The 219,661-nt window shown below is 65.3% G+C and carries 230 protein-coding genes and 2 pseudogenes (2 of these 232 only partly in view); 118 read left to right on the top strand and 114 right to left on the bottom strand.

The window, feature by feature from the left end; all coding sequences use genetic code 11:
• Positions 1-697, bottom strand: the 5' portion of a protein-coding gene (locus BRSPCE3_RS01450) for an MFS transporter (RefSeq protein WP_244063735.1). The gene continues 554 nt to the left of window position 1, outside the view; the window shows 697 of its 1,251 coding nt (coding positions 1-697); the start codon lies at positions 695-697; its stop codon lies beyond the left edge, outside the window.
• Between the two features lie 114 nt (positions 698-811).
• Here BRSPCE3_RS01450 and BRSPCE3_RS01445 point away from each other — a divergent pair, with 114 nt between their 5' ends.
• Complete coding sequence (locus BRSPCE3_RS01445) at positions 812-1,264, top strand: helix-turn-helix domain-containing protein (protein ID WP_244063733.1); 453 nt, start codon at positions 812-814, stop codon at positions 1,262-1,264.
• Between the two features lie 145 nt (positions 1,265-1,409).
• Here BRSPCE3_RS01445 and BRSPCE3_RS01440 read toward each other — a convergent pair whose 3' ends face one another.
• The gene (locus tag BRSPCE3_RS01440; protein WP_244063730.1) at positions 1,410-1,742 is read right to left on the bottom strand and encodes a DHCW motif cupin fold protein; all 333 of its coding nucleotides are present in this window, start codon (positions 1,740-1,742) and stop codon (positions 1,410-1,412) included.
• Between the two features lie 182 nt (positions 1,743-1,924).
• Complete coding sequence (locus BRSPCE3_RS01435) at positions 1,925-2,296, bottom strand: nuclear transport factor 2 family protein (protein ID WP_244063728.1); 372 nt, start codon at positions 2,294-2,296, stop codon at positions 1,925-1,927.
• Positions 2,297-2,433: 137 nt separating this feature from the next.
• Here BRSPCE3_RS01435 and guaA point away from each other — a divergent pair, with 137 nt between their 5' ends.
• Entirely contained in the window at positions 2,434-4,032 is a 1,599-nt protein-coding gene (guaA, locus tag BRSPCE3_RS01430) for a glutamine-hydrolyzing GMP synthase (protein WP_283843068.1), read from the top strand.
• 43 nt (positions 4,033-4,075) lie between these two features.
• Here the strand turns inward: guaA and BRSPCE3_RS01425 are convergent, their stop codons facing one another.
• From BRSPCE3_RS01425 to BRSPCE3_RS01390, 8 genes are all read right to left on the bottom strand, one after another.
• A complete protein-coding gene (locus BRSPCE3_RS01425) occupies positions 4,076-4,924 on the bottom strand; it encodes a VOC family protein (protein ID WP_244063724.1) in 849 nt (282 codons plus the stop codon).
• A 27-nt stretch (positions 4,925-4,951) separates the two neighbouring features.
• Positions 4,952-5,842, bottom strand: coding sequence for an oxidoreductase (locus BRSPCE3_RS01420; protein WP_244063722.1), 891 nt, complete (start codon positions 5,840-5,842; stop codon positions 4,952-4,954).
• Complete coding sequence (locus BRSPCE3_RS01415; RefSeq protein ID WP_283843067.1) at positions 5,839-6,417, bottom strand: TetR/AcrR family transcriptional regulator; 579 nt, start codon at positions 6,415-6,417, stop codon at positions 5,839-5,841. Before BRSPCE3_RS01415 ends, BRSPCE3_RS01420 begins: the two co-directional genes overlap by 4 nt.
• A gap of 154 nt (positions 6,418-6,571) precedes the next feature.
• The gene (locus BRSPCE3_RS01410) at positions 6,572-6,895 is read right to left on the bottom strand and encodes a non-heme iron oxygenase ferredoxin subunit (protein ID WP_244063717.1); all 324 of its coding nucleotides are present in this window, start codon (positions 6,893-6,895) and stop codon (positions 6,572-6,574) included.
• Entirely contained in the window at positions 6,892-7,620 is a 729-nt protein-coding gene (locus tag BRSPCE3_RS01405) for an SDR family NAD(P)-dependent oxidoreductase (RefSeq protein ID WP_244063715.1), read from the bottom strand. Before BRSPCE3_RS01405 ends, BRSPCE3_RS01410 begins: the two co-directional genes overlap by 4 nt.
• Positions 7,621-7,666: 46 nt before the next feature.
• A complete protein-coding gene (locus BRSPCE3_RS01400; protein WP_244063713.1) occupies positions 7,667-8,152 on the bottom strand; it encodes an aromatic-ring-hydroxylating dioxygenase subunit beta in 486 nt (161 codons plus the stop codon).
• Positions 8,153-8,162: 10 nt separating this feature from the next.
• Positions 8,163-9,455: an aromatic ring-hydroxylating dioxygenase subunit alpha gene (locus tag BRSPCE3_RS01395; protein WP_244063712.1), complete on the bottom strand. Its 1,293-nt coding sequence runs from the start codon at positions 9,453-9,455 to the stop codon at positions 8,163-8,165.
• A 16-nt stretch (positions 9,456-9,471) separates the two neighbouring features.
• Positions 9,472-10,683, bottom strand: a complete 1,212-nt coding sequence (locus BRSPCE3_RS01390; protein ID WP_244063710.1) for an NAD(P)/FAD-dependent oxidoreductase — start codon at positions 10,681-10,683, stop codon at positions 9,472-9,474.
• On the opposite strand from BRSPCE3_RS01390, the gene BRSPCE3_RS01385 reads away from it, so the two are divergent.
• From BRSPCE3_RS01385 to BRSPCE3_RS01360, 6 genes are all read left to right on the top strand, one after another.
• Positions 10,669-11,898 (top strand): amidohydrolase family protein, encoded by a 1,230-nt coding sequence (locus tag BRSPCE3_RS01385; protein WP_244063708.1) that lies wholly within the window; start codon positions 10,669-10,671, stop codon positions 11,896-11,898. The genes BRSPCE3_RS01390 and BRSPCE3_RS01385 overlap by 15 nt on opposite strands.
• Positions 11,891-12,373 carry a hypothetical protein gene (locus BRSPCE3_RS01380; protein WP_244063707.1) on the top strand — a complete coding sequence of 161 codons (483 nt, stop codon included), beginning with the start codon at positions 11,891-11,893 and terminating at the stop codon, positions 12,371-12,373. Before BRSPCE3_RS01385 ends, BRSPCE3_RS01380 begins: the two co-directional genes overlap by 8 nt.
• 5 nt (positions 12,374-12,378) lie before the next feature.
• Positions 12,379-13,887, top strand: coding sequence for an AMP-binding protein (locus BRSPCE3_RS01375; RefSeq protein WP_244063705.1), 1,509 nt, complete (start codon positions 12,379-12,381; stop codon positions 13,885-13,887).
• Positions 13,888-13,917: 30 nt separating this feature from the next.
• Entirely contained in the window at positions 13,918-14,727 is an 810-nt protein-coding gene (locus BRSPCE3_RS01370) for an alpha/beta fold hydrolase (protein WP_244063704.1), read from the top strand.
• Positions 14,728-14,756: 29 nt separating this feature from the next.
• Positions 14,757-15,503: a 2-keto-4-pentenoate hydratase gene (locus BRSPCE3_RS01365; protein WP_283843066.1), complete on the top strand. Its 747-nt coding sequence runs from the start codon at positions 14,757-14,759 to the stop codon at positions 15,501-15,503.
• A 78-nt stretch (positions 15,504-15,581) separates the two neighbouring features.
• Positions 15,582-16,814 carry an ABC transporter substrate-binding protein gene (locus BRSPCE3_RS01360; protein WP_244063702.1) on the top strand — a complete coding sequence of 411 codons (1,233 nt, stop codon included), beginning with the start codon at positions 15,582-15,584 and terminating at the stop codon, positions 16,812-16,814.
• A 163-nt stretch (positions 16,815-16,977) separates the two neighbouring features.
• Here BRSPCE3_RS01360 and BRSPCE3_RS01355 read toward each other — a convergent pair whose 3' ends face one another.
• On the bottom strand, positions 16,978-18,180 hold the full coding sequence (locus tag BRSPCE3_RS01355; RefSeq protein WP_309296293.1) for an ABC transporter substrate-binding protein: 1,203 nt from the start codon (positions 18,178-18,180) through the stop codon (positions 16,978-16,980).
• 154 nt (positions 18,181-18,334) lie between these two features.
• Complete coding sequence (locus tag BRSPCE3_RS01350) at positions 18,335-19,474, bottom strand: acyl-CoA dehydrogenase family protein (protein ID WP_244063698.1); 1,140 nt, start codon at positions 19,472-19,474, stop codon at positions 18,335-18,337.
• Positions 19,475-19,557: 83 nt separating this feature from the next.
• On the opposite strand from BRSPCE3_RS01350, the gene BRSPCE3_RS01345 reads away from it, so the two are divergent.
• From BRSPCE3_RS01345 to BRSPCE3_RS01330, 4 genes are read left to right on the top strand one after another with little or no spacing between them, the layout of a single operon-like run.
• On the top strand, positions 19,558-20,424 hold the full coding sequence (locus BRSPCE3_RS01345) for a FadR/GntR family transcriptional regulator (RefSeq protein WP_244063696.1): 867 nt from the start codon (positions 19,558-19,560) through the stop codon (positions 20,422-20,424).
• A 55-nt stretch (positions 20,425-20,479) separates the two neighbouring features.
• Positions 20,480-21,289 (top strand): enoyl-CoA hydratase/isomerase family protein, encoded by an 810-nt coding sequence (locus tag BRSPCE3_RS01340; RefSeq protein WP_244063694.1) that lies wholly within the window; start codon positions 20,480-20,482, stop codon positions 21,287-21,289.
• 3 nt (positions 21,290-21,292) lie between these two features.
• Positions 21,293-23,527, top strand: coding sequence for an acyl-CoA dehydrogenase family protein (locus BRSPCE3_RS01335; protein WP_244063693.1), 2,235 nt, complete (start codon positions 21,293-21,295; stop codon positions 23,525-23,527).
• Positions 23,528-23,537: 10 nt separating this feature from the next.
• Positions 23,538-24,731, top strand: coding sequence for a CaiB/BaiF CoA-transferase family protein (locus tag BRSPCE3_RS01330; RefSeq protein WP_244063690.1), 1,194 nt, complete (start codon positions 23,538-23,540; stop codon positions 24,729-24,731).
• 7 nt (positions 24,732-24,738) lie between these two features.
• Here the strand turns inward: BRSPCE3_RS01330 and BRSPCE3_RS01325 are convergent, their stop codons facing one another.
• Positions 24,739-25,233 (bottom strand): MarR family winged helix-turn-helix transcriptional regulator, encoded by a 495-nt coding sequence (locus BRSPCE3_RS01325; protein WP_244063688.1) that lies wholly within the window; start codon positions 25,231-25,233, stop codon positions 24,739-24,741.
• A 205-nt stretch (positions 25,234-25,438) separates the two neighbouring features.
• Here BRSPCE3_RS01325 and BRSPCE3_RS01320 point away from each other — a divergent pair, with 205 nt between their 5' ends.
• From BRSPCE3_RS01320 to BRSPCE3_RS01295, 6 genes are all read left to right on the top strand, one after another.
• Complete coding sequence (locus BRSPCE3_RS01320) at positions 25,439-25,765, top strand: hypothetical protein (RefSeq protein ID WP_244063686.1); 327 nt, start codon at positions 25,439-25,441, stop codon at positions 25,763-25,765.
• A gap of 12 nt (positions 25,766-25,777) precedes the next feature.
• Positions 25,778-27,097 (top strand): Rieske 2Fe-2S domain-containing protein, encoded by a 1,320-nt coding sequence (locus tag BRSPCE3_RS01315; RefSeq protein ID WP_244063684.1) that lies wholly within the window; start codon positions 25,778-25,780, stop codon positions 27,095-27,097.
• Between the two features lie 12 nt (positions 27,098-27,109).
• Positions 27,110-28,066 carry a PDR/VanB family oxidoreductase gene (locus BRSPCE3_RS01310; protein ID WP_244063683.1) on the top strand — a complete coding sequence of 319 codons (957 nt, stop codon included), beginning with the start codon at positions 27,110-27,112 and terminating at the stop codon, positions 28,064-28,066.
• Positions 28,067-28,147: 81 nt separating this feature from the next.
• Positions 28,148-29,431 (top strand): CaiB/BaiF CoA-transferase family protein, encoded by a 1,284-nt coding sequence (locus BRSPCE3_RS01305; RefSeq protein ID WP_244063681.1) that lies wholly within the window; start codon positions 28,148-28,150, stop codon positions 29,429-29,431.
• A complete protein-coding gene (locus BRSPCE3_RS01300; RefSeq protein ID WP_244063679.1) occupies positions 29,428-30,624 on the top strand; it encodes an acetyl-CoA acetyltransferase in 1,197 nt (398 codons plus the stop codon). The genes BRSPCE3_RS01305 and BRSPCE3_RS01300 overlap by 4 nt, the downstream gene beginning before the upstream one ends.
• Positions 30,621-31,073 (top strand): Zn-ribbon domain-containing OB-fold protein, encoded by a 453-nt coding sequence (locus BRSPCE3_RS01295; RefSeq protein ID WP_244063677.1) that lies wholly within the window; start codon positions 30,621-30,623, stop codon positions 31,071-31,073. The genes BRSPCE3_RS01300 and BRSPCE3_RS01295 overlap by 4 nt, the downstream gene beginning before the upstream one ends.
• A gap of 237 nt (positions 31,074-31,310) precedes the next feature.
• Here the strand turns inward: BRSPCE3_RS01295 and BRSPCE3_RS01290 are convergent, their stop codons facing one another.
• Positions 31,311-31,874: a TetR/AcrR family transcriptional regulator gene (locus BRSPCE3_RS01290; RefSeq protein ID WP_244063676.1), complete on the bottom strand. Its 564-nt coding sequence runs from the start codon at positions 31,872-31,874 to the stop codon at positions 31,311-31,313.
• Positions 31,875-31,988: 114 nt separating this feature from the next.
• Between BRSPCE3_RS01290 and BRSPCE3_RS01285 the strand changes: the two genes are divergently transcribed.
• Together BRSPCE3_RS01285 and BRSPCE3_RS01280 are read left to right on the top strand one after the other, a co-directional pair.
• Entirely contained in the window at positions 31,989-32,642 is a 654-nt protein-coding gene (locus BRSPCE3_RS01285) for a glutathione S-transferase (RefSeq protein ID WP_244063674.1), read from the top strand.
• A 127-nt stretch (positions 32,643-32,769) separates the two neighbouring features.
• The gene (locus BRSPCE3_RS01280; RefSeq protein WP_375709862.1) at positions 32,770-33,072 is read left to right on the top strand and encodes a hypothetical protein; all 303 of its coding nucleotides are present in this window, start codon (positions 32,770-32,772) and stop codon (positions 33,070-33,072) included.
• 79 nt (positions 33,073-33,151) lie between these two features.
• Here the strand turns inward: BRSPCE3_RS01280 and BRSPCE3_RS01275 are convergent, their stop codons facing one another.
• The 4 genes from BRSPCE3_RS01275 to BRSPCE3_RS01260 all read right to left on the bottom strand — a co-directional run bounded on the left by BRSPCE3_RS01275 (position 33,152) and on the right by BRSPCE3_RS01260 (position 39,072).
• Complete coding sequence (locus BRSPCE3_RS01275; protein WP_244063672.1) at positions 33,152-34,726, bottom strand: calcium-binding protein; 1,575 nt, start codon at positions 34,724-34,726, stop codon at positions 33,152-33,154.
• Between the two features lie 254 nt (positions 34,727-34,980).
• Positions 34,981-37,275 carry a calcium-binding protein gene (locus tag BRSPCE3_RS01270; protein ID WP_244063670.1) on the bottom strand — a complete coding sequence of 765 codons (2,295 nt, stop codon included), beginning with the start codon at positions 37,273-37,275 and terminating at the stop codon, positions 34,981-34,983.
• A 430-nt stretch (positions 37,276-37,705) separates the two neighbouring features.
• Positions 37,706-38,305, bottom strand: a complete 600-nt coding sequence (locus tag BRSPCE3_RS01265; protein ID WP_244063668.1) for an NADPH-dependent F420 reductase — start codon at positions 38,303-38,305, stop codon at positions 37,706-37,708.
• A gap of 32 nt (positions 38,306-38,337) precedes the next feature.
• Positions 38,338-39,072: an SDR family NAD(P)-dependent oxidoreductase gene (locus BRSPCE3_RS01260; RefSeq protein WP_244063666.1), complete on the bottom strand. Its 735-nt coding sequence runs from the start codon at positions 39,070-39,072 to the stop codon at positions 38,338-38,340.
• Between the two features lie 297 nt (positions 39,073-39,369).
• Here BRSPCE3_RS01260 and BRSPCE3_RS01255 point away from each other — a divergent pair, with 297 nt between their 5' ends.
• Positions 39,370-40,248, top strand: coding sequence for a LysR family transcriptional regulator (locus BRSPCE3_RS01255; RefSeq protein ID WP_244063664.1), 879 nt, complete (start codon positions 39,370-39,372; stop codon positions 40,246-40,248).
• Positions 40,249-40,481: 233 nt separating this feature from the next.
• On the opposite strand, the gene BRSPCE3_RS01250 is transcribed toward BRSPCE3_RS01255, so the two are convergent.
• Positions 40,482-40,718 carry a hypothetical protein gene (locus BRSPCE3_RS01250; protein WP_244063663.1) on the bottom strand — a complete coding sequence of 79 codons (237 nt, stop codon included), beginning with the start codon at positions 40,716-40,718 and terminating at the stop codon, positions 40,482-40,484.
• A 364-nt stretch (positions 40,719-41,082) separates the two neighbouring features.
• Positions 41,083-41,721, bottom strand: coding sequence for a glutathione S-transferase family protein (locus tag BRSPCE3_RS01245; RefSeq protein ID WP_244064931.1), 639 nt, complete (start codon positions 41,719-41,721; stop codon positions 41,083-41,085).
• 288 nt (positions 41,722-42,009) lie between these two features.
• On the opposite strand from BRSPCE3_RS01245, the gene BRSPCE3_RS01240 reads away from it, so the two are divergent.
• Together BRSPCE3_RS01240 and BRSPCE3_RS01235 are read left to right on the top strand one after the other, a co-directional pair.
• Positions 42,010-42,483, top strand: a complete 474-nt coding sequence (locus BRSPCE3_RS01240; protein ID WP_244063661.1) for a VOC family protein — start codon at positions 42,010-42,012, stop codon at positions 42,481-42,483.
• Between the two features lie 290 nt (positions 42,484-42,773).
• Positions 42,774-44,036, top strand: coding sequence for a serine hydrolase (locus tag BRSPCE3_RS01235; protein WP_244063659.1), 1,263 nt, complete (start codon positions 42,774-42,776; stop codon positions 44,034-44,036).
• A 7-nt stretch (positions 44,037-44,043) separates the two neighbouring features.
• On the opposite strand, the gene BRSPCE3_RS01230 is transcribed toward BRSPCE3_RS01235, so the two are convergent.
• From BRSPCE3_RS01230 to BRSPCE3_RS01215, 4 genes are all read right to left on the bottom strand, one after another.
• Positions 44,044-44,541, bottom strand: a complete 498-nt coding sequence (locus BRSPCE3_RS01230; protein ID WP_244063658.1) for a peptide deformylase — start codon at positions 44,539-44,541, stop codon at positions 44,044-44,046.
• A gap of 68 nt (positions 44,542-44,609) precedes the next feature.
• The gene (locus tag BRSPCE3_RS01225) at positions 44,610-45,479 is read right to left on the bottom strand and encodes a bifunctional helix-turn-helix transcriptional regulator/GNAT family N-acetyltransferase (RefSeq protein WP_244063657.1); all 870 of its coding nucleotides are present in this window, start codon (positions 45,477-45,479) and stop codon (positions 44,610-44,612) included.
• A gap of 66 nt (positions 45,480-45,545) precedes the next feature.
• Positions 45,546-46,406: a DMT family transporter gene (locus BRSPCE3_RS01220; protein WP_244063655.1), complete on the bottom strand. Its 861-nt coding sequence runs from the start codon at positions 46,404-46,406 to the stop codon at positions 45,546-45,548.
• A complete protein-coding gene (locus BRSPCE3_RS01215; protein WP_244063653.1) occupies positions 46,403-46,909 on the bottom strand; it encodes a MarR family winged helix-turn-helix transcriptional regulator in 507 nt (168 codons plus the stop codon). Before BRSPCE3_RS01215 ends, BRSPCE3_RS01220 begins: the two co-directional genes overlap by 4 nt.
• 214 nt (positions 46,910-47,123) lie before the next feature.
• Between BRSPCE3_RS01215 and BRSPCE3_RS01210 the strand changes: the two genes are divergently transcribed.
• Positions 47,124-47,921 (top strand): DUF899 domain-containing protein, encoded by a 798-nt coding sequence (locus tag BRSPCE3_RS01210; RefSeq protein ID WP_244063651.1) that lies wholly within the window; start codon positions 47,124-47,126, stop codon positions 47,919-47,921.
• A gap of 34 nt (positions 47,922-47,955) precedes the next feature.
• Here BRSPCE3_RS01210 and BRSPCE3_RS01205 read toward each other — a convergent pair whose 3' ends face one another.
• Positions 47,956-48,858 (bottom strand): LysR family transcriptional regulator, encoded by a 903-nt coding sequence (locus BRSPCE3_RS01205; RefSeq protein ID WP_244063650.1) that lies wholly within the window; start codon positions 48,856-48,858, stop codon positions 47,956-47,958.
• Between BRSPCE3_RS01205 and BRSPCE3_RS36125 the strand changes: the two are divergent.
• The 4 genes and pseudogenes from BRSPCE3_RS36125 to BRSPCE3_RS01190 form a co-directional block, all read left to right on the top strand.
• Positions 48,745-49,107, top strand: a pseudogene (locus BRSPCE3_RS36125) (DUF1127 domain-containing protein); the annotation flags it as partial. The gene BRSPCE3_RS01205 and the pseudogene BRSPCE3_RS36125 sit on opposite strands and share 114 nt — an antisense overlap.
• 84 nt (positions 49,108-49,191) lie before the next feature.
• Complete coding sequence (locus BRSPCE3_RS01200) at positions 49,192-49,746, top strand: GNAT family N-acetyltransferase (protein ID WP_244063648.1); 555 nt, start codon at positions 49,192-49,194, stop codon at positions 49,744-49,746.
• The gene (locus tag BRSPCE3_RS01195) at positions 49,743-50,921 is read left to right on the top strand and encodes an MFS transporter (protein WP_244063647.1); all 1,179 of its coding nucleotides are present in this window, start codon (positions 49,743-49,745) and stop codon (positions 50,919-50,921) included. Before BRSPCE3_RS01200 ends, BRSPCE3_RS01195 begins: the two co-directional genes overlap by 4 nt.
• Positions 50,922-50,965: 44 nt before the next feature.
• Entirely contained in the window at positions 50,966-52,426 is a 1,461-nt protein-coding gene (locus BRSPCE3_RS01190; protein WP_244063646.1) for a M20/M25/M40 family metallo-hydrolase, read from the top strand.
• 3 nt (positions 52,427-52,429) lie between these two features.
• Here BRSPCE3_RS01190 and BRSPCE3_RS01185 read toward each other — a convergent pair whose 3' ends face one another.
• Together BRSPCE3_RS01185 and BRSPCE3_RS01180 are read right to left on the bottom strand one after the other, a co-directional pair.
• Positions 52,430-52,939 (bottom strand): DUF1993 family protein, encoded by a 510-nt coding sequence (locus BRSPCE3_RS01185; RefSeq protein ID WP_244063645.1) that lies wholly within the window; start codon positions 52,937-52,939, stop codon positions 52,430-52,432.
• Between the two features lie 15 nt (positions 52,940-52,954).
• Complete coding sequence (locus tag BRSPCE3_RS01180) at positions 52,955-54,391, bottom strand: MFS transporter (protein WP_244063644.1); 1,437 nt, start codon at positions 54,389-54,391, stop codon at positions 52,955-52,957.
• Positions 54,392-54,516: 125 nt separating this feature from the next.
• On the opposite strand from BRSPCE3_RS01180, the gene BRSPCE3_RS01175 reads away from it, so the two are divergent.
• Complete coding sequence (locus tag BRSPCE3_RS01175; protein WP_244063642.1) at positions 54,517-55,443, top strand: LysR family transcriptional regulator; 927 nt, start codon at positions 54,517-54,519, stop codon at positions 55,441-55,443.
• A gap of 5 nt (positions 55,444-55,448) precedes the next feature.
• Here the strand turns inward: BRSPCE3_RS01175 and BRSPCE3_RS01170 are convergent, their stop codons facing one another.
• The gene (locus BRSPCE3_RS01170) at positions 55,449-56,348 is read right to left on the bottom strand and encodes a LysR family transcriptional regulator (protein ID WP_244063641.1); all 900 of its coding nucleotides are present in this window, start codon (positions 56,346-56,348) and stop codon (positions 55,449-55,451) included.
• A 214-nt stretch (positions 56,349-56,562) separates the two neighbouring features.
• Here BRSPCE3_RS01170 and BRSPCE3_RS01165 point away from each other — a divergent pair, with 214 nt between their 5' ends.
• Positions 56,563-58,080, top strand: a complete 1,518-nt coding sequence (locus tag BRSPCE3_RS01165; protein ID WP_244063639.1) for an MFS transporter — start codon at positions 56,563-56,565, stop codon at positions 58,078-58,080.
• Between the two features lie 52 nt (positions 58,081-58,132).
• On the opposite strand, the gene BRSPCE3_RS01160 is transcribed toward BRSPCE3_RS01165, so the two are convergent.
• Both BRSPCE3_RS01160 and BRSPCE3_RS01155 read right to left on the bottom strand, forming a co-directional pair.
• The gene (locus tag BRSPCE3_RS01160) at positions 58,133-58,537 is read right to left on the bottom strand and encodes a cupin domain-containing protein (RefSeq protein ID WP_244064930.1); all 405 of its coding nucleotides are present in this window, start codon (positions 58,535-58,537) and stop codon (positions 58,133-58,135) included.
• Between the two features lie 98 nt (positions 58,538-58,635).
• Positions 58,636-59,037: an Ohr family peroxiredoxin gene (locus tag BRSPCE3_RS01155; protein WP_244063637.1), complete on the bottom strand. Its 402-nt coding sequence runs from the start codon at positions 59,035-59,037 to the stop codon at positions 58,636-58,638.
• A gap of 147 nt (positions 59,038-59,184) precedes the next feature.
• On the opposite strand from BRSPCE3_RS01155, the gene BRSPCE3_RS01150 reads away from it, so the two are divergent.
• Positions 59,185-59,652, top strand: coding sequence for a MarR family winged helix-turn-helix transcriptional regulator (locus BRSPCE3_RS01150; RefSeq protein WP_244063635.1), 468 nt, complete (start codon positions 59,185-59,187; stop codon positions 59,650-59,652).
• A gap of 142 nt (positions 59,653-59,794) precedes the next feature.
• On the top strand, positions 59,795-60,286 hold the full coding sequence (locus tag BRSPCE3_RS01145) for an EF-hand domain-containing protein (protein ID WP_244063633.1): 492 nt from the start codon (positions 59,795-59,797) through the stop codon (positions 60,284-60,286).
• 20 nt (positions 60,287-60,306) lie between these two features.
• Here BRSPCE3_RS01145 and BRSPCE3_RS01140 read toward each other — a convergent pair whose 3' ends face one another.
• Positions 60,307-61,650, bottom strand: coding sequence for an ATP-binding protein (locus tag BRSPCE3_RS01140; RefSeq protein WP_244063631.1), 1,344 nt, complete (start codon positions 61,648-61,650; stop codon positions 60,307-60,309).
• Positions 61,647-62,369 carry a response regulator gene (locus BRSPCE3_RS01135; protein WP_244064929.1) on the bottom strand — a complete coding sequence of 241 codons (723 nt, stop codon included), beginning with the start codon at positions 62,367-62,369 and terminating at the stop codon, positions 61,647-61,649. Before BRSPCE3_RS01135 ends, BRSPCE3_RS01140 begins: the two co-directional genes overlap by 4 nt.
• Before the next feature lie 279 nt (positions 62,370-62,648).
• Here BRSPCE3_RS01135 and bamA point away from each other — a divergent pair, with 279 nt between their 5' ends.
• The gene (bamA, locus tag BRSPCE3_RS01130; protein WP_244063629.1) at positions 62,649-65,159 is read left to right on the top strand and encodes an outer membrane protein assembly factor BamA; all 2,511 of its coding nucleotides are present in this window, start codon (positions 62,649-62,651) and stop codon (positions 65,157-65,159) included.
• A gap of 130 nt (positions 65,160-65,289) precedes the next feature.
• Positions 65,290-65,841: a carboxymuconolactone decarboxylase family protein gene (locus tag BRSPCE3_RS01125; protein WP_244063627.1), complete on the top strand. Its 552-nt coding sequence runs from the start codon at positions 65,290-65,292 to the stop codon at positions 65,839-65,841.
• An 8-nt stretch (positions 65,842-65,849) separates the two neighbouring features.
• Here the strand turns inward: BRSPCE3_RS01125 and BRSPCE3_RS01120 are convergent, their stop codons facing one another.
• Positions 65,850-66,413 (bottom strand): AAA family ATPase, encoded by a 564-nt coding sequence (locus BRSPCE3_RS01120; RefSeq protein WP_244063626.1) that lies wholly within the window; start codon positions 66,411-66,413, stop codon positions 65,850-65,852.
• A gap of 205 nt (positions 66,414-66,618) precedes the next feature.
• Here BRSPCE3_RS01120 and BRSPCE3_RS01115 point away from each other — a divergent pair, with 205 nt between their 5' ends.
• Positions 66,619-67,782, top strand: coding sequence for an ABC transporter substrate-binding protein (locus BRSPCE3_RS01115; protein ID WP_244063624.1), 1,164 nt, complete (start codon positions 66,619-66,621; stop codon positions 67,780-67,782).
• A gap of 138 nt (positions 67,783-67,920) precedes the next feature.
• Complete coding sequence (locus BRSPCE3_RS01110) at positions 67,921-69,138, top strand: MFS transporter (protein WP_244063622.1); 1,218 nt, start codon at positions 67,921-67,923, stop codon at positions 69,136-69,138.
• Positions 69,139-69,176: 38 nt separating this feature from the next.
• Here BRSPCE3_RS01110 and BRSPCE3_RS01105 read toward each other — a convergent pair whose 3' ends face one another.
• Both BRSPCE3_RS01105 and BRSPCE3_RS01100 read right to left on the bottom strand, forming a co-directional pair.
• On the bottom strand, positions 69,177-69,812 hold the full coding sequence (locus BRSPCE3_RS01105) for a glutaminyl-peptide cyclotransferase (RefSeq protein ID WP_244063620.1): 636 nt from the start codon (positions 69,810-69,812) through the stop codon (positions 69,177-69,179).
• A 28-nt stretch (positions 69,813-69,840) separates the two neighbouring features.
• Positions 69,841-71,061 carry a helix-turn-helix domain-containing protein gene (locus BRSPCE3_RS01100; RefSeq protein ID WP_244063618.1) on the bottom strand — a complete coding sequence of 407 codons (1,221 nt, stop codon included), beginning with the start codon at positions 71,059-71,061 and terminating at the stop codon, positions 69,841-69,843.
• A 92-nt stretch (positions 71,062-71,153) separates the two neighbouring features.
• On the opposite strand from BRSPCE3_RS01100, the gene BRSPCE3_RS01095 reads away from it, so the two are divergent.
• Entirely contained in the window at positions 71,154-71,402 is a 249-nt protein-coding gene (locus BRSPCE3_RS01095; RefSeq protein WP_244063616.1) for a hypothetical protein, read from the top strand.
• Between the two features lie 5 nt (positions 71,403-71,407).
• On the opposite strand, the gene BRSPCE3_RS01090 is transcribed toward BRSPCE3_RS01095, so the two are convergent.
• Positions 71,408-72,502 carry an adenylate/guanylate cyclase domain-containing protein gene (locus BRSPCE3_RS01090; RefSeq protein WP_244063614.1) on the bottom strand — a complete coding sequence of 365 codons (1,095 nt, stop codon included), beginning with the start codon at positions 72,500-72,502 and terminating at the stop codon, positions 71,408-71,410.
• Positions 72,503-72,579: 77 nt separating this feature from the next.
• On the opposite strand from BRSPCE3_RS01090, the gene BRSPCE3_RS01085 reads away from it, so the two are divergent.
• On the top strand, positions 72,580-73,029 hold the full coding sequence (locus BRSPCE3_RS01085; RefSeq protein WP_244063612.1) for an SRPBCC domain-containing protein: 450 nt from the start codon (positions 72,580-72,582) through the stop codon (positions 73,027-73,029).
• Positions 73,030-73,052: 23 nt separating this feature from the next.
• Here the strand turns inward: BRSPCE3_RS01085 and BRSPCE3_RS01080 are convergent, their stop codons facing one another.
• Positions 73,053-73,694 (bottom strand): HD domain-containing protein, encoded by a 642-nt coding sequence (locus BRSPCE3_RS01080; protein ID WP_244063610.1) that lies wholly within the window; start codon positions 73,692-73,694, stop codon positions 73,053-73,055.
• A gap of 207 nt (positions 73,695-73,901) precedes the next feature.
• On the opposite strand from BRSPCE3_RS01080, the gene BRSPCE3_RS01075 reads away from it, so the two are divergent.
• Complete coding sequence (locus BRSPCE3_RS01075; protein ID WP_244063608.1) at positions 73,902-74,867, top strand: GlxA family transcriptional regulator; 966 nt, start codon at positions 73,902-73,904, stop codon at positions 74,865-74,867.
• Positions 74,868-74,954: 87 nt separating this feature from the next.
• Positions 74,955-75,524, top strand: coding sequence for a histidine phosphatase family protein (locus BRSPCE3_RS01070; RefSeq protein WP_244063606.1), 570 nt, complete (start codon positions 74,955-74,957; stop codon positions 75,522-75,524).
• A 10-nt stretch (positions 75,525-75,534) separates the two neighbouring features.
• Here BRSPCE3_RS01070 and BRSPCE3_RS01065 read toward each other — a convergent pair whose 3' ends face one another.
• The gene (locus BRSPCE3_RS01065) at positions 75,535-75,888 is read right to left on the bottom strand and encodes an MmcQ/YjbR family DNA-binding protein (protein ID WP_244063604.1); all 354 of its coding nucleotides are present in this window, start codon (positions 75,886-75,888) and stop codon (positions 75,535-75,537) included.
• A 187-nt stretch (positions 75,889-76,075) separates the two neighbouring features.
• On the opposite strand from BRSPCE3_RS01065, the gene BRSPCE3_RS01060 reads away from it, so the two are divergent.
• The 3 genes from BRSPCE3_RS01060 (at position 76,076) to BRSPCE3_RS01050 (ending at position 78,199) form a co-directional block, all read left to right on the top strand.
• On the top strand, positions 76,076-76,708 hold the full coding sequence (locus BRSPCE3_RS01060) for a PadR family transcriptional regulator (RefSeq protein WP_244063602.1): 633 nt from the start codon (positions 76,076-76,078) through the stop codon (positions 76,706-76,708).
• Positions 76,709-76,731: 23 nt separating this feature from the next.
• Positions 76,732-77,379, top strand: a complete 648-nt coding sequence (locus BRSPCE3_RS01055; RefSeq protein ID WP_244063600.1) for an O-methyltransferase — start codon at positions 76,732-76,734, stop codon at positions 77,377-77,379.
• A gap of 124 nt (positions 77,380-77,503) precedes the next feature.
• A complete protein-coding gene (locus BRSPCE3_RS01050) occupies positions 77,504-78,199 on the top strand; it encodes a GNAT family N-acetyltransferase (RefSeq protein ID WP_244063597.1) in 696 nt (231 codons plus the stop codon).
• Between the two features lie 44 nt (positions 78,200-78,243).
• Here the strand turns inward: BRSPCE3_RS01050 and BRSPCE3_RS01045 are convergent, their stop codons facing one another.
• The gene (locus tag BRSPCE3_RS01045) at positions 78,244-80,157 is read right to left on the bottom strand and encodes a right-handed parallel beta-helix repeat-containing protein (protein ID WP_244063596.1); all 1,914 of its coding nucleotides are present in this window, start codon (positions 80,155-80,157) and stop codon (positions 78,244-78,246) included.
• Positions 80,158-80,328: 171 nt separating this feature from the next.
• A complete protein-coding gene (locus BRSPCE3_RS01040; protein WP_244063594.1) occupies positions 80,329-81,270 on the bottom strand; it encodes a LysR family transcriptional regulator in 942 nt (313 codons plus the stop codon).
• Positions 81,271-81,367: 97 nt separating this feature from the next.
• Between BRSPCE3_RS01040 and BRSPCE3_RS01035 the strand changes: the two genes are divergently transcribed.
• Positions 81,368-82,591: a CynX/NimT family MFS transporter gene (locus BRSPCE3_RS01035; protein ID WP_244063592.1), complete on the top strand. Its 1,224-nt coding sequence runs from the start codon at positions 81,368-81,370 to the stop codon at positions 82,589-82,591.
• A 63-nt stretch (positions 82,592-82,654) separates the two neighbouring features.
• The gene (locus tag BRSPCE3_RS01030; protein WP_244063590.1) at positions 82,655-82,999 is read left to right on the top strand and encodes a Lin0512 family protein; all 345 of its coding nucleotides are present in this window, start codon (positions 82,655-82,657) and stop codon (positions 82,997-82,999) included.
• 31 nt (positions 83,000-83,030) lie between these two features.
• Here the strand turns inward: BRSPCE3_RS01030 and BRSPCE3_RS01025 are convergent, their stop codons facing one another.
• Positions 83,031-83,912 carry an SDR family oxidoreductase gene (locus tag BRSPCE3_RS01025; RefSeq protein WP_244063589.1) on the bottom strand — a complete coding sequence of 294 codons (882 nt, stop codon included), beginning with the start codon at positions 83,910-83,912 and terminating at the stop codon, positions 83,031-83,033.
• 95 nt (positions 83,913-84,007) lie between these two features.
• Between BRSPCE3_RS01025 and BRSPCE3_RS01020 the strand changes: the two genes are divergently transcribed.
• Positions 84,008-84,712, top strand: a complete 705-nt coding sequence (locus BRSPCE3_RS01020; RefSeq protein ID WP_244063588.1) for a glutathione S-transferase family protein — start codon at positions 84,008-84,010, stop codon at positions 84,710-84,712.
• 15 nt (positions 84,713-84,727) lie between these two features.
• Here BRSPCE3_RS01020 and BRSPCE3_RS01015 read toward each other — a convergent pair whose 3' ends face one another.
• Positions 84,728-85,273 (bottom strand): disulfide bond formation protein B, encoded by a 546-nt coding sequence (locus BRSPCE3_RS01015; protein ID WP_244063587.1) that lies wholly within the window; start codon positions 85,271-85,273, stop codon positions 84,728-84,730.
• A gap of 8 nt (positions 85,274-85,281) precedes the next feature.
• Positions 85,282-85,440, bottom strand: a complete 159-nt coding sequence (locus BRSPCE3_RS01010; protein WP_212014459.1) for a DUF5993 family protein — start codon at positions 85,438-85,440, stop codon at positions 85,282-85,284.
• A 142-nt stretch (positions 85,441-85,582) separates the two neighbouring features.
• On the opposite strand from BRSPCE3_RS01010, the gene BRSPCE3_RS01005 reads away from it, so the two are divergent.
• Both BRSPCE3_RS01005 and BRSPCE3_RS01000 read left to right on the top strand, forming a co-directional pair.
• Positions 85,583-86,911 carry a dicarboxylate/amino acid:cation symporter gene (locus tag BRSPCE3_RS01005; RefSeq protein WP_244063586.1) on the top strand — a complete coding sequence of 443 codons (1,329 nt, stop codon included), beginning with the start codon at positions 85,583-85,585 and terminating at the stop codon, positions 86,909-86,911.
• Between the two features lie 15 nt (positions 86,912-86,926).
• A pseudogene (locus BRSPCE3_RS01000) lies at positions 86,927-87,528 on the top strand (TIGR00730 family Rossman fold protein).
• 333 nt (positions 87,529-87,861) lie between these two features.
• On the opposite strand, the gene BRSPCE3_RS00995 reads toward BRSPCE3_RS01000, so the two are convergent.
• Positions 87,862-89,415, bottom strand: coding sequence for a winged helix-turn-helix domain-containing protein (locus tag BRSPCE3_RS00995; protein ID WP_244063585.1), 1,554 nt, complete (start codon positions 89,413-89,415; stop codon positions 87,862-87,864).
• A 164-nt stretch (positions 89,416-89,579) separates the two neighbouring features.
• On the opposite strand from BRSPCE3_RS00995, the gene BRSPCE3_RS00990 reads away from it, so the two are divergent.
• From BRSPCE3_RS00990 to BRSPCE3_RS00975, 4 genes are all read left to right on the top strand, one after another.
• Positions 89,580-90,620 carry an alpha/beta fold hydrolase gene (locus tag BRSPCE3_RS00990; RefSeq protein ID WP_244063584.1) on the top strand — a complete coding sequence of 347 codons (1,041 nt, stop codon included), beginning with the start codon at positions 89,580-89,582 and terminating at the stop codon, positions 90,618-90,620.
• Positions 90,621-90,697: 77 nt separating this feature from the next.
• Complete coding sequence (locus BRSPCE3_RS00985) at positions 90,698-91,207, top strand: cytochrome P460 family protein (RefSeq protein WP_244063583.1); 510 nt, start codon at positions 90,698-90,700, stop codon at positions 91,205-91,207.
• Positions 91,208-91,522: 315 nt separating this feature from the next.
• Entirely contained in the window at positions 91,523-91,891 is a 369-nt protein-coding gene (locus BRSPCE3_RS00980) for an ArsC family reductase (RefSeq protein WP_244063582.1), read from the top strand.
• A 101-nt stretch (positions 91,892-91,992) separates the two neighbouring features.
• Positions 91,993-92,235 (top strand): YrhB domain-containing protein, encoded by a 243-nt coding sequence (locus BRSPCE3_RS00975; RefSeq protein ID WP_244063581.1) that lies wholly within the window; start codon positions 91,993-91,995, stop codon positions 92,233-92,235.
• Between the two features lie 85 nt (positions 92,236-92,320).
• On the opposite strand, the gene BRSPCE3_RS00970 is transcribed toward BRSPCE3_RS00975, so the two are convergent.
• On the bottom strand, positions 92,321-92,911 hold the full coding sequence (locus BRSPCE3_RS00970) for a hypothetical protein (protein ID WP_244063580.1): 591 nt from the start codon (positions 92,909-92,911) through the stop codon (positions 92,321-92,323).
• A 484-nt stretch (positions 92,912-93,395) separates the two neighbouring features.
• Between BRSPCE3_RS00970 and BRSPCE3_RS00965 the strand changes: the two genes are divergently transcribed.
• The 7 genes from BRSPCE3_RS00965 to BRSPCE3_RS00935 all read left to right on the top strand — a co-directional run bounded on the left by BRSPCE3_RS00965 (position 93,396) and on the right by BRSPCE3_RS00935 (position 99,855).
• Entirely contained in the window at positions 93,396-94,151 is a 756-nt protein-coding gene (locus BRSPCE3_RS00965) for an ABC transporter ATP-binding protein (RefSeq protein ID WP_050419084.1), read from the top strand.
• On the top strand, positions 94,144-94,887 hold the full coding sequence (locus tag BRSPCE3_RS00960; protein WP_244063579.1) for an ABC transporter ATP-binding protein: 744 nt from the start codon (positions 94,144-94,146) through the stop codon (positions 94,885-94,887). The genes BRSPCE3_RS00965 and BRSPCE3_RS00960 overlap by 8 nt, the downstream gene beginning before the upstream one ends.
• A 40-nt stretch (positions 94,888-94,927) precedes the next feature.
• Entirely contained in the window at positions 94,928-96,148 is a 1,221-nt protein-coding gene (locus BRSPCE3_RS00955) for an ABC transporter substrate-binding protein (protein WP_244063578.1), read from the top strand.
• 64 nt (positions 96,149-96,212) lie between these two features.
• Positions 96,213-97,076, top strand: a complete 864-nt coding sequence (locus BRSPCE3_RS00950; RefSeq protein ID WP_244063577.1) for a branched-chain amino acid ABC transporter permease — start codon at positions 96,213-96,215, stop codon at positions 97,074-97,076.
• Between the two features lies 1 nt (position 97,077).
• The gene (locus tag BRSPCE3_RS00945; protein ID WP_244063576.1) at positions 97,078-98,046 is read left to right on the top strand and encodes a branched-chain amino acid ABC transporter permease; all 969 of its coding nucleotides are present in this window, start codon (positions 97,078-97,080) and stop codon (positions 98,044-98,046) included.
• A gap of 145 nt (positions 98,047-98,191) precedes the next feature.
• Entirely contained in the window at positions 98,192-98,836 is a 645-nt protein-coding gene (locus BRSPCE3_RS00940; protein ID WP_244063575.1) for a DUF47 domain-containing protein, read from the top strand.
• A 14-nt stretch (positions 98,837-98,850) separates the two neighbouring features.
• Entirely contained in the window at positions 98,851-99,855 is a 1,005-nt protein-coding gene (locus BRSPCE3_RS00935) for an inorganic phosphate transporter (protein ID WP_244063574.1), read from the top strand.
• 55 nt (positions 99,856-99,910) lie between these two features.
• Here BRSPCE3_RS00935 and BRSPCE3_RS00930 read toward each other — a convergent pair whose 3' ends face one another.
• Positions 99,911-100,798, bottom strand: coding sequence for a LysR family transcriptional regulator (locus BRSPCE3_RS00930; protein WP_244063573.1), 888 nt, complete (start codon positions 100,796-100,798; stop codon positions 99,911-99,913).
• A gap of 113 nt (positions 100,799-100,911) precedes the next feature.
• Between BRSPCE3_RS00930 and BRSPCE3_RS00925 the strand changes: the two genes are divergently transcribed.
• Entirely contained in the window at positions 100,912-101,610 is a 699-nt protein-coding gene (locus BRSPCE3_RS00925) for an NADPH-dependent F420 reductase (RefSeq protein WP_244063572.1), read from the top strand.
• A gap of 34 nt (positions 101,611-101,644) precedes the next feature.
• Complete coding sequence (locus tag BRSPCE3_RS00920) at positions 101,645-102,289, top strand: DUF1579 domain-containing protein (RefSeq protein WP_244063571.1); 645 nt, start codon at positions 101,645-101,647, stop codon at positions 102,287-102,289.
• Positions 102,290-102,362: 73 nt separating this feature from the next.
• Here the strand turns inward: BRSPCE3_RS00920 and sugE are convergent, their stop codons facing one another.
• Entirely contained in the window at positions 102,363-102,677 is a 315-nt protein-coding gene (sugE, locus tag BRSPCE3_RS00915) for a quaternary ammonium compound efflux SMR transporter SugE (RefSeq protein WP_212014437.1), read from the bottom strand.
• A gap of 153 nt (positions 102,678-102,830) precedes the next feature.
• Between sugE and BRSPCE3_RS00910 the strand changes: the two genes are divergently transcribed.
• The 9 genes from BRSPCE3_RS00910 (at position 102,831) to BRSPCE3_RS00870 (ending at position 112,635) form a co-directional block, all read left to right on the top strand.
• Positions 102,831-104,450 carry a peptide chain release factor 3 gene (locus tag BRSPCE3_RS00910; RefSeq protein WP_244063570.1) on the top strand — a complete coding sequence of 540 codons (1,620 nt, stop codon included), beginning with the start codon at positions 102,831-102,833 and terminating at the stop codon, positions 104,448-104,450.
• 246 nt (positions 104,451-104,696) lie between these two features.
• Entirely contained in the window at positions 104,697-105,320 is a 624-nt protein-coding gene (locus BRSPCE3_RS00905; protein WP_244063569.1) for a hypothetical protein, read from the top strand.
• A 70-nt stretch (positions 105,321-105,390) separates the two neighbouring features.
• Positions 105,391-105,975 carry an NnrU family protein gene (locus tag BRSPCE3_RS00900; RefSeq protein ID WP_244063568.1) on the top strand — a complete coding sequence of 195 codons (585 nt, stop codon included), beginning with the start codon at positions 105,391-105,393 and terminating at the stop codon, positions 105,973-105,975.
• A 2-nt stretch (positions 105,976-105,977) separates the two neighbouring features.
• The gene (panB, locus tag BRSPCE3_RS00895; protein ID WP_244063567.1) at positions 105,978-106,799 is read left to right on the top strand and encodes a 3-methyl-2-oxobutanoate hydroxymethyltransferase; all 822 of its coding nucleotides are present in this window, start codon (positions 105,978-105,980) and stop codon (positions 106,797-106,799) included.
• Between the two features lie 10 nt (positions 106,800-106,809).
• Positions 106,810-108,405: a class I adenylate-forming enzyme family protein gene (locus BRSPCE3_RS00890; RefSeq protein ID WP_244063566.1), complete on the top strand. Its 1,596-nt coding sequence runs from the start codon at positions 106,810-106,812 to the stop codon at positions 108,403-108,405.
• Between the two features lie 157 nt (positions 108,406-108,562).
• Positions 108,563-109,219: a tetratricopeptide repeat protein gene (locus BRSPCE3_RS00885; RefSeq protein WP_244063565.1), complete on the top strand. Its 657-nt coding sequence runs from the start codon at positions 108,563-108,565 to the stop codon at positions 109,217-109,219.
• A gap of 86 nt (positions 109,220-109,305) precedes the next feature.
• Positions 109,306-109,860, top strand: coding sequence for a hypothetical protein (locus BRSPCE3_RS00880; protein ID WP_244063564.1), 555 nt, complete (start codon positions 109,306-109,308; stop codon positions 109,858-109,860).
• Between the two features lie 151 nt (positions 109,861-110,011).
• A complete protein-coding gene (der, locus tag BRSPCE3_RS00875) occupies positions 110,012-111,394 on the top strand; it encodes a ribosome biogenesis GTPase Der (protein WP_244063563.1) in 1,383 nt (460 codons plus the stop codon).
• 29 nt (positions 111,395-111,423) lie between these two features.
• Complete coding sequence (locus BRSPCE3_RS00870) at positions 111,424-112,635, top strand: MFS transporter (protein WP_283843065.1); 1,212 nt, start codon at positions 111,424-111,426, stop codon at positions 112,633-112,635.
• Between the two features lie 85 nt (positions 112,636-112,720).
• Here the strand turns inward: BRSPCE3_RS00870 and BRSPCE3_RS00865 are convergent, their stop codons facing one another.
• Positions 112,721-113,113, bottom strand: coding sequence for a nuclear transport factor 2 family protein (locus BRSPCE3_RS00865; protein WP_244063562.1), 393 nt, complete (start codon positions 113,111-113,113; stop codon positions 112,721-112,723).
• A 198-nt stretch (positions 113,114-113,311) separates the two neighbouring features.
• Here BRSPCE3_RS00865 and BRSPCE3_RS00860 point away from each other — a divergent pair, with 198 nt between their 5' ends.
• From BRSPCE3_RS00860 to BRSPCE3_RS00845, 4 genes are all read left to right on the top strand, one after another.
• Positions 113,312-113,593 (top strand): hypothetical protein, encoded by a 282-nt coding sequence (locus BRSPCE3_RS00860; RefSeq protein WP_244063561.1) that lies wholly within the window; start codon positions 113,312-113,314, stop codon positions 113,591-113,593.
• Between the two features lie 174 nt (positions 113,594-113,767).
• A complete protein-coding gene (locus BRSPCE3_RS00855) occupies positions 113,768-114,442 on the top strand; it encodes a TetR/AcrR family transcriptional regulator (RefSeq protein WP_244063560.1) in 675 nt (224 codons plus the stop codon).
• A gap of 397 nt (positions 114,443-114,839) precedes the next feature.
• Entirely contained in the window at positions 114,840-115,502 is a 663-nt protein-coding gene (locus tag BRSPCE3_RS00850) for a DUF3313 domain-containing protein (RefSeq protein WP_244063559.1), read from the top strand.
• Between the two features lie 49 nt (positions 115,503-115,551).
• Positions 115,552-116,124 carry a DUF2147 domain-containing protein gene (locus BRSPCE3_RS00845; protein WP_244063558.1) on the top strand — a complete coding sequence of 191 codons (573 nt, stop codon included), beginning with the start codon at positions 115,552-115,554 and terminating at the stop codon, positions 116,122-116,124.
• A gap of 141 nt (positions 116,125-116,265) precedes the next feature.
• Here the strand turns inward: BRSPCE3_RS00845 and BRSPCE3_RS00840 are convergent, their stop codons facing one another.
• The 16 genes from BRSPCE3_RS00840 to BRSPCE3_RS35980 form a co-directional block, all read right to left on the bottom strand.
• Positions 116,266-117,492: an ABC transporter substrate-binding protein gene (locus BRSPCE3_RS00840; protein ID WP_244063557.1), complete on the bottom strand. Its 1,227-nt coding sequence runs from the start codon at positions 117,490-117,492 to the stop codon at positions 116,266-116,268.
• A gap of 212 nt (positions 117,493-117,704) precedes the next feature.
• Complete coding sequence (locus BRSPCE3_RS00835) at positions 117,705-118,835, bottom strand: hypothetical protein (protein ID WP_244064927.1); 1,131 nt, start codon at positions 118,833-118,835, stop codon at positions 117,705-117,707.
• An 84-nt stretch (positions 118,836-118,919) separates the two neighbouring features.
• Positions 118,920-120,056 carry a hypothetical protein gene (locus BRSPCE3_RS00830; RefSeq protein ID WP_244063556.1) on the bottom strand — a complete coding sequence of 379 codons (1,137 nt, stop codon included), beginning with the start codon at positions 120,054-120,056 and terminating at the stop codon, positions 118,920-118,922.
• A 222-nt stretch (positions 120,057-120,278) separates the two neighbouring features.
• A complete protein-coding gene (locus BRSPCE3_RS00825) occupies positions 120,279-121,019 on the bottom strand; it encodes an SDR family NAD(P)-dependent oxidoreductase (RefSeq protein WP_244063555.1) in 741 nt (246 codons plus the stop codon).
• An 88-nt stretch (positions 121,020-121,107) separates the two neighbouring features.
• On the bottom strand, positions 121,108-121,239 hold the full coding sequence (locus tag BRSPCE3_RS35985; RefSeq protein ID WP_283843064.1) for a hypothetical protein: 132 nt from the start codon (positions 121,237-121,239) through the stop codon (positions 121,108-121,110).
• 13 nt (positions 121,240-121,252) lie between these two features.
• Complete coding sequence (gene purF / locus BRSPCE3_RS00820) at positions 121,253-122,803, bottom strand: amidophosphoribosyltransferase (RefSeq protein ID WP_375709848.1); 1,551 nt, start codon at positions 122,801-122,803, stop codon at positions 121,253-121,255.
• 25 nt (positions 122,804-122,828) lie between these two features.
• Positions 122,829-123,464 carry a CvpA family protein gene (locus BRSPCE3_RS00815; RefSeq protein ID WP_026192677.1) on the bottom strand — a complete coding sequence of 212 codons (636 nt, stop codon included), beginning with the start codon at positions 123,462-123,464 and terminating at the stop codon, positions 122,829-122,831.
• Between the two features lie 188 nt (positions 123,465-123,652).
• Positions 123,653-125,134 carry a DNA repair protein RadA gene (radA, locus tag BRSPCE3_RS00810; protein ID WP_244063554.1) on the bottom strand — a complete coding sequence of 494 codons (1,482 nt, stop codon included), beginning with the start codon at positions 125,132-125,134 and terminating at the stop codon, positions 123,653-123,655.
• A 94-nt stretch (positions 125,135-125,228) separates the two neighbouring features.
• Entirely contained in the window at positions 125,229-125,837 is a 609-nt protein-coding gene (locus tag BRSPCE3_RS00805; protein WP_244063553.1) for a hypothetical protein, read from the bottom strand.
• A gap of 173 nt (positions 125,838-126,010) precedes the next feature.
• Positions 126,011-126,298 carry a hypothetical protein gene (locus BRSPCE3_RS00800; protein WP_244063552.1) on the bottom strand — a complete coding sequence of 96 codons (288 nt, stop codon included), beginning with the start codon at positions 126,296-126,298 and terminating at the stop codon, positions 126,011-126,013.
• 359 nt (positions 126,299-126,657) lie between these two features.
• On the bottom strand, positions 126,658-127,383 hold the full coding sequence (locus BRSPCE3_RS00795; protein WP_244063550.1) for a sulfite exporter TauE/SafE family protein: 726 nt from the start codon (positions 127,381-127,383) through the stop codon (positions 126,658-126,660).
• Between the two features lie 133 nt (positions 127,384-127,516).
• A complete protein-coding gene (locus BRSPCE3_RS00790; RefSeq protein WP_244063548.1) occupies positions 127,517-128,320 on the bottom strand; it encodes an outer membrane protein in 804 nt (267 codons plus the stop codon).
• 283 nt (positions 128,321-128,603) lie between these two features.
• The gene (locus BRSPCE3_RS00785; protein ID WP_244063546.1) at positions 128,604-129,374 is read right to left on the bottom strand and encodes an exodeoxyribonuclease III; all 771 of its coding nucleotides are present in this window, start codon (positions 129,372-129,374) and stop codon (positions 128,604-128,606) included.
• Between the two features lie 29 nt (positions 129,375-129,403).
• On the bottom strand, positions 129,404-130,708 hold the full coding sequence (gene alr / locus BRSPCE3_RS00780) for an alanine racemase (RefSeq protein ID WP_244063544.1): 1,305 nt from the start codon (positions 130,706-130,708) through the stop codon (positions 129,404-129,406).
• Positions 130,709-130,756: 48 nt separating this feature from the next.
• A complete protein-coding gene (locus BRSPCE3_RS00775; protein ID WP_244063543.1) occupies positions 130,757-132,259 on the bottom strand; it encodes a replicative DNA helicase in 1,503 nt (500 codons plus the stop codon).
• Between the two features lie 292 nt (positions 132,260-132,551).
• Entirely contained in the window at positions 132,552-132,674 is a 123-nt protein-coding gene (locus BRSPCE3_RS35980) for a hypothetical protein (RefSeq protein WP_256520498.1), read from the bottom strand.
• 184 nt (positions 132,675-132,858) lie between these two features.
• Between BRSPCE3_RS35980 and BRSPCE3_RS00770 the strand changes: the two genes are divergently transcribed.
• The gene (locus BRSPCE3_RS00770) at positions 132,859-133,029 is read left to right on the top strand and encodes a hypothetical protein (protein WP_244063541.1); all 171 of its coding nucleotides are present in this window, start codon (positions 132,859-132,861) and stop codon (positions 133,027-133,029) included.
• A gap of 20 nt (positions 133,030-133,049) precedes the next feature.
• Here BRSPCE3_RS00770 and BRSPCE3_RS00765 read toward each other — a convergent pair whose 3' ends face one another.
• Complete coding sequence (locus tag BRSPCE3_RS00765) at positions 133,050-134,303, bottom strand: cyclopropane-fatty-acyl-phospholipid synthase family protein (protein WP_244063539.1); 1,254 nt, start codon at positions 134,301-134,303, stop codon at positions 133,050-133,052.
• Positions 134,304-134,561: 258 nt separating this feature from the next.
• Here BRSPCE3_RS00765 and BRSPCE3_RS00760 point away from each other — a divergent pair, with 258 nt between their 5' ends.
• The 3 genes from BRSPCE3_RS00760 to BRSPCE3_RS00750 all read left to right on the top strand — a co-directional run bounded on the left by BRSPCE3_RS00760 (position 134,562) and on the right by BRSPCE3_RS00750 (position 136,668).
• Positions 134,562-135,515, top strand: coding sequence for a hypothetical protein (locus tag BRSPCE3_RS00760; RefSeq protein WP_244063537.1), 954 nt, complete (start codon positions 134,562-134,564; stop codon positions 135,513-135,515).
• 89 nt (positions 135,516-135,604) lie between these two features.
• A complete protein-coding gene (locus tag BRSPCE3_RS00755) occupies positions 135,605-136,210 on the top strand; it encodes a TetR/AcrR family transcriptional regulator (protein WP_244063535.1) in 606 nt (201 codons plus the stop codon).
• On the top strand, positions 136,207-136,668 hold the full coding sequence (locus BRSPCE3_RS00750; RefSeq protein WP_244063534.1) for a PaaI family thioesterase: 462 nt from the start codon (positions 136,207-136,209) through the stop codon (positions 136,666-136,668). The genes BRSPCE3_RS00755 and BRSPCE3_RS00750 overlap by 4 nt, the downstream gene beginning before the upstream one ends.
• A gap of 40 nt (positions 136,669-136,708) precedes the next feature.
• On the opposite strand, the gene rplI is transcribed toward BRSPCE3_RS00750, so the two are convergent.
• From rplI to rpsF, 4 genes are all read right to left on the bottom strand, one after another.
• Positions 136,709-137,311, bottom strand: coding sequence for a 50S ribosomal protein L9 (gene rplI, locus BRSPCE3_RS00745; RefSeq protein ID WP_244063532.1), 603 nt, complete (start codon positions 137,309-137,311; stop codon positions 136,709-136,711).
• Between the two features lie 53 nt (positions 137,312-137,364).
• A complete protein-coding gene (locus tag BRSPCE3_RS00740; RefSeq protein WP_244063530.1) occupies positions 137,365-138,333 on the bottom strand; it encodes a hypothetical protein in 969 nt (322 codons plus the stop codon).
• Between the two features lie 125 nt (positions 138,334-138,458).
• Positions 138,459-138,698: a 30S ribosomal protein S18 gene (gene rpsR / locus BRSPCE3_RS00735; protein WP_016844287.1), complete on the bottom strand. Its 240-nt coding sequence runs from the start codon at positions 138,696-138,698 to the stop codon at positions 138,459-138,461.
• Positions 138,699-138,704: 6 nt separating this feature from the next.
• Complete coding sequence (rpsF, locus tag BRSPCE3_RS00730) at positions 138,705-139,172, bottom strand: 30S ribosomal protein S6 (RefSeq protein ID WP_163155312.1); 468 nt, start codon at positions 139,170-139,172, stop codon at positions 138,705-138,707.
• A gap of 350 nt (positions 139,173-139,522) precedes the next feature.
• Between rpsF and BRSPCE3_RS00725 the strand changes: the two genes are divergently transcribed.
• From BRSPCE3_RS00725 to gmk, 9 genes are all read left to right on the top strand, one after another.
• Complete coding sequence (locus tag BRSPCE3_RS00725; RefSeq protein WP_244063528.1) at positions 139,523-140,239, top strand: TetR/AcrR family transcriptional regulator C-terminal domain-containing protein; 717 nt, start codon at positions 139,523-139,525, stop codon at positions 140,237-140,239.
• The gene (locus BRSPCE3_RS00720) at positions 140,236-141,261 is read left to right on the top strand and encodes a fatty acid desaturase family protein (protein ID WP_244063526.1); all 1,026 of its coding nucleotides are present in this window, start codon (positions 140,236-140,238) and stop codon (positions 141,259-141,261) included. The genes BRSPCE3_RS00725 and BRSPCE3_RS00720 overlap by 4 nt, the downstream gene beginning before the upstream one ends.
• A gap of 221 nt (positions 141,262-141,482) precedes the next feature.
• Complete coding sequence (gene fabD / locus BRSPCE3_RS00715; protein WP_244063524.1) at positions 141,483-142,436, top strand: ACP S-malonyltransferase; 954 nt, start codon at positions 141,483-141,485, stop codon at positions 142,434-142,436.
• Positions 142,437-142,456: 20 nt separating this feature from the next.
• Complete coding sequence (fabG, locus tag BRSPCE3_RS00710; RefSeq protein ID WP_024581467.1) at positions 142,457-143,194, top strand: 3-oxoacyl-[acyl-carrier-protein] reductase; 738 nt, start codon at positions 142,457-142,459, stop codon at positions 143,192-143,194.
• Positions 143,195-143,483: 289 nt separating this feature from the next.
• Positions 143,484-143,723, top strand: coding sequence for an acyl carrier protein (locus tag BRSPCE3_RS00705; protein WP_011441358.1), 240 nt, complete (start codon positions 143,484-143,486; stop codon positions 143,721-143,723).
• Positions 143,724-143,819: 96 nt separating this feature from the next.
• Complete coding sequence (gene fabF / locus BRSPCE3_RS00700) at positions 143,820-145,085, top strand: beta-ketoacyl-ACP synthase II (protein ID WP_244063522.1); 1,266 nt, start codon at positions 143,820-143,822, stop codon at positions 145,083-145,085.
• A gap of 126 nt (positions 145,086-145,211) precedes the next feature.
• Positions 145,212-146,471 carry an endolytic transglycosylase MltG gene (mltG, locus tag BRSPCE3_RS00695; protein ID WP_244063520.1) on the top strand — a complete coding sequence of 420 codons (1,260 nt, stop codon included), beginning with the start codon at positions 145,212-145,214 and terminating at the stop codon, positions 146,469-146,471.
• A gap of 124 nt (positions 146,472-146,595) precedes the next feature.
• Entirely contained in the window at positions 146,596-147,483 is an 888-nt protein-coding gene (locus tag BRSPCE3_RS00690; protein ID WP_244063518.1) for a YicC/YloC family endoribonuclease, read from the top strand.
• A 3-nt stretch (positions 147,484-147,486) separates the two neighbouring features.
• On the top strand, positions 147,487-148,140 hold the full coding sequence (gene gmk / locus BRSPCE3_RS00685; RefSeq protein WP_244063516.1) for a guanylate kinase: 654 nt from the start codon (positions 147,487-147,489) through the stop codon (positions 148,138-148,140).
• A gap of 64 nt (positions 148,141-148,204) precedes the next feature.
• Here the strand turns inward: gmk and BRSPCE3_RS00680 are convergent, their stop codons facing one another.
• The 8 genes from BRSPCE3_RS00680 to lptF all read right to left on the bottom strand — a co-directional run bounded on the left by BRSPCE3_RS00680 (position 148,205) and on the right by lptF (position 158,271).
• On the bottom strand, positions 148,205-149,260 hold the full coding sequence (locus tag BRSPCE3_RS00680) for a hypothetical protein (protein ID WP_244063514.1): 1,056 nt from the start codon (positions 149,258-149,260) through the stop codon (positions 148,205-148,207).
• Positions 149,261-149,542: 282 nt separating this feature from the next.
• Positions 149,543-150,601, bottom strand: a complete 1,059-nt coding sequence (locus BRSPCE3_RS00675) for an alcohol dehydrogenase (protein ID WP_244063512.1) — start codon at positions 150,599-150,601, stop codon at positions 149,543-149,545.
• A 19-nt stretch (positions 150,602-150,620) separates the two neighbouring features.
• Positions 150,621-151,475 carry a 16S rRNA (adenine(1518)-N(6)/adenine(1519)-N(6))-dimethyltransferase RsmA gene (rsmA, locus tag BRSPCE3_RS00670; RefSeq protein ID WP_244063510.1) on the bottom strand — a complete coding sequence of 285 codons (855 nt, stop codon included), beginning with the start codon at positions 151,473-151,475 and terminating at the stop codon, positions 150,621-150,623.
• Positions 151,476-152,477 carry a 4-hydroxythreonine-4-phosphate dehydrogenase PdxA gene (gene pdxA / locus BRSPCE3_RS00665; protein WP_244063508.1) on the bottom strand — a complete coding sequence of 334 codons (1,002 nt, stop codon included), beginning with the start codon at positions 152,475-152,477 and terminating at the stop codon, positions 151,476-151,478. It abuts the gene before it with no gap.
• Positions 152,478-152,494: 17 nt separating this feature from the next.
• Positions 152,495-153,442 carry a SurA N-terminal domain-containing protein gene (locus BRSPCE3_RS00660; RefSeq protein ID WP_244064925.1) on the bottom strand — a complete coding sequence of 316 codons (948 nt, stop codon included), beginning with the start codon at positions 153,440-153,442 and terminating at the stop codon, positions 152,495-152,497.
• A 73-nt stretch (positions 153,443-153,515) separates the two neighbouring features.
• On the bottom strand, positions 153,516-155,933 hold the full coding sequence (locus BRSPCE3_RS00655; RefSeq protein WP_244063506.1) for an LPS-assembly protein LptD: 2,418 nt from the start codon (positions 155,931-155,933) through the stop codon (positions 153,516-153,518).
• 77 nt (positions 155,934-156,010) lie between these two features.
• Positions 156,011-157,108: an LPS export ABC transporter permease LptG gene (gene lptG / locus BRSPCE3_RS00650; protein WP_244063504.1), complete on the bottom strand. Its 1,098-nt coding sequence runs from the start codon at positions 157,106-157,108 to the stop codon at positions 156,011-156,013.
• A complete protein-coding gene (lptF, locus tag BRSPCE3_RS00645; protein ID WP_244063501.1) occupies positions 157,105-158,271 on the bottom strand; it encodes an LPS export ABC transporter permease LptF in 1,167 nt (388 codons plus the stop codon). Before lptF ends, lptG begins: the two co-directional genes overlap by 4 nt.
• Before the next feature lie 371 nt (positions 158,272-158,642).
• On the opposite strand from lptF, the gene BRSPCE3_RS00640 reads away from it, so the two are divergent.
• From BRSPCE3_RS00640 to BRSPCE3_RS00630, 3 genes are all read left to right on the top strand, one after another.
• Positions 158,643-160,145 carry a leucyl aminopeptidase gene (locus BRSPCE3_RS00640; protein WP_244063499.1) on the top strand — a complete coding sequence of 501 codons (1,503 nt, stop codon included), beginning with the start codon at positions 158,643-158,645 and terminating at the stop codon, positions 160,143-160,145.
• A 15-nt stretch (positions 160,146-160,160) separates the two neighbouring features.
• Positions 160,161-160,613 carry a DNA polymerase III subunit chi gene (locus BRSPCE3_RS00635; protein WP_244063498.1) on the top strand — a complete coding sequence of 151 codons (453 nt, stop codon included), beginning with the start codon at positions 160,161-160,163 and terminating at the stop codon, positions 160,611-160,613.
• A gap of 102 nt (positions 160,614-160,715) precedes the next feature.
• Positions 160,716-161,270: a hypothetical protein gene (locus BRSPCE3_RS00630; protein WP_244063496.1), complete on the top strand. Its 555-nt coding sequence runs from the start codon at positions 160,716-160,718 to the stop codon at positions 161,268-161,270.
• A gap of 173 nt (positions 161,271-161,443) precedes the next feature.
• Here BRSPCE3_RS00630 and BRSPCE3_RS00625 read toward each other — a convergent pair whose 3' ends face one another.
• From BRSPCE3_RS00625 to BRSPCE3_RS00615, 3 genes are all read right to left on the bottom strand, one after another.
• Positions 161,444-163,306, bottom strand: coding sequence for an ABC-F family ATP-binding cassette domain-containing protein (locus BRSPCE3_RS00625; protein ID WP_244063493.1), 1,863 nt, complete (start codon positions 163,304-163,306; stop codon positions 161,444-161,446).
• A 110-nt stretch (positions 163,307-163,416) separates the two neighbouring features.
• Positions 163,417-163,593, bottom strand: coding sequence for a hypothetical protein (locus BRSPCE3_RS00620; protein WP_244064966.1), 177 nt, complete (start codon positions 163,591-163,593; stop codon positions 163,417-163,419).
• Positions 163,594-163,804: 211 nt separating this feature from the next.
• Complete coding sequence (locus BRSPCE3_RS00615) at positions 163,805-164,068, bottom strand: sulfur globule protein precursor (RefSeq protein ID WP_244063491.1); 264 nt, start codon at positions 164,066-164,068, stop codon at positions 163,805-163,807.
• Between the two features lie 349 nt (positions 164,069-164,417).
• Between BRSPCE3_RS00615 and ndk the strand changes: the two genes are divergently transcribed.
• Both ndk and BRSPCE3_RS00605 read left to right on the top strand, forming a co-directional pair.
• Positions 164,418-164,840: a nucleoside-diphosphate kinase gene (ndk, locus tag BRSPCE3_RS00610; protein WP_050425938.1), complete on the top strand. Its 423-nt coding sequence runs from the start codon at positions 164,418-164,420 to the stop codon at positions 164,838-164,840.
• 110 nt (positions 164,841-164,950) lie between these two features.
• Positions 164,951-165,790 (top strand): TerC family protein, encoded by an 840-nt coding sequence (locus tag BRSPCE3_RS00605; RefSeq protein ID WP_244063489.1) that lies wholly within the window; start codon positions 164,951-164,953, stop codon positions 165,788-165,790.
• Between the two features lie 21 nt (positions 165,791-165,811).
• Here the strand turns inward: BRSPCE3_RS00605 and ppx are convergent, their stop codons facing one another.
• The 4 genes from ppx to BRSPCE3_RS00585 all read right to left on the bottom strand — a co-directional run bounded on the left by ppx (position 165,812) and on the right by BRSPCE3_RS00585 (position 170,980).
• A complete protein-coding gene (ppx, locus tag BRSPCE3_RS00600) occupies positions 165,812-167,314 on the bottom strand; it encodes an exopolyphosphatase (RefSeq protein ID WP_244063487.1) in 1,503 nt (500 codons plus the stop codon).
• Positions 167,315-167,326: 12 nt separating this feature from the next.
• Positions 167,327-169,531: an RNA degradosome polyphosphate kinase gene (locus BRSPCE3_RS00595; RefSeq protein WP_244063485.1), complete on the bottom strand. Its 2,205-nt coding sequence runs from the start codon at positions 169,529-169,531 to the stop codon at positions 167,327-167,329.
• Between the two features lie 132 nt (positions 169,532-169,663).
• Positions 169,664-170,341 (bottom strand): chromosomal replication initiator DnaA, encoded by a 678-nt coding sequence (locus BRSPCE3_RS00590; RefSeq protein WP_244063483.1) that lies wholly within the window; start codon positions 170,339-170,341, stop codon positions 169,664-169,666.
• Positions 170,342-170,437: 96 nt separating this feature from the next.
• Positions 170,438-170,980, bottom strand: a complete 543-nt coding sequence (locus tag BRSPCE3_RS00585) for a CDP-alcohol phosphatidyltransferase family protein (RefSeq protein ID WP_244063481.1) — start codon at positions 170,978-170,980, stop codon at positions 170,438-170,440.
• A gap of 160 nt (positions 170,981-171,140) precedes the next feature.
• Here BRSPCE3_RS00585 and purM point away from each other — a divergent pair, with 160 nt between their 5' ends.
• Both purM and purN read left to right on the top strand, forming a co-directional pair.
• Positions 171,141-172,214, top strand: a complete 1,074-nt coding sequence (purM, locus tag BRSPCE3_RS00580; protein ID WP_244063479.1) for a phosphoribosylformylglycinamidine cyclo-ligase — start codon at positions 171,141-171,143, stop codon at positions 172,212-172,214.
• Complete coding sequence (gene purN / locus BRSPCE3_RS00575) at positions 172,211-172,861, top strand: phosphoribosylglycinamide formyltransferase (protein WP_244063477.1); 651 nt, start codon at positions 172,211-172,213, stop codon at positions 172,859-172,861. Before purM ends, purN begins: the two co-directional genes overlap by 4 nt.
• Before the next feature lie 107 nt (positions 172,862-172,968).
• Here purN and BRSPCE3_RS00570 read toward each other — a convergent pair whose 3' ends face one another.
• On the bottom strand, positions 172,969-173,172 hold the full coding sequence (locus tag BRSPCE3_RS00570; protein ID WP_244063476.1) for a cold-shock protein: 204 nt from the start codon (positions 173,170-173,172) through the stop codon (positions 172,969-172,971).
• A 142-nt stretch (positions 173,173-173,314) separates the two neighbouring features.
• Between BRSPCE3_RS00570 and BRSPCE3_RS00565 the strand changes: the two genes are divergently transcribed.
• Complete coding sequence (locus tag BRSPCE3_RS00565) at positions 173,315-173,545, top strand: hypothetical protein (protein WP_244063474.1); 231 nt, start codon at positions 173,315-173,317, stop codon at positions 173,543-173,545.
• Here BRSPCE3_RS00565 and rnd read toward each other — a convergent pair.
• Complete coding sequence (gene rnd / locus BRSPCE3_RS00560; protein WP_244063472.1) at positions 173,542-174,690, bottom strand: ribonuclease D; 1,149 nt, start codon at positions 174,688-174,690, stop codon at positions 173,542-173,544. The genes BRSPCE3_RS00565 and rnd overlap by 4 nt on opposite strands.
• Positions 174,691-175,263: 573 nt before the next feature.
• On the opposite strand from rnd, the gene BRSPCE3_RS00555 reads away from it, so the two are divergent.
• The gene (locus BRSPCE3_RS00555; RefSeq protein ID WP_244064965.1) at positions 175,264-175,515 is read left to right on the top strand and encodes a hypothetical protein; all 252 of its coding nucleotides are present in this window, start codon (positions 175,264-175,266) and stop codon (positions 175,513-175,515) included.
• Positions 175,406-175,786 carry an SgcJ/EcaC family oxidoreductase gene (locus BRSPCE3_RS00550; RefSeq protein WP_244064924.1) on the top strand — a complete coding sequence of 127 codons (381 nt, stop codon included), beginning with the start codon at positions 175,406-175,408 and terminating at the stop codon, positions 175,784-175,786. The genes BRSPCE3_RS00555 and BRSPCE3_RS00550 overlap by 110 nt, the downstream gene beginning before the upstream one ends.
• Before the next feature lie 188 nt (positions 175,787-175,974).
• Here BRSPCE3_RS00550 and BRSPCE3_RS00545 read toward each other — a convergent pair whose 3' ends face one another.
• From BRSPCE3_RS00545 to BRSPCE3_RS00525, 5 genes are all read right to left on the bottom strand, one after another.
• A complete protein-coding gene (locus tag BRSPCE3_RS00545; protein ID WP_244063469.1) occupies positions 175,975-177,129 on the bottom strand; it encodes an acyltransferase in 1,155 nt (384 codons plus the stop codon).
• A 69-nt stretch (positions 177,130-177,198) separates the two neighbouring features.
• Positions 177,199-178,422 (bottom strand): chromate efflux transporter, encoded by a 1,224-nt coding sequence (gene chrA / locus BRSPCE3_RS00540; protein WP_244063466.1) that lies wholly within the window; start codon positions 178,420-178,422, stop codon positions 177,199-177,201.
• 99 nt (positions 178,423-178,521) lie between these two features.
• Complete coding sequence (locus BRSPCE3_RS00535; protein ID WP_244063465.1) at positions 178,522-179,826, bottom strand: SLC13 family permease; 1,305 nt, start codon at positions 179,824-179,826, stop codon at positions 178,522-178,524.
• Positions 179,827-179,933: 107 nt separating this feature from the next.
• The gene (locus BRSPCE3_RS00530) at positions 179,934-180,326 is read right to left on the bottom strand and encodes a VOC family protein (protein WP_244063463.1); all 393 of its coding nucleotides are present in this window, start codon (positions 180,324-180,326) and stop codon (positions 179,934-179,936) included.
• A 339-nt stretch (positions 180,327-180,665) separates the two neighbouring features.
• Positions 180,666-181,565, bottom strand: a complete 900-nt coding sequence (locus tag BRSPCE3_RS00525) for a LysR family transcriptional regulator (RefSeq protein ID WP_244064923.1) — start codon at positions 181,563-181,565, stop codon at positions 180,666-180,668.
• 111 nt (positions 181,566-181,676) lie between these two features.
• On the opposite strand from BRSPCE3_RS00525, the gene BRSPCE3_RS00520 reads away from it, so the two are divergent.
• A complete protein-coding gene (locus BRSPCE3_RS00520; RefSeq protein ID WP_244063461.1) occupies positions 181,677-182,666 on the top strand; it encodes a zinc-dependent alcohol dehydrogenase family protein in 990 nt (329 codons plus the stop codon).
• A 108-nt stretch (positions 182,667-182,774) separates the two neighbouring features.
• Here the strand turns inward: BRSPCE3_RS00520 and BRSPCE3_RS00515 are convergent, their stop codons facing one another.
• Positions 182,775-184,247 (bottom strand): YdiU family protein, encoded by a 1,473-nt coding sequence (locus BRSPCE3_RS00515; RefSeq protein WP_244064922.1) that lies wholly within the window; start codon positions 184,245-184,247, stop codon positions 182,775-182,777.
• A 198-nt stretch (positions 184,248-184,445) separates the two neighbouring features.
• On the opposite strand from BRSPCE3_RS00515, the gene aspS reads away from it, so the two are divergent.
• Positions 184,446-186,218: an aspartate--tRNA ligase gene (gene aspS / locus BRSPCE3_RS00510; protein ID WP_244063459.1), complete on the top strand. Its 1,773-nt coding sequence runs from the start codon at positions 184,446-184,448 to the stop codon at positions 186,216-186,218.
• 156 nt (positions 186,219-186,374) lie between these two features.
• Here the strand turns inward: aspS and BRSPCE3_RS00505 are convergent, their stop codons facing one another.
• Complete coding sequence (locus BRSPCE3_RS00505; protein ID WP_244063457.1) at positions 186,375-188,366, bottom strand: hypothetical protein; 1,992 nt, start codon at positions 188,364-188,366, stop codon at positions 186,375-186,377.
• Between the two features lie 224 nt (positions 188,367-188,590).
• Here BRSPCE3_RS00505 and BRSPCE3_RS00500 point away from each other — a divergent pair, with 224 nt between their 5' ends.
• Together BRSPCE3_RS00500 and BRSPCE3_RS00495 are read left to right on the top strand one after the other, a co-directional pair.
• Positions 188,591-190,900: an NADP-dependent malic enzyme gene (locus tag BRSPCE3_RS00500; protein WP_244063455.1), complete on the top strand. Its 2,310-nt coding sequence runs from the start codon at positions 188,591-188,593 to the stop codon at positions 190,898-190,900.
• Positions 190,901-191,056: 156 nt separating this feature from the next.
• A complete protein-coding gene (locus BRSPCE3_RS00495) occupies positions 191,057-191,509 on the top strand; it encodes a DoxX family protein (RefSeq protein WP_244063452.1) in 453 nt (150 codons plus the stop codon).
• A 96-nt stretch (positions 191,510-191,605) separates the two neighbouring features.
• Here BRSPCE3_RS00495 and BRSPCE3_RS00490 read toward each other — a convergent pair whose 3' ends face one another.
• The 4 genes from BRSPCE3_RS00490 to BRSPCE3_RS00475 all read right to left on the bottom strand — a co-directional run bounded on the left by BRSPCE3_RS00490 (position 191,606) and on the right by BRSPCE3_RS00475 (position 195,825).
• Positions 191,606-192,163, bottom strand: a complete 558-nt coding sequence (locus BRSPCE3_RS00490) for a dihydrofolate reductase (protein ID WP_244063450.1) — start codon at positions 192,161-192,163, stop codon at positions 191,606-191,608.
• A 20-nt stretch (positions 192,164-192,183) separates the two neighbouring features.
• Positions 192,184-193,185, bottom strand: a complete 1,002-nt coding sequence (locus BRSPCE3_RS00485) for a polysaccharide deacetylase family protein (RefSeq protein WP_244063449.1) — start codon at positions 193,183-193,185, stop codon at positions 192,184-192,186.
• 164 nt (positions 193,186-193,349) lie between these two features.
• Positions 193,350-193,919 (bottom strand): glutathione peroxidase, encoded by a 570-nt coding sequence (locus tag BRSPCE3_RS00480; RefSeq protein ID WP_244063447.1) that lies wholly within the window; start codon positions 193,917-193,919, stop codon positions 193,350-193,352.
• A gap of 178 nt (positions 193,920-194,097) precedes the next feature.
• Positions 194,098-195,825: a L,D-transpeptidase family protein gene (locus tag BRSPCE3_RS00475; protein ID WP_244063445.1), complete on the bottom strand. Its 1,728-nt coding sequence runs from the start codon at positions 195,823-195,825 to the stop codon at positions 194,098-194,100.
• A 222-nt stretch (positions 195,826-196,047) separates the two neighbouring features.
• On the opposite strand from BRSPCE3_RS00475, the gene BRSPCE3_RS00470 reads away from it, so the two are divergent.
• Complete coding sequence (locus tag BRSPCE3_RS00470; RefSeq protein ID WP_244063443.1) at positions 196,048-196,608, top strand: CreA family protein; 561 nt, start codon at positions 196,048-196,050, stop codon at positions 196,606-196,608.
• A 114-nt stretch (positions 196,609-196,722) separates the two neighbouring features.
• Here BRSPCE3_RS00470 and BRSPCE3_RS00465 read toward each other — a convergent pair whose 3' ends face one another.
• Positions 196,723-196,950, bottom strand: coding sequence for a hypothetical protein (locus tag BRSPCE3_RS00465; protein ID WP_244063441.1), 228 nt, complete (start codon positions 196,948-196,950; stop codon positions 196,723-196,725).
• 448 nt (positions 196,951-197,398) lie between these two features.
• Between BRSPCE3_RS00465 and BRSPCE3_RS00460 the strand changes: the two genes are divergently transcribed.
• Both BRSPCE3_RS00460 and BRSPCE3_RS00455 read left to right on the top strand, forming a co-directional pair.
• The gene (locus tag BRSPCE3_RS00460) at positions 197,399-197,557 is read left to right on the top strand and encodes a hypothetical protein (RefSeq protein ID WP_244063440.1); all 159 of its coding nucleotides are present in this window, start codon (positions 197,399-197,401) and stop codon (positions 197,555-197,557) included.
• A 39-nt stretch (positions 197,558-197,596) separates the two neighbouring features.
• Positions 197,597-197,992, top strand: a complete 396-nt coding sequence (locus tag BRSPCE3_RS00455) for a hypothetical protein (protein WP_244063437.1) — start codon at positions 197,597-197,599, stop codon at positions 197,990-197,992.
• A gap of 53 nt (positions 197,993-198,045) precedes the next feature.
• Here BRSPCE3_RS00455 and BRSPCE3_RS00450 read toward each other — a convergent pair whose 3' ends face one another.
• From BRSPCE3_RS00450 to BRSPCE3_RS00440, 3 genes are read right to left on the bottom strand one after another with little or no spacing between them, the layout of a single operon-like run.
• Complete coding sequence (locus tag BRSPCE3_RS00450) at positions 198,046-198,288, bottom strand: DUF6719 family protein (protein ID WP_244063435.1); 243 nt, start codon at positions 198,286-198,288, stop codon at positions 198,046-198,048.
• Between the two features lie 11 nt (positions 198,289-198,299).
• Positions 198,300-198,449 (bottom strand): hypothetical protein, encoded by a 150-nt coding sequence (locus tag BRSPCE3_RS00445; RefSeq protein WP_244063434.1) that lies wholly within the window; start codon positions 198,447-198,449, stop codon positions 198,300-198,302.
• A 54-nt stretch (positions 198,450-198,503) separates the two neighbouring features.
• Positions 198,504-200,006: a PLP-dependent aminotransferase family protein gene (locus BRSPCE3_RS00440; RefSeq protein WP_244063432.1), complete on the bottom strand. Its 1,503-nt coding sequence runs from the start codon at positions 200,004-200,006 to the stop codon at positions 198,504-198,506.
• Between the two features lie 72 nt (positions 200,007-200,078).
• Between BRSPCE3_RS00440 and BRSPCE3_RS00435 the strand changes: the two genes are divergently transcribed.
• On the top strand, positions 200,079-200,804 hold the full coding sequence (locus BRSPCE3_RS00435) for a pyridoxamine 5'-phosphate oxidase family protein (RefSeq protein ID WP_244063430.1): 726 nt from the start codon (positions 200,079-200,081) through the stop codon (positions 200,802-200,804).
• A gap of 56 nt (positions 200,805-200,860) precedes the next feature.
• A complete protein-coding gene (locus tag BRSPCE3_RS00430; RefSeq protein WP_244063428.1) occupies positions 200,861-202,138 on the top strand; it encodes an ArgE/DapE family deacylase in 1,278 nt (425 codons plus the stop codon).
• 192 nt (positions 202,139-202,330) lie between these two features.
• Here BRSPCE3_RS00430 and BRSPCE3_RS00425 read toward each other — a convergent pair whose 3' ends face one another.
• Positions 202,331-203,116, bottom strand: coding sequence for a cobalamin-binding protein (locus BRSPCE3_RS00425; RefSeq protein WP_244063426.1), 786 nt, complete (start codon positions 203,114-203,116; stop codon positions 202,331-202,333).
• A gap of 146 nt (positions 203,117-203,262) precedes the next feature.
• Here BRSPCE3_RS00425 and BRSPCE3_RS00420 point away from each other — a divergent pair, with 146 nt between their 5' ends.
• Entirely contained in the window at positions 203,263-203,661 is a 399-nt protein-coding gene (locus tag BRSPCE3_RS00420; RefSeq protein ID WP_244063424.1) for a PaaI family thioesterase, read from the top strand.
• Between the two features lie 140 nt (positions 203,662-203,801).
• Positions 203,802-204,425, top strand: a complete 624-nt coding sequence (locus tag BRSPCE3_RS00415) for a GNAT family N-acetyltransferase (RefSeq protein ID WP_244063423.1) — start codon at positions 203,802-203,804, stop codon at positions 204,423-204,425.
• A gap of 78 nt (positions 204,426-204,503) precedes the next feature.
• Here the strand turns inward: BRSPCE3_RS00415 and BRSPCE3_RS00410 are convergent, their stop codons facing one another.
• From BRSPCE3_RS00410 to BRSPCE3_RS00400, 3 genes are all read right to left on the bottom strand, one after another.
• On the bottom strand, positions 204,504-204,812 hold the full coding sequence (locus BRSPCE3_RS00410) for a hypothetical protein (RefSeq protein ID WP_076860275.1): 309 nt from the start codon (positions 204,810-204,812) through the stop codon (positions 204,504-204,506).
• A gap of 89 nt (positions 204,813-204,901) precedes the next feature.
• Entirely contained in the window at positions 204,902-205,201 is a 300-nt protein-coding gene (locus BRSPCE3_RS00405; protein WP_244063420.1) for a putative quinol monooxygenase, read from the bottom strand.
• Between the two features lie 16 nt (positions 205,202-205,217).
• Positions 205,218-205,901: a DUF2161 domain-containing phosphodiesterase gene (locus BRSPCE3_RS00400; protein ID WP_244063419.1), complete on the bottom strand. Its 684-nt coding sequence runs from the start codon at positions 205,899-205,901 to the stop codon at positions 205,218-205,220.
• Positions 205,902-206,038: 137 nt separating this feature from the next.
• Here BRSPCE3_RS00400 and BRSPCE3_RS00395 point away from each other — a divergent pair, with 137 nt between their 5' ends.
• Positions 206,039-206,383, top strand: coding sequence for a GrlR family regulatory protein (locus BRSPCE3_RS00395; RefSeq protein WP_244063417.1), 345 nt, complete (start codon positions 206,039-206,041; stop codon positions 206,381-206,383).
• Between the two features lie 336 nt (positions 206,384-206,719).
• Here the strand turns inward: BRSPCE3_RS00395 and BRSPCE3_RS00385 are convergent, their stop codons facing one another.
• Together BRSPCE3_RS00385 and fabG (BRSPCE3_RS00380) are read right to left on the bottom strand one after the other, a co-directional pair.
• Complete coding sequence (locus BRSPCE3_RS00385; RefSeq protein ID WP_244063413.1) at positions 206,720-206,920, bottom strand: hypothetical protein; 201 nt, start codon at positions 206,918-206,920, stop codon at positions 206,720-206,722.
• A 57-nt stretch (positions 206,921-206,977) separates the two neighbouring features.
• Positions 206,978-207,658 (bottom strand): 3-oxoacyl-ACP reductase FabG, encoded by a 681-nt coding sequence (fabG, locus tag BRSPCE3_RS00380; protein WP_244063411.1) that lies wholly within the window; start codon positions 207,656-207,658, stop codon positions 206,978-206,980.
• A 125-nt stretch (positions 207,659-207,783) separates the two neighbouring features.
• Here fabG (BRSPCE3_RS00380) and BRSPCE3_RS00375 point away from each other — a divergent pair, with 125 nt between their 5' ends.
• Both BRSPCE3_RS00375 and BRSPCE3_RS00370 read left to right on the top strand, forming a co-directional pair.
• Positions 207,784-208,473, top strand: coding sequence for an SGNH/GDSL hydrolase family protein (locus tag BRSPCE3_RS00375; protein WP_244063409.1), 690 nt, complete (start codon positions 207,784-207,786; stop codon positions 208,471-208,473).
• Between the two features lie 120 nt (positions 208,474-208,593).
• The gene (locus tag BRSPCE3_RS00370; RefSeq protein WP_038375209.1) at positions 208,594-208,800 is read left to right on the top strand and encodes a hypothetical protein; all 207 of its coding nucleotides are present in this window, start codon (positions 208,594-208,596) and stop codon (positions 208,798-208,800) included.
• A 13-nt stretch (positions 208,801-208,813) separates the two neighbouring features.
• Here BRSPCE3_RS00370 and BRSPCE3_RS00365 read toward each other — a convergent pair whose 3' ends face one another.
• Entirely contained in the window at positions 208,814-209,557 is a 744-nt protein-coding gene (locus tag BRSPCE3_RS00365; protein ID WP_244063407.1) for a tyrosine-protein phosphatase, read from the bottom strand.
• Between the two features lie 86 nt (positions 209,558-209,643).
• Between BRSPCE3_RS00365 and BRSPCE3_RS00360 the strand changes: the two genes are divergently transcribed.
• Positions 209,644-209,955: an MliC family protein gene (locus BRSPCE3_RS00360; RefSeq protein WP_244063405.1), complete on the top strand. Its 312-nt coding sequence runs from the start codon at positions 209,644-209,646 to the stop codon at positions 209,953-209,955.
• A gap of 91 nt (positions 209,956-210,046) precedes the next feature.
• Here the strand turns inward: BRSPCE3_RS00360 and BRSPCE3_RS00355 are convergent, their stop codons facing one another.
• Positions 210,047-210,259, bottom strand: a complete 213-nt coding sequence (locus tag BRSPCE3_RS00355) for a DUF2735 domain-containing protein (RefSeq protein WP_244063403.1) — start codon at positions 210,257-210,259, stop codon at positions 210,047-210,049.
• A 539-nt stretch (positions 210,260-210,798) separates the two neighbouring features.
• On the opposite strand from BRSPCE3_RS00355, the gene BRSPCE3_RS00350 reads away from it, so the two are divergent.
• The 6 genes from BRSPCE3_RS00350 (at position 210,799) to BRSPCE3_RS00325 (ending at position 215,221) form a co-directional block, all read left to right on the top strand.
• Positions 210,799-211,833 carry a glutamine synthetase beta-grasp domain-containing protein gene (locus BRSPCE3_RS00350; RefSeq protein ID WP_244063401.1) on the top strand — a complete coding sequence of 345 codons (1,035 nt, stop codon included), beginning with the start codon at positions 210,799-210,801 and terminating at the stop codon, positions 211,831-211,833.
• Positions 211,834-212,052: 219 nt separating this feature from the next.
• Positions 212,053-212,757, top strand: coding sequence for a GrlR family regulatory protein (locus BRSPCE3_RS00345; RefSeq protein ID WP_244063400.1), 705 nt, complete (start codon positions 212,053-212,055; stop codon positions 212,755-212,757).
• 5 nt (positions 212,758-212,762) lie between these two features.
• Positions 212,763-213,449 carry a substrate-binding domain-containing protein gene (locus BRSPCE3_RS00340; RefSeq protein ID WP_244063398.1) on the top strand — a complete coding sequence of 229 codons (687 nt, stop codon included), beginning with the start codon at positions 212,763-212,765 and terminating at the stop codon, positions 213,447-213,449.
• Between the two features lie 50 nt (positions 213,450-213,499).
• Entirely contained in the window at positions 213,500-214,303 is an 804-nt protein-coding gene (locus tag BRSPCE3_RS00335) for a tetratricopeptide repeat protein (protein ID WP_244063396.1), read from the top strand.
• Between the two features lie 30 nt (positions 214,304-214,333).
• A complete protein-coding gene (locus tag BRSPCE3_RS00330; RefSeq protein WP_244063394.1) occupies positions 214,334-214,960 on the top strand; it encodes an antibiotic biosynthesis monooxygenase in 627 nt (208 codons plus the stop codon).
• A 111-nt stretch (positions 214,961-215,071) separates the two neighbouring features.
• On the top strand, positions 215,072-215,221 hold the full coding sequence (locus BRSPCE3_RS00325; protein ID WP_244063392.1) for a hypothetical protein: 150 nt from the start codon (positions 215,072-215,074) through the stop codon (positions 215,219-215,221).
• Positions 215,222-215,566: 345 nt separating this feature from the next.
• Here BRSPCE3_RS00325 and BRSPCE3_RS00320 read toward each other — a convergent pair whose 3' ends face one another.
• From BRSPCE3_RS00320 to BRSPCE3_RS00305, 4 genes are all read right to left on the bottom strand, one after another.
• Positions 215,567-216,184 carry an Isoquinoline 1-oxidoreductase subunit gene (locus BRSPCE3_RS00320; protein WP_244063390.1) on the bottom strand — a complete coding sequence of 206 codons (618 nt, stop codon included), beginning with the start codon at positions 216,182-216,184 and terminating at the stop codon, positions 215,567-215,569.
• Positions 216,185-216,195: 11 nt separating this feature from the next.
• The gene (locus BRSPCE3_RS00315; protein ID WP_244063388.1) at positions 216,196-216,720 is read right to left on the bottom strand and encodes a (2Fe-2S)-binding protein; all 525 of its coding nucleotides are present in this window, start codon (positions 216,718-216,720) and stop codon (positions 216,196-216,198) included.
• A complete protein-coding gene (locus BRSPCE3_RS00310; protein ID WP_244063386.1) occupies positions 216,717-219,491 on the bottom strand; it encodes a xanthine dehydrogenase family protein molybdopterin-binding subunit in 2,775 nt (924 codons plus the stop codon). Before BRSPCE3_RS00310 ends, BRSPCE3_RS00315 begins: the two co-directional genes overlap by 4 nt.
• Before the next feature lie 124 nt (positions 219,492-219,615).
• Positions 219,616-219,661: the end of a hypothetical protein gene (locus tag BRSPCE3_RS00305; RefSeq protein ID WP_244063384.1), read on the bottom strand. 1,046 nt of this gene lie beyond the right edge of the window; 46 of the gene's 1,092 nt are visible here — the last part of the coding sequence; its start codon lies beyond the right edge, outside the window; it ends in the stop codon at positions 219,616-219,618.

Raw genomic sequence — 219,661 nt, 5'->3', positions numbered from 1 at the left:
CGCGTTCGCGCAGCACCGGCTCCGCGGCGAACAGCGCGGCCGTCGAGCGCAACAGTTTTGCATATGATGATCCGGTCGGCGCCCGCGGCGGCTGCCGCGGCAGCACATAGGCGAGCAGCGCGGCCATCGCCAGCATCAGCACCGCCGAGGTCAGGTAGACCATGCGCCATCCGCCGAGATCGGCCAGCGTGCCCGAAGCGAAGCGGGCGAGCAGGATGCCCGACACGACGCCGCTCTGAATGGTCCCGATGGTCTGGCCGCGCTCGGCCGGCGCGGCCGATGTCGCGGCGAAGGCGACGATCACCTGGATGACCACGGCAAGCAGCCCGACCAGCACCATTCCGCAGAACAGCACGATCGCGTTCGGCGCGGTGCCGACCACGACGAGCGCCGCCGCGGACAGCATGATCTGGCCGACGATCAGCTTGCGGCGGTCCCAGAGGTCGCCGAGCGGCACGATCAGCATCAGGCCGAAGGCGAGGCCGATTTGGGTCAGCGTCACCACGATGCCGATCGCGGCGGGGGTGATGCCGAGATCCTGCGCCATGGTGTCGAGCAGCGGCTGGGCCGAATAGATGTTGGCGACGCTGAGCCCGCAGGCGACCGCAAACAGCAGCACGATCGCGGGCGAAAGCCGGCCCGTCGCGGTGTCGCCGGGCTTTGCCGGTTCCGTCGTCGTCGCATCCTGGGTGCTCATGATCGCCTCCGCTGCTCATTCAATCTGGTCTTATAATGAGACCAGTTGCACCAGGTGCTGTCTAGTCCTATTTTAATACCAGTTCGGAATCGTGATCGAGGGAGATGGGCCGCGATGAAGCGGACTGCATTGGCCAAGGCGGACTGCCCGGTGGCGCGCGCGCTGGATGCGATCGGCGACTGGTGGTCGCTGTTGATCGTGCGCGACGCGTTCGACGGCCTGCGCCGGTTCGGCGACTTCCAGAAGAACCTCGGCATCGCCAAGGGCATGCTGACGGCGCGGCTGCGCAAGCTGGTCGATGCCGGCGTGCTCGAGCAGGTCGCCGCGTCCGACGGCAGCGCCTATCTCGAATATGCGCTCACCAAGCGGGGACACGACCTGTTCCCGATCGTGGTCTCCTTGCGGCAATGGGGCGAGGCGCATCTCTACGCGCGCGGCGAGCCGCATTCGGTGCTGCTCGACCAGGCCGGGCAGGCCGTTGGGCAACTGGTGCTGCCGTCGAAGAGCGGGCGGCCGTTGAGCTGGGCGGATACAAAGGTGCGGAAGGTTGCTGCGCGGAGGCGGTGAGCGGCCAGGTAGCCCCACACGCTGACGTCATCCTGAGGTGCGAGCGTAGCGAGCCTCGAAGGATGGGGACGGAGCCGGGCCGTCGACCCTTCGAGACGGTCGCTTCGCGACCTCCTCAGGGTGACGGGATAGGTCAGGCCCCGCGTCAATCCACGATGAACAGCGTCGCGCCGGTCTTCGTCGACGAGCGGTGCGCGGCGTCGCCGAAATCGGAGACCTGGTAGCTCATGCCGGGTTTCAGCGTGAATTTGCGGCCGTCGCGCAGCTCGGTGTCGAGCTCGCCCTGGACGACGAACAGCACATGGCCGCGATCGCACCAGTGATCGGCGAGATAGCCCGGCGAGTATTCGACCATCCGCACCCTGAGCTCGCCGATATCAAGCTTGCGCCACAGCGCTTGCCCGGTCTCGCCGGGGTGTACCGTGGGCGAGACATGGCTCCAGTCGGTGACGGTGAAGGGCAGGGTCGGGATTTTCATACGGGACGTCCTGATGGTTTTGCTCAATCTACGCCTTTGTATCTCCTAGCTCCGACGTCATCCTGAGGTGCGAGCGGAGCGAGCCTCGAAGGATGGGGATGGAGCCGGGCCGTCGACCCTTCGAGACGGTCGCTTCGCGACCACCTCAGGGTGACGGGAGAGAGCAGGAGTGCGGCGACGTCTCATCCCACCAGATGGTTCGCTGAACCCTGCCTGATCTTGCCCTGATCATCGAGCCGCAAATACTCGCAGATCTTGTTGCCGCGTTCGTTCCGGTAGAACACGACGACGCTGTCGGGCGAGACATAGAGGTCGATCAACTCGAAATGCAGCTCGGGCAGTTTGGCGAGCGCGGCGCTCCAATAGGCCCGCAAGCTCGCCTTGCCGCGCACCGTGCCTGAGGCGCCGAAGCCGAGCGGCGGGATCCGGTCCGAGGTCATCTCGGTATCGTCGGCATACATCGCCAGCACGCGCTCGAGGTCGCGCGCGTTCCAGGCGGCGATCCAGTCGCGGCCGAGCGCGGCCAGACGGGATGGCTCGTGAAAATCCGGCATTGGTTTCCTCCATGTTGCTTATGGTCGAATTAGGTCAATAATACTGACCTATATCGATTTGTCCATGCCCAAAGAAGAATGTGGGCGCCCCGTCGAGCGCGGTTGCGGGGGCGGGCGCGGTCGCGTATCTGCTTGCCATGACAGCCCAGCACACAGCCCGTGAACCGTCGACGCCCACCGTGGCCTCGGCGCATGACAAGATTCTGATTGTCGATTTCGGCAGCCAGGTGACGCAACTGATCGCCCGCCGCGTCCGCGAGATGGGCGTCTATTCCGAGATCGTGCCGTTCCAGAAGGCGGAGGCCGCCTTCAAGGAGATGAAGCCGAAGGCGGTGATCCTCTCCGGCGGCCCTGAGTCCGTGCATGAGACCGGCTCGCCGCGCGCCCCGCAGCTGATCTTCGAGTCAGGCGTTCCCGTGCTCGGCATCTGCTACGGCCAGATGACCCTCGCGGCCCAGCTCGGCGGCGATGTCGAGGGCGGCCATCACCGCGAGTTCGGCCGCGCCGATGTCGAGGTGAAGACCGACAGCCAGCTGTTCGACGGCATCTGGAACCATGGCGAAAAGCACCAGGTGTGGATGAGCCATGGCGACCGCATCACCAAAATGCCGCCCGGCTTCTCGGTCGCCGGCACCTCGCCGAACGCGCCGTTCGCAATCATCCAGGATGAGAAGCGGAAATATTACGGCCTGATGTTCCATCCCGAGGTGGTGCACACGCCTGATGGCGCCAAGCTCTTGCGCAACTTCGTCCGCAAGGTCGCTGGCCTGACCGGCGACTGGACCATGCGCGCCTTCCGCGAGGAGGCGATCGAGAAGATCCGCGCCCAGGTAGGCACCGGCAAGGTGATCTGCGGCCTATCCGGCGGCGTCGATTCCGCCGTCGCGGCGGTCTTGATCCATGAAGCGATCGGCGACCAGCTCACCTGCGTGTTCGTCGATCACGGCCTGCTGCGGCTCGACGAGGCGAAGACCGTCGTCGACCTGTTCCGCAACCACTACAACATCCCGTTGGTCCATGTGGACGCGTCGAAAGAGTTTCTGGGCGAGCTCGAAGGCGTCACGGATCCGGAAGTGAAGCGCAAGACCATCGGACGGCTGTTCATCGACGTGTTCGAGGCCGAAGCCAAGAAGATCGGCGGCGCCGCGTTCCTGGCGCAGGGCACGCTTTACCCCGACGTGATCGAGAGCGTCTCCTTCACCGGCGGTCCGTCGGTGACCATCAAGTCGCACCACAATGTCGGCGGCCTGCCGGCCCGCATGAACATGAAGCTCGTCGAGCCCTTGCGCGAACTGTTCAAGGACGAAGTGCGTGTGCTCGGCCGCGAGCTCGGCCTGCCCGAAGTGTTTGTCGGCCGCCACCCGTTCCCGGGCCCGGGCCTTGCCATCCGCTGCCCCGGCGACATCACAAGAGAAAAGCTCGACATCCTGCGCAACGCAGATGCCGTCTATATCGACCAGATCCGCAAGCACGGCCTCTACGATGCGATCTGGCAGGCCTTCGCCGTGCTGTTGCCGGTGAAGACCGTCGGCGTGATGGGCGACGGCAGAACTTACGAATACGTCGTCGGCCTCCGCGCCGTCACCTCGACCGACGGCATGACCGCCGACTTCTACCAGTTCGACATGAAGTTCCTCGCCGAAACCGCGACGCGCATCATCAACGAGGTGAAGGGCGTCAACCGGGTGGTGTACGACGTGACGTCGAAGCCGCCGGGCACGATCGAGTGGGAGTAGGGGGCGCGCTGGCATCGCGAAGCTCAAACGTCGCCGGCCGGGGCTAACGCGGACGTGCTGATTTCGCGCCCCACATGCAGAGGCTGGATGGCTCGAAGCCGAATTGCCGCGGCCGATGGGTTTCCTCGTCCTCGATTTCGTCTACCCCGACGGAGTATTCAAACACCATGCCGTCGGGTCCCTGGAAATAGAGAAAGCGCGCGCCGGATGTTGGGTGACGACCCGGACCGAACACGATTGGGACGCGCTGGCCCGACAAATGATAGTACGAGCGCAGCACGTCGTCGTTGCTCTCGACCTGGTGGTTGATGTGGTGCACGCCCGGCCCGCGACCGGGGGCCAGCGCCACGGTGTGATGGATCGCGTTAACCCGCATGAGCGCGATGTCCCCGATGCGATCGCTGACGCGGGCGTTACACACCTGAGTCCAGAACTGCTCGTCGCGCACAGGGTCGGTCGTGAACAGGCCCACATGGCTGAAGCCGGTGATTCCGGCATCGCGGGTCGCAAAATATCGCTTGCCGTTGCGCTCAGGGCGAACGACGAGTTCGATTTGATTCCCGGTCGGATCCTTGAACGCGATGAAATCCTTGACCTTGCGGAGCGCGCATTCGTCGGCCGTGCCGGCGTGGACGGCGTGGCCGAGTGCATCGAGGGTTGCGCCGGCGGCGTTGAGCTTGTCCGCATCGTCGACTTCAAAGGCGACGGTCTGGTCCCGCGGATCGCCCTCGAAATAGCAGAGCGTGTGGGCGCGGTTATCGGAGCGGAGATAGAGCGCTTGCTTCGCCTGTTCACCGACCTGCAGGCCGAGGCTTTTGGTGGCAAAGCTCTGCGCGTCCTCGAGGTTGGAGGCGCCCAGCCTTACGTAAGCGAGATCCCGCAATTCAATCATGTGGCGCCTCCATGTCTTCGGGGTCGATCAGTCGTCGGCCGGCTGCAATTCGGGGATGCCCTGGCACTGGCTGCCCCACTCGCAGAGCGAGGTGGGATGCGCTGAAAACTGCCGAGGGTGATGACCAGGTTCGATGTCGTTGAGGCCGTGGGTGTATGAGAACACGTGTCCCTCGGGTCCTTCGAACCTCAGGAAGATCTGTCCCGATGCGGGCTCGCGTCCGGGGCCATGCAGAACCCTGATCTGACGTTCCTGCACGAAATAGTGGCTCTGCATGACCGCATCGAGACTCTCGACGCCGTAGCTGACGTAGAGAATCCCGGCGCGGTCGGACGGGTAGAGCGCAACGCGGTGGTGCTTTCGGTCGATCCCGAGATATGTAACGTCGCCGGCCCAGTCGTTGATCCGGGCGCCGAGGATCGAGGTCCAGAAATGCTGGTCGTCCTTCAACCGGGCGCTCCGCAGTCCGACGCCCTGCAATCCGGTGATGCCCGCGTCGCGGCTCGGAAAATAACGTCGGCCGCTTTGTGCGGGCCGCAACACCAGGTCGATCTCGTTGCCGCTGGCGTCTTGCGCGATGACCGCCTCGCGCACAAAGCGCTGCCTGGATTCGTCCCGGTTGCTCCGGCGCACGATGAAACCATCCGTCTGCAGCGCCTGTTCGATGCGCTCGAGGGCGGCTTCGTCGGATACCTCGATCCCGATCGACGACGCCGTCGGCTCCGGTACCAGCGACAGCGTGTGATAACGATCGTCCGACCGGAACAGCAGGGCTTGCTTGTCCGGCACCGGTTGCAGGCCGAGAATGTCGGTTGCGAAAGTCGCCGCCGAAAGCGGCTCACGGACTGCGAGCCTGACGTAGCAGAGCGCGATCAGCGGGCCCTGTGGCGCTCTCTCGGTCGAATTCCGGCCCGTCATGTCCGCTTTCTCGATGGCTTGGGGAGCGAGTCCTCGATGTGCTGCCGCACGATCTTGCGCCAGACCGCGAGCAGGCGCGAGAAGCGCTCCGGATCGTTCTCAATGAGCATTCTGACCGAAAAGCCGCGCACCACGCTCAGCGTGAGCGCCAGCACATCCCTGGCGAGCTGTTCCGGGATTCCCGACGATATCAGCGTGTCGAGCCAGGTCGCCTCGATCGAGAAACGGGTCTGCCGGGCGAATTGCTGGGTCTCGCGTTTGAGACGCCGGGTGCTTTCGTCGCTCATGCCGATGGCAAGCTCGATAAAGAAGTAGTCGCCGAAGAAGAAGTCCTGCGCATCCTTGATGATGCTGTCGATCGGGTCGCCGCCGTCATGCCGCGCCGATTGCGCACGGCGTGTACTCTGGGTGAATGTGACCTCGTTGACGTAGGTCAGCACGGCCACCACAAGCTCGTGCTTGCTCGGGAAATGATGCATCAGCGCGCCGCGGGAAACCCCGGCAAGGTCGGCGACCTCCACGGTTCGCAAGCCGCCGAGGCCGTTGTGGCGGATCAACTTGACCGCTGCGTCCATGAGCTGCTTACGCGTGGTCTCGCTGCGCTCCGCCTGGGTTCGCCGCGACGCGTATTTCGGCTCGGCTGTGCTGTCGCGGCGCGATCTCAGCTTCTGCCGGGGAGCGGGCGTTCGCGACGAGCCGGCGGCGCGGCGGGAACTGGGTTTGGGGTCTTCAGAATTCGACATAGACGCTGTCTTCTATCACCTTGACCGGAAAGGTCTTCAACGGAACCGTGCACGGCATGCCGGTCGGCGCGCCGCTGGTGACGTCGAATGTACCAAAATGCCAGGGGCATTCGACAATGTTTCCGGTCAGGATGCCTTCCTCGGACAAAGAAGCTTCGCCGTGGGTGCACAGGTCCGCCGTGGCGTAGATCGTCCCGCCCACGTTGTAGACGGCAAGATTGGTGCCGTCCGGCATCGCCGCGGGACGGATTTCACCTTCGGGAAAGTCCCCGACGGTGCCGACGAAAATGCCGTTGATCGTGGTCGTCATAGCATGGTGCTTCCGCCGTTGACGCTGATGACCTGTCCGGTGACGAACGAGGCCTCTTTCGACGCGAGATAGCAAACCATCGACGCCACCTCGTCCATCTCGGCCGCGCGTCCCATCGGGACGACGTCGACGAAGCGTTGCAACGCCTTCGGCGCCTTGAGGGTGGCCTGCCGCACCTGCGGGGTGTCGACGATACAGGGGGCGACGACATTCACGGTGATGCCGTCCCTGGCAAACTCGCGTGCCAACCCGGTGGCCATCGCATGCACGCCGCCCTTCGCTGCGTTATAGGCCGCGTGATCCCAGAGCCCGTTGCGGACCGAGTCGGCCCCGATGTTGACGATGCGGCCATAGCCCCGGGCCTTCATGATCGGGACAGCGTGCCAGGTGCACCACAGCGCGGTCCAGAGATTGCGGTCGATGGTCGTCCGCAGCGTGTCGGGCGTGTGGTCCAGGAACGGCTTGATGATCCCACCGCCGGCATTGTTGACGAGGACGTCGAGCGCCCCGAAGCTGTCCACCGCCGACTTGATCACGGTGCCGGCGACGTCTTCGCGGGACAGGTCGCCGGCTTTGACGACCGGTCGCCCGGCGCCGCTCGCGGCGATGTCGTCGGCAACGCCGCCAAGCCGCCCCTCGTCGATATCCGAAAGCACGAGCCGAGCTCCGGCATCGGCGAAATGGCGGGCGATGACCGCGCCGATGCCGCTGGCGGCGCCGGTCACCACAACGGATTGTCCCTCGAAACGGCGAGCCATGTCGTCCTCTCCCTCAAAGAACGATGCTGATACGACCGCTCGGGCGCAGTCCATCACCGGCGAGGAGACAGCGCTTCTCCCGGATGCGGAGGCTCTCGCCATCGAGCGCAAGGCGATACTTAGTGGTTCCGAAGTAGAGATCAGTGACGCCGTCCTTGGTCCGAAGGGTCTGGAAGACGCAACTGACGTCGATCTCGTCCTCGCGTTTGGCCTGGATCCTGACGTTGCCAACGATCCGGCTTGTCTTCGAATGCGGAAACTCGGCGTGCGCCGTACGTTTCATCAGCCGCTTGACCCGCTCGCCGAGCCGGATGCGATCGTCGGCGATGTAGAACAGGTTGCTGTCGGACGACGCGTCGGCCGGCAGGTCGGTGCAGGGCACCTCATACTTGGCGTCGTCCGTGAACAGCGTGAGCCATTCCGGCAGCCGCCATTGATCGAGCAACTCGGCCTCGTTGAACAGGAAATCTTCCACGTCGGTTCGGCTAGGGGCTTGCATGTTGTCCTCCTTAGGCCGCGACGCCTTTGATGCCGGACGCCGGGGCAGGGAACATTTGCTTGTTCCACTGCGTCCAGAATGCCCGCATCTGCAACTCGTCGTCGTGACGCGCCTTGTCCATGCCCATGCCCTTGGAGATGTCATTCCAGAGCGCTTCCTTGGAGTTCTCGAAGCCGCGCTGGCAATGCTCCAGGGCCTCGGCGTCGTCAGGTGTCGCGAAGCCACCCGGGCCGAGAAACTCGAGGAAATTGTTCAGGCGATACTTCCGCGCCCACGTCGATTCGTCATTCGGTGCCAACGCCCAGGCGTTGATGACCATGTAGTCGGGAGCCATCGGGAAATAGGTGCGCACGGTCAGCGCCATGATGTCGTTGACGACGAGGTTCGGGAAGATGAACAGGTTGCGGTTCTTCCGTGCGATCCGGTCGGCGCGGTCCTTGCCATGACGCTGGACGAGGTTGTCGTAGAGCCGGGTTATCTCCGACTTGCCGGTTTCTCCCCATCCCGGGATCCATTGCGCGACCGGACGTCCCCACGGTGCGCCATATTCGAGGACCGCGTGGCCGTTGCCGAGATCGTAGCCGTAACCGCCGCCGCCCATGCCGGACGCTAGATTGTCGGTCGAACTCATCAGGATGTCGAAATACGTCGCGTGGGTGGTTGCCGCGTGATAGCCGTCGATGCTGTTCTCGGTGAGCAGCTTCCAGTTTGCCCGGATCGAATATTCCTGGCTGCCGGCGACGATCGACATTCCGGCGTCGGTCTGGTCGCAGATCACATCGAGGAATTCCTTCGCCCCGGCGAGATAGTCGACGAGCGGAATGACGTTGGGGTCGAAGGAAATGAAGTTGAAGTCGCGATAGGTATCGAAGCGCGGCACCGGCTGCATGTTCGAGGTGTCGCGGCCCTTGAAGCCCTCCGGGTAGGAGGTCTCGCCGGGCTGGCTACGGAGCTTGCCGTCCGCGCCGAATACCCAGCCGTGATAAAAGCACTGGAAAGATTTGGCGTTGCCCTTGCGCTCGCGGCACACCTGGGCGCCGCGATGGGGGCAGGTGTTGAGCAGGGCGCGCAGGTGTCCCTTGCTGTCTCGGGTGAACAAAATGCCGCGGCCGGCAACCTTGCGGGTAATGAAGTCGCCTGGCTTCGGCAGTTCGGACGAATGTCCGAGATACAGCCAGGAGCGGTCGAAGATTTTCTCTTTCTCGGCCTTGAATATCTCAGGGTCGACAAAGTTGCGGCGCGCAACCTTGAAAATGCGTTGGCCCGGATCGACGAGCAGTGCGGGTTGGTGATCTGCGTTCATTGCGGTTTCCTGTTCCCTAGGCGGCGAGTAAGCGTCTCAATTCGAATGCGGGATTCTCAAGATCGCTTTTTCGAACACGCTTGCGTGCGGCAACGAGACGGCGCAGCACCGCCATGTCCCGGGCGGAATTGACGGTGATGCCGCCGACGACTTCGCCGTCACGGACGCTGGTGACGATAAAGCGCCCGGTGGCGGTGTCCCCCCTGATGATCTCGTCTCCACCGGCTGGATTGCCGACGATCTGGATGTTGGCGTCGTACTGGTCGGACCAGAACCACGGCGGCGCGTCATAGGCCGTCTGCATTCCTGCCATGGATCTTGCGGTGGCGATCGCCTGGTTCTGCGCGTTGGCCCAGTTCTCGATGCGCATCCAGCGGTCGTGGCCCGGGCTCCACTGCTCGGCGACGTCGCCTGCGGCAAAGATACCTTCGATGGCGGTTGCACCAGTCGATGTCACGCGGATGCCGCGTGGCGAATCAAGGCCCAATTGGTGCGCAAGCTCGGTGACCGGCTCGACCCCGGCGCCAACCAGGGCGAGGTCGGCCGGGATCAGGCGCCCGTCGTCCAGTTCGAGTCCGCTGGATGTCGCTCGCTTTGCAACAGCGCCGCAGACAATCCTCGCCCCCCTCGACGAATGGAGGGAATGAACATAATCGGCGAGCGATCCGGAGCCGATCTGCGGCAGCAGGCTGTCCGCCTTCTCGATGATGGTGACCTGACATCCGCGGCCAATCGCGGCGGACGCGACCTCGAGGCCCACGACTCCGCCGCCAACGAGGGCGATCCTTCGTCCGGGCTGCAACTCGAGGCGGAGCGCGAGCGCATCCGCCATGCCGCGCAGGTAGCGAACGGGGAGCGGAGCATTGTCGAGCTCGGCCAAGCGCCGCACGCGTGTCCCGGTTGCGAGCAGCAGTCGGTCGAATGAAAGTTCACGCCCGTTCGCAAGGGCGACAACGCGTCGCTGCGCATCGGCTGCCACCACAGGGGACGAGGTGAGCAACGCAACATCGATGTCGTTCCAGCCCTGAGCCTGCCGTATGAGCGTCGGATTGGGATCCTTGTCGATCAGAATGGCCTTCGAGAGCTGCGGCCGCTCGTAAGGGAGGTGCGCTTCCTCGCCCACCAGGCTGATCGGGCCGTGGTGGCCAGCTGCGCGCAATGCCTCGGCGGCCCGGGCGCCGGCCTGTCCGGCTCCAACGATCACGATGCGCGCTTGCTGCAGGTTCAACGTCGTTCGCTCCCTTGGCACGCGGCATTTCCGCTCGCCGCTACCGTGACGCTCCAAGGCGTCTTGACAGCGAAGATAAAAACAATCATTCCTGTTTGTAAAGTGAATTCTGTGACGCGCGAACGCGCACGAACCACGACAAGAAGCTCGCAACAGAGCGACAGGGAGAGCGTGTTGGGCACGGTGATCGACGTTCACACACATGTTGTGCCTGCGCGGCTGCCCGCGGACCCGAGGCGGGACGCGCGCTGGCCGAGCGTCGAGCATTCGACGGGCGATCAGGCGGCGGTGATGATCGCCGGCAAGCCGTTTCGAAAGATCGATACGAGATCCTGGGACGTCGAGCGTCGGCTTGCCGACATGCGTGAGGACGGCACCGATATGCAGGTGCTCTCGCCGATGCCGGAGCTGCTGTCGCATTGGCTGCCGCCCGATGACGCCGAGCATCTCGCTGACGTCATGAACGACCAGATCGCAGCCATGGTCGCGCAAGCGCCGCACCATTTCGCCGGTATCGGGATGGTATGCATGCAGGACGTGCCGCGTGCCTTGCGGCAGCTCGAGAAGATCAAGGCGCTCGGTTTCGCCGGAATCGAGATCGGGTCACACATCAATGGCGTGGCCCTCGGCAGCGAGATCCTGTTTCCGGTCTACGAGGCCGCGCAGTCGCTTGATCTCGGCATCTTCGTGCATCCGCTGCATCCCGCCGGGCTGGAGCGGGTGGGCGCCAGCCCGGAATTCGCCGCCACGGCTGTGTTTCCGCTCGAGACGGCGCTCGCCTCGGTGTCGCTGCTGGCGGCCGGCGTCCCCGAGCGATTTCCGCGGCTGCGAATCCTGCTGAGCCATGGCGGCGGGGCGCTGCCCTGGATCCTGCCGCGGATGGATTTCGGCTGGGGGCTCGGCGCGAAAGGCAAGATGACGCAGGCGCCATCGAAGCTCGCCCGGAAGTTCTGGTACGACAGCATTCTGTACGATCCGGTTTCACTCTCGTTCCTCGGTCACGCGGTGGGCGAGAGCCGCATCGTCGTCGGCTCCGACTATCCCTACGCAATACGGCAGAAGCAGCCGGGTGCGTTCGCCAAGCGCGCGCTGAGCAGTGAGGCGGTGCTCGCCGAGAATTGCTTTGGTTTCCTCGGGCGGCGCTACGAGGTTGCGCCGCTTGATGGCGCGGCAGTGCAAGCGAAGGGCAAGCCGACGGGGCTGTCCCATGGCTGACTGCCGTTCACTGCCTCAGATGTGTCTGCTCGGCCCAATCCCGCCGAGGACACCGGGCCGCAGCGATGCGCAGGTGCCATCGGACGCGGCGCGGGGCATTTGCAAATACGGCCGAATACCCTTCGTCTATTTCTACCAGGATGGCGCGACAGCTGATCCCGCATTCGGTCTGCTCGACATCGAAATCGCGGTGCAACGCCGCGGTCCGGGGGGCTTTGTGTGCGAGATCTATGCAATTGGAGACGGCTTTCAGAGCGGACATGGCGCCAGTGCGCCCGAGCCGCTGGTGTTCGAATTGCGTGGGCGAGGGCGCACGATCGCGAAAGCCGAATGGCGGTATCCGACCATTCTCAGCGGTCATATGGACGCATTGACGTATTCGACACCGCTGGCGCTCTCGGACGATGTGTTCGCGCTGCTCGATAGCATTTTGGTGCCGCAGGCTCGCGCCAGCGTGACGGTTTGCCTGGAGTGAGCGCAATGGCAGACAAGGCGATCGTGATCGGGGAGCGCCGCGTCGCGCGCCAGCAACTGCTCGACCAGGGCAGTCGTGCCGCCACTGCACTTGAGGCAATCGGCGTCCGCGAAGGCGATGCAATCGCGCTGCTGATCCGCAACGACCCCTGCTATTTCGAAGTCCTGCACGCGGCGGCGCTGCTGGGGGCCTATGTTGTTCCGTTGAACTGGCACAGCAAGGCCGACGAGATCGCCTACATTCTCGCCGATTGCACGCCCCGCGCCTTGATCGGACACCGCGACCTGGTTGCCGCGGTTCAACTGGTCATTCCGGCCGAACTGCCGACTTTTGTCGTGGACGATGTGGTCGCGACCGCCTCGTCGTCACCATCGCCGTCCCACGCGCAGGATTGGCCGCTATTTCGCGACAGCGCCGCGCGATGGGAGCAGCCTGCGCGCGCGCCGCGGGGCACGATGATCTACACGTCGGGCACAACAGGGCATCCGAAGGGCGTTCGGCGCGCGCCGATGACGCCGGAGCAGATCAAGAAGAACGCGACGCTGCTTCGCGAGATCTACGGCATCGAGGCCGGCATGCGCGCTTTCGTTTGCGGCCCGCTCTATCACGCATCGCCCGGTGCTTTCGCGCGGCAAGCCTTCCAGCACGCCGATCTCACGGTGCTGCAGCAGGGCTTCGATCCGGAGGATCTGCTCCGGGTTATTGCCGAGCATCGGATCACGCATCTGACGATGGTGCCGACCATGTTCGTGCGCCTGCTGCGGCTCGCTGACGCCGTTCGCAGCAGGTACGACCTGTCGTCGATCCGCTGGGTGACGCACACCGGCGCGGCTTGTCCGCCGGACGTGAAGCGCGGGATGATCGAATGGTGGGGGCCGGTGATTCACGAGACCTATGGAGCGACGGAGACCGGCGCCGCGGTCGGCTGCAACACTGAAGAATGGCTCGCGCATCCCGGCACGGTTGGCCGGCCGATGACCGGTACTGAGCTCAGGATCTACGACGAAGCCGGCCGCGAGGTGGCTCCAGGGGGCGTCGGCGAGATCTATCTGCGCACGGAGGCCTATTCGGATTTCACCTATCACGGCCGTCCGGAGCAACGTTCGGAGGTCGATCGTGCCGGGCTCGTGACCTGCGGAGACGTCGGCTATCTCGACGCCGACGGCTTCCTCTACATCTGCGATCGCAAGCGCGACATGGTCATCTCGGGCGGGGTCAACATCTACCCGGCCGAAATCGAGAACGTTCTGGTCAATTGTCCCGGCGTACGAGATTGCGCCGTGTTCGGCGTGCCTGACGCTGAGTTCGGCGAATGCCTGATTGCGGCGATCGAGGCCGAGCCGGACGCCGAGCCCGCTCCGGCCGAGGTCGTGGCGTTCCTCGAACGGCGTCTCGCGCGCTTCAAGGTGCCCAGGCGCTTCCTCTTCGAAACCCTGCCGCGGGAGGCGAGCGGCAAGATCTTCAAGCGGAAGCTACGCGACCGCTACCTTCAATCCGGCGTCCCGCCGATCTGAACAGCCATTACCATCAACAGGAGATCAAGCGTGGATCTGAGTGACAAGTTCATCGACGTGGCGGGGACCCGCACGCGTTATCATGATGTCGGGCAGGGAGAGCCGACGATCCTGGTCCACGGTGGCGGACCGGGCGCATCGGGCCTGAGCAACTATCGCAAGAATGTCGAGGCGCTTGCGGCCGGGCGCCGTGTCATCGTCGTCGACCTGCCCGGCTTTGGCGAGACCGAAGGCAAGCTGAAGGACGGACCGATCTTCGAGGCAATGGGCGAGTTCGTCCGCGCCTTCATGGACGCGATCGGCGTTCAGACAGCAAGTTTTGTCGGCAATTCCCTGGGTGGCGCGACCTCGCTGATGGTCGCGCTACGCGCTCCGGAGCGCGTCAACCGCCTGGTGCTGATGGGGACGGGCGGCAGCCAGGCGATCTTCACGCCGATGCCGACGGAAGGCCTGCGCCGCATGGCGATGTTCCAAGCGGGTGACGGTCCTTCGATGCAGAAGCTGAAGGGCGTCATCGAACTCCTGGTGTTCGATTCGAAATCGATCACCGATGCGTTGCTCGAGGAGCGGTTGAAGGCCGCGACCCGCAAGGATGTCATCGACATCTTCAAGCGTCCGCCACTCGATATCTGGCGCGAGAATCTCGCTGCACTGAAGCATCGGACGCTGATCGTGTGGGGGCGCGACGATCGCGTCGTACCGCTCGACTCCGCCTTCATCTTGCTGAAGACGATGCCGAACGCCCAGCTTCACGTCTATCCCAAATGCGGTCATTGGGCGCAGTGGGAGAAGGCCGATGAGTTCAACGCGCTGGTCGCCGACTTCCTGGATCGGCCATGAACGCGGTCATTGACAGGCTTGCAACGCGCTTGCAGCAGGCGGAATCTGCCCGGCAGCCGATCGATGCGATCGCTGGCGAGATCGGCGAGGGCAACATCGAGATCGCTTACGCGGTCCAATCCGAGGTGACGCGGCGCGGCGTCGCAGGCGGGAGACGATTGGTGGGCCGAAAGATCGGCCTCACGTCGAAGGCCGTGCAGCAGCAGCTTGGCGTCGATCAGCCCGACTATGGCGCCCTGTTCGCGGACATGGAGGTTTCGACGGGAGAGGCGATCGCGACTGCGCGGCTGATCCAGCCCCGCGTCGAAGCCGAGATTGCGCTCGTTCTGGAGCGCGATCTTGCCGGTGAAGACGTCACGCTCGGTGAACTGATGCGATCCACGGCTTACGCCGTGGCCGCGCTTGAAGTGGTCGATAGCCGGATTCGGGATTGGAAGATCAGCATTCTCGACACCGTCGCCGACAACGGCTCGAGTGCGCGGTATGTGCTCGGCGCATCGCCCCGGCGGTTGACCGACGTCGATCTCGAAGCGTGCGGCATGACGATGACCCGCAACGGGGCGATCGTGTCCGTCGGCTGCGGCTCGGCTTGTCTCGGTCACCCCCTGCGTGCCGCGCTCTGGCTGGCGCGGGCCATGGCGCGCGCCGGCCAGCCGCTGCGAAGCGGGGACGTCGTGCTGACGGGAGCGCTTGGCCCGGTGTCGCCGGTCTCGGCCGGCGAAGTCTACGAGGCGAGGATCTCCGGCCTTGGCCCGGTCAGCGTGACGTTCACGTAGCGCGAACCCGCGCAACAGACCATTGGAGCCGATTCAAGAGCTTCAAGATCAGCAACGATCGAAAGGGGAGGAATGAACATGGGACTGATTTCGCGAAGATCGGCGGTCGCGGGCCTCGGAGCGAGCGCGCTCGCGCTCGCAGGCACCTCGCGGTCGCGCGCGGCCGGAAACTATGGACCCGGCGTCACCGATGCGGAGATCAAGCTCGGGACCACCGCCCCCTACAGCGGGCCCGCATCCGGCTATGGGGTCTACGGACAGGCGCAAACCGCCTATTTCCAGATGATCAACGACAATGGCGGCATCAACGGCCGGAAGGTCAACCTGATCTCGCTCGACAACGCGTTCTCGCCGCCGAAGGCGGTCGAGCAAACCCGCAAGCTGGTCGAGTCGGAAGAGGTATTCGCGATCGCGGGATTTCTCGGCACCGCGACCAACGCCGCAGTGCAGAAGTATCTCAATGCGAAGAAGGTGCCCAACCTGTTCCTGACGTCAGGCGCCGAGCGCTTCAACGATCCGAAGGAATTTCCCTGGATCGTGCCGTTCTACCCGATCTACGTCGCGCAGGGAGCGGCCCTGGGCGCATTCATCCTGAACCAGAAGCCGGATGCCAAGATTGCGGTTCAGTATGTGAACGACGATCTCGGCAAGGATTTCCTTCGCGGCCTCAAGAAAGGGCTCGGCGGCAACGCTGCTGCCATCGTCAAGGAGATCAGTCACGAAATCACCGAACCGTCGATCGACAACCAGGTCGCCGATTGCAAGGGGGCGGGCGCCGATGTCTTTGTGCAGCTGACCTATTCCAAGTTCGCCGCCCAGGGGATCCGCAAGGTGGCCGCGCTCGGCTGGAAACCTCTGCATATCGTCAACTCGAATTGCAGCTCGGTTGGAGGAACCTTGGCGCCGGCCGGTCTGGACAATGCCAAGGGACTGATTTCGGCCTGGTGGGAAGTCATCGCGACCGATCCGCACCAGCGCGACAAGCCTCGGGTCAGGGCCTATGTCGAGTTCATGAAGAAGTACATGCCGTCCGTCGGCATCGACGACAACACCGCAACGCCCGGCTACAACAACGCCTACATGATCGAGCAGGTCTTGAGGCGATGTGGCAACGAACTCACGCGCGAAAATCTGCTGAAGCATGCAACGTCTCTGAAGGACGAGCAGCCGCCACTATTTTTGGATGGCATCAAGGTCAGCAACTCTCCAACCGACTATCGCGCCGTCCACAACCTTCAAATCACCCGCTTTGACGGTGCCAACTGGACGCCGGTCGGAAGCATGGTTGATCTCGACGGCATTGCGTCGTGAACTCGACCTTCGGGTGTTGGGCTGATACGCAAGCCGGCCCAACGCCAGTATCCGAGGGCGATTTGCTCGCTGCGCCGCATGCCCACGTCCACGGCGATGCCGCCTCGCACGTCATTCCGCAGAGCGTGCCAGGCGGCGCGATGCCGTATGGAAGCCGGCTGGTCTAATCGGCAGATAGAGGCTCACCGGTCAGGGACCAGCTTGCTCCGTCAAACGTCGCGATCCGCAAGGTCCTGAAGGGCGTGTAGTCCCCGACCTGCGTGCCGATCGAGATGCCCGGGAGCATCATCGGCAGTCGTTCGCCATTCAGTGAGGTCGCCTGCTTGATCAGGTTCTCGCGGCTCAGGTCGTCGCCGCATTTGCGCAACGCCAGCTCCACGGCGTGGACGTTCATATAGGCGACCAGCACCGAATAGTCGTCCGGATTGGCCGACGGGGCATACTTCGTCAGGAAGGCCTTGTAGGCCTTGACTTCGGCGTCATCGGCCCAGGCCGGATCGCCGGGCTGCTTGAGGAACTGGGTGGTCACCAGCCCCTTCGACGCCTCGAGGCCGGCCGGCTTCAGAATGGTATCGACCGACGCCGTCGAGCCCCCGATCACGTGCAGGGGTTTCCAGCCGAGTTCATAGACCTTGCGGATCGATTGCGCGGCAGCCTTCGACGACGACTGCTCGATCAGGGTGTCGACGCCGGCGGCCTTCAGTTGGACGATCTGCGAGTCGATGGTCGGGTCGGCAAGTTCGTAGGAGGCCTGGGCGACGATCAACTCGGCCTTCGGACCGAGACCGGCGCGAAGGCCCTTGAGGTAATCCTTGCCGTAGTCGTCGTTCTGGTACAGCACGCCGATCCTGGCGTCCGGCTTTGCGCGCAGGATGTACTTGGCGACGACGCGGCCTTCGGTCTCGAAGTCCGGATAGAGCGGGATCGTCCACGGGAAGGTCTTGGGATCGTTGAAGCGGCGTCCGCCCGCGGTGATGAAGAGTTGCGGCACCTGCTTGGCGTTGAGATACTTCTGAATAGCGACGTTGGGCGCGGTCCCGATCGTTCCGACCTCGGCCAGCACGCCGATGTCTTCGATCAGCTTGCGTGACTGCTCAACCGCCTTCGGCGCGCTGTAGGCATTGTCGAGCTGGGTGAAGTTGATCTTGCGGCCGTTGATGCCGCCTTTCGCGTTGAGCATCTCGAAATAGCCGACCACCGCGCGGCCGGCGCCGGCGCCGAAGGCAGAGGCCGGCCCGCTCAGCGGCGTCGACTGGCCGAGCTTGATCTCGGTATCGCTGGCGCCGGGACCATAGGCTTTTTGCGCATAAACCGGCGTCGCCAGCAGGGCTGACAGCGCGATGGCCGCCAGCGCCCGGTCGATGATGTGGTTCAAGGTCGTTTCTCCCTGTAGTTCGTTTCTTGTTGCAATCGATCTGCCTTGAGCTTCGGTTCTGATTTGAATCAGAACCGAAGCTCCAGCTTGTCGTTTTGACGCGTTTTCTTCACGCGAACCGGCGTCCACTTCGCTCGAAAACGCTCTAGCGCAGCAGCTCGCGGGCAATCACCACGCGCTGGATCTGGTTGGTGCCTTCGAAAATCTGGGTCAGCTTGGCGTCGCGCATCATGCGTTCGACCGGGTAGTCCATGGTGTAGCCATAGCCGCCGAAGATCTGGACCGCGTCGGTCGTGACCTTCATCGCCATGTCGCTGCCGACGCATTTGGCCATGCTGGCGAGCACGTTGAGCCGCTTCCAGTCGCCGGCATCGCCGGCGCGGGCGCATTCATAGACCAGCGCACGGGCCGCCTCGATCTGCATCGCCATGTCGGCGAGCATGAACTGCACGCCCTGAAACTCAGCGATCGGCTGCTTGAACTGCTTGCGTTCCTTGGCGTAGGCGATGCAGGCATCGAGCGCGCCCTGCGCGAGGCCGACCGACTGGGCGCCGATGGTCGGGCGGTTGAGGTCGAGCGCGCGCATCGACGCGCGAAAGCCCTTGCCTTCCTCGCCGACGAGGTTTTCCGCCGGAACCCGGACATTGTCGAAGAAAATCGGCGTGTTGGGCGCGCCGCGAAAGCCCATCTTGCGCTCGTGGCGGCCGAACGAAATGCCCGGCATTGTCTTCGGCTCGACGATGAAGGCGCTGATGCCGTCGGCGCCGGCGCCGTCGCTGGTTCGCGCCATCACCACGATGTAATCAGCGACGACGCCGTAGCTGCACCACTGCTTGCGGCCGTTCAGGACATAGCTGTCGCCGTCCTTGCGGGCGCGGGTGTTGAGGGCGGCGACGTCGGAGCCAGCCTGCGGCTCGGAGATCGCGATCGCCGTGACCACGCCGCCTTCGGCGATGATCGGCAGGTACTTCTCGCGCTGCTCTTCCGAGCCGAAATGCAGCAGCGGCATGATGAACATGGTGTTGAGCGCGGCGATCGATGCGCAGGCCGGCGAGACCTTCGAGATTTCCTCGCGCGCGATGCAGGCCATGGTCAAATTGCCGTTCGGGCCGCCATAGCGCTCCGGCACCCAGAGCTGCATCAGGCCCATCTCGCCGAACAGCTTGACGAGCTCGAGCGGGAAACGGTCGGTCTCGTCGATTTCGGCCGCGATCGGCGCCACATGCCTGACCACCATCCTGCGGACGTTGTCGCGGAAGGCGACCTGCTCCTCGGAAAAACTCATGCGGGCTCCCCGTCTGTTTTCTTGGCCGGAGGCCCAAAAAAGGGGCTTCCATTGAATGGGTGATCCATTTAATAATTCACCGCATGAGCACCAAGTCAAGCCCTCGCGCGCCGCAGCGCTCCCGCACCGCCTTGCCGAACCGGCGGGAGCGGGCCACCGATCATCGCGCAGCCGGCTCCGCCGCCGCGCCGACATTCAAGCCGATCCACACCAGGCGGACGTTCGAGGAGATCTGCGAGCGGATCCGCGAGCAGCTGGCGCTCGGCGTGCTGAAGCCCGGCGACAAGCTGCCCGCCGAGCGCGAGCTCGCCCAGCAGCTCGGCGTCAGCCGCAACGTGCTTCGGGAAGCGCTGCGCAGCCTGGAGATGGCCGGCGTGCTGCGGCTGCAGAAGGGCGTCAAGGGCGGCGCCTTCATCCAGCAAGGCGACACCCGGCGCATGAACGAGGTCATGCGAGACATGCTGAGCCTCGGGACGATTTCGGTGCGCGAATTGTCGGAGGCGCGGGTCCACGTACTCGACCTCGTGGTGCAGCTTGCGTGCGCGAATGCACGGCGTGCCGATCTCGACGCACTGGAAGCCAATATCGAGCGCACCGAGCTTGCGACCAGGGAGGGCCGCCTGCTCGATCGGGTCGAGTGCTCGCGCGAATTCTACAAGCTGCTGGCGGCGTCGACCGGCAACAAGGTGATCGCGATGATCGTGGACTCCGTCACCGAGATCCACATGCGCTTCGTCTACGCCAAGGTCGCTTCCAGCGGGGTCGCGATGGCGCGGCTGACCGAGAAGCGGCGCCAGTTCCTGGCGGCGCTGAGCGAGCGAAACGTGGCGCTGGCGAGCCGGCTGCTGCGGTCGCACCTGGAATCCGTGCAGCGCATGCTGGAGCAGGATCCTGGCGCCATGTCGCTTCACGTCGCTCTGGCCGACGTGCAGCCGGGATTGCGCCGGTAGCAACCGGCCGCACCAACAAATCAACACCCGAACAGCAATAACAATGGAGGCAAACGTGTCCAACTACGCCAAATATGAGTGCCTGACGGTTGAGGTCGCGGACAAGGTCGCGACCGTGACCTTGAATCGCCCGCAGGCGCGCAATGCCATCAATCAGAAGCTGATCCGCGAGCTGCGCACGATCTGGGACGATCTTGCCGACGATCACGCCGTCAATGCCGTGGTGCTGACCGGCGCCGGCGACTTCTTCAGCGTCGGCGGCGACGTCAAGGCGATGTCCGAGCGGCCGGGCGGCGACGTGCTCGAGGAGGGCGAGGTGCACGACCCCATGATCAGCCGGCGCGGCGTGACCCGCCAGCTCGAGCTCGACAAGCCGATCATCGCGGCGATCAACGGCGACGCCATCGGCTTGGCTGCGACCCATGCGCTGCTCTGCGACATCACCGTGATGGCGGAAGATGCGCGGATCGGCGACACCCACGTCTCGCGCGTCGGCCTGGTCGCCGGCGACGGCGGCACCGTGATCTGGCCACTACTGATCGGCATCAACAAGGCCAAGGAATTCCTGATCCGCGGCACGCTGCTGAAGGGCGCCGAGGCGGAGCGGATCGGGCTGGTCAACCATGTCGCGCCGCGCGCCGAAGTGTTGGCCAAGGCCCGCGCAATCGCGATTGAGCTTGCGAACGGTCCGACCTGGGCCATTCGCTGGACCAAGCTGTCGATCAACCAGATCGTCAAGGAGCGCGTGAACATGCTGCTGGAGGCCTCGATGGCACTGGAGCAGGTGACGTTCGAGACCGCCGATCACAAGGAAGCGACGATGTCGTTCAAGGAGAAGCGCAAGCCAAGGTTCGGCCAGGCATAAGTCATGGCGGCGGAAGCGTCGAACGACGGTGTCAGGGGGATGCTGCGCGACTCCCTGCGTGGCTTCCTTGATGAGCATTGGCGTCCGCGCGGTGTGACGGCATCGTCCTCGCCGGACCAGATCTCGGGGATCTGGCGCAAGCTGGTCGGGCAAGGCGTCGCCGCACTCGGCGCGGAGGGCGGCGAGGGCGGACTTGCCGAGATTCTCGTCGTCATGGCGGAGCTTGGCCGCGCCGGATGTCCGGCGCCGATGTGGTCGGCGGCGCTTGCCAATCTTGCGGTCTCCGGATCGGAGGCCGATGCCGCGGAGGATCTCCTGGCGCGGCTGCATTCCGGGCAGGCGATCGTCGCCTTCTCGTTCGGCGGGCTGGATCCCGATGCCGGGACGGGCTCGATCGTGGTCACCGACCTCACGGCGAGCGGCGTGCTCCGCTTCGTCGAGGCAGCAGGAAGCGCGACGCATCTGCTGGTCGCTTGCGATCGGTCTCACCTTGCGCTGATTGATCTCGGCGATCCAGGTGTCGAATGTGTTGCCACCCGCGCGATGGGTGCCTGGGGACTTTATGAGGTCAGGCTGAGCGCAGCGCCGGTCACGCTCATTCCGGTAGGGACGGTCGATCTGGACCTTCTCCGGCTCAAGGGCAAGACGGCGCTGACCGCGCGCGCCCACGGCGCGGCCCGACGTGCGTTTGAGCTCGCCGTGGACTACGCCAAGGAACGGCATCAGTTCGGGCAGCCGATCGGCAAGTTCCAGGCGATCCAGCACAAGCTGGCAAATTGCCTGATCGCGCTCGAAGGCGTCAGGCTGATCCTCGAGCATGCCGCGACACTGCATGATGGCGGCGACGACGACTGGCGCTACTTTGCCGATTGCGCATCGGCGTTTTCCGGGGAGGTGCTGCGCCGGGTTTCGCTGGAGACCCAGCATACATTCGGTGCGATCGGCTATGCCGAGGAGCACGAGGCGCCGATCCATTTCAAGCGCGTACATCTGGATACGATTGCGCTCGGCGGTGCTGCGGAGGCCAGGCGCCGGCTGGCCGCACGGCTGCTGAATGCGGGCGGCGCCGGGTTGCCGCAATACGACCTCGGGCCCGCCGGCAATGCGCTGCGCGAGCAGGTTCGACGCTGGCTCGCGCAAAACTGGAGCGGCGCCACGAAGGCGGCGTTCGACCAGAGGCCGTTCGCCAAGCGCGAGTTCGATGCGCCCTTCGCCCGTGATATCGGCGCGACCGGGTGGATCGGCCTCGGCTGGCCAGAAGAGTTCGGCGGCCAGGCACGCTCTCCGCTTGAGCAGATCGCCTTCATGGAGACGATGGAGCAGGGCGAGGCGCCGCGAATCGGCGCTGCGATCCAGGCCAATGCGCTGATGATGTTCGGCACGCCGGAACAGCAGCGACAGTACCTTCCGGAGATCCTGCGCGGCGAAGCCATGCATGGCATGGGCTACAGCGAGCCGCAGGCGGGCTCGGATCTCGCGGCGCTGCGCACCAGCGCGATCAGGAACGGCGACCATTGGGTGATCAACGGCCAGAAGATCTGGACCACCACCTGGTGGGGCAAATACATGCTCCTCGCCGCGCGGACCGACAAGGACGCGAAGCCGCCGCATGCCGGCATCAGCATGTTCATTGTACCGATGGATGCGCCGGGCATCACGATACGTCCGTCAGCGACCATGTACGACGGCACGTTCGCCAACATCTTCTACGACAACGTCCGCATTCCCGGCGAGAACCTTGTCGGCGAGGTCAATGCCGGCTGGAAGGTGCTGACCGGCGCACTGGCCTTCGAGCGCGGGTTGGTCGGTGGCGGGATCGTCCTCAAGGTCGCGTACGCCTTCGAGCAACTGCGTGCGCATGTGATGACCAAGGAGGCCGATCGGTCCCTGGCCGACGACCCGATCGTCCGCGACAGGATGGCGACCCTGGCGTCCGAGATCGAGATCGGCCGTCTCTTGATGATGCACTGTGCCGAGCTCGCCGCCGACGGCGTGACACCGCCGGAGTATGGCGCGATCAGCAAGGTGTTCTCCGGCGAGCTGATGGAACGTTTCGGCGAGGCCGCGCTCGACATCCTCGGGATGCGCGCCGCGCTGTCCGAGCAGATGCCGGGCGCCATCGACAATGGCCGCTTCGAGCAGAACCTTCGGCATTCGCTGATGTGGGTGATCAGCATCGGGACCAACGAAATCCAGCGCAGCCTGATCGCGCAACGCGCGCTCGCGCTGCCGAGATAGGAGAGATCGGATGCAGAGGGATGGCGACGGGGCACCGCTCGCGGGCGTGCGCGTGCTCGATTTTTCCATCATGGTGGCCGGGCCCTATTGCGCGCGGCTGCTTGCCGACGTCGGCGCCGAGGTCATCAAGATCGAGCCGCCGGAAGGCGATGATATGCGGCTGCGGACGCCGCTGCGCGACGGCCACAGCACCTATTTCGGCCAGCTCAATGCCGGCAAGCGCAGCCTGGCGCTGGACCTGAAGAACGCCGATGCGATCAAGCTGGTGCATCGCATGGTCGCGGAGGCGGATATCATCGTCGAGAATTTCCGCCCTGGCGTGATGGACCGGCTCGGCCTTGGCTATGACGCGCTTCGCGAGATCAACCCACGCCTGATCTATTGCTCGATCTCGGGTTATGGCCAGACCGGCCCTGCTGCCGAGCGCGCGGCTTACGCCATGATCGTGCATGCCGAGAGCGGCTTTGATCAGTCCCTGGCGTGCTATGCCGGCGACCGCGAGCGTCCGGCCGCCGGGGCCATCTTCGTCGCCGACATTCTCGGCGGCATCTTCGGCTATTCCGCGATCCAGACCGCGATGGTCCAGCGTGAACGCACCGGGAAGGGCCAGCGCGTCGATGTCGCCTTGATGGATTGCATGCTGAACCTGCTGGTCTACGAGCTCCAGGAAGCGCAATTCCCGATCAGTGCGCCGCGGCCGACCTATGGGCCGGTGCGCACTCGCGATGGCGATATCCTGATTGCCCCGGTGACGCCGCGCAATTTTGCGGCGCTCTGCGAAGTCACGGGGCAGCAGGAACTGGTGAGCGATCCGCGCTTTTCAAGCATTCCGGCGCGCGGTGCCAATTGGACCGCCATGATGCAGGTGATCGAGAAGTGGACGGAGCGTCACACCGCTGCCGAATGCATCTCGGCGTTGGATCGCGCCGGCGTCCCATGCGCCGAATACCGGGCGCCGGGCGCGGCGCTGACCGATCCGCATCTGCGTCAACGGGGTGTATTCGGGACGGTTTCGGATGGTGCCGGTGACTTCGTCGGCGTCAGCGCGCCTTGGCAGATGTCTGGGGCCGATACGCCGATCGGCCGCCACGTGCCCGGTGTCGGCGCGCAGCGCGATGATGTGCTGTCGCGGATCCTGGGACTGTCGCCCGACGCCATCGCGGCGCTTGCTGCTGCGGGGACGTTTGGGAAGCCTGCGGCCTAAGTGGGGCTCAACGATCGGACGGTGCGTCCGGCGGCGGAGCCTTCGCGATCGCCAGCAGGCATTTCAGGAAATGCGCGCGGTCTTCCTTGCGTAGGGGGGCCAGCATGATGTTTTGCAGCTCGGCCGCAGCCGGGATGACCGCCAGCAGCGCCTCCTCGCCCTTGGAGGTGATCTGCACCTGAAGCGAGCGGCGGTCGTCCGGATTGTCTTTCTTTGAGACCAGCCGTCGCGCGACCATCCGCTTCAGCATTTCACTCAGCGTGTTGCGGTCGCAGCTGATCCGGTCCGCCAGCACGGAGGGGGTGAGGGGACCCAGCTGGTACAGCGCCATCAGCACGCCGAACTGCCGCGGCGTGATATCGCTCTGGCGCGTCATGCTTTGATAGAGGCCGTCGTAGCGCGCCTCCAGCAGCCGCAGCAGAAATCCGACGCCGCCTTCCAGTTGCCAGTCGCGGGCAATGCCTGCGGCCGAACCAGTCTTCGTTGCCTTGTCGACTGCCATGCCGTCGTTCGGTCCCAGCTGCGATTTTGCGAATTCGCCCTAGCCGTTAGCAGCTTGGCCTGACGCCCTCAACCCTGCGCTGAACCACCGTACAGGCTTGTTCCCGGGTCGATGCAATTGTGCTCGGCTCTTGTCAGCTTCTCGACTATATAGTACGTATACGTATTATATGCGATGCGAAAGACGTCGTGCAGGGAGGTTGAACTTGGACCTGCGTGAACTGCTATCGATTCCCTATCTGCTTGAGGCCGAGGCGGTTGAAACCGAGCCGGGGCAGTGGCGGGTTCGGCTTGCCTATCCCGAGCTGCCGGGATGCACGGCGGAAGCCGCCGTCGTCGAGGATGCTCTACGGGAGCTTGAGCGGCGTCGCATCGAACTGATCGTCGGCCTCGTGGAGGAGGGCAAGCAGCCTCCCGTTCCACGCAAGCCGCTCGCCGCATCCGATCCGCTCTGGACCGCTCAGGATGTCGGGCTCTCCGACCGCGTGGCCGCCCTGCTGGGTGGCGCGGCGGGTCCGGCCACCCGCAATTGAAGGAGGCAACGCATGCTCTCGCGCGAAGACAATGAACGCCTGGTGAGGGTCGGCAAGGGCACGCCGCTCGGCGATCTCTTCCGCCTGTATTGGATACCCTTCCTGCCGTCGGCGGATCTTGCCAGGGACGGACAGCCGAAGCGCGTCCGGCTGCTCGGCGAGGATCTGGTCGCCTTCCGTGACACCGAAGGCCGCATAGGATTGGTCGACCAGGCCTGCCCGCATCGCGGCGCGCCGCTGGTCTTCGCACGAAACGAGGATTGTGGGCTACGCTGCGTCTATCACGGCTGGAAATTCGACGTTACCGGCGCGGTGACGGACATGCCGGCGGAGCCGGTGCGCAGCCGCCTCAAGGAGCGGGTGCGGATCAAGGCCTATCCCTGCAAGGAGCGCAACGGGATGATCTGGACCTATATGGGTCCCGATCAGGCCGAGCTTCCGCCGCTGCCGAATCTCGAATGGAATCTGGTGCCGGCCGAGCAGGTGCACATCTCGGTCCGTGTCCAGGAGTGCAACTGGCTGCAGGCGGTCGAAGGCGAGATCGACTCGGCGCACGCGCCGCTGCTGCATGGCCGGCTCGACGCCCAGGGCACGACCAGCGCCTGGATCCAGAAACGCGACCTGCGGCCGACCTTCGAATGCATCAAGCAGGATTTCGGCATGAGCATCGCCGCGCGGCGCAACTACGATGCCAACATGCTGTACTGGCGGGTCAACCAGTTCATGCTGCCGTTCTATACGCTGGTGCCGCCGCTGTCGCCGTTCCCGGATCTGAGCGGGCATGCCTGGGTACCGATCGATGACGAGAACACGCTCTGCATCATGTTCTCCTATCATCCGTCGGAACCGTTGCTGGAGAAGACGCGGCAGGTGTTCGCCGAAGGCCACAAGGGCCGCGAGAGCGGCCATGCCAGCCGCCATGCGCTGGTCCAGCATCCGGTGACGGTTCCGTACGCCGGCTACTGGACCAAATACAATCCGCAGAACGGCTTTCAATTCGACTACGAGGCGCAGCGTACGACCTGGTTCTCGGGCCTGCCGGGGCTCTGGGTGCAGGACGGCGCCTGCCAGAGCGGCGTTTCGCCGATCTTCGATCGCACCAGGGAGACGCTCTGCTCGAGCGACACGGGCATTGCGATGACGCGGCGCTTCATCCTGGAAGCGCTCGGCGCCTATCGCGATCATGCGATCAGGCCGAAGGGCGTGTCGGATCCCGACGTATTCATGGTGCGCGCGGTGTCGCTGCGGCTGCCGCCGGAGGACTCCTGGGTCGACGTCGGTGCGCCGTTCATGCGGGCGAAGCTCGGCGCCGATTTCGGGTACGAGCTGTGAGCGCATCCTGCCATGGTTGACGTGACGCAGGACGTGCTGGTCAAGCGCATCGGCTACGAGGCCGAGCGCATCAATTCCTACGAGCTGGTGGCGCGGACAGGCGGCGAACTGGCGCCGTTCACGGCCGGCAGCCATATCGACCTGCAGCTGCCGAACGGCATGATCCGCAGCTACTCGCTGGTGAACGATCAGCGCGAGCGCCACCGCTATGTGATCGCGGTCAACAAGGATGCCGAGAGCCGGGGCGGCTCCAGCTTCGTCCATGACAGCGTCAGGGTGGGGGACATCATGACGATCTCCCGGCCGCGCAACAACTTCGCACTTCACGAAGAGGCCGATCACTCGGTGCTGATCGCCGGAGGCATCGGCATCACGCCGCTGCTGTCAATGATCCGGCGCCTGGAAGCGATCGGACGCTGCTGGGAGCTGTTCTACGCCGCAAGGACGCGCGCCGCAGCCGCATTTCTCGACGAGCTCGACACACTCGAACGTGGTTCCAGGATTCATCTCGATTTCGACGATGAGCGGTCGGGGCGTCTGTTCGACCTGCCGGCAATTGTCGGAAACGCGTCGGCCCACACACATCTCTATTGCTGCGGTCCGGTGCCCATGCTGACAGCCTTCGAGGCGGCGACGGCCGATCGGCCGGCCGATCACGTGCATGTCGAATACTTTCAGGCGCGGGAAACGCCCGCCACGGAGGGCGGCTTCGACGTCAAGCTCGCGCGAAGCAATCGCACGATTGCGGTCGAGCGCGGCAAGACCATCCTCGATGCATTGCTCGATGCCGGCATCACCGCGAACTACGCCTGCACTGAGGGGGTCTGCGGCACCTGCGAGACGCGAGTGATCGAGGGCACGCCCGACCATCGCGACCAGTTTCTGAGCAAGGAAGAGCAGGCGGCGAACAAGAGCGTCATGATCTGTTGCTCGGGCGCCAAGTCCCGCACGCTCGTGCTCGATCTCTGAATTGTCGCTCCACCGACCAGCTATTGACGACGACGGCCCGCGAACCTGGATCAACCCTCTCAAGACGTACGGATGCCTCACATGCTGGATCAGCTTGAAGCCGACTTCCCCGAGCACACGCCTCGTCCGGCCGGCGCGCCAAGGGCGCTCGACGGAATCCGGGTGATCGATTTTTCGCATTTCATCGCGGGACCGTTCGCGACCATGATCCTCGCCGACATGGGCGCCGAGGTGATCAAGATCGAAGCGCCGGGCCGCGGCGACGATTTGCGCCGCTATCCCCCGGTGCATCCCGAGCTCAGGCACGGCGCGCCGTTCCTGTGGACCAACCGCAACAAGCGCAGCGTTGCGCTCGACCTCAAATCCCCCGAGGGCCTGAAGGTCGCGCGCGAGCTGATTGCGACGGCCGACGTCGTGGTAGAGAATTTCTCGGCCGATGTGATGGCTCGGCTCGGGCTGGACTATGACAGCTGCCGCAAGATCAAGCCCGAGATCATCTATTGCGCGGTGTCGGCCTATGGCCGCGACGGCGCGTTTTCGGACCGCCTCGGCTTCGATCCGATCGCCCAGGTCGAGAGCGGCTTCGTCTCGATGAACGGCTATGCCGATCGCGAGGGCGTGCGGGCCTTGTCGCCGGTGATGGACATCAGCACCGCGATGATGGCCGGCAATGCGATCCTAGGTGCGTTGTTCGCGCGCGAGCGCAGCGGGCAGGGTCAGGCCATCGAGGTCTCGTTGTTCGAGAATGCCGTCCTGATGACCGGCTACGCCACCACGCAGTCGCTCTTCAACAATGCCGATCCCAGGCGAAGCGGCAATACCAGTCCGGACACCTGTCCGTCGGGGGTGTTCCTGGCCAGCGATTGCTCCTTCTATATCAATTGCGGCAACGACAAGATCTTCCAGCGCTTGATGGCGCAGGTGCTCGAGCGCGAGGACCTGGCCGCAGCCGAGATCTACGCGACGGGTCCTGACCGGATCCGCCGGCGCGAGGAGTTGTTCGCGATCCTCGGCGATGCCTTTGCCCGGCAGCCCTGGTCGCACTGGCAGTCGCGGATGCGGGCGGCCGGCGTGCCCTGCGGCCGGCTGCGCAGCGTCGGTGAGGCGATCCGTTCGCCCGAGGCGCGGGAGCGCGGAATTGTCACCCGGATCCCGCATGAGACGGTCGGATGGGTGCCGAATGTGAGCCTGCCGATCCGCTATTCGCGGACACCGATCGTTGACCCCGTTGCGGCGCCGGCGGTCGGGCAGCACACCGAACATGTGCTGCGTGAGCTGCTCAGCTACGACGATGCCGAGATCGCGCGCCTTGCCGCCGGCGGAGCCTTCGGCAGCCAGCCCGCGCGACAGGAAACCAAGCCATGATGACGCGCGCGCGCGACGAGCGGACGCTGCGCGGCCGGGTGGCCGTGATCGGGATCGGTGAAACCGAATATTATCGCCACGGCGCTTCACCCGATCCGGAATTCAAGCTGGCGCTGAGGGCCATTCTGGCGGCATGCGAGGATGCTGGGCTCGATCCCCGCGAGATCGACGGTTTCTCATCCTACAGCGACGATCGCAGCGAGGCGTCACGCCTCGCTGCGGCACTTGGGACGCATCGATTGCGCTCGGCCACGATGCAATGGGGGGGCGGCGGCGGCGGGTGCTGCGCTGCGGTTGCCAATGCGGCCGCCTCGATCGTCGCGGGCCTGGCCGATTGCATCGTCGTGTTCCGCTCGCTGGCGCAGGGCCAGTATGGCCGTTTCGGGCAGGCGGCCGGCATCCACACCGTTTCGGGCGAACGATCCTATCTGATGCCTTACGGCGTGCTGGCGCCGCCGCAGCGATTTGCGATGCGGGTCCAGCGCTACATGCATGAGCATGGCGTTCGGCAGGAAGCGTTGCGTGCGATTGCACTCGCGTCCTATCACCATGCCCAGGCCAACCCGCGCGCCGTGATGCAAGGCAGGCCGCTCGACGTTGAGAAATACGATGCCTCGCGCTGGATCGTGGAGCCGTTCCATCTCTACGATTGCTGCATGGAAAATGACGGCGCGGCGGCCTTGGTGCTGGTATCGGCGGAGCGCGCAGGCGAATTCCGGCAGAAGCCGGCCTATCTGCTCGGGGCGGCGTTCGGATCGGGACATCGTGCGGCGGCGACGGCGCACAACGCGCCGCTCTACGCCACGGCAAGCTTCGACACCGTCGCTCCCGATCTCTACCGCATGGCCCGGCTAGGGCCGTCCGATATCGGTGTGGTTCAGGCATATGAGAATTTCACGGGCGGCGTCGTGATGGCGCTGGCGGAGCACGGCTTCTTCAAGCCGGAGGAGGCCAATGACGTCCTGACATTCGAGAACCTGATCGCGCCGTCCGGGCGACTGCCGCTCAACACCAGCGGCGGCAATCTTGCGGAGTGCTACATGCACGGATTTGAGCTCGTTCTGGAGGCCGTCCGTCAGGTTCGTGGGACGTCGACGAGCCAGGTTCGACGAAACGATGTGGCGTTGGTCATCGGTGGCCCGATGGTGACGCCGGCCAGCAACCTCATTCTGGGTTCGGAGGCCACGCTATGAGCGGATCTGCAGGCGCGCACTATCTTCCTGTCGGGCTGCCCATTCCAGTCAGTGAGCCGGATGGTCTCTCGGCACCATACTGGGAGGGCTTACGCCAAGGCCGACTATTGGTGCAACGCTGTGACGGCTGCGGTACCTGGCAGTTCGGGCCGGAATGGATATGCCATCATTGTCACGCCTTTGATCCAGCGTGGACTGAGGTCGAGCCAACCGGTCGCATTTTCAGTTGGGAGCGCGTGTGGCATGCCTCGCACGCCGTGCTGAAGCGGCACGGGCCTTACGTGGCTCTGCTTGTCGAGTTGCCGCACGCCGGCAGCGTACGCATGGTCGGCAATCTCCTGGGCGATCCCCAGCAGGCCGTCGCGATCGGAGAAGAGGTTGAAGGGGTTTTCGAACATCATCTGGAGTCCGATCCAGCCTTCTCATTGCTGCAGTGGCGGCGAAAATGAGGGCCCGGCGCCTGAGCTAGGTGCGCCTTCTCCGGTTGCCTCTGCATAAATAGGTACCGAAATCGCCGCCGTCGCGTGCGGCTCGAATTTTTCCGTGAATTGCCGCGGGCATACCGTCGGTATCGATCTGTCTGATTTGAAGAGTTGTCCTTGTACGTCAACGACAAAACGACATTCTCTATTGATCGAGTGGGAGTAGGGCGTCGCCGCTTCATCTCGATCTGACATTCGGGCCATCTATGCCGGCAGAAGACCGGCGGCGCGATAGTTGTCGATCATCGAGTCGTAGAGCGAAATATCGGAGCGGCCTCTGGCGACGAGCTGCGCGCCGGCGACGGCGGCGAAGATGGCGCGGGCCCGCTGCTCGCTCTTTCTCGAACTGACCAGGCTAGCCGCCACCAACAGCTTGCTCAGCCACGCCACGTTGACGTCGGCAAAGGTCTGGACTTCCTTCTTCACCGCGTCCGGCAGGTGGTCGACTTCCGCGGACATGAAGCTGCACAGGCACATGCGATTGTTGCTCTCGAGCGCCTTGCGAAACACCTCGGGATATCGACGCAGGCAGCGCACCGGATCGGCCGTTTCTGCCAGCATCGCCTCGAGTTGGGCGGCGGTGTCCTCCCAGTAGCGTCGCGCGACGGCGACGCCGAGGTCGGCCTTGCTCGGGAAATGGTGATAGATGCTGGCGGCCTTGATCCCGACCTCGTCCGCGAGATCGCGGAAATTCAAGCCGGCATAGCCGCGCGCCTGCGCGGTCCGCTTTGCTGCCGCCAGGATGGCCTCCCGAGCGCTTGAACTCATTTCGTCGCCTCACTGCTTCGTTATCTACCAAGTGATAGGTAGGGCTTGACCAGCCCGATTGGAAGTCCTCATATCGACCCTACCAAGTGACAGGTAGGCAAAATGGGAATCATGATGAAGATTTACGATTGGCCAACTGGCCCATATCCGGCGCGCGTTCGCATCGCCCTGGCCGAGAAGGGCCTGCGGTCGCAAGTGGAGTTCGTATTGGTCGATCTCTACAAGGGCGAGCACAAGAAGCCCGAATTCCTCGCCAAGAATTACTCCGGCACGCTGCCGGTACTCGAACTCGACGACGGGACCTTCATCGGCGAGTGCACGGCGATCACCGAGTACCTTGACGCGCTCGATGGCGCGCCGACGCTGACCGGCAGGACGCCGCGCGAAAAGGGCGTGATCCACATGATGAGCAAGCGGGCCGAACTGGAACTGCTCGATGCCATCAGTATCTATTTCCACCACGGCACGCCGGGTCTCGGGCCTCATGTCGAGATCTATCAGAACCCCGAATGGGGATTCCGTCAGCGCGACAAGGCCCTCAGGGGGATGCACTACTTCGACGGCATTCTGAGAGGACAGCCGTTCGTCGCCGGCGACGCATTCACGATGGCCGATATCACCGTCATAGGCGGCTTGATCTTCGCGGGACTTGTGAACGTGCCGGTGCCGCCGGAGTGCGAGGCTCTCTTGGCATGGTATGCAGCGATGCAGGAGCGTCCGAGCGTCAAGAACCGGATCACGATGTCCGAGCCGATCGGGGCATCCTGATCGAGATCGTAGCTTGCGAACACCGCTCTCGCGAGACTTGCGCGAGAGCGGATCGCCAAGATCGCAAGCGTAGCCCGGATGAGCCAACGGGTCGCGCGAACGCGCGCCCGATGACAGGCTCCGCGATATCCGGGGGTTCTCCGATCGGCGCTCCGCATCTTGTCCCGCATGTCGTTCCGCTCATGCGGGCTACTGGTCTCTCATGATGCCGGTCAAGACCGTCGGCGTGATGGGCGACGGCGGTACCTGCGAATACGTCGTCGGCCTCCGCGCCGTGACCTCGACCGACGGCATGAACGCGGATTTCTACCAGTTCGACGTGAAGTTCCTGGGCGAGACCGCGGCGCGCATCATCAACGAGGCGAAGGGCGTGAACCGCGTGGTGTCCGACGTGACCAGCAAGCCGCCGGGGATGGTTGAGTGGGAGTAGGGCGACGAAGTGCCCGCGGCACCGAGAGCATTGCTCGTAGGGTGGATCAGCGAAGCGTAATCCACACACAACGCGTGACCTACGTGAACCTGAACATGCTCGCGTCGAGTTGTCCCGGTGCCACGCCGATCAGCCAGGCCGCATCGCCGGCGGCGTCGGTGATGATAGTGGTGTTGATGCCGGGCGAGTAAAACTCCGCCGCCTGCAAATCGGCAAACGAATGCAGCGATGTGCCTTGGAAGTTCACGAAGTCATTGACGCCACCTGCGTTGAAGTCCTGGATCACCATCACCTCCGGGGTGGGGCCGCCGATCCTGAATGTGTCCGAGCCGCCGCCACCCCAGGCGTAATCGACGCCGCCGCCGCCGCTGATGACGTCTGCTCCGCTGCCCATCAGGAACACGTCGACGCCGCTGCCGCCGGTGACGGTATCGCCGCCATTGGAGCCGTAGATGTAGTTCTGCCCTGAACCGCCCTGAATGAAATCGCCGTCGGTCTCGCCGGAGGAAATGAAGATGTTGAGGCCGGAACCGCCGAACATGCTGTCAACGCCGGCGCCGCCGTAGAAGTAATTCGTTCCCTGGCCTCCGTTAAGGCTGTCTCCAGCGTCGCCACCGAACATGACGTTGACATCGGAGCTTGTCGCTCCCTCGGATCCTACGAGAAGGTCCGAGCCGTCGCCGCCAAACAGATAGTTGAAGCCGGAGCCTCCGAAGAGGATGTCGTTTCCGGCTTCGCCGAGCAGCACGTCGGCGCCATCGCCGCCGAACAGCACATCATTGCCCGTCCCCGCATAGAGATAGTCGTTGCCATTGTCACCGCTGATCGTGTCGTTACCGTCTTCGCCGAGCAGCACGTCGTTGCCATTGCCGCCGGACAGCACGTCGCTGCCGCGGCCCGCATAGATTTCGTCGTTGCCATCGCCTCCATAGCCTACATCGTCGCCGGCGAAGCCGACGAGAACGTCGTTACCGGAAAGGCCGTTCAGGGTGTCGTTGGCGGCGCCGCCGTAGATCAGGTCGTTGCCGGCGGTTCCGTCAGCAAGGATCGGCAGGTCGCTGACGTTCAGCGTCACATCCGCAAATTGCAGATGCTCGACGTTGGTCAGCGTATCGACATAGCTGCCCAACACCAGGACCTGGCTGCCGAAATCGTCGATCGTGTAGCTGCTCCGGTTGCCGGAGAACACGACGGTGTCATCCCCGTCGCCGCCGTCGATGGTATCGTGACCGGCACCGCTGGCGATGGTGTCGTTGCCGGCGCCGGCATTGATCACATCGGCGCCGCTACCGCTGTCGATAGTATCGTCGCCCGCGCCGCCCCAGAAATGGTCGGATTCGGCCGAGCCGGTGATGCTGTCGGCACCTGCGAGGATGCCCGCGAAGAAGTGTCCGGGCTGGTATCCAAGAGTGATGTCCGTGATGCTTTCGAGTACCGCGGTGCCGTCGGCCGCGACATGATCGACCGACGTCAGCGTCGTCCAGGTCGGGTCGCTTGAAATCGTCAGGCCGGTTCCGTTGAGATACGTGAACGTGCCGTCGGCATTGCTGAAAATCAGCCGGATCGAGGTGGAGTTGACCGGGTCGATTGTACCGAGCGCGTCGGCTCCCCAGGATGAATCTGTTGTTCCGAGAAAGGCAGTCCAAATCGCCATCATCAGCCCCGCGCACCACGTTCAATCTAAAGGTGTGGTTACCGGGTCAAAACAACGCGATCAAGCCCAATGTTGTCATCAATTCTGCCTGGCACACGGCAAATGACACCCCGCTCGCGCTCCTTGAGACAGCGAAACGGGCAGCCATATGTGGCCCCTCAACACGAGCCAAGATCGGGGCTTCGAAAGCTGGCCAATCGCGCGCTCCAGTCTGTCGGAAAGACCTGCGGCCGCTCGACCTCGCGGGCCGCGAGCTATGTGAGCCTGAACATGCTCGCGTCGAGCTGTCCCGGTGCAACCCCGATCAGCCAGGCGGCGTTGCCGGCGGCGTCGGTGATGATCGTGGTGTTGATGCCGGGCGAGTAGAACTCCGCGGCCTGCACGTCGGCGAACGAGTGCAGCGATGTGCCGGCGAAGTTCACGACGTCGTTGACGCCGCCGGCGTTGAAGTCCTGGATCACCATGACCTCGGACGTCGTGTCGCTGATCATGAACGTGTCGGAGCCGCCGCCACCCCAGGCATAGTCGACCCCGCCGCCGCCGCTGATGACGTCGGCGCCGCTCCCCATCAGGAACACGTCGACGCCGCTGCCGCCCGTGACGGTGTCGCCGCCATTGGAGCCGTAGATGTAGTTCTGGCCCGAGCCGCCATAGATATAATTGCCGTCGGTCTCGCCGGAGGAGATGAAGATGTTGAGACCGGAGCCGCCGAACATGGTGTCGACGCCGGCGCCGCCGTAGAAGTAATTCGTGCCCAGGCCGCCGTAGAGCGCATCGCCGCCGTTGCCGCCGAACATCACGTTGACGTCGGAGCTTGAGGTGCCGCCCGATCCGACCAGAACGTCGTTGCCGTCACCGCCGAACAGATAGTTGAAGCCGGCGCCGCCATAGATGCTGTCGTTGCCGGCCTCGCCGAGCAGCACGTCGAGGCCATTGCCGCCGAACAGCACGTCATTGCCGGCGCCCGCATAGAAATAGTCGTTGCCGTCGCCGCCATATCCGACATCGTCGCCGCCGAGGCCGACCAGGACGTCGTTGCCGGCAAGGCCGCTCAGCGTATCGTTGCCGCCGCCGCCATAGATCAGATCGTTGCCGGCGGTTCCGGTGCTGTTGATCGGGACGTCGCTGGCGTTCAGTGTCATGTCGGCGAATTGCAGATGCTCGACATTGGTCAGCGTAACGACATAGGTGCCCGACACCAGGATCTGGCCGCCGGAATTGGTGATCGTGTAGCTGCTCCGGTTGCCGGAGAACACCGCGGTATCGTCGCCGGCGCCGCCGTCGATCGTGTCGTTGCCGGTGTTGCCGGCGATGGTGTCGTTGCCGCCGCCGCCGCTGATCGAGTCCGCACCAACGCTGCCGTTGATGAGATCGGCCTGGCTCGATCCGATCGCTGTTGAGGTAATGCCGTAATAACTGACGTTGATCGTGATGCTGTCGACGCCCGCGGTCCATGAGCTGAAGGACACGCCCGACAGGTCGGTCTGGCTGCTGTTGATGACGATCTTGTCGATGCCGGCGCTGCCGACGATGGTCGGAGCCGCCGTGACCAGCGTGTTGCCAAGGAAGGTGATGGTGGAGTTGCCGCTCAGGAACACCAGCCGCTCGATGTTCCTCATAGCTCCGTCGGCAAAGGTCCGATTCGCCGATTCGAGTTCGACCGTATCGTTGCCGGCGCCACCGTCGAGGTCTCCGGCGGTGCTGGTGGCGTTATAGATGAAGGTGTCGTCGCCGGCGCCGCCCTGGACGTTGCCGGCGCCGTTCAGGGTCATGGTGTCGTTCTGACTGGTTCCGACCAGCGAACCAAAATTGCCGTTGTTGGTGATGAAGTTGATCGTATCGACGCCCGCGGTCCACGACGTGAAGGTCAGATGCGAGAAATCGCTGTAGGCATTCTTGAAAGTGACGGTGTCGGCCTGCGCGCTGCCGATGAAGGTATTGATCTCTTGGGTGCCGGCGTGCACCGGTTGCCCGGAGTCGAAGGTGGCGCTTGAGACGCCGCTGTCGAACTTGACGGTGCTGATTCCGGTAAACGTTCCGGTGCTGAAGTCGACGCTTCCGGCATTCTCGAGATCGATGATGCCCGACCCGGCATCGCCGATCCCTTCGCCCGCCGCAAAGTCACCGGCATTGAGTATGAAGACGTCGTTGCCGCCGCCGCCGTTCAGATTATCGGCACCGGCGCCGCCGGTGATGGTGTCGTCGCCCGTGTGGCCCCAGATGTTATCGGCCCCGGACGAGCCGACGATGCTGTCGTTACCTGCGAGGATGCCGGTGAAGAAATGTCCGGCCTGGTATCCGAGCGTGATGTTGGTGATGCTTTCGAGCACCGTGGTGCCGTCGGCCGCGACATGATCGACCTCAGTCAGTGTCGTCCACGTCGGGTCGTTCGAAACCGTCAGGCCGGTTCCGATCAGATACGTCAGCGTGCCGTCGCCGTTGTTGAAAATCAGCCGGGTCGAGGTGGAGTGCACCGAGTCGATGCTGCCGAGGCCGTCGAATGCCCAGGACGCGTTCGCAGTCCCGGAAAAGGCTGTCCAGGTCGCCATAATATGCCCCCGCAGTATGTCAAAGTTCGAAAAAGTCGAGATTCGTCAAGAATATAACTCAGTGTGTCAAATTGTCGCGAGCGTGTCCAGTGGCAACATTGGATATCCCAGGGACGTGGTGAATGACGCTTGGGGCTAGGTGGGCGCGGCGGCATAGCGCGTGGAGTGAAGGGGAGTTCCGTGGAGTAGTATCGGGTAGCAGAGAACACTCGAGCGAATCCTAGGCCATCGATAGCCGTCGATAGATTCTAGGCGACCAGCAGATTTGCCGCTCGGTCGGGTGTCTCCCCGCTCTTCGATCGGCGCCCGTGCGCCGTCAGGCTCACCCCAACCTTTTGCGACTTCGTGGCCTTCAATATTCGGTCGCGCGCTGCTCGAACATGTTAGCGCGCGACCAGTTGTCGGCGTCGATCATACGGTCGCAGATCAATCACTGCTCCGTCTTGAACAGATCCTGGAAGATGAGCTGGCCCCAAACGCGGTCGCGTGCGTGCACCAGCGCGCCACCCTCGCTGAGCTTTCCGAGCTTGACGGGGGCGAACCCGAGTTGCTTGGCCAGGGCCGCCACGGGAGCGATTGCGTCCTCGTCGTCACCGGACAGAAAGACGACTCGGTGGCCGCCCTCGACGACCGGATCGGCAGCGAGCTTGGCCGCGATCAGGTGATTGAAGCCTTTCACGAAGCTGGCGCCGGTGAACGCCTTCGCGGCGAAAGCGGAGGACGGGAGACCGTCCACCTCTTCGAGGGGGACCAACGCATTCATCGTGTCGATCACCGTCTTGCCCTTCCAGCTCGGCAAGGCGTTCGCAACCTCGCGATGCTCCTCGAACGGGACCGCCAGGATGATCGTGTCGGCCTCGAGTGCATCCCGCAGCGACTTGGCGACGACCGTGGGTCCGATCGCCCGAGCCTGCGGCGCCAACGCCTCGGGCGGCCGGCGGCTCGCGACGGTGATCTCGATGTTCTTGCGGGCAAAGGCGTGGGCGAGGGCCTGGCCTACCTTGCCGAATCCTACAATCGCGTAGCTCATGATGTTTCTCCGATCCGTGTTGCGGGCTGAATTCAGATCGCCGAGAAGCCGCCGTCGACCGACAGCTCCACCCCGTTCACGAAGCTCGACTCGTCTGAAGCAAGGAACAGCGCGGCCGCTGCAATTTCCTCAGGCAGCCCCATCTTTCCCCGCGGGATCAGGGATTCGAACATCCGCTTCGCTTCCTCGGTGAGGACCTGGTCCTGCATCGGTGTCGCGATCGGCCCCGGGCTCAGCACGTTGACCCGGATATTCCTGCCCTTCAGTTCGTTGAGCCAGGTGCGTGCGAATGAGCGCAACGCGGCCTTGCTCGCCGAATACACGCCGTAGCCGGGAAAACCCTTCACCGAGGCAACCGACCCGGTCATGAAGATCGACCCGCCATCGTTGAACAGCGGCAGCGCCTTCTGCACCGTAAACAGCGTGCCGCGCGTATTCAGGTCGAAGGTCGCATCGAAATGCTGCTCGGTGATCTCGCCCATTGGGACGGCGCTGCCGATGCCGGCGCTGGCGTACAGGACGTCGATCTTGCCCTTGTCCCGCTTGACCGTATCGAACAGGCGATCGAGGTCGTCGAGATTGGCCGCGTCGCCGCGTACGCCGGTCACGTTCCGGCTGATCAGCTTGACGGCCTCGTCGAGCGCCTGCTGCCTTCGGCCCGTGATGAACACATAGGCGCCTTCTTCAACGAACCGCCTGGCGCTCGCCAGCGCCATGCCGCTCGATCCGCCCGTGACGACTGCAACCTTACCTTCAAGCTTTCCCATGATCTCTCCTTCGTCGTGTTGGACAGCGTCTCTGTCGCCATTCGCGACATGACGCTTCAGGCTCCGTCTCGGCTCGTCCGCAGCGGCCCCGAGAACCTGGACCTCGAAGTAGGTCAGCCGGCGTCAGGCGTTGAGTGCGGAAGCGCGCACATCGGTGGTGCGAAATCGAACCGGCTGGACGACCGACGCCGGCGGCGTGGGCTAGGATGAGCGCGCCTGCACCCCACATACGAGATGCTGTTCGATGGATTGGACACTGGCTTTGGAAGGCGCACCCCAGCGGTGCTGGATTGCACCATGATCGACTGGGATGACGTTCGCTACTTTCTTGCCGTCGCGCGCGGAGGCTCGGTGCGGGCTGCCGCCGAGCGGCTCGCGGTCAACCACTCGACCGTGCTGCGACGTGTCGCCCAGCTGGAGGAGCGCCTCGGGGCGCACATGTTCGAGAAGCTGCCTTCAGGCTACCGCCTGACGGCTGCGGGAGAGGAGGTCCTCGAGCTCGCGGAGCAGATGGAAGCGTCGTCGCACCAGCTGGAGACGCGCGTGCTGGGCCGCGACCAGGGCGTGCGCGGGCGGCTACGGGTGACACTGGCACCGCCACTGGCGACACACCTGCTGATACCTGATTTCGCCGAGTTCGCGCGCCAGCATCCGGACATCGAGATGGAAATCCTGTCGTCCGGCGAGCTGGCAAATCTGACCAACCGGGAAGCCGACGTTGCGATCCGCGTCGTCTACGACCGCAAGACCCTGCCGCTCAATCTTCACGGCCTGAAGGGACCGGAGCTGTTCGGCGCCGTCTACGTGTCCCGCGATCGACTGGCCGCGTCGCCTGATCCGGTCAGGTGGATCGTCATCAGCATGCATGGAATCCCGGACTGGGCCCGCGAGGTTCGCTCCACGGGGGTTCCGTTCAGGGTCACGGATGCCGAGGCGCAGATCGCTGCCGTCAGGCAGGGGCTCGGGATGACCACGCTGCCGTGCTTCGTCGGGGATGCCGACCCCCTGCTGGGGCGGGTGCCGGGCACCGACCTGCACATGTACGGAACGCTCTGGCTTCTCACCCAGGGGGAGACGCGCAAGACCAAGCGCGTGCGGCTGTTCACGGAGTTCGTGTCCCGCAGGCTCGCCGCCTACGCGCCGCTTCTCGCCGGGCTATCCATCTCGCGCAACTGAGGCGCGGCGGGTTGGTGACGCCAGTCGGCAAGCGTAGCCCGGATGAGCCAACGGGTCGCGCGAACGTGCGCCCGATGACAGGCTCCGCGATATCCGGGGCATTTCTATCCGCGCGTTGTGTGGAGTCCCGCATATCGCTGCGCTCATGCGGGCCGCTCGCGGTTTCGCTGGATGTCGCGATGACGCGCGGCGCCGGTCAAGCGACTAGCTCGACCGATCGCTGCACGTTGGGATCAATACGCTCCCGGTTCGCAAGGGACATTGCTGCCGGTCCACGGCGCGGTCGCGAACGAACCGACACGCGGCGCCGGAATGCAGGCGCGGCCGTCGACATAGACGGGCTCGGTTGGCGCGGCGGCGTTGGCCTCCGCGACGTGGCGCGACACGGCGTGGGTTTCACGCGCCATTGCCGGCGACGCGATCATGGCAACCGCGATCAAAGCAGCCGACAGGAGTTTGACGTTCGTCATCGAGTGTCTCCGTTTTGCTTAAGGGGCCAAGGAGTCTGGCCTCGTCAGATAGATGTGCGCAGAGCGGGCAGACTTAAATGCAATCATCACTCACGCGCGCTCAACGCTGCGTGAGAAGCGCCGCCTAAGTCACCGCATCCTCACGCTTTCGCGACTGCCGAGTGCTCGAGGCAATGCAAACGTCTGGCGACGCGGCTTTCCGCACGAATCTTTCGCGGACGATCGAACTTGACACAAACAGCAGCGGTGATTTCACTCGCGCCTGGAAGCGTAGCCCGGATGCGCGAGAGCGATATCCGGGGCGTCTCCGATCCACATGCCGCGTAGTGTCCCGCATATCGCGGCGCTCATGCGGGGCTACTCGCTAGCGTGTATTGACCGCCAGCTGCGCCGCAAACGCGCGCTGGTAAGCCGGCCGGGCTTCGCCGCGCGCGACGTAGGCGGACAGGCTGGGAAATTCGTTCAGGAGGCCCGATGCCCTCAGCCTGAGCAGCACCGACACCATCATCAGGTCGCCCGCGCTGAACGCGCCGTCGAGCCAGTCGGAATCGCCGAGACGGGCGGAGAGCTGCTTCAGGCGCTCGCGGATGCGATCCAACACCAGAGGCAGCCGCTCCCTGGTCCAGGGCCTGTCGCCCTCCAGAATCCTGACGGTCATGAGTTCGAGGATCGGCGGTTCCACCGTGTTGAGCGCGGCAAACATCCAACTGATTGCGCGGGCGCGGGCCTTGGCATCGCCGGGCAGCAGGCCGGCATGACGCTCGGCAAGATGAAGCACGATCGAGCCAGTCTCGAACAGCGCGAGATCGCTTTCCTCATAGGTTGGAATCTGGCCGAACGGATGCAGCGCCAGATGCGCGGGCTCTTTCATCGCCTGGAACGAAACGAGGCGGACCTCGTAGGGCTGGCCCACTTCCTCCAGGGCCCAGCGAACGCGCGTATCGCGCGCCAGCCCCTTGCCGCCATCCGGCGATCGTTCGAAGGCGGTGATAGTGGGGGTCATCGTTTCTCTCCGTGTCCTTGCGTCCCGAGGACGAACGAACAGCGCGCGTACCGACAGCCCACCTGGATTTTCTTGGCCGCAAGCGTAGCCCGGATGGAGCGCAGCGTAATCCGGGTCTTGCCCGGATCGGTCCCGGATTTCGCTGCGTTCCATCCGGGCTACGGGCTATGGGCCGGGTTGTTCCCGATTGCGCCTGCGGTCCTACGCCATCCCGCAAAATTATTTCTTGCCGCGGTGTCGGCTGGCGTCTTCGGCAATCGTCCTCTGCGCGAAACAAGGAGACTGCACATGACCGATCTCGTCACATGCCTTTGGTTCGATCAGGGCCAGGCGCGCCAAGCGGCGGAATTCTATGCCGCGACGTTTCCCGACAGCCATGTCGATGCGGGGCATGTATCGCCGATACCGGGCATCGGGCAGGGCGATGAGCTGACGGTCGAGTTCACCGTGCTCGGCCGCCGCTTCGTCGGACTCAACGGCGGGTCGAATTACCAGCCGAACGAGGCGGTCAGTTTCATGGTGCTGACCGATAGCCAGGACGAAACGGACCGCTACTGGAATGCGGTCACCGGCAACGGCGGCAAGGAATTGCCGTGCGGCTGGTGTCGGGATCGCTGGGGCTTTGCCTGGCAGATCACGCCGCGGCGGCTGCTCGAACTCGTCAACAGCGCCGATCGCGCCACCGGCAAGCGCGCGATGGAAGCGATGATGACGATGAAGAAGATCGATATCGCCGCAATCGAGCGGGCGGCAGCGGCGTAATCCGCACGCCGGAATGCAGCCGCAAACGGGGTGCGCTGCCTCTCCCGCTTGCGGGGACGGGGCGAGCGGACATCTGCCCAATTTCGGAATATTGGAAGAATATCGGTGAGTTGCCCGACGTGTCAAGTGGCCTGGTCGAACGCTGGCGACGGCCAGGCTCCTTTGCATGGGGTTGTTTTCGATATTTTGGCAACGCGCCCGCCACGATGACCGCCCCGGCGCAAACGCGGGATGTGTGCGATGCCATCGCGTGATACGCATTTCGCTCCACAGCTCTGGAGCCAGCCTTGATGTCCGTCGCAGCCGCCGCCAATCAGCAACAAAACCCCACCGCCGCCGAGTCCGATCCCGAGACGCTCGGCTGGATGCAGGGCTTCCCGCCGCCGCAGGACAAGACGATCACATTCCAGAACGGCTCGTTCCGCAGTTTCCCCGAATTGCGCTGGGCCTGGAGCAATATCCGCCAGCTGGTGCCGACGGTGAATGTCTGGCGCGGGGCGGGGCCGGCGTCGGTGCTGCCGCGCGAGGATCACGATATCGGCGCTTCCGCGTCGGTGACGATGGACGGCCGGCCGCAGACTTTCGCAGGCATGCTCGAGGACAGCTATGCCGACGGCATCGCCGTGCTGCACCGGGGCAAACTGATCTATGAGCGCTATTTCGGCGCGCTGAAGCCGCACAAGCCGCACATCGCGATGTCGGTGACGAAATCGTTCACCGGCACGCTCGCCGGCATTCTGGTCGCCGAGGGTAAGATCGATCCGCAGGCGCCCGTCACCGACTACGTGCCGGAGCTGAAGGCCAGCGCGTTCGGCGATGCGCGCGTGCAGGAGGCGATGGATATGACCACGGGGCTGAAATACACCGAGGTCTACACCGACAGGAATTCCGACGTGTGGGGACTGCGGCGCGCCAACGGCATGGCGCCGATCCCGCCGGATTATGAAGGCGCGACGAACATCTTCGATTTCCTCTGCGCGCAGCAGAAGCAGGGCGAGCACGGCAAGGCCTTTGCCTACAAGACCGTCAATTCCGACGTGCTGGCCTTCATCGTCAGGCGCGCCAGCGGCATGACCTTGTCGGACCTGCTGTCCGAGCGGATCTGGGCGCCGATGGGCGCGGAGGAGGATGCGCATTACCATGTCGACCGCATCGGCACCGAGAGCGGTGGCGGCGGATTGTCGACCACGCTGCGCGATCTTGCCCGCTTCGGCGAGACGATCCGCAATCACGGCCGCTTCAACGGCCGCCAGATCGTGCCGTCATCGGTGGTCGAGGATATCGCGCGCGGCGGCGATCCCGAGAAATTCAAGCCGGCCGGCTACACCACCTTGCCAGGGGCCTCCTATCGCAATCAGTGGTGGGTGACGCATAATGCGCATGGCGCCTTCATGGCGCGCGGCGTGCACGGCCAGGGCATCTATATCGATCCGAAAGCCGAGATGGTGATCGCGCGCTACGCCTCGCACCCGATGGCAGGCAACGCCGCGAACGACCCGGTGACGCTGCCGGCGTATATGGCGCTGGCTAGGGATTTGACCGCGGGAGGGTGAGGTCCGGTTAGGTTCGCGACATCTTCTCGAACCGCTTGACCAGGCGCTCCCGTTTCAGGCGGGACAGCCGCCTGATCCAGAACACGCCGTCGAGCTGATCGATCTCGTGCTGATGGCACACCGCGCGCAGGCCGTCGGATTCTTCGGTCTGCATGTTGCCGTCGAGATCCTGGTAACGGATGCGGACTCGGGCGTGGCGCTCGACCTCGTCGGTGACGCCGGGCATCGAGACGCTGCCTTCCTTGTGCAGGATCATCTCGGGCGAGGTTCGGATGATCTGTGGATTGATATAAGTCAGCGGCCCCTCACTGGCGTCGAGCTCGAGCACCACGACCCGCAGCGGCACGCCGATATGCGGTGCGGTGATGCCGATGCCCGGCGCCGCATGCATGGTCTCGAGCAGATCGGCCGCCAGCGCGCGCAGCGCGTCGTCGAACACGTCGACCGGCTCGGCCTCGAGCGCAAGCCGCGGATCGGGATAGCGGACGATGGGGCGGATGGGCATACGATGTCTTAGGCCAGCGCAAGGCGCCGGACAACATGCCGATGCAGGGGCCGTGCGCGATGCGCCGTTCAGAGCCGCTTTTCGAAGAACAGGTCGGGGTAGGGGTCGTCGTTGAAGCGCGGGATCTCGGTCCAGCCGGTCCGGCGGTAGAGCTGGCCGGCTTCAGCCAGCGCGCTGTTGGTGTCGAGCCGCAGCACCGCGATGCCGAGTTCGCGCGCGGCCGTCTCCGCCGCGTCCATCAGGCGCCGCCCGAGGCCGAGGCCACGCGCGGCTGGTGCGACCCACAGCCGCTTGATCTCCGCCAACTCGCCGCCGCCTTTCAGCCCGACGCAGCCGATCGGCAGCCCGTCCGACATCGCCACGATGAAGCTGCCGCGCGGCCGCACCATGTCCTTGGCATCGGGATCGCGCGACAGCTTGACATCGAAACCCTGTCTGAAGCGCCGCGCCAGCTCGGCGTAATATTCGCCAAGGCAGTAACGCGCCTCATCGCTGCGCGGATCCATCTCAACCAGAGTGGTGCCGTCGCGGCCGAGCGCTGAGGCGATCAAATCCATCGCCGCCAGCAGCGCCTCGCGTTGCGAATTGTGGGCGAGGAAGTCCTTGGCCTGCCGGTTGGAGATCGCCTCATAGGCGTTGAACTCGCGCTTGCCCGCGGCCGTCAGGCTTGCGATGCGGCGGCGCGCGTCGTCGCCATGCGCCGCGGTCTGGATCAGTCCTTCGTCCTCGAGGCCGCGCAACAGCCGGCTCATCAGGCCGGAATCGAGCCCGAGATAATCCCTGATCTCGCCGACATCGGCGCGGCCGTGGCCGATCGCATTCAGCACGCGCGCCGCGCCGAGCGGCCGGCCGCGCCCGAGAAACGAGGTGTCGAGCGCGCCGACCGCGGAGGTCACGGCACGGTTGAAGCGGCGGACGCGGGACACCGGATCGAGCATATATCTGACTTTAGTCAGATATCCTTGCGGCGTCAATCGTTGCCGGGCCGGGCACACGAATCCGATTTACGCCCGCGCCAGCACCAGCACGTTGCCGGCAAGGATCGCGGCGGCGCCGGCGAGCACCGGCCAGCCCAGCGCCAGATGCTCGAACAGCGCCGACAGCACCAGCGCGACGAGCGGCACCAAAGCGAGCGTGTAGGCGGCGCGGCCGGGACCGAGCCGGCGCACCAGCTCGAAATAGAGCATGAAGGTGATGCAGGATGCGGCGATGGCGAGATAGAGGAAGCTCGCCACGTAGGAGGGCGAGATGTCGGCGGCAAACTTTGTGCCGGTCGCGACGGCCCAGAGCGCGCTCGCAGCCGCGCCGACGAATGCGCCCCAGCCGAGTACCGACACGACGGGCAGTCCGGCGTGCTGGTTGCGCGCGCCGACTGTCGTTCCGGCGCCGGTCGCGACGGCAGCGACCAGTGCCCAGGCAAAGCCGGCAAGCGACCCGGCACCGTGCGCGCTGGTGCCGGGCAGGAAGATGATCGCAAGACCAAGGATGCCGCACAGCGCGCCCCACACGAAGCCGGAGGAGATCGGGACGCCGAGCGCGGCGCGCGCGATCACGGCTGCGAACAGCGACGATGTCGACAGCACCAGCGCCGCGAGGCCGCTCGGCATCCGCGCGGTCGCCTCATAGAACGCGATGAAGGCAATGGCGAAGAACAGCAGGCCCTGCAACGCGACGGCCGGCCGGTCCTTGCGCGGGATCGCGAGCGGCACGCCGCGCAGCCGGCCGTAGCCGAGCAGGATCAGGCCCGCGAACACCATGCGCAGGGCAACCGACCACGGCGCGGGCGTGACGCCGGCCTGCATCGCGGTTGCCAGCGCGCCGCCGCCCCACAACAGCGCGGTCAGCGCGAACAACGCGGCCGTCATGGTACGTCGGCGTCATCGAGCAGCGCGCGCCAGCCGCCGGCGTCGATCCGCGCGCTTTCGCCCTCGAGCCGGGTGAGAGCGGAATCAATCGTGGTTCGCTCGCTCTCCGTCAGACGCGCGAGCAGCCGTGCCTCGATCGCGCTGCCCAATGCGGCGATCCGGTTGAAGGCGACCCGGCCGCTGCGGGTGATGCTGACGGCGGCGAAGCGGCGATCCGTCTTGCCGGGGCGTCGCACCGCAAAGCCGAGATCTGCGAGCTGGCCGATGCCGCGGCTGACCGCGAACGGATCGAGCGCGCAGGCGCGGCCGATCTCGGAGGCGTTGGCCGCATCGCGCTCGGCGATCACGGCGAGGATGCGCCAGCCGGCCTGGCTCAGTCCGAAAGTCTCGCTGTAGAAGCTCTCGAGAGGGCGCGCGACCTGGGCAACAACCAGGAACAGGCGGTAAGGCAGCCAGGCGCTGAGCTTCAGGCCGTCATCGGAGGCGGGGGCAGTCTGCTTCATGAGTGAAGGCTCGCATAGATAATTGCAAAGTGCAAGCATATCGCAAATGTTACCGCGGCATCGGATCGCCGGTGCGAAAAATCCCGACACACTTGTCACTCCCGCTCGTCGCTGCCGCCGCGCCAGACTGGGGCATGGCCAATGACGAACGGCCGCCGGCGCTGGAACTGCGTCGGGGTCGCGGAGTTCGTCCAAATCGGAGACGGAGATCATCATGAGCAAATCAGCAGAGAACGATCGCGGCGGCCTGGCGGCAATGCAGACACCGCCGGTGGTGTCGCGGGAGGCGTGGGAGGCGGCGCGCCTGGAGATGCTGGTGAAGGAGAAGGCACAGGTGCGGGCACGCGACGCACTTGCCGCGGAACGGCGCCGCATGCCCTGGATGGCGGTCGAGAAGCCCTACGTGTTCGAGGGACCGAACGGCAAGGTCGGCCTGCTCGACCTGTTCGAGGGCCGCCGGCAGCTGATCGTCTATCGCGCGTTCTTCGAGCCCGGCGTGTTCGGATGGCCGGATCATGGCTGCCGCGGCTGCTCGCTCGGCGCCGATCAGGTCAGCCATCTGTCGCATCTGAACCAGCGCGACACCACGCTCGCTTACGCCTCGCGCGCCCCGCAGGCCGACATCGCGCGGCTGAAGGCGCGGATGGAGTGGGAGATGCCGTGGTACACGATCACCGACAGCTTTGATGCCGACTTCGGCGTCGCCGAGTGGCACGGCCACAACGTGTTCATCCGCGACGGCGAGCGAATCTTCCGCACCTATCTCGTCAACAGTCGCGGCGACGAATCAATGGGCACGGTGTGGAGCTATCTCGACATCACGCCGTTCGGCCGCCAAGAGCTGTGGGAGGACTCGCCGAAGGGCTATCCGCAGGGCCCGACCTACAAATGGTGGAACTGGCACGACAATTACGAGGTGGAAACCGCGCCGAATGCCAAGTGGGCAGCCGTGACCGACGCCGGCGAGGCCGCATTCCGCAAGATCGCGGAGCAGGAACGCAAGGCCACTTAATGGGGTGCGGCAGGGAGGGCGCACGGCGTCCTCCCTAGCGGCCGCTATCCTTCGCTGCCGCGAGTCCCTTCAGCGCCGACAGCATCTCGCGCAGCCCGCGGTCGAGGCGCTTGTCGCGGCGGATCACGACCGCGAGCCGGCGGTGGAGCTTTGGTGACAGCGACCGGACGACCAGGTCGCGCTGCTTGGCTCTCGCGGGGACGGCCATGCCGGGCAGGATCGCGCAGCCGAGGCCGGCGCGGACCATCTCCTTGATCGCTTCGACACTGCCGAGCGACATCAACGGCTTCAGCGACACGCCGCCGCGGGCGAGCCACTCGTCCGCGGTGCGCCTGGTGTTGCCGCCGGGCTCGAACAGCAGCACTGGTCTGCTCGCCAGCACCTCCGGCGTGATCCGCGCCGGCAGCTGCATCTCGCGCGGCGCGATCAGCACGAACTCGTCGTTCATGACCGGGGTGATCTCAAAGCTGCGCCCCGACACCGGCAGCGTGACCAGCGCGATGTCGATCGTGTTGTCCTCGACCGCCCGCGCGATCTCGGCTGTGTTGCCGGTCGTGACCGTGATCTCGAGCGAGGGCAGTGCGGCCCGCAGTTCCTTTAGGATAGGGGGCAGCAGGAAGATGCAGGCGGTGGCACCGGTGCCGAGCCGCACCCGGCCTGCCGTTCCCGCCGTCTGCTGCGTGACGGCATCGACCGCCGATGTCACGGCTGCGTTGATCTGCTGGGCGTGCGACAGCAAGGCGACGCCGGCGGCGGTCGGCCGCGCCCGTCGTCCGACCCGCTCGATCAAGGTCGCATTCAGGCTCCGCTCCAGCTGGCGCACCTGCAGGCTGACCGCGGGCTGCGTCAGCTGCAACCGCTCGGCCGCGGCGGAGAAGCTGCCGCAATCGATCACGACCGCGAAGCTTTCGAGATAATCGAGGTTCAGGTTCTTCATCAAAGTATCTCTTATGCGTCGCATAAGCTCTCAAAGCTTCCCTTATATATCGCCGGAGCGCATAGTCCGGCAAGCGACGGCTTCGACAGATCGGGAGCAGGCGTTGTCCGGCTCAAGTCCATTGGCGGCGTCATCGTCGAACTGGGGCGCTATCTTGCGGTCTCGCCGCATTCGCGCATCCACCGCCGGCAGGCGCTGCGCGAACTCGACGATCGCCTGCTGGCGGATGTCGGACTGTCGCGCAGCGATGTGGAGATGAGCCCGTGGTGCTTGCAGTCGGCATCGACGCGCCGTCGAAGCACGGGCATGATGCCGCAAGACGAGAGTGCAGGGATGAAAGACAAAAAAGACACCGTGATCCGCGATTCCACGGAGCTCGACATGGCGGAGGTGCAGCGCATCTACGCGCACCACGTGCTCAATGGGCTCGCAACCTTCGAGGAAATGCCGCCGACACTCGACGAGATGCTCGGGCGCCGCGCCGCCGTGCTGACCGCAGGGCTGCCGTATCTCGTGGCCGATATCGACGGACGGGTGGCGGGCTACTCCTATGCGACAGCGTACCGGCCTCGGCCGGCCTATCGCAACACGATCGAGGACTCGGTCTACGTGTCGGAAGCGCTGCGCGGCCGCCGCGTCGGGGCTGCGCTGTTGCAGGCACTGATCGAACGAACGGAGGCGGGTCCCTGGCGGCAGATGATCGCCGTGATCGGCAACAGCGGCAACGCCGGATCGATCGCGCTGCACCGTCGCATGGGCTTCGAGATGGTCGGAACGCTGCGATCGGTGGGCTTCAAGCTCGGGCAATGGGTCGACACCGTGCTGATGCAGCGGCCACTTGGGCCGGGCGCCTCCGCGCTTCCTTCGGACAGGGAAACCGCCCGGTGATCGCACGCCGGGTCGTGGCTGCCCTTGGGCTGGCTCAACTGATCTCGTGGGGCGCGACCTACTACCTGATCGGCGGCTTCGGCGAGCAAATCGTCGCGGACCTCGGCTGGAGCCGCGACATCGTCTACGGCGGATTTGCCGCCGCGCTCCTCGTGATGGGGGTGACGTCACCTCTGGCCGGGAGGTGGGTGGACAGAAGCGGCGGCCGGCAGGTGATGGTCGCGGGCGCCGTGATCAACGCGCTCGGCTGCGCGGGTCTTGCGGTCTCGTATCAGATCTCGACCTATTTCGCGTCCTGGATCGTCCTCGGCCTCGGCATGCGGCTGACTCTGTATGATGCGGCATTCGCGGCGCTGGCCCGGATCGGCGGACCGGAGGCGCGCCGTGCGATGTCCGGGATCACCTTGCTCGGTGGCTTGGCGGCGACCGTGTTCTGGCCGCTTGGCCATACGCTGTCGGAACATTTCGGCTGGCGCATCGCGGTGCTGGTCTATGCCGGTCTCGCACTACTGACGATCCCGCTGTACCTGCTGATCCCCAACAAGCGGTTTGCCGGCGTGCCGAGTTCGGTCGCGGTGGCACCCAAGCAACCGCGCGCCGCCGGCCGCAGGCAGCTTGCAGCGGCCGGCGGACTCTATGCCGTGGTCATGACCGGCGCGAACTTCCTCAATGCCGGCATGTCCGCGCACATGATCGCGGTGCTCACCGGCCTCGGGCTCACCGTCAGCGTGGCCGTATGGATTGCGACGCTGCGTGGCATTGGGCAATCGGCCGCACGCCTTTGCGAGATCCTGTTCGGCGGCCGGCTCGATCCGCTCGCGCTCAATCTGATGGCCTGCCTGATCATGCCGCTCTCCTTTATCGCCGGCCTGTTCAGCGGGTCGTCGAAGGAGATGGGGATCGCCTTCGCGCTGCTCTACGGCGCCTGCAACGGCATTCTGACCATTACCCGGGGAACGCTGCCGCTGATCCTGTTCGATCATCGCAGCTACGGCACGCTGGTCGGCCGGTTGATCGTTCCGAGCTTCATCCTGCCCGCGGCGGCGCCGTTGCTCTATGCGATCGTGGTCGACCGGTTCGGCAATGCGAGCGCGCTCTATCTCTCGATCGGGCTTGCCCTGATGACACTTGTCGCGGCTGTCATGCTGAAGCTGCTGTTTGGAAGGGCTCCCTGACGCCGGCACTGCAGGATATGGTTTCCGAGAACGGGAGTAAGAAAATGCCTCAGACCAAAAATAAGATCGCAGCCTTGATGCTCGCCGCGGGTCTCGTCCTCTCCGGAACCGGGGGCGCTGCAGCCGAACCGTATGGGGACCGCACGGTCGCGCTGCTCAAGAAGCTGATCGCATTCGACACCTCGAACGGGCCCGGAGACACACGGGCGCTTGCCGAATATTTGAAGTCTCAATTCGCGCCGCTGGGCGCCGAGGTCGACATCTTCGTCGCCCCGAACGGCAAGGCCGCGCATTTCATCGCCCGGCTGCGCGGCGATGGATCGCGGAAGCCGGTGCTGCTGGCCGCGCATGCCGACGTGGTTCCGGTCGAGCGCGAGAAATGGACCGTGGAGCCGTTCGCCGGCGTCGAAAAGGACGGCTTCATCTACGGGCGCGGCGCGATGGATTTCAAGGGCGGGCTCGCCGTCTTCGCCAGCGCCGTGATGCGGCTTGCTGAGGAGAAGACGCCGCTGTCCCGCGATGTGATCTTTCTCGCCGAGGCCGACGAGGAGCAGGGGCAATACAGCACGGTGTGGCTGGCGAAGAACCATTGGGACAAGATCGACGCCGAATTCGCGCTGAACGAAGGCGGCTATGTGCTGCAACGACCGGACGGCGCGGTGCGCCAGATCAACGTCACGACGGCGGAAAAGCTCTCGGTGACGTTTGCGTTGAGGGCGATCGGTCCCTCCGGTCATTCCTCGCGGCCGTTCCCGACGGGTGCGATGGCCAACGACCGCCTGATCGCGGCACTGGCCAAGCTGGCGGTGCATGATCCCGCTGTCAAGCTGGTGCCGGCAACCGAAGGCTACTTCAAGGCGTTGCTGCCGATCAGTTCGGAACGGACCGCAGCCGATATCAGACAACTCCTGGCGGCAAAGGACCCGGCCGACCTCGACGCGGCCGGCAAGAAACTGGTCGCCGACAATCCCAAGGACAGCCTGCTGCTGCACGCCCTGCTGCGCGACACCGTGGTGATCACGATGATCGATGCCGGCATCAAGCCCAACGTCATCCCCGGCGACGCCAAGGCGGTCGTGAACACGCGGCTGCTGCCGGGAACGACGACGGACCAGATGATTGCCGAGATCAAGCGCGTGATCGGCGATCCCGGCATCGAAGTCAGCATCGTGACGTCGCTGTCGCAGCAGGAGGCGCGGGACACCTATCTGATGCGGAGCAAGATCCCGGCGTCACCGGTCGATACCGAGCTCTATGCGGCACTGGACCGCAACGCGAAGCGGGTCTGGAAGGACGCCGTCCTGGTGCCGACGATGTTCGAGGCAGGCACCGACGCCACCGCCTGGCGCGAGCGCAACGTGCCGGTCTATGGCATCTATCCCTATCCGCTCGACGACGACATCTTGAGCCGGATGCATGGCAACGACGAACGGATCGGCGTCGAGGCCATCAAGCAGGGGGCGGACTGGATCTACAGCACGTTGCGCGAGGTCGCGAAGAAGTAGGGGTTACTGCGGGACGTAGCTGCCGAGGAAATCACGCTTGCCGAGCGGCACGCCGCGATGGCGCAGGATGGCGTAGGCGGTGGCGACGTGGAAGAACAGACTCGGCAGCGCGAAGCCATACAGATAGCGCGCTGCCGGCATTGGCGGGACGCCGAACGGCAAGGTGATGGTGCGTTCCGCGGCATGCACGAACGCCTCGACCGGGACCGTGCCGATGTAGTCGAGCGTTCGCGATATCCGCGCGTGCGCCTCGGCGAGGCTCCGTTCATTGTCGGTAAACGGCGGCGGCTCGAGACCGGCGAGCCGCCCGGCAGCGCCCTTGGCGTGATCGCTGGCCCGTTGCACCTGGCCGGCCAGCGTCAGCATGTCGGGCGCCAGCCGCGCCGCCAGCATGGCGTCGGGGTCGAGACCGTGCTCGCGGGCGTGGGCCTCGCCCTTGCGCAGGAGGTCGGCCAGCGCGTCGAGCATCTGCCGGAACACCGGCACCGACGCTTCGTAGAGCGGTGAGGTCATGGAATCCTCCTGCTCTCAAGCCTGTGGCTCGCGCGGCAGCCACAGCGACAGCCAGCCGCCGAGTGCCAGCAGCGCGACGTTGCAGCCGAGCGCGATCGTGAAGGCGTGGGCGTAGTCGTCGGCCTGTGGGTGCGGCCCGAGCAGGCTGTAGAAGACGCCGCCGATGATAGCGACGCCGAGCGCGGCGCCGATCTGGAAGGTCGAGATCATCATGCCCGACGCCAGCCCGGCGTGGCGCGGATCGATGCTGCCGATCACCGCCTTGATCACCGACGGCATCACGGTGCCGAAGCCGAGCCCGCCGCAGATCAGGCCGAACTCAAGGCTTTGGGGCAGCGTGCCACTGACCGACAGCATCACGACACCGAAGCCGACGACTTGGAGCGCGAAGCCCAGCGTCAGCGTGCGTGCGCCGAGCCATTGCATCACCAGCGACGACACCAGTGAACTGACGAAGAAGCCGGTGGCGGAGGGCAGGGTGGCGAGGCCGGCCGCCAGCGGCGAAAAATGCAGTCCGCTTTGCAGGTAGACCGCGAAGGTCAGATAGAACGACGACAGCATGTAGAAGGCGAGCGCCATCACCAGCCCGATCACGAAATCGCTGTTGTGCAGGAGATTCAGCGCGACCAGTGGGTCGCCGCCGCGCGCGGTAAGTCGCGCCTCGAAACGGACGAAGGCGGCGAGCATCAGAGGAGCCGCCAGCAGCATCGCGATGATCCAGAAAGGCCAGCCGGATTCCCGGCCCTCGATCAGCGGATAGACCAGCAAGCCCAGCGTGAGCGACAGCAGGATGACGCCGCCGATGTCGAGCCGCTGGGCGTGCTCGGCGCGGGAGTCGCCGAGGAACAGCAGCCCGCCGATGAAGGCAATGAGGCCGATCGGCACGTTGATCAGGAAGATCGCCTGCCAGGCCAGTCCGAACGGGTGGGCCGAGACCAGCACGCCGCCGAGCACCTGGCCGCAGATGTTCGCCAGACCGAAAGTGGCGCCGTAGAAGCCGAGCGCGCGGCCCTGTTCGCTGGCCGGAAACAGCACGCGGATCGAGGCGAGCACTTGCGGTGCCATCGCAGTCGCGGTGAGGCCCTGGAGAATTCGTCCGGCGACCAGCACGGTGGGCGACCAGGCGATGCCGCACAAGACAGACGCGATGGTGAAGCCGGCGACGCCGGTCAGGAACATGCGCCGCCGGCCGAGCAGGTCACCGAGCCGGCCGCCGGTGATCAGGAACACCGCGTAGGTCGCGGCATAGGCCGAGATCACGAACTGCACCTCGCTCGGGCTCGCACCGAGATTGTCGCGAATGGCGGGGAGGGCGAGGTTGACGACATTGAAGTCGAGGATCGGCAGGAAGGCGCCGGTCAGCAGCACCGGCAGCGCCAGCCATCGTCGCTGATCGACCGTGGCTGCGTGCGCGCCGCGCAACCGCAACGTCTCGGTGGTCTCACTTGTCACCGGCCAACTCCTCTCGATCGTCATCACGCCGCACGAGGTGCGTCCCGTCGGCCGAATTTTCCGGGAAGATGGCCTGTTTATTCGTGCTAAGGTATTCGCCAATTCTGCGAACCGAGCTTGCAAAAGTGGACACCTCGCTCGACTGGAACGACCTCCGCCTTGTCCTCGCGATTGCGCGGGAGGGCAGCCTGTCCGGGGCGGCGCGCCAGCTCGGCGTCACGCACTCGACGGTGTTTCGTCGGCTCGGCACGATCGAGGCGGCGATCGGAACGCGGCTGTTCGAGCGCTTCCGCGACGGTTATGCGCCGACGCCGGCCGGCGAATCAGCAGCGGCGTCGGCGGCGCGGCTCGAGGACGAGGTGCTCGCGCTCGAGCGCAGGCTGGCGGGGCAGGACCTCAAGCCATCAGGCCCGGTCCGGATCACGACGACCGACACGCTCGGCGCGGTGCTGATGCGGCATCTGCCTGCGATGCGCGCCGCGCATCCAGAGATCCAGCCGGAGATCATCATCTCCAACGCGATGGCGAACCTGACGCGCCGCGAGGCCGAGATCGCGATCCGGCCGACGCCGGCGCCGTCCGAGTTGCTGGTCGGGCGGCGCATTGTCGACATTGCCCATGCGGTCTACGGATCGCGCGCCTATCTCGGCCGGCGCGGCGACAAGGATCTGTCCGCGCATGACTGGATCGGGCTCGACGATGCACTGGCGGGGACCGTCATCGCCGGCTGGATGCGCGAGAACCTGCGTTCGGCGCGCTTCGCCTGCCGCGTCGATGCGCTGCCGGCGCTGCGCGATGCCGCGGCGGCGGGACTGGGGCTTGCGCTGCTTCCCTGCTATGTCGGCGATCTCGCGCCCGCGCTGCGCCGCCTGACGCCCAAGGCGCTCGCCGAGCCGCGCTCGGCGCTGTGGCTGTTGACGCATGACGATCTCAAGCGCACCGCGCGGATCCGCGCCACGCTCGATTTCCTGGCCAAGGCCCTCGCGTCGGAGCGCGCGCTGTTCGAGGGGAGACACACCGGTCGCGCGCGGAGGCAGCCGATAGGTACGTAGATCGCTCACATCTCAAGGACTTCCGCCGGAGTGTCTGCCGGGCTGCCCGCAGGCAGGCGATGATGCTCGCGAAAGGCACTGACGATCGTCTTCAGCGCCGCGCGGGATTTCGCATCTGACAACGCCGACAGCAGCACGATCTCGGACGGTGGCAGGGCAGGCAGGCCGAACCGCCGGCCGACATCGATGGTTCCGGCCGGCGCAAGCCGGCAGGAGAACACCGACGTCGCGAGGCCGGCGGCGACCGCGTCGGCGACGGCAAAGGAACCGCAGCCGAGGAAGCTTTCGGTCCACGGGATGCCCGCCGCCGCGAGCGCGCGCGTCGCGATGTTGAGCACGCCGCAGGACGGCGAAGAGGCGGCCAGGCGCAGCGGCTCGCCCGTACGATGGACAAAGTCCGGCGTCGCGAACCAGCCATAGTGGTCCGTCGCCAGCTTCTCGCCGGCGCGGCGGTCGTCCTCGCGGCGGATGATGGCGGCGTCGAGGTCGCCACGATCGAAAGCGTCGAGCAGGTCGCGGGAATCCTCGAGCCGGACCTCGATCGTCAGTGCCGGGTCGTGCGCGTGCAGCCGCGCCAGCAAGGTCGGGACTTCAGCGCCGCCGACATGGGTGGCGATGCCGAGCGCGAAGCGACGCGGCCGCGCGGAGGATAGCCCCGCGACGGCGCGGTCATGCGCGGCGAGCAGCTCGCGCGCGGGCGCAAGGAATGCGGCGCCTTGCGCCGACAGGCGCACCAGCCGCGGTGTCCGCTCGATCAGCCGGTGGCCGACCTGGCGCTCCAGCCGCTTCAGCTTGACGCTGATCGCGCCCTGCGTGGTGCCGAGCGCTTCGGCGGCGCGCGTAAAGCTCTTGAACTCGGCGATGGTCACGAAGGTCTTCACGGCGTCGACGTCGAGCGTGGTCATGTCAGTCATCCGGAATTGTTGTCTCTGAAATATCTAGTCATCCAATTCACCAATGCTCAAGCCATCACTAGCTTTGCGCTGTGAAGCGCCGTGGCCACCCGATTCCTGCCGCTGCTGCCTCAATACATCGTGAGTCGAAGGACCGACGCTGCTGCCAGCACCCTGGCAACAGCGTGCGGTATGCCGTTGGCTTGCCACAACAAAAGGCCTGATCATGTCCACTGAACTGAGCCGCCGCGGCGCTGTCGTGCTATCCGCCGTATGCCTTGCCTGTCTGATGTTTGGATTGGAGATTTCCAGCATCCCTTCGATTTTGCCGACGCTGGAGCAGGTGCTGCATGCCGACTTCAAGGCGTTGCAATGGATCATGAACGCCTACACGATCGCGGTGACCACGGTGCTGATGGCGATCGGGACGGTGGCGGATCGCTACGGGCGCAAGCGCATCTTCCTGGTCGCGATCGCCGCGTTCGGCGTCACCTCGCTGATCTGCGGCGTTGCCTCGAGTGTTGAGACGCTGATCGTCGCCCGGTTCCTGCAGGGGCTGAGCGGCGGTGCGCTGTTGATCTGCCAGATCGCCGTGCTGTCGCATGAATTCCAGGGCGGCCGGGTGCGTGCCGTCGCCTGGGGCTGGTGGGGCGTGATCTTCGGCATCGGCCTCGGCTTCGGGCCGATCATCGGCGGCGCCGTCGTCGCGGTGCTGAGCTGGGAGTGGGTATTTCTCATCCACGTGCTGTTTGCGGCCGTTGCGTTCGTGCTCACGATCGGCGGCGTGCACGAGTCGAAAGACCCGAAGGCGAGCAGTCTCGACGTCGCCGGCATCGTGACGATGTCGCTCGCGGTGTTCTGCCTCGCCTTCTACATCACGCAGGGGCCGGATCTCGGCTTCGTCAGCCCGAAGGGGCTTGCGATCCTCGGCGTTTCCGCGCTGAGCTTCATCGCGTTCCTGGTTGCGGAGAGAGTGAGCCGGCGGCCGATGTTCGACTTCTCCGTGTTCCGGATTCCGGCGTTCTCCGGCTCGATCGTCGGCTCGGCCGCGATGAACCTCAGCTACTGGCCGTTCATGATCTATCTGCCGATCTGGTTTCACGCCGGGCTCGGCTATGACAGCGTGTCCGCGGGTCTCGCGCTGCTTGCCTACACGCTGCCGACGCTGGTGATGCCGCCGTTCGCCGAACGGCTGTCGCTGCGCTATCAGCCGGGCCTGATCATCCCGCTCGGGCTGTTCACCATCGGCACCGGCTTCATGCTGATGAAGTTCGGCAGCGCCGCCGCGCAGCCCGACTGGCTGACCATGCTGCCGGGCTGCCTGATCGCCGGAATAGGTCTTGGCATCACCAACACGCCGGTCACCAACACCACGACCGGCTCGGTCTCGAGCGACCGCGCCGGCATGGCCTCCGGGATCGACATGAGCGCGCGGATGGTGTCGCTCTCGGTCAACATCGCGCTGATGGGCTTTATCCTCGCGAGTGGCGTGCTGGCGCATCTGAAGGCGGTGTTGCCCGCATTGGACGGCGCGCAACTCCGCGCTGTCGCCGAGCGGATCGCGTCGGGCGACACCGCATCCGCGCCGGAGCTGACCGGCCCGATCGTGCATCAGGCGCTCGCGAGCGGCTTTGGCTGGGTGATGCTGTATGGCGGCATCGGCGTCTGGATCATGGCCGCGGTCAGCTTCCTGATCTTCAACGCGCGGCAGGTCGCGCAGGCCGAGGTTCAGGGCACCAAGTGAACTCTGATGTCGCCGCGCCCGACCCGGGACCGGGGCGGGCAGGCGGCGGAGATCACTTCACGAGGGTCAACAGCGGCTTGTCTTTCTCGACGATATAAGTCGCAAGCTCGCTGGCCGTGACGTTGCCCACGTTCTTCGCCGCGTGGATCGTGCCGGCGGGGATGAACAGCACATCGCCGCCCTTCAGCGTCGCCGGCGGCCTGCCGTCGACATCGTATTCGAGCGTGCCGGCGAGCACATAGATGATCTCTTCGCCGGGATGGGTATGCCGGCCGAAGGCCTTGCCGGGCGCGATGTCGACTCGCACCTGAACGGCTTCACGCCCGGGCGCGCTGAGGTCGTGGCGCTGCAGGTCGGTTCGGGCGATGCCGGCCGGCTGTTGCGCCTGCGCGCTCGGAATTGTCAGGAGACTTGCAGCGAACAGGGCCGTTCTTGCGAACACGCGCGTCGCCGTCATCAGCTTGCTGGTCATCTTGGACTCCAGGGGTTGTCTTGATTGCCCGACCGCGAACCGGCAAGCGGCCGGCCCGCGTCGGAGGTCGTCATGCGCTCGTCTCAAACGAGGGTCGTCGTGACGTCGATGTTGCCGTGGACCGCCTTGGAGTAGGGGCAGATGCCGTGCGCGGCTTCGATCAGTTCCTGCGCGACCTCGCGTTCGACGCCGGGAACGTGGACGTTGAGGCGCGCGCTCAGGAAGAAGGCGCCACCCGCCTGGTTCAGGTCGATCTCGGCATCGACCTCGGGCTCGCTGGCGAGCTTGACCTTGCGCTGTCCGGCGGCGAGCTGGATTGCGCCGATGTAGCAGGCCGACCAGGCGGCGGCGAACAGGTTCTCGGCGGCCGGGTGCGGCTGCGGCAGCTTGACGTCGAGGAAGCCGTCGCGCGAGCGAGCGGCGCCGTTCGGGCCGGCGGTGACGTGGGTCTTTCCGGTGACGAGAACCTTGGCATTGGCGGTCATGGTGAGCTCCTTGGATGAGATTTAGATCGTGTCCGATCTAATCGGATACGCGTCGAAATAAACCCGACATCTGACCATGTCAAGCACTTCCGATTTAATCGGATACGATTTATATTGGCCGGGACTTCACAAACTCCGGAGACGTCCGTGACCCGCACCGCCAAGGCCGAGACCAAGGGCCGAAAACTCTCGAATTTTCTGTGCTTTGCGGTCTATTCGGCCAATCTGGCCTTTGGCCGCGCCTACAAGCCGATCCTCGACGCGGTCGGCCTGACCTACACCCAGTACATCGCCATGATCGCGCTGTCGGAGGCCGACGACCAGACCGTCAGCGCGCTCGGCGAGAAGCTGTTCCTGGAATCCAACACGCTGACGCCGATCCTCAAGAAGCTGGAGCAGAGCGGCTATATCAGCCGCGTCCGCGATCCCGCCGACGAGCGGCAGGTGCGGGTAAGCCTGACCGTGGCGGGACGGCGCCTGCTCGACAAGGAGATCAACGCGTCGCTGGTCGACGCCACCGGGCTCGGGGACGAGTTTCCGATCGTGCAGAAGAGCGTGGTCAGGTTGCGCGACAATCTATTGCAGCACACGCGCGGCGATTCGACGAAGGGTTGACGCTGCGCCGGCACGCCGGTGCCGCAAGACATGCCGCCGGACCAAATTGTAACGGGCTGTATCCGCGCTCCGTCGTTCCGCATTTTCGCCATCGCGCAACCGGCAACTCCGCTCCGTTTGCAACGATGCGGAGGAGACCTGCGTGCGCAGAAAATTGCTGCCCGTCTGCCGGATCATCGCAACGATGAGCCTGGCTTGCGCGGCCATGCCGTTTGCATCAGCGCAACCGGCGTCGCCGGACAACGCGCAGCCTCGACCACAAGCGGGTGGCGATCGTTCCCCGGCGAACGCGGCCGAGATCTGGGACGGTAACCATGATGGTGTTTACACCTGCGACGAGTGGAAGGCCTATCTCGGACGGCTGTTCGATCGCGCCGACCGCAATCACGATGGAATTCTCACGCCGGCGGAGTTCGACGGCGTTCGCCGGCCGGGCAGCGCGCTCGCCGACGCGGATTTCGGCTATTTCGACGAGAACCAGGACGGCAAGATCACCCGCGGCGAGTTCGTCGGCAAGCCGAATGAGTTCATTCTGCAAAATGACAAGAACGGCGACTGCCGCGTCACGCCGGACGAGCTGAAGGGGTCCGCAACCGACCAGAAGCGGCCGGGCGGCAGAGGCAAGCGATCCTGAGGCCTAAACCGGAACGCGGCTCACCCGGACACGAGTTCGCGCGCCGCGGGTTGAGACGGGCTTGCCGCGGTTCGATCCGATCCGAGGTGCACGGCCCCTGGCAGTTTGATGCGGACGAGAAGGCCGTGTGGCGTATTGTCGTGCAGGGATAGCTCGCCGCCATGGCCGCACACCATGGCCTGCGCGATCGACAAGCCAAGTCCGAAACCGCTTTTCTCGTCCATGGTGCGGGCCTCGTCGCCGCGGACGAACGGCTTGAGCATCTCGGCCCGCCGGTGCTCCGGAATCCCCGGACCGTCGTCCGATACGTCGATGACGGCCTGATCGGCCGATGCGGTCAGCTTGATCTCGACCTCGCTGCCGAACCGCAGGGCATTCTCCACCAGGTTCGTCACGGTGCGGCTGATCTCGCCGGGGCGGATCAGCAGCGAAGCCTTGCTCGGGCCCTCGTAGCGCGCGACATGACCGCAATCGGAGAATTGCTCAGAGATCGTCTGCAGCAGGGCGGCGACGTTCACGAGGGTCGGCTTAGCCGCGCTGCCGCCACTCAGGAATGACAGCACGGATTCCAGCATGGCCTGCATCTGGTCGAGGTCGTGCAGGGTCTCGGCGCGGTGCGCGTCGTTCTCGATGTACTCGGATCTGAGCCGCAGCCGGGTGATCGGCGTGCGTAGATCGTGGCTGATGGCCGCGAGCATCTGGGTGCGATCGTTCATCAGGGTGGTGATGCGTTCGCGCATGCGATTGAGCGCGATCGCCGCGGCGCGGATCTCCTCCGGGCCGCTCTCCGGAAGCGGCGCGGCGGCCTGGCTGATGCTGAAGTTCTCGGCGGCGCGGGCAAAGGCGGAGAGCGGCGCGCTGAGCGCGCGACCGGCCCACACGCCGAGCAGCGTGACGCTGACGAACAGGAACAGGAATGTGCTCAACCAGAATGCGCCGAAGAAGGGCGGCATTTTCGTCGAGCCGATCGTCGCTTCGAACAGCGCTCCGTCCGGCAACCGGACCGCCGCCGGCGCGGTCTTCGCGGAAAACTCATCGACATCGTCGACGCCGGGTGCCGCGGACGAAGCCCCGTCAGATAAGCCTTGACCTGCGTCGCGCAAGGTGAAGTGCAGCCGGGGAAACGCCCGATCGGCCGCCTGCAACAGCGCGGCGCGATTGGCCGCGGGCGTCACGGCCAGAAGCTTGGCAATCAGCTGGAACTGATGGATCGGCCGGTCCGCGAACGATCTCGGCTTCTGGCTGGTGAAGTACAGCCCGATCAGCGCGTGGATCAGCACCAGCGACAACAGGATCAGCGCGGCGATCTGGCCGCTGATCCGGTGGAAGCTGAAGAGCGCGGCGATCCTGCGGGTCCAGCTCATGCATCCTCCACATGCGGCGTGAAGATGTATCCGCCGGTGCGCACCGTTCTGATCACCGACGATCCTTCGCTGGTATCGAGCTTGCGGCGAAGCCGGCTGACCAGCACGTCGATGCTGCGTCCGAACGGACTGGCCGGCCGGCTGCGCGTCATGGTCAGGAGGCCGTCCCGCGTCAGGATCCGGCCAGGCCGCTCGCAAAACACTTGCAGCAGGTCGAACTCCGCGCTGGTCAGCGGCACCTGGGCGCCGTCGGGATCGCGCAGCTCGCGCAGGCGCAGATCGATGGTCCAATCCTGGAAGCGCAGGCGGCCGGCATTCTGGCCGGAGCGCCCGGCGAGGCCGGCCTGGGTCTGGCGACGCAGCACGGCGTTGATCCGCGCCAGCAGCTCGCGCGGATTGAACGGTTTCGCGAGATAATCATCGGCCCCCATTTCGAGCCCGAGGATGCGGTCGAGATCCTCGCCCTTCGCCGTCAGCATGATGATTGGAATGGTCGAGTCGCCGCGAAGGCGGCGGCACAGGGTCAATCCATCCTCTCCCGGCAGCATCAGATCGAGGACGACGAGATCGAGCGAGTGTCCGGCAAGGTAACGATCCATTTCCCTGCCGTTCGAGGCCGTGGCGACCAGACAGGATTGGTCGCGGAGGTAGCGGGCAATCAAGTCTCTGGTTTGCTGATCGTCTTCGACGACAAGAATCTTCGGAGTGTGTGCAAGCATGGTCCGCGACTGCGCCTCATCGTATGTCATTTGCGCGTTCCAGCGCGCTTAGCCACCAATCGACCAGCATATGCGTCGCTTGTGGGCGGCATTGCGCCTTTTCGTAAGCATAATGTTTCTGAAGTGTGAGCGGCGCGCGCTGCCGGAAACAAACCGGGACGGTGCAGCGGCGCGTTGCGCTCACAGTCCAAAACCACTGGAAATAATCCCGCAACCCCGCAGCCACACCGCAGCCATCACCATCCCGTCACAACGGGTGGCTTGTTTGCGAGGTGTGGAATGAAGACGTGGCGGAGCTTTGTCGCGGCGATTGTGCTGTCGGGTTTTTCGATCCCGGGGGCATCAGTGACATGGTTGTCGCCGGTGCCGGCGGCGGCCCAATCGGTTGATGCGATCACGGTCGAGGGCAACCGGAGGGTGGAGGCGGAGACCATCCGCTCGTATTTCCGGGCCGGCCCGGGCGGCCATCTCGATCAGGCGGCCGTCGATGACGGGCTCAAGCAGCTGGTCGAGACCGGCTTGTTCCAGGACGTCAAGATCAATCACGCAGGCGGCCGCATCGTGGTTTCGGTGATCGAGAATCCGGTGATTGATCGTGTCGCATTCGAGGGCAACAAGAAGATCAAGGATGAGCAGCTCTCGGCCGAGATGCAGTCGAAGTCCCGGGGCACACTGTCACGGCCGATGGTGCAGTCGGATGCGCTGCGGATCACCGAGATCTACCGCCACTCCGGCCGCTATGACGTGCGCGTCACGCCCGAGATCATCGAGCGCTCGAACAACCGCGTCGATCTGGTCTTCACCATCGACGAGGGGGTAAAGACCGGCATCAAGTCCATCGAGTTCATGGGGAACAACGCCTTCTCCACGGCGCGCCTGAAGGACGTGATCAAGACCCATGAGACGAACTTCCTGAGCTTCCTCGGCAACGCCAATATCTACGACCCGGATCGGGTCGAGGCCGACCGCGACCTGATTCGCCGCTTCTACCTGAAGCACGGCTACGCGGACGTGCAGGTGGTGGCCGCGCTCGCCGAGTATGACCCGGAGCACAAGGGCTTTCAGGTCACCTTCAAGATCGAGGAAGGGCAGCAGTACCGCGTTGGTACCGTGAGCTTCCAATCCGGCATTGCGGGCTTCGACCCGAACAGCCTGCGGTCGCTCTCGCGCGTCAGCGTAGGTTCGCTCTACAATGCCGAGGCGATCGAGAAGTCGGTCGAGGACATGCAGATCGAGAGCTCGCGCCGCGGCTATTCGTTCGCAGTGGTCCGTCCGGACGGCAACCGGAATTTCGAGTCCCATACGGTGGGGATCGTGTTCCATGTCGACGAGGGGCCGCGCACCTATATCGAGCGCATCGACATCCGCGGCAACGGCCGCACCCGTGACTATGTGATCCGGCGCGAATTCGATATCGCCGAGGGCGATGCGTATAACCGCGCGCTGGTCGATCGCGCCGAGCGCCGGCTGAAGAATCTCGACTATTTCAAGACGGTCAAGATCACCACCGAACCCGGCTCATCGAGCGATCGCGTGGTCCTGGTCGTCGATCTCGAGGAAAAGTCGACCGGCGACTTCTCGGTCTCGGGGGGCTATTCCACGACCGACGGCGCGCTCGCCGAAGTCAGCGTCTCCGAACGCAATCTGCTCGGCCGTGGCCTGTTCGCGAAGGCCACGGTCAGCTACGGCCAGTATTCGCGCGGTCTGTCGCTGTCGTTCGTCGAACCCTATCTGCTCGACTACCGCATCGCGCTCGGGATCGATGCCTATTACAAGGAGCAACTGCCGACCGACTACACGACCTATGGCGTGAAGACGATCGGGTTCTCGCCACGACTGGGTCTGGCGCTGCGCGAGGACCTGACGCTGCAGCTGCGCTACTCGCTCTATCAGCAGGAGATCTCGCTCGATAGCGCCTACGCGAACTGCAACAACAATCCATCCAACCCGCTGCTCGCGTTCAATCCGACGCCCGCCTACATCCAGAGTGTCCTCGGCGGCGTCGATCCGACCAACTCGGTCTCATCGGGGCTCTATGGATATGGCTGCTACGGCGACGGCGAATCCACCTTGCCGGTGCGCGAAGAGCTGGCGCAGGGGGCAACCTGGACCTCGGCGCTCGGCTATACGCTGACCTACAACACGCTCGACAATAACAAGAACCCGACCGATGGCCTGCTGATCGACTTCAAGCAGGATTTTGCCGGCGTCGGTGGCGACGTGACCTATCTGAAGAGCGCGGTCGATGCAAAATACTATACGCCGCTGGTGTCCGAGCTCGTCGGCCTGATCCATTTGCAGGGCGGCCTGCTTACCAAGGTTGGAAACAACGATCTGCGCATGCTCGATAATTTCCAGATGGGACCGAACCTCGTGCGCGGCTTCGCCACCAACGGCATCGGGCCGCGCGACATCACCTATGCAAGCCTCGGCGCGGTCGGCGATGCGCTCGGCGGTACCAAATATTGGGGGGCGTCGATGGAGCTGCAGATGCCGTTCTGGTTCCTGCCGTCGGAGGTTGGGCTGAAGGGGGCCGTCTATGCCGATGCCGGCTCGCTGTGGGATTACCAGGGCCCGACGTCGTGGGCCGCGACCGGCGAGGTGAATACGGCTGCCTGCAAATGCGGCCTGCAATACGACGATGAGAACGTCGTGCGGACCTCGGTCGGCGTCGGCCTGATCTGGGCGTCACCGTTCGGCCCGCTGCGGTTCGACTACGCGGTGCCGATCACGAAGGGCAAATACGACATCGTGCAGGAGTTCAGGTTCGGCGGCGGGACGTCGTTCTAGGGAGATGGCTTCGTGTATCGTCGCCGCCGGCAGCGATCCGGCGTGATACTTGCAATGCCGTCGGGCGGCTTGCGGTATCAGACGAAGCGGGGCACGCTGGACCGGATCAATTCCGATCCGAGGCGAATCCATGTCACGCGTGACCATCAAGACCAGGAACGACCTGCCGGCCGAGCTCAAGCCGCTATGGGACAAGATGACCACTTATGGCGCGTTCGAGCACCAGGCCGGTGTCATGGCGCAGCGGCCACCGATCTTCAAGCACATGTGGTCGCTGCTGGTCGATCTCGCCGACGAGGCGGTGGTCTCGAAGCGGCATCTCGAGCTTGCGCTGGTGACGGTGTCGCTGCTGAACAAGTGCGACTATTGCGTATCGCACCATGCGCCGAAGCTCGCGATCCAGGGCGTCTCTGAGGCGGGGGCCGAACGGTTGCTCGATTACCAAGATCATCCCGAGCTCGACGCGCTCGACAAGCTCGTGGTCGAATATGCGATCGCCGTCACCAACAACTGGAACAAGACCCGTGACGAGATCTTCGCACGCCTGCGTGAACATTTCTCGGAGGCGCAGATCGTCGAGTTGACCTGGCGGATCGCGCTATGCGGCGCCTTCAATCGCTTCAACGACATCTTGCAACTCGACGTCGAGCAGGGCGTTCCGCAGCGCGAGGCTGCGGAGTGACGGCCTGATCAGGCCGCAGGTGCGGCGCCGCCGAGCGTCGCCAGCACGAAATCGGCCCGCGCGGACGGCGATAGCTTCGGCAGGTTGGTGATGTCGTAGCCGAGCATGGGAAGCGTCGCGATCAGCCGCTGATGCTCCGCCGTCGCTGCCTCGAAGCCGTGCCGTCGCTCGGTGTCGGTGACGTAGATCTCGGGCCATGGCGGCGTCATGAACACGCGCCTGTGGTAACGATGTGCCGAGCAAACCGACCGCAGCTCCGGCTCGCCGGTCAATGCCTCCAGCGCAGACGCGGCGTCGACGAGGCCGCGATCGAAGAACACCCATCCGGAATGGACCTTCGCCATCTCCATATCTTGCAGCGCGACGTCAACGGCGCGCCGCAGGAAGGCCGCCGCATCAATCCAGGGCAGGGCGCTGCCTCCGGATGCGCGCTCATCGGCAATGATGCGGCGGCCGGGCTCTTCGACCGCCGGATAGCCGCGCGCACGCAGTTCGGCCAGCAGGGTCGACTTGCCGCCGCCGGAGCAGCCGGAGATCAGGACGAAGCGGTTCTGCAAGAGGCATCCTTTCATCAATCATGACAGGGAACGGCGACTCCGCGGATGCGGGCCGCCTGATAGGTCTGGAATCCTGGGGAGGGTGGCTCGGAGATGTCTCGACGAGCGAGGCGAGCATAGCCGCGAATGTGACGTAGTCAGGGTACGCTTGACGAATTCTTCAGTGCCGCGCCGATATTGTCGAGCAGCATGGTTGCACCTGCTCAAAGGGAAGACGCAAATGGCCACCCGCTCGATCACCTGCATGACGCTCGCGCTGTTGGCCTGCGGCGCGCTGCTCCAGCCATCGCGCGCCGGTGAACCCGGCGAACCGATCCGCGTCGGTGCCGTGCTGCCGTTTTCCGGTGGCGTCGAGCTGTACGGCCAGCAGGCGAAGCTTGGGCTCGATCTCGCCGCCAAGGATATCAACGCGACGGGCGGCATTCTCGGTCGTCCGGTCGAGATCATCTATGCCGACGACAAGACGCGACCGCAGGCGGCCGCCGATGCGATGCGTTCGCTGCTCGACAAGCAGGTGTTGGCCGTGGTCGGCCCGATCACCTCGCAAAACCTGAATGCGCTGGTGCCGCTTGCCGAGAGCTCGAAGACGCCGCTGCTCTACGCTACCAATTACGAGGGCGGCAAATGCAGCCGCTATCTGTTTTCGTTCGGGGCCGTGCCGAACCAGGAGCTCGGCCAGCTGCTGCCCTACATGACCCAGACCTTCGGCAACACGTATTTCCTGCTCGGCGCCGACCGGGTCTGGCCGCACCAGATGTTCGGCATCGCGCAACCGCTGATCGAGAAGCTCGGCGGCACGGTGGTCGAGACCAAATACACGCTGGGGACGGAGACCGACTTCTCTCCGCTGATCAAGCAGATCGCGGCGAGCAAGGCCAGGGTGCTGCTGTTCGCGCTGAAGGGCGACGGGATGGATTTCATCCGGCAGGCCGACGAGGCCGGGTTGCTGAAGGACATCACCGTCGCGTTCCTTGGACTGTCCGAGGTCGATCTCGGCATCTTCCGCGGCAAGGGTCAGAACATGGTCACGGTGGTGCCTGCCGTCGCCGCGAGCGAGGATCCCGCCGTCAAGGCGTTCGTGGCGAAAGCGCGCGCCGCCGCGGACCCGGGCGTTGCAGTGTCGAACTATGTGATGACGCATTACAACACGCTGATCGCGCTGAAGGCCGCAGCCGAGAAGGCCGGCAAGCTCGACAGGGAGGCGATCGTCGACGCGATGGCCGGCCTCACCATTCCGTCGCCGGCCGGCCCGGTGACGCTGGGGCAGGATCACCACACGGCGATGAACATGTTCATCGCCAAGACACTGGGCACGGAACTGGTCCAGGTGCGCGCGCTCGGCGCGATCGCGCCGCAGCCCGGGTGCAGTTTGGCCGGACGCTGACCATGGGCCGAAGGTCGCGGTAGCAGCCGGTGAAGGCGGCCGCGGTCGCAAAAAAGTGAGCCAGGGTGGTTGTCCGCTGTCGGTTCCGGTCCGGTCCGTTCGTCTTCTAGCCAGAACGAACGGCATGGGAGTTCCGGAATGAGCAATTCGACCTATCGCTGGGTGATCGTTGCGGCCGGCGGCCTGCTCGGCTGCGTCGCGATCGGCGGCATGTTCTCGCTGCCGGTGTTCCTGCAGCCGATGGCGCGGGAGACCGGCTGGTCGGTGACCGGCATCTCCAGCGCGATGACGATCGGCTTCCTCGCGATGGCCTTCACCAGCATGATCTGGGGCACGCTGTCGGATCGCTTCGGGCCGCTTCCGGTCGTGCTGACTGGATCAGTCGTGCTGGCGGCGAGCCTTGCGCTGGCAAGCCAGGCACCATCGCTGCTGGCGTTTCAGTTCGTGTTTGGCGCGATGGTCGGCGCGGCCACGGCCGCGATCTTTGCCCCGATGATGGCCTGCGTCACCGGCTGGTTCGACACCCATCGCAGTCTTGCGGTCTCGCTGGTGTCGGCCGGCATGGGCATGGCGCCGATGACGATGTCGCCACTCGCTGCCTGGCTGATCTCCCATCATGACTGGCGGACGTCGATGCTGATCGTGTCCGGCGTGGTCGGCGCGATCATGATCCCGGTCTCGTTCCTGGTGCGCCGTCCGCCGGCGCTGCAAGCCGACCACGCCGAAGCGGTTTCCGAGAATGGTGAGCCGGCGATGTCGCTGGCGCAGGCGCTGCGCTCGCCGCAATTCATCATCCTGATCGCGACCAATTTCTTCTGCTGCGCGACGCATTCGGGACCGATCATTCACACCGTGAGCTACGCGGTCACCTGCGGCATTCCGATGGTCGCCGCGGTGACGATCTATAGCGTCGAAGGGCTCGCCGGGATGGGCGGCCGCATCGCGTTCGGCGTGCTCGGCGACCGCTTCGGTGCCAAGCGCGTGCTGGTGCTCGGCCTGCTGGCGCAGGCGTTCGGCGCGCTCGGCTACGTCTTCGTGCGTGAGCTTGCAGCATTCTATGCGGTGGCGGCGATCTTCGGCTTCATCTATGCCGGCACCATGCCGCTGTATTCCGTACTGATCCGCGAGAATTTTCCGCTGCGCATGATGGGCACCGTGATCGGCGGCACCGCGATGGCCGGCAGCCTCGGCATGGCCACCGGACCTTTGGCCGGCGGCCTGATCTACGACGCCTTCGCGAGCTACACGTGGCTCTATGTCGGTTCCTGGGCCGTCGGCCTCGGCGCGTTCCTGATCATGATGACGTTCCGGCCGATACCGGCGGCGCGGTCTTCAGCGGTACCGGCGCCGGCGTGAGTCTCGTGCGCGCGTGAAGCGATCCGCTTCACGCGCGGCTAGCGCTTCGGCCGCCGGATCGCGCGCACCTTGTTGTTGGTCGAGCCGCTGCCGCAGAAGAAGCGGTCCTTGCCGTCGGACTCGAGCCCGGAGACGAATACGCCCTGCGGCATCTCCAGCCGTTCCATGACCTCGCCGGTCTGCGGATCGATGCGGCGGACATCGCTCTGGTCCTCTTCCCAGGTGCCGTGCCAGAGCTCGCCATCGACCCAGGAGACGCCGGTGACGAACCGGTTGCTCTCGATGGTGCGCAGAACCTTGCCGGTGTCCGGATCGACCTGAACGATGGTGCGGTCGCGATACTGGCCGACCCACAGCGAGCCTTCCGCCCAGGCGAGGCCGGAGTCGCGGCCGCCGCCGGGCGAGGGGATGGTGGACACCACGCGCCCGCTGTTCGGTTCGATCTTCAGGATGCGGTCCTCGGCGATCTGATAGAGGTGCTTGCCGTCGAAGGCGGTGCCGGCATGGGCCGCGATGTCGAGGGTGCGGGTGGTGTCGCCGCTGTCGGGATCGAAGGCGACCAGCTGGCCACCGGCTGCGAACCAGACCTGCTCGCCGTCGAAGCTGACGCCGCCGACGCTCTCGACGCCCTCGAAGGCATATTCCCGGATGATCTCGGCCTCGGACTTCTTCATGCGGCGCTCCTTTGATTGCCGCCCGATGCTAGCCGTTCGGCAGCGGGGCAGGGAGTAACAACGTCGTCGTGAATCCCGGCACAGGGGGCGTCATCCAGCGCCGCGCGCGGGCGCGGCCGACCGACTGCACCTTGCCCGTGGCGGCCAGCGCGTCGAGCGCACGCTGCACGGTGCGCTGGCTCGCGCCCAGCGCCACCGACAGCGCCGAGCTCGACCAGGCCTCGCCGTCGGCGAGGAACGCCAGCACCGCCGCATGCTCCTCCTCGACCGGCAGCGCCAGCACGGTGACCTCGCGGCGGCCGTGCGGCTCCAGCACGAAGCCGTCGGGCGTGGCGCTGAGATCCGCGAGCGGCAGCAAGGCCCGGCGCAGCCGTCCGATCTCGACCCGCAGCCGCGCACGGTGGGATTCATCGGCGTGCTTGCCGCGAAAGGCGCGCGCGATCAGCGTGCCGCGCGACACGTCCTGCGGCCAGGCCTCGCCGAGCGCGCGGGCGAGCGCGAACAGCACCGGCCGCCGCGTCAGCGAGATCGTGGTGCCGCGATCGCGGACGACATAGCGGCAGGCATCGACGACGAGTGCCTTGGATGCCATCAGGGCCTCGACCTCGTCGAGCAGCAGCGGCCGTTCGCTGCCGCGCGCGATCAGGCGTGCCGCGGGCGTGGCGAGCAGCTGAGCGGTGCTTTCGACCTCGGCCGCAAGCGCGGCGATGCGGGCGCGCCGTGCGGCATCCCTTGCGCGTGCCAGCGCCTCGCGTGCTGGCTTCGTCCGCAGCCGCCGCATTGCGATTCCGGCGACGACCAGCTCATGCCCGACCCGCAGCGCCGGCGGGAACGGCGTCGGGTCGAGGTCGTCAAGCATGCGCTCGGCCGCATCGAGGCTCCCGATCAAGAGCAGGCGGCGGATTTCCAGATAGCCGGCGTGCGCGGCGTTGAGTGCATCGCCACGCGCCGCAAGCGTGGCGCGCGCCGCAGCGAGGCTCTTGCCGGGAAAGGAGAGATCGCGCGACACCAGCGCGATCTCGGCCTCAGCCACCACGCAACGCGCCCGCGCGATCGCTTCCCGCGGACCGAAGGCGCGGCCGGCGCGCCGCAGCAGCTCCTTGGCGCGCGCGAAATCGCCGAGCCGGGCCATCGCGATGCCGCGCAGCGCCAGCGCCGGCGCATCGTCGCGCAGGGCCACCCGTTTCAGTGCGCCGAGGGGATCACCCGCTGCGAGCGCGCGCGCCGCAGCTGTAATCAGCGAGTCCATTCGAATCCCGACACACTTGTCACTCTCGCCCTCCGAGGCCCGGTCCTAACCTAGCACATGACGACATGGATCATCTCCAGAGAGATCGAACGATGAGCGGTATCGAAACACGTGACGATTGGTTGAAGGGCAGGCTGGGCGGACGCGGTTCGACGGCGGCGCGCTGGCTGTCGCTGGCGGCGGCGCCGACCTTCGCGGTCATGGCGCTGGCCGCCGCGCTGGCGCCGGCCGACATGGTCTGCGGCGCCATGCAGGGATCGTTCTCATTGCAGGGCATGGTCGCGATGTATGCGCTGATGAGCGCCTTTCATCTGGCGCCGTGGTTGCGCCTGTTCCGATGACCGGCTCAGCCCTCCGCCAGAGTGAAGACCGCGCAGGGCCGTGCGATGCCGCGCAGCTCATGGGTGCCGAGTGCGACCAGCGGCGTCTCGGTTTCCGCGGCGAGCGCTTCCGAGACCAGCACGCTCTGCTCCAGCGGCTTGCACAGGCCTTCCAGCCGGCTGACCAGATTGACCGCGGCGCCGATCGCGGTGAAGTCGAGCCGGTCGGCTGCGCCGATATTGCCCCAATGCACCTCGCCGAGATGCAGCGCCGCGCCGAACGGCAGCGGCGGCAGGCCCTGCTTGCGCCGCTCAATGTCGAGATGCGCCATGCCGACGCGCGCCGCCGAGACCGCGCGCAACGCCGCCTCGCAGGCGCTGCGCGCGCTCGTGGTGACCGGAAAGATCGCGAGCAGGCCGTCGCCGATGAATTTCAGCACCTCGCCCCCGAAGGCATGGATCGCGCCGGCGATACGGTCGAACCAGGCGTCGAGCGCCGCGATCACCTCGGCCGGCGGATGGCTTTCGGACAGCGCAGTGAAGCCGCGCAGATCGGCAAACAGCAGCGCCGCGCGGATGGTTTCTCCGGTGTTGCGCCGCAAGGGCGAAGCCAGCACGCGCGCCGCGCTGCGCCGCCCGAGATAGGCCTCCAGCGCCGCCGTCAGTGTCGCGCGCGCCGCGAGCGCGGCGAGCGGCGCGGCCGTGAAACGCGCCGCTTCGCGCAATTGATCCGCCTCCGCCGGCTTGAAGGCGCGGGTCCCGATCCAGCTCAGCGTCGGGCCATCGGGTCGCGTTCCGATCGTGTCCTCGTGGATCGGGCCGGGCGCGAGGCCAGTCAGCCAGCGCCGGCCGGCATCGCCGGATCCGACCATATCGGGCATTGCAAAGGGTTGTTCCGGCGCGAAACCGAGCGCCTCGATGACCTCGCCATTGCCGGCGCGCCACAGCCAGGTGCGCCGTGCAATCAGCGGGTGCGGAACTTCGAGCGTCAGCGCGCCGCCGGCAAGCGGCAGGCCATCCGTGATAAGATGGCTGCCGAGGTCCGCCAGCAACCGGTTGGCGCCTGCGGTCTCGGCCGCGGCGTCGACCAGCCAGCTCAGTGTCGAGGACAATTGCTTCACCACCCCATCATGGGGTTGATGCGCCACCCTTGTCACGAATTATCCCTGAAGACCCACCGTCAATGGAGAATGGATCGATGACTGAAGCTTTCATCGTTCAACGCGAGATCCAGATCGCGGCCCCGCCCGCAACCGTGTTCGCGTTCCTGACCGATCCACAGAAGATCATAAGCTGGATGGGGCTCGAGGCCGAAACCGAGCTGCATCCCGGCGGGCTCTATCTGCTCAAGGGCGTCGCCGGCGACCCTGCAAAGGTTGCGCGCGGCGCGTTCCGCGAGGTCGTGCCGGTGCACCGTCTGGCCTACAGTTTCGGCTGGGAGGATGGCGCCGAAGTGCCGCCGGGATCGAGTCTGATCGAGATCGACCTGAAGGAGCAGGGCAACGGCACGCTGCTCCGCATGACCCATAGCGGCCTGCCGAACGCCGAGCAGTGCGCGAGCCATGCCAAGGGTTGGGCGCACTACCTGGGCCGGCTCGCGCTCAGGGCGGGTGGCCAGGATGTCGGACCGGACCAGCGCTGGTCATGATCGTCCCGGCTTGAGATGCGCGGCTATGTCGGCCATTTCGAGCCGAGGATGATCGAGCAGAAGTTCACCCTTGTGTAGTTCATGTCCTTCAGCGCCAGCACGTCGGCCTTGACGTTGCCGAAGGTGGTCAGCGGCTTCTTGATGGTGCCGCTGGCGAAATGATCGATGATGTTCTCCTTGAAGTTCGCCTCGCGCGGATGATGCGAACAGACATGGTCGCGGTGCTCGTGCGAGAAATCGTCATAGGCGATGCCGAGCACGTCCATCTCGACGCCGGCGGTGACCAGCGCAATGGTCGGACGCATATGCTCGGGGACACCGGGCGTGGTGTGCAGTGCGATCGAAGTCCAGACGTCCTCGATGTCGCGCTCCGGCACACCGTAGCTTTTGAGGAAATCGCGCGCAGCGTTGGCACCGTCGACCTCGAAGCGCAGATCGGGGCTCGCATGCGCAGCGGTGAGGCCCATGTCGTGGAACATGGCGCCGATATAGAGCAGCTCGGGATCGAATTGCAGCTTGCGGCGGTTGCCGGTCAGCGCGCCCCAGAAGAACACGCGGCGGCTGTGGTTGTAGAGCAAATCGTCCTCGGTATCGCGCACCAGCTGGGTGGCGGCGCGGGCCATCGCGCTGTCGGGTACGCGGATGCCGGCGATGATCTCGGTCATTTCAAGACGCTCCTCGATGTGGCAAGACGAGGCCGTGGCGTGCGAACACGCGAGGCGCCAGCGCCCGTCTCTGCGGTGGGTGCGGATCGCCGGGTGGCGTGATCCGTGCTGTGCTTGTCGCCCGTCCTGGCCTGATCCCGCAACGATCGCGCGCCGCCGGATCGGGCCAACCAGACGTCGTTTCGCGCCAGCGGGCAGGGAGAAGGCATGGCGGTTCAGAAAGTCGCGATCGCGATTCACGAAGGGGTTCAGGCGCTGGACGTCGCCGGTCCCGTCGACGTGTTCGCGGAAACCAACGGCTTTGTCGCCGACGGCGACGGCTATGAGACGGTGCTGGTCGGCGCCAGCCGCGAACCGCTGCGCGCATCGAACGGCATGAAGATTTCGGCCGATCTCAGTTTCGATGAGGCGAAGGAGAAGTTCGACATCCTGCTCGTTGCCGGCGGGCCGGCATTGCCCGATGCCGGGCCGGATCCGGCGCTGACGCACTGGCTGCGCGGAGCGCCTGCGCGCGCCGAGCTCTACGGTTCGATCTGCACCGGCGCCTTCGCGCTCGGCCATGCCGGGCTGCTCGACGGCCACAAGGTGACGACCCACTGGCAGAATGCGCAGCGTCTGGCGGCGTGCTTTCCGGCTGCCGAGGTGATCTTCGACCGGATCTATATCCGTGACGGCAGACTGATGACCTCGGCCGGCGTCACCGCGGGCATCGATCTCGGCCTGGCGCTGGTCGCCGAGCGTCATGGGCCGCAGGTGGCGGTCGCGGTGGCCAAGCGGCTGGTCGTGGTGGCGCAGCGCCAGGGCGGGCAATCGCAGTTCAGTCCCTATCTCACCGCGCCGGTCGACGAGGATTCGCCGATCGCGCGCGCGCAGGCCCATGTCATGCAGCATGTCGGCGAGCGCCACACGCTGCAATCGCTGGCCGATGCCGTCGGCATGAGCGTGCGCAATTTCGGCCGCGCCTTCGCGCAGGAGACCGGCATCACGCCGCACGAGTTCGTCGAGCGCGCCCGGGTCGACGCCGCGCGCCGGCTGCTCGAGGGCTCGGACCGGCCGCTGAAGGCGGTCGCGTTCGACTGCGGCTTCGGCTCGGCCGACCGGATGCGCATCGTGTTCACCGAACGGCTCGGTGTGTCGCCGGCGCAGTACCGCTCAAGTTTTCGCAAATTGTGATGTCGTTCATCAACCAGAGGCTGTATCGGAGCTAGGATCGACGTCGCCGACACCGTATCCCCAATATCCTGTCCGGAGAGGCCGCCCATGGACGCGCTCACGCTCTTCATCATCCGTCATGCCGAGAAACCTGATGATGGCTGGCCGGGACCGGGCTTCACCGCGGACGGTGTTTCCGATACCGAGTCGCTGGTACTGCGCGGCTGGGAACGTGCCGGCGCCTGGACCGCGTTGTTCGGCACCGATCTCACCGGCGGCGACTATGCCAAGCCCGATGCGATCTATGCTGCGACGCCCGGCAGCACGCCCAATCAACCGCCGTCGAGCCGTCCGGCCGAGACCATCTCGGCGCTCGCCGCGCGTCGCGGCCTGGCCCCGAACGAAAGCTTTGGCAAGGGTGATGAGCCGCGGCTGGTGCCTGCGGTGCTGGCGCTGAAGGGCGTCGTGCTGCTGTGCTGGGAGCACAAGGCGATCATCTCCGACATCCTGCCGCTGATCCCGGTCAGCAAGGGCAAGCCGCCGACCAAGTGGGAGGGCAACCGCTTCGACGTCGTGCTGCGCTTCGACCGCGCCAAGGGCGACGACAAGTTCGCCTTCAAGGAGCTGTTCCCGAAATTGCTGTCGGGTGATTCCGACAAGCCGCTGGGGAGCAGCTGAGCCGCGCGGCTCAATCGAACCCAAGCGCCTTGCGCGACTTCCGCGTCAGCTTTCCGGCGATCAGCGCATGTGCCTGGTCGAGATAGGCCTTGAGCTCGGGGTCGGGCAGGGCGTCGTTGCCGATCAGCTGCACCCATTTGGCGCGCGCCAGATACGGCGCCGGCCGCGCCAGGCCCTGCTCGATCAGCAACTCGTAGGCCATGTTCGAGGTCTTGAACATGAAGCCGCCGGTGCTCTCGATGTAGCCGCCGGCCAGTGCGAACATCTTGCCGCCGACCTTGAACACCGACGTGCCCTCCCATTGCACCACCTTGGTGGCGGCGGGCAGGCGCAGGCAATGAGCTTCGAAGGTTTTTGGGCGCATGAGACGGAGGGCTGGAGGGCCTCAGAGCCATAAGCCAGCAGCGCGAAGACGGGCAAGCCCGACGTATGCCGCCCTGTTCCGGAGTGGCGTCGGTCGCCGCTCGTCCCTGAGCCTCACGAAAATGTGGGTTGTCGCAGTTCCATCTAGAGATATATCGTAAGATATGTTTTCAGTAAGGAAATGGACAATGAGACGATCGATGTTTCGCGACCGTGACGATGACGGTTTCCGGTTTGGCTTCTTCGCCATGGGCCGGCACGGCCGGGGCGGTCCTCGCTTCGGCCGCGGCGGCCCTGGCTTCTTCGGGCGCGGTGGCGGCGGCGATTTTCCCGGATCGCGGCGGCTTTCGTCGCAGGATCTGCAACTCGTGATCCTAGCGCTGCTCGGCGAGCAGCCGGCGCACGGCTATGAGCTGATCAAGAAAATCGAGGAGCGGTCGGACGGCTTCTACAGCCCGAGCCCGGGCGTGATCTATCCGGCCCTGACCTTCCTCGAGGAGATCGGCCATGCCAGCGTCACCCAGGACGCGGCGCGCAAGCTCTACAGCATCACCGAGCAGGGCAAGGCGCATCTCGGCGAGAACCGCGCCACCGCCGATACCATTCTCGAAGCACTGTCGCGGATCGGCCGCCGCATGGAAGAGGTGCGCGAGGCCTTCGCCGGCGTCAGCGATCTCGATGGCGACGCGTCCGACGACGTGCACCGCGCACGTCATGCGCTGAAGAGCGCGCTGCGCCAGAAGCGCGGCTGCGATGCCGCCGAGGCGCGGCGGATCGCGAAGATACTGGACCGCGCTGCGGCAGAAATCCTCCAGCAATGACCCAGTCGAAAGCGAGACCTTTCATGTACAACGCCGAACCGCACAGCGCGATCACCGACGCCCGCGTTGCCACCGTCATCGCGCGCCTCCAGGTCACGCGCCCCAGTCCGGCCCGGGGCCTGCGCGGCAATCCGCCGATGAGCCGGGACCCGCAGGACTATGCCGAGCAGGGCTTCTCGATCCATCCGGAGCAGGGTGAATTGATCTATCTGCTGTGCCGCGGCCTGCGTGCCAGGCGCGTCGCTGAGTTCGCGACGTCTGTCGGGATGTCGACGCTGTATTTCGCGGCCGCGATGCGCGACAATGGCGGGGGCACGGTGATCGGATCGGAGATCGTGCCGGCGAAGGTCGCAACGGCGAAGCGCAATCTCGCCGAGGCCGGCCTCGCCGATTACGCCGAAATCCGCGAGGGCGATGCCCGCAAGACGCTGCGCGATCTCGGCGGTCCCGTCGACTTCATCCTGATCGACGGCTGGCCGGGCGACAAGGGACCGACGCTGGCGCGCCAGGTGATCGAGATCGTCGCTCCGCAGCTTCGCGTCGGCGGCTATGTCATGAACGACAATGCCGAGGCGGATTTTCTGGAGTTCGTGCGCGATCCCCAGAACGGCTTCGTGTCGATCACGCTGCCGCTCAAGGGTGGTACCGAGCTCTGCCTCAAGGTGGCGTAAGGGCCGCTCCGACCGGAGACGGAGATCCCGCTGGCGTGATTGTGAGCCGCAACCACATCACGCCGTGCTGGATTTCGCCGCGGCTTCTTGCTCTGCTCCGGAAAAATCAGGAGCGAAGCGCCGAATGTCCGAAGGTCCGCCCATTCATCCACTCGATCGCCCGATCTGGGGCGCGCTGACCACGCGGCAGCGGGACCTCGCACAAGGGGGGGCCGATGCTAGGCGCTTTCCGGTCGCGATCGCGCCCTTCGCCGACATGGTCGACATGTCGCCGGGCAGCTTTGCCGCGCTCGGCGCGCTGCTGTCGGGACCTGAGATCGCGGTGCTGTTCACGCCCGATCCTGTTCCGGTGCCGCCTGACTTCAAGGTGCTGCTGGCGGAGACCGGCGAGCAGATGATCGGCACGCCGGCAGAGTTTTCTCTGCCGGGCGTCGAGATCGTCAGGCTCGGCGCCGCCGACGTTCCCGAGATGATGGCGCTGACGGAGCTGACAAAACCCGGACCGTTCAGCGCGCGAACCCATGAACTCGGCACCTTCCTCGGCATTCGTGTCGGTGGCGAACTGGTCGCGATGACCGGGGAACGGATGAAGCCGGGCAATTATACCGAGATGACCGCGGTCTGCGTGCATCCGGACCACCGCGGCCGCGGCTATGCGCAAGCGCTGCTGTCGGCGGTCGCCGGCCAGATCGTGGCGCGCGGCGAACTTCCATTCCTGCACGTCTTCACCAGCAACGTCTCGGCGATCGCGCTCTACCGGCGCCAGGGCATGGCAATCCGCCGCCGTCTGCACATCACGGTGCTGCAGAAGCAGGAGTAGGGCGGAGGCTCGGGATGACGAACCGAGCCGAGCGTCACGTCCGCTCAGGCCAGCCGGTTGCCTGAGAGATGCACCGTGCGCGCGTCGCAGCTTGGATCGATCGCGACGGCATTGGTCGCGATCCGGCCGCGCGCGGCTGTGTTGTTGCTGATCTCGACATTCCTGGCGCGGCCGACGAAGATCGCGCTGTCGGGCTTGATGTGGAAGAACTCACCGGCCCCGAACGCATTGCCGCGCACGAACGTCTGACCGATTGCATTGTCGGCGATCCTGACGCCCTCGGCATTGCTGACGAAGATCGCGTAGATGTAGGAATCGTCGATGTGATTGCCTTCGATGATGACGCGGCGATTCTGGAAATTGTCCGGAAATCCCTTGGCGCCCTCCGGCGACACCATCCCGACATAGATGGTGCCGAGCGTGCCGCTGCCGCCGGTCAGCTCATTGGCGCCGTTGACGCAGTGGCTGAAGCGGTTGTTGCGGAATACGAGGTTGTCGGCAAATCCGGATTCCGACCAGAAGCCGATGTCGCTGCCCGCCTGTAGCGCGACGCCAGTCGAGAATGTGAACTGGCAGTTCTCGACGATGGCGTTCGGCGCTTTCATCAGCACGCGGCCGCAGGCGTGGAAACTGCAGCGCAGCACGGTCGCGCCGGACCCGATATGGGTTAGCGAGGTGACGGCATCGCCGGTCTTGAGCGGCAGGTCCTGCTGCAAGAGCACGTCGTAGATCAGGTCCGGCTGGGTGGTCGGGCTCCTGTTCTTCCAGAGCTGGGCGATCTTTGCCTTCAGCTCGGGCGCGTGGCGCTTGGTCAATTGCGCGACCTTGCCGCGTCCGAGCGAGCGGAACGTCGCGTGGTCGCAGCTCTCGATATCGTCGCCCGCCACAAGGCCGATATCCCATTTCGGGCTGAGCAGAAACCGCCGCGGCGCGGTCTTCGCCACGACGTAATAGTAGAAGCCGTGCACGTTGACGGCATCGTCGGAAGTGTTGGCGAAACTGCAATCCTCCAGGGTCGGACCGCGCGCGACCGCGGTGAAATGCGAGCCGTCGGAGTTGGTCGAGATCAGCCGGTCGGTCGCGGCGTCTTTCGGCCGGGGGCCGGGAACGACCGAGACCTTTTGCAGCATCATCGAGCCGTCGCCGCCGTTCTCGATGATGCCCATGCCCGGCGAGGCCAGGAGCTTCAGATCGATCAGGCTGGTGGCAACGCTGGAGTCGACCGCGACGGCGTGCGTACCGCTGGCTGCGATGGTGACGACGTCACCGACCATGATCGGCAGCTGGCTCGGGAAACGATCGTTCGCGCTCCACTGCAACTGCACCTTGATCAGGCCGTCGCCGAGGCGCGTGGCACGGGTCACTGAGAGGAAGTCGCGGGCGCCCGTCTTCAGCGCCCGGTTGCGGCGGTCCATTACCTTGAAGAAGCCATTCGTACAGGCGGCCAGCAGCGCGGCGTCATCGGGATAGCCGGGGTCGACCTTCACCGTGATGTCGACCGCCTGCTTGTCGAAGGCCGTGATCGTTCCCTGGGTGAATGGAAGCGGATCGTAGTCGATGGTGAGATCGCGGATGGTGAGGCGGTTGCAGCCGGAGATCACGAAGGTCCCGCTGCGTGCCGTGTTGATCAGCTGCGCGCCGTTTCCGCTGAGCTCGAAGCCATGCAACTGCCGGAATGCGAGCGGCCGCTTGATCCGGTAGCTGGCATTCTTCTCCAGATTGAGAACGATATGGACCGGTCCCGCCTTGCTCGCCTCAGCCGCTGCCTTGGCCACGGCAGCCAGCGCCTTGGCAAAGGCGGCGTCGGCATCGCCTCCGGAGCTGGCCGTGAAAGCGGCCATGTCGAAGGTCGCCGCGCCGATTACCGGCGCCGGCTCGGCGCGGCTTTCGCTGCCGAGCAGCGGGGTCGCCACAAGAAGCGAGGCAAGCGTCAGTGCTCGCCGGCGGCTGATCGGCATGGTGCACGGTTCCTTGCGAGACCGGGGTCAGTCGCGCGCACTATCCGGCCGCGGAGATGAACCGCAGCGAAACGGCGGGCAGAAGATGTGGGGCCTCTCGACGTCGTGATGCGAGATCGAGGATTGAGGCGCTTGCGAACGGCTGCCGCACGGGCGGGCGCGCGTCGCATTTCAGCGTTTCTTCGCCGCTTTCGCTCTGATCGTCGGCGCGTGCGTGCCAGCGGCGATCCGCGTCAGTGCATCGGCAAACGCGCGTGCGGCAGGACCGAGCGGCTCGTCGAGCCGGCGGGCGAGATAAGCCTCCATCGCGAGTGCCGCGTTGCGGCCGAGCGCGCCGGTTTCGAGGCGCACCAGGCGGTGCTCCTTGAGGTCGCGCGTCACCTGCCAGAGCGGCAGCCGGCCCCAGCCGAGCCCGGCCAGGATCATGGCGTGCTTGGTGTCCTGATTGCTCACCCTGCAGATCTGCGGCGAGAGCACGCCGAAGCTGCGGCCTTCCGACAGCGGCGTCGGATCCGACAGCACGATCTGTAGATGATCGGCGAGGTCGGCGACGCTCTTGCGGCCGCGGCGCGCGAGCGGATGGCTTGCGGAGGCGACCGCGACCATCTGCACGGCGCAGATCGCGTCGAGCGCGAGGCGCGGATCGCGAAAATCTTCGCCGACCGTGACGGCGAGCGCGCTGCGCCGTTCGGTCAGGGCGGCGATCGGCCCGCCCATCGGTTCGACCGCGAGCCGCACGCTCACGGACGGATAGGCCGCGCGCATCTCGGTCAGCGCCGCGCCGACGGCGGCGATCGGAAACAGCGTGTCGACGACCAGCGCGAGTTCCGACTCCACTCCCTCGCCAAGGCCGTGGGCGCGTGCCCGCATCGCGTCGACGCGGAGCAGGAGGTCGCGCGCGTTGCCGAGCAGCGCGTTGCCCTCCGCCGTCAGCGCCGGCCGATGGCCGGAACGGTCGAACAGCATCAGGCCGAGTTCGGCCTCGAGATTGGCGATGGCGTGACTGACCGCGGATTGCACCCGCGCCAGCCGGGTCGCGGCGGCACGAAAGCTGCCGCTCTCGGCAATGGCGACAAAGACGCGGATCTGATCGAGCGTGAGGTTATCGAGCATGATCTATGATATCGATCAAATGAATGCAAAACATATCACTCCTGTCGATGACCGGGAAACGCTATTTCTGATGCCTTGATCCGGGCGGAGTGGACGCATGACGATCGAGACGGCCGTGGTGCAGCAGAGCGAGGCGAAACGATGGGCGACGGTCGTCGTCGTGATCGGCTGTGGGATCGGCGCCGCCCTGCAGGTCGGCAAGGTGCCGATCGCCGCCTCGATGCTGCAGCAAAACCTCGGCATCGATCTCGCCGCGGTCGGAACCGTCGCCGGCATCTTCGCGGTGCTGGGGCTGATCGGCAGCGTACCGGCCGGCGTCGTGATCGCCGCGGTTGGCGCGCGCCGGGTGCTGCTGTGCGGCCTTGCGGCCATTGCGCTCGGTGCCGCTTCGGGCGCGCTCGCGCCGCAGCTTGCGGTGCTGCTCGCATCGCGTCTGCTCGAAGGGCTCGGCTTCCTGCTGGTGATGGTCGCAGCCCCCGCTTTGCTCGATCGTGTCGTCGATATCAGCGCGCGCGACGTCACCATGGCGGTGTGGAGCTGCGTGATGCCGTTCGGGATCGCGCTGGCGCTGCTTGCCGGACCGATGTTCGGCGGCTGGCGCGCGATCTGGTGGGCTAGCGCGGCCTTTGTCGCCGTGCTGTTCGTCCTTGCCGGCGTCGTCGTGCCTGAGGTGGCATCGCGGACCGGCCCGGCGCAGGTGAACCTGATGCAGGAAGCCAGCAGGCTCGCGCGGCGCGGCACGCCGGCGCTGCTGATGGTGCTGTTTGCGCTCTACAGCCTGATGTTCTTTGCGCTGTTCAGCTTCCTGCCGATCCTTTTGACCGAGCGGCTCGGCGTTTCCAGCCAGGGCGCCGGCGGCCTCAGTGCATTGGCGGCGGTGGGCAACGTCGTCGGCAATCTCGCCGCCGGCCATCTGCTGGCACGCGGCGCGAGCCGCACCGTGTTGATCGCCGTGGCGGCCTTGCTGATGGGCGCGTCGGCGCTCGGAATCTTCCTGCCGGTGCTCGGCGGCTGGGGAGCATTCTGGCTGTGCCTGCTGTTCTCGGCGACCGGCGGCCTGATTCCGGCAACACTGCTCGCGACCGCGCCCGCGGCGGCGGGTTCGGCGGCGATGGTGCCGGTCATGATGGGCCTCCTGATGACCGGCAGCAATTTCGGCCAGGTGACCGGACCGATCGCGGTCGGCACCGTGGTCTCGGCATGGGGGTGGGGCGCGGCCAGTGTAATGGTGGTTGCGGCGGCGATCCTTGCCGGTCTCGCGGCATGGATGCTGGCGCGCGGCGATCACAAGCGCGTCAGCGAGGCGAGCGACCCGGCTTGACGCCGCCCACGCGGCGGTCGAAGGAGGGATGGTCTCTCACGCCAACGACAACAGGAAAGTTTCATGACACGCGTGCGCTGTATCACCGAAATGGGCATGGGCGTCGACGTTCACGGCCGCGACGCCACCAAGGCCGCCAAGCGCGCGGTCTCGGATGCGATCCGCCACTCCAGCCTCGGCTTCTTCCGCATGCTCGGCAAGACCGCCAACGACATGTTCGTCGACGTCACGATCGCCGTGCCGAATCCCGAGGAGGTCGATACCGCAGCGGTCGCCAAGGAACTGCCCTATGGCACCAAGACCGTGAAGGCGGTCGCTGGCGGGCTCGAAATCCCCTCCGATCTCGGCAACGACCCGATCCTGATCGCGAACGCTGCCGTGATCGTCAGCTTCGACGACGGCAAGTGATGCAGGGTGCGGCAGGCGAGGTATGAGGACGTTATTCGCCGCCCTTGAAATGGTCGGGCTTGCCGGTGGTCCAGGTCTCGCCCCAATGCTGGCCGCCGCCGTCGACGGTCAGCGTCTCGCCGGTGATGAATTTTCCGGAAGGCGCGGCGAGATAGGCGGCGGCTTCCGCGATGTCCCAGGGCGTGCCCGGGCGCATCATCGGATTGGAGCGCGGATAGGCGGCGCGCGCCGCCTCGCTGTAGACGTTCCAGCCCTCGGTCTCGATCGCACCTGGCGCGATGCAATTGATGCGGATGTCGAGCGGCGCCCACTCGACCGCGAGCGCGCGCGACAGCCCGATCACCCCGGCGCGCGCCGCGATCGTGTGCGCGATGCCGTAGAGGCCGTGCGTCGTGACCACGACGATGTTGACGATGCTGCCGGGATGCTTGCGGTCGCGCCAGCGCTGCGCCGCGGCCTGCATCATGTACCAGGTGCCGTTGAGGTTGGTGTTGATGACCGCGTTCCAGCCCTTGATCGAGAAATCGATCGCGGCTTGCGGGAACTGGCCGCCGGCGCTGTTGACGAGATGATCGATACGGTCGTGCGCGGTCCACAGCGCGTCGAACATCGCGTTGACCGCGTCGGGATCCCTGATGTCGGCGACATGCGCGGAGCCTTTCAGGCCGCGTTGGCCGAGATGATCGACCAGCGCATCGAGTTTGTCGGCGTTGCGACCGAGCACGACGACATGGGCGCCGAGCCGGGCAAACAGCCAGGCGATGGCGCGGCCGATGCCGCCGGCGCCGCCGGATACCACGGCCACCTGACCGGCCAGCGCATCAGCCGCGAACACCGTCGGATGTTCCGCGAGCTCGTCGTCGGAGAGGCCGAGCTTTGCGGCTGTCTGTTGATCGTGCTCTGGATCGTTCATGGCCGGTTGCAGACCTTGCGGCTTTCAATGAGCTCCGTACATTAGCCGTCCAACAACAACCCTGCAAAGCAACAACCCTGCAGAGAATGTCTGATATGACCGACCTGTCCGCCTTTCCCATCACCAAGCGTTGGCCTGCACAGCATCCGGACCGCCTGCAGCTCTATTCGCTGCCGACGCCGAACGGCGTCAAGGTCTCGATCATGCTCGAGGAGATCGGACTGCCCTACGAGGTCCATCTCGTCGACTTCAACAAGGACGACCAGAAGACGCCCGAGTTCCTGTCGCTCAATCCGAACGGCAAGATTCCGGCGATCCTCGATCCCAACGGTCCCGGCGGCAAGCCGCTGGCCTTGTTCGAATCCGGCGCGATCCTGCAATATCTCGCCGAGAAGACCGGCAAGCTGTTGCCGGCGGATGCGGCGCGCCGCTACCAGACCATCCAGTGGGTCCAGTTCCAGATGGGTGGCATCGGACCGATGTTCGGCCAGGTCGGCTTCTTCCACAAATTCGCCGGCAAGGATTATGAGGACAAGCGGCCGTTGCAGCGCTATGTCGCCGAATCCGCGCGCCTGCTCGGCGTGATGGAGACGCATCTTGCCGGGCGGCAATGGTTCATGGACGACGAATACACCATCGCCGACATCTCGATGCTCGGCTGGGTGCGCAATCTGATCGGCTTCTACGGCGCGCGCGAGCTCGTCGGGTTCGACCAGTTTACGCACGTCGCCGCCTGGCTCGAGCGTGGGCTGAAGCGCCCGGCCGTGGAGCGCGGGTTGAACATCCCCAGAAGGCCTTAAGCGGCCCTGAGCGGTCTACTTCAGCAGCTCATAGACGAGCGGATTGTCGGCGCAGGCGGCAAAGCCGCACTCGAGCAGGGTGGAGAGCGCGTTCAGCGCCGTCAGCCCGATCACCAGCCACACCGCAGCTTGCGCGAACTTGCCGGGCGCGGTGACTTGTGCCGTGCGGTGATCGAACTGGCGGTCGAACAGCAGCATGGCCGCGAGCAGCACGATCGCGGCAATGAAGCCGATCAGCGCCCAAGTGTAATAGTGATAGCCCAGCAGCGCCGAGCCGTAGCCGGTGTCGCCGGGAAGGATGTGCAGCAGCAACTGTCGGGTCGAGGCCGATGCGCCGACGATGGCCGTCAAAAGCGACAAGGCATAATGGCTCGGCCGCGGTCCGAAGCGGATGTTCAGGATCGGTCCGATCGCCAGCAGGGCGAAAAGGATGCGCTGCAGCAAGCACAGCGGGCAGGGCAGCTCGTGCAGCACCAGCTGCGCCGCGAAGGCCGCCGCCAGCAGCAGCGCGAGGCCGTAAAGCGCCAGCGCATTGAGGGTCACAGCCCGGGTGTCGGTCATGGCCGGCCTCAGAACGACAGCGTGAGACGGTCGGTGGCGTGATGCAGCAGGGTTGCGATGCACGCAACCAGGATCACCGCGAACAAGCCGATGGCGACCGGGCGCGGGCCGCGCCAGGCCACCAGCATGGCGATGGTGATGGCAAGAAACAATGCGGTGAATTCCATCCTCAGCCTCCGGATGCGAGCTGGCCGCAGTCTATGACAGATTCGTGTGCGCCCGCAGCGAGCGCGAATGGCCATTGTCGCTTGCGCGCGGCTCCGCCAAGATGGCATCACCAGTCGAGTCACTTCCAGCCCGGGGCACCTCATGACCACAGACGCGATCAAGCCCGCCGCCCGTCACACGCATCAGCCCTGGTACAAGATCCTTTACGTCCAGGTGCTGATCGCAATCTTCGCGGGGGTCCTGATCGGGCATTTCTACCCCGATCTCGGCAAGGCATTGAAGCCGCTCGGCGACGGCTTCATCGCGCTGATCAAGATGATGATCGCGCCGGTGATCTTCTGCACCGTGGTCCACGGCATCTCCTCGATGGGTGATCTCAAGCGTGTCGGGCGGGTCGGGTTGAAGACCCTGATCTATTTCGAGGCGGTGTCCACGGTCGCGCTCGCATTCGGCCTTCTCGTCGGCGAATTGCTGCAACCGGGCCGAGGCTTCAACATCGATCCGTCGACGATTGATCCGAAGTCGGTCGCGACGTATGTCACGCAGGCCAAGGAGCAGGGCATCGTCGCCCATCTGATGGCGATCATCCCGGACAGCTATCTTGGTGCGGTGGCACGCGGCGACCTGTTGCAGGTGCTGCTGATCTCGATCCTGTCGGGGTTTGCCATCGCGCTGATGGGCCCGGCCGGCGAGCCGATCTCGGCGGCGATCGACAAGGCGGCCAAGATGTTCTTCGGCATCATCCGCATCATCGTCCGCGTTGCACCGATCGGCGCGTTCGGCGCGATGGCGTTCACGGTCGGCGCCTACGGCCTCGGTTCGCTCGCCAACCTGGCCGCGTTGATCGCCACCTTCTATCTCACCAGCATCCTGTTCGTGCTGATCGTGCTGGGCGCGATCGCGCGGCTTGCTGGTTTCTCGATCATCCGTTTCATCGCCTATATCAAGGACGAGCTCCTGATCGTGCTCGGCACCTCGTCGTCGGAAACGGTGTTGCCGCAGTTGATCCAGAAGATGGAGCATCTCGGCGCCTCGCGCTCCGTGGTCGGCCTCGTGGTGCCGACCGGCTACAGCTTCAATCTCGACGGCACCAATATCTACATGACGCTGGCGACGCTGTTCCTGGCGCAGGCCACCAACACCCATCTGACGATCTGGCAGGAGCTCGGCATTCTCGGCATCGCGATGATCACCTCGAAAGGCGCCTCCGGCGTCACCGGCGCCGGCTTCATCACGCTCGCGGCGACGCTGTCGATCGTGCCCGATATTCCGATCCAGTCGATTGCGATCCTGGTCGGCATCGACAAGTTCATGAGCGAGTGCCGCGCGCTGACCAATCTGGTCGGCAACGGTGTCGCCTGCGTCGTGATCAGCCTGTCCGAGGGCGAGCTCGACAAGGATGCGTTGCACGAAACCATGGCGCATCCGATCCAGCTCGGCGAGGCGCTGGAGCCGGGTGGAACGGGCTAGCGTCAAGGGTTCAGCATGAATACGATACGTTCCGTCTGTGTCTATTGTGGCTCCTCGCCCGGCAACGATGTTGCCTTTGTCGAAGCGGGCGAACGCTTCGGAAGGGATCTTGCTGCGGCAAGCTTGGAGCTGATCTTCGGCGGCGGCACCAATGGTGTCATGGGTGCGGTCGCACGCGGGGTCCTTCAATCCGGCGGCAAGGTCGGCGCCATCATTCCGCGTTTCCTCACCAACCGCGAGTCCACGACGGATGCGCTGGCCATGTTCGATGATTTGACGGTCACCGAGACGATGCACGAACGCAAGCACAAGATGTTTGAACGTTCGGACGCGTTCGTCGCGCTGCCCGGCGGCATCGGCACAGTGGAAGAGATCATCGAGGTCATGACCTGGGCCCAGCTCGGGCAACACCGCAAGCCCATGGTCTTTGCCAACATCAAGGGCTTTTGGGACCCCATGCTGGCCATGCTCGACCACCTGCAACGCGTTGGTTTCCTTCACAGCAGCCACTTGATCCGGCCGATCGCGTCGACGGCATCATCCCGGCGATCATGGCGGCTGCGTCGTCCGCTGGCTCGTCTTCCGCGGGCAATTCCGCCGTCATCGACAACATGTAGTGCGGTCTGGGTCGCGGGTAGGGGCGCCGCCAAAATATCGAGAACAACCCCATGCACAGTAGCCGGCGACGGTCGGGACCCGGCCAAGCACTTGACACGTCGGGCAACTCAGGGGTAGTCTTCGATTATTCAGAAATCCGTCAAGCGCGCTCTCGCTGGGCCGTCACTCGCGCATGCGGGCGATCCGGCATTCCAGAGACTACAGCAAGCGTAGCCGGATGAGCGAAGCGACATCCGGGGCCGACAGGCGGGCCGCAAGATCATCCCGCATATCGCTCCGCTCATGCGGGCTACTTGCTGGGCTGCGAGTGGATGACCGACGATTGCAGAGCATCAATCGGGCACGCCGGCCGCCTTCAGCGTCTCGCGATAGGTCGCGGACATCGATTCCACCGGGAAGGGGATCCGCGCCAGGAAGCCGGAGATCGTGAACTCCGGATCGACCTTGAGCAGCTCGCGCGCGATCTGGGTCGCGCGCGCGTTGTCGCCGGTCTTGACCAGCGCCACGATCAACACGCGCAGCGCCACCGCGAAGCGGCGGTTCTGCGCCAGCGCCTTGTCGGCCCATGTCACCGCCTCGGCGAAATTCTGGTCGAGCACCGCGCAGATCGCCAATGCCGCGGAGGCGAACCAGCCGCGCGGGTCGCGCGGGTTCAGCCGTTGCGCGCGCTCGATCATGGCGCGGCCGGCCTGCTGGTTGCCGCGCATCGCCTCGATCCAGCCGCCGAGCACCAGCGCCATCGCCGAGTTCGGGTTGATCGCAAGCGAGCGCTCGAACAATTCGCGCGCGGGCTCGATCTCGTCTGCCATGTTCCAGATCGCGAACGCCGCCATCCACAACACCTGCGGGTCGCTTGGCGAGAGCTCCACCGCGCGCCAGGCCTGGGCAACCGCGCGTTCCCGATAGGCGTCATTCGGCTTGAGCCATCCCTGGAAATGGCGCAGCGCGTGGCAATAGGCCGATGCGGCCAGCGCCGGCGCGTAGGCCGGGTCGAGCGCCAGCGCCTGCTCGAGACAGGCGAGCGCGGCTTCCATGCTCGCGGGCGTGAACTCGTAGCGCAGACTGTAGGCGCGCAGCAGCAGATCGTAGGCGTCGAGCCGGTCGGGCGGCGCCGCCCGCACCCGCTCGGCTTCCGCGACCAGCAAGGTCGGCTCGATCGCACCGACCACGTTCTCGGTGATGCGATCCTGCAGGTCGAACACGTCGGTCGCCGCGCCGTCGAAGCGGTCGGCCCATAGATGCGCGCCGGAGACGGCGTCGATCAACTGCCCGGTGATGCGCAGACGGTCGCCGCCGCGGCGCACGCTGCCCTCGAGCACGTAGCCGACGCGGAGATCGCGTCCGACCTGGCGGATGTCGATCGCCTTGCCCTTGTAGGTGAAGGCGGAGTTGCGCGCGATCACGGTGAGGCGGCTGCAGCGCGCCAGTGCGGTGGTGATGTCCTCGGCGATCCCGTCTGCGAAATAATCCTGCTCGGGGTCACCGCTCATATTGGTGAACGGCAGCACCGCGATCGATGGGCCCTCGCTCGGCCGCGGCGGGGTGCCGTTCGTCGCGATCGAATGATCGCCCGCGCTGTCCTCCCTGACATCGCCGACAAAGCGCAGGCCTTTGCGGGGCAGGGTACGGATCAGCCGCTGCTCCTCGCCATTGTCGCCGATCGCGGTCCGTGCGGCGTTGACCCGGCTCGACAGCGTCGCTTCCGAGACGATCCGGCCGTGCCAGACGGCGGCCAGCACCTCGTCGCGGCTGACCACCCGGTCGCGGGCGCGGATCAGGAACTCCAGGAGGTCGAAGACCTGCGGTTCGACAGCCACCAGGGCGTCGCCGCGGCGCAGTTCCCGGCGCTCGGAATCGAGGATCAAGTCGTTGAAATGGTAGGTCAAATTCGGTAGTCCGGCGGCCCGCGGCTGAATCCGCGGCGGAACCTAGCACAGCCGGCGTGGGGCCAAAATCACGACGGTCTGAAGGATAAATCCACGTCCTCTGAAAGCGGGCGCGGGCGGTCTCTGCAATAGTCAATCCCGACACCCGACTTAAGGAGATCGCCATGTCGCAAGCCATCAATCAGCACCGCCGCCGCTTCCTTGGCATCGCCGGCGGGATCCTCGCCGCTTCCAGGCTCGGCTTCATCGGATCGGCCAGCGCGCAGTCGAAGCAAGCTCCGCCGGCGGTCAAGGTTGGCGCCCACACCTCGATCGGTCCGGTCAAGCAGATCAATGCCGGCGTGCTCGATACCGGTTATGTCGAGATGGGGCCGGCCACCGGTCCCGCGGTGATCCTGCTGCACGGCTGGCCGTACGATATCCACAGCTATGCCGACGTCGCGCCGGCGCTGGCCGAGGCCGGCTACCGCGTGATCGTGCCGCATCTGCGCGGCTATGGCACCACGCGCTTCCTCGCCAGCGACACGGTGCGCAGCGGCCAGCCGGTCGCGGTTGCCGCCGACATCATCGCGCTGATGGACGCCCTGAAGATCGAGAAGGCCGTGCTCGGCGGCTACGATTGGGGCGCGCGCACCGCCAACATCATGGCGGTGCTGTGGCCCGAGCGCTGCAAGGCCATGGTGTCGGTCAGCGGCTACCTGATCGGCAGCCAGGCGGCTGGCAAGATGCCGCTGCCGCCGAAGGCCGAGCTGCAATGGTGGTACCAGTTCTATTTCGCCACCGAGCGCGGCCGCGAGGGCTATGCCAAGAACCGGCACGACTTCAACAAGCTGATCTGGCAGCTCGCCTCGCCGCAGTGGAAGTTCGACGACGCCACCTACGACCGCAGTGCGGCCGCGTTCGAGAACCCCGACCATGTCGACATCGTGATCCATAACTATCGTTGGCGGCTCGGTCTCGCCGAGGGCGAGGCGAAGTACGACGCCTTCGAGAAGACGCTCGCCCAGGCGCCTGTCATCGCGATCCCGACCATCACGATGGAGGGCGACGCCAACGGCGCGCCGCATCCGGAGCCGGCGGCCTATGCCAAGAAGTTCTCCGGGCACTACGAGCATCGCCAGCTGCCCGGCGGCATCGGCCACAATCTGCCGCAGGAAGCACCACAGGCTTTCACCCAGGCCATCATCGACGTCAGCAGGGTCTAGAGCGTTTTCGAGCGAAGTGGATACCGGTTCGCGTGAAGAAAACGCGTCAAACAAGAATCGAGCGCGGACAAGGAATCATGAAACAGGTTGTGAAATGGGCAGCTGCCGCGATCGCGGCAGCCTGCATCAGCTCGTCATTGCCGTTTGCCGTCGGGCATGCCGATGACGCCGCGCTGGCATCGCCGATCTTCGGCGTGAAAATCCCGGAGGGCTATCGCGACTGGAAGCTGATCGCGGTCGGCGAGGAGACCGGGCTCGACGAGTTGCGTAGCGTGCTCGGCAATGCGACCGCGGTGAAGGCCTATCAGGACGGCGCCGCGCGTTTCCCCGACGGCACCGTGCTGGTGAAGCTCGCCTGGAAGCGCAAGCCCGTTGAAGGCCTCAACGGCGCCTTCATCACGGGGCCGGCGACCACCGTCCAGGTCATGGTCAAGGACTCCGCCAAATACGCCTCGACCGGCGGCTGGGGCTTTGGCCGCTTCATCGACGGCAAGCCGGTCGATGCCGCCCAGCACGAGACGTGCTTTGCCTGCCACGAAGCCCATGCCAGCGATCAGGATTTCGTCTTCACGCATTATGCGCACTGACTGCCACTAATATCGGTCGTCCTGGCGAAAGCCAGGACCCATTACCCCAAATCTCAATCATTGCGCGACGCTGGGGCCGCGATCCGATTCACGATCAACTGCGGTGGTTATGGGTCCTGGCTTTCGCCAGGACGACTGCGGTGTTTCTGGCGAGCGCCATGCACCGATCACGGAGATGCCGCGGCGTACTGGGTCCCCCGGTCGAGCCGGGGGACGACACCGAGTATTCTTCACGTCCTCGCGGCGCGGTCTGATCTGGCGTTGCGGTTGCAGTGAGGCTAGTTTCCCCGCCGCAATCGCATGCGGGGAACGGCTTTGACCATCACCATCTACGGCATCAAGAACTGCGACACCATGAAGAAGGCGCGCAGCTGGCTCGACGATCACGGCGTCGCCTATGATTTCCACGACTACAAGGCGGCTGGAGTAACCAAGGACAAGCTCAAGCAGTGGAGCGACGAGGTTGGCTGGGAGACGCTGCTCAACCGCGCCGGCACGACCTTCAAGAAGCTGCCCGATGCCGACAGGGAAGGCCTGAACGAGCGCAAGGCGCTGGCGCTGATGGCCGAGCAGCCCTCGATGATCAAGCGTCCGGTGCTCGATCTCGGGGGCAAGCGCGTGGTCGGCTTCAAGCCGGATATCTATGCCAAGGAAGTGCCGGCAAAGGCGCGCAAGAAGGGCTGATGCGTTTGGCAAACTGATGAGACACCGACCATGGACTTCGATAAGGCTGCAGCACTTGCAACGCTTGGGTAGATATCCTTTGCGAGGGAGGAGCGCGCATTGTGCGTGAGGCCACAATCGCAAAACCATATGGCTGGATCTTCTTCTACCAATCCAAAGAATTCCTCGATGATGGCAACCCCTCAGCACGGCTCGCCGGGAACGCTCCGATCATCGTGAACAGAGCCACGTGTGAATTGCGCCTAACGGGAACGGCAAAGCCGCTTGAACACTATTTGGCTGAGTACGAGAAAACGCTCCCTCCAATCTCACTTCAACGAACGCCGCAGCTTCCAACTTGGTAAGCACATCCGAATCTAAACGAACGGCATGGCGCCACAGCCGCTTTTGGCCCATCCCGGCGAGGGCTTATGAGAATGCGTCCTGGAGCTAAATCAGCTCGACCGAATCCGGGCTCGGTGGACGATCCGCGGGCACGAACCGGCGGTCGATCACCGCGCGGACGGTGACGACCGGGACGGCCTTTGCCTTCACGCCCATCAGATTGTGCAGCCGGAAGCCGCCCTCGATGCTGATCGCTTTGTATGAGCCGATGATGTGCTCGACGGTATCGCCGCGTCCGAACGGCAGCAGCAGCCGTTCATAGGACACGTCCTTGCCGTCGGCGTCGGTGACCTCCGCAACCGTATAGGTCGGACGCTTGCGCGCCAGGCAGGCGCGATAGGACAGGATGACGCCGGCATAGCGCTCCGGGCCGATCGCGTCATCGAGATAGCGGTTGGTGCGCTGCCGCGGATCGACGTGCTCGTTGCCATAGGCGGTCGTCAGCCGCGCGCCTTCCTGCGTGATCAGGAAGCGGGCGTCCTCACCGCTGCCGACCACGTCAAAGCCCATCATGTCGGCGCGCTCATCGGCAGTGCCGTCGGTGTGGAAGTCGGACAGCAAAGGAACGCTGTCCGGCATCCGCAGCGCGCGCAGCCAGGCATTCAGCAGCACCCGCTGCGTGATCGATTTGATCACCGATGGATCGGCACTCCTAAATGGCATCGGCTAGCCGAAGCGCGGGATGGTCGGGCCGCGGGCATAAAGCCGCAGCCACGCGTTGAGGACATCACGCTGCCGGATCGATTTGACGACGGAGGAATTGGCGCTTTCGAAATGCAAGGCTCTGGCCGTTCATCATGCAATGGGCCGGAGTGTCGGCGAGAGGCGGAAATATTCTATGAAAGGGAAAGACCGGAGCAAAACACCCTTAATGGCGACTTTCCGAGGCGCAAAGCGCGCTCCAATGCCATTCGACTAAGGATCAACCGGAACCGGTCGCGACGATACCGCACTGCACAGCTTTCCACCTTGCGTAACCGCCGCAGATGACGGCATATTCCGGCCCGGAGGCGACAGGCCCCCGGACGGTTTCCAAGACGTACGGACAACCTGTCGGACACGAAAAAAGCTGGCCACGCGGGCGACGGGCTTCGCGGCGATGGCGTATGGGGGAATCTATTTGGCCGATGAGTTCATCCTCGAAACCAGCGGATTGACCAAGGAATTCGCGGGTTTCTTTGCCGTTCGCGACGTCGCGCTGAAGGTGCGTCGCGGCAGTATCCATGCGTTGATCGGGCCGAACGGCGCCGGCAAGACGACCTGTTTCAATCTGCTGACCAAATTCCTGAAGCCGACCGGCGGGCAGATTCGCTACAAGGGCCAGGACATCACCGCGATGCCGCCGGCCGACGTGGCGCGGCTTGGCCTCGTCCGCTCATTCCAGATTTCGGCGGTGTTTCCGCATCTGACCGCGCTGGAAAACGTGCGCGTGGCGCTGCAGCGCCAACACGGTTCGTCGTTCGATTTCTGGCGCTCGAAAAGCGTGCTCGATCGCTTCAATCCGCGCGCCCATGAACTCTTGAACGACGTCGGCTTGAGCGAATTCGCCAACACGCCGGCGGTCGAGATGCCGTACGGCCGCAAGCGCGCACTTGAAATTGCAACGACGTTGGCGCTCGACCCCGAGATGATGCTGCTCGACGAACCGATGGCCGGCATGGGCCACGAGGACATCGACAAGATCGCGGCGCTGATCAAGCGGATCTCCGCCAAATACACCATCCTGATGGTCGAACATAACCTCTCGGTGGTGGCCAACCTCTCCGACATCATCACCGTGCTGACGCGCGGACAGGTGCTGGCGGAGGGCAACTACGCCGACCTCTCCAAGGACGAGCGCGTGAAGGAAGCCTATCTCGGAGCGGGTCATGGCTGAGGCAAAATTGGCGGAGAAACCGGTGGCTGCGGCCGGCGCCGAGGTGCTGGCGGTCAAGGATCTGCAGGCCTGGTACGGCGAATCCCACATCCTTCACGGCATCAATTTCAACGTGAAGGCGGGCGAGGTGGTGACGCTACTCGGCCGCAACGGCGCCGGCAAGACCACCACGCTGAAGTCGATCATGGGCGTCATCAACAAGCGCTCCGGCTCGATCCGTTTCGACAACAAGGAAATCATCCGCGCCACCTCGGACAAGATTGCGCGGCTCGGCATCGCGTTCTGTCCCGAGGAGCGCGGCATCTTCGCCAGCCTCGACGTGCGCGAGAATTTGCTGCTGCCGCCGGTGGTGCGCCCGGGCGGCCTGCCGCTCGACCAGATCTTCACGCTGTTTCCGAACCTCAAGGAGCGTCTCACCAGCCAGGGCACCAAGCTCTCGGGCGGCGAGCAGCAGATGCTGGCGATTGCGCGCATCCTGCGCACCGGCGCGCGCTTCCTGATGCTGGACGAACCGACCGAAGGCCTGGCGCCGGTCATCATCCAGCAGATCGGGCACACCATTGCGCGCCTGAAGTCGCAGGGATTCACCATCCTGCTGGTCGAGCAGAATTTCCGTTTCGCCTCGACGGTTGCCGACCGCTACTACATCGTCGAGCACGGCAAGGTGATCGACGGTTTTGCCAATTCGGAGCTGTCCGCCAACATGGACAAGCTGCATACCTATCTCGGCGTCTGAAGTCGCCGGAGCCAGAAAATTTAGGACGAGGGAATACGACATGAAGAAGATGATTTCCGCGCTTCTGCTCGGCACCGCGATGGCGCTCAGCGTCGCGAGCATTGCCTCCGCCGACGACAAGAACGTCAAGATCGGCGTGTTGTCCGATCAGTCCGGCCTCTACGCCGACCTCGCCGGTCCCGGCTCGACGCTGGCGGCGCAGATGGCGATCGAGGATAGTGGCCTCAAGGCCAAGGGCTGGACCATCGACCTGATCTCCGGCGATCACCAGAACAAGCCCGATATCGGCACCACCATCGCCCGCCAATGGTTCGACGTCGACAAGGTCGACACCATCGTCGACGTGCCGAATTCCGGCGTCGCGCTCGCGGTCAACAACGTCGTCAAGGAAAAGAACGGCGTCTACATCAATTCGGGCGCTGCGACCTCGGATCTCACCAACGCGCAGTGCTCGCCGAACACGGTGCACTGGACCTACGACACCTACATGCTGGCGCATGCCACCGGCCAGGCGCTGGTGAAGGCGGGCGGGGACACCTGGTTCTTCCTGACCGCGGACTACGCGTTCGGCGCGGCGCTGGAGCGCGACACCACCGCGGTCGTCACCGCCAATGGCGGCAAGGTGGTCGGCGGCGTCAAGCACCCGCTCAACACCGCCGACTTCTCCTCGTTCCTGCTGCAGGCGCAGGCCTCCAAGGCCAAGATCATCGGTCTTGCCAATGCCGGCGGCGACACCACCAACTCGATCAAGCAGGCGGCCGAGTTCGGCATCGTCAAGGGCGGCCAGAAGCTCGCCGCGCTCCTGCTGTTCCTCACCGACGTCAAGGCGATCGGGCTCGAGACCGCGCAGGGCCTCAACTTCACCGAGACGTTCTACTGGGACCTCAACGACAACACCCGCGCCTTCTCGAAGAAGTTCTCGGCGCGGATGAAGAGCGGCGCGCCCCCGACCATGGTGCAGGCCGGCGTCTATGCGGGCCTGATGCACTACTTCAAGGCGCTGGAAGCGCTCGGCGGCAATCCGCATGACGGCGCCAAGGTGGTCGCGAAGATGAAGACGATCCCGACCGACGATCCGCTGTTCGGTAAGGGCGAGGTCGAGGCCAACGGCCGCGTCACCCACGACGCCTATCTGTTCGAGGTGAAGAAGCCCTCGGAGTCCAAGGGACCGTGGGACTTCTACAAGCTGGTCGGCACCGTGCCGGGCAACCAGGCCTTCACGCCGCTCGACAAGAGCACCTGCGCGCTGCTGAAGAAATGACGATCATGCCCGCCGGCCATGCGCGTGGCCGGCGGGCTTCATCTATCTAGCGAAAGCTCATTCGATGCAGGCTCTCTACGCACAGCTTCTGGTGGGACTGATCAACGGCTCGTTCTACGCGCTGCTCAGTCTGGGGCTCGCCGTCATCTTCGGCATGCTCAACATCATCAATTTCGCGCACGGCGCGCTCTACATGATGGGCGCCTTCGTGGCGTATTTCCTGCTCAACCTGGGCGGCATCAACTACTGGTGGGCGCTGCTGATCGCACCGATCGTGGTCGGCGTCTTCGGCATGATCCTCGAGCGCACCATGCTGCAATGGCTGGCCGGGCTCGACCATCTCTACGGACTGCTGCTGACCTTCGGCATCGCGCTGATCGTGCAGGGCGTGTTCCAGAACTATTTCGGCTCCTCCGGCCTGCCTTACTCGATCCCGGATCAGCTCAAGGGCGGCGTCAATCTCGGCTTCATGTTCCTGCCGATCTATCGCGGCTGGGTGGTCGTGTTCTCGCTGGTGGTGTGCCTTGCGACCTGGTTCCTGATCGAGAAGACGCAGCTCGGCGCCTATCTGCGCGCGGCCACCGAGAACCCGACGCTGGTGCGCGCCTTCGGCATCAACGTGCCGCGCATGATCACGCTGACCTACGGGCTCGGCGTCGGTCTTGCCGCGCTCGCCGGCGTGCTGTCGGCGCCGATCAACCAGGTGCGCCCGCTGATGGGCGCCGATCTCATCATCGTGGTGTTCGCGGTGGTCGTGATCGGCGGCATGGGCTCGATCATGGGCTCGATCATCACCGGCTTCGCGCTCGGCGTGATCGAGGGACTGACCAAGTATTTTTATCCCGAGGCCTCCAACACCGTGGTGTTTGTCCTGATGGTGGTGGTGTTGCTGGTGAAGCCAACGGGACTGACGGGACGGGCGGCTTGATATGTCAGCATTGACCGACGATACACTTCCGGTAACGCCGCGCGCGATGCGCGACGAGATGATCGTATTCGCCGTGATGGCCGCGCTGCTGGCGGTGGTGCCGTTCACGGGGATCTATCCGTTCTTCGTGATGCAGGCGCTGTGCTTTGCGCTGCTCGCCTGCGCCTTCAACCTCCTGATCGGCTATGGCGGCCTGCTGTCGTTCGGTCACGCCATGTTCCTCGGCACCGCCGGCTACGTCTCGGCGCACGCGCTCAAGGTGTGGGGGCTGCCGCCCGAGCTCGGCATCGTGGCCGGCACCGCGGCCGCGGCCTTGCTCGGCCTCGTCACCGGCTACATCTCGATCAAGCGGCAGGGCATCTACTTCTCGATGATCACGCTGGCGCTGTCGCAGCTGCTCTATTTCCTCTATCTGCAAGCGCCGTTCACCCATGGCGAGGACGGCATCCAGGGCATCCCGCAGGGCCATCTGTTCGGGATCTTCGATCTGTCGAAGCCGCTGGTGCTGTACTACGTCGTGCTGGCCGGTTTCCTCGCCGGCTTCCTGCTGATCTACCGCACCATCAACTCGCCGTTCGGCGAGGTCTTGAAGTCGATCCGCGAGAACGAGCCGCGCGCGATCTCGCTCGGCTACAAGACCGACCAGTACAAGATGCTGGCCTACGTCCTGTCGGGGACGCTGGCGGGCTTTGCCGGCTCGCTGAAGGTGTTCGTGGCGCAGAACGCCTCGCTCACCGACGTGCACTGGTCGATGTCGGGTGAAATCGTGCTGATGACGCTGGTCGGCGGCCTCGGCACCATCTTCGGCCCGGTGGTCGGCGCCTTCGTGATCATCGCCATGCAGCAATATCTCGCCGGCTTCGGCCAGTGGGTGACGGTGATCCAGGGCGTGATCTTCGTGTCCTGCGTGCTGCTGTTCCGGCGCGGCCTGGTCGGCGAACTCGCCCACATCCTCAGGCGGTCGCTGTAAGGGCAGGGCGCTCGATTTTCGGCCGACATAGCGGTGGACGACCGTCCGTTCGAGCGGTCGTTTCCGGTTTTTTCCCAGCCAGATGCTCTATGACAATTCTGTGACAGTCGCTAAAAGGGCTGTCCCGGAATGATGGAACTGAGACATGCTGCGCTGGTTTCGCGCCTTCCTGCCCAAGGAAGAGCGATTTTTCGACCTGTTTGCCCGCCACGCCCAGACCTCCGTGCAGTGCGCCAAGGCGCTGCAGGACATGCTGCGGGGCGGGGAGGAGACGCCGGTCTTCTGCCAGCGTGTCAACCAGTTCGAGAACGACGCCGACAGCGTCACCCGTGAGGTGCTGACCGCGGTTCGCCGCACCTTCATCACCCCGTTCGACCGCGGCGACATCAAGAACCTGATCACCGCGATGGACGACGCGGTCGACCAGATGCAGGCGACCGCCAAGGCGGTGATGCTGTTCGAGGTGCGCGAGTTCGAGCCGCCGATGCGCGAGATGGGCACCCTGATCGTCGAGTGCGCCAATCTGGTCGGCCGCGCGCTGCCGCTGTTGCAGTCGATCGGCCAGAACGTCTCGATGCTGACCCAGATCACCGAGGAGCTGACCAAGCTCGAGGGCCGGGTCGACGATCTCCAGGATATCGGGCTCAAGGAATTGTTCCTGAAGCACCGTAACGCCAACACGATGGACTTCATCGTCGGTGCCGAGATCTACGATCACCTCGAGAAAGTGGCCGACCGCTTCGACGACGTCGCCAACGAGATCAATTCCATCGTGATCGAGCAAGTGTAGGCGGAGCGGTTCACGTGGACGCCACGCTGGGACTTCCGGTTCTCACCATCCTGATCGCGGTCGCGCTGCTGTTCGACTTCCTGAACGGCCTGCACGATGCCGCGAACTCGATCGCGACCATCGTCTCGACCCGGGTGCTGCGGCCGCAATATGCGGTGTTCTGGGCGGCGTTCTTCAATTTCGTCGCCTTCGCGGTGTTCGGCCTGCATGTCGCCAACACCATCGGCACCGGGATCATCGACCCGTCGGTGGTGGACGCGACCGTGATCTTCGCTGCGCTGGTCGGCGCGATCGTCTGGAACGTGATCACCTGGGCGCTCGGGATTCCCTCGTCCAGCTCGCACGCGCTGATCGGCGGCCTGGTCGGCGCCGGCATGGCCAAGGCGGGCATCTCGGCGGCGGTGTGGAGCGGGCTGACCAAGACCCTGCTCGCGATCGTGCTGTCGCCGCTGGTCGGCTTCCTGCTGGCGCTGGTGCTGGTTGCGATCGTGTCCTGGCTCTCGGTGCGCTCGACGCCGTTCGCGGTCGATCGCGCCTTCCGCATCCTGCAATTCGCCTCGGCGTCGCTCTATTCGCTCGGCCATGGCGGCAACGACGCGCAGAAGACCATGGGCATCATCGCCGTGCTGCTCTACTCGCAGGGCCATCTCGGCGACACCTTCGAAATTCCGTTCTGGGTCGTGCTGGCCTGCCAGAGTGCGATGGCGCTGGGCACCCTGATGGGCGGATGGCGGATCGTCCGCACCATGGGACTGCGGATCACCAAGCTGACGCCGATGCAGGGCTTTTGCGCCGAGACCGGCGGCGCCGCGACGCTGTTCATGGCGACCTATCTCGGGGTTCCCGTGTCGACCACCCACACCATCACCGGCGCCATCGTCGGCGTCGGCGCCGCACGGCGGCTCTCTGCCGTACGCTGGAACGTGGCGAGCTCGATCGTCTACGCCTGGGTGATCACGATCCCCGCGTCCGCTGCAGTCGCAGCCGCGACCTATTGGGCGGTGGTGATCCTGCGCTGAGGTCCGAACAAGGCTCAGGCGACCGGCTTCAGCCGGCGATGCCGGCGCATCGGCGTCAACCCAACTCGCTGACCACCGCGGAAATGAAGCTTTTCAGTTTCGGAGTCTGCTGGCGGTCGGGATGGTAGATCACGTGAATGGGTCGTGACGGCGGTTCGTAGTCAGGCAGCACTTTGGTGAGATGCCCGGAGCGCAAGCCTTCGCGCGCCAGATCCTCTGCGATGAATGCGATGCCGAACCCGTTCAGGGCGGCGACGAGGAGCGCCTTGGCGTCATTCACCAGCAAGCGATGCTTGACGTCGACCGTGTAGGTTTCCTGGTCGCGCACAAAGCGCCAGTTGTTGGCAGTCGGCCCGGAAGTCGACGCATACGCCAGGCACTCGTGCGCCTCGAGATCGAACGGCGTTGCAGGAACGCCTCTTTCGCGCAGGTAGTCGGGTGAAGCACAGGCGACGAGACGAAAGGGCGCGAGCTCGCGAGCCATGAAGCTGGAGTCCGCGAGCGGGCCGATACGGAACACTGCCTCGAACTCCTCCTCGACCAGGTCGACGAACCGATCGCTGAGCACGAGATCGACCGCCACCCTGGGGTACTGCCTCAAGTAGCGTGCGATGACCGGCGTCAGGCTGTGTGTGCCAAACGACACCGGCGCATTGACCCGCAAGCGTCCGCGCGGAGCTCCCTTTGCCTCGTCGGCGAGGGAATCCGCCCAGTCGGCATCCGCCAAAACCAGCTTGCAGCGGTCGTAGTATGCCTTGCCGATATCCGTCAGGCTCTGGCGGCGCGTGGTCCGATTGAGCAGGCGCGTGCCCAGCCGGGTTTCCAGCCAGGTCACGTGCTTGGCGATCATCTGTGGCGACATCCGCAGAGCGCTGGCGGCCGCAGCGAAGGAACCGACCTCCGCGGCCTTGACGAAGGCGGCCATGCTGGCGAGGCGATCCATTCCCCACTCCTGGTAGTGACACCCTAATCCAAGCCGCTGTTTATACCCGAATTGAAAGCCAATAGGTAGGTTCCGACTGGTCCTTAGGGACCGATGCGAGAAAGGCCGTTGTCATGACCAAAATCGGGATCATCGGATCCGGCAATATCGGCGGTGCGCTGACGGCGCTGCTCAGCAAGGCCGGCCACGAGGTCGCCATCGCCAACTCGCGCGGGCCGGATTCGCTGACGGACCTGGCTCGGGAGACCGGTGCCCGGCCCGCGACGGTTGCGGAGGTGGCGCGGAGCAGTGAGATCGTGGTGATCGCGGTGCCGATGCGACGCGTCAGCGAACTCCCGTCGGACCTGTTTGCGGATGCGCCCGCCAACCTGATCGTCATCGACACGAGCAACTATTATCCGCGGCAGCGGGATGGCCGCATCGAGCAGGTCGAGGCGGGAATGACCGAAAGCGGCTGGGTCCAGCGACAGCTCGGGCGCCCGGTTGTCAAAGTCTTCAACTCGATCATCGCCAAGAGCCTGTTGAACGAGGGCAGGCCCGCCGGAGCTGCCGGCCGGATCGCGCTCGCGGTCGCGGGCGACGACGCACAAGCGAAAGCGACGGTCATGCAGCTTGTCGAAGAGATCGGATTTGATGCGGTCGACGCCGGCACGATCGAGCAGTCCTGGCGCCAGCAGCCCGGTTCACCCGGATACTTGAAGGATTATGACGCCGCCGGCGTTCGCCGAGCGCTGGCCGAAGCGACAGGGGTGCGCACGCCCGACTGGCGGGCGACGCCGAACAGTCCGGGCACATTCGCGTCGCCGGCCTAGCCGTCGTCACCAGGAACTGGTGGAAAGCGGTTCAATGAACCCTTTGATGTCGCGTCGTATCATGCTCGAACGCCGTCATTTCGTTGGAGCCGCGCTCGGCTCGATGTTCATCTCCGATCTGGCCGCCGGCAATGCGGCCTCGTCCGCGGTCCCCGCCGCCGAGCGCCTGAACGAGCTCGGGCCGGAAAACGCTGCCATGGCGGCATACGCAGGTTTGTGGGACGTCACCGAGACGGCGTGGAACGAGCCGGGCGGCGATCCAGTCACCACCACCGGGCTCGTCGCCGAGCGCCGCATGATCGGGTCCTACCTTCAGGAGCTCATCTGTCCGGCGTCGGACACGTCGAAGCAGAATATCAAACGCATTGACTATCTGAGCTTTCAGCGCGTGGAAGGCCGATGGAAATACGTGTCGATCGAGATGCGCGCGCCGGTGGGCATCATGCCCGCCAGCAGTTTCGACCGCGGCGACGGGACGAGCGTGGTGCTGGTCCACGATCCCTTTGCGATCGCGGGCGGCGGGTCCGATGTGGCGGGGCAGATGCTGCGCATGAATACGATCGTCACCCGCGACGGGCCTGACCGCGACGTCAAGAACCAGCACTTCATCCTGCCTGACGGCGCCGGCACAGTCTGGCTCGCGCACCGCTACGCCTACGCGCGCAGGGCGGGTCCGTGAACCGGTATGGACGAGACGCGACGATGCCCGCAACCGGGCGGCAGCGCGCAGCGCTGCCACTCCAAACGCGCCTTTACCCGACCAGCTTCAGCCCGACGATCCCGGACACGATCAGCCCGATGCTGGCGAGCCGCATCGCGGTCGCGGGTTCGCCGAGCAGGATGATGCCGAGTGTTGCGGTGCCGACCGCGCCGATCCCGGTCCAGACCGCGTAGGCGGTTCCAATCGGCAGCGTCTTCAGCGCGAGGCCGAGCAGCAGCACGCTGCCGGCCATCGCCGCCAGCGTCAGCACCGACGGCACCAGCCGCGAGAAACCCTCGGTATATTTCAGCCCGATCGCCCAGCCGATCTCGAGCAGGCCTGCGGTGAACAGAATGGCCCAAGCCACAGCGAACCCTCCGGATAAGGCAGGGTCGTCCCCGCGGATGATGTGGTGAGAAGGTCGTCCCTCGCGTACCTATATGGGGATCGTGCGGTCGTCCCGCATTGCGACAAAACGCCCTTGATTGCGCCCGTTTTCCCTGCCAAACGCTGCCCCGCCATGTCCGATACCGCTGTTTCAACCGAATCGCCGTCCCGCTCGCCGCTTTCAGACGAAGTGGCGCGCCGCCGCACCTTTGCGATCATCTCGCACCCTGACGCCGGCAAGACCACGCTGACGGAAAAGCTGTTGCTGTTCGGCGGCGCCATCAACCTCGCGGGCCAGGTCAAGGCCAAGGGCGAGCGGCGCAATACGCGTTCGGACTGGATGAAGATCGAGCGCGAGCGCGGCATCTCGGTCGTCACCTCGGTGATGACCTTCGAGTTCAACGACCTCGTGTTCAACCTGTTGGACACGCCGGGCCACGAGGACTTTTCGGAAGATACCTATCGCACGCTGACCGCGGTCGATTCCGCGGTCATGGTGATCGATGCCGCGAAGGGCATCGAGGCGCGGACGCGCAAACTGTTCGAGGTGTGCCGGCTGCGCGACATCCCGATCATCACCTTCATCAACAAGATGGACCGCGAGAGCCGCGACACGTTCGATCTGCTGGACGAGATCGAGAAGACGCTGGCGCTCGACACCACGCCGATGACCTGGCCGGTCGGCCGCGGCCGCGACTTCCTCGGCACCTATGACGTCGTCAATGGCGGCGTGCGGCTGCTCGAGGGCGGCGGCGCCAAGACCGGCGCCACCGAGCAGATCGACATCGCCGATCTCGGCAAGCGCAATCCCAATCTCGACGTCGCCGAGGTCAAGGACGAGCTGGCGCTGGCGTCGGAAGCCTGCAAGCCGTTCGAGCTCGCGGCGTTCCGCGAAGGCCATCTGACGCCGGTCTATTTCGGCAGCGCGCTGCGCAATTTCGGCGTCGGCGACTTGCTGGAGGGCCTCGGCAAGTTCGCACCGGCGCCGCGTGCGCAGGATTCCGATCTGCGCAAGGTCGAGGCGGCGGAGCCGCGCATGAGCGCGTTCGTGTTCAAGATCCAGGCCAACATGGATCCGAACCACCGCGACCGCATCGCCTTCGCCCGGCTGTGCTCCGGCAAGCTCAGCCGCGGCATGAAGGCCAAGCTGGTGCGCACCGGCAAGAACATGAGCCTGTCGAGCCCGCAATTCTTCTTCGCCCAGGATCGCTCGGTGGCGGACGAGGCGTTCGCCGGCGACGTGGTCGGCATTCCCAACCACGGCACGTTGCGGATCGGCGACACCCTGACCGAGGGCGAGGATCTCACCTTCGTCGGCGTGCCGAGCTTCGCGCCCGAAATCGTGCGCCGCGTTCGCCTCACCGATGCCATGAAGGCGAAGAAGCTGAAGGAAGCCCTGCAGCAGATGTCGGAGGAGGGCGTCGTGCAGGTGTTCCGTCCGCGCGACGGCGCACCGGCACTGGTCGGTGTGGTCGGCCCGTTGCAGCTCGACGTGCTGAAGGCGCGGCTCGATGCGGAATACTCGCTGCCGGTCGAGTTCGAGGTCTCCGAGTTCTCGCTGGCGCGCTGGATTTCCTCCGACGACCGCAAGAAGCTCGATGCCTTCGTCGCCGCCAACAATTCCGGCATCGCCGACGACGTCGACGGCGATCCCGTGTTCATGGCCAAGAACGAGTTCTATCTCGGCTACACCCGCGAGCGCGCCGAGGGCATCACCTTCTCCAACGTCAAGGACGTGAAGAAGAAGGCGTAGCGTCGTATACGCGCCGCATATTCTGTGTCGTCCCTCGGCTCGACCGGGGGACCCAGTACGCCGCGACCTCTCGATCGATCACTGCCGCCTCTGGAATACTGGATCGCCCGGTCGAGGCCGGGCGATGACAGTGGGGGTTGTGGCGCGACGGATGGCGGCGACACGCGCGAGGACGTGAACTGGGCCCGCTTGATGCGGTCTGGCTGCGGTACCATTTTCCCCGGAGCGCATCCTGGGTCCGACCGCATGCTCCGACGCGTCATCATCTGCCTCGCTTTTGCCGTGCCGGCCCTTGCCATCGCGGGCGCTGCCTCAGCGCGCCAGCGGCAACAGACCGACCCGGCGCCGTTCGCGCACACGCCGTGCAGCGTGCTCGACAACGGGCCTTGCCTCCCGTCCACCTGCAGCGTGTTCAATCACGGGCCGTGCTTTCCCGAGATGGATTATCCGTACGGCGAAAATCTCCAGCTCACGATCCTGACCGTGCCGCCGCAAGATCAGGCCGAGAAGTACCGCAAGCCCGATCATGATCTCGATACCATCGGCGATCTGTTCGCGGCGCTGCGTTCCTGCTGGATGCCACCGCCGCCCGACGACGCGCGGGCGGGCATGCAGATGTCGGTGCGCTTCAGCTTCAAGCGGTCGGGCGAGATGATCGGCGCGCCGCGGCTGACCTTCGCGACGCGGGGCATCCCGGCGGATACCCGCGCCACCTACCTCAACGCGATCAATGCCTCGCTCAACGCCTGCCTGCCGCTGAAATTCACCGGCGGGCTCGGCGGCGCGCTGGCCGGCCGCCCGATCATGATCCGCTATGTCGACAATCGCGAGCTGGCCAAGCCGGCCGACAAGTCGGCCGACAAGCCGTGAAGCGGACGCATTGCCACCCGCCCGGCGAAGGTGATACGCGAAGGCACTAATCAATCAAGGGAGGAACATCGTGGGACTGCTCGTCATGATCCTGGGTCTCGTGCTGTTCCTCGGCATCCACGTGCTGACCAGCCTGCGCGAGCTGCGCGCGGGTATCGTCAGCGCGATGGGCGAGGGGGCCTACAAGGGTGTCTATTCGCTGGTGTCGTTCGCAGGCCTCGCGCTGATCATCTGGGGCTTCGGCCACTACCGCGCGACCGGCTGGATCGACGTCTGGACGCCGCCGACCGCGTTCAAGCACATCACGGTGGCCTTGATGCTGCCCGCCGTCATCCTCGTCGTCGCCTCCTACATCCGCGGCCGCATCTACACCACGCTGAAGCACCCGATGCTGGCGGGCGTGAAGCTGTGGGCGTTCGCGCATCTGCTCGCCAATGGCGATCTCGGCTCGATCATCCTGTTCGGCTCGTTCCTCGGCTGGGCGGTCTATGACCGGATCTCGCTGAAGCGCCGTGCCGATGCCGGCGCGCCGCCGATCCCGGTCGGCGGGCCGACCAACGACCTGATCGCGATCGCGGTCGGTATCATTGCGTATCTGGCGCTGGCGTTTGCGTTCCACCCGGTCGTGATCGGCGTGCCTGTCATGGGAGCCTGACAATGTCTGTTCAATCCGCCATCAAGCGCAAGACCGCGCCCGATCTGCGCGCGCGCAAGAACGGTGAGCCGATCGTGATGCTGACGTCGTACCACGCGCACACCGCCGCGCTGGTCGACCGTCATTGCGACGCGATCCTGGTCGGCGATTCCCTCGGCAACGTCATGCATGGCTTCGAGACCACGGTGCCCGTCACGCTCGATATGATGATCCTGCAGGGCCGCGCGGTGATGCGCGGATCGCAAGCTGCCCTCGTCGTGGTCGACATGCCGTTCGGCTCCTATGAGGGCTCGAAGGAGCAGGCGTTTCAATCCGCGGTGCGGATCATGAAGGAAACCCTGTGCGGCGCCGTCAAGCTCGAGGGCGGGGCGCGGATGGCGGAGACGGTGGCGTTCCTGTCGGAGCGCGGCATTCCCGTGATGGGCCATATCGGCCTGACCCCGCAGTCTATCAATACGCTGGGCTCGTTCCGCGCGCAGGGCCGCGAGGAGGAGAACTGGGCGCCGATCGAAAACGACGCCAAGGCGATCGCGGAAGCCGGCGCCTTCTCGATCGTGGTCGAGGCGGTCGCCGAGCCCCTGGCGCGCAAGATCACGCAATCGATCACTGTCCCGACGATCGGCATCGGCGCCAGCGCGGCCTGCGACGGCCAGGTGCTGGTGCTGGAGGACATGCTCGGCCTGTCGCCGCGCGCGCCGAAATTCGTGCGCCGCTACGGCAATCTCGGCCCGATGATCGAGGAAGCGATCGCGGGCTATGCGCGCGACGTCAAGAGCCGCGCCTTCCCGGGGCCGGAGCACGTCTACGGCATGAAGAAGAGCTGACGAGGGGCGCATGGACTGGTCGCAACACGCAGTGCCGCCGATGCGGCTCGAGCCGCGCTTCGGTGACCGCGTCGTGCCGGCATTTGTCGAGCGACCGGTCAGCCTGTGGGCGATGATCGCCGACGCTGTCGCGCAGAACGGTGACGGCGAGGCGCTGGTCTGCGGCGCGACGCGCCTATCTTGGCGTGAGGTCGCCGAGCAATCGGCGAAAGTCGCGGCCGGCTTTGCAAAGCTCGGCCTTGCGCCCGGCGATCGCGTCGCGATCCTGCTCGGCAACCGCATTGAGTTTGTGCTGACGATGTTCGCCGCCGCCCATGCCGGGCTAGTCACGGTGTTGCTCTCGACGCGCCAGCAGAAGCCCGAGATCGCCTATGTGCTGAACGATTGCGGTGCGAAGTGCCTGGTCCACGAAGCTGCGCTTGCCGACCGCATCCCCGACGCCGCCGACATTCCCGGCCTGGCACATCGGATCTCCGTCAGCGACGACGGTGCGTCGCTATTCGGCGCGCTACGCGACAACGCGCCGGCTGCGGCGCCGGCGGGGGTGAAGGAAGAGGACACCGCGATAATCCTCTACACCTCGGGCACCACGGGGCGGCCGAAGGGCGCGATGCTCGCCCATTGCAACATCATCCACTCCTCACAGGTGTTCGCTTCCTGCCTGAAGCTGACCAAGGCAGATCGCTCGATCGCCGCGGTGCCGCTCGCCCATGTCACCGGCGCGGTCGCCAACGTCACCACCATGGCCTGCTGCGCCGGCGCGCTGATCATCATGCCGGAGTTCAAGGCGTCGGAATATCTGAAGGTCGCGGCGCGCGAGCGAGTCACCTACACGGTGATGGTGCCGGCGATGTACAATCTCTGCCTGATGCAGCCGGATTTCGACAGCACCGATCTGTCGAGCTGGCGGATCGGCGGCTTCGGCGGCGCGCCGATGCCGGTCGCGACCATCGAAAGGCTCGACGCCAAGATTCCCGGGCTCAAGCTTGCCAATTGCTACGGCGCGACCGAGACGACGTCGCCCTCGACCTTGATGCCGGGCGAACTGACCGCCGCCCACATCGACAGCGTCGGCCTGCCGTGTCCCGGCGCCGAGATCATCGTGATGGGCGCTGACGGCCGCGAGGTGCCGAGGGGCGAGATCGGCGAGCTCTGGATCCGCAGCGCCTCGGTCATCAAGGGCTACTGGAACAATCCGCAGGCGACCGCCGAGAGCTTCACCGCAGGGTTCTGGCATTCCGGCGATCTCGGCTCGGTCGATGCCGACAACTTCGTCCGGGTGTTTGATCGCCAGAAGGACATGATCAACCGCGGCGGGCTGAAGATCTATTCCGCCGAGGTCGAGTCCGTGCTCGCGGGCCATCCGGCCGTGGTCGAGAGCGCGATCATCGCAAAACCGTGCCCGGTGCTCGGCGAGCGCGTGCATGCGGTGATCGTGACCCGCACCGAGGTGAATGCGGAGAGCCTGCGCGCCTGGTGCGCCGAGCGGCTGTCCGACTACAAGGTGCCGGAGACGATGGCGCTGACATCGGAGCCGCTGCCGCGCAACGCCAACGGCAAGGTGATCAAGCGGCAGCTGCGCGAGGGCCTGTCGGCGGGGGTGTGATCCGGGGCCGTGCAAACGTCCCGCGTTAACGCTTTGATCCGCCTCGCTTTGCCTTGCCTCCGCCACACCGTTAGGGTAACGCCGCCGCGATGTGGGGATCAGGTAGGGGCTGCGCTCCGCCGAGATTCGCGGTCCCGAGGGGATGGGATAGCCTTAAGTGTCTGAATTATTTGACGAAGTCGACGAGGAAGTCCGTCGCGATCAGCTCAAGAAGCTGTGGGACAAGTACTCGATCTTTATCATCGCGCTGGCGATCCTGGTGGTCGCGGGCGTCGGTGGCTGGCGCGGCTATCAATATCTCGAAGGGAAGAAGGCCGCCGAGGCCGGTGCGGCGTTCGACCGCGCCGTCGAGCTGTCGGACCAGAACAAGCATGCCGAGGCCGAGGCCGCCTTTGCCGACCTCATCACCAAAGCGCCGTCCGGTTACCGCAACCTGGCACGGCTGCGCATGGCCGCCGAGGTCGCGACCCGCGACCAGCCGGCCGCCGCCAAGCTCTATGACGAGATCGCAGCCGACCGCAGCGTCGGCGGTCCCGAGCAGGACCTGGCGCGGATCCGCGCCGCGCAGATCCTGATGGAAACCACGACCTATCCGAACATGCTGCAGCGGCTCGAGGCCACCGCGACGTCGAAGGATTCGACCTTCCGCCACTCCGCGCGCGAACTCTTGGCGCTGTCGGCCTGGCGCGCCAACGACGCCACCGCCGCGCGGCAGTGGCTCGACCAGATTGCCAATGACGGCGAGACGCCGCCGAGCCTGCGTTCGCGCGCTGAAGCGCTGCAGGCACTGTTGCCGCCGGTCGCCAAGAGCTGACCTGAGGCATGATCCGGAAAAGTGGGAACCGGTTTTCCGATCGGATCATGCCCAGACAAACCCTGAGTCTGAGTGAGAGATCGACCATGCGCCGCTCGCAACGCCTGATCGCAGCCGCAGTCCTCACCGCGCTTTGCAGCGCGCTGGCCGGCTGCGGCGGTGGCGGCATGGCCAATTTCGACCCGAGCGACATGCTCGACTTCCTCGACACCAAGAAGAAGCTGGCGGGCGACCGCAAGCCGGTGTTCCCCGAAGGCGTGCCCGGCCTCGAGCAGGGCGTGCCGAAGGAATTGTACAAGGGCTCGCCGCAGGAGCAGCTCGACCAGCAGAACGCCGCCGCGGCCGCTGCCGCTCAGCCGGCTCCGCCCGCCGAGCCGCCGAAGGGCGCCAAGAAGCACGCCAAGCGGGCGGCACCGGCCGCCGATCAGGCGGCTGCTCCCGACGCCGCAACCGAGGAGGGCGCGCCCGCCGCGGTGCCGCCGGATCCGAAGCCGAAGAAGATCGTCCGCCGCCGCACCACCGCGCCGCCTCCCGACGATCAGCAGGCACAGCCCGCGGCGCCGGGCCAGCAGACCCAGACCTCGCAACAATCCGGCGGTGCGTTCCCCGCGCCGCTACCGAGCGGCGGATTTAGCCGCTAGCATGATCCGGAAAAGTGCGAAGCGGCTTTCCGGAAAGATCATGCTAAAACCAGAACCTGAAGCGCGATGACTATTCAACCCAATCGCATCGCGCTTTAGGCTCCTCTTTCAATTCATTGACGCGCGCCGCGCCGCGGCGCCTGGATGATCCATGTCCTTTACCATCGCCATTATCGGCCGGCCCAATGTCGGAAAGTCGACGCTGTTCAACCGGCTGGTCGGCCAGAAACTCGCGCTGGTCGACGACGAGCCCGGGGTGACGCGCGACCGCCGCGAGGGCCAGGCCAGGCTCTATGATCTCGACTTCACCATCATCGACACCGCGGGGCTCGACGAGGGCGCCAAGGGTTCGCTGACGGCGCGGATGCAGGAGCAGACCGAAACCGCGATCGAACTCGCCGACGCCCTGATGTTCGTGATCGACGCCCGCGTCGGCCTGACGCCGACCGACCGCGCCTTCGCCGATTTCGCCCGCAAGGCCAACAAGCCGGTGGTGCTGGTCGCCAACAAGGCCGAGGGCAAGCATGGCGAGATCGGCGCGATGGAATCCTACGCGCTGGGCCTCGGCGATCCCGTGCAGATCTCGGCCGAGCATGGCGAGGGCATGGCCGACCTCCACGAGGCGCTGAGCACGCTGGTGCCCGAGACGCCGGAGGACGACGACGAGGCTGAGGATGATGAGGACATCTCGGAGGAGGAGGCCGCGCAGCGTCCGATCCGCGTCGCCATCGTCGGCCGGCCCAATGCCGGCAAGTCGACGCTGATCAACCATCTGCTCGGCGAGGAGCGGCTGCTAACCAGCCCCGAGGCCGGCACCACGCGCGATTCCATCGCGGTCGAGATCACCTGGCAGGGCCGCCAGTTCCGGGTGTTCGACACCGCAGGCCTGCGCCGCCGCTCGCGGATCGAGGAAAAGCTGGAGAAGCTCTCGGTCGCCGACGCGTTGCGCGCGGTGCGCTTCGCCGAAGTCGTCGTGATGATGATGGACGCGCAGAACAAGTTCGAGGAGCAGGACCTGCGCATCGCCGACCTGATCGAGCGCGAGGGCCGCGCCATCGTGCTCGCGGTCAACAAATGGGACCTGGTCGAGCGCAAGCCGAACCAGATCTCGCAGCTGCGCACCGATGCCGACCACTGGCTGCCGCAGGTCAAGGGCGCGCCGATCGTCGCGGTTTCCGGCCTGATGGGCGAGGGTATCGATCGCCTGATGACGGCGATCCAGGAGGCCTATGCAGTCTGGAACCGGCGCTTGCCGACCTCCGCGCTCAATCGCTGGTTCGAGCAGGCGATCCAGGCCAATCCGCCACCGGCTGTTTCGGGCCGCCGGCTGAAGCTGAACTACATCACGCAGGTAAAGGCGCGCCCGCCGAGCTTGGTGCTGTTCTGCTCGCGCGCCGACGCGATTCCCAGGTCCTATCTGCGCTATCTCATCAACTCGCTGCGCGAGACCTTCGATCTGCCGGGCACGCCTGTTAGAATCACGCTGCGCGAGAAGGCCAATCCGTTCGCCCACAAGCGCAAACGGCCGTCGTGAACGGAGAGGCGCGAACTGACACAGTTTCAGTGTCGCAACCGCGCAGCGGCGCGGTGATCTTCATCTTCATCACGCTGCTGCTCGACATGCTCGCGCTCGGGATCATCATCCCGATCCTGCCCAAGCTGATCGAAGGCTTCGTCAGCAACGACACCGCGAACGCCGCGCGCATCTTCGGCGTGTTCGGCTCGATCTGGGCGTTGATGCAGTTCGTCTGCTCGCCGATCCTCGGCGCGCTGTCCGATCGCTTCGGCCGCCGGCCGGTGGTGCTGCTGTCGAATTTCGGCCTCGCAGCCGACTATGTGCTGATGGCGCTGGCGCCGAACCTGATCTGGCTGTTCATCGGGCGGGCGATCTCGGGCATCACCTCGTCGAGCATCTCGACCGTGTTCGCTTATATCGCCGACGTCACCGCGCCCGAGCAGCGCGCCGCGATGTTCGGCAAGATCGGCGTCGCGTTCGGCGCCGGCTTCATCCTGGGACCGGCGCTCGGCGGCCTGCTCGGCGAGATCGATCCGCGGCTGCCGTTCTGGGCGGCGGCGGGCCTGAGCTTCGTCAACGGGCTCTATGGCCTTTTTATCCTGCCGGAATCGCTGCCGGTCGAGCGGCGTGCGCCGTTCAAATGGAAGAGCGCCAATCCGATCGGCGCGCTGCGCTTCCTGTGCGCGAACCCGACGCTGGCCGGCCTGTCGCTGGCGACCTTCTTCGGCCAGCTCGCGCATGTCGTGCTGCCCTCGGTGTTCGTGCTCTACGCCACCTATCGCTACGGCTGGGACACCGGCACGGTCGGCGCGACGCTGGCGCTGGTCGGCCTCTGCGGCATGATCGTGCAGGGCGCGGCGATCGGCCCGATCGTCAAGCTGCTCGGTGAGCGCAACGCGCTGTTCCTCGGCCTCGTCTGCGGCGCGCTGGGCTTCGTGATCTTCGGCGCAGCGCCGACCGGGCAACTATTCTGGATCGGCATTCCCGTGATGGCGCTGTGGGGCCTTTCCGGCGCCGCGACGCAGGCCCTGACGACGCAGCTCGTCGCCGCCGACCAGCAGGGCCAGTTGCAGGGCGCGACCTCGAGCGTGCAGAGCATGTCGGAATTGATCGGCCCGTTCCTGTTCACGCTGACGTTTGCTTATTTCATCGGCGACAATCTGCCGGTCAAAATGCCCGGCGCGCCATTCTACCTGGCCGGCGCGCTGCTGCTGCTCGCGCTCGCCATCGCGTGGCGTGCGACGGCGAAGCGAGCGTAGGGCGGGTCAGCGAAGCGTAACTCGCCGTCTTCGTGCGGCAAGGAAAGTCGGCGGGTTACGGCTTCGCCTAACCTGCCCACCAATTCTAGTCCGTCGCCGGCACCGAATGGTGCTCGTGGGTGATGCGCCAGCTGCCGTCGACCTTGCGCAATCCGATCGTCAGGCGGAACTGGAACGTGGCGTCGAGTGGGCCGCAACGCATGACCGCGACAGCGAAAGCGACGTCGTCGCCGGCCGTGATCACGATCTCCTCGATATCGAAGGCGTAGGTCGAGCGCTGGCAGCCGAAGAACAGGTCCCAAGTCTTCCTGTACGCATCAAGTCCGCGTAACTGCAACGGCGGCGGCACGTCGAACATCACGATGTCCTGATCGTGATGGGCGAGCACGCCTGGATAATCGTGCCTGCGGACGGCGTCCGCCCAGGCGTCGATAAGTGCTCTGACTTCGGTCTGCGCCGTCTGGCTCTGCTGTGTCATCGCTCGTGCTCCGCGTGCGGGCTGATCCATGCTCCGAGGACGAAGGCGAGGGCGTCGATCCGACACGCCGATGCGCGAAGACATCAGAAATCCGCAGGATCGCGTCATTTTGCCCATTTACAAACCATCCAGTTGGTTTGTATGATATCGCCAAGATGCGTGCCTCGCTCCCGGGGCCGCTCTGGCGGGAGGAGCATGGTGAACGACGAGGCCGTAGACGTTTGCGATGAACTGACCGGTTTCAGCGACGCACAGGCGGCGCTGCTGACGTCGCGCAGCCTTGTCTATCTGACCGACCTGAAACTCGATGGCGGCAGGCATGGAACGATCGTCGCCGCCAGCTATTCCGATGCGGAAACGGTCGCCCGCGCGCGTGGTCGCGGCGAAAGGGTGATCGGCCGAATGGCCCATGGTTTTCTTCACGGCCTGCGCCGCCGCCTGCTGCAGAAGGTTCGTGGCTCCGTCAGCGCATGCGCGTAAGCGATCAGATGGCGCGATGATCAATTGGTCGGCATGGCGCGCCGCCCGACGCCGATGCTGACATGTGGGTACGTCGTTCGCGCTGCCTGGCAGAAGCCGATGCAGCGCTTGAGATTGACTGAAGCCGCTGAGATACTGTGCTCTCAAGCGACTCCTTCCTGAGTAAGTAGCCCCATGGACAATCCTTCCCGCTCGGAACGCTCCCGCAACGCCGCGCTCGACGCCGCGATCACCATCGTGACACGCGATGGTCCGGGGCGCCTGACGCTGGACGCGATTGCGCGCGAGAGCGGTCTCAGCAAGGGCGGCGTGATGCATCAGTTCCGCACCAAGGAAGCGGTGCTGCGCGCCTTGCTCGAGCAGCAGATGACGCATTTCGAGGAGTTCTCGACCCGCTACCTCGAAAAGGCGCGCGAGACCTCGGACCAGCCCGAACTGGCGGCGCAGATCGCCACGCTCAAGGAAGCGATCTCGACGCCGCGGGCAGGGGCGTTCGCGCTGCTGGCGGCGATGAACGCGAATCCGGAATTGATGGCGATGCCGCGCGATGTCGACATCAAGAAGGTTGCGCTGATGAAGGCCGAGGCGTGCGATCCGGATCTGGCGCTGCTGCGCTGGGCGGCGGCACGGGGGCTGCTGCTGAGTTCGTTGTTCGGCATGTTGTCGCTGACCGAGGCGGAGCGCGATCGCCTGTTCGAGCGATTGCTCGACGACAGCAAGTGGACTGCGCTCGAGCACGGCGCGGCCGAGCCGGCGAAGCCGTCCAGGACGACGGCGGCACGCGCGGCATCGCCGCGGCCTGCCGGCGCACGGTCGGCAAAGCCGGCATCGGCGCGCAAGCGCGGCTGAACTTCCGGCGTTGCCTGAAAACACAACGCCGCCCAAGCGGAATATGGATCGCTTGGCGGCGTTGGATCGGCACCGGGCCCCTGAAATCCCCCGGCAGGTGGTGCGTTAGCACGAGAGATATCGCGGGTTTGTGACAAGGCGGCGCCGCATGTCACGACGCGGTTTCACCGCGGCTTTCCATGACGTTTCGACCCGCCGCATTTTCCTGGCGCGTTTGCTGCGATTGCAACTTTACAAACCGCCTGGTCGGTTTTATACCTTGCCGCACTGAGGCAAGATCTGGCGGCGCCGGGACGGCGAGCCAGATCGGCAGTGACGGCCGCAGCCGTACTTTCAGCCCCGGACGCGGCTGCGGCCGAGCTGCTCTTCCGCTTTAGGATCGGATGAGGAGATTGGAATGGAGAGCTCGATCGCCGCGCGCGGTCTGGGAGCGATGGCGCTTTGCGTCCTCGCAGCAGGATGTGCCGCCGTCACGCCGGTGGCCTATTCGGACGTGGCCTCGTCGGCCTACATGACGCCGGACACGTCCGACTCGTCGGGGCGTGTGCCGTATCGCTACGCGCCGCCGGTCGACTGGCGGAGCTACAACAAGGTGATGCTCGATCCGGTCGTGATCTATCGCGGCGCCGATCATCAGTTCGGCGAGATGTCCGAGAAGGACAAGGAGACGCTCGCCGCCTATATGCAGACCCGCTTCGCCGACAAGCTGCGCGGCCGCTTCACGCTGGTGAACATGCGCGGACCGAACACGTTTCGCGTGCGGTTGACGCTGACCGGTGCGGTCGCCAACACGCCGGTGCTCGGCACGCTGTCGCGCTTCGATATGGCCGGCGCGATCTACAACGGCGTGCAGGCGGCGCGTGACGGCGAGGGCACCATGACCGGCTCGGTGATCTATGCGGTCGAGATGTTCGACGGCCCGACCGCGCGGCTGCTCGGCGCCTATGTCAGCAAGCAATATCCCAATGCCTACGACATCAAGGCCAGCGTCGGCGATCTCGCCGCCGCCACCGCCGGCATCGACAAGGGCGCCGATGCCTTCATGGCGCAACTGAAGTAAGGCGCGTCGCGCCTGCCGCAACGATCCCGACAATGAAAGGTGCTGTCGAATGAATTACATGGTTCGCCTGTTTCTGCGCAGCCTGGTCGCCGCCATTCTGATGAGCTCGACCGGCCATGCCGACGTGATCGCATCGAGCGATCCGAGCGGCACCTGGCTCACCGAAGACGGACGCGCGCGCATCCGGCTCGAACGCTGCGGCGTTGCGCGCGACCACATCTGCGGCTTCATCGTCTGGATGAAGGACCCGGTCGATCCGCGCGGCCAACCGTATCGTGACGCCCTCAATCCCGATCCCGACAAGCGAGCGCGCGCGCTGCTCGGCCATCAGTTGATCATGGGCCTGACGGTCACGGCCGAGGGGCGGTTCAACGGCGAGATCTACAACGCCGAGGACGGCGAACGCTATTCGATTTCGCTGTGGCGCGACGCGTCCGACCGTCTCAAGCTCAAGGGGTGCCTGGTCAGGTTCCTGTGCCAGACCCAGACCTGGACGCAGACGCTCGACGTTCAGCCGGGACAACTCGTCGGCCTGACCGGCGATCCCGGCGGCCCGCGCGGCGACCGGGAATGGGTGTCGATGTTAGCACCGGCGGCTAGAGCGAAGTCGGCGGCGAAATGATGGGGTTAGGGTAGGTTAATCTTATGGGATCACGATTCTGTCTCCGTCGTCATTGCGAGGAGCGATAGCGACGAAGCAATCCATGGCTCCGCTTGTGGCGTGATGGATTGCTTCGCTTCGCTCGCAATGACGGCTGCCCGCTTACTTCTTCACCAGCGGACAGTCGCTGGCCTCGAGCGGCTTGGCGGCGTCTTCCGGAGAGATGGTGGCGATCAGCTTGTAATAGTCCCAGGGATATTTCGACTCTTCCGGCTTCTTCACTTCGAACAGATAGGCCGGAATGATGCGGCGTCCGTCGATCCGCAGGGGACCCTTGCCGAACAGCGGATCGTCGGTCGGGATCTCCTTCATCTTGGCGACGACCTTGGCGCCGTCATGCGGATTGCCGCCCATCGCGTCGAGCGCCTTCAAATAATGCAGCACGCCGGCATAGACGCCGGCGACCGTCATCGACGGCATCGAGCCCTTCGGCGAGACCTTCTGGAAACGCTTCGACCAGGCCCGGGTCTGGTCGTTCATGTCCCAGTAGAACGACTCGGTGAAGGTCAGGCCCTGCGCGATCTTCAGGCCCAGCGCGTGCACGTCGTTGACGAACAGCAGCAGCGCCGCGAGCTTCTGGCCGCCCGCGGTGATGCCGAACTCGGACGCCTGCTTGATCGCGTTGGTGGTGTCGCCGCCGGCATTGGCGAGGCCGATGATCTTGGCCTTGGAGGCCTGCGCCTGCAGCAGGAACGAGGAGAAGTCCGCGGTGTTGAGCGGGTGCTTGACACCGCCGAGCACCTTGCCGCCGTTCGCGGTGACCACCGCCGAGGTGTCGCGCTCCAGCGCATGGCCGAAGGCGTAGTCGGCGGTGAGGAAGAACCAGGTGTCGCCGCCGGCCTTGGTCAGCGCCTTGCCGGTGCCATTGGCGAGCATGTAGGTGTCGAACGTGTAGGAGATCGTGTTGGCGTTGCAGGCCTTGCCGGTGAGGTCGGCGGTCGCAGCGCCCGAATTGAGCACGATCGAGTTCTTCTCCTTGGCGAGGTTGCTCACCGCCAGCGCGACGCCGGAGTTCGGCGTGTCGGTGATGATGTCGACCTTGTCGTTGTCGATCCAGTTGCGCGCGATGTTGACGCCGACGTCGGGCTTGTTCTGGTGATCGCCGCTGACCACCTCGATCTTCCAGCCCTTGGCGCGCAGGCCGGAATCCTCCACCGCCATGTTGGCCGCGGCCACCGAGTTCGGGCCGCCGATGTCGGCATAGAGGCCCGACATGTCGTTGAGCACGCCGATCTTGACGTTCTTGTCCTGAGCAAAGGCGGGGGTGGCAAGGCCGAGTGCAGCGCAAGCGAAAAGCACGGCGTGGCGCCGTGCGAGCGTCGTCGTCATGAGACATTCCCTCCACTGTGATTTTTCCGGACGGCCCTCTTGTGGGGCCTTGTGCCGGTCGTTCGGGTTCCCGCTTACCCTTTCCGGGGCGAGGCGGCAATCCGTATAAAGCAGGATGAACTGCGTCGAAGCGTCATCCGGCGCGTCTTCGAGCGAAGCGGACAGCGGTTCGCGTGACGAAAACGCGTCAAAACGGAAAACTGAGCTGCCGCTTATTTGAGCGCGTCCGAGGTCAGCTTGAATTTCTGGATGCGTTTTCCGGTGTCGACCTCGGCGGTGTAGACATTGCCCTTGGCGTCGACCGCGAGCGCGTGCACCCAGTGGAATTGCCCGGCATTGCGGCCGTTGCGGCCGAAGCTGCCGACCACGGTGCCGTCGGCGCGCCTGACGATGCGAATCTCGTTGTTCTCGCCGTCGGCCGCGAGCAGATAGGTCTGCTGCGGATCGGGCCACAGCGCGATGTCCCAGACCGCGCCATTGCCGAGCGTGTTCTTCTCGAAGAAGAACTCCTTTACGAAGCTGCCGTCCTTCCGAAACACCTGGATGCGGTTGTTGATGCGGTCGCAGACATAGACCAGCCCGTCATTGGCGATCTTGACGCAATGCACGGGATTACCGAACTGCTGCGCGACCGGCGCCTTCGGGTCGTAGGCTGGCTGCTTGGCGTCATCGGGCTTGTTGCCATAGGCGCCCCAATGCCGCTTGTAGGCGCCGCTCGTGGCGTCGAACACGATGACGCGGTGGTTGCCGTAACCGTCGGCGACGTAGATCTCGTCGGCCGCCTTGTCGATCGCGGTCTCGGCCGGCTTGCCGAGCTGTGTCGTGTCGCTCGACCCCTTGCTCGGCGCGATCGAGCCGATCTGCGAAACGAACTTGCCGTCGAGCGTGAATTTGAGGATCGCATTGTCATTGTCGGCGTTGCCGCCGATCCAGACGAAGCCGCGCTCGTCGACCTCGATGCCGTGCTCGCGGCCGACCCATTCGTAACCGTCGCCCGGGCCGCCCCAAGCGCGCAGCAGATTGCCGTCGGCGTCGAACTCGAGCACCGGCGGCGCCGAGACGCAGCACTTCGAGCGCGGCGGGTTGAGCGCGGCGCCTTTCTCGTCGTCGGTCAGCGAGCGCGGCCGGTGGATCATCCAGACATGGCCCTGCCAATCGACGGTGATGCCGCCGACCTGGCCGAGGATCCAGTTGTTCGGCAGCGGCTTTGGCCATGCCGCATCGACCGTGAAGGTCGGGATGTCGCCGGCCTGCGCCTGTGGCTGCGCGCCGAGCAGGGCTGACGACGCGAGGCAGGCGGCGTACGCGATGCTGGACAGTGTTGCGCGCAGGCGAGGAAGCATCGGCATCATGGTTGCTCTGGCTTTCGTTGCGACAATCTGCGTGAACGCCGGACGATGCTATCGTCGCGTCATCCGACGCAGCCGTTACTTCGGCGCGCCGGAGGTCGGCTTGAATTTCTGGATCCGCTTGCCCTCGACCTCGCCGGTGTAGACGTTGCCCTTCTTGTCGACGGCCATGACATGCAGCAGCGAGAACTGTCCGGCGTTGCGGCCGTTATGGCCGAACGTGCCGGCCACGCTGCCGTCGGCGCGCCTGATGATGCGGATCTCGTTGTTGGCGCCGTCGGCATTCAACAGGTAGGTCTGCTTCGCATCCGGCCACAGCGCGAGATCGAACACCGCGCCGTCGCCGAGCGTGTTCTTCTCGTAGAAGAACTCCTTCACGAAGGTGCCGTCCTTCTTGAACACCTGGATGCGGTCCTGGCTGCGGTCGCAAACATAGACCAACCCGTCATTGGCGATCTTGATGCAATGCACGGGATTGCCGAATTGCTGCTGCTCCGGCGCGGTCGGCGTGTAGGGCGGCTGCTTGTCGTCGTTCGGCGTCTTGCCGGTGCCGCCCCACAGCCGCTTGTAGGCCAGCGTGGTGGCGTCGAACACGATGACGCGGCGGTTGCCGTAGCCGTCGGCGACGTAGAGCTCGTTGGCGGCCTTGTCGATCGCGATGCCGGCGGGCCGGCCGAGCTGGCTGGTGTCGTTGCTGTTGGTGCGGGCTGCGATCTTGCCGATCTGGCCGAGATACTTGCCGTCGAGCGAGAACTTCAGGATCGCGCTGTCGTCATCGGCATTGCCGCCGATCCAGACGAAGCCGCGTTCGTCGACCTCGATGCCGTGCTCGCGGCCGACCCATTGATAGCCGTCGCCGGGGCCGCCCCAGGAGCGCAGCAGATTGCCGTTGACGTCGAACTCCAGCACCGGCGGCGCCGGCACGCAGCATTTCGCCCGCGGCGGATTGAGAGTGGCGGCCTTCTCGCCGTCGGTCAGCGACCGCGGCCGGTGGATCACCCAGATGTGCCCCTGCCAGTCGACGGTGATGCCGCCGACCTGTCCGATGATCCAGTTGTTGGGCAGTTGCTTCGGCCAGGACGCATCGACCGCGAAGGTCGGGACGTCGCCGGCCGTGGCGGGCGAAGCTGCAACGAAGAGGGCCGATGATGCGATGCAGGCGGAGAGAAACAATCCGGACAGGATGGAGCGCGCGCGATTGAACGTCGGCGTCATTGGTTGCCTCCCGAGCTTCTTCTTGGCGGCCGTGCCGCTGGGGAGGGCAGTCAATCGCGGCGACGCGAGCGAGTCAATCGCAAGGAGCTGCGTAGCCCGGATGGAGCGCGTAGCCCGGATGGAGCGAAGCGAAATCCGGGACAAGTCTCTCTGCGGAGAAGCTGTCCCGGATTGCGCTTCGCTCCATCCGGGCTACGGGGTCTTCTCTGGTAGAGAGGCGGCCTACACCGGCGGCTGGAACGTGCGCAGCGTGTGCGCCTTGTAGTCGTAGAGCTTGCCGGTCTCGGTCCAGTCCGGCGAGCACATCGGCACGATGAATTCGGCGGCCATGTCCGGCGTATCCAGCGTCATCGGATCCTCGCCGGGAAACACCTGCGCCCGCATCCGGGTGCGGATCGGGCCCGGGCTGAACAGGTTGACGCGGAGCGCCGTGTTCGCGGTCTCATTGGCCCAGGAGCGCACCAGCGCGTCGAGCGCGGCCTTCGAGGCCGCGTAGGGGCCGAGATACGCGCTGGCCTTGTGCGCGACGCCCGAGGTCACGAACAGCGCGCGGCCGGCGTCGGACTGGCGCAGCAGCGGGTCCATGCAGCGGATCAGCTGGAAGTTGGCGGTGACGTTGATCGCGAACACGTCGTTCCACGGCTTCAGCTCGATATGGCCGAGCGGCGACGACGGGCCGGCGGTGCCGGCATTGCCGACCAGGATATCGAGCTTGCCGTGGCGCTCATGCAGCGCGAGGCCGAGCCGCGCGATGCCGTCATAGTCGGTGAGCGAGAGCGGCACCAGCGTGGCGCTGCCGCCACCTTTTCGGATCTCGTCGTCGAGCTCTTCCAGCCCGCCTTGGGTGCGCGCCACCGCAACGACATGGGCGCCGGCCTTGGCCAGCGCGACTGACGTCGCATAGCCGATCCCGCGCGAGGCGCCGGTGACGAGGGCAATCCGGGAGGCGAGGGATTTTGTCATGTTGGTCCGTCCGTGGTCTTGCGGCGGGTATTACAGACGGAAATGGCCGGGACAAGCCCGGCCATCATGAATTCCTGCGGTATCGCCGCTACCCGTCCATATTGGAGCTGTTGCTGCCGTTGCCCGAGCTGTCGGGCTTCACCTTGAAGCCCTGGCGGAAGGCAAACACGATGAAGCCAACCAGCAGCACCCCACCGAGGATGCCGATGATCGGCTGCATGACGTTGCTCCCGTCAGCTCGCCTCGGCCAGCAGCGAGAGCTGGCGCGGCGGGGCCTCGGTTTCGCTCTGGTCGGTGAGGTGGGTCGGATAGGCCCCGGTGAAGCAATGGTCGGCGAACCTCGGATTGGCCGGGTCGCGCCCTTCATAGCCCATCGCGCGGTACATGCCGTCGATCGACAGGAAGGCGAGCGAGTCGGCGCCGATGATGTCGCGCATCTCCTCGAGCGAATGGGTCGCCGCCAGCAGGCCGCCGCGGTCCGGCAGGTCGATGCCGTAATAGTCGGGGTAGAGGATCGGCGGCGAGGCGAGGCGGAAATGCACCTCGCGGGCGCCGGCGTCGCGCATCATGCGCACGATCTTCTTCGAGGTGGTGCCGCGCACCAGCGAGTCGTCGATCAGGATGATGCGCTTGCCCTCGATCGCGGCGCGGTTGGCCGAATGCTTCATGCGCACGCCGAGCTCGCGCACGCTCTGGGTCGGCTGGATGAAGGTGCGGCCGACATAGTGGTTGCGGATGATGCCGAGCTCGAACGGCACGCCGGAATACTGGCTGTAGCCGACCGCGGCGGGCACGCCGGAATCCGGCACCGGCACCACGACGTCGACCTCGGGATGACTCTCGCGGGCGAGCTGGGCGCCGAACGCCTTGCGCACGTCGTACACCGAGCGGCCGCCGACGATCGAATCCGGCCGCGCGAAATAGATGTATTCGAAGATGCAGGGCCGCGCCGGCTTCGGCGGGAACGGCTTGTGGCTGTGGGCGCCGGTCTCGTCGAACACGATGATCTCGCCGGGCTCGATGTCGCGGACATATTTGGCGCCGATCATGTCGAGCGCGCAGGTCTCCGAGGTCAGGATCGGATGGCCGTCGAGATCGCCGAGCACCAGCGGACGGATGCCGAGCGGGTCGCGGGCGCCGACCAGTTTCTTGTTGGTCAGCGCGACCAGCGCGTAGGCGCCCTCGATGGTGCGCAGCGCCTCGATGAAACGGTCGATGAAGCGGGTGCGCTTCGACTGCGCGACCAGATGCAGGATCACCTCGGTGTCGGTGGTCGACTGCATCATGGCGCCGCCCTTGACCAGCTCGCGGCGGAGCGTCAGGCCGTTGGTCAGATTGCCGTTGTGCCCGACCGCAAAGCCGCCGGCGCTGAGCTCGGCGAACAGCGGTTGCACGTTGCGCAGGATGGTGCCGCCGGTCGTGGAGTAGCGGACGTGGCCGACCGCGGCATTGCCGGGCAGGCGCTCGATCACCTCGCGGCGGGAGAAGGCGTCGCCGACGAGGCCGAGGCGGCGTTCACTGTGGAAGCGGGCGCCGTCGAACGAGACGATGCCGGCGGCCTCCTGGCCGCGATGCTGGAGCGCGTGCAGGCCGAGCGCGGTGATCGCGGCGGCCTCGGGATGGCCGAAGATGCCGAACACGCCGCACTCCTCGCGGAGCGTGTCGCCATCGAGATCGGGGTGGTATCGGAGAGGGTCGTCTTGAAGAGGGTTCTGTAGTTCGATCGGGCCGAGGTCGAGATCCATTTGGTCGGTATGATCCGAAGGGGTCTGCATCTCGTTCATCGCCTCTCGTAAGGGCCCAAATAGGTTATCGGCCCGCGGGTTTCTCGATCAGCTTTTTCAAGCTGTCACGCGCAGGTTTGCTATAGCCATCGCCCGACGCCGGCGTCGCCTGATCATTGGTATCGGCCGCAGAATCGTCGTCTGGCTTATTCTTCTTGAACTTCTTTAAGATGGTGTTCTCGGGGTCGTCAGGCAAGAGCGACATCAGCCAATCCCCGGTTCCTTGCAGCACCACCCGGGACTTCGCCCCGGTGACCCAATCGGGCCGCTGCTTGTCGGGAACCAGCCAGGTGAAGAACATGAACGCCACGACCACGATCAGGAGGCCGCGGGCGAGCCCGAACAGGAAGCCGAGGGTGCGGTCGAGCGCGCCGATCCGGGAATCCAGGATCATGTCCGAGATCCGCACCGTCACGATCGAGACCACGATCAGCGTGCCGATGAACACGCCGGCGACCACGACCACGGCCGCGACCGTGTCGTTGTTGAAATAGGTCTTGGCGGTCGGCAGCAGCTTGGAGAACGCATACAGCGTGACCAGCGCGGCGGCGCCCCAGGCGGCAATCGAAAGGATCTCGCGCATGAAGCCGCGCACCATTGCCAGCAGGCCCGAAATCAGCATCACGCCGAGCAGGACGAGATCGAGTATCGTTATGGGCATCGGCTGGTCAGGTCCGCTGGTACGTTTCGGTACGCTGTTAAGGGCTTACGCTGTTAAGGGCTCTCGCGAATCGGCAAAGTCGGTGCCGTCCTAACTGAGGCGCATCGGGGGCATCCGGCAAGGCCGGAGCGCCACCTGTCCCGCGCGGCGGATGTATAGCGGCGAGGGGCTGATACGTCACGCCCGCTTTAGCGGTTGTCGCGACGGAATCGGGCCGGTGTGGCATTTTTCTCCACCGGATCAGCGTCCCCCGAGCCGCTTTGGTCGTCCCTTGGCCCGGCCCGGCCACCTCTTGGTGTGCCGCGCGCCGCGATTTCGGCGACCAGTGTGGTCAGATTGCCGACGCTGTTGAGGGTCAGCCCCATATCGCCGCCGCCATCGCCGCGGGCCGATTCGGGCAGGATGGCGCGGCCGAAGCCGAGCTTGAGGGCTTCCTTCAGGCGGGCGGGGGTCTGTGCCACCGGGCGGATCGCGCCCGACAGCGAAATCTCGCCGAAATAGACCGCGTCCGTCGGCAGCGGCGCATTGACCAGCGAGGACACCAGCGCGGCGGCGGCGGCGAGGTCCGCGGCCGGCTCCTGGATGCGCAGGCCGCCGGCGACGTTGAGATAGACGTCATGTCCGGACAATTTGACGCCGCAATGCGCTTCCAGCACCGCGAGCACCATCGACAGCCGGCTCGGGTCCCAGCCGACCACGGCGCGGCGCGGTGTGCCGAGCGAGGTCGGCGCCACCAGCGCCTGCAATTCGACCAGCACCGGGCGGGTGCCCTCGATGCCGGCAAACACCGCCGTGCCGGGGCTGCCGAGCTCGCGCTCGGAGAGGAACAGTTCCGAGGGATTGGTGACTTCGCGGAGCCCGAGCCCGGTCATCTCGAACACGCCGATCTCGTCGGTGGCGCCAAAGCGGTTCTTGGCCGAGCGCAAGATGCGGAACTGCTGCGAGCCTTCGCCCTCGAACGACAGCACCGCGTCGACCATGTGCTCGACCACGCGGGGACCCGCGATCTGGCCGTCCTTCGTCACATGGCCGACCAGGATGATCGTTGCCCCGGTCTTCTTGGCGAAGCGAATGAGGGCCTGCGCCGAGGCGCGGACCTGGGTCACCGTGCCCGGCGCCGACTCGACCGTGTCGGTCCACATCGTCTGGATCGAATCGATCACGATCAGCCGCGGCACCGCGCCTTCCGACAGCGTCGAGACGATGTCCTCGACCGAGGTTTCGGACGCGAGCTGCACCGGCGCGTCGGCGAGCCCGAGCCGCTCGGCGCGCAGCCGCACCTGGGCGACCGCCTCTTCGCCGGAGATATAGACCGCGCGGTGGCCGGCGCGCGCCATCATGGAGGTCGCCTGGGTCAGCAGCGTCGATTTTCCGATGCCGGGATCGCCGCCGACCAGAAGCACCGAGCCGCGCACGAAGCCGCCGCCGGTGACGCGGTCGAGCTCGGCCATGCCCGACGACAGCCGCGGCGCGTCCTGGGTCTTGCCGGACAGCGATTCCAGCGCGAACGTCCGCCCCTTGCGCTTGCTGCGGATCGAGACCGGCACCGAGCCCGTGGTGTCTTCCTCGGCCAGCGTGTTCCACTCGCCGCAGGAGTCGCACTTGCCCTGCCAGCGATTATACGCTGCGCCGCAGTTCTGGCAGACGAAGGAGAGGGTGGATTTGGCCATGGAGCAGGTGAGTCGTGCTATCGCGCACGATGCATAGCACGGTTCGGCCGCCGCGCACGATCCATCGAATACGGCACGCCTGATGGGACGGCAGTCAGCGAGAGAAGACCCGTGTTCCGGCTGGCCATCGCGGCTTGTCTCCGACCGGGCTCGCGCCGATCTCCCAGCCGACGCCGCCCCAGAGCACGTCAACGGCACCAAGCTCTCCTGCGATGTCGCGGACGTAAAACACATTCGGCTTGGCGTTGATATCGAGCGCGCCGCCGCTGCCGTTGGGTTGCTGCTTCAACGCGCACCAGACGTCGACCAACTGGTTCTCGTGGCTCTGACCCAGCTTGGCCAGGATTTCGCTGTCGCTTGCGGTGGCGCCCAGCACCAAAGTCTGCAGCAATGCGCCGCCACTATCGTCCTCGACCTTGCCGATGAAGCGGTGCGCGAAGGTCGCGCCCAGCCAGGAGATCTTCACCGCGGCGCTCGACGCGATGTCCTCCTTGAAATGTTCCCGTGCGACGAACTTTTCGCTGTGAGGGATTGCCGAGGTCGACGACGGATCGGCCGGTTCCTCGGCCTTCGGCCGCAACGAGCATGTGACGCGATCGGTGACGACAGCCGATTGGCCGGGTTTCGTGTCGTCCGCGGCGACGCTGAAGCCTTGTGCTGCCAGAAGGCAAGTCAGCGACAGGGTGAGGCCGAGCTGACGCATCTTGTTGTCCCTGAATCCGCTGTGTTCGCGGAGACAAGGTAAACCACACCTTGCGGATGTAAATTAAAGATCGCTCTTCTGGTTAAGGATAAAAAGTAAACTCAACTACAGCGAGAACTTGAATCAAATGCTCTCCGGCGCATGGAACCAATTGTTGCTCTCGGCCTCCGCGTCTAGACGCGCATGTCTCGCCCCGACAGCAGCAGCGGCGGATTCTCGCGCAGCATCGAGCCCGTCGGAAGAGCCCGGCAGCATCTTGCTTGCGCGCGCAGCGGATCGGTCCAGCTCCAGCGCACGCGCCACGACGGATTGTTCGAGTAGGCCGGAATACGCCAGACCCAGATCGTCTCGTACACGCCGTCTCCGAACTGCTCGACGTCGGGCTTTGCTGTCGGCCACAAGGCCGAGCCAGCAACAGCCAACGTAACCGCCACCGCAGTCGTGATCATCATCTTGCGCATCGCGCGCCTGCCTTTCCCGCCTGTCACGGGTTCTGACCAACCCGTTAGTCCCAATGCTTCGACTTGCGATTCGAAATCCGTCGGACCGACATGAGGCGCTGAAGTGCGCCCGGTTGCGCACCGCCTGTCGCCGCTCTCTCGGGATTCGCATCCGGGTCGTCGATTGACCCTGCGATGCCTGCTGGAGCAAAGTTCTTTTCCGCAAACGATCGAATGCACGCAATGAAGTTGTCATAAACGCAGGCGCCGGATCCGGGCAATCCGGAGAACACCGGGAGCTGCATGCTCAACAACGCTCTTTCGGGTCCCACGACATCCGAAGCGCCGAACTCCCGTAGAATTACGACATCGCTCCGAGCCTACGACGCCATTGCCGACCACAACAGTGCAGCGCCCGCGGCCAGCATGATGCCGTCCATGATCAGGCGGAATGACTCCGGCCTCATCTGCAGCACGAAGCGTTTGGCGATGAAGGCGCCGGCCATCAGCGAGGCGCCGGCGATCAGGCCTTTCAGCGCGATGTCAGGGGTCAGCGCGCCGAAGCGCTCGAACGTCACCGACTTGCTGACATAGAGCCCGAGCGAACTCGCCGCTTCGGTGGCGAGGAAGGCACCCTTGCTGAGGCCGTAAAACAAGAACAGCGGCACGCTGAGCGGGCCGGTCGAGACCACGATGCCGGTGAGATAGCCGATCACGGCGCCACCGACGGCGAGATGCCAGAGTTTGGCCTTCAGATCGTGTCGCGCCAGCCAGTGCCGCACCGGCACCATCGCAATCAGGAACACGCCGATCGCGATATCGACCGCGTGCGAGGGCAGCGCGAGCAGGGTGCGGGCGCCGAGGGCTGCGGCCGGAATGCCCGTGATCGAGTAGGCGGCGCAGGCGCGCCAGTCGACCTCGCGCCACCAGGCCAGGATGCGCGACAGGTTGGCCATCACGGCGGCGATCGCCATGATCGGCACCGCCTGCTTCGGGCCGTATTGATAGACCAGGACCGGCATCAGCATGATCGACGAGCCGGTGCCGACGATGCCCGAGATCGTGCCGGCAACCAGGCCGACGATGAGGATGAAGAGGAAGCCCACGCGCACTCCGGATGTGCTCCCGAGCCATGCAGGATGCGCGTCCCGGGAGCGGAGGCTCAGTGTGACCTGACGGGTCGAGGCGGCGCAAGGGCGCCGCGAACCACCGACAACCGACATGCGATCGCGCGCTGCGTCAGTATTTCGCGACGACCGGGCCGCCGAAGCGGTAGTTGACGCGCACCGTCACCATGTCGACGTCCTGGCGGATGCGTTCGTCATGGTTGATCGCGGCGATGAAGGCGGGGTCGTAGGTCAGGTGGACGGTGTCGGTCCCCATGAACAGATGGTCGTATTCGAGCGCCAGCGACCAGTTGTGTGCGATCGCATATTCGGCACCGACGCCGATCACGCCGCCCCAGCGCGTGTCGTTGCCGCGGTCGGCGATGAAGCCGACCGGCAGGCCGGGGCCGAAGGCCGGCGTGATGACGCTCTCGTAGCGATCGCGCATCACGGCCGCGCCGCCCTTGGCGTAGAGCAGGAAGGCGCCCCAGGAGTAGCCGATCTGTCCGGTGAACAGGCCGATCGCATCGATCTTGGTGCGGTTCTCGAAGCCGGCAAACAACGGCGCGATGGACGGGTTCGAGCCCGACAGGTCGGCCCAATTGCCCTGTGCTTCGACGCCGAACACCCAGGCGGCCTGCTGCCAGCGATAGCCGATCTGGCCGCCGGCGGTGGCGCCGCTCGCGGTATGGCAGCCTTCGGGGCCGTTGAAGTTCACCACGCCGAGCGCCGGATTGGCGATGGCAAACGGCACGATGTCCCAGCAATTCCGGCTCCAGCCGCCGCCGCCATTGGCGCCGACATAGAAGCCGCTCCAGTCGGTGGTGGCAGCGACGATCGGAGGCGCCTTGACATAGGAGCGGGCGGCAAGGTCGGCGGCGGAGGCGCTTGCCATGCCGAGCATCAGCATGGAGGCGGCGACAAAATATGGCTTCATGAGCAGGCCCAATGCATGAATCAAATCGGTGCGATTGTAGTCGATTGCACCACCGCAGGCTGTACCCGGTGCGCCACATCCGGCGCATAAGGTTTTTTTGACTCACAGGCTGCACAACGGATTCAGTGTCGTCCCGGGCAAGCGAAGCGCGACCCGGACCCATAACCACAAATGCTGATTGGTTCACGAAGCTTGGGCCGCAGCTCGCTTCAACAACAAAAAGCTGTGGTTATGGGTCCCGGCTTTCGCCGGGACCACATCTCGTGTGGGGCACGCACACCCATCACTTCAACACCACCCACGCCGGCGCGTGGTCGCTGGCGCCGTCCTCGCCACGAACGTCGCGGTCGACGCCGGCTTTTGCGAGCCGCGCCGCGACGTCGGGGCTGAGCAGCAGATGATCGAGCCGCAGGCCGGCGTCGCGCGGCCAGCGCTGGCGCTTGTAGTCCCAGAACGTGAACATCTGATCGTCCGGATGCAGCGTGCGGATCGCATCGCACCAGCCCTGATCGACCAGCGCCTTGAACGCGGCGCGGCTGTTCGGCTGAATCAGCGCGTCCTTGTCCCACGAGCGCGTCGGATAGATGTCGAAAGCCGTCGGCGCGACGTTGTAGTCGCCGGCGAGCACCACGGGGACGTCCTGCTTGAGCAGCTTGGCGGCATGCGCCCGCAGTCGCTTGAACCAGGCCAGCTTGTAATCGAATTTCGGTCCGGGCTGCGGATTGCCGTTCGGCAGATAGAGGCTGGTGACGACGATGCCGCGCACCGCGGCCTCGATGTAGCGCGCCTCATGGTCGTCGCGGTCGCCGGGCAGGGCGGTGCGGATCAAAACCGGCTCGGCCTTGCGGGCGAGAATGGCGACGCCGTTCCAGGTCCTCTCGCCCTGCCACACCGCGCCGTAGCCGGCCTTCTCGAGCGCGGCTGCCGGAAACTCGGCGTCGCTGGCCTTCAACTCCTGCAGGCTGACGACGTCGGGCCTGGCCGATTTCAGCCAGCGCAACAGGTTGGGCAGCCGGCGGTTGACGTTGTTGATGTTGAAGGTCGCGATCTTCATGCGGGCTGGGGACCGCGACAGGTTACGTCTCAGGCGGACGGCAATGGCGGCGGCGCGGGTGGCGCTGCTGTCGGCAGGGTTGGCGGCGCCGCTTGCGTCGCGGCGGGCTCCGTCTTCTCGGCGACTGCCTCGCTCTTCTCGGCGGGCGCATCGCTCGTCGCCGCCACGGCATCGCCACCCTTGTAGATGCGCACGAAGCGGCGGCCGAGGCTGGTCAACACCTCGTAGCCGATGGTGCCGAAATGATGCGCGACCTCGTCGACGGTGATGCCTTCGCCGATCAGCGTCACCATGTGGCCGCGCCGCACGGCATTCTTGTCGAGATCGGTGACGTCGACCGCGATCAGGTCCATCGAGACCCGGCCGGCGATCGGGCAGCGCTTGCCGGCGACCACGACCTCGGCACCGCGGGTGCCGTCATTGGCACTGGCGGCGCGGAAATAGCCGTCGGCATAGCCGGCGGAGACGATCGCAAGCCGGGTCGGCCGGCGTGCCGTCCAGGTGCCGCCATAGCCGACGGTCTCGCCGCGATCGATGTTGCGGATCTGCACGATGCGCGCCTTGAGGTCGACCACCTGCTGCATCGGGTTGTCGGCCTCCGGCGTCGGGTTGACGCCATAGAGCGCACAGCCCGGCCGCACCATCTCGAACTGGAACTGGGCGCCGAGGAACACGCCGGAAGAATTGGCGAGCGAGGCCGGCACGCCGGTGAACAGGCTCGCGATCTCCCGGAAGCTCGCAAGCTGCCTGGCGTTGGCGGGACTGTTGAGCAATTCGGCGGAGGCGAGGTGGCTCATGACCAGCGTGATGCCGTGATCGCCGGCATTGATCCGCGGGATGATGCCCTGCGCCTCGGTGACCGTGAGCCCGAGCCGGTTCATCCCGGTGTCGATATGGATGGCGGCGCCGCCGGACCAGCCGGAGCGGCGGCAGAACACGTCCCATTCGGCGAGCTCATTGAGATCGCCGATCACGGGCTTGCAGTCGATCCTGGCGTAGGCCTCGCCGGTCTGCTGGAAGAAGCCGCCGAGCGAATACACCGTCGCTTGCGGCACCGCCGCGCGCACCACGGCGGCCTCCTCGACGGTTGCGACAAAGAAGGTCTTGCAGCCGGCCTTGGCCAGCGCGCGCGAAACCTGCTCGGCGCCGCAGCCATAGGCATTGGCCTTCACCACGGCGGCGCATTCCGCGGGCACCGCGGTCTTCTCGAGCTTGCGCCAGTTGGCGATGATGGCGTCGAGGTCGACGGTGAGGATGCCGGTGGCGGTCGGGTGGGCCGCCAGCAGATTGGCTTCGGGCGTCAGCTGCGATTTCGCGTCGGTCACGATGTTCATGGCTCAGTTGTACGCGGGGGCCTGCCGCCGTTCAACCGCGCTGCGGCATTAGTAACCGCGATCCGGAATCTGACCGTCGGGCGCGAGATCACCGAACCTGGTGACGCTGGCCTCGAAGTGCAATTCGACGGTACCGGTCGGGCCGTGGCGCTGCTTGCCGATGATGACTTCGGCTTTGCCATGGGCCAGTTCCAGCTCCATCTGCCACTTCTCGTGCTCGGGGGTGCCCGGCCGCGGCTCCTTGTTGGCGAGATAGTATTCTTCGCGGTAGACGAACATCACCACGTCGGCGTCCTGCTCGATCGAGCCGGATTCACGGAGGTCGGAGAGCTGCGGGCGCTTGTCGTCGCGGTTTTCGACCTGACGCGACAGCTGCGACAGCGCGATGACCGGGACGTTCAATTCCTTCGCCAGCGCCTTGAGATTGGTGGTGATCTCGGTGATTTCCTGCACGCGGTTGTCGTTGCCCTTCTTGCCCGAACCCTGCAGCAGCTGGATGTAGTCGATCACGATCAGGTCGAGACCCTTCTGCCGCTTCAGCCGCCGGGCCCGCGCGGTGAGCTGCGAGATCGAGAGGCCGCCGGTTTCGTCGACATAGAACGGCAGCGATTGCAGCTCGATCGAGCAGTCGCGGATCTTCTCGAAATCCAGTTCGCTGATGCCGCCGCGGCGGATATGGCTCGACGGGATGCCGGTGCGTTCGGCGAGAATACGGGTGGCGAGCTGCTCGCCGCTCATTTCGCAGGAGAAGAAGCCGACGCAGCCGCCATTGACCGCCTTGGTGGTGCCGTCGGCCTGCACCTCGGGCACATAGGCCTTGGCGATGTTGTAGGCGATGTTGGTGGCGAGCGAGGTCTTGCCCATGCCGGGGCGGCCGGCGAGCACGATGAGGTCGGAGGGTTGCAGGCCGCCCATTCGCGCGTCGAGATCGCGCAGGCCGGTCGAGATGCCCGACAGCTTGCCGTCGCGCTGGAACGCTTTCGCGGCCATGTCGACGGCGATCGTCAGCGCCTGCGAGAAGCGCTGGAAGCCGCCGTCGTAGCGGCCGGTCTCGGCGAGGCCGTAGAGCTGCCGTTCGGCGTCCTCGATCTGGGCGCGCGGGGCAAAATCGACCGGCGCGTCGTAGGCGACGTTGACGATCTCCTCGCCGATCTGGATCAGGTTGCGCCGCAGGCTCAGGTCATAAACGGTACGGCCGTAGTCCATCGCGTTGATGATCGTGGTCGCTTCCGCAGCGAGACGGGCGAGGTACTGGCCAACCGTCATGCCGCCGATGTCGGCGTCAGCCGGCAGGAAGGTCTTCAAGGTCACGGGGTTTGCGACCTTGCCCATCCGGATCAGCGAGCCTGCGGTCTCGTAGATCGTCTGGTGCAGCGGCTCGAAGAAGTGCTTCGGCTCGAGAAAGTCGGAGACGCGGTAGAACGCGTCATTGTTGACCAGGATCGCGCCCAGGAGGCCCTGTTCCGCTTCGATGTTGTGCGGTGCGCTCCGGTACGCCGGGGATGCGGCATCGGGCGCGAGCTTGTGGACGTTCGAATCAATCAAGGCCATGGACGAGCTTATTCTTCTGATTTCGTCGTTACTGAGATTTTCGGCTGTGGGGTCGCGATCAAGCGCCAGCCCGGCACGAAGCGAAAGGACGGATGTTTCTTATGCACGATTCACACAACACGATGTGTGAATCCGCCACGGCCCGATGCATTCCGCTTGACGGGGTTTTTGCCCGAAACCGGGCAGGGCCCGGCTGGTCAGCAATGTCGTTGGCAAAAATCGGACGCCGCCTGAACCTTTTCCGCGGCCGGGGGACCCATGCAGAGGCGAGGCGGCTGTTGCCGTCTGTTCCTTAGACCAGAATGAGGAAAGCCAGCGCGATCAAGGCGGCCACCACGCCGGTGGCGATCAGGGCGTAGTCGGTCGCGATATCGCGCTGCGGATCCAACATCGTCTGGTGCGTTTCTCGGGTCATTCCGGACCACTACGACAGTCCGGACCAGACCTCTGTGAAGCAGATCACACCTGCCGCAATTTCTTTGCGGCAGGCTCGCGGGAACGACCCGGCGGATTCCGGGTTGTATTCGCTCAGGAGAGATACGGCGGCGATGGCTCGAGAGTTTCAGACAGCGCGATTAGGGCTTCGCCGGGCCGGTGGCATGGACCGCCGCTGGCTGGCTGCGCTTGTCGAGGCGATGGAGCAGGCGGCACGCCCCGAGGTCCGGGATGTTCCCTGCGATGCCAGGCTGATCGCGGCCACCGCAGCCCATCTGGCGCGTCCGGCCCCGACCTTCGCCCATTGCGGCTCGACCTACAGCCTCCGCAACTAGCAGATAGCGCGCCCTCGGACCTACTCGCCGGCGAGTTGCAGCCGCGGCTTGGCCGCGCCAGCCTCCTTCAGCCGCAGACGGGCTTCCTCGCCGCCGATATAGTCGCGGGTCATCGGCACGATGCCCTGGCGCTTGGTGAGCTGCAGCTGGAAGTTCATCATGTTCTGGACCCGGAACGACATCTCCGAGGCGGCCAGATAGAATTCCCACATCCGGGCAAAGGTCTCGTCGTAGAGCCGCACGGCCTCCTCGCGTCGCGCCATGAAGCGCACGCGCCACGCCTTCAGCGTCTCGGCATAGTGCAGGCGCAGGATCTCCATGTCGCAGATCAGCAATCCGGCCTTCTCGATCGCCGGCATCACCTCGGACAACGCCGGAATGTAGCCGCCGGGGAAGATGTACTTCCGGATCCAGGGGCTCGTGACATCAGGACCGGTCGAGCGGCCGATCGAGTGCAGCACCATGACGCCGTCGTCGCTCAGCAGCTCGGCGCAGCGCTTGAAGAAGGTTTCGTAGTAGGCGACCCCGACATGCTCGAACATGCCGACCGAGACGATGCGGTCGAACGGACCGGGGATGTCGCGGTAGTCCTGCATCAGGAAACGCGCCGAATCCGTCAGGTTCCGCTCCGCCGCCCGGGCGTTGGAAATCTGCAGCTGCTCGGTCGACAGGGTGACGCCGGTGACGTCGCCACCGCTCATCTCGGCGAGATAGAGCCCAAGGCCGCCCCAGCCGGAACCGATGTCGAGGATGCGCTGGCCGGGCTTGATCAGCAGTTTTGCGGCGAGATGGCGCTTCTTGGCGAGCTGGGCGTCGTCCAGCGTGGCGTCCGGCGTCTCGAAATAGGCGCAGCTGTATTGCTTGTCGGCGTCGAGGAAGAGCGAGTAGAGGCGGCCGTCGAGATCGTAGTGGCGGGCGACGTTGCTTCTGGACCGGCCGCGCACATTGATCTGCTGGGCGCGCCGTCCGAGGAACCGGACCCAGGCCTGCAGCCTGGCAAAGTTCGGCAACATCGCCGCCTGGCCCATCAGGACCGCGAGCACGTCGGCGATGGTGCCTTGCTCCACCACGAACGTGCCGTCCATGAAGGCTTCGCCGAGATAAAGCTCTGGGTCGACCAGAACGCGGAGTTCGGCCGCCCTGGTCATGAAGCGCGCGGCGACTGGCGCGCCAGTGCCGTCACCGCACCTGAATTGAGCGCCGCTCGCGGTCGTGAACGTGATCGAACCGCGGCGGATGAAGCGCCCCAAGAAGTATCGCAACAATCGGTCCATCGAGACACCAACGGAACGGCAAGCTGCACATCGACACCACCGGAGCTGATCACTCCAATGTGTCCCCAAACCAAACATAGGCAGGGAATTGGATCGCGCTATTGCGTTGTGCTCAAAGCCGATATTCCAAAATGTGACAATTGCGTGGATGCGTCACGGGCGCGCTTCCATTCGCGCGATAATCGTCTAAAAGGTGACCGCCGCGGCCGATCCACAAGGTACAGGCGGCGATTTTTCCGGAATCTGGAGACTTAAGGAATGTTGAGCCGAGCCCTCAGTCTGGCGACGGTGACGCTTCTGATTGGCCTGTCGGCCGGATCAGCGCGCGCGCAAAACCTCGAGGCCGGCAAAAGCCCCTCCCAGATTTTCGCGAACACCTGCACAGCCTGCCACAAGAGCCCGCGCGGCCTGCTGAAAACCGTGCCGGCCGGTTCGCTGCCCGGCTTCCTGCGCCAGCACTACACGACGTCGAGCGACATGGCCGGCGTGCTGTCGACCTATCTGATTTCGAACGGCGCCAACGATCCGCGCTACCAGGCCAAGGACCAGCCCAAGGGAACCAGGGAGGGCACCAAGGGCCGCGAAGGCCGGCAGGAGGCCAACCAGTCTCCGGAGCAGCCCTCCGAGCGTCCGGCCCGCCGGCAGCATCAGGGGGCGGCCCCGCAGGACGGCGCCAAGGAAGGTCCCAAGGACGCTGCCAAGCCCGACACCGACGGCGTGAATCCCGAGGCACGTCCCGGCCACCGCGGCCGGCGCATGGCGCGCCCGAGCGAGGCGCCGGAAGGCGTGAAGCCCGATGACGGCCAGACGCCGCAGGCCGCGGGTGAGGGCAAGCCGTCGCGTCAGAAGCATGGCCGTCGCGGCAAGCCGGTCGAGGAGCCGAAGTCCGGGGAGGGCTCGAAGGGCGAGCCGACCAGCGACGAGTCGAAATCCCAGACCGCCATCAAGCGTGAGGACAAGGACGAGGCCGCGAAGCCGGTGAAGCCTGACGCGCAGCCCGACACGGCCAAGGTCGATGCGCCCAAGAGCAATGCAACGACCGAACCCGTGCGATCGGACCCGGTTCCGCCGGTCACGTCGGCGCCCGAGCCGGCCGCCGCCGCGTCTCCCACGCCGGCGCCGTCCGCGCCGCCGGTAGCCGCGACCACGCCGCCACCGCCGCCCCCGACCACCCCAGGCTCCGGTCCGCCCGAGGCCCCGACGTCGAAGTAATCCCAACGCCGGGCCGCGAGGTCCGGCGTATTCATTTGACCGCAATTAGAGTAACACTCTAGAGTAATGATCTAATCGAGAGAGGCAGCGTGAGCACAGCGCGGGAAGATCTGCTGACGGCGGGACTGGCGGTGTTCGAACGCGACGGTTTCGAGGGTGCGACGGTCGCCGAGATCCGCGCCCGCGCCCGCGCCTCCAACGGCAGCTTCTTCCACTTCTTCGCCTCGAAGAAGCAGCTCGCCGGCACCCTGTCCCTGGAGATCCTGCAGGCCTATCACGGCGCGATCATCACCTCGGTCGACGCCACGCACGGCGCAGGCGAGGGCGTTGCGCGGTTGATCCATGCCCATCTCGATTGGGTCGTGAGCAACCGGCGCGAGGCGCGCTTTTTGTTCGAGATTTCGCGCAGCGAGTGGGGCGAGGAGGTGCGCGGCGCACAGCGCACCGAGAATTCGCGGCTCACCGACGGCATCGAGCGCTGGCGCGCGCCGTTGCTCGCGCGCGGCGAGTTGCTGCCGATGAGCGCCGTGCTGTTCTTCAGCCAGATCATCGGGCCGGCGCAGATCTTCTGCCGCGCCTATCTGTCCGGCCGCCAACACAACGATCCACGCGAACAGGTCGAGACGCTGATCGCCTGCGCGATCCGCGCGGTGGTGGCGCCGGGTGCGCCGGCGCGAACAGGAGGAACGTCATGAGCGAGCCCGATCCGGACTTTGCGCCGATCGCGACGCGAATTCGCGACAATGTCGGCCGGCAGGGCTTCATGGGTCTGGTCGGCGCCGAGGTGGCCGAGCTGTCTCGTGGCGCGTGCACGCTCGCGGTCGACCGCCGGCCGGAGCTGCTGCAGCAGCATGGCCTGTTTCACGGCGGGGTGACGGCGTTCCTGGTCGACAATGCCACCACGATCGCGGCAGCGACCTCGCGCGGCCAGCCGGCGCTGACGGCGGAGTACAAGTTGAACCTGCTGTCGCCGGCGTCGGGCGATCGCCTGATCTGCCGCGCGCGCGTGATCAAGCCGGGGCGTCAGGTCGCCGTCGTCGCAGCCGACGTGTTCTGCGTCATCGACGGCAAGGAGAAGCACACCGCGACCGCATTGGCCTCGATCGCGATGCTCGACGATCAGGCGGCGGCACGAATCCAAAGCCCGGCCTGATGAGGGCCGGGCTTCAGTCGATTGGTCGATGGAGAGAAGCTTACTTCTCTTCGGCAGCCGGAGCCGGCGCGGCTTCGTCGTCGTGCTGGGCTTCCGGATCGAAGAATTCGCCGGCGGCGGCGAGCGCCTCGGCGGCAGCGTCCTGGTCTTCCTGGCGGGTCGAGATGTCCTCGCCGCGCTTGATGCGATCGGCCTCTTCGGCGGAGCGGGCGACCGTCACGGTGACGCTGGTTTCGACTTCGGGGTGAACGGCGATCGTCACCTTCTGCGCACCGATCACCTTGATCGGCGAGTCGAGCCAGACCTGCGGACGGGCAACCGTGACGCCGTCGGCGGCCAGCGCGGTGACGATGTCGCGCACCGTGACCGAGCCGAACAGCTGGCCGGACTCCGATGCCTGGCGGATGATGACGATGTCGCGGCCGTCGATCTTCTCGGCGACCACGGCGGCTTCGCCCTTGGCCTTGATGTTGTTGGCCTCGAGCTCGGCCTTCATGCCGTCATACTTGGCGCGGTTCGCGTCGGTGGCGCGCAGCGCCTTGCCGCGCTTCAGCAGGAAATTGCGGGCGAACCCGTCCTTGACGCGCACGACTTCGCCCATCTGGCCGAGCTTGGCAACGCGTTCCAGCAGAATGACTTCCATTTTCGTTCTCCTTTAGAGGCTAAGTATCGGGTTGAAGTGGTTGGATCGAAATGTCACTCCGCCGGCAGTGGCGGCGGTCGTGTTTGCAGATAGCGCTGGCGCAGCCCGAACACGGCGTCTGCAATGCCGAGCGCGAACATCGCCACGATCGGCCAGCCGAACATGACGACGACGGCGTAGATGCCGCCGAGCCAGAAGCCGCGATTGGCGAGCGACAGCGTCAAGGTGTGCAGCACCGCGAAGCCGACCAGTGCATAGGCGATGACGAGCGCCGCGGTGACGATCTGCGCCAGCAGCGCAAGCATGCCGCCGACGAAGCTGATGGCCACGGCCACCAACAACGCGACCAGCGTCATCGCGGGGAGCGCGGTGCTGCGGAGCTCCGGCCACGGTCGATTCAGTCGCCCGGAGGTTTGTGCGATCTTGCCGGCGAGCCAGAGGCTCAGCGTCAGCGTGACCATTGCGAGGATCGTCGCGGCGAGGGGCGCGAGGATCACCAGCATGTCGACCAATCGTTCGATCTCACTGCTGGGCAGCCCTTCGCCGGCGCTCAGCACCTTGAGCAGGCCGCGCCGCAAGGCACCGGTGACGGTGTCGGCATCCGAGCCGAGCGTGAGCAGCGCGGCGGCCGTGGTGACGACCGCGAAGGCTGCGATCCAGAGCAGGATACGGCCGACGGGATACCATTCGAGTGCAGGCGGCTGCTGGGTGGCGCTGTCACCGGCAGCGCCCGCGATCGGCCGTCCGAGCAGCGCGAGGTGGCCGAGCCACCAGCCGGGCAGGGCGACCATCATGGCAAACGCGATGCAATAGGGAAGTCCGAAGATCGCACCGAGAACGGACGCGGCACCGATGCCGCCGATGGCCGCGGCAAGTGGTCCCCAGGCGAGTGCCGACACCATCAACGGCAGCGGCGCAAGAAAGTACAGCAGCAACGAGATCATCGCGCCCGAACTGATCGAGGCGAACATCAGCGCCGACGCGGCGCCGGCGGCAACTGCAACAATGAGTATCGCGATCATCAGCTGTCCCGCCCCCTTGAGCGGTTAGGGGTTCTGCTTCGAGAACCCCAACCATCGGCGACCGGACGACCCGGAAGCCTTATGAGAATGAGCGGCCGGCGGCACGTGCCGCCGGCCGGAAACGGTTACCTGATAACGTAGGGCAGCAGGCCGAGGAAGCGCGCGCGCTTGATGGCGCGGGCGAGCTCACGCTGCTTCTTGGCGGACACGGCCGTGATGCGGCTCGGCACGATCTTGCCGCGCTCGGAGACGTAACGCATCAGCAGCTTGGAATCCTTGTAGTCGATCTTCGGCGCATTCGCGCCCGTGAACGGGCAGGACTTGCGACGACGGAAAAACGGACGGCGGGCACCAGCATCAGCCATGATTCATTACTCCTCGGTCGCAGCTTCTTCTTCGCGCGGACGGCGCGGGCCACGGTCGCCACGGAAACCACCACCTTCGCGGTCGCCACGGAAACCACCTTCGCGGTCGCCACGGAAGCCGCCGCCACGGTCATCGCGCTCGCGATCACGGTCGGCCTTGCGCATCATCGCGGACGGGCCTTCCTCGTGCTCTTCGACGCGGACGGTGAGATAGCGGATGACGTCTTCGTTGATCCGCTCCTGGCGCTCGATCTCGGTGACGACAGCCGACGGTGCGTCGATGTTCATCAGCACGAAATGCGCCTTGCGGTTCTTGTTCATGCGGTAGGTGAGGGAGCGCACGCCCCAGCTCTCGGTCTTGGTGACCTTGCCGCCGCCCTGTTCGACGATGCCCGTCATCTGGGCCGTCAGTTCATCCACCTGCTGGGTGCTCGCATCCTGACGCGCGAGAAAAACATGCTCATAAAGAGGCATGGTTGTCCTTTCCTGTGTTGGCGTGGGTTCCGGCGACAAGCCCTTCGAGACCTTCGGAAAGGACTCGAGCTGCTCAGAAGGCGGGAGCACGGGACGACGGGCCGACTGGCCCTGCCACATCAAAATCAACTGGTGAGTTTGCTGAGACCGTCCGTTCAGCTCCCGGCCGGAGCCCACGAATGGCGCGCTTATACGGATTTTGGCCGCGAAAGCAAGGGTCCGCAGCGGGGTCTCGGCCGCCGGATTTGCTGGAGGGCGTAAGCCTGCCGGGCTGTTCGGCGCAACCTCACCCGGTTCCATATTGATTTCTTTGTTTGTATATCATACAAATATCGGCGGGAGGACGATCCATGGGTTCGGAGACCGCAAGCAGCATGTCTGCGCCCGATCCGAAGCACGCGGTCCGCGCGACGCGGTCGGCGGGGCGCAAGATGCGCTCGCTGCTGCTCGACGCTGCGAGCCGCCTGTTCAAGGAGCGCGGGCTCTCGGGCACGTCGATCTCCGACATCGCCGCCGTCGCGGACGCCTTTCCAAGCCAGATCACCTATTACTTCCGCACCAAGGAAGCGCTGTTCGTCGAAGCTGCGAGCCGCGACATGCTCTATCTCGCGCGGGCGACCGAACAGGCCGCCCTCAAGGCCCACACGCCGCGCGACTACACCCACGCCCTGGCCGAGACCGTCACCGCGACCGACACGGTCGCCTTCTTCGCCGAGGCTCTGACACTGACCCGACGGCGGCAGGATCTCGCGCCTCTGGTCGAGCGCACCATCGAGCGTCTGCACAGCGAAGGCGCGCGCGCCTATGCGGGCCAGGTCGAACGGCACGGCTGGCGCTCGCTGCGCGCCCCCGAGGAGAGCTCGCGGCGCTTCTGGGCGATCGCGATCGGCGTGATCGTCGAAGGCTTTGCGATGGGCCGCGGCGCCGAGGAGATGTGCCGCGAATTGCTGCGCGCGCTCGGCGAGCAGGCGACATCGCCATCGACGTCGGCCAATGACGGGACGCGCTTGCGCCTGGTCGGCGACCGCGACAGTTCATCCGCACCGGACGGGGAGACCAGCTCATGACCGCGCTTCGCATGCGAGCCCGCGATTTCCTCACTGAAGACGAACTGGTGACCGTGCGGGAGCGCACGACGTGGAAGGGCGCGGCGCTGATCGCGCACGCCTGGGCGCTGATCCTGGGCGCGATCGCGCTGGTGGCATGGTGGCCCAATCCGCTGACCTATCTTCTTGCAGTTGCGATCATCGGCTCGCGCCAGCTCGGGCTTGCGATCCTGATGCATGACGGAGCGCATGGCTGCCTGTCGGCGGACGAGAAGACCAACCTCACGCTGAGCCAGTGGTTCTGCGCCTATCCGATCTTCGCGGAAACCCGTGGCTATCGCCGCTATCATCTGCAGCATCATGCGCGGACGCAGCAGGAGGATGATCCGGATCTGGTGCTGTCGGCGCCGTTTCCGATCACCAAGATGAGCTACCGCCGCAAGTTCTTCCGCGATATCACCGGGCAGACCGGCTACCAGCAGCGCAAGGCGCAACTGCTCAATGCGATCGGGCCGAAAGAGTGGCCGCTGTCGCGGCGCGCCGCCAATTTCTGGCAGAAGCTTGGGCCGCAATGCGTCACCAACGCGCTACTGTTCGCGGGCCTCGCCGCCGCCGGCGTATGGTGGGCCTATCCGCTGTTGTGGCTGGTGCCGCTTTTGACCTGGATGATGGTGATCACGCGGATCCGCAACATCGCCGAACATGCCGTCGTGCCTGACAGCGCCGATCCCTTGCGCAACACCCGGACCACGCGGGCCAACGTCCTCGAGCGTCTGTTCATCGCGCCGTACTACGTGAACTACCACCTCGAGCACCATCTGCTGTTCTACGTGCCCTGCTACAACCTGCCGCGCGTCCACCGCATCCTGAGCCGAAGCCGCTATGCCGAGCGGATGGAGGTGCAGCCGGGCTACGCGGCCGTGCTGCGGCTGGCGACGGCCAGGCCCGCCCACGAGGATCGCCCGGGCCAGCTGGTCAACAGCGCGCGCCGGGCGAGGGCCGGCGCCAAGGTTAACGCCGACCAGAATGCCGGCGGATTCTAGGGCCGAACCGGTCCGGCATCCCCAGGGTTCCGCCTGCGCGGCTTGACATCGCGCCCCCCAACAGTGTCTTACGGCCCGTCCGAGGCCGGTTGCATGGTTTGGTTGCAAGGGATTGGCCCGGACCCGCTGTTGCGCGTTTCGCGCGACGGGATACCGTTTTCCCCTGCGGCAGGCGCGCGGCGCTTGCGCGGGGATCACGCTCAACAAGGTAGGGAGCGCCGATGACGGCAGCATTCACGTTTCCCGGGCAGGGCTCGCAGGCGGTTGGCATGGGCAAGGCCCTGGCCGACGCCTTTCCGGTCGCGAAGGCGGTGTTCGACGAGGTCGATTCCGCGCTGGGCGAGAAGCTGACCGCGATCATCTGGGATGGTCCGGGCGAGACGCTGCAGCTCACCGAAAACGCCCAGCCGGCCCTGATGGCGGTCTCGATCGCCACCCTGCGCGTGCTCGAGAGCGAGGCGGGCTTCTCGGTCGGCCAGAACGCCGCCTTCGTCGCCGGGCACTCGCTCGGCGAATATTCGGCGCTGGCCGCCGCCGGCAGTCTCAGCATCAGCGACACCGCGCGGCTGCTGCGCACCCGCGGGCTCGCGATGCAGAAGGCGGTGCCGGTCGGCGCCGGCGCGATGGCCGCGCTGCTCGGGCTCGACTACGAGACCGCGGTCGCGGTCGCCAACGAGGCGGCGCAGGGCCAGGTCTGCCAGGCCGCCAACGACAATGGCGGTGGCCAGGTGGTGGTCTCGGGCGACAAGGCGGCGGTCGATCGCGCGGTCGAGATCGCCAAGACCAAGGGCGCCAAGCGCGCGATGCTGCTGCCGGTGTCGGCGCCGTTCCACTGCAAGCTGATGCAGCCGGCGGCCGATGCGATGGCGCAGGCGCTGGCCGGCGTCACCATCCAGGCGCCCGCGGCGCCGCTGGTGTCCAACGTGCTGGCTTCCGCGATCACCGATCCCGACGAGATCCGCCGCCGCCTGATCGAACAGGTCACCGGCACGGTTCGCTGGCGCGAGTCGGTTGCCTATATGGCAGGGCAGGGCGTGACGCGGTTCTTCGAGATCGGCGCCGGCAAGGTGCTGAGCGGCCTCGTCAAGCGCATTGCCGATGGCGCGGTCGGCGTGTCCGTCGGCGGTCCGAACGATATCGCTGCAGCCAAGGACGCGCTGGCAGCTTCGGCTTAAGCAGCCGGGAGGGGAATTCGATGTTTGATCTGACTGGCAAGACGGCGCTCGTCACGGGCGCAACCGGCGGCATCGGCGGCGCGATTGCGCAGGCGCTGCATGCGCAGGGCGCAACCGTTGCGATCTCGGGGACGCGGCGCGAGGTGCTGGACGGCTTTGCGGCCAAGCTCGGCGAGCGCGTTCACGTGCTGCCGTGCAATCTCTCGAGCAAGGATGATGTCGAGGCGCTGGTGCCGGCAGCGGAAGCTGCGATGGGCCAGGTCGACATCCTGATCGCCAATGCCGGCATCACCCGCGACAACCTGTTCGTGCAACTGCGCGACGAGGATTGGGACGACGTCATCGCGGTCAACCTGACCGCGACATTCCGCCTCGCACGCGCCGCGACCAAATTGATGATGCGCAAGCGCTTCGGCCGCATCATCGCCATCACCTCGATCGTCGGCGTCACCGGCAATCCGGGGCAGGGCAACTACACCGCGTCGAAGGCCGGCATCATCGGCCTGATCAAGACGCTGGGCGCCGAATACGCCAAGCGCGGCGTAACCGCCAACTGCATCGCGCCGGGCTTCATCAAGACGCCGATGACCGATGCGCTGAACGACAAGCAGCGCGAAACCATCCTGGCCAAGGTTCCTGCGGCGCGGCTCGGAACGCCCGAGGATATCGCAGCGGCAGCCGTCTATCTGGCCTCAAACGAGGCCGCCTACGTCACCGGACAGACGATTCACGTCAACGGCGGGATGGCGATGATTTGAGCTACTTGCCGCCTCTCGCAATGCGGCGAAAAGCCGTTTTCGGGAGCCGGTTCAGGCGTGTAGTCAAGGCTTTGGAAGTATGATAGCTGAACCCCCCGTGGATGGGCGAAGAACGCCATTGCAGGATTTTGAAACCCTGTATATTGGCGTGGCGACGCCTGCCGTTCGCCGGGGCTTTAGTCGGCTACGACCGGGCCGAATCAAGACTATGCGCGACTGAGTAATCGAGACGACCACGATGGCTCGTATCGTCTTGGGGTCGGGTCCAATGGAACAACGAGGTTGAACGATGAGTGAGATTGGCGAGCGGGTTAAGAAGATTGTGGTCGAGCACCTTGGTGTCGAACCCGAGAAGGTGGTCGATGGCGCGAGCTTCATCGATGACCTCGGCGCCGACAGCCTCGACACCGTCGAGCTCGTGATGGCATTTGAAGAAGAGTTCGGTTGCGAGATTCCCGACGACGCGGCTGAGACGATTCTCACCGTCGGCGACGCGACCAAGTTTCTTGAGAAGAACGCGAAGAGCTAACGCCGATCGCGATGTTGACGGGGCCGGACGGACCGCGATCCAGCGGTCCCCCGGCTTCTTATTATCAGCCGCGCATTGCTGGCCGGAGACGTGGAAATGAGACGAGTTGTCGTCACGGGGCTGGGCATGCTTACACCGCTCGGCTGCGGCGTTGACGCAACTTGGACGCGCATCCTCGCCGGAGACAGCGGCGGCAAGAAGATCGACACGTTCGAGGTGTCCGACCTGCCGAGCCAGGTCGCCTGCTACATTCCGCGCGGCGACGGCTCCAACGGCACCTTCAATCCCGATCAGTGGATGGAGCCCAAGGACCAGCGCAAGGTCGACGACTTCATCCTCTATGCGATGTGCGCGGCCAGGCAGGCGCTCGACGATGCCGACTGGCATCCGAAGTCCGATGAGGACCAGTTCGCCACCGGCACGATGATCGGCTCCGGCATCGGCGGCCTCACCGGCATTGCCGAGACCGCGGTGCTGCTGAAGGAGCGCGGGCCGCGCAGGGTCTCTCCGTTCTTCATTCCGGGCCGCCTGATCAATCTGGCGTCCGGCTACGTCTCGATCGAGCACGGCCTGAAGGGTCCCAATCATGCGGTCGTCACGGCCTGCTCGACCGGCGCGCACGCGGTCGGCGACGCGGCGCGGCTGATCGCGCTCGGCGACGCCGAGGTGATGGTCGCGGGCGGCGCCGAGTCGCCGATCTCCCGCATCGGCATCGCCGGCTTCTGCGCGGCGCGGGCGCTGTCCACCGGCTTCAACGACAATCCGACCAAGGCGTCGCGGCCCTACGACAAGGATCGCGACGGCTTCGTGATGGGCGAGGGTGCCGGCGTCCTCGTGCTCGAGGAGTACGAGCACGCCAAGCGTCGTGGCGCGAAGATCTACGCCGAGGTCACCGGCTATGGCCTGTCGGGCGATGCCTTCCACATCACCTCGCCGCCGCCGGACGGCAATGGCGGCTTCCGCAGCATGAGCATGGCGCTGAAGCGCGCCGGCCTTGCGGCATCCGATCTCGACTACATCAATGCGCACGGCACCTCGACGCAGGTTGGCGACGAGATCGAGCTCGGCGCGGTCGAGCGTCTGCTCGGCAATGCGGCTTCGAAAGTGTCGATGTCGTCGACCAAGTCCGCGACCGGCCATCTGCTCGGTGCGGCCGGCGCGATCGAGGCGATCTTCGCGATCCTCGCGATTCGCGATAATGTGGTGCCGCCGACCATCAATCTCGACAATCCGTCGGTGCAGACGGCGATCGATCTCGTGCCGCATACGTCGCGCAAGCGTGACGTCAACGTGGCGCTGTCCAATTCCTTCGGTTTCGGTGGCACAAACGCCTCCGTGATCGTGCAGCGCGTGACCAATTAGTAGTCTTTAGAACTAGTCCACCGTTTTGCCGTATTCCGCGGTGACTCCTAATAGCGGGCGTATGCTATTGGCTGGACAGGGGTTTGTCCGGCCACGATTCAACCGGCAGGATATTGGTTTGCATCGATGAGTGAGAGGCCGCCCATTTCACCGAGGAGTCCACGCGCGGCGCTGGAGCCTGAACAGGTTCCGCCGCCGCCCAAGCGTTCGGATCGCGCCCGCAATCCTTTCGTCATCGTCGGCAATGCCATCTTCACCATCCTGATCATCCTGATGATCGGCGCCGGTGCGACCTACTATTACGGCAAGCAGACTCTGGAATCCCCGGGGCCGCTGCAGGAAGACAAGATCGTCAACATCCCCGCGCGCGCCGGCAAGCGCGACATCGCCGACGTGCTGTCGCGCGAGGGCGTGATCAACGTCAATCCGTGGGTCTTCATCGGCAGCGTGTTTGCGCTGAAGGCGAGCTCCGACCTGAAGCCCGGCGAATATTCATTCCAGAAGAATGCCAGCCTGCGCGACGTCATCGCCACCATCGTCGACGGCAAGGTGGTGCAGCACGCCATCACGATTCCGGAAGGCCTGACCTCGGAGCAGATCGTGTCGCGGCTGTCCGACAACGACATCTTCACCGGCTCGGTGCGCGAGATTCCGCGCGAGGGCACGCTGCTGCCGGAGACCTACAAGTTCCCGCGCGGCACCACGCGCGACCAGGTGATCCAGCGTTTGCAGCAGGCGCAGAAGCGCGTGCTCGCCGAGATCTGGGAACGCCGCAACACCGACACGCCGCTGAAGTCGCCGGACCAGCTGGTGACGCTGGCCTCGATCGTCGAGAAGGAAACCGGCCGCGCCGACGAGCGCAGCCGTGTCGCCGCCGTGTTCGTCAACCGCCTGCGGCAGCGGATGAAGCTGCAGTCCGATCCGACCATCATCTACGGGCTGGTGGGCGGCAAGGGAACGCTGGGGCGCCCGATCAAGCGCAGCGAGATCACCCAGCCGTCGCCCTACAACACCTATGTGATCGACGGGCTGCCGCCCGGACCGATCGCCAATCCCGGCCGCGCCTCGCTGGAGGCGACCGCCAATCCGGCGCGCACCCGCGACCTGTTCTTCGTTGCCGACGGAACCGGCGGCCACGCCTTCACCGAAACCTACGACCAACACGCCAAGAACGTCGCCAAGCTGCGCGCCTCGGAAAAGCAGATCCAGAACGACACCGTCGAGCCGGCGGATGATCCGGCGCCGGCTGCCGCAGCGCCTGGGGCTGCCGACACCAATCCCACGGCGGCCACGCCGCCGAAGCCCACCAACCAGAAGAAGCCGCCGCGCAGCGGTCGCCAGGGCGCAGCCCAGCAGACCACTTCGCCGCCAGTGGTGCAGCGTTAGCTTCACGTTCCCGGAAGTGGACGTAATTCCACTTTCACGGAATCCGTTTTAAAGTCGCACCAGCTGCCCCGAGTCTCTTTGGCTCCTGGTGAGTCCCATATCCTGCTGTTGGAGAGTTCACGCGATGGCGCTGTCGAGCATGACTGGCTTTGCCCGAAGCCATGGCGCGAGCGGTCCCTATACGTTCGAGTGGGAGCTGAAATCGGTCAACGCCAAGGGCTTTGACCTGCGGCTGCGGCTGCCGCCGGGCTGGGACGAACTGGAAGCCCAGGCCAAGAAGCGCGCCGGCGAATTGCTGTCGCGCGGCACGGTCTACGCCAATTTGAGCGTCAAGCGCACCGATGCGGCGCAAAGCATCCGCATCAATGAGGACGTGCTGGCCGCCGTGGTGAAGGTCGCAGGTGAACTCGCGCAACGCATCGACGCGGTGGCGCCGAGCATCGACGGCCTGCTCGGCATCAAGGGCGTCATCGAGGTGGTCGAGCCTGCGAGCGATGAGGACGAGGACAAGGCGGCGCGCGAGGCGGCGGCGAAGGCCTTCGAGCAGGCGCTCGGCAGCCTCGTCGAGATGCGCCGCCGCGAGGGCGATGCGCTGGGCCAGATCCTGATGCAGCGGATGGACGAGATCGAGCGGCTCGCCAAGCGCGCCGAGACCGCGCCCGGCCGCAAGCCCGAGGCGATCAAGGCCCGGCTCGCCGAGCAGATCGCGGCGCTGCTGGAGACCTCGGACCGCTTCGATGCCGACCGGCTGAGCCAGGAGGCGATCCTGATCGCCACCAAGGCCGATATCCGCGAGGAGCTCGACCGGATCGCCTCGCACATTAGCCAGGCGCGCGAGATGATCGGCAAGGGCGGGCCCGTGGGGCGGCGGCTCGACTTCCTCGCGCAGGAGTTCAATCGCGAGGTCAACACCTGCTGCTCGAAGTCGAACGATGTCGAGCTGACCAATACCGGGCTTGAGATGAAGAACGTGGTCGAGCAGTTCCGCGAACAGGTCCAGAATCTGGAGTGAATGATGACGGCGCAGGGTTTTGACGGCGTTGAGCGGCGCGGACTGATGTTCGTCCTGTCGTCGCCCTCGGGCGCCGGCAAGACCACGCTGTCGCGCATGCTGCTTGAGCGCGAGCCGGGCCTGAAAATGTCGGTGTCAGCGACGACGCGCTCGAAGCGCCCGGGCGAAGTCGAAGCCCGCGACTATTTTTTCGTCAACAGGCCGAAATTCGAGAAGATGGTCGAGCAGGGTGAACTGCTCGAATGGGCAACCGTCTTTGACAATCTCTACGGCACGCCGCGCGCGCCGGTCGAGGCGGCGTTGTCGGTGGGACAGGACGTTCTGTTCGACATCGACTGGCAGGGCACGCAACAACTGCACCAGAAATCAGAGACCGACGTCGTGCGGGTCTTTATCCTCCCACCTTCGGCGGCCGACCTTGAGAAGCGATTGCATACGCGGGCACAGGACACGGAGGAGGTCATTCGCGGGCGGATGAGCCGGGCTTCCGACGAACTGAGCCATTGGGCGGAATACGACTACATCGTCGTCAATCAGAACGTCGACGACGCATTTGCTGAAGTGCAGTCGATTCTGAAGGCCGAGAGGCTCAAGCGCCAGCGGAGAACCGGCTTGACCGAATTCGTACGTGGCCTGCGGCGTGAGCTTGAGAAGTAGCCCATAGTGCCCATGATGTGATTGCAGGCAATCGTATCATGGGGTCTCGATTTTGGGATCCGTCCTAGTTCGCCGCGCTGCGCGCCAGCCGCTGCAGCATCGCCGCGATCTGCTTGTTGTCTTGCTCGGCTTGATCCGGCGCGCGCGCCGTCTCGCGGCGCGGAGCCGACGCCTCGGCACGGCGTGGAGCCGGCGTCTCGGCGCGGCGCGGAACCGGTGTCTCGGTGCGGCGCGGCGCAGCCTCCGACAGGCGCAACGGACGATCCCGGCTGACGACGGCCATCGGCGGCGCCGGCTCGGTATGGAGCGAATCCCATGGCGCACGCCACTCGTCGCTGATCTCATAGGGCGGCGTACGCGTGCGGGTCAGCCCGAACACCAGCGCGCTGACCAGGCCGGCCAGCGCCAGCGCGCCGACCATCACGACCAGCAGCATCTGCGTCGAGGAGGACGACTTATCGGCGGATGCCTCGGCCGTGGCAGGGGCAGCAGGTGCCGGCGCGGCGGCCTGTTGCGGCGCCGGATCGGCCTGCGCGACCACCGTCGGCTGGTCCGCGGCGCGCCTTGTGCCGTTGGTTCCGGCCATGCTCGATGCATCCAGCCACCTGGCGTTCACGTCCGAGGGCTGGGCGTTGGCCGCGGCGGGCGCGGCTGACGTTGCGGGATCGGGGCTTGCGGCCGGGGCGGCGGCAGGCTGCGGCCACTCGGCATGGGCATCGGCGACGGATTTGCGCATCGCCGGCTGCTGCGGCGGCGTGGGCTGGCTCTGCGGCGCGGGCTGGCTCTGTAGCGGCGCCGCGTCGGCCGTCGTTGTGTCAGGCGCGGCCGCGGGCTGCTGCTGCGCCGCCGCAGTTTTTCCGACGGTCTTGGTCTTGGCATCACCGAGATACCAGCACTTGCTCTTGGTGCCGCGATCGAGGTGATAGAACCAGTGGCTCCCCGCAGGCGCGGTTCCCTTTGGCGCGGACAGGCAGGTGTCCGCCGTCTTGGCACCCGCAGTATTGGCATTCGCAGTATTGGTGCTCGCCGGATTGGCGGCGGTCTGGGCCATGGCGCTGAAGGCGCCGGCCAGCATGCTGACGGCAAGCGCCGCAGCGAATTTCGCTGAACGATTTGACATACGCGTCCCCGGTATTCTTTTTTACGCAAACGCTGGTGACGCCAATCTCGGTAAAGAGTTGGGTCGCAATGCGCCGCAAATCCGGAACGGGTAGGGCTTAATTGAGGCTTGCGACGTGCCGTAATTGCGGCAAGCCAAAGGCCTGGGAACGCGGACTGAAATGACGGCTTCGTTCGGCCGTCAGGTTCCCGCCGCAGCTGCACCGCGCGACCAAATGCTCGCGCGCATGTCGCAAGAAGGTTGCGTCCCGCCGGCGCTCGCGCGGCCGGCGGGACGTCTTCGTTAGTTCTTGAGGACGATGCGTCCCACGACCTTGCCGGCGCGCAGCTCTTCGATCCATTTCTGGACGTCGGCCATCGGCTCTTCCTTCATCGGCGTCGGCTTGATCTTGCCGGCGCGCGCGAGCGCCATCAGCTCCTGGCCTTCGGCGAGCGTGCCGACCATGAAGCCTTCGATGGTCATGCGCTTGTAGACCCATTGCACCATCGGCAGCGTGAACTGGCCGCCCATCAGGCCGGACACCACGATCTTGCCGCCGCGTGCGACCGTCGACACCGCAAACGCCATCGACTTCTCGTTGCCGGCAAAGTCGACGACGCCGTCGAAGCCGCCGTCGCTCTCCTTCAGCATGCGCTTGATGACATCGGGTTCGGCGGGATCGTAGGCAGCCGCCGCGCCGTTCTTCAGCGCGGTCTCGCGCGCCGCGGGGCTGAGATCGGCTACCGTGATCGGCTGCTTGAACATCGCCTGCGCGAACGACAGGCCCATCATGCCGACGCCGCCAAGCCCGATCAGCAAGAGATTGCGCTGGCGCGGACGATCGACCAGGCGCTTCAGCGCGCCATAGGCGGTGACGCCGGAGCACATCAGCGTCGCAGCCTGATTGACCGGCAGCGGATCGTAATCGAGCAGGTATTTCGCGTCGGGCACCAGCACGTGAGTGGCGAAGCCGCCGTCGATCGAGACGCCGAGGAAGCGCTGCTTGACGCACAGATTCTCGTCGCCGGCGAGACAGTCGCGGCACTGGCCGCAGCCGATCCAGGGGAAGACCGCCTTCTTCGTTCCGACCAGATCCTTCGGCGCATCCGGACCGACCTCGTCCACGACACCCGCGATCTCATGGCCGAGCGTGAAGGGCAGGGTCATGCCACGCGTGGTGTCGAGCTTCTTGCCGCCGCCGAGATCGGCGTAACCGTCCTGGATGTGGAGATCGGAATGGCACAGGCCGCAGCGCTCGATGCGCACCAGCACTTCGCGTCCCTGCGGCTTGGGCGTATCGACGATCGTCTCGCACAGCGGTGAATCGAATTTGACGAGGGATTGGCGGACCATACGCGCCATTACGTTTTCTCCTGATGTTCTATTTTGTGGACCGTATATCGGCCAATTCACGCGCCATGGCAACAAAGCCCGAAACCGGAATGGTTTCGGCGCGGCGCGTGGCGTCGATCTCGGCTGCGGCAGCAAGCCGCGCCGGATCGACCGACAGCGATTTCAGGCTCTGGCGCAGCATCTTGCGGCGCTGGCCGAAGGCAGCGGCCGCGACCTGCTCGAGCATGCGGCGGTCGCACGGCGCGGGCGCAGCGCGCGGTATCAATCGGACCACCGAGGACGTGACCTTCGGTTGCGGCACGAAGGCCGCGGGCGAAATGTCGAACAGGATCTTGGTCTCGGCGCGCCAGTTGGCGAGCACCGCGAGCCGGCCATAGGCCTCCTCGTCCTCATGGGCGACGATGCGCTCGGCGACCTCGCGCTGAAACATCAGCACCATGGTGTCGTACCAGGGCGGCCACGGCTCGATCGACAGCCAGTCGACCAGCAGCTGGGTTGCGATGTTATAGGGCAGGTTGGCGACGATCTTGGCCTTGCCGCCGTCGAGATAGGGGCGTGGATCAAAGTGCTGCGCGTCGCCATGCACGATCTCGATGCGGCCGGGATAGCGTTTGACGATGTAGTCGAGCGCATCAAGCGCGCGCTCGTCGCGTTCGATGGCGATCACGCGCTTGGCGCCGAGCGCAAGCAGCGCGCGCGTCAAGCCGCCGGGCCCGGGTCCGACCTCGATCACGGTGGAATCTTCCAGCGGGCCGGCGGCGCGGGCAATGCGTGCGGTGAGGTTGAGGTCGAGCAGAAAGTTCTGGCCGAGCGATTTGCGCGCCGACAGCGAATGCTCGCGAATGATGTCGCGCAGCGGCGGCAGATCGTCGATCGTGCTCACTCAGCTCGACGCCGCGGCCATGCGCGCAGCGAGCCGCAGCGCGGCGATCAGGCTCGAGGGATTGGCCTTGCCGGTGCCGGCGATGTCGAATGCGGTGCCGTGATCGGGCGACGTCCGGATGAAGGGCAGGCCCAGCGTGACGTTGACGGCGTCCTCGAAGGCGACGGTCTTGATCGGGATCAGCGCCTGGTCGTGATACATGCAGAGCGCGCAGTCATAGGTCTTGCGTGCGGCGGCGTGGAACATGGTGTCGGCGGGCAGCGGGCCGCGGGCGGCAACGCCTTCGCCGCGCAGGATCTCCACCGCGGGCGCGACGATCTCGACGTCTTCCATGCCGAGCGTGCCGTCTTCGCCGGCATGCGGGTTGAGGCCGGCAATGGCGAGCCGCGGCGCCGCGAGACCAAACCGCGCCTTCATGTCCGCGACCACGATCCGCGCGGTCGAGACGATCAGGTCGGTCGACAATTGCGCCAGCGCTTCGCGGACCGAGACATGGATCGTGACGGGGACGACGGCGAGCGCCGGCGACCACAGCATCATCACCGGCTGCGGCGCAGACCCGCCGCGACCGGCCAGCTCGGCGAGGAATTCGGTGTGGCCGGGATGACGGAAGCCGGCGCGGTACAGCACGTTCTTGGCGATCGGATTGGTGACGACGGCGGTGGCCTTGCCGGCGGCGACATCGGCGACGGCCTGACGGATCGACGCCAGCGCCGCATCTGCGCTCGTCGCGTCGGGCGTGCCCGGTCGTGCCGTCGCCGCCTTGCCGGTCGCCACCACGGGCAGCGCGCGCGCAAACGCCGTGGATGCCTCCTCGGCGCTAACCTCGGCAAACTCGACGGCAAGCCCGAGCGTCTTGGCGCGCTCGGCGAGGGCCGCGCGGTCGCCGAGCAGATAGAACGGCGGGAGGTCGAGTTCGCGGCGCCGCAGCCATGCGGCGAGCGTGATGTCGGGGCCGATGCCTGCGGGCTCGCCGCAGGTCAGTGCGAGGGGTTGGGCCATGCGTCAACGATAGTCGATCAGCGCCCGCCTGGATATTCGATCATGGCGGCTTTTCGGACGTCCTGCAGGTAGGCCTTCGACTTCGCCTCGTACTTCTGGACGTACATCTTGTCGCGCATCTCGCGCTTCTTCGGCGTGTCGACGGTGGTCGCCTTGCGGCCGCAGAGGGCGACCATCTCGATGCCCTGCTTGGTGACCTCGGGAGGGGTAAGGTGGCCGACGGGGGTCTTGTCCAGGATGTCGCGCAGCGCCTGCGGCAGGTCGGCGGATGTCTTCACGACGATCTCGCGGATCGCGGCGTTGCGCATCGACTTGAAGAAGGTGTTGGCCTCTTCGCAACTGGTCACGCGCTCGCGCAGCGAGTCGGCTTCCTTCTTGCGTCCCTCGAAGTCCGACTGTGGAGCGCCGCGCGGCACGATCAGAACGACCGGCTGCATCCGGTATTCGAACGCCTCGGCGTCGGCAGCCTCGCCGGTTTCCTTGACCGCGGTGGCGACGTCCTTTTCGCCGACCTGCAGGCTTTCCTTGAAGCGGCCGCGGACCAGGCTGGTCCAGACCATGTCGGCCCTGATGCGCTGCTTCAGCGAATCCGGGCGGATGCCCTTGCTCTCCAGCACCTTGGTCAGCTGGTCGCCCGACAGCCGCATCCGCTGCGCCATGCCGCCGAACGACTGATCGATATCGCTGGCCGAGGGATCGACGCCAAATTTCTTGGCTTCCTTGATCTTCAGCTTCTCGTCGATCAGTTCGTCGAGGACGGCCTTCCGATCGGGGGTCTTGCCGCCGGTCAGGGCGTTCAGTTTCGCGCGCTGCTCGATGTCGAAATTGGTGATGGGTTCGCCGTTGACCATCACGGCGATGGTCTGGGCGTGCAGTCGCGCGCCGCCCCCGGGCAGGAGGAAAAGCGCCAGCAGGAAGCTCAACAATAGCTGATAGCGGCGCGTTGGCAGGCTAGCAGTCGTCATTATCGTCATGTCAGCCGTCTAAACCAATTCAAGCCGGGGCCGGAGGCCCGCGGCCAATACAAGCCCCCGCTTGCTACTGCATGCCAGCCGAACTGCTGGTCGTGGAGGTCTGGGCGATCGTCCGCAGCCCGATCTGGAACATGATCGCGTGGCTGAGGACGGGCGGCTGCGCACCGGCCTGATAGGTATAGGACGTGACATAGTTGGCAGCCAGCACGAAACAGTCGTCCACATAGCCCGCGCCGACCGCATACTGGTTGATTTTGTTCGCTTCAAGGTCCCAGCGCGCCGCACCCTGGACCACCCAGTTCGATGCCACCTTGACCGAACCGCTGGTGAGGATGCCCTCGCGGCGGGTCAGATAGCCAAGTTCCGGCTGCGCGGCATAATCGCCGTAGGTCACGGCAACCGACCAGCGGTCGAAATTCGCGCTCGCCGTGGCTTCGAACCGGTTGATGTTCCAGGTCGCCTCATCCATCCGCGTGCGGACGCTGAACGTATAGGTGCGGTTGGGCGAGTAGGCGAGGCTTGCCACGTAGTCCGAGCGCGGGTTCTGCAGGCCCGAATCGACGCCGGTGTTGGTGACGTCGGCGACCGCGAACGAGTTCATCCCGAACATCTGGTAGGATTGTCCGAACATCGCCTTGATGCTGCCACCGCGGTCGAACTGCGTGGTGGCCTGTACGCCGACATTGGCGCGGCTGCCGCCTTCGACGCGGTCATAGCCGGAGAACTTGTCGACCGAGAACAGATTCGAGGTGTCGAACACCAGGCTCTGCGCGTCCTCGTTCGGCAGCTTGCCGGCGTTGGGCTCGTCGGGCCGGATGATGACCTGCGCGATCGGCTCGACGGTGGTGGTGCCCCACGGCTGCACGTTGATGAAGGGGTAGCGGTATTCGAGGCCGACGGTCGGCATCAGGCGAACCGTCTGGGTGTCGCCGACCGGCAGGTAGTTGGAAACGCCCGGCTGGTTCGAGATGTCGGCGTTGATCGCGTCAGCGCGGATGCTGGCGAACGGCGTCCAGATCTGGCCGAGCGGATCGGTATACGACTTGCGCCACTGCGCCTCGGCGGTCAGGCGGGTGTAGGTGCCCGGCATGCCGCGCAGCAGGCACTGCGACGGCGTGCGTGCCAACGGATCGGCCGATGTGGTCAAGCACAGGCTGTTGGTGTTGGCGGCCGTCGTGATCGGATCGAACACCGCGGTTTCGCGGGTCAGGCTGGTGAAGTTCACCTTGTAGCTGAACTCGCCGCCCAGGATGTTGTTGTTGATGACGTTGTTGTAGTCGATGACGGGCGCGACCACCGGAACCTGGTTCTGGTTGCCCGAGTAGCTGAGGTAGTAGACCGCGCGCGCGTCGAAGAAGCTGCGGTCGCCGACACCGGTCAGATAGAGCTGCGAGATCGCCTCGGTCGGCAGCGACAGGAACGATCCGAACGGGTCCTTGTACTGGGCGAGCCGGTAGTCGGACATGAAGAAGTAGTCGGACAGCACCACGCCGTCCCAGCCCCAGACCCATTTGTCGTTCAGTGCGAACTGGCCTTTGGTGTCGACGCCCCAGCGGAATTGGCGATCACCCGGCTGTCCCTTGAAGGCGTCCTGATCGAGCTGGTCGATGCCGTAAAGCCGGACCTGATACGAGCCGTTCGACAAACGCTGGCGGAATTCGGTCTGCAACAGCACGCCCTGCTTGGACGTGATGCGCGGATTGAACGTCGCGTCCATGTCGGGCGCGATCGCCCAATAATAGGGGATTTCGACGCCGTAGCCGAACGCCGTGTACGAGGTGAAGCCCGGCATCAGGAAGCCGCTCTTCCGCTTCACGGTCGGATCGGGCGTCGAGAAGTAGGGCAGGTACGCCATCGGAACGCCGAAGAATTCGAGCTGGGCGTTCTCGAAATAAAGCATCTTCTCGGTCTGGTTATGGATGATGCGCGCGCCCTTGACCTGCCAGAGCGGCGGCTTCTTCGGATCATCCTTACAGGGTGCGCAGGCGGTATAAACGCCGTTGTCGAACACCGTGTAGTTGCCGCTGGACCGGTCGGCGCGTGTCGCCGCCATGCGGGTCTGGTCTTCGGTGTCGACGCGTAGCGAATCGACGAAACCATCGCGGTAGTCGTCGCTGAGATCCATGATGTTGGCGTAGGTGATCTTGCCTTCCGCATCGGTCATGCGGATGTTGCCTTCGGCGTGAAGACGCTTGGTCTTCTGGTCGTAGATGACCTTGTCGGCCTCGACGCTGGTGCCGTTGTAGAACATCTGGACGTTGCCGACGGCCGAGATGCGCGAGTTGTTGTAGTCGTAATCGACCTCGGTCGCCTGAACGAGCATCTGCCCGTCATTCTTGGCCGGCGGACGGGCCGGCTTCGGCGGACGCGGATTGTAGGTGAACGCCTGCGCGGCAGCCGACGTCGATGCGACGACATCGAGCGCGCTGACCACGAAGAACGCGGCAAGGAGAGCAGAGATCGAAACGCCAAACGGGGCCAAGCAGCTCCGTTGACGGCGCAGAACACTGCGCCGCCCGAATGCAGGCGACCTCAACTGGCGGGCGGCGACACTGGCCACTACCCGTCCTCCTGGTACAGCAAGGCTAAGAAACCGGTGAGGCTACCCACAACGACAGGCAACCACGCCGCAGCGATGGGATGCATCAACTCAGCCTTGCTCAAATCTTCAGTTACTTTCGACAGCACGTAGAGCAGAAAGCCTGCGCCCACGCCACTCAAAACCATCTTCTGCACGCCGCCCATCCGGAAGAAGCGGAGGCTCACAGAAGCCGCCAACATCACCATCGCAGCCAGCAAAAACGGCTGTGCGATGAGCTTGTGATACTGCAACCGATAGCCGGCCGTCGCGAACCCTGAGCTCTCCGACGAGCGGATGTAGTTCGGCAGTTGCCAAAAGGACACAGTTTCGGGGGTGGAGAAACTGTTGCGCACCTGTGCAGGGGTCAGGGTGGTGGTCAGGTAGAAGGTGTCCTGGTCCACCGGAGGCTTGTCGAGGGTGTATCGGCGTACTCCCTTGAACACCCAGCGGCCCTCTTCGAGGGCGGCTTCGCGGGCCTCGATTCGTTCCTTGAACTGCAGCGCCGTATCGAATCGAAACACGGTCAGGCCGGTCAGCCGGACGCCCTGCTGCTCGCTGCGGGCAGCATTGATGATCGCCTGACCCTCGTCGTTGATCTGGTTCAGCCAGAAGCCGGACGCATCCTGGATGCCGCCGCCCGGCGCCGAGCCGAACAGCTCGGCCTCCATCCGCTTGGAGAGCTCGCGCAGGTTGGCCGACACCGGATTGTAGGCCGTGGTCGCGAAGATGCCGAGTACGATCGCGCTGGCCAGCGCGGGCGAGATGAATTGCCAGGCCGAGACGCCGGCGGCGCGCGCCACGACGAGCTCCAGCCGCCGCGACAGCGCGAGATAGCAGGTCATCGCGCCGATCAGCACGCAGAACGGCATCAGCTTCTCGAGCAGTTGCGGCACGCGAAACAGCGAGGTCTCCGCGACCGTGATCGCCGAGGCTCCGATGAGGCCCGACGTCTTGCGCACCATCTCGATGTAGTCGACCAGCACGAGCAGCACGAAGATGCCCGCGAACACACCCACTGCCGCGACGATGAAGCGGCCGGCGAAATAGCGCCCGAGCGTGTTTGTCACCATGCTCATGCGGTTGCCGGCCTCCGGAAGAGGCGCGCAATGCGCTCGTTGTTCCTGTTGATGACTTCCAACAATGCCGCCGGCGGTTCGACGACGACGCCGCCGACGATCATCCAGATCCCGACGCCGATGCCGCCGAACAGCATCAGATATTGCACCAGTGCTGCGATCGGCGTCTTCACCGCCATGACCGAGCAGGCGAAACCGACCATGCGCAGGCCGAACACCGCGAACACCGAGCCGCCGATCGAGAAATTGCGGCTTTGGCGCGTGGTGCGCGGCGCGCCGAGAAAGGCAAAGGTGAGGGCCGCGAACGCAAACGGATAGAGCGGCGCCATGAAGCGATCATGCAGCTCGGCGAAGAACTGGCCCGACAGCTGCTGATAGGTCTGGTCGTTCTCGTCCGGCCACATCAATTCCCAGAGGTAACGCTCGCGAATGCCGAGCGTGACGTCGCGGCCCTGCGAGAATTTCGACATGTCGAACGCGTAGCGCTGAAACACCACCAGCGTCGGATCGCGCTTGCCGACCTCGAATCGCTCGAGATTGCCGTCCTCCAGCACGAGATATGACCCGCTCTCGTTCTTCAGCACGGTGCCGTGGTCGGCGACGATGGTGACGCGCTGCTGCGGATCGCGGCGATCGTCGACGAAAACGCCGCCGAGCACGCCGCCGGGCAGGCGCTCGCGGATCCGAATCGTCAGGTTCTGATCGAGCTGGGCGAAGCGGCCGGGCTGCAGGATGTTGGTCAGCACGTCGGCGGTGATCTCGGCATCCCACTGCTTGATTCGGCGCATGCCGTCGGGCGCGAGATAGGCGCCGATGAAGGCGACGAGCGCCGCCACCACGCAGGTCGCGAAGAAGAACGGCCGGAACAGCCGGAACGGCGAGAAGCCCGCCGCATTCATCACGATGATCTCGGAATCGGTCGCGAGCTTGTTCAGCGTATGAGAGATCGCGATCATCAGCGCGATCGGCGCGATGATCAGGACCAGGGCCGGAATCACGAGACCGGTGATGCCGAGGAAGGTCACGATGGTCTGACCCTGGCTGGTCATCAGGTCGATGCCGCGCAACGCCTGGGTAATCCAGATCACGCCGGTCAGGCTGACCAGGACAAGCGCAAACGACGCCAGCGTCGTTTTGAAGATGTACTTGTCGATCGACCCCATCGCTAACCGCACGACCCCCGAAGACCCCTGCACGCGACCAAACGCGCGGCTTTCGACCAATCCCGTCAACCCGGGTTCCCCGATGGTCGGGCCGCGGACTCGTCCGGCTCACTCTCTGTTCACAGTCTCACTACCATCCCTTTGATCCGTCAACAAAATGGCCGGGCCAAGGCACGCTTAATTTATGGTTAATTAATCGCTTTTGTGGCCTTCCGGCCACTCCGGCGCTTGGCAGTGGCGCGGCCGGCAGGTCATAGTGTGCGACAAGCCCGGTCCGGGCTGGTTCCGGACCGTCATCGCAATGCTCATCCCGCGTGCCGGAAGGACCGCCTCAGGTCCGAGCAACACCCTGAGTTCTGGAGGATTTTCCTATGTCCGACGCCGTCAAGGTCGGCTTTGTCCCATTCTCCGCGCCCGCGCGGGGCATTCTGGTCGCGTTTTGCGACGAACAATTGAAGCTGGGAGCCGCCACAAGGAAGGCGCTGGGAGCGGCCGCGGAGACGGTCAAGCGGGCGGCCGCCGCCAACCAGTTCAAGGGCAAGAGCGCGGCAACCCTCGACATCCTGGCGCCGGAGGGAATCAAGGTCGACCGGCTGATCTTGATCGGCACCGGCAAGGCGGGTGACCTCAAGGAGAAGGATTTTCTCAAATTCGGCGGCGTGCTGGCCGGCAAGCTCAACGCCGGCAGCGGCGCGATGACCGTCATCGCTGAACTGCCCGATGCGGCGATGACAGCAGACCAGGCGGCCGCGATCGCCACCGGCGTCCGCCTGCGCGCCTACAAGTTCGACCGCTACAAGACCAAGAAGAAAGACGGCGAGAACGGCGCCGTGCGGGCCGACGTCTCGATCGCGGTGGACGACGCCGCTGCCGCCAAGAAGGCGTTTGCACCTGAATCGTCCATCGTCGACGGCGTCAACCTGGCGCGCGAGCTCGTCAACGAGCCGCCGAACGTGTTGTATCCCGAAGAGTTCGCGCGCCGCGCCAGCCAGCTGCGCAAGCTCGGCGTCACCGTCGAGGTCCTCGACGTCAAGGCCATGACCAAGCTCGGCATGGGCGCGCTGCTCGGCGTCGGGCAGGGATCGGCGCGGCCCAGCCGCACGGTGATCATGCGCTGGAACGGCGGCAAGAAGAGCGAGGCGCCGGTCGCGTTCGTCGGCAAGGGCGTCTGTTTCGACACTGGCGGTATCTCCATCAAGTCGGCCGGCGGCATGGAGGATATGAAGGGTGACATGGGCGGCGCGGCCTGCGTGGTCGGGCTGATGCACGCGCTCGCGGCGCGCAAGGCCCGCGTCAACGCGGTCGGCGCCATCGGGCTGGTGGAGAACATGCCTGACGGTAACGCGCAGCGTCCGGGCGACATCGTCACCTCGATGTCCGGCCAGACCATCGAGATCATCAACACCGACGCCGAGGGACGGCTCGTGCTCGCCGACGTGCTCTGGTACGTCGCCAAGAAGTGCAAGCCGAAATTCATGGTCGATCTTGCGACGCTGACCGGCGCGATCATGGTCGCGCTCGGCACCGATCACGCCGGCCTGTTCTCCAACAATGACGAACTCGCCGAGCGCCTGGCCAAGGTCGGCCTGGAGACCGGTGAGAAAGTGTGGCGCATGCCGCTCGGTCCGGAATACGACAAGCAGATCGATTCGCAATTCGCCGACATGAAGAACACCGGCGGGCGCAATGGCGGTTCGATCACGGCCGCGCAATTCCTGCAGCGTTTCGTCGACGGCACGCCGTGGGCCCATCTCGATATCGCCGGCACCGCGATGGGCGCGCCGAAGACCGAGATCAATCAGAGCTGGGGTTCGGGTTACGGCGTCCGTCTGCTCGAGCGGCTCGTCTCCGACTATTATGAAGCCAAGAAATAAAGTGTCAGCCGACGCATGACCGAGGTTCTGTTCTACCATCTGCAGAACATGACGCTGGAGAGCGTGCTGCCGCCGCTGCTCGAGAAGTCGCTCGAGCGCGGCTGGCGCGTGGTCGTGCAATCGACATCGCAGGAGCGCGCCGAGACGCTCGACGCGCATCTGTGGACCTACAGCGACGATTCGTTCCTGCCGCATGCGAGCTCGCGCGTGGCCGACGCGCAGGACCAGCCGATCATCCTGTCGATCGAGGAGGGCAATCCGAACCGGGCCAACGTCCGCTTCCTGGTCGACAATGCGGCGCTGCCGGCCGATTGCGACAGCTACGAGCGGGTCGTGCTCGTGTTCAATGGCGACGACCCCGACGCGGTCGCGTCCGCGAGGGAGAGCTGGACCGCTTGCAAAGCCCGCGGCTTCGAGGTCACCTATTGGCAGACCGACGAGCGGGGGCGCTGGCAGCGGCGCCAATAGCGATATCAACTAATTAATGATAATTCGACGTTTCTTGAGGCGGGTCACGGTCATGCCGCAAAGTGATGTTCGGACAAGCCCTTAGCTAAGGGGTGAGGAGCCTTGTTGATCGTGCGAGACGGAACATTCAGTCGGAAGTCGCTGCTGGCGTTGCTGGTGCTTGCGCCTGGCCTTGCCGGCTGTTCGGGCGCCGGATCCGACTTGTTTTCGCGCGATGCGGAATGGTTCTCTCGCCCCGGGCGGGTGTTCATCCGCAACATCTCGATCGAATCGCCGCCGCTGACGCCGGACAAGCCGGTGACGAACGACGATCTCGTCAGTGCCGACGGAGGCTGCCCCGGCATGGCGCCGCCACCCGGCGCCGCCGATGCGAACGCGCAAGCGCCCGGCGCGCCGCCGCCGCAGCCGACCGGAGGCAGCGTTGCGCTCGGCCACACCGAATGCGACGTCGTGCGCGGAATCGGCGCCCCCGACAGCGTGAACCTGTCCAGCGCTCCGGGCGGCGAGCGCGTTGCGGTCGTGACATGGTCGCGCGGCGCGCGGGCCGGTATCTACACCTTCACCTCGGGACGCCTGACCTCGGTCGAGCGCGGCCCGGATCCCGTGCCGGAGCCGAAGCAGGCGAAGCCGAAGAAGAAAAAGACCTCGCACGGTTAGAGTGAGAGCCAGGCTCCCGTCGTCCCTGCGAAAGCAGGGACCCATACTCCGCGGCGGATGTGGTTAGGGGGACTCGTCGTTCTGCGACCGCACAACAATGACCACTTGTGGTTATGGGTCCCTGCGTTCGCAGGGACGACAGCGGATGTGTGCCCGCGCCCGGCAGATCACCTCTAGTTCGCGGCTTCGTCGAGCTGGGCGCTGGCTTCCAGCCATTCTTCCTCGGCGCGTTGCAGCGCGCTTTCGGCGCCGGCGCGCGCCTTGGTCAGCTGTGCGGCCTGCTTGGGATCGCGGGTAAAGATATCGGGCAGCGCGAGCGCGGTGTCGATTTTTGCAATGATGCCGTTGATGCGTTCGATCTCGGCCTCGGCTTGCGCGATCCGCTGCCGGGGTGACGTGCGTCTCTCGTTGCGAATGCGTTCGGGCTTTGCCGGCTCCTTGACGCGTTCGCGCGACGCCGTCCGTCCGTCATTGGCCGACAGGATCATGCGGCGATATTCGTCGAGATCGCCGTCATAGGCGGTGACGGTCTGGTTCGCCACCACCCACAATCGGTCGGCGCAGGCTTCGATCAAATAGCGATCGTGCGAGACCATGATGATGGCGCCGGGGAATTCGTTGATCGCCTCCGCCAGCGCCGCGCGGCTGTCGATATCGAGGTGGTTGGTCGGCTCGTCCAGGATGATCATGTTCGGACCGTAGAACGTGGCGAGCCCGAGCAGCAGCCGCGCCTTCTCGCCGCCCGACAGGCTCTTCACTAGCGTGTCGCCGGCCTTGCCGGAGAAGCCGATCGCACCGACCCGGCCGCGCACCTTACTCTCCGGCGCCTCGGGCATCAGCTTGCGGATGTGATCATAGGGCGAGCCGTCGAGATTGAGCTCGTCGACCTGGTGCTGGGCGAAATAGCCGACCGATAGTTTGTCGGCCTTGGTGATCCTCCCCGAGAACGGCGCGAGCTTGCCCGCCAGCAGCTTGACCAGCGTCGACTTGCCGTTGCCGTTGGAGCCGAGCAACGCGATGCGGTCATCGGGATCGATACGCAGCGTCACGCGATTGAGCACCGGCTTGCCCGGTTCGTAGCCGACCGAGACGTCATCGACCGCGATGATCGGCGGCGACAGCAGCTTCTCCGGCGCCGGAAACGAGATCTCGTGAACATCCTGGGTCACCAGTGCGGTGATCGGCTTCATCCGTTCCAGCATCTTGACGCGCGACTGCGCCTGCCGCGCCTTGGAGGCCTTGGCCTTGAAGCGGTCGACGAAGTCCTGCAGCCGCTTGCGCTCGTCGGCCTGCCGCTTGGCGTGCTTGGCGTCGAGCATTTCGCGTGCGGCGCGCTGCTCCTCGAATGAGGAATAGGTGCCCTTGTAGAGCGTCAGTCTGCCGCGATCGAGGTGCAGAATCTGATCGACCGAGGTGTCCAGCAGATCGCGGTCGTGGCTGATCACGATCACGGTGCGCGGATAATTGGCGAGGTGGTTCTCGAGCCACAACGTGCCTTCGAGATCGAGATAGTTGGTCGGCTCGTCCAGCAGCAATAGATCGGGTGCGGAGAACAGCGTCGCCGCCAGCGCGACGCGCATCCGCCAGCCGCCGGAAAACTCCGCGCATGGCCGGGCCTGGTCCGCGGTCGAGAAGCCGAGGCCGGAGAGGATCGCCGCGGCCCGGGCGGGAGCGGAGTGGGCATCGATGTCGACCAGCCGGGTCTGGATCTCGGCGATCCGATGCGGATCGTGCGCCGTCTCGGCCTCACGCAGCAGCGCGTCGCGCTCGAGATCGGCCTTCAAGACGACGTTGATCAGGCTTTCGGGCCCGTCGGGCGCTTCCTGCGCGAGGCTGCCGATTCGCCAGCGCGGCGGCAGCGCGATGCTGCCGCTTTCGGTCGGAAGGTCGCCCCTTATGGCATGAAACAGCGTCGACTTGCCGACGCCGTTGCGGCCGACAAATCCGACCCGCGCGCCGGGCACGATTTGCACAGAACTGTGATCAATCAACAGCCGCCCGGCGATCCGGACCGAGATGTCAGTAATGGAGAGCATGCAGCGTTGTCACCGGACCCGCCGCCAAACGCAACCCGTCTGCCCTTAAAAATCTCTCCGGACGGCTGTTGCAAAAGTGCGCGATAGGCCCGCTGGTCGGCCCTCAATATCTAATGTCGATCGTTTTCCCGACGTTGCATCTCCTCGAGGAGCTGTTGCAGGCGGGACGAAAGTGCGGGGTCTGGCCGCATGTTTTGCTGGAGCCGTTCACCCACGGCATCGCAGATGTAGCGGCAGGTCTTGTGATCAAGCTGATCGGGATCGTTGTCGATCTGGGTCATCGTCATGGCACATCTTTCGGCGAGTTCCACCTCGCATGTTCAAGTGACTTCTTGCCATGACAAGTCGCGACCCCGAATTTGGTTTCCGCTCCGCCTTACTCTCGCCTTGAGGTAGTGGGGCGCACCATGCGAACGGGTTCCCTGGCGGCGTGAAAAAAGCCCCGGCGCAAGCGCCGGGGCCAAAGTCAGTCGGGGAGCAGTCGACAGAACGGATGGGTCAGTAGCAGCGGTTGACCAGGCGCCAGCGGGGACCCCACGGGGTCGGCACGACGCGGCGCACGTAGCAACCGCCACCATAGCCATATCCGCCATAATAGGCCGGGCCTCCAACGATGACGCGCGGGCCGCCCCACCAGCCGTGGTGCCATCCGCCGTGCCAGCCGCCGTGCCAACCACCCCAGGCAGAGGCGGAGGTCGGGGCGAGCGCGGCGGCACCGAGCGAAACCGCGGCAATGACGGCAAGTGAGAGTTTGCGTAACATGATCGTCTCCTCGAGGTATGGGCGCGCGCGACGCGCCCGCGGTGACATCGTTTCCCGAGACGTCCTGTGAGGCTTGCGGATGGGGAGCCAGCAAGGCGTCCGATCGGTTCAGAGCCTATCCGGCGGGAGCTGAACGGCAGCGGCATGGCGCTGACAGAATGGGTTCACCTAAGTGAAATCGCGGTAAGTCGGCCGAGCCTGCCTTGGTCCGGAGGTTGCCCGGGCAGCGGTTTTCGTCGTGAAAATGCATCAAAACTAAAGGCTAACGCGTCACAGGGTCGCTTGCCGTTGCCCCATCGCGCCGATATAAGCCCCGGCAACTCCCAGCCACGTTTACAAGGACGAAATCATGGCGATTGAACGCACCTTTTCGATCATCAAGCCCGATGCCACCGAGCGCAACCTGACCGGCGCGGTCAACGCGGTGATCGAGAAGGCGGGCCTGCGGGTCGTGGCGCAAAAGCGCATCCAGATGACCCGCGGCCAGGCCGAGACCTTCTATGCCGTCCACAAGGCGCGCCCGTTCTTCGGCGAGCTGGTCGACTTCATGACCTCGGGCCCGGTCGTGGTCCAGGTGCTGGAAGGCGAGGGCGCCATCCTGAAATATCGCGACGTGATGGGCGCGACCGATCCGTCGAAGGCCGCCGAAGGCACCATCCGCAAGCTCTATGCGAAGTCGATCGGCGAGAACTCGGTGCATGGTTCGGATGCGCCGGAGACCGCGGTGATCGAGATCGCACAGTTCTTCGCAGGCAACGAGATCGTCGGCTAACGCCGAACCATCGAAAGTGACGCGGTCTCCTTGGGGGCCGCGTCGAAATAAACTGGGGAGCGGCGGACGACCGCCGCCAGGGGCGGCTGCAAGGCCGAATAGGACTCGCTGTGGACTGGCTGTGGCAGATCTTTGATCCGGCGTACATCGGCGCGTTCTTCACCGAGTTCAAGAACGAGATGGCGACGCCGACCTTCTGGGTTGCCGTCGGCAAGATCATCTGGATCAACGTCCTGCTGTCGGGCGACAACGCGCTCGTGATCGCGCTCGCCTGCCGCGGGCTCGCGCCGCGCCAGCGGCTGTGGGGCATGATCCTCGGCGCCGCCGCGGCGGTGCTGCTGCGCGTCATCTTCACCGGCATCGTCGCCAGCCTGATGGAGCTTCCCTACCTGAAGCTGGTCGGTGGCCTCGCGCTGATCGTGATTGCCGCCAAGCTGCTGGTGCCGGAGCAGGAGGACGAGGACAGCGTGCACGCGGCCTCGCATCTGTGGGCCGCGGTTCAGATCGTCGTCGTCGCCGACATCGTGATGAGCCTCGACAATGTGATCGCGGTGGCCGCCGCCGCCAATGGCAGCGTGCCGCTCCTGGTGCTCGGACTTGCGATCAGCGTTCCCTTGATCGTTGCCGGTGCGGCGCTGATCATGGCGCTGCTCACCAAGCTGCCGGTCCTGGTCTGGGCCGGTGCCGCGCTGCTCGGCTGGATCGCGGGCGATGTCATCGCCACCGATCCCGCGGTGCATCCGAGGCTTGATGCGCTGTTTGCCGGATCGCTCGGTGCAAGGCTGGATTCCTGGCTGACCTCGATCGGGATGTCGCCGCAATTCGCCCATGGCGGCAACGGCGGCGAAATCACGCTCGCCGTTCTCGGCATCATCGTGGTGCTGGTCGTGGGATCGATCTGGCGCCGCCACGCGCAGCGCAAGGCCAAGCACGCCGCCAAGGCGGCGTAAGGGAGGCGGCGTGAGGCGTGATTAGCGCCGCACGATCGAACCGACGCGCCCGACCAGCCGCGCCAATTGCTTGAAGCGGCTGCCGACGCGATCGGCGACCAGATCCACCATCCGGTGTTCGAACACCAGCATCAGCATGCGGCCCTGGGTGCGGAAATGCGTGGCCGGCAGCACGCCGGTGCGCGCCGCCGTGATCAGATGCGCGACGCGGAACGCGGCGCCGAGCACGCGCGCACGCTCGTCCATCGCCGGCGTCACCAGCGCGCGGATCTGCGGCGGCGGTTCGTTCTCCTCGCTGAGGCCGGCATAGCGATAGAACACCGAGAGCGCGACGAAGGCGCGGCCCTGATGGGTGATCGAGCCGAAATTGCCGTTCATGATCAGGCTGAGGGTTTCCTCGCCGCGATGATCGGGATGCACCCGCCAGCCGATGTCGGAGAGCAGGCAGGCGACGTGCCGCAGCCTGCGGTCTTCCTCGGTCTCGCGCAGCCTGACGACGCGCACCAGCCGGTCGGTCCAGGCGGTCAGCTCCTGGGCATGGCGGGCGGAGCGCGACAGCAATTCGTTGAGGTTCTGGGCGGCGCAGAGCAGCCCGTCCTTGGCGCGTTCGGCCTGCGGCAGCATCTCGTAGAGCAGGCCTTCGCGCACGCCGAAGGTCGAGAACACGATGGTCTTCGGCTGCGCGACGCGGATGATGTATTCGAGCACGAGCGCGGCGTAGGCCAATAGCGGCCGCCGTGCGTCGGCGACCGACTCGATGTTGGCCAGCATGTTCGTCGCCGCCAGCCGCCGCAGCCGCTGCGCGAAGTCGAGCGCGTCCGCCGCCGGGATCGAATAGCCGTGCATCACCTTGAGCGGGTAGCCGCTCTGGATGATGTGGATGCGCGCCAGCGCACGCCAGGTGCCGCCGACCGCGTAGAAGGTGCGGCCGCGGCCGGTCTTGAGCTGGGCGACGCCGAGCAGCTCGTTCTTGACGATGCGTTCGGCGCGCTTGATCGATTTGTTCGAGAGGTCCTGCAGCGCGAGGCTGCCGAGCGGCAACGTCACGCCGCTGCGCACGCGGTTGCCCTTGACGTCGATCAATTCGAGCGAGCCGCCGCCGAGATCGCCGACGATGCCGTTCGGATTGTGCACGCCGGAGACGACGCCGAGCGCGGACAGCTTTGCTTCGCGCGGCCCGGTGAGGATCTCGATCTTGGCGCCGCAGATGCGTTCGGCCTTGGCGATGAAGTCAGGACCGTTCTTGGCGTCGCGGCAGGCCGCGGTCGCGATCGCATAGACGCGGCCGACCTGCTGGATCCGGCACAACGCGCGGAAGCGCCGTAGCGCGGTCAGCGCCTTGTTGACGGCGTCGGTTGCGAGCAGGCCGGTGCTCTGCACCTCGCGACCGAGCCCGCACAGCGCCTTCTCGTTGAAGATGGTGATGAGGCTGCGCGCCATCGCCTCGTAAACCACGAGACGAACCGAGTTCGAGCCGATATCGATGACAGCGACGCTGGAAGCGCGCTTCCGCGGCCGCTTCACCGTAAAGCCCCCTTAAGACGATGGCTGCTGACGCTCGTTCCGACGCGTGAGACGGCGCGGTGAAGATTCCTTGAGAGACTTACCACGGCCGGACAGACTCGGATTTGTCATGAAGTAGTCATGGAGATTGAAAGGCTCTTCGCCTTTCGCGGTCTTCATACGCGTAGACGACCCATCCGGCAACAATTGCCAGCTCTGCTCATTGTCCTTCAGGTTCGCGACCATGATCTGTTCGAGAACCTGCTGATGCACCGTGGGATTTTGCAGCGGACAGAGAACCTCGACGCGACGGTCGAGGTTCCGCGGCATCATGTCGGCGGACGAGATATACACAGCAGCTTTTGCGCTCGGCAGGCCCTGGCCCATGCCGAAGCAATAGATTCGGCCGTGTTCCAGGAACCGGCCGATGATCGATTTGACGCGGATGTTCTCCGACAGTCCGGGCAGGCCAGGCCGCAGGCAGCAGATGCCGCGCACCACGAGCTCGACCGAGACGCCGGCCTGCGAGGCCTCGTACAACGCGTCGATGATATCGGGATCGACCAGCGCATTCATCTTCATCCAGACCACGCCGGGGCGGCCATGCTTGACGTGGGCGATCTCGCCATGGATGTGCTCGATGATCCGCTTGCGCAGCGTCAGCGGCGACACCGCCATCTTCTCGATGTCGCTCGGCTCGGCATAGCCGGTGATGTAGTTGAAGACGCGCGCGACGTCGCGGCCGATGATCGGATCCGAGGTGAAGTAGGAGAGGTCGGTGTAGATGCGCGCGGTGACCGGATGGTAGTTGCCGGTGCCGGTGTGCACATAGGTCGTGAGGTTGCCGCCCTCGCGGCGCACCACCATCGACAGCTTGGCGTGCGTCTTCAGCTCGATGAAGCCGTAGACCACCTGCACGCCGGCGCGTTCGAGGTCGCGCGCCCAGCGGATATTGGCTTCCTCGTCGAAGCGCGCCTTCAGCTCGATCAGCGCGGTCACCGACTTGCCGGCTTCGGCGGCTTCGGCCAGCGCGCGAACGATCGGCGAATTGTTCGAGGTGCGATACAGCGTCTGCTTGATCGCGACCACGTCAGGATCGCGCGCCGCCTGTTGCAGGAACTGGACGACGACGTCGAAGGATTCGTAGGGGTGATGGACCACGAGGTCCTTTTGGCGGATCGCGGCGAAGATATCGCCGCCGTGGTCGCGCACCCGCTCCGGATGGCGCGGCACGTAGGGCGGGAATTCGAGGTCGGGGCGATTGAGGCGGGTCAGCTGCGACAGCTCGTTCATCGCGAGCACGCCGTCGACCAGGATCACTTCATCGTCCGCGGCCGACAAGGCGTGCTGCACGAACACGCGTAGCTCTTCGGGCATCGTGGCTTCGATCTCGAGCCGGATCACCGATCCGCGGCGGCGGCGCTTGAGCGCGGTCTCGAACAGGCGAACGAGGTCTTCGGCCTCTTCCTCGATTTCGAGTTCGGAGTCCCTGATGATGCGGAACGCGCCCTGGCCCTTGACGGTGTAGCCGGGGAACAGGCGCCCGATGAACAGGCCGGTGGCCTGTTCGAGCGTGATCAGGCGGGCCGGCGCGCCTTCCTTGGTGGAGGGGATGCGGATGAAGCGGTCGATCTTGCCGGGCATGCGGATCAGCGCGTTCATCGCCTTGCCGTCGGAGATCCGCGACAGCTGCAGCGCCACCGTGAAGCCGAGGTTGGGGATGAACGGAAACGGATGCGCCGGGTCGATCGCAAGCGGGGTCAGCAGCGGGAAGATGTTGTGGAGGAAGTGATCCTCGATCCAGGTGCGTTCGGACTTGGTGACGTCGCGCCCGTCGACCAGCTGGATGCCGACCTTGGACAGGATGTCGCGCAGGTCGCTCCAGATCGCCTGCTGGTCGGAGGCGAGCTGCGACACCGTCTTGTTGATCATCACGAGCTGTTCGGCCGGCAGCAGCCCGTCCGGGCTGCGCTCGGCAATGCCCTCGCGGACCTGCGCCTTGATGCCGGCGACGCGGACCATGAAGAACTCGTCGAGGTTATTCGCTGAAATCGACAGGAAGCGGACCCGCTCCAGCACCGGATGGCCCAGATTGACCGATTCCTCGAGCACCCGCCGGTTGAAATGCAGCCAGGAGAGCTCCCGGTTGATGAATCGCTCGGGGCTGGTTGCGATCGCGGGGACGGGCGGAAGTTCCGCCTCTTTCTCTTTGATTTCAGGTGCTTGTGCCGAGTCCATCAAGTGCTGGTCCAATTCGAGGCAGGGGGCCGAGGCGGTTTAGCCGAGGGCGGCACCGACCATGTGATATTGCGATGACGTTTCGATGACATTGATGTTCCGCCAGCCTGCGCCGTCAAGCCGCGGGACGGTTCAGGCGTCGCGCAGCAACTCCGCCGCCAGCGCCCGTGTGACGGGCCGGCCGAGCCGCAGCGCCTCGGTATCCAGCAGTTCGACCGCCTGCCGGACGGCGGCATAGGAGCGCTCGATCCGGGTGCAGAGGTAGCTGACCAGCGGTTCGTCCACGCTCATCTGGCGGTCGGCGCAGAACTTGACGATCAGGCCGCGGAACAGCTGGTCGTCGGGCGGCAGCAGCGTCACGGTCGGCACCGCGCGCAGCCGGGACCGCAGGTCGCGCAATTCGATCTCGAACGCCGACGGCGGCACGCGCGTGGTGATCAGCACATAGGCATCGTCCTGGCGCGCGAGATTCATCAGGTGAAACATCGCGCGCTCATCGAAATCCGACGGCTTGAGGTCCTCGACCACCAGCGCGCCGGTCGCAAGCGCGGTCGGCACCGTCTCGGCGGTCAGCGCATGCGCCGCGGTGGAGCGCGCGCCGGCGCTCTCGGCCCAGATCGCGGCGAGGTGGCTTTTGCCCGAGCCGTCGGGCCCCACCAGCAGCATGATTCGATTCGGCCAGTCGGGCCAGCCGTCGATCAGCGCCAGGGCCGCCTCGTTGGCAGGCCCTTCGAGGAAATCGTCGCGGGTCAGTCGCTCCTCGTGCGGCAGGGCCAAGGCCAATTGACGAGGTTGAACGCTACCGGCCACGCAAATCTCCAAACCACTTCGCTTTAGCATGATCCCCGCGCAAACGCTTCGCGCGTGTCGCGGCCCAACCGGCTTCCAGCTGTCCTGGATCGTGCGCTACCGAGCCTCGATCGTGCCCATGTGCCGCACCCACTCCACGAGATAGAGGGACACCGAACCCAAAGTAAAGATCGTGACGAGCCCCATCAGGATCAGGTCGTAGGGGTGGGGCTCGAAACGGAAACCCAATGAGGCCAGCACCAACGCCGCGAACGCGACCTGCGCCACCGTGTTCAGCTTCGACACCATCAGCGGCTTCATCTCGACCGGCTTGTCGAACAACCATGACACAATCACGGCGGCGACGATCATGATGTCGCGCGACACCACCAGAATCACGATCCAGCGCGGCACCGCGCCCCAGATTCCGAGCGCAACATAGATCGACACCAGCAGTGCCTTGTCGGCGAGCGGGTCGAGCAGGGCGCCGAGCTCGCTCGTCATGTTGAAGCGCTTGGCAAGGAAACCGTCGACCGCATCCGACACGCCGGCGATCACGAAGATCGCAAACGCGATCTCCATCTGGCTCGAGACGATGGCCCAGACGATCACCGGCACCAGGATGATGCGGGCGAGGGTGATGATGTTCGGAATGCTCAAGTTGGGTCGCTTCCCGGCTAGAAGCCTGATTTTACTCGATATCCGGCTCTTTTGCGCGACGGCCGGGTGTTATCTACATAGTATCGTGGCAGCAATGCCGCGAGCCATTGCGCGGGGGCGGAATTCCTCGTAACCAGCCCCTGATCATCTGGAATTGGGCATGACCGAGCGCAAAAACGGGCTCACTTACGCGGATTCGGGCGTCGATATCGACGCCGGCAATCGTCTGGTCGATCTGATCAAGCCGATGGTGCGGGCCACTGCACGGCCGGGCGCGGACGCCGAGATCGGCGGATTCGGCGGGCTGTTCGACCTCAAGGCCGCCGGCTTCAAGGACCCTGTCCTGGTGGCCGCGACCGATGGCGTCGGCACCAAGCTGAAGATCGCGATCGAGACCGGCATCCATAGCGGCATCGGCATCGACCTGGTCGCGATGTCGGTCAACGACCTCGTCGTGCAGGGCGCGGAACCGCTGTTCTTCCTCGACTATTTCGCCTGCGGCAAGCTGCATCCGGAGGCCACCGCGCAGATCGTCGCGGGCATCGCCGAAGGTTGCCGGGAATCCAGCTGCGCGCTGATCGGTGGTGAGACCGCCGAGATGCCTGGCCTTTACAAGGATGGCGACTACGACCTCGGCGGCTTTGCGGTCGGTGCGGCCGAGCGCGGCACCCTGCTGCCGACCGGGGATATTGCGGCGGGCGACGCCGTGATCGGCCTGGCTTCGTCCGGCGTGCACTCCAACGGCTATTCGCTGGTGCGCAAGATCGTCGAGCAGTCCGGCGTGGCCTATGACGCGCCGGCGCCGTTCGCGCCGGTGATGACGCTCGGCGCCGCGCTGCTGACGCCGACCAGGCTCTATGTGAAATCCTGCCTGCGCGCGATCCGCGACACCGGCGCGGTGAAGGGTCTCGCCCACATCACCGGCGGCGGCTTCACCGACAACATCCCGCGCGTGCTGCCGAAGCATCTCGGCGTCGGCATCGACCTGGCACGGCTGCCGGTGTTGCCGGTGTTCAAATGGCTGGCCGAGCAGGGCGGCATCGCCGAGCTCGAGCTGCTGCGCACCTTCAACTGCGGCATCGGCATGATCGCGATCGTCAGGCGAGATGCGGTCGAGGCGGTGACCGAGGCCTTCACCGCCGGCGGCGAGACCGTGACGGTGCTCGGCGAGGTGATCGAGGCTAGCGGCGAACATCGCGTGGTCTATAACGGCCATCTCGATCTCTCCAGATGAAGCGCCGCACTGCCATCCTGATTTCCGGCCGCGGCTCCAACATGGCCGCGCTGATCGAGGCTGCGAAGGCTGCGGATTTTCCGGCCGAGATCGTCGCCGTAATCTCCAACCGTTCCGATGCTCCCGGGCTCGAGAAGGCGGCTGCGAGCGGCATTCCGACCGTCGTCATCGAGAGCAAGCCGTTCGGCAAGGACCGCGCCGGCTTCGAGGCGGCGCTGCAACGGACGCTCGACGACAGCCAGGTCGAGCTGATCTGCCTCGGCGGCTTCATGCGGCTGTTCACCGCCGAATTCGTGCGGCACTGGTACGGCCGGATGCTCAACATCCATCCCTCGCTGCTGCCGTGCTTCCCCGGCCTCGACCCGCACGGCCAGGCGTTGCGCGCAGGGGTCAAGCTGTCCGGCGCGACGGTGCATTTCGTGATCCCGGAGACCGATGCCGGGCCGATCGTGATGCAAGGGGCGGTCATGGTGGCCGACGACGACACGGCCGAGACGCTCGCCGCGCGCGTGATCACCATCGAGCATCGCATCTATCCGGAGGCGCTGCGGTTGCTGGCGTCCGGCCGGCTCACGCTCAAGGGCGACGTCTGCAAGACGCAGGGCAGCGCGGCAACCGACAGCGCGCTGATCGCGCCGGCGCCGTAGCGCGCGTTTGCGGAGGGGATCCCCGAGAATGGTCCCCCGGGTGATGCGGCCGGGGGAGGCATCAGGATGAAATCCGCGAGCAGCGACGATCAGTGAACCTTGGAGGTTCAGTGAACCTTGAGGTTCTCTGCCGACGCCTTGCCGCGGTTCTCCACCAGCTCGTACTCGACGGTCTGGTTCTCGTTGAGTGTGCTGAGGCCCGCTCGTTCGACCGCCGAGATGTGGACGAACACATCCTTGTCGCCGGCGGCCGGCTTGATGAACCCGTAGCCTTTGGTCGGGTTGAACCATTTGACGGTACCCTTCGGCATCGTCTCTCTCCCAGTCTAGACATAAAAAAGACGCGGCCACGTTTTCCACGTGCCACGCCACAAACGGGCTTTCCGCTGACTGCTCGGTTTCCGGGTCTTCAGATCCAACGTCTTCAAGTCCGAAGTTTCGCCTCTCGAAGCCTTGGATATCGAAGCGTTGGATATCGAAGCTTTGGATATCAACGTCGTGAAACGCACAGTCGAACGGCCACAATCCGATTGTGAAGGGATTGCAACACGAAAATTGCGCCTTAGCAAGCGCGGTGGTTTCGCATGGCGCAACCTGCGCCTGTGTCGCGTGCAGCCGGAGCCGCGCGTTCGGCCATTGGCCGATGCCGGGTTCCTCTTCGCGTTGCAACGTAACGTGCGCTAGTCGCGATCCACCCGCACCACGCGGCCCTTGTCGATCGCCAGCGCGAGCTGGCCGTGCTTGAGCTTGAGTGCCGCCTCGCCGAACAATTCGCGCCGCCAGCCGTGCAGGGCGCCGACCTCGGCCTGATCGCTGGCCGCGATCTGCTCGAGATCGTCGACGGTGGCGATCACCTTGCTGGCGACGCCGTGGCGCTCCGAGGTCATGCGGAGCAGCACCTTCAACAGCTCGACGGTCGCCGCACCGTTGGAATTGTTGCGCGGCTTTTCCAGCTTGGGCAGCGTCGCCTGATCGCGGGCGAGCCCGCGCTGCACGGCGGCAATGATGTCGGCACCCCATTTCGAGCGCTCGAAACCCTTCGGCAGCGAACGCAGATTGCCGAGCTTGTCGAGCGAGGTCGGCGCATGGGTGGCGATGTCGCCGACCGCGTCGTCCTTGAGCACGCGCGAGCGCGGCACGTCGCGGCTCTGCGCCTCCTGCTCGCGCCAGGCGGCGACCTCGATCAGCACCGCGAGCTCGCGCGGCTTGCGGACGCGGGTCTTGAGTCGCTCCCAGGCGCGCTCGGGATGGAAATCGTAAGTCTTCGGCGAGGTCAGGATCTCCATCTCCTCGCTGACCCAGTCGCTGCGGTCGCGCTTCTTCAGATCGGCATCGAGCGCTGCGAACACTTCGCGCAGATGGGTGACGTCGGAGACGGCGTAATGCAGCTGCTCGTCGGTCAGCGGGCGGCGCGACCAGTCGGTGAAACGGTGGGTCTTGTCGGGACGGTGGCCGGTGACGCGATCGACCAGCTGGTCGTAGGCGATGCTGTCGCCATAGCCGAGCACCATGGCGGCGACCTGGGTGTCGAAGATCGGATGCGGGATCGTGCCGGAGAGGTGCCAGACGATTTCGATGTCCTGCCGCGCGGCGTGGAAAACCTTCAGCACGGCTTCATTCGACATCAGCTCGAAGAACGGCTTGAGGTCGATGCCGGGCGCCAGCGCGTCGACCACGACGGCTTCGTCCGCGCTCGCCATCTGCACGACGCAGAGCAGGGGATAGTAGGTCGTCTCCCGCAGGAACTCGGTGTCGACGGTGATGACCTTGTGTTGGGCGAGCCGGTCGCAGGCGGCGGCGAGGTCGGAGGTCGTGCTAATCAGATCCATGAACAGTCCATGACGGCTTGACCACACGCGTTCTGCCGAAAGGGCAGCTATGTCAAGGGTCTTGCAGGGATTTTGGCCCTGCACGGGGTGAGGGACAGGGCATTTTTGAAACGATTGGGTGCGATTCGCAGGCGTTTTCAACCTGATCGTGCCGGGAATTCGGCCGTCGTCCCGGCGATCCCCACCCTCGTTGTCATCGCCCTGCTTGACCGGGATGACGAACGTGGGCTGAGCGCCATAGGCGCGATAGCCCGCTGTCCCCGGGGGCGCTCGACCAAAATATCGAAAACAACCCCATGCACAGTAGACAACGACAGCTAGCGGCGCTCGATACGGCAACTTGACACGTCGGGCAAATCAGCGATATTTTTCCATTATTCCGAAATCGTGCGGGTGCGACGGCTGGGTTTAGCAGCTTCATAATGAAGCGGGGCTTGCTCCCAGGCAACTCAGTGATTGGCGATTTGGGGGGCGGAGTGCTGAGCTTTCTCGGGAGAGCGCGAGCCTATAAGGGGCATTGCTCACGCTACAGAACTAGGCAATCCTGAAGGCGAGCTTTGCGGGGGACGTGTGATGCAATCACGCTGGCTGAAGCTTGTCGCCTTCCTGCTGCTGATCACGGTCAAGGAGCCGGCCATGGCCGAAAATCTTGCGGTGAGCCAAGAAATGCGGTCAGAGATCGCCGCCCTTGTCGCTGCGGAAGAAGCAGCCTGGAATAGCGGCAGCGCCGAGGCGTTTTGCCGATCGAGCGCTTCCCGATATTGTTTTCACCAATATCTTTGGCATGTTCTCAATCGGCAAACCGCCATTTGTCGCCCAACATGAGCGCATCTTCTCGACGATTTACAAGGGCAGTACCAATCACATCCAGATCGAGCACATCGCGCTGATCAAGCCAGACGTTGCGATCGTCGATACATTGACGGTCGTGGCGGGTGTGCAGCAAGCTCCCCCAGGCGTCCAGTTCATCGACGGTGCGTTACACACCCGGCTGGAGCAGGTTCTTGTGCGACGGGCGGACGGTTGGTGGATAGCGTCGTTTCACAACGTTGCCGTTAACCCGGCTTTCGCGAGCGGGCCTCCTCCGAAACGGTGATGAGCGATATATCTGCCCGTCGCGTCACGCCGCCACGAGTATGGGCACACAACAAGGAGCCGCGCCCGTGATCGCGACGCCGCCAGGGGCTGCTATCAGCGAGCTGTTTGCGCGTCGCCCTCAGGTGCGCAATTGCGCACCGGGGAATGACGACGGAGGTCGTCGTGCAAACTTGCGCCGTCGGGCAATCAGTGATTGGCGATCCGCCCGGCCTCGGCCGGCGCGGCGATGCGGCTCGAATTGATCCGCGCATCGTCAGCACCAATGCGCGATGGCCAGCCGTGGCGTGAGGCCAGCATCGTCAGCCTGTCCCTGACGAGATAATGCGCCGGGCTTTCGAGGAAGCGCCAGACGAACCACGCCAGCGCGACCATGCCGGCCACCACGAGCGCGGTCGAGAGCGCGTCCGGCGTTGGCGTGATCAGGAGCAGGATCACGTAGCCGAGTTGAAGATGCAGCAGGTAGAGCGGATAGGTGATGCCGCCGACGGCCCTGACGACGATGTCCGGCAGCGGCACGGACTTGATGCGGGTGGCGGCGAACACGATGCCGAGCGACACGATGCAGATCGCCGTGACGACGCGCGGGTCGAAGCTGCCATGGGTGTGGACGCCGAGCCGCTCCAGCTTGTGCACGGCCTGGAACGTCGCGGTGCCCATCGCCAGCGTCAGCAGGCTGTAGAGCCTGGTGTCGCGGCGTCCGCGGTAATGTTCGTAGATCAGGAGGCCAACGGCGAAGAAACCGCTGTCGTCGGCCATGAAGAGTTTCTCGAACAAGGGAACGTCGAGCGTCAGCTCGTTGGCGAAGGTGATCGCGATCCATGCCACGATGATCGTGTCGATCCGCCGTGGAAAGATGCCCCAGGCCAGGAACAGCGCGACCCAGGCGTAGAACACCACCTCGATCACCAGTGACCAGTAGGCGTCGTCCATGTAGGGCTGGCCGAGCATCGGCGCCGCAATGAACAGGTTTGCCAACCATTGCTGCCATGTCGCGTGGAAATAGTCGTGGCCCAGCAGCAGCGTCGCGAGGAACGTGAACGTCATGCAGATGACGAAGGTCGGATAGATCCGGCTGAAGCGGGCGATCGCAAAGCCGACCGGCGTGCGGCCTTCGGCCGAATAGGCGATGACGAAGCCGGAGATCGCGAAGAACACGGGGACGCCGAGAAAGCCGTACTGGGCGATCGGGGCGAGATACGGCAACGCCACTTTCTGGACGCCGTGCGATGCGGTGCCCCAGAAGCCGTAATGATACAGGATCACGGCCCCGACCGCGGCGAGCCGCAGCAGGTCCAGCACAGGAACCCGGGTGGAATCCGGTGATGTAGAGGCACTTGGCATACCCTCCCATCATGGTGGCCAGCCGTGAAGGCGTTCTTAATCCGGAGGCCGATGGGCCGGAGCGGCCGTTCACGATTGCAGGAGCGCCATGGCGATGCCGGCCGCCGCGCTGAGCACGACCACCACGAGCGGCGGCGCGCGCCATGCCGTGAGCAGGACGAAGCCGGCCAGCGCAATGCCGAAATCGAGCGGACGGTGCACGCTGCTGGTCCAGACCGGATCGTAGAGCGCGGCACCGAGGATACCGACGACGGCGGCGTTGACGCCGCGCATCATCGCCTGCGCCGCGGGCCGCTTGCGGAAGCCGTCCCAGAACGGCAGCGCCGCGAGCAGGATGAGAAGTCCCGGCAGGAAAATGCCGACGAGGCCTGTGATGGCGCCCGGCACGCCCCCGATCACGGCGCCGAGATAGGCGGCGAAGGTGAACAGCGGGCCGGGTACGGCCTGCGCCGCGCCATAGCCGGTCAGGAACGCGTCGTCGCCGATCCAGCCCGGCGTCAACACCGCTTCGCGCAGCAACGGCAGCACGACGTGGCCGCCGCCGAACACCAGCGCGCCGGAGCGGTAGAAGGCCTCGAACAGGCCGGCGCCGGGCCATGTCCGCGACAGCAGCGGCAATCCGGCCAGCAGGGCAAGGAACAGGATCAGCGCGGCCACGCCGACGCGGCGCGACACCGGCATCGCGATGTGGGTCGCGCCGTTGGCCGGTTGCGCCCGGCAGAACCACAGCCCGGCGACGGCGCCGAGGACGATCGCCCCGATCTGCGCGATCGACGAGGAGCTCGCGAGGATGATGAGGGCTGCCACGGTCGCGATTGATGCGCGCTCACGGTCGGGACAGAGCGAGCGCGCCATGCCCCAGACCGCCTGGGCCACGATCGCAACCGCCACCAGCTTGAGGCCGTGCACCAGGCCGATGCCTGCCGGGCCGCTCAATCCGCCGGCGCCATAGCCAAACAGCACCAGCGCAAGCGCAGACGGCAGCGTGAAGCCGGTCCAGGCCGCCAGGGCGCCCCAATAGCCCGCGCGCAGCAGCCCGAGCGAAAAGCCGACCTGGCTGCTCGCCGGGCCCGGCAGGAATTGGCAGAGCGCGACCAGATCCGCATAGGCCTGCTCGTCGAGCCAGCGCCGGCGCGTGACGAACTCGTCACGGAAATATCCGATATGGGCGATCGGACCGCCGAAGCAGGTGACGCCGAGCTTGAGGAAAATCAGCAGCACCTCGAGCGGCGAATGCGCAGCGCTCGCGGTGGCGGCCGGTGGATTGGGCTGTTGGACGTCGGTGTCGTTCAAGCGTCGTCAGTTCCGCAACTTGCGTCCTCGTCAGGACTCATCACGGCAAGCATATCGCGCTTTCGTGACGCGACGGCGCGATATTCCCCGCGACCTCCCTCAGCCGATCCAGCCGAGCAGCCGAAACCAGAGCAAATAAAGCGGCGCCAGCACCACGAACGAGATCACGCCGACAAGGAGACACATCTTGACCGCCGCGCTGGTCGGCACCCGCGCCATGCCGGCGGCGACGACGATCGGCGCGGCCTGATAGGGCAGCAGCGGCGTCGCATAGGCGAACACTTGCGACATCAGCACGGTCGGCAGTGTGAGGCCCGTATGCGCGGCGAGCGAGGAGGCGAGCGGCGTGAACACGGCAGGGACGCCGTTGGCGGTGACGACGAAATTGAGCAGGCTGGCGAGCCCGATCATCGAGGCGAAATCCGCCGCCGGCCGGGCCGGGTCGAGCGGCAGATGCGGAATGATGAGATCGCCGATCGTGGTCCCGAGTCCGGACCAGGCGACGACCGCGGCAAGCCCGAGGATGCCGCCGAGATAGATGCAGGTGCGGACATTGACGCCGGCGGCGAATTCCTCGCCGTTGAGGAAGCCGACGCGCGGCAGCAGGCAGAGGCACGCCGACACCAGCCCGACCCAGGCCGGGCGGATGCCGTGCAGCGAGTCCGTCATCCAGAAGGCGAGCGTCGCAAGCAGGATGATCGAGAGCCGCCATTCGGCCGTGCTCATCGGCGTCGTCTTGGCGTTGCCCTCGATCGGTTTGGGCGATGCCGGAAACAACCACACCAGACAACCGACCAGCACGATGCCCTTGAGGATGCCGACCACGGGCGCATGCAGCACGAGATACGACAGGTAGTCGAAATGCACGCCATAGGCGCGCTCGGCGGCGCCGGTCATGATCAAATTCGGCACATTGGCCGGCAGGATCGATGCAGAGAGCTGATAGGTGCCGAAGCCCACCGCGAGCGCGAGCGCATAGCGGCCCGGCGATCCCTCGGTGAGGCCGGCGCGATCCGCCAGCGCCAGGATGATCGGCATCAAGAGCGCGATGCGGCCCATGTTCGAGGGCATCACGAAGGCCAGCGCGTAGGTGAGCAGGATGACGCCGGCCACCATCCGAAACCTGGAGCCGTTGAGATGCTCCGCGAGCAGGGCGGCGATCCGGTCGGCGAGCCCGACCTTGCGGATCGCAGTGCCGATCACGAAGCCGCCGAGCACCAGCCAGAACGCCTCCGACTGGAAGCCGGAGAACAGCACGTCGGGCGGTGCGGCGCGGAACACCGCCACTGCGGCGAAGAACAAAAGCGCAGTGAGGAATTCCGGCAGCAGGCTGGTGGCCCACAGCAGGATGGCGATCGCGGCAAACCAGCCGGGATGGATCAGCGACGAAGCGGTCTCGGTCATGGCAGGGAATCAAATGGAGCGCGCGGGACAGCGCGAGCATAGCACCACGGAACACGGCTGTACGGCGGCGGCGAACAACGCTGCCGTGTCGAGATGGTTGGGCGGTCTTACGCGACGCGCCGATGGCAGACGGCTTCGATCCGGTTGCCGTCCGGGTCGCGCAAAAAAGCCCCGTAATAGTGAGGATGGTATTCGGGACGCAGGCCCGGTGCGCCGTCGTCCGATCCTCCGGTTGAAAGCCCGGCATGCCAGAAGGCATCGACCTGCTCGCGGCGTTTCGCCTTGAAGCACCAATGCCGACCATATGCCGATTCGGGCACAGGGCCGGGGCGGATGATCAGGTAGGTCAGGTCCGGATGATCGGCATCGCAGCGCTCGCCGTAGCTGATCCAGGTGTCACCGCTGCTCATCTTGGTGACGCCGAGCGCGGCCATCACGGCGTCGTAGAACGGCTCGGTCGCGCGCATGTTGGATACGGTGATGGAGACGTGGTCCAACATGAACGATCTCCAGAGTTGACGACGACGGCCTGCGAGGGGCGCCTGTCTGCCACACACCGATCCGCGCGGCTCGCGCGCCTCACTCGTAGCGCATGTTCTTCGACGGCCGGCGCGCGGCCGGCATCGCCAGGACGACGAGACACAGCGCGATCATCGCCAGTCCCATGAATTCGAATGCGAATGCGTCCACGGCCCATTCTCCCCCATTAGAAACAGTTAGACTTGTTGGGGGAGCGTTGACGCGCTGTTAAGCCTTATGGTTACCGCCGCGAGGCTCCCGGCATGGTGGAGGGTGAGTTAACGCTCACGACGGGCGTCATGCGAGCGGCCGGCGGCGCGCTAGGCCACGAGCTTCGGCAACGCGGCTGCGAGCGCATCCACCGCAAGCCGGACCTTTGGCGGCAGTCGCGGCGTCGGCAGCCACAGCGCATGGCAGTCGTAGGGCAGCTCGCCTTCGTTGCCGAGAACGCGGACCAGCGCGCCGCGCTCGAGGCGTTCGCGCACCAGCCAGGAGGGCAGCCACGCGAGCCCCATGCCGCGCGCCGCAGCGTCGGCGATGGCCTCGAGATCGTCGAGCCTGAGCCGCCCGGCGGGCCAGATCTCGCGCGGCTTCTGGCCGTCGCGCGGGAACAGCCACGAGCGAACGCCCCCGGAGCGGCGATAGACGATTGCCTGGTGCTGGCTGAGCTCGTCAAGCGTGCGCGGCCTGCCGTGCGCCTTCAAATACACGCGCGAGCCGCACACCACCATGCGCTGGCGGGCGATGCGCCGCGTGATCACGCCGGACGGCGCATCGAGATCGCCGGTCCTGATCGCGAGGTCGTAGCCGCCCTCCATCAGATCGGCGACCGGATCGCCGAACGAGAGATCGAGCTCAAGCGCAGGATATTTCTGTGCGAGCTTGAGCAGCAACGGTGCGACGCAGTGCCGGCCAAGCAGCGCCGGCATCGTCACCTTCAGCCGGCCGCGCGGTTCGGACAGTTGATCGGTCGCGAGCGCGTCGGCGGCTTCCGCTTCGGCGAGCACGGCGCGGCAGCGCTCGTAATAGGCCTGTCCGAACTCGGTCAGGCTCTGACGCCGCGTGGTGCGATGGAGCAGGCGGACGCCGAGCCGCTCCTCGAGGAAGCGGACGTGCTTGCCGACCATCGGGCCGGACATCTCGAGCGCCTCGGCGGCGGCTGCGAAAGAGCCGAGATCGACCGCCCTCAGAAACACGGCCATGCTGGTCAGGCGGTCCATCATTCGAAACTCCTGGTTTTGACTGTTCAGTCTGCGCGATGATTTATCCGCCGAATTGGCGTTGGCATAGCTCATTCAATTGAACTGTTTTGCAATTCAGGAGTGTTGCCGATGGCGCGCGTGGTTCGTTTTCATCAGACCGGTGGTCCCGAGGTGCTGCGCATCGAGGATGTGGCGATCGCGCCGCCCGCGCGCGGCGAGGTTCTGATCCGGATCAAGGCGCTCGGACTGAACCGTGCCGAGGCGTTGATGCGCAGGGGGACCTATATCGAGACGCCGGCGTTGCCGTCCGGCCTCGGCCTCGAGGCCGCCGGGCTTGTCGAGGCGATCGGCGAGGGCGTCTTCGGTTTCGCGCCGGGCGATGCCGTCAGCATCGTGCCGCCGATCTCGATGGCGCGGTGGCCGGCCTATGGCGAGCTTGCGACGTTCCCGGCCGAGCTGGTCGTCAAGCATCCGCCGGCCCTGGGGTTCGAAGCGGCCGCCGCAGTCTGGATGCAATACCTCACGGCGTATGGCGCGCTGGTCGATGTCGCGAAGCTCGCGCGTGCCGAGTTCGTCGTCATCACGGCCGCATCGAGCAGCGTCGGGCTCGCCGCGATCCAGATCGCCAATCGGATCGGTGCGATCCCGATCGCGGTGACGCGGACCTCAGCCAAGGCGCAGGCATTGCGCGACGCCGGCGCTGCGCATGTGATCGCATCGGCGGAGGAAGATTTGCAATCAAGGCTGGAGCAGGTCGCCGGGCCGAACGGTGTTCGCGTGGTGCTCGATCCGGTCGGCGGGCCCATCTTCGTGCCGCTGACGTCAGCCATGGCGCATGGCGGCATCCTGATCGAGTATGGCGGGCTCAGCCCCGAGCCGACGCCGTTTCCGCTGTTCACCGTGCTGAGCAAGAGCCTGCTCCTGCGCGGCTACCGCGTGCATGAGGTCGTCCAGGATCCGGCACGGCTTCCGGCGGCGAAAGCGTTCATCCTCGACGGGCTGGCCGACGGCGCGCTGAAGCCGATCATCGCGCGGACGTTTCGGTTCGAGGAGATCGTCGAGGCCCACCGGTATCTGGAGTCGAACGTGCAGTTCGGCAAGATCGTGGTGACGCTGTGAGAGTCGCTCCAGCGTCATTGCGAGCGAAGCGAAGCAATCCATCGGCCCGCGTACACGGCGGTATGGATTGCTTCGTCGCTGCGCTCCTCGCAATGACGGCGTAGAGACTCACGTCCCGCAGAACGTCTGGGTCACCAGCTGCTCGGGGAGCGGCGGTTCGGCGTAGGCCGCGAACTGCGGCTGGTCCTCATAGGGCCTGGCCAGCACCGTCAGCAGTTCCTCGAACGGACCGTAGTCGTCGTTGGTGACGGCCGCCTGGATCACCGCCTCGATGCGGTGGTTGCGCGGGATGAAGGCCGGGTTGACGGCAGCCATCGCGGCCTTGCGCTCGGCCGGCGTCTGCCGCTCCAGCGCGAGGCGGGCACGCCAGCGGCCGACCCATTCGTCGAACGCTGCGGGATCGGTGAACTGGGCGCGGACGTCGGCGGCGTCGTCGGCCGCGGCCGCGCCGAGATGACGGAAGCTCAGCGTGAAGTCGGCGGCGTTCTTCGCCATCGCGTCGAGCAGGTCCTGGATCAGCGCCTCGTCACCGTCGTGCGCGGTGAACAGGCCGACCTTGGCGCGCAGCCCGGCCTGATAGGCCGCGGTGAACTTTTCCGGAAAATCGCCGAGGATCGCTTGCGCCTGCTCGATCGCCTTCTCCTGCTCGCCGTCGAACAGCGGCAGCAGGCACTCGGCGAGCCGGGTCAGATTCCACAGCGCGATGCGCGGCTGGTTGGCATAGGCATAGCGGCCCATCTCGTCGATCGAGGAGAACACCTGCGCCGGATTGTAGGCGTCGAGGAAGGCGCAGGGGCCGTAGTCGATGGTCTCGCCCGAGATCGAGGTGTTGTCCGTATTCATCACGCCGTGGATGAAGCCGACCAGCAGCCAGCGCGCCACCAGCGCGGCCTGCCGCGCGACGACGCCGGCGAGCAGTGCGTGATAGGGCTGAGCGGCATCCTTCAGCTCGGGATAGTGCCTGGCGATGACGTGGTCGGCGAGCGCGCGCACGCCGTCGGTGTCGCCACGGGCGGCAAAGAACTGGAAGGTGCCGACGCGGATGTGGCTCGAGGCGACCCGGGTCAGCACCGCGCCCGGCAGCGCGGTCTCGCGCATCACCGCCTCGCCCGTGACCACCGCCGCGAGCGACCGCGTGGTCGGAATGCCGAGCGCGAACATCGCCTCGCTGACGATGTATTCGCGCAGCACGGGGCCGAGCGCGGCGCGGCCGTCGCCGCGGCGCGAGAACGGGGTCGGGCCGGATCCCTTGAGCTGGATGTCGCGGCGGACGCCGTCCCGGTCGATGACCTCGCCGAGCAGGATGGCGCGGCCGTCGCCGAGCTGGGGAACAAAGTGCCCGAATTGATGGCCGGCATAGGCCATCGCGATCGGGTCGGCGCCGTCGGGCAGCCGCTTGCCGGCGAGGATTTCGGCGCCCTCCGGCGTCGCGAGCAGGTCCGGATCCAGCCCGAGCTGGACCGCGAGCGGCCGGTTCAGCTTGATCAGCCGGGGGGCGGCCACCGGGGTCGGCGCAACGCGGGCGAAAAAGTTCGCCGGCAGTGCCGAATAGGTGTTCTGGAACGGGAAATGGATGGTCATATCGGGAAGATAGGCCTGCGGGGCGAATAGGCAAACGTTCGGCGGCGAGCCGCCCGGAAAATTGACCATTCGGGCGAAAAACCGGGCGTTCCATTGGTTGCCGCACCCGGCCTCGTCGGGTAAACCCTCCGCAACTTCGGATAGGGCATTTTTGGCCCTGTCGCGATTCGACCCTCCGACATCAGTTTTGGAACGAATATGCATCGCTACCGGTCACACACATGCGGCGCGCTCCGAGAGAGCGATATCGACCAGACGGCCAGGCTGTCAGGCTGGGTCCACCGGGTCCGCGACCATGGCGGCGTGCTGTTCGTCGATCTGCGCGACCATTACGGCATCACCCAATGCGTGGCCGATCCGGACTCGCCGGCGTTCGCCGAGGTCGAGAAGTTCCGCTCGGAATGGGTGGTGCGGATCGACGGCAAGGTGCGTCGCCGTCCCGCCGGCACCGACAATCCCGAGCTGCCGACCGGCATGATCGAGGTCTACATCAAGGAGATCGAGGTGCTGGGCGCGGCGGCCGAGCTGCCGCTGCCGGTGTTCGGCGAGCAGGAATATCCTGAGGACATCAGGCTCAAATACCGCTTCCTCGACCTGCGTCGCGACAAGCTGCACCAGAACATCATGACCCGTGGCGCGGTGGTCGATTCCATGCGCAAGCGGATGAAGGAGCAGGGCTTCTTCGAATTCCAGACCCCGATCCTGACGGCGTCCTCGCCGGAAGGCGCGCGCGATTTCGTGGTGCCGTCGCGCATCCATCCCGGCAAGTTCTACGCGCTGCCGCAGGCGCCGCAGCAGTACAAGCAGCTGTTGATGATGTCGGGCTTCGATCGCTACTTCCAGATCGCGCCGTGCTTCCGCGACGAGGATCCGCGCGCCGACCGTCTGCCGGAGTTCTACCAGCTCGACGTCGAGATGAGCTTCGTCACCCAGGACGACGTGTTCGCCGCGATGGAGCCGGTCATCACGGGGGTGTTCGAAGATTTTGCCAACGGCAAGCCGGTGACCAAGAACTGGCCACGGATTCCGTTCGCCGAGGCACTTAAGAAGTACGGCTCAGACAAGCCGGATCTGCGTAACCCTATCGTCATGCAGGACGCGTCCGAGCACTTCCGCGGCTCCGGCTTCAAGGTGTTCGCGCGGATGCTGGAAGACCCGAAGAACCAGGTCTGGGCGATCCCCGGCACCGGCGGTGGTTCGCGCGCGTTCTGCGATCGGATGAACTCATGGGCGCAGGGCGAGGGCCAGCCCGGCCTCGGCTACATCATGTGGCGTGAAGGCGGCGAAGGCGCCGGTCCCTTGGCGAACAACATCGGAGCCGAGCGCACGGCTGCGATCCGCGATCAGCTCGGCCTGAAGGAGGGCGATGCTGCGTTCTTCGTCGCCGGCGACCCCGAGAAGTTCTGGAAATTCGCAGGTCTCGCGCGCACCAAGCTCGGAGAGGAATTGAACCTGATCGACAAGGACAGGTTCGAGTTCGCCTGGATCGTCGATTTCCCGATGTACGAGTATGACGAGGAGAACAAGAAGGTCGACTTCTCGCACAACCCGTTCTCGATGCCGCAGGGCGGCCTGGAGGCGCTGAAGACGCAGGACCCGCTGACGATCAAGGCGTTCCAGTACGACATCGCCTGCAACGGCTACGAGATGGCTTCCGGCGGCATCCGCAACCACAAGCCGGAAGCGATGGTGAAGGCGTTCGAGATCGCCGGCTACGGCGAGCAGGAGGTCATCGACCGCTTCGGCGGCATGTACCGTGCGTTCCAGTACGGCGCACCGCCGCATGGTGGCATGGCGGCCGGTCTCGAGCGCATCGTGATGCTGCTGTGCGGCACCAACAACCTGCGCGAGGTCTCGCTGTTCCCGATGAATCAGCAGTACGTGGACCTGCTGATGGGCGCGCCGTCGGACGCAACGCCGAAGCAGCTCAAGGAGCTGCACATCAAGGCCAACCCGCCGGCGAAGAGTTAGCCTCCAAAGTCACCTCGCCCCCGCGCTTACGGGGGGAGGGAGATGAGGTGCGTAGCCCGGATGGAGCGAAAGCGAAATCCGGGGCGGTCCCTGTCGCGGCGAAAGTGTTCCCGGATTGCGCTTCGCTCCATCCGGGCTACGGGGAGGGGCTGTGCATCACAGCCCCGTCGAGGCCTCGATCTTGAATTGCGCCAGCGCGGATTGCGGATCGGTCTTGAGCAGCTGCAGCAGCTGAAGCGCCGGCGCTTTCGCGCGCGGGGTCAGCTTGATGACCAGCGTCTGACCCGGCGTCTCGATGAACTGGCTGATCGCGGTGACGAGGGCGGTCGCATCCGGATTGGCGCCGCCGATCGCTTCGCCCTGCGCCTTGATGCTGTTGAGAACGGCGTTGCGCGCCTCGTCGCGGCTGACGCTCTGGGTCCGCGCGAACTGGGCGATGGCGAGATCGATGACGCCGAGGTCGTGCACGGTGAGCTCGATCGCGCCGGCTTCGATCTGCGCGGCCGCACCCATCGATTCCGCGGCGCTGGTCGAGAATGCCTCGCGCGGCACGTTGGCAAGGGAGAGCTTCGCCGATGCATTGAGGAGGCCCGCCATGTCGAGCCTGACCGGCTCGAGCGCGAACACGCGTGACGCCTCGGTCCAGGCGGCGCCGAGATCGGCATCGACGGCCATCCGGTCGATCCCGGCGGCGACCAGCGGCTGCTGCCGCGGATCGGTCGCGTCCAGCGGCGCCGCCATCTTCGCGACCAGCCGCAGCTTGCTCGGGATCGTTCCGACGAACTGGCCCCAGTCGAGGCTGAGGACGTCGATGTTGACCGGTTTGCCGGTGGCCTTGTAGGGCGAGGTGACGCCCTTGACCTCGACGCCCTCGATCAGCGGGAACAGCGCCAAGGCCTGTTCGGCCGACGGTTTCTCCGCGGCAAACTGCGCAGAGAGCCGCATGAAGCTCGCGACATCGAGCGACTTCAGCGCGAAGCGTCCGACCTTGAAGGGGCCATTCGGCGCGCGCGCATCGAGTCCCTCGATCGCAAGCTCGGCGATCTTGCCGTGTTCGAAATTGAACCGCATGGAGGATAGTTTGAAGGGGCCTTGAGGTGTCTCGACCGAGAGCCCACGCATCTCGGCATTGCCGATGCCGACGCCCGAATAGAAGCTGGCCATTTTTTCCAGGAGTTCGCGCGCCTGGGCGGGAGACGGCGATGGGTTGCCCGGCGCCGGAATCATCGCCATCAAGGCCGGCAGTTGCATGCGCGATGGGTTGATCCTGACGTCGTCGACAGTCATGCCATCGATCCGCATGTTGAGGCCGGGCGTCGCGGCTATGACAAAGGGACCGGCCGACGCATGTCCCTGAGCCCGGTACTCCCGGTTATCGTTGGCCTTGGCTGGATCGTACATCGCTGCGATCGCGCCGACATCGATTTCTGTCGCGACGAGATTGGAGAGATCGCCGGTCATCTTGACCGGCTTGCCTGCCGCCTCCGAGTCGATCGTGAACGCGAATTTGTCGGTCTTGCTCGAAGCGATCTTTCCATCCCTGATATTTTCGATGGCAAGCCCCAAATAGGTGAGCTCGCCGCCGGCTTTGTCGCCGGCATGTGCTGCGGCGGCGAATATCATCGTTGAGGTCAATTTGGGTGCGGTCACCGACGACGCGTTTACGCTCGCGAGCTGGGCGAATGCAATCCGGTACAGCTCGAAGATCGACGACGAAGCGGGAGGCGGAGGCAAGGTGGCGGGACCGGAATAGTTTTTCACCGTGATCCGCGGCGCCTTGTGGGTCAGGGAGGCGATCGCTGGGGTTGGTCCCGCCACCGCCATTTCAACATCGCTGAATTCGATATTGTCGGCGGAGATCCGGCCCGCGTCCGGCTGACCGAGGCCAGTCATTGTGAGACTGGCAATCCTGACGTTGACTGGGGCCTGCGCGCCCGACTCGGTGGCAATGTCTGAAATCGTCAAGGTGCGGCTCTTGACGTCGAAGGCGATCTTGCCGTGGCTCGCCTTGGCGCCGGCGGCACGGACCTGCTCGAACGCGGCCTCGACGTCGCGGATGACCCGGCGCTGGGCATAGAAGTCGAAACCGAAGTAGCCGCCGGCCGCGAGCGCTGCGACGGCGATCAGGCCGAGCAGAATTTTCTTCATTCGGTCAACTCCGGATCATCAAGGGAAAAAAAATTGCCAATCCACGGCCGGAAGGTGCAGCATCGATGAACGGGCCCGCCCGGGCCTGTTGACGGGGACATTATCGGATGTTGCATCCAAGTGGTTGGACATGCTTCACATCCGGCTCGATTTGCCGGACAACTGACTTTTGCCTGGATTAGCACAGAAACAAGAAATTTGGGCCGGAAACGCGGGGAGCACGCATGTCGTCATCGTCTGAAGAACTCCATAACGCCGCGCTCGCCTATCACCGGCTGCCGCGACCGGGCAAGCTTGAGATCCAGGCGATCAAGCCGCTGGCCAACCAGCGCGACCTGGCGCTGGCCTATTCGCCGGGCGTCGCCGCCGCCTGCACCGAGATCGCCAAGAACCCGGCCGAGGCGGCGACGCTGACCGCCCGCGCCAACCTGGTGGCGGTGGTCTCGAACGGCACTGCGGTGCTCGGTCTCGGCAATATCGGCCCATTGGCCTCCAAGCCCGTCATGGAAGGCAAGGCGGTGCTGTTCAAGAAATTCGCCGGCATCGACGTGTTCGACATCGAGATCAAGGCCGACACGATCGAGCGCGTGGTCGAGACCGTGGCCGCGCTGGAGCCGACCTTCGGCGGCATCAATCTCGAGGACATCCGCGGGCCGGAGTGCTTCGAGATCGAGGCGCAGCTCAAGGAGCGCATGAAGATCCCGGTGTTCCACGACGACCAGCATGGCACCGCCATCATCGTCGCTGCCGCGATCGTCAACGGCCTGCTGCTGAACGGCAAGCAGCTGTCCGATGTGAAGATCGTCTGCTCCGGCGCCGGCGCCGCCGCGATCGCGACCCTCAACCTGCTGGTCTCGATGGGGGCGCAGCGCAAGAACATCTTTGTCTGCGACATCGACGGCGTGGTCTATGAGGGCCGCAACACCACGATGGACCGCTGGAAGGCGGTCTATACCCAGAAAACCGACGCGCGCGTGCTGGCCGACGTCATTCCTGGCGCGGACATCTTCGTCGGGCTGTCGGCGCCGGGCGTGCTGAAGCCCGAGATGGTCAAGCAGATGGCCGACAAGCCGCTGGTGATGGCGCTTGCCAATCCGGTGCCGGAGATCATGCCGGAAGAGGCGCGCGCGGCGCGTCCCGACGCGATGATCTGCACCGGCCGGTCGGACTATCCGAACCAGGTCAACAACGTGCTGTGCTTCCCCTTCATCTTCCGCGGCGCGCTCGACGTCGGCGCTACCGCGATCAACGAGGCGATGAAGCACGCCGCGGTCGACGCGATCGCGCAGCTCGCGCGCGATCCGCCGTCGGATGCGGTGGCGCATGGTTTCGAGACCGGGGAGACTCAAGGGTTCGGTCCGGGTTCGCTGATCCCGAGCCCGTTCGATCCGCGCCTGATCCTGCGCATCGCGCCGGCCGTGGCCAAGGCCGCGATCGAGTCCGGCGTCGCGACCCGGCCGATCACCAATTTCGACGAATACGCCGCCAATCTCGAGCGCTTCGCGTTCCGCTCCGGCCTCACCATGAAGCCGGTGTTCGCCAAGGCGAAGACCCAGCCGGTGCGCGTGATCTACGCCGAAGGCGAGGACGAGCGGGTGCTGCGCGCCACCCAGGTGGTGCTCGAGGAGAAGCTGGCGCGGCCGATCCTGGTCGGCCGTCCGTCGGTGGTCGAGACCAGGATCAAGCGCTTCGGCCTGTCGATCAAGGCCGGCCGCGATTTCGACCTGGTCAATCCCGAGGACGACCCGCGCTACCGTTCCTATGTGCAGTCCTATATCGACGTCGCCGGCCGGCGCGGCGTGACGCCGGAGGCCGCGCGGACCGTGGTCCGCACCAACAACACGGTGATCGCGGCGCTCGCGGTGTCGCGTGGCGAGGCCGACGCGATGCTGTGCGGTGTCGAGGGCCGCTACATGAGCCATCTGCGCCATGTCCGCGAGATCATCGGCTTCCTGCCGGGGGTCAGCGACTATGCCGCGCTGGCGCTGATGATCACCTCCACCGGCGCGCATTTCCTCGCCGACACCCAGGTACGGCCGAACCCGAGCGCGGAGGAACTCGCCGAAGTGGCGTCGCTCGCGGCGATCCACGTCCAGCGCTTCGCGTTCAAGCCGAAGGTCGCCTTCGTGTCACATTCCGACTTCGGCAGCTACGATACCGATTCCTCGCGCAAGATGCGGCGGGCGACCCAGCTCCTGAAGGAGCGACATCCGGAGATCGAGGCCGACGGCGAAATGCAGGGCGACACGGCGCTGTCGGCCGCGGCGCGCCGCATGGTCTTGCCGCAATCGCGGCTGGAGGGTGAGGCCAACATCCTGATCATGCCGAACCTCGATGCCGCCAACATCGCCTACCAGATGATCAAGTCGCTCGCCAACGCGTTGCCGGTGGGGCCGATCCTGATCGGTCCGGCGCGCCCGGCGCACATCCTCACCCCCGGCGTGACGGCGCGCGGCATCCTCAACATGACGGCGGTCGCCGCCGTCGAAGCCCAGGAGCGCGCCGGCCGCGCGCAGCCGACGCTGTTCGGCTGACGGGCGTTGTTTGAGCACGTTATGTTCGGAAAGCCGCAGCGCGGTTTTCCGCATCGTGTCCGGGCCGGGATGGATTCGATTTGATCGAAACAGGCGGGGCGGCCATAATCGCTCCGCCTGCTTCGTCCGATTTCTGCCATCCAGTGAGGCCGACCCATGCCAGCGTTCATCACCTTCGGACGGATTCTGTTTGCCGTGCTGTTCCTCTATTCGGGAGCGAGCAAGTTGTTCGGCATCCAGGCAACGGCGGATCTGCTCACGGCCAAGGTGACGATCCCGGCGGTGGTGGTGCCGTATACGCAGCAGATCGAAACCTTCGTCGGCATGCCGTTCATGCAGCTGCTCGCGATCGCGATCGGTGGCTTCGAGATCGTCGCGGGGCTGATGATCGCGGTGAACTTCCTGGCGCGGTTCTTCGCGATCCTGCTGATCATCTTCGTCTGCTTCGCGACCTTCTACTTCCATGATTTCTGGAATCAGCCGGCGCCCGACAACCTCAAGACCCTGATCGATGCGCTGAAGAACCTGTCGCTGATCGGCGCACTGTTCATCATCGCCGGCTACGGCCGCGGCCCGCGCCGCGACGACCCGGCCTATGGGGACGTGTAAGTATCTCCGTGCGCAGGGCGGATTGGCGAAGCGTAATCCGCCGTTCCCCGGCGAGAAGCCGGCGGGCTACGCCTTCGGGTAACCCGCCCTGCAATCTCAACCCATCCGCCGCCACGGCGTGACGCTGACATCCTGCGCGCCGTCGATCAGCTGCGGCGCGCCGGCATGAAGGCCATGCGCTGACAGCACCTGCTGCGGGGTGCGGGCGGGGACGCCGGGGAAGCACGGCTCGCCGTCGGGGATGCGCACCTTCGGCGCGACCGAGAGCCAGAACGTATCGTAGCGGTCCATGAACATGCCGAACACGCCGGGGCCGCCGATGATCGCGACCATGCCCGAGGTGACGCCGGCCTCGCGGCTCGCGGTCTCGAACGGGCAGCCGGCTGGATTCCACAGCAGCGCCTTCGGATTGTCAGGGTCGGGCGCGAGGGCGGCGACCTTGCCGGTCAGGATCAGCCGGCGGCGCTGCGGCGCGTTCGGCTGCTCTTCCTGGGAGTGGCGGCCATGCACGACGAGGTCGGCACGGTCGAGGGCCGCGGTGAAGAACCGCTTGTCGCCCTCGATCTTGAGATCGTCGGGCATCACGTTGTGCGCATTCGCCAGCCGGCCGTCGGCCGAGACGATGACAAAGCCTTCGATACGCAACACGGACACCAGGATTATCGCTGGCGCGTCTACTGATCGACTGTCGTGACGACGCTGTTCACCGGCCGCGAGCTCACGGTCGGCAGCTTGACGTCCTTGGCGAGTTCCTGCTCGTATTGCGGCAGCACGGTCGCCGGGAATTTCGCACGCATCGCGACCACCTTGTAGCCGCCGGCCTTGAGCTGCGTCAGCAGCGTCGGCAGCGCTTCCGCGGTGTGCTTCTGGAAGTCGTGCATCAGGATGATGCCCTTGCCGAGCTTGGCGAGCTTCTTCATCACGTTGTCGATCACGGCCTGCGGGTTCTTCGACTTGAAGTCGAAGGAGTCGATATCGCAGGAGAAGATCGCGATGTTGCGGGTGCCGAGATAGGTCACCATCTCCGGCGGATGCTGCAACGCCGGGAAGCGGAAGAACGGGGCGGGGGATACCTCGAGTGCCCATTTGACCGCCGCGAGGCCGCGCTCGATCTCGTCCTTGCGCTGATCCTCGGTGAGCTTCTTGTTGTTCAGATTGGCGTGCGACCAGGTGTGTGACCCGACCGTGTGGCCGGCGGCATAGACCTGCCGCAGGATCTCCGGGTGATAGGTCGCGTGCTTGCCGATCGAGAAGAAGATGCCGGTGGTGCATTCATCGGCGAGCGCCTTCAGCACCGCCGGCGTGTTGCCCGGCCACGGACCGTCGTCGAAGGTCAGCACGACCTCGTGGTCGCGCAGGAAGTCGAGCTGCTTGAAATGCTCGAAGCCGAAGCCGGGACCGCCGGTGGTGTCGATCTCGACGGTGCGGGCGACGCCGAGGGCGTTCGGATTGTTGCAGGCGGCGCGCGCCGGCTGCGCCGGTTGTTTCGGTGGCACCGGGGCGGCCGCGGCGGTGGCGGGTGCTGGAGCCGCGGCGGCAGGTGCCGGAGCTGCGGCCGCTGGTGCGGCTGCCGGCGCGGCGGCGGCGCCCTTGGCGGGCGGCGTCTGCGACCAGGCAGCGCTCGAGGCGAGCAACGATACGGTCCCTGCGAAAATCAGACCTGCTGCAATGCGCATGGCGTGTTCCCTGCTGATCGCGCTCCCGGTGCCGGCTATGCCCGCAACCAAGGCCGCTTCGCCCCCAACCGATCGTACCCTAGTCGCAACGGCGGCGCCAAGGCAATGAAGGTGGCGGGCACGTACTCAAAATCCCAGTTAATTCCGGGGATTACCAACGTCTCTCAGGCTGCCGCCAGCGCCCGTGCGATCCCGGTTTTGATGCGCGTATCGTCGGGCGCGACCGACTCAGGGAACACGTCGGCGATATAGCCGTCGCGGCCGATCAGGTATTTGTGGAAATTCCAGCGCGGCACGTCCTTGGGCCGTGCCTCCGCCGCCCAGCGGTAGAACGGGTGTGCGTTTGCGCCCTTGACCACCGCTTTCGCTGCGATCGGGAAGGTGACGCCGTATTGGTGCTGCGCGGTCTCGGCGATTTCGGTCGGGCCCCCGGGCTCCTGGCCGCCGAAATCGTTGGAGGGCACGCCGATGATGACGAAGCCGCGTTCGCGGAATTCGGTCCAGACTTGCTGCAGGCCGGCATATTGCGGCGTGAAGCCGCAAAGCGATGCCGTGTTCACGATCATCAGCGGACGGCCGGCATAGTCGGCCAGGCGAATGTCGCCGCCGGCAAGTGCGGGGAATGAGAAGGCGTAAGCCGTGATCCGGCTCATCGCCGGCTGCTCGGCATACAGCGCACGGGATCCTGCGGCCGCGGCGAAGGCCGCCACGATCAATGTCCTGCGGTCCATCATGGTCTCGTCCCCGGAACAGATGTCGCCGGATCATAGTCCAGAGGGAGGGCTTGGGCTTTCAAGAAGGCGTTATTGCTGGCAGCGGGTAGCCTGGATGGAGCGAAGCGCAATCCGGGGTCGCACTCTCCGCGGACGGGCTGATGCCGGATTTCGCTGCGCTTTCCGGGCTACGCTGACTTCAGCGCAGCGGCAGGATGAAGTCGGTGCCTTCGCCGGTCTCGCCCTGGTTGACGCCGAGGTCGGAGACGATGATCGATCCGCCGGTGCCGAGCGCTTCGTTGATCCGCGCCATCGCATCCGCCGGAATCGTGATGCGGTCGAGCGCCTCGGCCGGGGTGTTGGTCGCCGGCTGCAGCCTGGCTTCGACCGGTGCTGCGGCCGCCAGCTTGCGGCGATGCGAGGCGCGCTCGTCGACGTCGATGCGGGCGGCGTTGCGGGTCGGCAGCGTCACCACCGACCAGCGCAGCAGGTTGGTATCGGCCTTGTCGGTCTCAGCGGTGAACACATGCGTTCCGAGCGGCCGGTCGCTGGCGGCGATCGTCACCGGCACCTCGAACAGCGGCGCAAAGTTCTGTCTCACATAGAGCTTGGAATCCTTGCGGCTGATGAACACCGCGATCTGGCCGGCGCGCTTCGACACGTCGATCTTGGCGAGGCCCGGCAGCCGAGCCGGATCCTTGGCTGCATCCTTATTGGCGTCGGGGGTCTCAGCTGCTGTTGCGGCTGCGGCAGGCTTGTCGGAGGTCTTGACTGGATCCGCCGGCTTGGCAGCGTCCTTGACTGCATCCGGCTTGGATGCCTCGATCTTCGACGTATCGGCCTTCGCTGCGTCAACCTTCGTCGTGTCAGCTTTCGGCTCGTCGGCCTTGGCTTCAGCCTTCACCGCGTCGTTTGCAGAAACCTCTGATTTCGGCGTGTCGGTGCTGCCGGTGGTTTCGCCGACCGTCTTGTCGTCGTTCGCGGTTGAGTTGGCATCGGCCGGCTTGTCGGCAGTCGCCTCGGGCTTGTCGGCGGCGAGCTTCTCCGCAATGGCGTCACGCGCCGTGGAGGCGGACGCATCGGACATCGTCGCCGACGCGCTCGCCGGCATCGCACCGCTGGCGTCGGCGGTGTGGGTGTTGTCACGCAGCGACGCGGCGGCGGCATGGCCGACGCTGCTGCGCAGATCGAGACCGGTCTGCGGCTTGTCCGCGCCCTTGTCGCTCTTCACACCGAGCGGCGCGTCCATCTTCAGGATATCGTCGGCGACCGGCTGTTGCGGCGCGACCTTCTGCGTCACCAGCAGCGGATGCGAGAAACTCTCCGGCGAGATCGTGCCGGGCGTGACGAACACGCGCGCGCCCATCCGCGTCCAGTTGTACATCTTGACCGCAAACGACATCGGCATGCGGATGCAGCCATGCGAGGCCGGATAGCCGGGCAGCACACCGGCGTGCATCGCAATCCCCGACCAGGTGATGCGCTGCATGTACGGCATCGGCGCGCCGCTATAGATGTTGGACTGATGGTATTTCTGCTTCTGGATGACGCTGAAGACGCCCATCGGGGTCGAGTGGCCCTTCATGCCGGTCGACACCGGGCTCTCGGCATAGAGGCCGTTGGCGTCGTAGACGCTGACCCGCTGCTGGTCGATCGAGACCGAGATGACCAGGGGACCTTGCGGCTTGCGGCCGGCCTCCTTCTCGATCGCTGGATTCTTCTTCGCTGTGCTGCGCTTCGGCCGGGCCCGCTGCGGCGGCATCGGCTCGACATCGTCGTAATAGCCGGAGTTTTGGTTCCAGTAGAACAAGGCCGCATCGGCCTGCGAGGAGGCGGCAACGGTGCCGGCGGCCGTCAGGATTGCAAACTGCCAGAACCGCCCGTTCGCAGAATCAAAAATCGAAATCCGACGTCCGCTTCCAGGCATATTCCGAATCCCAGTCCAAACTATTCATTGGTTGTCGCAGACGCGGAACACGTTCACCAGCGCAAGCGATCTAACCCTTCCGTGAGGGGCGAATTTTCGACGAAAGCGTAGCAAAAAAGCCTCACAAGAGGTTAAACGCCCGGTCCGATCACCGAACTGTCAGCGCCTTCCTGTGCGGCGTTTGCGCACTACATAGGCGACACCCACCCCGCGGAGACTTCCATGACATCGAGAACTGTGAGCTTGTGTGATGTGCGACTGTTGTCTCGGTGGGGGTGCGCGGCGCTGCTGATGTTGGTGGCTTTGGGGCAGGCGGCTCCCGCGGCCGCGGCCGACGAGCCGGACCTGATCTTTCGCCGCTCGACGGTGTTCAAATGGGTGAGCCCCAACGACAAGCTCGCCACCTATGGCGTCGACGATCCCGAGGTCGATGGCGTCGCCTGTCATTTCACGGTGCCGGAGAAGGGTGGCTTCAAGGGCTGGCTCGGGCTTGCCGAGGAAGTCTCTGATATCTCGCTGGCTTGCCGGCAGATCGGGCCGATCCGCTTCAAGGGCAAGCTCGGCCAGGGCGACGACATGTTCAGCAAGCGGCGGTCGCTGTTCTTCAAGAAGATGCAGATCGTGCGCGGCTGCGACGCCAAGCGCAACGTGCTGGTCTACATGGTCTATTCGGACAAGCTGATCGAGGGCTCGCCGAAGAACTCGACGTCGTCGGTGCCGATCATGCCGTGGGGCGCCGCCGATGCCACCGCGGTGCAGAAGTGCGGCGAGTTCATTCAGTAGCCGGGGCAGGGGCTTGGCCGGGCCGGCTGAAGCGGCGGGCGAGGCGGCATGATCCGGAAAAGTGCGAAAAGATCATGCTCGAACAAGACGCTAAAGCGCGACCTTCATCGCGTTTTAGCGCTTGGTTTGCCCGAGCTGCTTCGCGCTGATGCTCAGCCCCGGCTTGAGCTTCGAGTCGCGGCAGCCGACGAGGCGGACCAGCTTCTGCGGCGCGCACTCGTTGTCGCCCATGACGTAAGCGCCCTGCTGCGGCATCGCGGCCGTCATCTGTTGCTGCTGGCCGGATTTGCTGGCCGCGGATTCATTGCCAACACCCATGTTGCCATTGCCCACGACTGACATCCTTCGTTGGATCGGATCACAACAATTGTTGGATCGGGGAATCACCACAACGTGCCACCACGGAGATGGTTGCACGGCGCCCAGATGAGTCGGCCGAACCGTCGCCCGGTTCACGCCGCCCTTGCTGTGCCGCGTCCTGTCTCAGCAGAGGAAAGTTAAGAAAGCGCGGTAGGGCGCTCAATTTGCTGACATAATTCGCCTGAGATCCGCGGCGGCCGGGCTGGCTGTCGGCGCGCGAAATCTTGAACACGCGGATTGCCCGCGCGCCGCCACTGAAAACATTGGCGTTTTCCCGCGATTGTTTCGTGGGCCCCCGCTTGACGAAACAATTCTCGGGGGGATGAAACCATTTTCAGCTTGTTCCGCAGAACTCCCGAAACGGCAGATCGTTATCAACCCGTCAACACAGCGGCGCCGGGCGCCGAGTCGGAACGACGGAGACACTCAAATGCGAACCATGAGCCTGATCCTCGCCTTCGCTTTCGTGATGGCCGGTTCGTCGATGGCTGGCTCCCCGGACAGCGGTTTGCCCGGCATCGGCACCTTCTCCTATAACGGCTCGCCAGTCGTCACCTCGGCCCCGATGGTGATGGCGCAGGCCAACTGATCGCGACGCGAAAAACAGAACTGCCGGTAAAGGCTCCCCATGCTGATCCGTCTCTGCTCCGCCGCGATGTTCGCATCGATCATTCTGGCGGGTTCCGCGCAGGCTCAATCCCAGCTTCCACTTGAGTCGATGCAGATCCGCTCGCTGTATCGGGTGACCGAACCGCGCGACGAATTCGTCCGCCAATGCGCGCCGCATATGCTCGGCCGCTGGGCGCATCCCGAGGCTGTCTGCGGCTGTCTGCATGACCATGCGGCTGCGACGGTGGATGATCCCGATCTCCGCCAGGCCCTGCTGCGCGGCATCAGCGAGACCGGCGTGCCCACCATCGAGACCGACTGGGTGCCGCCGTCCAAACAGGGCGAGATCGGCCCGACCTTCACCAAGATCGCCAAGCCGACGCTGCAATGCATGTTCGAGCCGATCTCGAACTGAGCGGCGCATCACCGATGCAATGACGAACGAGGCGCCTCGCGAGAGCGGGGCGTTTACTTTTTGGCGAGGCGCTGCACGCAGCTTTGGGTCCGCACCACGCCGTTTTGGCTCAGCCTGGCGCCGATCACCTGCTTGATCTGCCCGGCTGGGCAGGAACCGTCATCGACCAGGACGCGCTGACCGACCCGGAGGTCGACGATGTCGGCCTCGCGCATGACGGTCTGTGCGGAGGCGGAATGAATGATCGCGCCAAGTGCGACGGCGCTAGCGAGCGCGACGAATCCAATGCGCGGCATCAAAGCCTCCGTCATTTGTTCTGGATCTTGACCCCGTCGGGGCCGACATTGATCTGCAGACCTTCGGGCTGTTTCTTTGCCTGGTACAGATTGTAGCCGAGCATGCCCGTGATCACGACCAGCGCGCCGATCACGAGATACAGGACGTTGCGATTGGGCATCCGGTATCTCCGTAAGAGGACGCTGACTCAACGATTCAACGCGGGCGACCTTAGTCAGGTGGCTGCGATTCTCCTAGAGCGCCGCGGCTGGGCGGATACCTTGCGCGTCGCGCGCAGCGCATTCAGCGTTGTCTTCGCCAGTTGTTCCGCCGACGCGACGAGTTGCGGAACCGGATGGCCGGAAAATCCCAGCACGAAGCCGGGCAGTGGCGGCGCGCGATGATAGGTCTCGGCGAGCAGCCAGCCGCCGACGCCGGCGGCGGCCTTTGCCTGCGCTGCGACCAGTGGATCGGTCGCTTGATCCAATCGCGCCACGAGATGCAGGCCCTGCGACGGCACGGGAACCGTGAGTGTCCCCTCGGACGCGTTTGTCAGCGTTGAGGCCAGCACGTCGCGCGCCTCGCGGTAGAGCTTTCGCGATTTGCGCAAGTTCGCCGCGAAGGCGCCGGAGTTCAGCATGTCGGCGACCGCGCCTTCCATCAACGTGCCGGGAAAGCGGTCCAGCGCGGCGCGCGCCGCCGTCACCGGACCGATCAAGGCTTCGGGCAGGGCGCAGTAGCCGATCCGCAATCCCGGAAACAGCGTCTTCGCGAACGTGCCCATGTAGATCACGCGGCGCAGATGATCGATGCCGGCGAGCGACAGCAGCGGCGCGCCGTCATAGCGGAACTCGCTGTCGTAATCGTCCTCGAACACGAAGGCGCCGGCGTCGCGTGCCCAGTCGAGCAGCTCGAGCCGGCGCGGCATCGCCATCTGCACGCCGAGCGGAAACTGGTGCGACGGCGTGACATAGGCGGCGCGTGCCGCGGGAGCGGAGAGGCGTCCCCTGTCGATGCGCATGCCCGAGCCATCGACCGGCACCGACACCGGGCGATAGCCGCAATGCTCGATCGCGCGCCGCGCCGCCGGGTAACCGGGATCCTCGCACCAGACCTGGTCGCCGGGCTTGAGGATCGCCCCGAGCACGATGCGCAGCGCGTGCAGTGTGCCCGACGCCAGCATGATCTGGTCGGGATCGCAGCGCAGGCCGCGCGCCGATAGCAAATGGTCTGAGATCGCCGCGCGCAATTCGCTGCTGCCGCGGGGATCGCCGTAATGCAGGTGCTCGGAGCCGAAGGCGCGCAGTCTGCGGCCGGCGAAGGCGCGGAAGCGTTGCAGTGCGCGTTCGTCGATATGGGTACAGCCGAGCGACAGCGCATTGTGTTGCGGCGGCTCGATCTCGATCTTCGTGCGTCGCGGCGCGGCGGCCTTTGCCGGGATGCGCGCCGCGACGAAGGTGCCCGAGCCCGTGGTCGCCACCGCAAAGCCGTCGGCGATCAAGCGCTCATAGGCCGTGGTGACGGCGTTGCGGCGGAAGCCGGTCTGCTTGGCCAGCGCGCGCGACGGCGGCAGCGGCTCGCCCGGTTTGACCAGGCCGCCGACGATGGTGTGGCACAGCGCCTGATAGAGCCGCTGCTGCGAGGCCGCGCCCGCCGTCACATGCGGGCCGGTGAGGTCGAGCGGCAGCTCCGGCTTGCGCGCCGCGGGCTCTCGGGAATTGGTCGGAATTTTTCGCATGGAATTGGCACTATCGCAGACCAAATGAACCGCTACAACTCTGGACAGATTCCAGATTTGGCGAGGCATACCGTGACCGAAGGCGCATCCACTCCGTCCTACCCGCTGTCGTCCCGCAACCGGGTCAAGCGTCGCCATGACCGCGGCTTCTACGACCACGCCACCGTGCACAAGATCCTGGACGCCTCGATGCTGTGCCACGTCTCCTACGTGATCGACGGCCAGCCCTATTGCACGCCGACCTTCTTCTGGCGCGAAGGCACCAGGCTCTATTGGCACGGCTCGAGCGCGAGCCGGATGCTGGAGAACCAGTCGGAGGGGCAGCGCGTCTGCCTGACGGTCGCTCATCTCGACAGCCTGGTGCTGGCGCGCTGCGGCTTCAATCACTCGGCCGATTATCGCGCGGTGATGGCGTTCGGCTCGGCCTATCTCGTTACCGACCCGGAAGAGAAGGAGCGCGCGATCGTCGCGATGGTCGACCGCTTCTTTCCCGACCGCACCGCAGGCCTGCGCGCCAGCAGCAAGCAGGAGATCAAGGCGACCTCGTTCATCGCGATGGAGATCGAGGAAGCCTCGGCAAAGGTGCGCGCCAAGGGCGTCGCCGACGACGATGAGGATTACGAGTTGCCGATCTATGCCGAGCGCATTCCGGTGCGCACGGTGCTCGGCGCGCCGGAGCCGTGTCCGCGGCTGCTCGACGGCGTGGCACGGCCCGCGACGCTCGATGGCTATTCGGAAGGCCGGCTGCTCGAAGATGCATTGCGGGATGCCTATTTTGCGCAATACCCGGCCGAGTGAAATCGGGTTACGTTGCGGCTCCCGCCTTTTCTGATGTCCCCCATGGAGCCGCCCGCATGACTGCCGAGACGCAACAACGAATCCTTGCCGCCGTTGACGAGGGATTCGATGCACAGCTTGCGACGACGCAGGCCTTTGTCGCGATCCCCTCGACCCGCGGTGCCGAGGGACCGTGCCAGGACATGATCGGCGACCTCTTGCGCGAGCGTGGCTATGAGGTCGACGACTGGCACATCAATCTCGACGATCTGAAGGATCTGCGTGGCTTCGGTCCGATCGAGCATGATTTCTCCAAGGCGCGCACGGTGGTCGGCACCTACCGCCCGGCGACAAATGCCGGCAAATCGCTGATCCTGCAGGGCCACTGCGACGTGGTGCCGACCGGCCCGCTGGAGATGTGGGAGACGCCGCCGTTCTCGCCCGTGATCAAGGACGGCAGGATGTACGGCCGCGGCGCCTGCGACATGAAGTCCGGAACCATCGCGGCGCTCTATGCGCTGGATGCGATCGAGAAGGCGGGGCTGAAGCCGACGGCGCGGATCCACTTCCAGTCGGTGATCGAGGAGGAGAGCACGGGCGTCGGCGCGCTCTCGACCTTGCAGCGCGGCTACCGCGCCGATGCCTGCTTCATCCCGGAGCCGACCAACGGCGCCATGATCCGCTCGCAGGTCGGCGTGATCTGGTTCCGCCTGAAGGTGCGCGGTTTCCCGGTGCATGTGTTCGAGGCCGGCGCCGGCTCGAACGCGATCATGGCGGCGTATCACCTGGTGCATGCGCTGGAGAAGCTCGAGATCGCCTGGAACGAACGCGCCAAGAGCGATCGTCATTTCAAGGACGTCAATCATCCGATCAATTTCAATCCGGGCATCATCAAGGGCGGCGACTGGGCCTCCAGCGTGCCGGCCTGGTGCGACGTCGACTGCCGCATCGCGGTGCTGCCGGGCTGGTCGATCGCCGAATGCCAGAAGGAGATCCTGGCTTGCGTGTCGGCCGCGGCACGCGATCATCGCTTCCTCTCCAACAATCCGCCGCAGGTCGAATGGTCGGGCTTCCTGTCGGAAGGCTATGAGTTGGTGAACTCCGAGGCGCCGGAAGCCGCCTTCGCCAAGGCACATCAGGCGGTCTATGGCGGCGCAGTGCAAGACCGCGCCTTCACCGCGCTGACCGACACGCGCTTCTACGGCCTGAACTACGACATCCCAAGCCTCTGCTTCGGTGCTAGCGGCGCGGCGATGCACGGCTTCAACGAATATGTCGAGCTGGACTCGCTGCGGAAAGCGACCAAGGCCATGGCGCTGTTCGTCGCGGAGTGGTGTGGGGTGGAGAAGGCGTAGGGCGCTCGCGCTCACATCATTGCAGTCGCAGTGTTGTACGTGATGGCGCAACACACTCGGTGTCGTCCCGGCGAAGGCCGGGACCCATAACCACAAATGCGGCTTGTTACGCAGCGCTGCAATGACGAGTCCCGTCACAACATCCGCCGCGGAGTATGGGTCCCGGCCTTCGCCGGGACGACGTTGGAAGGTTCAGCGCTCCGGCCACAACGCCTTCACGATCGCATCGAGCCCGTCGGTCAGCGCGGCGGGGCCGGGCTGCAGGATGATCGGCGACTTGATCTCGACGATGCGGTTGTCGCGCACGGCCGGAATGTCGCTCCAGCCATCGCGCGCGCGGATGCGATCGGGCACGACCTTCTTGCCGCACCAGGACGCCAGGATCACGTCGGGCATCGCCGCACGGACGGCGTCAGGCGTGACGACGCGATCCTTGGCGGCCTTGTGCGCGCGCAGGTGCGGCAACGCATCTTCGCCGCCGGCGATCTCGATCAGTTCGGACACCCAGCCGATGCCGCTGATCAGCGGATCGTCCCATTCCTCGAAATAGACCTTTGGCCGCGGCGCCGGACGCGGCGTAGCCGCGATCGCGGCGAGCCGTTGCTCGAGGCTTTGCGCGAGTTGCTCGGCACGCTCAGTGGCGCCGACCATGGCGCCGAGGGTGCGGATCATCGCGAGGATGCCGGCGACATCGCGCTGGTTGAAGACATGGACAGCGATACCGGCGCGCACGAGATCGGCGACGATGTCGGCCTGCAGATCCGAGAAGGCGAGCACGAGATCCGGGTCGAGCGCGAGGATCTTCGGCATGTCGGCGGAGATGAAGGCCGACACCCGCGGCTTCTCGCGGCGGACCTGCGGCGGCCGCACCGCATAGCCGGAGACGCCGACGATGCGGTCCTGCTCGCCGAGCAGATAGAGCGTCTCGACGGTCTCTTCGGTCAGGCAGACGATCCGGCGGGGAGGGAAGTCGCGCATCGCGGACGGTATGCAGACTCGCCAAGGATTGTCACGGCGGCGATGACGTCATCCGCTCCATTACCTTGGAGGTCATTGCCCGGCGTGCTGAGGCATTCCATCATGCCGGCACCAACCTTGAAGAAGACCGCACAGAGGGAGTGCTCATGACGCCGCTCGAAAAGATCCAGTCGATGAAGATGCCGTTTGCGGAACTGAAGGGCGTCACCTTCACCGAGGCCGATCGGGATCGTGTGGTCGCCAGGATGATGGTGCGGCCGGACCTCTGTACCCTCAGAAACACGATCCATGGCGGAGCGGTGATGGCGTTCGCGGACTCGGTTGGTGCCGCCGCCACCGTGATCAACCTGCCGGAGGACGCCAAGGGCACCACGACGCTGGAGAGCAAGACCAATTTTATCGGCGGCGCCAAGGAGGGGAGCACCGTGATCGCCACCGCGACACCGGTCCACCGGGGCCGGCGGACCCAGGTCTGGCAAACCCGGCTGGAGACCGAAGACGGCAGGCTGGTCGCGGTCGTTACGCAAACGCAACTGGTACTATGATGAGGCGATGATGTGATTTTTCGATCACATCATTGTTTACTTAAATGAATCTAGATACTTGAATTATATTGTGCGACGCACAATATGGGGATCACTAGGGACTCGACGCCTCCTCGAGGGCTACCAAGAGGAGTTATGAAATGAACTATGATTCCATCCGTCCGACGTCCGCGAAGGGCACTGTGCGGACGTTGAGCCAGCAGGAGGAGCTTCCTCTGCTGCGCGATCACCTGTTGCGACTGGACCGTACCAGCCGCCATGATCGTTTTCATGGCTTCATCGACGACAGTTTCATCCGCCGCTATGCCGAGCGCTGCGCCAACGACGGCACCGTCATCATCGCCTATTTCGAGGATGGCGTGGTCCGTGGTGCGGCCGAGCTGCATCCGCCGGAGCAATCGCCGGATGCTCAACCCGAGATCGCCTTCAGCGTCGAACGGTCGGCGCGCCGCAAGGGCGTCGGCAGCACCCTGTTCCGCAAGCTGATCGCCGAGGCGCATGCCAAGGGCTACGAGAGTCTGCGCATCACCACCGGCGCGCAGAACGACGCGATGCGCGCGCTCGCCACCAAGTTCGGTGCGCAGCTGACCTTCCGTCATGGTGAGTCCACCGGCAGCATCGACCTGACCGAACAGCACCAGGCCGAACCGGCGCCGGTCGCTGCACCGGTTACGCCGGTCGAGGCCGCACGCGCGATCGTCGACATGAACCGCGCCTATTGGCGAATGGTGATGCAGATGTCGGGCTGGGGCCGGGCGGCCTGAGCCACTTCAGATCAAACGGAAAAAGGGCAATCCGCTCAGCGGATTGCCCTTTTTCTTTGAGCAAAAGGTTGTTGCTTTTCAGGTGCCGGTGCGCTTGTCGGTGGCGAAGCGGCGGACCACGCGGCGCTCGACCACGACGGAGCGCTGCGCGCCCTGTTCGCCGGCGATCACACGGGTTGCGGTGCCGGTGCGGGCGCTGACGCGCGCGGTCTTCTTCACCTCGGCCAGCACCTCGTCATAGGGCAGCCCCATCAGCGACGACGCGATCTCAGCCTGGGCTTCCACGTCATCGGTGATGCCGACGGCGGCGAAGATTGCCTCCTCCAGCGTCGGCGGATCATGCCGCACGCGCCGGGTGCCATACTTGGTGTTCCAGTCTCCGCTCATCGCCGCCTCATCTTTGAATCGCGGGAGATACGTAAGGTGCCCAATGTTGCATTGCAATATGAATATCAGATGGCAATCCAGCCATGCAGCTAGAGTCTCTCAATTTTGTGAGCGTCATAAAGTTCGATCGTGATCGCCGCTGCCGCGAGAGATTGCAGCGAGCGGACGAAATCGCGTGATGCGGGGACCGCGAAATGCGCGGCCAGCGCGGCGCGGTCGGCCCATTGCTCGAAGAACACCAGCCTGAGTGGATTCTCGCAGTCGACATGGACCGCATGCGAGATGCAGCCCGGCTCGGTGCGCGAGCGATGGACATGCTCGAGGCTCAACCGCCGCACCTCGTCGATGGAGTCGGGGCGGGCGGTGACGCTGCCGGTGACGACGATCATGATCTCCCCCAATGTGTTACGGGGTGGCTTCTGCCCCGGATGCACCAATCTGGTGCTGCGGCCAGCGCTTCAACGCGGCACGGCCGGCATCGGTCAGTACATAGATGCCGCGCTCGGCGCGATCGAACCAGCCATAGACATTATGCAGCAGGATCTTGCCGGCGTCCGGAATCTCGGCGCGTAGGTCGCGCACCTTCCGCGGCCCGTCCGACAGCGCGCAGGCGCAGGCCAGTGCCTGCTGCCGGTAAGCGGTCATGATCGGCGCGCGCGTCGAACCGCCCATCACGGGATCGCCCTTGCGCTTGCGATGTTCGGTGATCAGCCGCGAACGCTTCTTCGGATTGCGGCGCGGTGCGGTGGTCGGCGGCGGCACCAGCACCTCGACCTTGCCGCGGTCGGTGACGCCGAGCATGCCGAAGCCGAGCCGCCGGCACAGATTGCGATAGCGCGCATCGCTCTCGCGGCCCTTGCCGCGGGCCGACACCTTGGCCGCGATCCAGACCTCGTCGGCGGCCGCGGCGCGATCGACCGCCTGCAGGATCAACTCGAGATTGAAGGCAAGCTTGAGTTCGCCGATCACGACGACCGGCGGATCATCGCCGCTGAGCGCCACGAGATCGCAGCCGCCGATCTCGCCCTTCACCGTGAAGCCGAGTTTTTCGAGGAAGCGTTTGACGGGCAGATAAAGCGCGGTTTCCAACAGGCGGCTCCTGCGGCATCCGGCCGCGACTCGGTGCGCCAGCATAGCGCGGAATTGTGGTCGCCGAGGCGGTTGGAATTGCCCAAAGCGCGGCCGAGCGGCTATTGTGGGAACCGGGAACAAGCGCAACCAATCACATGATCCGAAACGGGCTTTATCACATCACCGTCGAATTTCTCGACAGCGTCTCTGGCGGCAACCAGGGCGTCATGGTGCTGCGCGACGGCCAGATGCGCGGCGGCGACTCGTTCTTCTATGCCTATGGCAGCTACACCGCGGCCGACGGCAAGTGGAAGGGCGAGGTCACCAACGAGGAGCATTCGCCGACCTACGGCGAGCGCCCGGTGTGGGAACGCAAGGTCGTGACGATCGGCTTCACCGGCACCTACACCGACCAGACCGCCGAGGGTAACGGCATGGCGCTCGCCGGCAAGCAGAGCATCCGCTTCCGGTCCAAGCTGCGGCTGTTGGTTGCCGACTGACGTGCGATTTAGGTCAGGTTTGCCTGCAAGCACAACATCCGGCTTTCGCGCGCTGCTACGGTTTTTGACTTCGTGTTGAGCGTCGCTAGCTGATTAGGCGATCGTGCTCTGCGTGAGAGCCGATCCAGAATCGGAGGTATCCCTCGTTTGTTCGGACTGCGAGCGCGCGGTAACGCAAGCCAACCCGAACGGACCAAAATCGCCCGATCTTCTTGAATTGGAGGGATGGATGGCGTGGGTCGCGCTTCAATAACGCGAAGTTGGCGTCCGCAAGCTCCCGAATCGAGACGGGCAACTGCTCGTAAGCGGCCCAAAACTTCGGTGAAGCGGCGTGCTTCACAAATCGCGCGACCGACCGGCGCGATGCGCGGCCAGGGCTTCGTCTGCCAGGGTATCGAGCTTCCCGGCCTTTGCGTCCCGCTCGATCGCCGCATCGAAGCGCTCGGCATCGAATGTTTCAAACCAGGCGCGAAAGCGGGCCAACTCGCGAGGAGCCAGTTGTTCGACGGCCTTTTCGATGTCTTCGGCAGTGGTCATGCCAGATATATGGCATCGGTCGGATAGAGCGAAAAGACGTCGGGAAAAGCAAAGTGTCTAAACCCGCCCGTTGACCGGCAGCAGCGCGCCGGTGACGGCGCTCGCGGCATCGCTGGCGAGGAACAGGATCACCTCGGCGAGTTCCTTCGGCGTCACCCATTTGGAGATATCGGCCTTCGGCATCGCGGCCCGATTGGCTGCGGTGTCGATGATCGAGGGCAGCACGGCGTTGATGGTGACCTTGCCCTTGAGCTCCGCGGCGAGCGACTCGGTGAGGCGATGCACGCCGGCCTTCGAGGCGGCATAGGGGCCCATGCCGGAGGCGGCCTGCAAGGCGCCGAGCGCGCCGATATTGATGATCCGTCCGGCGCCCGATTTGGTGAGGTGCGGAATGGCCGCGTGCGATGTGTTGAAGGCCGTCATCACGTTCATCGCGAACATGCGCTGCCAGGTCGCGGGATCGCCGTCGCTCACCGCCTCGAAGGTGAAGCCGCCTGCGATGTTGATCAGCCCGTCGAGCCGGCCGAAATGCGCCGCCGCCTTGTCGATCGCCGCCGTCGCCTGCGCGGTGTCGGTGAGGTCGACGCCGCCGAGCTCGATATGATCTGCCGTCGCAGCAAGCTGCGATGCCGCATGATCGATGCCGGCGACGCGCGCGCCGCGTGCCAGCGCCTCCTCGGCGACCACCTTGCCAAGCGCGCCAAGCGCGCCGGTGATGACGATGGCTTTTCCGTTCATGCCGGTCTCCGTACTCACGACAGGTTGAGTGCTCACTATGATCAGGCGGAATTCATTTGCAATGCCGCCGATTTCGCCTCCTACTGCGCGCATTCATCAATTCATTCCCGTCAAGGATGTTTGCGATGCCGACACAAAGACCCTGCGAAACCCATCTTGAACTCGTCAAGTTCGCATACAGGTTGCCGCATTTCGCGGAGGCGCTACGGCACCAGCGCAAGGTCAGGGTGGTGGCGCTCGGATCGTCGTCGACGGCCGGCGCCGACAACATCCTGCCATTCCCGCCGCGGCTCGAAATGCTGCTGCGGCAACGCTTCTTCGGCCGGATGATCGACGTGATCAATCGCGGGATCGGCGGCCAGGAGGCGCCGGAGGAATATTCGCGCATCGAGTCCGACGTCACAGCCGAAGCGCCGGTGCTGGTGATCTGGCAGGTCGGCACCAATGCGGTCTACAGGAGCTACAATCCGGCCGAGGTGCGCGCCACGCTGGAGGCGGGGCTCGACGTGCTCGCGGCGGAGCCGCTCGACGTCATCGTGATGGATTCCCAGTACACCCAGGCGATCGTCGGAACGGACGCTGCGCTCAATCTCGCCAACGTGATCATGCCGATGATCGCGGACGTCACGTCTAGCAAGCGGGTCAATTTGTTCAGCCGTTTCGCTCTGATGAAGCGCTGGGTCGATGCCGGGATTCCGCTTGGCGAACTCGACGATGGCGGGCAGCTTCACACCAGCGAGTGGGCGACCAATTGCGTGACCCAGTCGCTGCTCGGCGCGATCGACGATGCCCTGAAGCCGGAAGCGATCACGTAGCGCTGACTACGTAAGACTACGGAGTAGGGCCAGTTGGATAAAATTTGCGGCAGTTCCGTAAGTCGTTCTCAGAACCCTTTCCTTAGAAGCGGAACTCCAGCCAAGGCAGGGGTTATGCGAATGGGAAATCTTCCGGACCACGGTTTACCGCTCGTTCAGCTTAAGGAGCAGCGGCGCGATCTCGTGGTGGCGCTACAGAACCGCAACGGACCAGTGGGCAGCTGGGAATTGATGCAGATCGCGGCGATCCAGCAGGCGATCTCGGCGTTCGAGGATGTGATCGCCGATCTCGATGCGGAGCTCGAGCTCGAGGCCGCCGCGGCCTGAGCGAAGTCATCAATCAGGCCTGCAAATAGCGGCCTTCAAGCGCCTTGCGCTCGGCCTCGCCGAGCCCGAGGCCTTCGCGGAAATAACCGTCGAGGCTGCCATAGTCGGCGTCGATCGCCTCGAACGCAGCCTCCAGAAACGCCGCGCGCACGGTGCCGAGCACCTGCTTGACGTCATCGGGCAGTTCGGTGCTGTGCGCCGGATCGCGCTTGTAGAACTGATTGGTCAGGAGATAGTCGTCCGCGATCACCTGCTCGGGCACACCGAGCGAATGCAGGATCAGCGCGCAGGCAAAGCCGGTGCGGTCCTTGCCTGCGGTGCAGTGGATCACCAGCGGCGCGCGGTCTTCGAGCAGATGGGCAAACAGCGTGCGATAGCGCGGCGTGTTGTCCTCCACATAGCCGCGGTAGGAATCCCGCATCACCTCGATCGCGTCGGCTTCGGACAGTTGGCGGTTGCTGGCGATCTCGCGCAGCGCGGTGACGACCGTTGGCTCGACGGGGAGCGAATGCACGGTGACGTCGCTCATGCCGCAGAGCGCTTCGGCGCGCTCGGCAACACCGCGGAAATCGAAGGCGCTCTTGACGCCGAGACCGCGCACCACGGTGACGTCCTGCTCGGTGAGATGCGCGAGATGGTTGGAGCGGAAGATCTGCCGCCAGCGTACCGTGCGGCCGTCACGCGTCTGGTAGCCGCCGAGGTCGCGAAAATTGCTGGCGCCGGCGAGATTGAGGTGACGGGCAGGGGTTTCGGACATCAGTGGGCCTGTTTTGTAGCTGTTGAGGTCTTGGCGCGCGTATAGTGGCGCAGACAGGTCTATAACTGGCCCGTCAGGGGGAGAATATGACTTATCGCGGGGGCGCCATTCTGATCGGCGCAATTCTTGTCGGGATTCTTGGTTCCTCGGCGGCACCGGCGCAGTCCGCGTTCCGGAATTATCGCTGCGCCGACGGCACGCAATTCATTGCCGCGTTCTTCAACGGCGACACGCGCGCGCATCTGCAACTCGACGGCAAGGCCGTGACGTTGACGAAGCGGTTGTCGCTGACGGGCACGCGCTATCGAGGCAGTGGCGTCACGCTCGAGATCAACCGCGCCGGACTGACCAGGCTGCGCCATGCGAAGCGGCCGGTGACGGCCTGCGAGCAGGCATGAAAAAAGGGCCGAAACGCTTGGTTCCGACCCTTCTTTACTGCGCTGCTGCTTGTCTGACGTTTTTGCGTCACGCCTCTCCGGTGCGTCGGCATCAGTGGTCGCGGCTCGGCTTGGCGTCCTCGATGGCCGCCTGATGGTACCAGCTCTCGCTGCATGCCGAGGTCTCGACCTCAGCGGCAAGCTCGCGCGCCGATCGTACGTCGCCGTAGCGGCGTCCGCCGAGAGCCGCGCGGCCCCCTGCGGGGAATTGATAGATCGTTGCCGATCCCTGGATTGGTCCCTGGTTTTGGCCCGTGGTGATCATGTCAAAATCTCCTTTGGCCGGAGCGAGCCTCCATGGTGCGCCCGACTCATTCGCGTGTGGTTACCGTGTTTTCGATATCGGCCCCGGGCCGGCGGGCTGCAAGTGACCAAGAAATAGTCAGGATTTGACTAATTCGTGGGCAAATCCCGCTTTGCCCGCTGTGAGGCAGGATGCAGCTGACCAACGCTTGAGCCGTGGCGATGGTTGCTGGGTGCTGGACGGTTGGACACGAACTGTCACATGGCGCTGCCGCCACATTAATCGGCAGCCGATGCCGTAGCCGAATTTGCTGCAGAAACGGGCGGCGGAGGGCGCTGAGAGAAGATTTTGACTGATCGCGGCGCATGCCAGCCGCGCTGCTATGTCGCAGCAAAAAATGCGATGTCCGCTGTGGACATCCGCGACCGGCCGGGTGCCGCAGTGCAGCGACTGGCATTTTAATTGCTTAGTAAGAGCCGGCCGATGGTGGCCGGGTACGCGTGCGGCGGCCGACTGGCTTTCGGTTCCTCACGGTTTTGCATCATCAACAGAGAGGTTCAATGACCAAGTACAAGCTCGAGTATATCTGGCTCGACGGATATACGCCGACGCCGAGCCTGCGCGGTAAGACGCAGATCAAGGAATTCGCGTCGTTCCCGACCCTCGAACAGCTTCCGCTGTGGGGCTTTGACGGTTCGTCCACCCAGCAGGCTGAAGGCCACAGCTCTGACTGCGTGCTGAAGCCGGTCGCCTGCTATCCCGACGCCGCGCGCGAGAACGGCGTGCTGGTGATGTGCGAAGTCATGATGCCCGATGGCAAGACGCCGCATGTCTCGAACAAGCGCGCCACCATTCTGGACGACGAAGGCGCCTGGTTCGGCTTCGAGCAGGAATACTTCTTCTACAAGGACGGCCGTCCGCTCGGCTTCCCGGAGGCCGGTTATCCGGCGCCGCAGGGTCCGTACTACACCGGCGTCGGCTATTCGAACGTCGGCAGCGTCGCCCGCAAGATCGTCGAAGAGCATCTCAACCTCTGCCTCGCCGCCGGCATCAACCACGAAGGCATCAACGCCGAAGTGGCGAAGGGCCAGTGGGAATTCCAGATCTTCGGCAAGGGCTCCAAGACCGCCGCTGACCAGATGTGGATGGCCCGCTATCTGATGCTGCGTCTCACCGAGAGCTACGGCATCGATATCGAATTCCATTGCAAGCCGCTCGGCGACACCGACTGGAACGGCTCGGGCATGCACGCCAACTTCTCGACCAAGTACATGCGCGAAGTCGGCGGCAAGGACTATTTCGAAAGCCTGATGAAGGTCTTCGACAAGAACCTGATGGACCACATCGCCGTCTACGGCCCGGACAATGACAAGCGTCTGACCGGCAAGCACGAGACCGCGCCGTGGAACAAGTTCAGCTACGGCGTGGCTGACCGTGGCGCGTCGATCCGCGTGCCGCACTCCTTCGTCAACAATGGCTACAAGGGCTATCTGGAAGACCGCCGCCCGAACTCCCAAGGCGACCCCTACCAGATCGCTTCGCAGATCCTGAAGACGATCTCCGAGGTTCCGACCGGCGCCAAGGCTGCAGCCTGATTGCCTGCGGCCTAACCAGCTCGGAGCCGGATGGAGCCATCCGGTACCGCAATCGGGTCCGCCAGGGCGACTGCCTTGGCGGACCCTAGCATTTTAACGACAGTCTTTGCCGGCGGCTGTCCGCCGAAAGCGGTTTCGCTGCGTTATGAACCGCGCTACACAACGATCATATCTTAGGTCATATTTTAGTTCGTATCTTTGCTGCCGGGGACACGGCGCTTGTTTGAGGGGTTCTACAAAGTCCGGTTCGAACTGGGCGGCGCCGTCGGCCGCAGCGTGATGTATGTCGGCAACGGCAAGATGCTCGGCGGCAATTCGGCCTTCGCCCATATCGGCACCTACGCCAAGGACGGCGACGAGGTCGCAGTCGAGATCCAGACCGTGCGCCACAACCCCGATCCGAGCTACCGCGCGATGGCCGGGACCGACGACGCGACGCTGCTCGCAAAGGGCTCGCCGGATGGCGAACTCTACCGCTTCAAGGGCGAGCTGAAGGAGTTGCCCGGCGTGCCGTTCCAGTCGGTGATGACGCCGATCACCGAGGCGGACATCCCGATCGCCGGCGGGGTCGGCGAGGGCGGCATCGTCAACGGGCTCTATTCGATCCACATCCAGATGCTCGATGGGATCGATGGCGGGCTCACCGGCGTGATGCTGCTGAACGACGGCCGCATCCTCGGCGGCGACGCGTTCTTCTACTATCTCGGCACCTACACCTCAGCGAAGGGGCGCTGGAAGGGCCAGATCCTCAATCAGGAGCATACTTCGGCGATGGGCGAGAACCCGGTGTTCGGCGGCCATGAAGTCGGCATCGGCTTTGCCGGCAGCTGCGACGCCGAGGGCGCCGTGCTGGAGGCGACGGCGCTGGCCGGCAAGCGCAGCCTGCGCCTCACGGCCGCGCTGAAGCTGATGCGGCGGGCGTGAGTGCGATGGAGAATTCGGTTCGCGTGCTCTCGACACTGGCGCTGAAGGGCGCGGTCGCGCGCCTCGCCGCGGCCTATCAGGCCGCGAGCGGCGTGGCGATCGATGCCGATTTCGCGCCGACGCTGGCGCTACTCAAACGGCTGCGCGATGGCGAAAAGGCTGATCTTCTAATTCTCACCCGCGAGGGCCTCGACGAGATGATCGCTGAGGGCCGCGTCGTGCAGGAAAGTGCGGTCGATCTCGCGCGCTCCTACGTCGGCGTCGCGGTGAAGGAAGGTGCCGCTCATCCCGACATCGCGAGTGAGGCCGCGCTGCGTGCGGCGCTGCTCGGCGCCCGGGCGGTGGCGTATTCGCGACTCGGGGCCAGCGGCATCCTGTTCGCGCAGCTGATCGCGCGTCTCGGCATTGTCGAGGCGATCAACGCGCGGGCGGTGATCATTCCGATGGGCTTCACCGCGGAAAAGCTCGTCAGCGGCGAAGCCGATCTTGCGATCCAGCAGATCAGCGAGTTGAAGCAGGTCGACGGCATCGAGGTCGTCGGGCCAATTCCATTGAACCTGCAGACGCCGGCGGTGTTCTCGGCCGGCCGCATGGCGACGTCGCACCGCGCAGCGGCCGCCGACCATCTGCTGCGCTACCTGTCGTCGGCCGATGTCGCGCCGGTGCTGCGCGAGACCGGGCTCGAGCCTTGAATTTGCCTGCACCGCGACGCAACCTGCCGCCCATGTTCAAATCTCTCCATATGCTTGTCGTTGCGCTCGCGCTGGTCGCGCCGGTGCTGGCCCACGCGCAATCGGCCGACCTCGTGCTGTGTGACCGGCTCGCCGCCGATCCCAGCGATCCCGACAAGCCGGCCGACGTCAAGGGCGTGGGCGAGATCGCATCGGCGGATATCGCGACTGCGATCAAATATTGCGGCGTGGCGGCGAAGTCGTCGCGCCGCGCGATGTACGAGCTCGGCCGCGCCTATGCCGCCAACCGGCAGACCGCGGAGGCCGCTAGCGCCTGGCGCAAGGCGGCCGACAAGGGCTCGACCTCGGCGATGGTCGAGCTCGGCGTGCTCTACGGCAACGGCACCGGCGTCGCCAAAGACGAGGCGCAGGCGCGCAAATTGTTCGAGCGCGCCGCCCAGGCCGGCAATGCGCGCGGCGTCAGCAATCTTGCCGCGCTGGGCGGCGGCGGCGCGGCTGCCGACCCGGCACGCGCGCGAGAATTGCTTGCGAAGTCCGCCGAGACCAATGCCGAGGCGCAGTACCAGCTCGGCATGATGCTGGCCGACGGCAAGGGCGGCACGCAGGACGATGCCGGCGCGCGGGCGCTGTTCGAGAAGGCGGCGGCGCAGAACCATCCGGGTGCGCTGGAGCGGATGGGCGCCTTCGCCCAGGCCGGGCGCGGCGGGCCAAAGGATAGCGATGCCGCCAAGGCCTATTACGAGCGCGCGGCGGCGCTCGGCGACGAGGACGCCAAGAAGGCACTGGAGCGCGCCCGCTGTCCCTATGTCATCAAGGACAAGCGCGGCAACGCCGTGACCAACCTCTGCTTCTAGAGAAAGCGAACACGTCGGGGACACCGTTCGATGATTTCCCAGTTCTTTGAAGTCCAGATCAAGGACGGACATGTCAACCGCTACATGGACCTCGCGGCTTCGCTGAAGCCTGCGCTCAACGCCATGGGCGGCTGCCTGTTCATCGATCGCTTCGAAAGCCTGACCCGCAAGAACCTGCTGCTGTCCTATCAGATCTGGCAGGACGAGGGCGCCATGACAGCATGGCGCGTGGACGCGGGCCATCATGCCGTCCAGAAGATCGGCCGCGAGGATGTCTTCTCCGACTACCGGATCCGGATCGCCCAGGTGATCCATGAAGCGCGGCCGGACCGCCCGATCTGGCAGCCCGAGCGACGCACGCCGTACAATGACCCGGCACGACGCGCCCCGACCTATGTCATTGCGTCGGAATCGACCAATGCCGAACTGCCGGTCGAGACCCAATGGCGTCACGATTCCTTCCGGAGCATGTATCGCGACGGCCAGTTCGCGCACCTCGTCGACCTGCCGGACTATCAATCCGGCCTGGAGTTCGGGGCACGGCTGTTCACCGATCCGACCACCGAATATTTTCGCATTTTCGAGGTGATGCGCGATTACGGGATGTACGATCGCGGCGAGGCGCCGCAGTATTATCCTCCGGTGCCTCGCTCGTAGACGGACGGGGCGATACGCCCGTGCCAAGGGGGCGCGAAGCATAGACACGGTAATCAGGAACGCTCGCCCCGGCCGGTCGTTGACATACGGCAATAGCGGCGAGGCGATGTCATGATCCGCAAACTGCGTTCCGGCGAGTACCGGCTGTATTCCCGCAAGGTCAATCCGAAGACCGGCAGGCGCCGCAACCTCGGCACCTTCAAGTCGCGCGCCGCGGCCGAGAAGCACGAGCGCGACGTGCAGTATTTCAAGCGGCAATGAGGTTGGCTTGAACCGGCCGTCGCAGGCGCGCTGCCAAAATATCGAAAACAACCCCATGCACAGTAGCCGGCGGGCTGCCGGCTTCGACTTAGGAACTTGACTCGTCGGGCAACTCAGGGGTATTTTTCCATTATCCCGAAATTGTGCGGACGTCCTCAGCTCGCTCGGTGTCATCACCCGCGCATGCGGTGATCCGGTATTCCAGAGACCGCAGTGCTAGAGCCGACGGGCCGCGGCGTACTGGATCGCCCGGTCCATGTGCGCAATTGCGCGCTAGCCGGGCGATGACAGCGGTGGGTGATGCGCCGCTTGCGGCGTCTCGAACCACGCGCCAATCCCGCGCGCTCACGGCGCCGGGCAGGCTGCGCCGGTCTTCACCCAGGCCTCGACCAGCGCGCCGGCCTCTGCCTGCGTGCCCGGTGCCGGCGAGCGGCCGAAGCCGGGGTGCCAGGCCCAGCCGACCAGCGTATCCTTGCCGATATGCTCGATCAGCTCCTCGACCTTGCGGCCGCCATTGCGCGCGCGATCGCGGATCTGCGCGCAGATTTCGCCGACGGTCTTGCCGGCCCAGGCCATCTCGCGCGGCGCGAGATGCCATTCGGGATGGCCCGGCACCCGGCCGGGATCGAAATTGGCGTGCTGGTGGCAGATCGAGCAGCGCATCGCGGTGGTGCCATGGCCATCGGCGCCGCGCGTAACCGGCGGCTGGTGCATGCGGCTGATGTCGCCCTGCCGCGGGCTGTCGCCGGCGGGATGGCAGTTGGTGCAGCGCGGGTGGGTCAACACCTTGCCGAGTTCGGTGAAGATCGCCGCCGAGCGCTGCTCGACATTCTCGATGCCGGCAAAGCTCTCCGGTGAGGCGAGGGCGTGGCTTGCGCTCTCCGATGCTGCGTAGCCGGCACACAGGCTGGTCGCGAGCGCCGTCAGCACCGCAAGAATCCGAAACCGCGTTTCCGATGGCATCGCGCGCACGCTCATTTGTTGGCGGTCAGATAGCGCTTGGCATCGGCGAGGATCACGTCGCGCACCGCCTGGTGATATTTGATGTAGCCGGTGCAGCGGCACAAATGGCCATCGAGCGCGTCCGCGATGACGGTTTCGAGCCGGTCGCGGGGCACAGGCTCTCTGGCCAGCAGCTCGAGCAGCACCTGGCCCTCGTTGAGGAAGCCGGCCGTGCAATAGCCGCACTGGAACGCGAAGTGATCGATAAAGGCGCGCTGCAACGCCGAGAGCTCGCCGTCCTTGGCGTGGCCCTCGACCGTGCGGATCGTCTTGCCGTCGAAATTCGCCGCCGGCACCACGCAGGTCGGGGTGGTGTAGCTGGTGCCGTCAGGGTTATCGATGATCACGGCGCAGCTCAGGCATTGCGCGGCGCCGCAGCCGAACTTCGTGCCGGTCATGCCGAGCATTTCGCGGAGGAAATCGTTCATCGAGAGGTCGTCGCGGACCTCGATCGGGCCGTGCTTCTGGCCATTGATGGTGAGGTTGAGCGTCGTCACGCAAGCGCTCCCTTGAGCAGGCTCGTTGTCACCGGCAATGAGCGGAAGCGATGGCCGGTGGCATCGTTGATGGCGTTGAGCAGCGCCGGCACGATCGGGATCATCACCACCTCGGCCATGCCCTTGGGCGGTTCGTCCGGCGTCAATGGCGGCAGCATCTCGATCTCGAGATCGTGCAGCGGCAGGTCGGAGCCGCGCGCGATCAGATACTGGCCGAGATTCCACTGCCCGTTGCCGGGACCGCCTTCGAACGGCGGCAGGGTTTCCAGCAGCGCGTAGCCGACGCCCATGGCGAAACCGCCATGCGACTGGCCGAGCACGACTTCTGGCACCAGCGCCTGGCCGCATTCGAACACGCTGTAGGCCTTGGCGATGCGCAGGATGCCGGTCGCGCGCTCGATCTCGACACGGACCAGCGTGCCGCACATCGAGGTGTAGGCGGTGCCGATCCGGTTGTTGTCGGTCGGCGGAAACTTGACGCTGACGCGGTCAATCCGCTCGAACCGGCTGCGGCCACGGCGGATCGCCAGCGCATCGATCTCGGCGCGGTACTGTTCGCCGAACAGTGGGAAGCGGGCGCGCGACCAGGCCCAGCGCGAGAAGCTGTGCGCCAGCGCGCCGGTCACAAAGCCGCGCGCATGCGCGGTCGCGGCAAGCTGAGGCAACGGCAGTGGTGCGAGATCGTCGAGCACGAGCTGCCCGTCCTGCCAGTGCGCTTTGTCCCATTGCCGGGCGCGGGGGTCAGCCTTGCCGATGTGCCAGAGCTCGAGCGCCGCCGGCCACAGGCCGAAGCGGAAGATGATGCGCGCCGCCTCGGCCGATGAGTGCGTGCCGACATGGGCGCCGATCGAGGCGCTGGTCGCCGAGCTGATCGCGGGCACCCAGCGCGGGTTCTTCTCGGCAAGATCCTGGGTCTTCTGATCCATCGTGTAGGGATCGCCCGAGGTGACGAGCCCGAGCGCGTCGTAGCTGTCGATCCGGGAGACGGCGACCTCATCCGCCACGGCGCCGAGATGGACGGCAACGCGGTTGGCAAGCGCCGTGCCGATGCCGTTGCCCATCTCGACGTGATCGCAATGGATCGCGATCCGTCCCTCGGGATCGATCTCGACCCGGCCGAGCGAGCAATCCGCGCCGGCGCCGTAATCCTTCGTCACGCAGGCGACACCGGTGCCGACCAGCCGGCCCTCCGACGCCTTCTGCCTGAAATCAGCGCGGTGCTGCCAGATCGGATGTGTCTCGAGCTTGTCGAGGATTTCTGATGTGCGCACCGACACGATGTAGGGATTGCCGGTCATGGTCCGGCCGTTCTGCTTCAGCGCATTATTGCGGCGGAACGCGATCGGATCGACCTTGAGCTCGCTCGCGGCCTCGTCGATCAGGACTTCGAGTGCGGTCATGGTCTGCAATGTGCCGTAGCCGCGCATCGAGCCCGCGGTGACGCCGCGCGAATGCAGCGCCACGGTGGTGACGTCGACCTTCGGGATGTCGTAGATGCCGATCGCCGCGGTGGCGGCGACGGTCGCCACGTTGGCCGAGAAGTTGGCGAGCCCGCCGCCGTCGAGCACATGGTCGGCGGCGAATGCCGTGATCTTGCCGCTCGCGCGATCGATGCCGATCCGCGAGCGCATCTTGATCGGGTGGCGCTTGATGCCGCCCTGGAACTGCTGGTAGCGGTCGTGCGCCAGCCGCACCGGCCGTCCCGGGAAGAACATCGCCGCCAGCGCCACGTAAAGCACGAACGGGGTGTGGTCGCGGCCGCCGAAGCCGCCGCCGACATGGGCGAACTGCGCGTTGATGTGCGAGGGCCGGAACGGCGGGCGGGCCTTCCCGAGCAGATGCGCGATCGACTCGGCCGCCTCATAGGGCGACTGCACGCCGAGCACCAGTTCGAGATGGCCGCTGTTGTCGCTGTACCAGGCGAGCCCGCTCTCCGGCTCGAGGAACATCGGATCGACCGATTGGGTCTCGAACTCGCGATCGAGCACGAGCCGGGACGGATCGTCCTTGGCGAGCTCGGCGCGGATTTGTTCGCCATAGGTCGCGGCCTTGGCGTAGTCGGCCTTGGTCTCCTTGGAGAGCGGCAGCCAGACCGGCAGCGCCGCGTTCTGGATCCGGCTCGGCGAGACCCAGCCGGCCTGGATCGGCGAATAGACGTCGGGCGCCTCTGGCGTGGCCCCGGCGACGCGCGTGAAACGGTACGCGCCAAAGTTCGGCAGAATCACCGGCCCGGTCTCGTCGCCGAACTTGACGAAGCCGCCATCGCGCAGCGCGAGGCGCGCACGGTCGAAGGCGTCGAACTGCTCGAAGATCAGCAGCGCGACCGGTTGTCCGAGATAGATCGGTGTCGTGCCGACGGGACAGAACAGATCGCCAGCGTGGAACTCCGGCACCCTTGTGCCGATCCGGTCGAGATCGGCCGCCGTCACGACCACCGAGGGTTTTGCCGGACCAGCGAGGCGGGCGAGGTCCATGCCGGCATAGACATGCGTGGCGTCATCGGCGCGGACCAGGATGGCGTGCGAGGTGGTTGAGGGCCAGCCCGGCATGTCGGCGGCGCGAAAGTCGGAGGCATAGAGCTTTGCGCCGGTGACCTTGGCCACTCCGTCGACCCGGCCGGCGCCCCTGGCCGCTGGATTGAAGCGACCGCGGCCGGGAAGCGTCTCGCGGGTCGCGAAAGCCGGTTCCTTCGCCAGCGCCAGATGCGACAGGCTGACCGAGATGCCGCCTGCCGACAACCACTTCACGAATTCGCGTCGCGAAGGCCGCATGGTCTGTTCTCTCATCAACGCTTCGGCGGCATATCGCGCCGCAGTTTATGAACTGGCAAAATACACGCTATAGTGTTGCGGCAAGGCGGGTGCAATCGCAATGCCGCAATAGGTCGTAGTTGCCTCACTTGAGGTCGGCGATGGTGGCCGGTCCCGGACCTGGCGTGATC

Source organism: Bradyrhizobium sp. Ce-3, from assembly GCF_022835695.1.
Lineage (GTDB): Bacteria > Pseudomonadota > Alphaproteobacteria > Rhizobiales > Xanthobacteraceae > Bradyrhizobium.
Note: the sequence above shows the minus strand (reverse complement) of the source record. Positions and strands in the feature narration are given on the sequence as shown.

What these genes read in the sequence shown, in the direction of transcription:
- BRSPCE3_RS00960 (WP_244063579.1), top strand. Translation starts at nt 94,144, where the DNA reads ATGGCTGAGGCAAAATTGGCGGAGAAACCGGTGGCTGCGGCCGGCGCC.
- BRSPCE3_RS00375 (WP_244063409.1), top strand. Translation starts at nt 207,784, where the DNA reads ATGCCGACACAAAGACCCTGCGAAACCCATCTTGAACTCGTCAAGTTC.
- BRSPCE3_RS01065 (WP_244063604.1), bottom strand. Translation starts at nt 75,888, where the DNA reads ATGCGCCCAAAAACCTTCGAAGCTCATTGCCTGCGCCTGCCCGCCGCC.
- BRSPCE3_RS01215 (WP_244063653.1), bottom strand. Translation starts at nt 46,909, where the DNA reads ATGAAGCAGACTGCCCCCGCCTCCGATGACGGCCTGAAGCTCAGCGCC.
- BRSPCE3_RS00865 (WP_244063562.1), bottom strand. Translation starts at nt 113,113, where the DNA reads ATGACACAGCAGAGCCAGACGGCGCAGACCGAAGTCAGAGCACTTATC.
- BRSPCE3_RS00450 (WP_244063435.1), bottom strand. Translation starts at nt 198,288, where the DNA reads ATGCCGCGCATTGGATTCGTCGCGCTCGCTAGCGCCGTCGCACTTGGC.
- purM (WP_244063479.1), top strand. Translation starts at nt 171,141, where the DNA reads ATGACCGAGCGCAAAAACGGGCTCACTTACGCGGATTCGGGCGTCGAT.
- BRSPCE3_RS00990 (WP_244063584.1), top strand. Translation starts at nt 89,580, where the DNA reads ATGTCGCAAGCCATCAATCAGCACCGCCGCCGCTTCCTTGGCATCGCC.
- BRSPCE3_RS00930 (WP_244063573.1), bottom strand. Translation starts at nt 100,798, where the DNA reads ATGGATCGCCTCGCCAGCATGGCCGCCTTCGTCAAGGCCGCGGAGGTC.
- BRSPCE3_RS01100 (WP_244063618.1), bottom strand. Translation starts at nt 71,061, where the DNA reads ATGGACTCGCTGATTACAGCTGCGGCGCGCGCGCTCGCAGCGGGTGAT.
- BRSPCE3_RS01225 (WP_244063657.1), bottom strand. Translation starts at nt 45,479, where the DNA reads ATGCTCGATCCGGTGTCCCGCGTCCGCCGCTTCAACCGTGCCGTGACC.
- BRSPCE3_RS00460 (WP_244063440.1), top strand. Translation starts at nt 197,399, where the DNA reads ATGCGAACCATGAGCCTGATCCTCGCCTTCGCTTTCGTGATGGCCGGT.
- BRSPCE3_RS00470 (WP_244063443.1), top strand. Translation starts at nt 196,048, where the DNA reads ATGACATCGAGAACTGTGAGCTTGTGTGATGTGCGACTGTTGTCTCGG.
- BRSPCE3_RS00785 (WP_244063546.1), bottom strand. Translation starts at nt 129,374, where the DNA reads ATGAAGATCGCGACCTTCAACATCAACAACGTCAACCGCCGGCTGCCC.
- BRSPCE3_RS00520 (WP_244063461.1), top strand. Translation starts at nt 181,677, where the DNA reads ATGGCGCGCGTGGTTCGTTTTCATCAGACCGGTGGTCCCGAGGTGCTG.
- BRSPCE3_RS01305 (WP_244063681.1), top strand. Translation starts at nt 28,148, where the DNA reads ATGCTGGATCAGCTTGAAGCCGACTTCCCCGAGCACACGCCTCGTCCG.
- BRSPCE3_RS01115 (WP_244063624.1), top strand. Translation starts at nt 66,619, where the DNA reads ATGGCCACCCGCTCGATCACCTGCATGACGCTCGCGCTGTTGGCCTGC.
- BRSPCE3_RS01270 (WP_244063670.1), bottom strand. Translation starts at nt 37,275, where the DNA reads ATGGCGACCTGGACAGCCTTTTCCGGGACTGCGAACGCGTCCTGGGCA.
- BRSPCE3_RS00825 (WP_244063555.1), bottom strand. Translation starts at nt 121,019, where the DNA reads ATGACAAAATCCCTCGCCTCCCGGATTGCCCTCGTCACCGGCGCCTCG.
- BRSPCE3_RS00955 (WP_244063578.1), top strand. Translation starts at nt 94,928, where the DNA reads ATGAAGAAGATGATTTCCGCGCTTCTGCTCGGCACCGCGATGGCGCTC.
- rpsR (WP_016844287.1), bottom strand. Translation starts at nt 138,698, where the DNA reads ATGGCTGATGCTGGTGCCCGCCGTCCGTTTTTCCGTCGTCGCAAGTCC.
- BRSPCE3_RS00340 (WP_244063398.1), top strand. Translation starts at nt 212,763, where the DNA reads ATGGAGAATTCGGTTCGCGTGCTCTCGACACTGGCGCTGAAGGGCGCG.
- aspS (WP_244063459.1), top strand. Translation starts at nt 184,446, where the DNA reads ATGCATCGCTACCGGTCACACACATGCGGCGCGCTCCGAGAGAGCGAT.
- BRSPCE3_RS01420 (WP_244063722.1), bottom strand. Translation starts at nt 5,842, where the DNA reads ATGACGGGCCGGAATTCGACCGAGAGAGCGCCACAGGGCCCGCTGATC.
- BRSPCE3_RS00800 (WP_244063552.1), bottom strand. Translation starts at nt 126,298, where the DNA reads ATGCGCAAGATGATGATCACGACTGCGGTGGCGGTTACGTTGGCTGTT.
- BRSPCE3_RS01030 (WP_244063590.1), top strand. Translation starts at nt 82,655, where the DNA reads ATGACACGCGTGCGCTGTATCACCGAAATGGGCATGGGCGTCGACGTT.
- BRSPCE3_RS00595 (WP_244063485.1), bottom strand. Translation starts at nt 169,531, where the DNA reads ATGGACTCGGCACAAGCACCTGAAATCAAAGAGAAAGAGGCGGAACTT.
- fabD (WP_244063524.1), top strand. Translation starts at nt 141,483, where the DNA reads ATGACGGCAGCATTCACGTTTCCCGGGCAGGGCTCGCAGGCGGTTGGC.
- bamA (WP_244063629.1), top strand. Translation starts at nt 62,649, where the DNA reads ATGAAGACGTGGCGGAGCTTTGTCGCGGCGATTGTGCTGTCGGGTTTT.
- BRSPCE3_RS01035 (WP_244063592.1), top strand. Translation starts at nt 81,368, where the DNA reads ATGACGATCGAGACGGCCGTGGTGCAGCAGAGCGAGGCGAAACGATGG.
- panB (WP_244063567.1), top strand. Translation starts at nt 105,978, where the DNA reads ATGTCTGTTCAATCCGCCATCAAGCGCAAGACCGCGCCCGATCTGCGC.
- BRSPCE3_RS01010 (WP_212014459.1), bottom strand. Translation starts at nt 85,440, where the DNA reads ATGGAATTCACCGCATTGTTTCTTGCCATCACCATCGCCATGCTGGTG.
- BRSPCE3_RS01350 (WP_244063698.1), bottom strand. Translation starts at nt 19,474, where the DNA reads ATGAGTTTTTCCGAGGAGCAGGTCGCCTTCCGCGACAACGTCCGCAGG.
- BRSPCE3_RS00455 (WP_244063437.1), top strand. Translation starts at nt 197,597, where the DNA reads ATGCTGATCCGTCTCTGCTCCGCCGCGATGTTCGCATCGATCATTCTG.
- BRSPCE3_RS00905 (WP_244063569.1), top strand. Translation starts at nt 104,697, where the DNA reads ATGCTCCGACGCGTCATCATCTGCCTCGCTTTTGCCGTGCCGGCCCTT.
- BRSPCE3_RS00535 (WP_244063465.1), bottom strand. Translation starts at nt 179,826, where the DNA reads ATGACCGAGACCGCTTCGTCGCTGATCCATCCCGGCTGGTTTGCCGCG.
- BRSPCE3_RS00615 (WP_244063491.1), bottom strand. Translation starts at nt 164,068, where the DNA reads ATGTTACGCAAACTCTCACTTGCCGTCATTGCCGCGGTTTCGCTCGGT.
- BRSPCE3_RS01055 (WP_244063600.1), top strand. Translation starts at nt 76,732, where the DNA reads ATGTACAACGCCGAACCGCACAGCGCGATCACCGACGCCCGCGTTGCC.
- BRSPCE3_RS01070 (WP_244063606.1), top strand. Translation starts at nt 74,955, where the DNA reads ATGGACGCGCTCACGCTCTTCATCATCCGTCATGCCGAGAAACCTGAT.
- BRSPCE3_RS01135 (WP_244064929.1), bottom strand. Translation starts at nt 62,369, where the DNA reads ATGCTTGCACACACTCCGAAGATTCTTGTCGTCGAAGACGATCAGCAA.
- BRSPCE3_RS01160 (WP_244064930.1), bottom strand. Translation starts at nt 58,537, where the DNA reads ATGACGGCGACGCGCGTGTTCGCAAGAACGGCCCTGTTCGCTGCAAGT.
- BRSPCE3_RS01335 (WP_244063693.1), top strand. Translation starts at nt 21,293, where the DNA reads ATGGCGGCGGAAGCGTCGAACGACGGTGTCAGGGGGATGCTGCGCGAC.
- BRSPCE3_RS00525 (WP_244064923.1), bottom strand. Translation starts at nt 181,565, where the DNA reads ATGGACCGCCTGACCAGCATGGCCGTGTTTCTGAGGGCGGTCGATCTC.
- BRSPCE3_RS01190 (WP_244063646.1), top strand. Translation starts at nt 50,966, where the DNA reads ATGCCTCAGACCAAAAATAAGATCGCAGCCTTGATGCTCGCCGCGGGT.
- mltG (WP_244063520.1), top strand. Translation starts at nt 145,212, where the DNA reads ATGAGTGAGAGGCCGCCCATTTCACCGAGGAGTCCACGCGCGGCGCTG.
- BRSPCE3_RS01360 (WP_244063702.1), top strand. Translation starts at nt 15,582, where the DNA reads ATGGGACTGATTTCGCGAAGATCGGCGGTCGCGGGCCTCGGAGCGAGC.
- BRSPCE3_RS01140 (WP_244063631.1), bottom strand. Translation starts at nt 61,650, where the DNA reads ATGAGCTGGACCCGCAGGATCGCCGCGCTCTTCAGCTTCCACCGGATC.
- BRSPCE3_RS00750 (WP_244063534.1), top strand. Translation starts at nt 136,207, where the DNA reads ATGAGCGAGCCCGATCCGGACTTTGCGCCGATCGCGACGCGAATTCGC.
- BRSPCE3_RS00640 (WP_244063499.1), top strand. Translation starts at nt 158,643, where the DNA reads ATGTCCGACGCCGTCAAGGTCGGCTTTGTCCCATTCTCCGCGCCCGCG.
- BRSPCE3_RS01295 (WP_244063677.1), top strand. Translation starts at nt 30,621, where the DNA reads ATGAGCGGATCTGCAGGCGCGCACTATCTTCCTGTCGGGCTGCCCATT.
- BRSPCE3_RS01210 (WP_244063651.1), top strand. Translation starts at nt 47,124, where the DNA reads ATGAGCAAATCAGCAGAGAACGATCGCGGCGGCCTGGCGGCAATGCAG.
- BRSPCE3_RS00445 (WP_244063434.1), bottom strand. Translation starts at nt 198,449, where the DNA reads ATGCCCAATCGCAACGTCCTGTATCTCGTGATCGGCGCGCTGGTCGTG.
- lptG (WP_244063504.1), bottom strand. Translation starts at nt 157,108, where the DNA reads ATGAGCATGGTGACAAACACGCTCGGGCGCTATTTCGCCGGCCGCTTC.
- BRSPCE3_RS01230 (WP_244063658.1), bottom strand. Translation starts at nt 44,541, where the DNA reads ATGCCCATCCGCCCCATCGTCCGCTATCCCGATCCGCGGCTTGCGCTC.
- BRSPCE3_RS01395 (WP_244063712.1), bottom strand. Translation starts at nt 9,455, where the DNA reads ATGAACGCAGATCACCAACCCGCACTGCTCGTCGATCCGGGCCAACGC.
- BRSPCE3_RS00805 (WP_244063553.1), bottom strand. Translation starts at nt 125,837, where the DNA reads ATGCGTCAGCTCGGCCTCACCCTGTCGCTGACTTGCCTTCTGGCAGCA.
- BRSPCE3_RS01265 (WP_244063668.1), bottom strand. Translation starts at nt 38,305, where the DNA reads ATGAGCTACGCGATTGTAGGATTCGGCAAGGTAGGCCAGGCCCTCGCC.
- BRSPCE3_RS01050 (WP_244063597.1), top strand. Translation starts at nt 77,504, where the DNA reads ATGTCCGAAGGTCCGCCCATTCATCCACTCGATCGCCCGATCTGGGGC.
- BRSPCE3_RS00430 (WP_244063428.1), top strand. Translation starts at nt 200,861, where the DNA reads ATGACTGCCGAGACGCAACAACGAATCCTTGCCGCCGTTGACGAGGGA.
- BRSPCE3_RS35985 (WP_283843064.1), bottom strand. Translation starts at nt 121,239, where the DNA reads ATGCAGCCGATCATCGGCATCCTCGGTGGGGTGCTGCTGGTTGGCTTC.
- BRSPCE3_RS00940 (WP_244063575.1), top strand. Translation starts at nt 98,192, where the DNA reads ATGCTGCGCTGGTTTCGCGCCTTCCTGCCCAAGGAAGAGCGATTTTTC.
- BRSPCE3_RS01310 (WP_244063683.1), top strand. Translation starts at nt 27,110, where the DNA reads ATGGTTGACGTGACGCAGGACGTGCTGGTCAAGCGCATCGGCTACGAG.
- BRSPCE3_RS01300 (WP_244063679.1), top strand. Translation starts at nt 29,428, where the DNA reads ATGATGACGCGCGCGCGCGACGAGCGGACGCTGCGCGGCCGGGTGGCC.
- BRSPCE3_RS01045 (WP_244063596.1), bottom strand. Translation starts at nt 80,157, where the DNA reads ATGCCGATCAGCCGCCGGCGAGCACTGACGCTTGCCTCGCTTCTTGTG.
- BRSPCE3_RS00545 (WP_244063469.1), bottom strand. Translation starts at nt 177,129, where the DNA reads ATGCCAAGTGCCTCTACATCACCGGATTCCACCCGGGTTCCTGTGCTG.
- BRSPCE3_RS01025 (WP_244063589.1), bottom strand. Translation starts at nt 83,912, where the DNA reads ATGAACGATCCAGAGCACGATCAACAGACAGCCGCAAAGCTCGGCCTC.
- BRSPCE3_RS01060 (WP_244063602.1), top strand. Translation starts at nt 76,076, where the DNA reads ATGAGACGATCGATGTTTCGCGACCGTGACGATGACGGTTTCCGGTTT.
- BRSPCE3_RS01290 (WP_244063676.1), bottom strand. Translation starts at nt 31,874, where the DNA reads ATGAGTTCAAGCGCTCGGGAGGCCATCCTGGCGGCAGCAAAGCGGACC.
- BRSPCE3_RS00925 (WP_244063572.1), top strand. Translation starts at nt 100,912, where the DNA reads ATGACCAAAATCGGGATCATCGGATCCGGCAATATCGGCGGTGCGCTG.
- BRSPCE3_RS00395 (WP_244063417.1), top strand. Translation starts at nt 206,039, where the DNA reads ATGATCCGAAACGGGCTTTATCACATCACCGTCGAATTTCTCGACAGC.
- BRSPCE3_RS00370 (WP_038375209.1), top strand. Translation starts at nt 208,594, where the DNA reads ATGGGAAATCTTCCGGACCACGGTTTACCGCTCGTTCAGCTTAAGGAG.
- BRSPCE3_RS00950 (WP_244063577.1), top strand. Translation starts at nt 96,213, where the DNA reads ATGCAGGCTCTCTACGCACAGCTTCTGGTGGGACTGATCAACGGCTCG.
- fabG (WP_244063411.1), bottom strand. Translation starts at nt 207,658, where the DNA reads ATGAACGGAAAAGCCATCGTCATCACCGGCGCGCTTGGCGCGCTTGGC.
- BRSPCE3_RS00420 (WP_244063424.1), top strand. Translation starts at nt 203,263, where the DNA reads ATGACGCCGCTCGAAAAGATCCAGTCGATGAAGATGCCGTTTGCGGAA.
- BRSPCE3_RS00740 (WP_244063530.1), bottom strand. Translation starts at nt 138,333, where the DNA reads ATGATCGCGATACTCATTGTTGCAGTTGCCGCCGGCGCCGCGTCGGCG.
- BRSPCE3_RS00505 (WP_244063457.1), bottom strand. Translation starts at nt 188,366, where the DNA reads ATGAAGAAAATTCTGCTCGGCCTGATCGCCGTCGCAGCGCTCGCGGCC.
- BRSPCE3_RS00495 (WP_244063452.1), top strand. Translation starts at nt 191,057, where the DNA reads ATGCCAGCGTTCATCACCTTCGGACGGATTCTGTTTGCCGTGCTGTTC.
- alr (WP_244063544.1), bottom strand. Translation starts at nt 130,708, where the DNA reads ATGAACATCGTGACCGACGCGAAATCGCAGCTGACGCCCGAAGCCAAT.
- BRSPCE3_RS00890 (WP_244063566.1), top strand. Translation starts at nt 106,810, where the DNA reads ATGGACTGGTCGCAACACGCAGTGCCGCCGATGCGGCTCGAGCCGCGC.
- BRSPCE3_RS01120 (WP_244063626.1), bottom strand. Translation starts at nt 66,413, where the DNA reads ATGAAAGGATGCCTCTTGCAGAACCGCTTCGTCCTGATCTCCGGCTGC.
- BRSPCE3_RS00555 (WP_244064965.1), top strand. Translation starts at nt 175,264, where the DNA reads ATGCAATCACGCTGGCTGAAGCTTGTCGCCTTCCTGCTGCTGATCACG.
- BRSPCE3_RS00350 (WP_244063401.1), top strand. Translation starts at nt 210,799, where the DNA reads ATGACCAAGTACAAGCTCGAGTATATCTGGCTCGACGGATATACGCCG.
- BRSPCE3_RS00440 (WP_244063432.1), bottom strand. Translation starts at nt 200,006, where the DNA reads ATGCGAAAAATTCCGACCAATTCCCGAGAGCCCGCGGCGCGCAAGCCG.
- BRSPCE3_RS01375 (WP_244063705.1), top strand. Translation starts at nt 12,379, where the DNA reads ATGGCAGACAAGGCGATCGTGATCGGGGAGCGCCGCGTCGCGCGCCAG.
- BRSPCE3_RS01330 (WP_244063690.1), top strand. Translation starts at nt 23,538, where the DNA reads ATGCAGAGGGATGGCGACGGGGCACCGCTCGCGGGCGTGCGCGTGCTC.
- BRSPCE3_RS00365 (WP_244063407.1), bottom strand. Translation starts at nt 209,557, where the DNA reads ATGTCCGAAACCCCTGCCCGTCACCTCAATCTCGCCGGCGCCAGCAAT.
- BRSPCE3_RS01435 (WP_244063728.1), bottom strand. Translation starts at nt 2,296, where the DNA reads ATGCCGGATTTTCACGAGCCATCCCGTCTGGCCGCGCTCGGCCGCGAC.
- BRSPCE3_RS00985 (WP_244063583.1), top strand. Translation starts at nt 90,698, where the DNA reads ATGAAACAGGTTGTGAAATGGGCAGCTGCCGCGATCGCGGCAGCCTGC.
- BRSPCE3_RS00330 (WP_244063394.1), top strand. Translation starts at nt 214,334, where the DNA reads ATGATTTCCCAGTTCTTTGAAGTCCAGATCAAGGACGGACATGTCAAC.
- BRSPCE3_RS00725 (WP_244063528.1), top strand. Translation starts at nt 139,523, where the DNA reads ATGGGTTCGGAGACCGCAAGCAGCATGTCTGCGCCCGATCCGAAGCAC.
- BRSPCE3_RS01380 (WP_244063707.1), top strand. Translation starts at nt 11,891, where the DNA reads ATGGCTGACTGCCGTTCACTGCCTCAGATGTGTCTGCTCGGCCCAATC.
- BRSPCE3_RS00480 (WP_244063447.1), bottom strand. Translation starts at nt 193,919, where the DNA reads ATGATGGACCGCAGGACATTGATCGTGGCGGCCTTCGCCGCGGCCGCA.
- BRSPCE3_RS01110 (WP_244063622.1), top strand. Translation starts at nt 67,921, where the DNA reads ATGAGCAATTCGACCTATCGCTGGGTGATCGTTGCGGCCGGCGGCCTG.
- BRSPCE3_RS00880 (WP_244063564.1), top strand. Translation starts at nt 109,306, where the DNA reads ATGCGCCGCTCGCAACGCCTGATCGCAGCCGCAGTCCTCACCGCGCTT.
- BRSPCE3_RS01200 (WP_244063648.1), top strand. Translation starts at nt 49,192, where the DNA reads ATGAAAGACAAAAAAGACACCGTGATCCGCGATTCCACGGAGCTCGAC.
- BRSPCE3_RS00620 (WP_244064966.1), bottom strand. Translation starts at nt 163,593, where the DNA reads ATGACGATGACCCAGATCGACAACGATCCCGATCAGCTTGATCACAAG.
- BRSPCE3_RS00515 (WP_244064922.1), bottom strand. Translation starts at nt 184,247, where the DNA reads ATGACCATCCATTTCCCGTTCCAGAACACCTATTCGGCACTGCCGGCG.
- BRSPCE3_RS00720 (WP_244063526.1), top strand. Translation starts at nt 140,236, where the DNA reads ATGACCGCGCTTCGCATGCGAGCCCGCGATTTCCTCACTGAAGACGAA.
- BRSPCE3_RS00385 (WP_244063413.1), bottom strand. Translation starts at nt 206,920, where the DNA reads ATGACCACTGCCGAAGACATCGAAAAGGCCGTCGAACAACTGGCTCCT.
- BRSPCE3_RS01345 (WP_244063696.1), top strand. Translation starts at nt 19,558, where the DNA reads ATGAGCACCAAGTCAAGCCCTCGCGCGCCGCAGCGCTCCCGCACCGCC.
- rpsF (WP_163155312.1), bottom strand. Translation starts at nt 139,172, where the DNA reads ATGCCTCTTTATGAGCATGTTTTTCTCGCGCGTCAGGATGCGAGCACC.
- BRSPCE3_RS00835 (WP_244064927.1), bottom strand. Translation starts at nt 118,835, where the DNA reads ATGCTTCCTCGCCTGCGCGCAACACTGTCCAGCATCGCGTACGCCGCC.
- BRSPCE3_RS01245 (WP_244064931.1), bottom strand. Translation starts at nt 41,721, where the DNA reads ATGACCCCCACTATCACCGCCTTCGAACGATCGCCGGATGGCGGCAAG.
- BRSPCE3_RS00945 (WP_244063576.1), top strand. Translation starts at nt 97,078, where the DNA reads ATGTCAGCATTGACCGACGATACACTTCCGGTAACGCCGCGCGCGATG.
- BRSPCE3_RS00850 (WP_244063559.1), top strand. Translation starts at nt 114,840, where the DNA reads ATGGAGAGCTCGATCGCCGCGCGCGGTCTGGGAGCGATGGCGCTTTGC.
- BRSPCE3_RS01315 (WP_244063684.1), top strand. Translation starts at nt 25,778, where the DNA reads ATGCTCTCGCGCGAAGACAATGAACGCCTGGTGAGGGTCGGCAAGGGC.
- rnd (WP_244063472.1), bottom strand. Translation starts at nt 174,690, where the DNA reads ATGGATCTGATTAGCACGACCTCCGACCTCGCCGCCGCCTGCGACCGG.
- BRSPCE3_RS00335 (WP_244063396.1), top strand. Translation starts at nt 213,500, where the DNA reads ATGCTTGTCGTTGCGCTCGCGCTGGTCGCGCCGGTGCTGGCCCACGCG.
- BRSPCE3_RS01425 (WP_244063724.1), bottom strand. Translation starts at nt 4,924, where the DNA reads ATGATTGAATTGCGGGATCTCGCTTACGTAAGGCTGGGCGCCTCCAAC.
- BRSPCE3_RS00705 (WP_011441358.1), top strand. Translation starts at nt 143,484, where the DNA reads ATGAGTGAGATTGGCGAGCGGGTTAAGAAGATTGTGGTCGAGCACCTT.
- BRSPCE3_RS00425 (WP_244063426.1), bottom strand. Translation starts at nt 203,116, where the DNA reads ATGCGCGACTTCCCTCCCCGCCGGATCGTCTGCCTGACCGAAGAGACC.
- BRSPCE3_RS00840 (WP_244063557.1), bottom strand. Translation starts at nt 117,492, where the DNA reads ATGACGACGACGCTCGCACGGCGCCACGCCGTGCTTTTCGCTTGCGCT.
- BRSPCE3_RS01015 (WP_244063587.1), bottom strand. Translation starts at nt 85,273, where the DNA reads ATGACCGACACCCGGGCTGTGACCCTCAATGCGCTGGCGCTTTACGGC.
- BRSPCE3_RS00310 (WP_244063386.1), bottom strand. Translation starts at nt 219,491, where the DNA reads ATGCGGCCTTCGCGACGCGAATTCGTGAAGTGGTTGTCGGCAGGCGGC.
- BRSPCE3_RS00415 (WP_244063423.1), top strand. Translation starts at nt 203,802, where the DNA reads ATGAACTATGATTCCATCCGTCCGACGTCCGCGAAGGGCACTGTGCGG.
- BRSPCE3_RS01415 (WP_283843067.1), bottom strand. Translation starts at nt 6,417, where the DNA reads ATGGACGCAGCGGTCAAGTTGATCCGCCACAACGGCCTCGGCGGCTTG.
- BRSPCE3_RS01325 (WP_244063688.1), bottom strand. Translation starts at nt 25,233, where the DNA reads ATGGCAGTCGACAAGGCAACGAAGACTGGTTCGGCCGCAGGCATTGCC.
- BRSPCE3_RS00355 (WP_244063403.1), bottom strand. Translation starts at nt 210,259, where the DNA reads ATGATCACCACGGGCCAAAACCAGGGACCAATCCAGGGATCGGCAACG.
- BRSPCE3_RS00410 (WP_076860275.1), bottom strand. Translation starts at nt 204,812, where the DNA reads ATGAGCGGAGACTGGAACACCAAGTATGGCACCCGGCGCGTGCGGCAT.
- BRSPCE3_RS00485 (WP_244063449.1), bottom strand. Translation starts at nt 193,185, where the DNA reads ATGCGCATTGCAGCAGGTCTGATTTTCGCAGGGACCGTATCGTTGCTC.
- guaA (WP_283843068.1), top strand. Translation starts at nt 2,434, where the DNA reads ATGACAGCCCAGCACACAGCCCGTGAACCGTCGACGCCCACCGTGGCC.
- BRSPCE3_RS01410 (WP_244063717.1), bottom strand. Translation starts at nt 6,895, where the DNA reads ATGACGACCACGATCAACGGCATTTTCGTCGGCACCGTCGGGGACTTT.
- BRSPCE3_RS01235 (WP_244063659.1), top strand. Translation starts at nt 42,774, where the DNA reads ATGTCCGTCGCAGCCGCCGCCAATCAGCAACAAAACCCCACCGCCGCC.
- BRSPCE3_RS01445 (WP_244063733.1), top strand. Translation starts at nt 812, where the DNA reads ATGAAGCGGACTGCATTGGCCAAGGCGGACTGCCCGGTGGCGCGCGCG.
- BRSPCE3_RS00690 (WP_244063518.1), top strand. Translation starts at nt 146,596, where the DNA reads ATGGCGCTGTCGAGCATGACTGGCTTTGCCCGAAGCCATGGCGCGAGC.
- BRSPCE3_RS00855 (WP_244063560.1), top strand. Translation starts at nt 113,768, where the DNA reads ATGGACAATCCTTCCCGCTCGGAACGCTCCCGCAACGCCGCGCTCGAC.
- BRSPCE3_RS01125 (WP_244063627.1), top strand. Translation starts at nt 65,290, where the DNA reads ATGTCACGCGTGACCATCAAGACCAGGAACGACCTGCCGGCCGAGCTC.
- BRSPCE3_RS01285 (WP_244063674.1), top strand. Translation starts at nt 31,989, where the DNA reads ATGAAGATTTACGATTGGCCAACTGGCCCATATCCGGCGCGCGTTCGC.
- BRSPCE3_RS01205 (WP_244063650.1), bottom strand. Translation starts at nt 48,858, where the DNA reads ATGAAGAACCTGAACCTCGATTATCTCGAAAGCTTCGCGGTCGTGATC.
- BRSPCE3_RS00465 (WP_244063441.1), bottom strand. Translation starts at nt 196,950, where the DNA reads ATGTCAGTCGTGGGCAATGGCAACATGGGTGTTGGCAATGAATCCGCG.
- BRSPCE3_RS00675 (WP_244063512.1), bottom strand. Translation starts at nt 150,601, where the DNA reads ATGGCGCGTATGGTCCGCCAATCCCTCGTCAAATTCGATTCACCGCTG.
- BRSPCE3_RS00660 (WP_244064925.1), bottom strand. Translation starts at nt 153,442, where the DNA reads ATGACGACTGCTAGCCTGCCAACGCGCCGCTATCAGCTATTGTTGAGC.
- BRSPCE3_RS00790 (WP_244063548.1), bottom strand. Translation starts at nt 128,320, where the DNA reads ATGAAGCCATATTTTGTCGCCGCCTCCATGCTGATGCTCGGCATGGCA.
- BRSPCE3_RS00910 (WP_244063570.1), top strand. Translation starts at nt 102,831, where the DNA reads ATGTCCGATACCGCTGTTTCAACCGAATCGCCGTCCCGCTCGCCGCTT.
- BRSPCE3_RS01080 (WP_244063610.1), bottom strand. Translation starts at nt 73,694, where the DNA reads ATGACCGAGATCATCGCCGGCATCCGCGTACCCGACAGCGCGATGGCC.
- BRSPCE3_RS00570 (WP_244063476.1), bottom strand. Translation starts at nt 173,172, where the DNA reads ATGCCGAAGGGTACCGTCAAATGGTTCAACCCGACCAAAGGCTACGGG.
- BRSPCE3_RS01400 (WP_244063713.1), bottom strand. Translation starts at nt 8,152, where the DNA reads ATGCAAGCCCCTAGCCGAACCGACGTGGAAGATTTCCTGTTCAACGAG.
- BRSPCE3_RS00920 (WP_244063571.1), top strand. Translation starts at nt 101,645, where the DNA reads ATGAACCCTTTGATGTCGCGTCGTATCATGCTCGAACGCCGTCATTTC.
- BRSPCE3_RS01440 (WP_244063730.1), bottom strand. Translation starts at nt 1,742, where the DNA reads ATGAAAATCCCGACCCTGCCCTTCACCGTCACCGACTGGAGCCATGTC.
- BRSPCE3_RS00530 (WP_244063463.1), bottom strand. Translation starts at nt 180,326, where the DNA reads ATGTTGGACCACGTCTCCATCACCGTATCCAACATGCGCGCGACCGAG.
- rplI (WP_244063532.1), bottom strand. Translation starts at nt 137,311, where the DNA reads ATGGAAGTCATTCTGCTGGAACGCGTTGCCAAGCTCGGCCAGATGGGC.
- BRSPCE3_RS00320 (WP_244063390.1), bottom strand. Translation starts at nt 216,184, where the DNA reads ATGCCATCGGAAACGCGGTTTCGGATTCTTGCGGTGCTGACGGCGCTC.
- gmk (WP_244063516.1), top strand. Translation starts at nt 147,487, where the DNA reads ATGACGGCGCAGGGTTTTGACGGCGTTGAGCGGCGCGGACTGATGTTC.
- BRSPCE3_RS00325 (WP_244063392.1), top strand. Translation starts at nt 215,072, where the DNA reads ATGATCCGCAAACTGCGTTCCGGCGAGTACCGGCTGTATTCCCGCAAG.
- BRSPCE3_RS00775 (WP_244063543.1), bottom strand. Translation starts at nt 132,259, where the DNA reads ATGGCCTTGATTGATTCGAACGTCCACAAGCTCGCGCCCGATGCCGCA.
- BRSPCE3_RS01255 (WP_244063664.1), top strand. Translation starts at nt 39,370, where the DNA reads ATGATCGACTGGGATGACGTTCGCTACTTTCTTGCCGTCGCGCGCGGA.
- BRSPCE3_RS01005 (WP_244063586.1), top strand. Translation starts at nt 85,583, where the DNA reads ATGACCACAGACGCGATCAAGCCCGCCGCCCGTCACACGCATCAGCCC.
- BRSPCE3_RS00760 (WP_244063537.1), top strand. Translation starts at nt 134,562, where the DNA reads ATGTTGAGCCGAGCCCTCAGTCTGGCGACGGTGACGCTTCTGATTGGC.
- BRSPCE3_RS00500 (WP_244063455.1), top strand. Translation starts at nt 188,591, where the DNA reads ATGTCGTCATCGTCTGAAGAACTCCATAACGCCGCGCTCGCCTATCAC.
- BRSPCE3_RS00405 (WP_244063420.1), bottom strand. Translation starts at nt 205,201, where the DNA reads ATGATCGTCGTCACCGGCAGCGTCACCGCCCGCCCCGACTCCATCGAC.
- BRSPCE3_RS00815 (WP_026192677.1), bottom strand. Translation starts at nt 123,464, where the DNA reads ATGCCCATAACGATACTCGATCTCGTCCTGCTCGGCGTGATGCTGATT.
- BRSPCE3_RS01085 (WP_244063612.1), top strand. Translation starts at nt 72,580, where the DNA reads ATGACTGAAGCTTTCATCGTTCAACGCGAGATCCAGATCGCGGCCCCG.
- BRSPCE3_RS01040 (WP_244063594.1), bottom strand. Translation starts at nt 81,270, where the DNA reads ATGCTCGATAACCTCACGCTCGATCAGATCCGCGTCTTTGTCGCCATT.
- BRSPCE3_RS01095 (WP_244063616.1), top strand. Translation starts at nt 71,154, where the DNA reads ATGAGCGGTATCGAAACACGTGACGATTGGTTGAAGGGCAGGCTGGGC.
- BRSPCE3_RS00770 (WP_244063541.1), top strand. Translation starts at nt 132,859, where the DNA reads ATGGACCGCCGCTGGCTGGCTGCGCTTGTCGAGGCGATGGAGCAGGCG.
- BRSPCE3_RS00360 (WP_244063405.1), top strand. Translation starts at nt 209,644, where the DNA reads ATGACTTATCGCGGGGGCGCCATTCTGATCGGCGCAATTCTTGTCGGG.
- BRSPCE3_RS01020 (WP_244063588.1), top strand. Translation starts at nt 84,008, where the DNA reads ATGACCGACCTGTCCGCCTTTCCCATCACCAAGCGTTGGCCTGCACAG.
- BRSPCE3_RS00845 (WP_244063558.1), top strand. Translation starts at nt 115,552, where the DNA reads ATGAATTACATGGTTCGCCTGTTTCTGCGCAGCCTGGTCGCCGCCATT.
- pdxA (WP_244063508.1), bottom strand. Translation starts at nt 152,477, where the DNA reads ATGGCCCAACCCCTCGCACTGACCTGCGGCGAGCCCGCAGGCATCGGC.
- BRSPCE3_RS00765 (WP_244063539.1), bottom strand. Translation starts at nt 134,303, where the DNA reads ATGGACCGATTGTTGCGATACTTCTTGGGGCGCTTCATCCGCCGCGGT.
- BRSPCE3_RS01185 (WP_244063645.1), bottom strand. Translation starts at nt 52,939, where the DNA reads ATGACCTCACCGCTCTACGAAGCGTCGGTGCCGGTGTTCCGGCAGATG.
- BRSPCE3_RS01260 (WP_244063666.1), bottom strand. Translation starts at nt 39,072, where the DNA reads ATGGGAAAGCTTGAAGGTAAGGTTGCAGTCGTCACGGGCGGATCGAGC.
- lptF (WP_244063501.1), bottom strand. Translation starts at nt 158,271, where the DNA reads ATGGGGTCGATCGACAAGTACATCTTCAAAACGACGCTGGCGTCGTTT.
- BRSPCE3_RS01275 (WP_244063672.1), bottom strand. Translation starts at nt 34,726, where the DNA reads ATGGCGATTTGGACTGCCTTTCTCGGAACAACAGATTCATCCTGGGGA.
- fabF (WP_244063522.1), top strand. Translation starts at nt 143,820, where the DNA reads ATGAGACGAGTTGTCGTCACGGGGCTGGGCATGCTTACACCGCTCGGC.
- BRSPCE3_RS01105 (WP_244063620.1), bottom strand. Translation starts at nt 69,812, where the DNA reads ATGAAGAAGTCCGAGGCCGAGATCATCCGGGAATATGCCTTCGAGGGC.
- BRSPCE3_RS01220 (WP_244063655.1), bottom strand. Translation starts at nt 46,406, where the DNA reads ATGACGGCCGCGTTGTTCGCGCTGACCGCGCTGTTGTGGGGCGGCGGC.
- der (WP_244063563.1), top strand. Translation starts at nt 110,012, where the DNA reads ATGTCCTTTACCATCGCCATTATCGGCCGGCCCAATGTCGGAAAGTCG.
- BRSPCE3_RS01240 (WP_244063661.1), top strand. Translation starts at nt 42,010, where the DNA reads ATGACCGATCTCGTCACATGCCTTTGGTTCGATCAGGGCCAGGCGCGC.
- BRSPCE3_RS01165 (WP_244063639.1), top strand. Translation starts at nt 56,563, where the DNA reads ATGTCCACTGAACTGAGCCGCCGCGGCGCTGTCGTGCTATCCGCCGTA.
- ndk (WP_050425938.1), top strand. Translation starts at nt 164,418, where the DNA reads ATGGCGATTGAACGCACCTTTTCGATCATCAAGCCCGATGCCACCGAG.
- BRSPCE3_RS01170 (WP_244063641.1), bottom strand. Translation starts at nt 56,348, where the DNA reads ATGACCACGCTCGACGTCGACGCCGTGAAGACCTTCGTGACCATCGCC.
- BRSPCE3_RS00635 (WP_244063498.1), top strand. Translation starts at nt 160,161, where the DNA reads ATGACCGAGGTTCTGTTCTACCATCTGCAGAACATGACGCTGGAGAGC.
- fabG (WP_024581467.1), top strand. Translation starts at nt 142,457, where the DNA reads ATGTTTGATCTGACTGGCAAGACGGCGCTCGTCACGGGCGCAACCGGC.
- BRSPCE3_RS35980 (WP_256520498.1), bottom strand. Translation starts at nt 132,674, where the DNA reads ATGACCCGAGAAACGCACCAGACGATGTTGGATCCGCAGCGCGATATC.
- BRSPCE3_RS01250 (WP_244063663.1), bottom strand. Translation starts at nt 40,718, where the DNA reads ATGACGAACGTCAAACTCCTGTCGGCTGCTTTGATCGCGGTTGCCATG.
- radA (WP_244063554.1), bottom strand. Translation starts at nt 125,134, where the DNA reads ATGGCCAAATCCACCCTCTCCTTCGTCTGCCAGAACTGCGGCGCAGCG.
- BRSPCE3_RS00680 (WP_244063514.1), bottom strand. Translation starts at nt 149,260, where the DNA reads ATGTCAAATCGTTCAGCGAAATTCGCTGCGGCGCTTGCCGTCAGCATG.
- BRSPCE3_RS00475 (WP_244063445.1), bottom strand. Translation starts at nt 195,825, where the DNA reads ATGCCTGGAAGCGGACGTCGGATTTCGATTTTTGATTCTGCGAACGGG.
- BRSPCE3_RS00830 (WP_244063556.1), bottom strand. Translation starts at nt 120,056, where the DNA reads ATGACGCCGACGTTCAATCGCGCGCGCTCCATCCTGTCCGGATTGTTT.
- BRSPCE3_RS01155 (WP_244063637.1), bottom strand. Translation starts at nt 59,037, where the DNA reads ATGACCGCCAATGCCAAGGTTCTCGTCACCGGAAAGACCCACGTCACC.
- purF (WP_375709848.1), bottom strand. Translation starts at nt 122,803, where the DNA reads ATGAACGAGATGCAGACCCCTTCGGATCATACCGACCAAATGGATCTC.
- BRSPCE3_RS00625 (WP_244063493.1), bottom strand. Translation starts at nt 163,306, where the DNA reads ATGCTCTCCATTACTGACATCTCGGTCCGGATCGCCGGGCGGCTGTTG.
- BRSPCE3_RS01075 (WP_244063608.1), top strand. Translation starts at nt 73,902, where the DNA reads ATGGCGGTTCAGAAAGTCGCGATCGCGATTCACGAAGGGGTTCAGGCG.
- purN (WP_244063477.1), top strand. Translation starts at nt 172,211, where the DNA reads ATGAAGCGCCGCACTGCCATCCTGATTTCCGGCCGCGGCTCCAACATG.